We start from the raw sequence: 230686 nt of genomic DNA, 5'->3' as shown, positions 1-230686 counted from the left end.
GGCCTTCGGAGGCCCGCGCGGACGGGTCGCCGCTCTCTTCAGGCGGTGTCGAGCGCGCGCCCGATGCGCACGAAGTCCTCGACCGACAGCTCTTCGCCGCGTGCCGTCGGGGCGACTCCCGCGCGTTCGAGGACGACGGATGCCTCGGCCGCCGAGCCTCCCAGCACCGAGGACAGCGCCTGCCGCAGCATCTTGCGACGCTGCTGGAACGCGGCATCCACGATCGCGAAGGTGCGGCGGCGCTCGTCTTCGGAGCCGCGCGGCTCGGGATCGCGCTCGAACGCGACGAGCACGCTGTCGACGTTCGGGACGGGCCAGAACACCTGCCGCGACACCGTGCCGGCGAGACGCCACGGTCCGTACCAGGCGGCTTTGACGCTCGGCGCGCCGTAGACCTTGGAGCCCGGCGGGGCGGCGAGCCGCTCCCCCACCTCGGCTTGGACCATGACGACCCCGCGCTCGAGGCTGGGAAAGGTCTCGAGGAAGTGCAGGAGCACGGGGACGCTCACGTTGTACGGCAGATTCGCGACCAGCACCGTCGGGTCGCCGGGCAGTGCGGTGACACGGAGCGCATCCGCGTCGACGACGGTGAGCGCGCCATCCGAGACGCCGTGGGCGGCCGCCGTGGCGGGCAGCTTCTCGGCGAGGCGGTGGTCGATCTCGACGGCGGTGACGGACGCCCCGGCCTCGAGGATCGCGAGGGTCAGCGACCCGAGGCCCGGGCCGACTTCGACGACCCGGTCGCCCGGCTCGACGCGGGCGACGGTCACGATCTTGCGCACCGTGTTCGCATCGACGACGAAGTTCTGCCCGAGCTTCTTGGTCGGCGTGACGTCGAGTTCGGCCGCGAGGGCGCGGATCTCGGAGGCACCGAGGAGGCTGACGGGCATGCGACCACCCTAACGACGTGTGCCCACCGGAGAATGCCGGCCGGCCGAAACACGACCAGGGCGGGGCGCCTTCCTCGACCGCGGTGCGCGCGGACGCTAGCGTCGGGGCATGAACACTACGGGCTCGATTCCGGCGGACGCATTCTCGTTCCGCAGCCCCTATGGCCGTCGAGCGATCGGCCTCTCCGTCGCGGCGGCCGTGGGCGGCTTCCTCTTCGGCTTCGACTCCTCCGTCATCAACGGCGCGGTCGACTCCATCCAGCAGGACTTCGGGCTCAACGCCGTCATCACCGGCTTCGTCGTGGCCATCGCCCTCCTCGGCTGCGCCGTCGGCGCGATCGTCGCGGGCAACCTCTCCGACCGCTGGGGGCGTCTGCGCGTCATGTTCCTCGGCGCGGTGATGTTCTTCGTGAGCTCGCTCGGCGCCGGCCTCGCCTTCTCGGTCTGGGATCTCGCGCTGTGGCGCGTCATCGGGGGTCTCGGCATCGGCATCGCCTCTGTCGTCGCGCCCGCCTACATCGCCGAGATCGCGCCCCGTCAGATCCGCGGCAGCCTCGCCTCGCTGCAGCAGCTCGCGATCACGCTCGGCATATTCGCCGCTCTCCTGAGCGATGCGCTGCTGCAGAACGCCGCCGGCGGCGCGGACGAAGTGCTGTGGTTCGGCCTCGAGGCATGGCGCTGGATGTTCCTCGTCGGGGTGATCCCGTCGGCCGTGTACGGCATCCTCGCCTTCACTCTTCCGGAGTCTCCGCGCTACCTCATCGCGAAGGGGCGGTACGACGAGGCGCGCACCATCTTCGAGCGGCTCGTGCCCGCGGCCGACCTCGACCAGACGATGCGCGACCTGCAGACGACGATCGAGACCGATCGCAAGAACGCCGGCGTCTCGATCCGCGGACCCGTGCTGGGCCTTCAGCGGATCGTCTGGGTGGGCATCATCCTGTCGGTGTTCCAGCAGTTCGTCGGGATCAACGTGATCTTCTACTACTCGACGAGCCTCTGGAGCTCGGTCGGCTTCGACGAGAGCAACTCCTTCACCATCAGCGTCATCACCTCGATCGTGAACGTCCTCGTGACCCTCGTGGCGATCTTCCTGGTCGATCGGGTGGGCCGGAAGCCGATCCTCCTGACCGGCTCGGTGATGATGACGCTCTCGCTCGGAGCGATGGCTGTCGCCTTCCTCTTCGCCACGACGAACGCCGAGGGCGCCGTCTCGCTGCCCGCCCCCTGGGGCCCTATCGCGCTCATCGCGGCGAACGTCTTCGTCATCGGCTTCGGCGCCTCGTGGGGGCCGCTCGTGTGGGTGCTCCTGGGCGAGATCTTCCCCAGCCGCATCCGCGGCAAGGCGCTGGGCGTCGCGGCGGGCGCGCAGTGGATCGCGAACTTCCTCATCACGGTGAGCTTCCCCGCTATGAGCGAATGGTCGCTGCCGCTCACGTACGGCATGTACGCGCTCTTCGCCGCCCTCTCCTTCGTGTACGTCGCGTGGCGCGTCCCCGAGACGAAGGGGATGGACATCGAGCAGACCGAGACGCTGTTCACCCGCAAGAACGCCCAGGCGACCGGCAGCGCCTGAGCGCGCCGGCAGCGCCGGGCGGGCTTGCGCTCACACGGCGCCGAGATCGCACGAATCACCGACGAGCGGATGCCTCGGCCGTCGTTCGTGCGATCTCGAGGTGACCCCGCGCACTCGTAGGATGTTCGGATGCCTTCGCTCGGCGATCTCATCGCACCACGTCGCCTCGGAACGGACTTCCGGTGGCTCCTCGCCTCCTCGTGGACGAGCAACCTGGGCGACGGCATCGCCCTCGCGGCCGCACCCCTCCTGATCGCCTCTCTCACGCCCTCGCCGATCCTCGTCGCCGCCGGGGCGATGATGCAGTTCCTGCCATGGCTGCTGTTCGGGCTCCTCGCCGGCGCCATCGCCGACCACCACGACCGACGGCGCCTCGTGATGATCGCCGACGGCCTGCGCGCCGTCGTCGTGCTCGCCCTCGTGGTGTTCCTGGTCACGGGACAGGCGAACGTCTGGATGGTGCTGGCCACCTCGTTCCTCTACGGGACGGCCGAGGTGTTCGCCGACTCCGCGGGCAGCACCCTCCTCCCGATGCTCGTGAAGCCCGCCGACCTCGGGATCGGCAACGCGCGCATGCAGGCGGGGTATCTGGTCGCGAATCAGCTCGCGGGGCCGCCGTTGGGCGCTTTCCTCTTCGCAGTCGGCTCGTTCTGGCCGTTCGTGCTGCAGGTGCTCTGCGTCGCGCTCGCGGTGCTGCTCATCTCCCGCATCGCGCGCACGCCGGTTCCCGAGCATCAGGAGGGATCGCGCGGGACGAAGGCGCATGCCATCCGCGAGGGTCTCCAGTGGCTCCGGCACAACGCGCCCGTGCGGACGCTCGTCATCATCATCCTCGTCTTCAACGTCACGTGGGCCGCGCCGTGGGGCGTGCTCGTGCTCTACGCCACGGAACACCTCGGCATGGGTCCGGTCGGCTATGGGGCGCTCACGACCGCCTCCGCGCTGGGCGGCATCATCGCCGTCTTCAGCTTCGGCTGGCTCGAGAAGCGCGTCTCGTTCTCGACGCTCATGCGCGTGTGCCTCTCGCTCGAGGTGCTCATGCACCTGAGCTTCGCCGTGACGACGTCGCCGGTAGTCGCCTTCGTCATCATGTTCGGCTTCGGCCTGTACGCGTTCGTGTGGGCGACGATATCGACGACGGTCCGCCAGCGGCTCGTCCCCATGGAGCTGCAGGGACGGATCGCCTCGGTCAACATGGTGGGCGTCTTCGGCGGTCTCGTGATCGGCCAGTTCATCGGCGGCGTGCTGGCGCAGCTGTTCGGTCTCACGGCGCCGTGGTGGTTCGCCTTCGCCGGCTCGGCCATCACGCTCGCGCTCGTGTGGCGCCCCATCTCGCACATCGCCGCCGCCAAGCCTGTGCTCGACGAAGAAGAGACCGATCGACTCGCAGCCGAGGACGAACCCGGTGCGGGCGGGATGCCGCTGCCCGACTGAGTCGCGGCGGAGGCACCCCGGCGACGCGGCGGTTCAGTCCTGCTCCCACGGGAGCGGGACGGTCGGAAGGATGAGGACGCGCCCGTGCACCGCGGTCGGGTGCTTCGCCATGTACGCGGCGGCGTCATCGATGGACTCCGCCTCGACCAGGTCGTAGCCCGCGAACCATTCCTTGAACTCGGGGAACGGGCCGTCGGTGACGATCGTCCGGCCGTCGCGCACGACGACCGACTTCGCCCGGTCGCGCCCAGCGACCGACGCGCCGGAGCCGAGGGTGCCGGCCTCGGCGCCCTCCTGCGCCCAGGATTCCAGCATCCGTCGATCCTCGTCCTGAGGAAGCTGGGCCGGCGCGGTCGAGTCGGTCATGTGGATCACGAGGAACTGCTGAGTGGTCATGGCGTGCTGTCCTTTCGCTGCTCCCGGAGGAGCCTGATGGGCGCTCCCGGGGGAGCCTGACTACCGCTCCCAGGGGAGCGCGACGACCGGGGCGACGAGGATGCGTCCGAGCACGGCCGACGGATGCTCCGCCATGAGCGCGGCCGCCTCGTCGAGCGTCTCGGCCTCGAGGATCGCGAAGCCTGCGAACCACTCCTTGAACTCGGGGAACGGCCCGTCGGTGATGAGGATGCGCCCGTCTCGCTCGGCGACGGCCTTGGCTGCGTCCGCGCCGGCGATCGGCGCCCCTGGACCGAGCCGCCCGGCACGCTCGGCGGCGTGCGCCCATGCCTCGTGCATCTTCTGCTCCTCGTCCGGCGGGAGCGTCGCCCCGGAGGCATCATGCATGAAGACGACGACGAACTGCTGACTCATGAGGGCGCTCCTCGCGCGGGGAGATCATCGGAACCGGATGCCGCGAGCTGGCCGCGGCGGCGGACGAGGTGTGCGATCTCCGCGGTGTTCCCGGCGAGATCGATCGCACGGTCGTAGGCCGTCCGCGCGTCGGCGGACCGCCCGACGCGCCGGAGCAGCTCCGCGCGCGTCGTGTGGAACGCGTGATGGCCGGCGAGCGCGTCGCCGAGCCGCTCGATCATCGCCAGACCCGCTTCCGGCGAGTCGGACTCCGAGACGGCGATCGCCTTGTTGAGGGTGACGATCGGGCTCGGATCGACCTGCTCGAGCTCCGCGTACAGCTCGACGATCCGAGACCAGTCGGTGTCGCGCGCCCGCTGCGCCGACGCGTGGACGGCGTTGATCGCCGAGAGGATCTGGTACCTGTCGAGGCGGCCGTCGCCGCGCGCGGCCGCGTCCCGGCTCTCCTTCACCAGCGCGAGACCTTCCTCGATGAGCGCCCGATCCCAGGCCCGCCGATCCTGCTCATCGAGGCGGACGAGCTCCCCGTCGGGTGAGACGCGCGCCCCGGCGCGGGCCTCGGTCAGCAGCATGAGCGCGAGGAGACCCGTCGCGTGGGCACGCTCGGCCGATCCGGCCGGCAGCAGATCGCGCACGAGCCGGGTCAGCCGGATGGCCTCCCCCGTGAGATCCGGGCGGAGCGGGTCGGAGTCTTCGCCGGAAGCGAGGTAGCCCTCGTTGAAGATCAGGTACATCACGGCGAGGACACCGTCTGCGCGCTCGGCGAGGTCGTCGTGATCGGGGAGCCGGAACGGGATCCGGGCTGCCTTCATCTTCGCCTTCGCGCGGCTGATCCGCTGCCCCATCGTCGTCTGCGGCACGAGGAAGGCATGGGCGATCTCGGCGACCGTGAGGCCGCCGACGATGCGCAGAGTGAGCGCGACGCGCGCTTCCATGGCGAGCGCAGGGTGGCAGCACGTGAAGACGAGCCGCAGCCGGTCGTCGTCGACTGCGCCGACGTCCTGTCCCGGCGAGTCGTCGGCGAGCATGAGCGCCTCCCGATGGAGCTCGTCACGGCGCGCTTCGCGCCGGAGGCGATCGATCGCCTTGCGGTGTGCCGTGGTCGTGATCCAGGCGCCGGGGTTCGGCGGGATCCCGTCGACGGGCCATCGCTCGACGGCGGTCGCGAAAGCATCTGCGGCGGTCTCCTCGGCGATGTCCAGGTCGCCGAAGCGCCGCGCGAGCCCCGCGACGACTCGGGCCCATTCCTCTCGGTGCGTGCGCGCGATCGCGGCGGCGACGTCCGCGATCACGGTCGCCACCTGCCGGGCCCGGGGCATGTGTCGATCCGGCGGTGCGTCATGGAAGTCCCTCGGTCGTGCGGGCCGCGCGTCGGCGACCCTCACCAGTTCAACGAACGGGATCCCCCCGATTCGACACCGACCCGCGGGAGAAGTTCAAGAGTCAGGAAGATCGACGATCCGGTCGAAACGGCGCCCATCCGTTCGTAGCCCTCGTGAAGGCGGATCACCGGACCGCCCATCGATGAGAGGTGAAGGACATGACGGACCGAGGCATGAGCGTCGCCGAGGAGCGCGAGTACGCCGTCCACATCGAGGAAGCGCGGCTCGCGCTGCGTCAGTGGCGCAAGGCGCGCCGGCACGCGTTCTGGCGCGAGCTCGGCGATGCGCTCCTGTCGATGCCGCCAGGCATCGCAGTGCGGCTCGGCGGCTAAGCACCGGCGCGCGTCAGTCGTCGAACGATCCGTAGACCTCGAGCGTGTTCGCGGCGATCTGGGCGCACAGCTCGTCGAGCTCCACGCCGAGCTCGGCGGCGATGAAGCGCACCGTCACGGGGACGAGGTACGGCGCATTGGGCCGCCCGCGGTGGGGTGAAGGCGTGAGGAACGGGGCATCCGTCTCGACCAGGATCCGCTCCCGCGGGATGACCGCCAGCGCATCCCGGAGGTTCTGGGCGTTCTTGAACGTCACGTTGCCCGCGAACGACAGGTAGTAGCCGCGGTCGCCCGCGATGCGGGCCATCTCGGCGTCGCCCGAGAAGCAGTGGAACACCGTGCGGTCGGGCGCCCCGACCCTTTCCAGCGTCTCGAGCACGGCATCGTGCGCGTCGCGGTCGTGGATCTGCATCGCGATGGCGTGCTTCTTGGCGAGCGCGATGTGCGCCTCGAAGCTCTCGAACTGGGCGGGAAGCCCCGCCTCGTCGGTGCGGAAGAAGTCGAGCCCCGTCTCGCCGATCGCCCGGACACGCGGCTGCGCGGCGAGCTCGTCGACCACGCCGATGGCCTCGGCGAGCCGTCCGGCCGCGGCGTAGGCCGGGGCCTCGTTCGGGTGGATCGCCACCGCCGCCAGCACGCGAGGGTGGGATGCCGCGGCCCACGCCGACCACCGGCTCGAGTCGATGTCGCCACCCGCCTGCACGACACCGACGACGCCTACCGCCCCCGCCCGCTCGAGCTGCTCGTCGAGCGACAGGCCGACGCCGTCCTCGATCTCGAGGTGCGCGTGGTTGTCGTACACGGGGACGACGAGCGGCTCAGGCGCGTCGGGATACGAGACGTCGCGGGAGCCCTTCTCGCGCACCCGGACGTAATTGCTCGGGTCGGTCGCCTCCGCCGGGTACGGCACGCGCGGCTCACTCATGCATGTCCCGATTCTGGCCGGTGTGAGCCGCCCGAAGCGGCCAATTTCGGGACATCAAGGAAGGGAAGACAAGCACGGTGGTCAGACCGTCTGCTCGACGCGGGGGAAGAGCGGTGCGAGGGCGCTCACGGTGGAACCTGCGGGAAGGATGCCCCAGCTCCCCGCCTCGCGGATCGGCTGGTCGTGCAGCCGGCCGAGCGTGTCTGCGGCGCCGAGGGCGACCCACAGCTTCTCGGTCGCGATCGGCGTGACGGGCGACAGCAGCACCGCGAGGGCGCGGAGGCCTTCGGCGGCCGTGTAGAGCACGGTGCTGAGACGCTCGCGCTGCGTCTCGTCCTTCGCGAGCGCCCAGGGCTCGTTCTCGGTGATGTAGAGGTTGAGCGCGTCGACGATCGTCCAGATCGACGTGATGGCCTCGTCGATGCGGAATCGCTCGATCGCGGCGTCGGCGGCGGCCGCGGCATCCCGGACCGTCTTCTGGATGCCGAGATCGACGTCGGTGTACTCGCCCGGCGGCGGCACGATGCCCTCGAAGTAGCGGTCGATCATGGCCGTGGTCCGCGAGGCCAGGTTGCCGAAGCCGTTCGCGAGCTCGGCCTGGTATCGCGCCGAGAGGTCCTCCCACGAGAACGAGCCGTCCTGGCCGAACGCGATCGCCGAGAGGAAGTAGAACCGGTACGCGTCGGAGCCGAAGACGTCGGTGATCTCGGTCGGCGCGATGCCGGTGAGCTTCGACTTCGACATCTTCTCGCCGCCGACGAGCAGCCAGCCGTGCGCGAACACGCCGCGGGGCACGTCCACGCCGGCGGCCATGAGCATCGCGGGCCAGATGACGGCGTGGAAGCGCAGGATGTCCTTGCCGACCACGTGATAGGCGGGCCAGCGGCGCTCGAACTCGGCCGGGTCGCCGCCGTAGCCGACGGCCGTCGCGTAGTTGAGCAGGGCGTCGACCCACACGTAGATGACGTGGGACTCGTCCCACGGCACCGTGATGCCCCAGTCGAACGTCGATCGCGAGATCGACAGGTCCTTGAGGCCCTGCTTCACGAAGGACACGACCTCGTTGCGCGCCGACTCCGGCCGGATGAAGTCCGGCACCGACGAGTAGAGCTCCAGCAGCTTTTCCTGGAACTCGCTGAGCTTGAAGAAGTAGTTCTTCTCCTGCAGCAGCTCGAGCGGCTTGGAGTGGATCGCGCACACCTTGAGGCCCTCGAACGGCCCCTCGCCGTCGACGATCTCGGACTCCGTCTTGAACTCCTCGCAGCCCACGCAGTACAGCGCCTCGAACTCGCCGGCGTAGATGTAGCCGCGGTCGTAGATGGCCTGCACGAACTGCTTGACGCGCTCCTCGTGGCGGGGCTGCGTCGTGCGGATGAAGTCGTCGTTCGCGACATCCAGCGTCTTGAGCAGGGGGAACCACTCCTGCGACACGAGCTTGTCGACCCACTCCTGGGGCGTGGCGCCGTTCGCCGACGCGGCGCGCATCATCTTCTGGCCGTGCTCGTCGGTGCCGGTCAGCATCCAGGTGTCGTCTCCCGCCTGGCGGTGCCAGCGCGCGAGGGTGTCGACCGCCACGGTCGTATACCCGTGGCCGATGTGGGGCACGTCGCTCGGGTAGTAGATCGGCGTCGTGATGTAGAAGGAACGGCCGGAAGTCACCGAACGAGTCTATTCAGGACGGATGCCCCCTCCGCCGTTGTGACGAGAGCGAGGCTCGGGAGGCACCTCGGAACGGGCCTTCGTAATACGTCCCTCAGGTACCGGCTCGGCTCGCTCGCAGTGCGAGCGCCGCCTGATACAGCTCACGGGAAGAATGGCCGGTGTGGCCGGAGACCTCGGCCGCGGCATCCTTGAGTCTCGTGCCGCCCGCCACGAGCTCCTCGACCTGCCCGACGGCCTCGTCGAAGCCGACCTCGACGGCGGCGGCTCCCGCCACCACGACGACGATCTCTCCGCGCACTCCCTCGGCGGCCCACCTCACGAGCTCGGCGAGCGACCCCCGCGCCACCTCTTCGTGCAGCTTGGTGAGCTCCCGGCACACGGCTGCCCTGCGGTCCGAGCCGAACGCCGAGGCCATGTCTGCGAGGGATGCCTCGACCCGCGCCGGCGACTCGAAGAACACCATCGTGCGGGTCTCCCGCGCGAGCGCTGCGAGCGAGGCCCGCCGCTCCCCCGGCTTGCGGGGAAGGAACCCCTCGAAGGTGAACCGGTCGGTCGGAAGCCCAGAGACGGCGAGCGCGGTCACGACGGCGCTCGGTCCGGGGATCACCGTGACGTCGACGCCGGCCGCTGCGGCCGCGGCCACGACCCCGTACCCCGGATCGCTCACAGTCGGCATGCCGGCGTCCGAGAGCAGCAGGACGTCACCGTCGCGTGCGAGCTCGACGAGTTCGGCCGCGCGCTGCTTCTCGTTGTGGTCGTGCAGGGCGATCAGCCGGGGCCGGTTGCCGACGCCGAGCGCCGCGAGCAGGCGCTGCGTGGTGCGCGTGTCCTCGGCCGCGATGACCGTCGCGGACTCGAGCGCCTCGACGAGGCGGCGCGAGGCATCCCCCAGGTTTCCGATAGGGGTCGCGGCCAGGATGATCACAGGTTCCAGCCTAGGCTTGACGGCGTGACCACCACCTCGGAGCCGCTGCTTCCGCAGCCCCTCGCACCCGAGGTGCGTCCCACCTTCTACGAGCGCTGGCGCACTCGGCTCGACTCGGATCCTCGCGTCCACCGGCTGTGGAGCTGGCTCGCGCCGCTGCTCGTGACGCTCCTGGCCGCGGTGCTGCGCTTCTGGAACCTGGGGCATCCGCACGCGATCGTCTTCGACGAGACGTATTACGTGAAGGATGCCTGGAGCCAGTGGCATCTCGGATACCCGTCCACCTGGCCGAAGAACCCCGACTACGCCTTCGCGGACGGAAGCACCGACAGCTTCACCGAGCATCCCGCCTACGTCGTGCATCCGCCGCTCGGCAAGTGGATCATCGGCCTCGGCATGGCGCTCTTCGGGGCCGACTCCTCGTTCGGGTGGCGCTTCTCGGTCGCGGTCTTCGGCACGGCGACTGTGCTCGTGCTCTACCTCCTTGCCCGATCGCTCGGCGGCTCGATCGTCTATGCGACGGTCGCGGCCCTCTTCATGGCCGTCGACGGTCTGGGGATCGTGCTCAGCCGCGTCGCCATCCTGGACGGCATCCTCACCTTCTTCGTCGTCCTCGCCTTCTGGTTCGTCGTCCTGGACCGACGGCGACATCGTGAGCGGCTCGAAGCCGCCATCCTGGCGAGATCCGACGGGCTTCCCGTGGCGTGGGGGCCCGTGTTCTGGAACCGCCCGTGGATCCTTGCGGCGGGCGCGGCGATCGGCGCGGCGACCGCTGTCAAGTGGTCGGGACTCTGGGTGCTCGCGGCCCTCGGCGTCTACCTCGTCGTCGACGACGCGCTCGCGCGGCGCAGGGCCGGGGTTCTCTCGTGGCCGACGGACGCACTGCGCCAGGGCCTCGCGACGTTCCTTCTGTTCGTCCCCGTCGCGTTCGTCGTCTATCTCGTGTCGTGGACCGGATGGCTCGTGACCGACGGCGGCTACGACCGGCATGCCGTCGACGACAATCCGGCCACGGGATTCTGGACGTGGGTGCCCCTGTCGCTGCAGAACCTCTGGCACTACCACCAGTCGATCTACGGATCGAACATCAACCTGACGTCACCCCACAACTATGCGAGCCCCGCCTGGCAGTGGCCGCTCATGTTGCGCCCGACGTCGATGTACTACCACGGCATGGCGACGGGCGTGGACGGGTGCACGGCCGGCGGCAACGGCTGCTCGGAGGGCATCACGAGCATTGCGAACCCGCTCCTGTGGTGGGCGGCCGTCATCGCCGTCGTCTACCTCGTGTGGCGCGCGATCGCCAAGCGCGACGGCCGGGATTGGCTCGTCCTGACGGGCATCGTGGCAACCTACGTCCCGTGGCTGCTCTATCCCGAGCGGACGATCTTCCAGTTCTACACGATCGTCATCCTGCCGTTCATGCTCCTCGCACTCACGACGACTCTGCGCGATCTCGCGCAGCTCAAAACCCAGCGAGGCTTCGCGCTCGGCCGGTGGGCGGCCGGCGTGCTGATCGTCGCGGTCGTCCTCGTCTCGGCGTGGTACTACCCGGTGTGGACGGCCATGAACGTGCCGTACGACTTCTGGTACCTGCACTTCAACCGCGCGGGCTGGATTTAGCCGGCGCGAGCCGCGCCGGGCTCCGAGTCAGGCCGGGCCCGGGTCAGGCCGGTGTCGCCGCAGCCGCCGCTCGAGCGGCGACGGGCAGCGCATCGATCACCCGGGCGAGCGCCGCGTCGTCGTGCGCCGCCGTCAGGAACCAGGCCTCGAAGACGCTCGGCGGCAGCGAGACACCCGCGTCGAGCATGGCGTGGAAGAACGCCGGGTACCGCCAGGCGTCCTGGCTGCGCGCATCCGCGTAATCGCGCACCGGCGCGTCCCGGAACGCGACCGAGAAGAGGCTTCCGGCGTACGAGATGACGTGGGCGACGCCCGCTTCGGTGAGCGCGTCGCCGAGTGCCTGGGACACGACGGATGCCGCGGCATCCACCCGCCCGTACACCTCTGCGTCGGCGAGCCGCAGCGTCGCGAGCCCGGCCGCGACCGCGAGCGGATTGCCGCTCAGCGTGCCCGCCTGATACACCGGGCCGAGCGGAGCGAGGAGATCGAGGAGGTCGGCTCGCCCGCCGATCCCGGCGAGGGGCATGCCGCCGCCGATGACCTTGCCGAAGGTCACCAGGTCGGGCACCCAGTCCTGCCCGGCGGTCCGCTCGAGGCCCCACCAGCCGGCGACGCTCACGCGGAAGCCGGTGAGCACCTCATCGAGGATGAACAGCGCGCCGTGGTCATGCGCCGTGTCGACGAGGAAGCGGTTGAAGCCCTCGTCGGGCGTGAGGACGCCGGCGTTCGCGCCCGCCGCCTCGGCGATGATCGCCGCGATGCGGCCGGGGTGCGCCTCGAACGCGGCGAGGACGGCCGCGCGGTCGTTGTAGGGAAGCACGAGCGTGAGGCCCGCGATGTCGGCCGGCACGCCGGCGGAGCCGGGGAGGCCGAGTGTCGCGACACCGGATCCGGACTCGGCGAGCAGACCGTCGGAGTGGCCGTGATAGTGCCCCGCGAACTTGATGACGACGTCTCGCCCGGTCGCGCCGCGCGCGATGCGGATCGCCGTCATGGTCGCCTCGGTCCCGGTCGACACGAGGCGCAGCTTCTCGATGCCCGGGGTGCCGTCGATGCTTAGGCGGTCGATGACGAGCTCGGCGAGCTCGGTCTCACCCGGCGTCGACGCTCCGAACGAGAGGCCCCGGGAAGCCGCCTCCTGGACGGCGGCGACCACCTCGGGGTGGGCGTGGCCGAGGAGCGCCGGCCCCCACGAGGCGACGAGGTCGACGTAGTCGCGGCCTGTGACGTCGGTGACGAGCGGCCCCCGGGCCGAGACGATGGAGAGCGGCGTCCCGCCGACCGAGCCGAAGGCCCGCACAGGCGAGTTCACGCCGCCGGGGATCACCGCCCGAGCGCGGGTCGCGGCATCCGCATTCGTGATCATGAGCGCGACCACCGCTCGGCCGCCTCGACGGCCCAGTAGGTGAGGACGGCGTCGGCCCCCGCACGCACGATGCTCGTGATCGTCTCGTCGATCGTGCGCTCCCGATCGATCCACCCGTTGGCGGCGGCGGCCTCGACCATCGCGTACTCGCCGCTCACCTGATACGCCCACACCGGCACGGGCGAGACGGCGGCTGCGTCGGCGAGCACGTCGAGGTAGGACATCGCCGGCTTGACCATGACGATGTCGGCACCCTCGGCGACGTCGAGCGCCACTTCGCGAAGGCCTTCCCGGCGGTTCGCGGCATCCAGCTGGTACGTCCGGCGGTCGCCCTGCAGCGATGACTGGACGGCCTCGCGGAAGGGACCGTAGAACGGCGAGGCGTACTTGGCGGCGTACCCGAGCAGCGCGACGTCGGAGCGGCCGGCGGTGTCGAGGGCTTCACGCACGGCGGCGACCTGGCCGTCCATCATCCCGGAGAGGCCCAGCAGCGCTGAGCCGGCCTCGGCCTGCGCGAGACCCATGTCGCGATAGCGCTCGAGCGTCGCATCGTTGTCCACCCGACCCTCGGCGTCGAGCACGCCGCAGTGGCCGTGGTCGGTGAACTCGTCGAGGCAGAGGTCGGTCTGCACGACGAGCGCGTCACCCACCTCCGCGGCCGCGATGCGCGTCGCGACGTTGAGGATGCCGTCGGGGTCGGTCGCTCCGGAGCCCTGGGCATCCTTCTGCTCGGGCACACCGAAGAGCATGACGCCGCCGATGCCGGCCTCGGCGGCTCGGTGCAGCTCGGCCTTCAGCGAGTCGGTCGTGTGCTGCACAACGCCCGGCATCGAGCTGATCGGCACGGGCTCGGACACGCTCTCCGCGATGAACATTGGCAGGACGAGCTGCGCGGGGTGCACGCGCGTCTCGGCGACGAGGCGGCGCCACGCGGGGGTGGCCCGCAGACGCCGGGGACGGGCCGCCGGGAACGCGGCGTCGGGGAGAGACATGGATGCTCCGGTCAGGGGTTGAGGGGCGCGAGCTCGGCCGCGCCTTGCGCGAGGAGCTCGTCGGCGACGCGGTGCGACAGGTCGTCGGGCGCCTCGGCGTCGGCCGGCATGGCGTGCGAGCTGGTGACATGGGCCGCGCCGTCGGGACGGTACACGCGGGCGGTGAGGAAGAGGAGGCCGTCGTCTACGAAGGCCCGGGCACCGATCGGCGCCGCACAGCCCGCTTCGAGCCGTGCGAGGACGCCGCGCTCGGCCTCTGCGGCCAGTCGCGTCATGCGATGGTCGAGTCGCGCGACGAGATGCTCGTCGCCGGCCCGCGTCTCGATGGCCAAGGCGCCCTGCGCGGGCGCCGTGGGCCACCGGTCGAGCGAGAGGAACTCCGACACCGCGTCGAGGCGGCCGATGCGGTCGAGGCCCGCCGCCGCGAGGATGACCGCGTCGAGAGCGCGCTCGGGGTCGTCCGTCGTCAACCGCTCGAGCCGAGAGTCGATGTTGCCGCGGATGTCGACGAGCACGAGATCCGGGCGGCGCGACGCCACCTGCGCCCGCCGCCGCGGGGATCCCGTCCCGACGCGGGCACCCTCGGGGAGCTCGTCCAGGCCCGCACCGAGGCGGGAGCAGACGACGTCGCGGGCGTCAGCCCGCTCGGGAACCGCGCCGATCGCGAGGCCGTCGGCTGGCGCGGTCGGAAGATCCTTGAACGAGTGGACGACGGCATCCACCTCGCCGTCGCGCAGCGCTTCCCGCAGCGCCGTGGCGAAGACGCCGGTGCCGCCGAGGGACGCGAGGGATGCCGTGCTGCGGTCGCCATCCGAGACGATCGGGACGAGTTCGGCGCCGAGCGCGTCGGCGACGGTTCCGGCCTGGGCGCGGGCCAGCGTGCTCGCGCGAGTGCCGATCCGCAGGGTCATCGGTCGACCGTCATGAGAGCACCTCGGCGAGCTCGTCGGGGGTGATGCGGCGCCCCGTGAAGAACGGCACCTCTTCGCGCACGTGGCGCCGGGCTTCGGTCGCGCGCAGGTGCCGCATGAGGTCGACGAGATCGGTGACGTCGTCGGCCTCCAGGGCGAGGATCCACTCGTAGTCGCCGAGCGCGAAGCTCGCGACGGTGTTGCTCTGCACTTGGGGGAAGTCTCGCCCCATACGGCCGTGGTCGGCGAGCATCTGGCCGCGCTCGGCAGAGGGAAGGATGTACCACTCGTAGCTGCGGACGAACGGGTAGACCGTGAGCCACTCCTTGGGTGCCAGCCCGCGGGCGAAAGCCGGGGCGTGGTCGCGGCTGAACTCCGCGTCGCGGTGCATGCCGAGCGCATTCCACGTCGGGAGGAGCGGGGCGAGCTCGCGCGAGCGGCGGAGCGCGCGCAGGGCCGCCTGCAGGCCCTCAGCGGAGTCGCCCACGAGCCAGACCAGCACATCGGCGTCGGCGCGCAGGCCCGAGACGTCGTAGATCGCGCGCACGGTCTCGCCCAGCTCCGCGACCACCTCGGCGGCCGCCGGCGCGCCCTCGGCGACCGGCGCCGGGTGCGCGTCGCGCCGGAACACGGCCCACAGTCCGAAGTAGCGGGTTCCTGCGGAGGAGGCGTCGGTCGCGGTCGTCTGCTGCTCGTCGGTCCGATCGGTCACCCTTCCATCCTCTCCCCTGCCCCACGGGCAGGGCGAATTCGTCTCGAGTTCGAGAGTTCCCGGGCGGTGCGCTCGGCGTGCGGGACGATCGATGCGAGCCCCGTCCCGGCGGCCGCCTCACCGACGGCCGGGAGATCGCCGGTCGAAGCCGATGCTCCCCGCGCCCAGGTGTACTCGGTGGCGTCGAGCACCTCTTCTATCGGAGTGCCGAGAAGGATGCCGGCATCCCGCGTCGCTGTCGCGACGGCGTCATCCGGCACCCCGTCGTACGACAGCCGCACGGCGTGGCGCCCGGGGAGCGCGTCGGCCACCCACTGCCACTTGGCGGTGAGGTGCGTCAGGGCTCGCGCCGCGACACCCGGCGCATCGGGGGCGACGAGGAGCCCCGTGCCCCGAGGCGCATCGTGGAGCCCCGGCGCATCGACGACGAGGGTGACGAGGGTGAGCCGCCGCCCGTCGTCCGCCGGCGGTGCGGCCGCCCGCACGACGACGCCGCCCCGCCGGCGGCCGCCGACGATGACGCCGTCCGCCGACACCTCCTCGACCGGCGTGCCGAGCTCGATCTCGACGCCGAGCCGGCGGCACTCGTCCGCGAGCGCATCGACGAGCCGGAACATCCCGCCGCGGATCCCGGCGACCGCCGATCCGGCGGGCGACGCGGCGCGGAGCGCCCGGACGGCGGCGGCGAGCGACCCCTGCTCCAGCACCTCGGCCCGCAGTCGCGGGTGGGCCCGCTCGACGGGAAGGTCGTCGGGGCTCATCGAGTGCACGCCCCGCACGACCGGGGCGAGAAGCCCCTCGACGACGGCGTCGCCCATCCGGACGCGCACGAGCTCGCCGAGGGACGAGGCATCCGTCCCCGTCCGGGCGGGGAGCTCGGCGTCGCGCGCCGCCCGCTCGGCCGCTTCGCGACCGATCGCACGGACGACGTCGGGGGCGAGCGGGTCGCCCGGGATGCCGAGGAGCCCGGTCGCCGGGAGCGGTACGGCGCTGCCGTCGCCGCGGTGCAGCCAGGCCGGCGACGGACTGGGCGTCACGATGTCGTTGGCGAGGCCCAGCTCGTCGAGGAGCGCGGCGACCGCACCGCCCCGGGTCGCGAACGACTCAGCCGCCGCGTCGAGGTCGACCCCCGAGATCCGCTGCCGCGCCACCTGGCCGCCGAGGACCTCGGACTGCTCGAAGAGCGTCACCGCGAAGCCCTCGAGGGCGAGGCGGCGGGCGGCGACGAGACCGCCCACGCCTCCTCCCACGACGATGGCGTCAGAGGTCATGCACGAGTTCCACGATCCGGGTCAGCACCTCGGGGTCGGTCTCGGGCGGCACGCCGTGCCCCAGATTGACGATGTGCGCCGGGGCGGCCGCACCACGGGCCACGACGTCGCGGACATGCGCCTCGACGAGATTCCAGGGGCCCGTGAGGAAGGCGGGGTCGATGTTCCCCTGCAGCGGAAGGCGGCCGCCGAGGCGGTCGTTCGCCTCGTCGAGCGGAAGGCGCCAGTCGATGCCGATCACGTCGGCTCCGAGGGGCGGCAGCAGGTCGAGCATCTCGCCCATGCCGAGGCCGAAGTGGATCTTCGGCACCTCGAATCCGCGGAGCGCGTCGAACGCCCGGCGGGAGTGCGGGGCGACGCGGCGCTGGTAGTCGGTGCGCGAGAGCGAGCCCGCCCACGAGTCGAAGAGCTGCACGACGCTGGCGCCCGCCTCGACCTGCGCCCGCAGGAAGGCGCCCGTCACGTCGGCGCACCAGTTGAGCAGCGTCGCCCACGTGCGCGGGTCGGTGCGCATCATGGCCCGAGCGCGCAGCTGATCCTTCGACGGGCCGCCCTCGATGAGGTAGCTCGCAAGCGTGTACGGGGCGCCGCCGAAGCCGACGAGCGGCGTGTCGCCCAATTCGCGCACGACGATCGACACCGCGTCGGTGATGGGCGCGAGCGCTTCCGGCTCGACGGGCCGGAGCCGCAGCACATCGGACGCGGTGCGGATGGGCTCGTCGAGGACGGGCCCACGGCCTGCGACGATGCGCACGCCCACACCGGCCAGCAGCACCGGGATCACGATGTCGCTGAAGAACACCGCAGCGTCGACGCCGTGGCGGCGGACCGGCTGCAGCGTGATCTCTGCGGCGAGATCCGGAGTCAGGCACGCGTCGAGCATCTCGGTGCCGGCGCGGCTGGCGCGGTACTCGGGGAGGGACCGCCCCGCCTGCCGCATGAACCACACCGGCGGCGTGGCCGGGCGGTCGCCGCGCGCGGCGCGGACGAGGGGGGAGTCCGACGTCCGTCCGTCGAGAAGCGGATGGGACGCGGAGAGGGCGCTCAGAGGCGAAGTCACCCATCCAGGCTAAACTCGATGCGATGTTGTTCTGCCTGACGGCGAACCACCGGAACACCGAGTTCGACGTCCTCGATCGCATCTCGAGGGCCGCGGACTCCACCGGAGCCGACGTAGTCGCCGCACACGATTTCGTGCGCGGCGCCGTTGTGCTGGCCACGTGCAACCGCTTCGAGACGTATCTCGAGCTCGACGACCCGGTCACGGGCGGGGTCGCGCTCGCGCGCGAGGCGGTGCTCGAGGCGGTCGCCGAGTCGACGGGGACGGATGCCGCGGCCCTCCGCGACTCGGCCGTCGTGCTCAGCGGCGACGACGTCGTGCGCCACCTGTTCGCCGTCAGCTCGGGCCTCGAGTCCATGGTCGTCGGCGAGGAGGAGATCAGCGGCCAGGTGCAGCGCTCGCTCCGCGCCGCCCGCGAGGCCGGCACGAGCAGCACCGAGCTCGAGCAGGCCTTTCAGCGCGCCGCGCGCGCGACGCGGGAGGTGCGCGCCAAAGCAGACCTCGCCGCCGCCGGGCGGTCGCTCGCCCGCCTCGCGCTCGACCTCGCCGATTCGCGGGTGACCGATTGGGCGACGCTCCCGGTGCTCCTCGTCGGCACCGGGCGCTACGCAGCGACGACCATCGCCGCGCTCCAGGCGCGGGGCGCGGGCAACGTCCGCGTGTACTCCGCGACCGGCCGTGCCGACTCCTTCGCCAGCAAGTACGGCGTCCGCGCCGAGCACGACCTCCGCGATGCCATCGCCGCGGCCGACATCGTCATCACCTCGACCGCCCGGTACACGGTCGGACCCGCCGACATCCCCGACGACCGGCCGCGGCTGGTGATCGACCTCGGACTCCCCCGCAACGTCGAGCCCGCCGTCGGAGAGCTCCCCGGTATCGACCTGCTCGATCTCGAGCTGATCGGCCGGCACGCGGCCCTCGCCGAGCTCGGCGCCGGCGCCCACGCGGTCGTCGGCTCGGCCGTCGCGACCTTCAACGCCGAGCGCGCCGCGGCCCCCGCGATCGTCGCGTGGCGCACGCACATCCAGTCGGTTCTGGATGCCGAGCTCGCGCGGCTTCGTCCCGACGACGCCCGCGCCGCCTCGGCGCTGCGCCACCTGGCCGGTGTGCTCTCGCACGGACCCACCACGCGGGCGCGCGAGTTCGCCGCGGCCGGCCGTCTCGACGAGTTCGAGCGGGCGCTCGAGACGGTGTTCGGGGTCGAGGTCGCCTCGGCCCTGTCGATCGTCGACGCCGAGCGCGCCGCCGGCTGAGCCGAGCCTGCGCCGGGGGTCCGGGGCCGTTTCGTCTCGCTCCGCTCGCTCAACGACCGGAGGTCCGGGGCCGTTTCGTCTCGCTCCGCTCGCTCAACGACCGGAGGGAGACGTCGTTCCCGGTCGTTGAGCGGAGGCGCGCAGCGCCGCAGACGAAACGCGCCGAGCCCGCGAGCGGCTCAGGGCACGAGGTCCGCGGGATCGGTCACGGGCAGGCGGCAGGCGAAATCCCGGCAGTCGTAGGCCGTCGCGAGGCCGTCGCGCTGCGTCTTGTCGGCGAAGAGTCCGAACCCGGCATCGGCGAAGGCCGCCGCCTGGGCGGGCGTCACGACGGCCACCACGTCGGCGTCGAGCCTGCACGCGGCTTCGGCGAGCGGGTCCGACGGCTCTCCCACCACGACGACCTGTCGCGGAGGCGTCGCGAGCAGCCCCGCCACGCGCAGCAGCGAGCTGTGCGCGAGCGGCTGTGCAAGGGCCGCCCCGGCGTGCGCGGCCACGAGACGCTCGGCGAGAGCACGGTCGTCCTCTCCCCCTCCGAGCAGCCATAGTGCGGCTGCGGCCCCGGCGATCGCCGCGACGCCGGAGGGCTCGTCGCCGTCGGAGGAGGCATCCGGCGCCACCACTCCTCGTGCGGCCAGCACGGGGTCGATGCCCGCGGGAGCTTGCAATGACCCGTCCTCGGCGACGCACGCCTCGACCAGCGTTCGCGCGCGAACGGCATAGGCGGGCTCGCCCGTCGCGACCGCGAGCGACACGAGACCCTCGGCGAGCTGTCCGTGATCGGCGATCGTCGCCGGTGCGCGCGAGGGGATCTCGTCGAGCGAGGCGCGCACGAGCCGGCCGTCCGGCGCGACGTTCGTGGTGAGCACGGCGTCGGCCGCCCAGCGCGCGGCCTCGATCCACTCGGCCTCGCCGAGGCGCACCCCCGCACGGGCCAGGGCGCCGATCGCGAGCCCGTTCCACCCCGTCACGACCTTGCCGTCCACCGCCGGCGGCTCGAGTTCGCGGCGTGCCGCGGCATCCCGTGCGTAATACCCGCCCTCGCTCCGAGCGCCGTCGATCCACGACTCCGAGTCCTGAGCGGCGCCGAACCCGCCCGACGGCTGCTGCAAGACGTCCCGCAGGAACGCGACGATGCCGCGCGCCGTCTCGACATCGCCGGCGTCGACCGCGACGTCGAGCAGCTGCGCACTGTCGGTGAGCATCCGCTCGTAGTGCGGCACGGTCCAGTCCCGCCGCGTGGCGTAGCGGAAGAACCCGCCCTCGACGGGATCGCGCAGCTCCGAGGCGGCCATGGCCGCGAGAGCGCGGTCGGCGACGACGGATGCCTCGGCATCCCGCTGCCGCACGAGCCGCGACTGCAGGAACCGCAGGGCCGTCGCGACCGGGAACTTCGGAGCCCGGGGATCGCCGCCCCAGAAGCCGCCGTACTCGGGATCCTCTCGCTCGGCGAGGGCACGCGCGGCGGCCACGACGGCGGAGGCATCCGGCGGCTCGCTCCCCTCCGCCACGGTCCCGCGCACGTCGGCCAGGGCCTCGGCGATCGCACCGGCGGTACCCTCGGCCGCCTCGCGGCGGTCGGTCCACGCTTCGTGAACCGCGTCCAGGACCTGTCCGAACGACGGCATGCCGGCGCGGGGCTCGGGCGGGAAGTAAGTGCCCGCATAGAACGGACCGCCGTCCGGCGTCGTGAAGACGCTCAGCGGCCAGCCCAGGTTCTGCGTGAACGCGCCGGCGGCCGCCATGTAGGCGGCGTCGACCTCGGGGTGCTCCTCGCGGTCGACCTTGATGGCGACGAAGCGGTCGTTGAGCCGCTCGGCCAGCGCAGCGTTCTCGAACGACTCCCGCGCCATGACATGGCACCAATGGCATGTGGAGTAGCCGATCGAGACGAAGACCGGCACGTCGCGCCGGCGCGCCTCCGCGAAGGCCTCTTCGCCCCACGGGTACCACGCGACGGGATTTCCGGCGTGGAGGCGGAGGTAGGGGCTCGCAGAGGCGGCCAGACGCTCGTTCATGGCGTCGGGGGTCAGTTGACCTCATCGGGGTGGGCGCTGACGCGGCCCGAGCCGTCGCCGGTGTCCATCGCGTCGATCGCCGAGACCTCGGCATCCGTCAGCTCGAAGTCGAACACGTCGAGGTTCTCTTCGAGGCGCTCGCGACGCACCGACTTCGGGAAGACGATGAAGCCGTGCTGGATGTGCCAGCGCAGCACGACCTGAGCCGGCGTCTTGTCGTGCTCGGACGCTGCCTCGGCGACAGCGGAGGCTCCGAAGAGGTCGTACTTGCCCTGGCCGAGCGGGCCCCACGCCTCGATCCTGACGTCGTTCGCGGCGGCCCAGTCCGTCACTTCGCCCTGCTGGTAGGCGGGGTGGAGCTCGATCTGATCGACCGCCGGCACGACGCCCGTCGCCTGGACGAGCTTCTCGAGGTGCGGCACGAGGTGGTTCGAGACGCCGATCGAGCGCGTGAGCCCGGCATCCCGGATCTCGATCATCTTCTCCCACGCGTGCAGGTAGTTGTCGGCCGCGGGCGTGGGCCAGTGCACGAGGTAGAGGTCGACCTTGTCGAGGCGGAGCTTGTCGAGGCTCTCGCGGATCGCCGCATGCGGCTCCTCGCCGTCGTGGCGGTCGTTCCAGAGCTTCGTCGTGATGAAGAGGTCGTCGCGGGAGAGACCGCTCGATGCGATCGCGGCGCCGACGCCCTCTTCGTTGCCGTAGATGGCGGCGGTGTCGATGTGGCGATAGCCGACCTCGAGGGCCTCGCTCACGGCCCTTTCGGTGTCTGCCGGGGGAACGCGGAAGACGCCGTAGCCGAGCTGCGGGATGTCGTTGCCGTCGTTGAGCTTCACGGTGGGGATCGTCATGGCTCAAGCCTAGGAGTCGCCTCGACGGCCTGACGGGGATTGACAGCCTCCGCCCGACGACCCCGCCCGAAACGACCTAGCGGCGGCTCGGATCCCAACATCCGAGTCGCCGCTAGGGTCGCAGAGTCAGAGGAACGTCACTCGCAGAGCCCCTGGGCCGCCGCGTTCTTCTCCTGACCGCCGCCGACGAGCTTGATGAGCTGGCCGACGTTCTCCGCGCCGGCGTAGCCCTGGGTGTTGACGAGCTTGTGGATCTGGCCGAAACAGGCGGCGTCGGAGGGCGCTGCCTGCGCGGCGGTGCCGGCGATGCCGGCCATGAGGAGCCCGGCGATGAATCCGGTGGCGAGAATGCGCTTCATTGGAATTCCCTTCAATCAGCAGGTGCGCGGTCGCACCCGATAACTGTGATTCCTCCGCCGGGCCCCATTCGGATGCAGCGACCTCGAACTTTTCCGGGTCAGAGCTTCGTGACCGGCTGCTGCAGCTCGGTGACCCACTCCTCCTCGGGCAGCATCCCCGACACGAGATAGACCTCTCGCCCGATGCCGGACGGGCTGTAGCCCGACTCTTCGATCCAGCGCATGAGGTGCATCCACGAATCCCCGATGCGCGCCATCACACCGTGGTGCACGAGGCTCGCCGCGAGCTCCACGGGCGGGAGCTCGACACGCTCCAGGCCCTCGGGGTCGACATCGCCGGGGTCGGCCGGGAAGCCCGCCCGCACGACGATGGGCCCGTCTTCGTCGTCGACCGCCTCGTAGAGCGCGTACGCCGGATCCCGCAGGGGGATGCCCGCGGCCTCGAGTGCCCCCGCGACTCGATCGAACAGGGGGCCGACGACCGGCGACGCGTTCTCCGGGCCGAAGCCGGGCGCATCGGCGCGACCCTCGAAGACGGTGACGGACGGGATGGACTTCAGTTCGACGTCGGTCGACATGACCGCGCCTCCTTCCAGGTGGTGGAGTCGTTCGTCGAGCCGGGAGATCCGGGCTCGATCCGCCGCGATCTGCGCCTCGAGCTCGGCGCGACGCCGGTGCAGCAGGGCGCGATGGGCGGCGGCATCCGTGGACCCGTCCACGACCCCGCGGATCTGCTCGAGGCCGATCCCGAGGTCGCGGAGTCCGACGATGCGGCCGAGCGCCGCGAACTGCTCCGGTTCGTAGTACCGATAACCCGAGTACGGGTCGACGCGGGCGGGCTTCAGAAGCCCGATCGCGTCGTAGTGCCGCAGCATCCGCACGCTCACGCGCCCGAATGAGGCGAACTCTCCGATGGTGTACATGGTCCTCCGACCGTGCCGCCTGACACCGTGTGAGGGTCAAGCGATGCTCACGCGTTCTACGATGGAAGGCTATGCCCGCGCCACAGCCCGTGATCGCCTTTCCGCCGGAGCTGCCCGTCAGCGCCGCCCGGGAGGAGATCGCGCGCGCCATCCGGGACCACCAGGTGGTCATCGTCGCCGGGGCGACCGGTTCGGGCAAGACGACGCAGCTTCCCAAGATCTGCCTGGAGCTCGGTCGCACGAAGATCGCGCACACGCAGCCCCGCCGCATCGCTGCGCGGTCGATCGCGGAGCGCATCGCCGAAGAGCTGCAGGTGCCGCTCGGCACGACGGTCGGCTACAAGGTGCGGTTCACCGACAAGGTGTCGGCAGATACGAGCATCGCGCTCCTGACCGACGGCATCCTGCTGAACGAGATCCACCGCGACCGGCTGCTGCGCCGCTACGACACGATCATCGTCGACGAGGCGCACGAGCGGTCGCTCAACGTCGACTTCCTGCTCGGGTACCTCAAGCGCATCCTGCCGAAGCGGCCCGATCTCAAGGTCATCATCACCTCGGCCACGATCGACCCTGAGAGCTTCGCGAAGCACTTCGGCCCCTCTGCGAAGCCGGGGACCGAGGTCGAGCCGGCCCCGATCGTCGAGGTCTCGGGCCGCACCTATCCCGTCGAGATCCGGTACCGGGCGTCGGAGTCGGAATCCGTCGAAGGGCAGACCGACGACGTCGACGGCATCACCGCCGCGCTCCGCGAGCTCGATCGCGAGCCGGCGGGCGATGTGCTGGTGTTCCTCCCCGGCGAGGCCGAGATCCGCGACGCGATGGATGCCGTGCGCGGCATGTACGCGAAGGATGCCGCGCCGACGGAGGTCCTGCCGCTCTACGGGCGGCTCAGCGCGGCCGAGCAGCACCGCGTCTTCGAGCGATCCGCCGTCGCGGGCGTGCGCCGCAGGGTCATTCTCGCGACGAACGTCGCCGAGACGAGCCTGACGGTGCCGGGCATCCGGTACGTCGTCGACACCGGCACGGCGCGCATCTCGCGGTACAGCAACCGCAGCAAGATCCAGCGGCTTCCGATCGAGGCGATCTCGCAGGCGTCGGCCCAGCAGCGCTCCGGGCGCGCGGGCCGCACGGCGCCCGGCGTCGCGATCCGCCTCTACTCGGAGGAGGACTTCGAGCGCCGCGACGAGTTCACCGAACCCGAGATCCTGCGCACCAGCCTCGCGTCCGTCATCCTGCAGATGCTGTCGCTCGGCTTCGGCGACATCTCGTCGTTCCCGTTCCTCACTCCCCCGGACTCCCGCGGCGTCAAGGCCGCCTTCGACCTCCTCATCGAGCTCGGCGCCGTGCAGGATCGATCCTCCGGCGAGCGCGGCGGAGCGAGACGCGGAGACGACGATCGCGGCCCGAGACTGACGGACCTCGGACGCGAGATCGCGCGGCTCCCGATCGACCCCCGGTTCGCGCGCATGCTGCTCGAGGCCCGCGGCAGCGGCGTGCTCCGCGACCTCATGGCGATCGTCGCGGGCATGTCGATCCAGGACGTCCGGGAGCGCCCCGAGGAGCGCCGCGAGGAGGCCGACCGCCTGCATGCGCGCTTCACGGATCCGACGAGCGACTTCCTGACGCTGCTCAACCTCTGGAACCACCTGCAGGAGCAGCAGGCCGCGCTCGGGTCGAGCGCCTTCCGCCGGCTCTGCCGGGCGGAGCACCTGAACTACGTGCGCGTGCGGGAGTGGTTCGACGTCCACCGTCAGCTGAGCTCGCTTCTACGAGCCGAGGGCCGCGAGCGCGCCGGCGAGCGACGGGATGCGGCGCAGGACGCGACGGGCACGGCCGATCCCGATGCGATCCACAAGGCCGTCCTGTCGGGCCTGCTCTCGCACCTCGGCATCCTCGACGAGCGCGGCCGGAGCCCCGACGCGAAGGCGGGGCGGTCGGCACCGAAGGGCCGCGCCCCCGCTGCGGAGTACCTCGGCGCGCGGGGCGCCCGGTTCGCGATCTTCCCCGGCTCGGGCCTGCGCAAGAAGTCGCCGAACGCCGTCATGGCGGCCGAGCTCGTCGAGACCTCCCGGCTGTTCGCCCGGACGGTCGCATCGATCGATCCAGCGTGGGCCGAGCCGCTCGCGGGCGACCTCGCCAAGCGCTCCCTGAGCGAACCGCACTGGTCGAAGGCCGCGGGCGCGGCATCCGTCTACGAGAAGGTGACGCTCTTCGGGGTCGAGATCGTGCCTCGGCGACGCGCCCAGCTCGCACGCTTCGACCGGCCGCTCGCGCGCGAGCTGTTCCTGCGACACGCGCTGGTCGAGGGCGAATGGGATGCCTCGGCCCTCGACAAGCGCCTGACGGCGTTCGAGCGGCGCAACCTCGAGCTGCGCCGGCGTCTCGAGAAGATCGAGGAGCGCGAGCGCCGCCGCGACATCCTCGCCGGCGACGAGGCCGTCTTCGCGTTCTACGACGCCCGCCTTCCGCGCGATGTCTTCGACGTGCGGTCGTTCGAGACGTGGTGGCGGGATGCCTCGAACCGCACGCCGAAGCTTCTCGACATGACCGAGGCCGATCTCGCCGGTGAGGTGCAGCGCAGCGACGAGCGCGACTTCCCGGCCCGATGGCGCCAGGACGACCAGGTGCTGTCGCTCGCCTACCGGTTCGAGCCCGGTGCACCCGACGACGGCGTGACCGCCGTCGTACCGCTCGCCCTCCTCGCCCAGCTGCGCGCCGACGGCTTCGACTGGCAGGTGCCCGGGATGCGCGACGAGCTCATCGCGGGGCTCATCCGGTCGCTTCCCAAGGCGATCCGGCGCCACGTCGTCCCCGCGGCCGACTGGGCGGCGAAGTTCGCAGAGGAGCTGGACGGCCAGGGCCCGGAATCGCACAACGGCCTGCCGCCGGCGACCCTCCGCGATGCCCTCGCCACGCGCATCCAGCGCATCGCGAACCAGCCCGTGACGTCGGGCGACTTCGATCTGGAGCGGGTGCCCGGGCACCTGCTCGTGTCGTTCCGGGCGGTCGACGAACGCGGCCGCACGGTCGGCTCGGACCGCGACCTTCCCGCCCTGCAGGACCGCCTCGCCGGCCGCGCCCGCACGGCGGTCAGCCGCTCCCTCAGCGGCCCGCGGTCATCGACCGGGCCGCGCACCGACGAGACGAGACGATCCGGGCCGGCCGATCTCATGGGCTCGAGCGTCGCGCCTCGCTCGGCTGGCTCAGCGACCGGGGAAGGGCCCGGTCGTGCGTCGTTCGCCGAGCAGTCCGGCCTCACCGAGTGGACCTTCGGCGATCTCCCCGAGGTCGTCGACACGCGGGTCGCCGGGGGCGTCGTCCGCGGCTACCCCGCCATCGTCGACGAGGGCGCGACGGTCGCCCTGCGGATCGAGGCGACGCCCGAAGCGGCCGAACGCGCCACGCGAGCCGGCGTGCGCCGTCTCGTGCTGCTCGCCGTCGCATCGCCCTCGGCGTACGTGCTCGACCACCTCACGTCCGCCGAGAAGCTCGCACTCGCGGCATCCCCCTATCCGTCCGCGAAGGCGCTCATCGAAGACGCCCGCGTTGCGGTGGCGGATGCCGTCATCGCACGCACCGCGCCCTCCGGCGTCGTGCGCACGCGGACCGCGTTCGACGGCGTCCGCGACGCCGTCTCGGGTGCCGTCGTGGACGATCTCTTCCAGACCGTGTCGCTCGTCGCCCGCATCCTGACCGCGGCGCGCGACGTCGAGCGGGCCGTGCGCGACCAGAACTCGCTGACGCTCCTCGCCGCGCTCAACGACGTCAAGTCGCAGGTCGCGGGGCTCGTCTTCCCGGGCTTCGTCTCACGGACGGGCATGGCGCGTCTCGCCCATCTGCCGCGATATCTCCGTGGGGCGCTCGACCGGGTCCGGACCCTCTCCGACAACCCCGGCCGCGACCGGCAGCGGCTGACCGAGTACGAGAGGGCGGCGGGGGCCTATGCCGAGGCCGGCGGCGGCATCCCGCCCTCGGCCGACGCCCCCGCAGCGCTCTTGCACGCGCGCTGGCTGCTCGAGGAGTACCGCGTGAGCCTCTTCGCCCAGTCGCTCGGCACCGCCGAGCCCGTCTCGCTGCAGCGCATCCAGAAGGCTCTCCGCGAAGGCTGACCGGCAAGATCCGGAATACCGTCCCGATCTCAGGAGGTTGGCCCTCACATGGCTCACGCGATCGTCTACACCGAGTTCGGCGGACCCGAGGTCCTGACACTGACGGAGGTCCCCGATCCCGTCCCCGGCGAAGGCGAGATCGCCGTCCGGGTCGAGGCGGCGGGCGTCAACCCGATCGATGCGAAGTTCCGGTCCGGCAAGCGACCGAGCGGCGAGATCACGGAGCCGCGGCGCGTCGGCGGCGACCTCGCGGGCGTCGTGACCGCGGTCGGAGCCGGCGTCGACGGCTTCCGCGCCGGCGATGCGGTCGCGGTCTTCGGGGTGCAGGGCGGCTATTCGACCGACCTCGTCGTGCCCGCCGACAAGGCCCACGTCCGTCCCCCGCAGGTCTCCGCGGCGGAGGCCGCTGCGCTGGGCATCCCCGTCGGGACGGCCTACCAGACGCTGCGCTCGCTCGGCGTCGGCCCGGGCGACACGCTCCTCGTGCACGGAGGATCGGGAGCCGTCGGCCAGGCCGCCATCCAGTTCGCGGCGCTGTGGGGCGCGACCGTCCTCGCGACCTCCTCGGAGCGGCGGTTCGATCGCGTCCGCGAGCTCGGGGCGACGCCCGTCGCGTACGGCGACGGCCTCGTCGAGCGCGTGCGCGGCCTCGCTCCCGGCGGCGTGACAGTCATCATCGACGCCGCCGGCACGGACGAGGCCCTCTCCGCCTCGCTCGAGCTGCTCGCCGACAAGCACCGCATCGCGACCCTCGTGCGGGGACGGGATGCCGCGGGTCTGGGCATCCGCGCCTTCTCGGGCGGCAGCCCCGAGCCGCTCACCGCGCAGCAGCTCGCCTGGCGCTTCGAGGCGATCCCGGTGGCGCTCGCGCTGCTCGCCGCCGGCGCGTTCTCGATCGAGCTCGGCCCGACCTTCGCCCTCGCGGACGCGCCCAAGGCTCACGAGGCCGTGGAGTCCGGCGTGGACGGGAAGATCGTCCTCGTCCCGTAGGTCGGTGGGTCAGGCGCCCGGCTCAGCTCCCGTCGCGACGGGTCGGCCCGGCGTGTTCGACCACTGGCTCCACGAGCCGGGGTACACCGCGACCTCGATCCCCGCGACTTCGCCGGCCAGGGCGGTGTGCGCCGCCGTGAGCCCCGAGCCGCAGTACGCGGCGACGGGATCGGCACCCGTCGCCCCGACGCCTGCGAAGGCCTCGCGGATCGCGGCGGGCGGGGCGAACGCGTCGCCGTCGAGGAGGGCGTCGGCCGGCAGGTTGCGGGCGCCGGGGATGTGTCCCGGAATCGGGTCGTACGGCTCGACCTCTCCGCGATAGCGCTCCGGCGCCCGCGCGTCCAGGAGGAGTCCGCGCTCCGGCCACGCTGCCGCGTCGTCGATCGTCACGCCGCCTGCGGGATCGCGTAGCACGATCGACCCGCGCGGGGGCGACACCTCCCCCGTCTCGAGCGGCAGCCCGGACGTCGTCCAGGCCGAGAGACCACCGTCGAGCACACGCACGTCCTCCACGCCCGCGCGCCGGAGCAGCCACCACGCCCGCGCGGCCGCGACCGACCGGTAGTCGTCGTAGACGACGACGGAATCGCCCTCGCTCAGGCCCCAGCGGCGCGCCGCCTCCTGGAGCGTCTCGCGCGACGGGAGAGGGTGCCGCCCCTCCGACGGCTCGCCGTGCGTCGCGAGCTCGGTGTCCATGTCGACGTAGACGGCGCCCGGAAGATGACCGGCGGAGTGCGGGGCACGTCCGTCCGGCGCGTCGAGGCCGTAGCGGACGTCGAGGAGACGGATGCCGTCACCGGCCTCCAGACGCCGGTGCAGTTCTTCGACCGAGATGAGCGGAGAGACAGGCATACGGGCATCCTCACACGGCCTGCGGGATTCCCGCGTCGCAACAGTTCGCAACACCCGGCGGCGGAACAGCGCGGATCGCGACAATTGACGGATGTCCTCCACACCCCGCCGCCAGGGCTTCGCCACGGCCCAGGTGCAGGCCGGGTACGACCCGGGCCTTGCGCAGAACACGGCGGTCACGCCGATCTATCAGTCGAACGCGTACGAGTTCGCCACGCTCGCCGACGCCCGCGACCTCTTCGCACTCCGCACGTCGGGCAACCTCTACAGCCGCAACGCGAACCCCACCCAGCTCGTGTTCGAGGAGCGGGTCGCCGCCCTCGAGGGCGGCATCGCGGCCGCAGCCGTCGCGTCGGGACAGGCAGCGGTCGCCGTGACGCTCCTCGCACTGGCGAAGGGCGGCGAGCACATCGTCGCGGCGAAGCAGCTGTACGGCGGCACCGTCGACCTTCTGCAGGAAACGTTCGCCGACTGGGGCATCGCGGTCACCTTCGTCGACCAGGACGACATCGCGGCATGGCGTGCGGCGGTGCGCCCCGAGACGCGCGCGCTCTTCGCGGAGTCGATCACCAACCCCCTCGCACAGGTGCTCGACATCCGCGCCGTCGCCGATGTCGCCCGCGAGGCCGGCGTGCCGCTCGTGATCGACAACACCGTCGCAACCCCCGCGCTCATCCGCCCCGTCGAGCACGGCGCCGACTTCGTCGTGCACTCCGCCACGAAGTACCTCGGCGGTCACGGCACCTCGATGGGCGGCATCGTCGTCGACCTCGGCACGTTCGACTTCGGCGCCGACCCCGACCGGTGGCCGCAGCTCACGAAGCCGTACGCCCGCGTCCGCGACCTCGTGCTGTGGGACCGCTTCGGCCCGACGGGCCTCGCCTTCGTCGCCCTCGTCAAGTCGAAGTACGTGCACGACCTGGGTCCGTCGATCTCGCCCTTCAACGCCTTCCAGCTGCTGCAGGGGCTCGAGACGCTGGAGCTCCGGATGGCGCGGCACAGCGCGTCGGCGCTCGAGGTCGCCCGGTTCCTCGCGAACCACCCGGCCGTCGCGAAGGTGCACCACCCGCTCCTCGAGTCGTCGCCCTGGCACGACCTCGCGCTCCGCTACGCGCCGAAGGGCGCGGCATCCGTCTTCGCGTTCGACCTCGTCGGGGACGGCGACGCGGAGGCCGACTGGGCGAAGGTCGAGCGGTTCGTCGACTCGCTCGAGGTGGTCAAGCTCGTCGCCAACATCGGCGATGCCCGGAGCCTCGTCGCGCACCCCGCCTCGATGACGCACAGCCACCTGAGCGAGGCGCAGTTCGCCGAGGCGGGGATCACGGCGACGACGATCCGCCTCTCCATCGGCCTCGAAGACCCGGTCGACATCGTCGCCGACCTCGCGCGGTCGCTCGACCTCGTGACCGACCTCGTGACCGACGTCGAGTCGGACGTCGTCGAGTCAGACGTCGTCGCCGAGGCCGAGCAGGCGCTCAGCGCGACGCGATGAGCGCGCGGTAGAACTCGATCCCGCGCAGCCACACTCCCACGCGGATGCGCTCGTTGTGCGAGTGCAGCGCGTCGCGCTCCGGCCGCGTGAGGTGGAAAGGCGTGAAGCGGTACACGTGGGGGCAGATCGCCGTGAACCAGCGGCTGTCGCTCGCGCCGAGCTGCAGATAGGGCGTGGGCACGACGTCTTCCCCGAGCGTCGCGACGATCGCCCCGCCCAGTCGCCGCCACGCGTCACCGCGCCACGGCGAGATCGGCGAGGGGTCGGATCCGTGCCGCACCTCGAGCTCGACCTCGTCATCGGCGATGATGCGCCGTGCCCGCTCCGTGGCGCTGTGCACCGTGTCGCCGTGCAGGAGGCGGATGTTGACGGATGCCTTGGCCGTCGTCGCCAGCACGTTCTCGCCCGGCGCGCCGCTCAGCTGTGTCGCGACCGCCGTCGTGCGGACGACGGCGTTCATCTCGGGTCCCATCCGCGAGAGAGCCGCCGCGACGAGCGGCGCTGTCACCGACAGGCGCTGGAGCACGCCGCGCAGGGGCTGCGGTGCATGCGGGGCGACGGTCTCGAGCATCGCGCGCACGGGCGGCGCGATCCGGGTGGGGAACGGATGCCGGTGCAGCCGGTCGATCGCGCGAGCGAGGCGCGCGGTGGCCGGTGTTGCCGGAGGCGTCGACGCGTGCCCGCCCTGCTCGCGGACCGTCAGAAGGAGCGTCATGACGCCGCGCTCGGCGACGCCCACCATGGCCGTCGGCACCGCGACTCCGGGGATGACGCCGTCGACGACGGCTCCCCCCTCGTCGAGCACGAGCGCGGGCCGCACTCCCCTCTCCCGCAGCGTCTCGACGATCGCCTGGGCGCCGCCGCCCGCCGTCTCCTCGTTGTGGCCGAAGGCGAGGTAGACGTCGTGCGCAGGCGTGACTCCATCGGCGATCGACGACTCGACGGCTTCGAGGATCGCCACGAGGGCCCCCTTGTCGTCGATCGCGCCGCGGGCGTGGATCGCGGCATCCGTCCCCTCCCCCGCGACCACGGCGTCGAAGGGGGGATGCTCCCACTCGGCCTCGACGACCGGGACGACGTCGATGTGCGCCATGAGCACGAGCGGGTCGCCGTCGCCGGCGCCCCGCCAGCGGTAGAGCAGGGAGTGCCCGGCAACGGTCTCGCGCGCGAGGTGCTCGTGCGTGAGCGGATAGAGGCGCTCGACCGCCGCGACGAAGCGCTCGAAAGGCTCCCAGTCGGTCTTGGACTCGTCGGCGTGCGAGACGGTCGGGATGCGCAGCAGCTCTTGGAATCGCTCGACGGGACTTGCCACCGCACGAGCCTACCCGCGCGGCATCCGGCCCATTCCGGTCCCTGAGCCCGTCGAAGGGTCGAACGCCTTACCCGCACCGACCCCGGTCCCTGAGCTCGTCGAAGGGTCGAACGCCATCCCCGCACCGACCCCGGTCCCTGAGCTCGTCGAAGGGTCGAACGCCATCCCCGCACCATCGCTACGCTCGACCCATGACCTCACCCGACTCCCCCGGCCTGCGCTGGGGCATCCTCGCGACGGGCGGCATCGCCCACGCCTTCGCCCGCGACCTCCGCACGGCGGGGCGCGATCTCGTGGCGGTCGGGTCCCGACGCGCACAAGCGGCGCAGGCGTTCGCCGACGAGTTCGAGATCGGCCGCGCGCACGACTCGTACGAAGCGCTCGTCGACGACCCCGACGTCGACATCCTCTACATCGCGACCCCGCACCCCGCGCACGCCGAGAACGCGATCCTCGCCCTCGAGCACGGCAAGCACGTGCTCGTCGAGAAGCCCTTCACGCTCACGCGGGCAGAGGCCGAGCGCGTCCGCGACGTCGCCCGCGCGCACGGGCTGCTCGCGATGGAGGCCATGTGGACGCGGTACCTTCCGCACATGATCCGCATCCGCGAGATCATCCAGGCGGGCACGCTCGGCGAGATCCGGGCCCTCTTCGCCGATCACACCCAGCGCATCTCCGCCGACCCGGCGCATCGCCTGAACGCGATCGAGCTCGGCGGCGGGGCGCTCCTCGACCTCGGCATCTACCCCGTCTCGTTCGCGTGGGACATCCTGGGCGAGCCGACGACCATGACGGCGTCCGCGCGTCTCATCGAGACCGGCGCGGACAGCGAGGTCGCCACCACGTTCACGCATGCCGGGGGTGCCGTGTCGTCGACGATCTCGGCCTCGCGCTCGGCGGGTCCGAACGTGGCGCACATCCTCGGCACCGAGGCCCGCATCGACATCGACCGCGTCTGGTACACCCCCACGTCTTTCCGGGTCATCCACCCCCAGGGCGACATCATCGAGGACTACGTGACCCAGCACGAGGGCCGCGGCATGCAGTACCAAGCGCTGGCGGCCGAGCGCTACGTGGCCGATGGGACGCTGGACAGCGACATCCTCCCCCTCGACGAGACCGTCGCGATCATGGGGACCCTCGACGAAGTGCGCCGGATCATCGGCGTCCGCTACCCCCAAGAGGACTGATCATGCCCGACTCGACACCGCGCGTCGCGGTCTACCTCGACTTCGACAACATCGTGATGTCGTGGTACGACCGCGTCCACGGGAGGAACTCGTACTCCCGCGACCGGCAGCGCATCACCGAGGCGGCCGATCCCGAGGTCGCCCAGCGCCTGTCCGCCGCGACGGTGGACGTCGGCGCGATCATCGACTACGCGGCATCCTTCGGCACACTGGTGCTGACCCGCGCATACGCCGACTGGTCGTCGCCCGTCAACGCGGAGTACCGCAACCAGCTCGTCGCACGGGCCGTGGACCTCGTGCAGCTCTTCCCCGCGGCCGCGTACGCCAAGAACGGAGCGGATATTCGCCTCGCCGTCGACGCGGTCGAGGACATGTTCCGCCTCCCCGATCTCACCCACGTCGTCATCGTCGCGGGCGACAGCGACTACGTGCCGCTCGCCCAGCGCTGCAAGCGCCTGGGGCGGTTCGTCGTGGGCGTCGGGGTCGCCGGCTCGACCGCCAAGTCGCTGGCCGCCGCGTGCGACCAGTTCGACTCGTACGACTCACTCCCCGGCGTCTCGGCTCCGGAAGGAGCGAAGAAGACGGATGCCGCGGCCCCATCTCGGGCGAAGCGCTCGAAGAAGGCGGCTCCCGACCCGTCGGGCGAACTTCTCGCGCGGGCGCTGCGGCTCGAGCAGGAGCGCACCGACGAGGACTGGGTGCACCTGTCGGCGGTCAAGAACCTGCTGAAGCGCATGGACCCCTCGTTCAGCGAGAAGGCGCTCGGCCACCGTTCGTTCTCGGACTTCGTGAAGGCCCAGCCGACCGTGGCCGAGCTCGACGAGTCGACCAACATCGTCCGGGTCCGGCTGCGCGCGAGCTGAACCCCCCGAGCCCCGGTCCCTGAGCCTGTCGAAGGGTCGAACGCCGGTCCCGCGAGGAGACCGGCGGCCGACCCTTCGGCACTGGTCGCGTCAGGCCGCGAACGGCACCGCCCCGACGAGCACCGCGACGGCCAGCATGACGAGCGACACCACGGTCGCACGCCAGAGCACCTTCTTGTGGTGATCGCCGAGGTTGACGCTCGCGAGCGAGACGAGCAGCAGGATCGCCGGCACGAGCGGGCTCTGCAGGTGCACGGGCTGCCCCGTGACCGACGCGCGCGCCATCTCGACGGGCGCGATGCCGTAGTTGGCGGCGCTCTCGGCGAGGATCGGCAGGATCCCGAAGTAGAACGCGTCGTTCGACATGAAGAACGTGAACGGGATCGACAGGATGCCGGTGATGACCGCCATGTAGGGTCCGAGGGCCGTCGGGATGACGGTCGTCACCCACTCGGCCATCGCGTCGACCATTCCCGTTCCGTTGAGCACGCCGACGAGCACGGCGGCGGCGAGCACCATCGAGACGACGCCGACGATGCTCGGCGCGTGGGCGACGATCTCGTCGGCCTGGCTCTTGAGCTTCGGGAAGTTCACGACGAGCGCGACGGCGGCGCCGACCATGAAGACGTACGGCAGCGGGAAGAGGTCGAGGACGAGCAGGACCATTACCGTGACGGTCAGCGCGAGGTTCACCCAGATGAGCTTCGGGCGCAGCGTCGGGCGGAGGGGGTCGAGGATCGTGTCCGCCATGGCGGTGTCGGCGGCGTCGACCAGCGTCGCGGCCGCGACCGGCCCGCCGCCCTGCACCGTCACGAGGTTGCCCGTGCGCAGCGAGGCGCGCGCACCGGGCTTGGGCTCCGCGCCGCGGAAGAGCTTCGGGCCGCCGAGCAGGCCGTCGCCGCCCGATCCCCCACGATCCAGGTCGATGCTGCCGATGCGGCGGCGCTCCGACAGGCCGAGGAACCAGGCGAACGTCAGCGCGATCACCAGGCCCGCGGCGAGCGAGGGCAGCATCGGCACGAAGATGTCGTTGGGCTCCAGGCCCAGCGCCGTCGCCGCGCGGACCGTGGGCCCGCCCCACGGAACGATGTTGAGCGTGCCGTTCATGAGGCCGGCCACGCACGTGAGCACCACGGGGCTCATGCCGAGGCGCAGGTACAGCGGCAGCATTGCGGAGGTCGTGATGATGAACGTCGTCGAGCCGTCGCCGTCGAGCGAGACCGCCCCGGCGAGGAGCGCGGTGCCGAGCACGACCTTCGCGGGGTCATCGCCGAGCACCCGCGTGACCGCGCGGATGAGCGGGTCGAAGAGGCCCACGTCGATCATGATCCCGAAGAACATGATGGCGAACATGAGCAGCGCCACCGTAGGCGCCATGTCCTTGACCGAGTCCAGGATCATGTCGCCGAGCCCGAGGCCGGCGCCGGCGAAGAGCCCGAAGATCGTGGGCACGAGGATGAGGGCGACCATCGGCGTCAGACGCCTGGTCATGATGAGCGCCATGAAGGTCAGCACCATCGTGAACCCCAGAGCCACGAGGACTCCCTCGGGTGGCATGAAGGCCACCGCGTAGCCTTCCTCCGCGTCCGCCATGACGCGGGCGAGCGTTGCTGCGTCCATCTCGACTCCTTCGTCCGTCCTCACCGTCGCGGTGAGCGATTCCGCGATGCTAGGCGGCGCTCCCGGCGTCGCGCGCGCTATCTCGCATTGCTCCGCGTTGTGCGCGTAGCGTGTGTTCAGCGCATTCTGCTCACCGATGCGAGGAGGCTCCATGCGGTTCGCGACCCGGGTGCTCCTTCTCCAGCTCGCGACCGTCGTCGCGGTCGTCGGGGTGTGCACGGCGGTCTTCGTCTATCTCGGGGTGCAGCAGCTGCGCGCCGAGTCCGAGGCATCCGCTCTCAACATCGCCCGCACCGTCGCGGAGCAGCCCGACGTGCGCGAGCTGGTGGCGCAGTTCTCGGAGGACCCGGGGACTCCGGATGCCGCCGACCTGCGCGGCGGCGATCTGCAGCGCATCGCGGCCGCCGTGACCGACCGGACCGACGCCCTCTTCGTCGTCATCACGGACGATCACGGCATCCGTCTCGCCCACCCGAACGAGGAGCTGCTCGGCCAGGAGGTCAGCACCCCGTACGCCGACGTGCTCGCCGGCAATGAGGTCGTCGACTGGGAGCGGGGCACCCTCGGGGAATCGGCCCGCGCGAAGGTGCCGGTCTACCCGCCCGGCGACTCCCCGGGAGCGCCGGTCGGCGAGGTCAGCGTGGGCTTCGAGCGCGCGAGCGTCTTCGACGACCTCCCGGCTCTGCTGCTCGGGATCGCCGTCGCGGCGCTGGCGGCGCTCGCGATCGGCGCGCTCGCGGCGCTGCTGCTCCGCCGCCGCTGGGAACGGCTCACGCTGGGTCTGCAGCCCGAGGAGCTCGTGGCGCTCGTGCAGAACCAGGCGGCGGTCCTCGATGGCGTCGGCGACGGCGTGATCGCGCTCGATCCGGACGGCATCGTGCGGGTCTGCAACGACGCCGCCGAACGGATGCTGTCGCTCGACGCACCCGTGGGACGGGCGCTGGATGGGCTCGGTCTCCCGCCAGAGGCCGCCGCCGCAGTCCGGGAGGGTTCGCACCGCGAGGGCGTCATCGTCGGCGACCGCGTCCTCTATCTCGACACCCATCCGGTCGTGCGGGACGGGCGCTCCCTCGGCGACGTCGTGATCGTGCGCGACCGGACCGATCTCGTCGCCCTCACCGAGAGGCTCGACACCGTGCGTGCCATGACCGGCGCGATGCGGGTGCAGCGGCACGAGTTCGCCAATCGCCTGCACATCGCGACCGGGCTGATCGATGCGGACCGCACCGCCGAGGCGCGCGACTTCCTCGCGGAGCAGGTGCGGCGGGGTCCCATCGACTTCCCCGTCGAGCGGCTCGAGGTCGTCCCCGACCCGTTCCTGCAGTCGGTGCTCGGAGCGATGGGCATCGAGGCGGGTGAGCGCGGCGTGCGGCTGGAGGTCGCGGAGGACACGCTCCTACACGGGCGGCTCCGCGACGTCGAGGACGTCGTCGCGGTCCTGGGCAACCTCGTCGACAACGCCGTGTCGGCCGCGGTGCGAGGCGGCGAGCCACGCGTCGTGCAGGTCGCCCTGCTCGACGCCGGCGAGGATCTCGTGATGACGGTGTCGGACTCGGGCCCCGGCATCCCGGACGATCGCGACGTCTTCGCCCGCAGGACGGATGCTCCGGACGACGGGGCGCCGGACCGAGTGCACGGCCTGGGCGTCGGCCTTCCGCTCTCGCGCGAGCTCGCGCGCCGCCGCGGCGGAGATGTGTGGATCATCGATCGGGGCGGAGAAGCGCACGGCGCGGTCTTCGGCGCGCGTCTACCGGGAGCCGTCATCCCGGCCGACGAGAAGGAGGAGTCATGAGTGCGGCCACCCGTGTGCTCGTCGTCGACGACGACTTCCGCGTCGCGGGACTGCATCGCGATCTCGTGGCGAGCCGACCCGGGTTCGAGGCGCTCGACCCCGTCGGCTCGGTCGGCGCCGCGCGGGCGGCGATCCAGGAGCACCGGCCCCAGCTCGTGCTCGTCGACGCGTACCTGCCGGACGGCGACGGCATCGAGCTCGTCCGCTCGCTCGATGTCGATGCGTTCGTCCTCTCCGCCGCCGATGACGCGGCGACCGTGCGACGGGCGCTCCGGGCCGGAGCGCTCGGGTACTTCATCAAGCCCTTCGATCGACGGGCGCTCGCGGATCGGCTCGATCGCTACCTCCGCTTCCGCAACCTCCTCGCGGGCGATCGCGCACTTGAACAGGAAGACATCGACCGCGCCTCGGCGATCCTCCACGGCGGCGCCGAGTCCTCGCCCGTCTCCCGGTCGGTCACCGAGCAGCTGATCCTCGAGACGCTGGGCGGCGACGAGGCCTCCGCCGCCGAGGTCGCCGAGCGGGCCGGCATCTCGCGCGCGACAGCGCAACGGCACCTCGCGACCCTGGCGGCCCGCGGGGTCGTCGACGTTCGGCTGCGCTACGGAAGCACCGGTCGCCCCGAACACCGGTACGCGGTCGCCTCCGGGCGGTGACAGCTGCCGCGGCCTCCGGTCATTGAGCGGAGGCGCGAAGCGCCGCAGACGAAACGCCCCCAGCCAGCGAGACGCGACTACCGCCGCGCCCGGCGATCCCGGAGATTCGACACGTTTCGTCTCCGCGGCTGCGCCGCTCCGCTCAACGACCGAGCAACCGCGCACCCCCGGTCGTTGAGCGGAGGCGCGAAGCGCCGCAGACGAAACGTCCGCAGCCAGCGAGACGCGACTACCGCCGCGGCGGCGCGACCTCGCTGAGGAACGCGAGCACCGCGGTGTTGAACGCCTTGGGCTGCTCGATGTTGGCGGCGTGGCCGTCGTTCGGGATCGTGATCGACCGACCCTGCGGGGCGAGGGATGCCGAGGCATCCGCGTGCGAAGACGGCCAGAACTCGCTCTCGGCACCCGCAACGAACAGCACCGGCACCGGCGTCCGCGCGATCACGGACCGCCAGTCCGCCTTCGCGTGGTTGCCGAGGAGGGCGAGCTCCCCCGGCGTGAGCTCGCGCTCTGCGCCCTTCATGGCGCGGAGGAGCCGGACGAGCCGCATCCCGCGCTTCGCCATGGGCGTGCCCTTGCCCGTCTGCGGGATCCCCGTCGCGAAATAGGTGTCGGCATTCGCCTCGCTGTACCCGTAGAACCCGTGGGTCCAGTCGCCGTCGTTGAGCATCTTCGGCGTCTGATCGACGATGACGACGGCGCTCACCCGGTCGGTGCCGAACTGGTCGAAGTACGACCAGATCGTGTTGCCGCCCATCGAGCCCCCGACGAGCACCGCGTCGCGCAGGTCGAGCGCCTCCAGCACGTCGCGCACATCCCGCCCTCGCCGCGCCATGTCGACAGCCGACTCGGGCCGATCGGCGCCGCCGTGACCGCGGAGATCGGCGACGACCACCCGATATCCGGCCTTCTCGAGGGGCTCGACCTGATACCGCCAGCTGGCACCCGCCGCCTTGAACCCCGCGAAGAGGACGACCGGCCGACCCGTGGGGTCGCCGTGCTCCCCGTACTCCAGCCGGACGCCGTCGTCGGCGGTGAGAGAGGTCATCGGGTCGCGCTCCGTTCGGGGAAGGCCTTGCCGGGATTCAGGATGCCGCGCGGGTCCAGCGCCTGCTTGATGGAGGCGTGCAGGTCGAGGACGACGGGGCTGAGCTCGGCGGCGGCACCGGGCAGCTTGAGAAGACCGACGCCGTGCTCGCCCGTCACCGTCCCGCCGAGGGCCCGGCAGTCCGCGACGATGCGGTCGAAGGCGCGCTTGGCGCGGCGCTTCGCCTCGTCATCACCCTCGGGAGCGATGATCAGCGGGTGCAGGTTGCCGTCGCCCGCGTGAGCGATGTTGGCGATCACGACGTCCTCATCGGCCGCCGCCCGCTCGATGCGGGCGAGCATCTCGGGGACGGCCGAGTGTGGGACGCAGACGTCCTCGGTCAGCACGGGACCCAGGCGCTCGAGTGCCGGATAGGCCAGCCGTCGCGCGGCGAAAAGCCGCGCGACCTCCTCGGGGTCGACGGCATGCTCGACTTGGGCGCCGCCTGCCGCGAGGAATGCATCGGCGATGCGCCCAGCGAGCTCCTCGCCCCGATCGCCGGGCTCGTCGACCTTCGCGAGGAGGAGCGCGCTCGCGCCCTCGGGAAGGTCCCAGCCCTGCCACTCGGCGACGGCGTGCAGACACGTGCGATCGATGAGCTCCAGGGCGGAGGGCACGATCCCGGCCGACGACACCGCGGCGACGGCGCGTCCGGCATCCGTCAGCGAACGGAAGTACCCGACGATCGCCCGCTCCTCGCGGCCGCCGAGGGGCAGGAGCTTGACCGTCGCCTCGACGACGATGCCGAGGGTGCCCTCCGAGCCGACGAAGAGGGCGGCGAGGTCGTAGCCCGTCACGCCCTTGGCCGTCGTGCGGCCCACCTCTGCCACGCGGCCGTCGGCGAGCACGACCGTGAGGCCGAGGACGTAGTCCCGCGTGACGCCGTACTTGACGCAGCAGATGCCTCCGGCGTTCGTCGCGACGTTGCCGCCGATCGTCGAGATCGACATGCTGGCGGGGTCGGGCGGGTACCAGAGCCCGACCTCGGCGACGTGTCTGCGCAGATCGTCGTTCAGGACGCCCGCCTGCACGACGGCGTAGCGTTCGGCGACGTTCACCTCGATGACCTCGGTCATGCGCTCGAGCGAGAGGACGAGGCATCCGCTCACCGCATTCGCACCGCCGGAGAGGCCCGTTCCGGCGCCCCGAGGGACCACGGGGATGTCGTGCTCCGCCGCGATGCGGACGGTCTGGACGACGTCGTCGACCGATGTCGCGAACACGACGGCGGCCGGGAGCCCGTAGTCCGCCCACTCGGCATCGTCGCGGCTGCAGCGTTCCCGGGTCTCGGCATCGGTGGAGACAGCGCCGGGGGGAAGCGTGGCGGTGAGGTCTTCGACGACGTCGTTCATGGCCTTCCGATGCTAGTCCGGAAGAAGATCCGCGGTTCTTCACACCGACGGCGGCGTCAACCCGTTGAAACCTGAATCAACTGTCATGTATGGTCTCGCAGAGCGGCTTCCCCCGCCGCGATCCGCGCTCTACAAGGAGGTCCAGCGCATGGCTTCTGCCACAGCACCCGACGCGCCCCTGAAGCAGTCCAGTCTTCGACGGGTCGTCACAGCATCCATGGCCGGCACAGTGGTCGAGTGGTACGAGTTCTTCCTCTACGCCACCGCCGCGACGCTCGTCTTCAACAAGATCATGTTTCCGCCGTCGGACGACCCGTACGCGCCCATCATCGCGGCCTTCGTGACGTACGCCGTCGGGTTCATCGCACGTCCCCTCGGCGGAATCGTGTTCGGCCACTTCGGCGACAAGTACGGCCGCAAGAAGCTCCTGCAGCTCGCGATCATCCTCGTCGGCGTCGCCACGTTCCTCATGGGCTGCCTGCCCACCTTCGATGCGATCGGCTACTGGGCGCCGGCGCTCCTCGTCGCGCTCCGGTTCGCGCAGGGCTTCGCCGTCGGCGGCGAGTGGGGCGGTGCCGTGCTGCTCGTCTCGGAGCACTCCCCCGACCGGACCCGCGGCTTCTGGGCGTCGTGGCCGCAGGCCGCCGTCCCGCTCGGCAACCTCGTCGCGACCGTCGTGCTGCTCATCCTCAGCCGCACGCTCACCGAGGAGCAGTTCCTCGCGTGGGGCTGGCGGATCGGCTTCTGGCTCTCGGTCGTCATCGTGGCGGTCGGCTACTACGTGCGCACCAAGGTGACGGATGCACCGATCTTCCTCGAGGTGCAGAAGCAGGTCGAGCAGTCCAAGGCGACCCGCTACGGTGTGCTCGAAGTGATCAAGCGCTACCCGCGCGGCGTGCTGACGGCGATGGGGCTCCGCTTCGCCGAGAACATCATGTACTACCTCGTCGTGACGTTCTCGATCACCTACCTCGCGGTGGCGCTCAAGGTCGACACGGCCGAGATCCTGGGCCTGCTCGTCATCGCGCACATCGTCCACGCGATCGTGATCCCGCTCATCGGCGGGCTCACCGACCGGATCGGCCGGAAGCCCGTCTACCTCCTCGGCACGCTCGGCGCGGCGGCGTGGGGCTTCATCGCCTTCCCGATGTTCGACACGAAGAACCCCGTCATCATCGTCGCGGCGATCTCGCTGGGCCTGTTCATCCACGCGTTCATGTACGCGCCGCAGCCGGCGATCATGTCGGAGATGTTCCCGACGCGCATGCGCTACTCGGGCGTCTCGCTCGGCTACCAGGTCACGTCGATCGTCGCCGGCTCGCTCGCGCCGATCATCGCGACGGCACTGCTCTCGGCCTACGGCTCGTACGTGCCGGTCGCTGTGTACCTCGCGATCGCCGCGGCGGTGACGCTCATCGCCGTGATCTCGATGCGCGAGACGAAGGGCGCGTCGCTGCACGAGCTCGACCGGCTCGACGAGGAGCGGCTCGCGGCAGACAAGGTCTCCGCGAACGCCTGACGCGGCATCCCCGACCGCCTCGTCCCTCTGCGGGGGCGGGGCGGTCCGCTTTTCCCCGCATCCATACGGGCGCGGCGGCCACCGTCGGCGTTGGCGAGGCGGGATGACGCGCCACTGCTAGAGGGCGCTGATGACCTCGTCCGCCCACCGCGGCACGACTTCGGTCGCCGGCCCCGGTCGCACATCGTCGAAAGGCACGATGGCGTCGCTCGGCACGAGGTTGAGCTCCACGGTCCGCGCGCCGAACGCCGACGCGAGGGCGACGTACCCGGCCGCCGGGTAGACCGCGCCGGACGTGCCGACCGACACGAAGACGTCGCACGCGATCACAGCCTGCTCGATGCGGTCGAGGTCGTAGGGCATCTCACCGAACCAGACGACGTCGGGGCGCAGCTTCCGCTCCCCGCACGCGGGGCAGGGCGGACGGTCGATGAGATCGGCGGTCCACTCCGGCCGCGCACCGCACGCGGTGCACAGCGCCCGACGGAGTTCGCCGTGCATGTGCACGAGGTTCTGCGAGCCCGCCCGCTCGTGCAGGTCGTCGACGTTCTGCGTCACGACGAGGAGGTCGTCTCCGATCGCCTCCTCGAGCCGCGCGAGGGCGGAGTGGGCGGCGTTGGGGACGACGGATGCCACGCCCCGCCGGCGCTCGTCGTAGAAGCGCAGCACGAGGTCGGGGTTCGCCTCGAACCCCTCCGGCGTCGCGACGTCCTCGACACGATGGCCGTCCCACAGCCCGTCCGCGTCGCGGAACGTCGGCACGCCGCTCTCGGCCGAGATCCCGGCGCCGGTGAGCACGACGATGCGCATGGCACCATTGTGGCGTGAGCGACGCCGCGCCCGGGAAGAGCCCCCTGACCCGCCTCCCGGACGGGACGGTCAAGCAGATCGGGCCGCTCACGGGCACCCGGGTGTGGACGGTGCCCGGCCGCGCGCACCGCCCGATCGAGATGATGCGCGATGAGCCCCGGGCGCTCGCACGGGGCGAGGAGACCGGCCTCTGCGCCTTCTGCGAGGACCGCTACCTCGAGACGACGCCGGAGAAGGCGCGTCTCGTAGGAGCCGACTACGCCGAACTGCAGCGAGTGCCCGCCTCCCGGCTGTTCGAGACGACCGCGGAGTTCCGCCGCTTCGGCAACCTCTTCGAGATCGTCTCGGCCGAGTACTGGCGGGAGAACCACGGGTTCCGCCAGCCCGGATCGGTGGTGGCGTGGGCGCGCGACTACCTCGCCGAACCGGCCGGTCGCGAGCACATCGAGCATCTGGCTGCGGTGCGGGCCGCGGCATCCGGAGCCGTCCAGAGCCTCGAGGAAGCGGCACTCGATCTCGTCGGCGGCTCGCACGACGTCATCGTCGCGCGACGGCACGTCGTGGACGGCGCGAAGACCGACGACGAGCTCGTTTCTTCTGGCGTGCTCACGCCGCGGGAGCACGCGGAGTACTTCGCGTTCACGGCCCGGTCGCTCGATGACATCGCGCGATCGCAGCCGCACGCCGCGTATGTCGCGGTGTTCCAGAACTGGCTCCTACCGGCGGGCGCGTCGTTCGAGCACCTGCACAAGCAACTCGTCGCGATCGACGAGCACGGGCCGCAGGTCGATCACGAGCTGCGGCTGCTCGCGGGCGACCACGAGCTCTACCAGCATGCGATCGCCGACCTCGCCGTCGAGAAGGGCCTCGTTGTCGCGGCGAACGACGGCGCCGTCGCTTTCGCTGGAGTCGGCCACCGCTATCCGGCCTTCGAGGTCTACTCCCGGTCGAGGGCGAACCTGCCGCACGAGCACTCCCCCGCCGAGATCCGGGCCGTGTCCGATCTCGTTCACGCGCTGCACACCGTGACAGGGGTGCACGTGCCCACGAACGAGGAGTGGCACTACAGCCCGCCCGGCGCGCCGTGGCCCATGCCGTGGCGGATCGTGCTGAAGTGGCGCATCTCGAACCCCGCCGGGTTCGAGGGCGTCACCAAGGTCTACGTCAACACCATCGATCCGTGGGAGCTGCGCCGCCGGGCGGTGGCCGACCTCACGCGGCTGCGGCTCGAGGGCCGGATCGCCGAGGGTATCCGCGTCGGCGACGAGTGCCGCCCGGAGGACGCTCGCCTCCGCTACGCCGACTGACTCGGCGCAGCGGCCGCCGAGACACGGCGCATCCTCCGGGCCCGGTGGCACGAGAGCCCGCCTCGGCGCCCCCGCTGCCCAGGGGACGCGCTCAGCGCCCCGGGACCCGTCACCGCCTCCACGAGAAGTCCGAACCGGTCCCGTCTCGCGCGCGTGCGCGGGGAGGCGCATGCTGAAGGCAGATCCCGCAACGCGAATCGAGGCATCCGTCATGAAGGCGCACCGAGCCGTGGCCGCGACCGTCGCGATCCTGGCGGCCGTGCCGCTCATCGGATGCACGGCGCCCGCCGAAGAGGCTCTTCCGACAGGCGGCGACCCGGTCGACCTCGACCCCGCCGACTTCACGACCGTGATCGACAATCCGTACTGGCCCATGGAGCCCGGCACCCGCTGGACGTATCGGGAGAGCGACCCCGAGGGCGACCTCACGGTCTTCGTCACCGTCACCTCCACGACGAGGACGATGGCGAACGGCATCGAGGCGCGGGTCGTGCGAGACAGCGTCTTCCGTGGCGACGTGCTCGTGGAGGACACGTTCGACTGGTATGCCCAGGATGCCGACGGCGCCATCTGGTACCTCGGCGAGGACACCGCTGAATTCGAGGACGGTGCTGTGGCCTCGCGCGAGGGAAGCTTCGAGGCCGGTCTCGACGGCGCGCTTCCCGGAATCGCGCTGCCGGGCGACCCCGCGCCTGGGATGGCGTACCGCCAGGAGTACAAGAAGGGCGAAGCGGAGGACGAGGGAGCCGTGCTCGGCATCGACGAGCTCGTGGAGGTGCCCTACGGCGCATACAGACGGGCGCTCCTGACTCGCGACACCACTCCGCTCGAACCCGACGTCGAGGAGCTGAAGTTCTATGCCCGCGGGGTCGGGCCGGTCCTGACCGTCACGACGTCGGGCGGAAGCGGCCGCGAGGAGCTCGTCGACATCACGACGGTGCCCGACGGCACCTCGACCGGACCGCTCGGCTCACCGGACTGACCTCGCCCCACCGAGACAGGGCGCATCGTCAACGCAGGCTGGCACGCGCGCCCGCCGCGCCGGGATGGCCTGCCTCGGCGGGAATACCTGCCTCGGCGGGGCGAGCTCAACGGCGCGTCGACCAGAGCGCCGCGGCGACGAGCAGCGGCTGGAGTGGCAGGCGCGCGAGGCGCTTCGCGTCGCTGTCGAGCCCGAAGCCGTTGCGGTGCTTCAGCCACTGGTCGACGTTCCCGGGGAACACCGCGACGAAGAACGCGGCGAGGATCGCGCCGACGCGACGACGCTCCCTGGGGAGTGCGATGAGCGCCGCGCCGAGCATGGCCTCGACGACGCCCGAGGCGACGACGATGCCGTCCTTGTCGATGGGCGCGATCTCGGGTGCCCAGTCGGGAACCTGGTTCTGGAACTCCCGACGACCCCAGAAGAGGTGGCTGAGCCCGGCGAAGATCATCGAAGCGGCGAGGAGCCACCGAACAGCGGTGCGCATGCCTCTACTCAACCGGACCGCACCATCCGGTACGACCTCTTGAACATCTGGTCGAGACCGAGTAACCCGCCGAGGCGGAGCGGCCTGGGGCCCGCCTCGACGACAAGACCTGCCTCGGCGGTGCAGAGTGCGCGGGGTCAGTGATACCGGCCGCTGTAGGCGTTGATCGCGGGCTGGCCGCCGAGGTGCGCGTAGAGCACGTTCGAGTCCCGCGGGATCTCGCCCGACGAGACGAGGTCGATGAGCCCCGCCATCGACTTGCCCTCGTAGACCGGGTCGAGGATGACGCCCTCGAGCCGGCCTGTGAGGTAGATCGCCTCGTCGGTGGACTCGACAGGGATCCCGTACTCGTCGCCGGCCCATCCCTCGAGCACCGTGATCTCGTCGTCTCGCAGGTCGCGGCCGACCCCGATGAGGTCGGCCGTGCGTCGCGCGATGCGCGCGACCTGGTCGCGCGTCTCGTCGAGCGTCGCCGAGGCGTCGATGCCGATGACGCGGCGGGGCCGGTCACCGAAGTTCTCGAGCAGATCGGCGAATCCCGCGATCATGCCGGCGTGCGTCGATCCGGTCACCGTGCAGACGACGATCGTGTCGAAGAAGACGCCCAGCTCCTCCTCCTGCGCCTTGACCTCGTGGGCCCAGTTCGCGAAGCCGAGGCCGCCGAGCCGGTGGTCGCTCGCCCCCGCGGGGATCGCGTAGGGCTTTCCGCCGGATGCCTCGACCTCCGCGATCGCATCCTTCCACGAGTCCTTGAACCCGATGCCGAAGCCCGCGGGCGACAGTCGCACGTCGGCGCCCATGAGCCGCGACAGGAGGATGTTGCCGACCCGGTCGTTCACGGCATCCGGCCAGTTGACCCAGTGTTCCTGGACGAGCACGGCCTTCATGCCGAGGTGCGCCGCGACCGCAGCGACCTGACGCGTGTGGTTCGACTGCACCCCGCCGATCGACACGAGCGTGTCGGCGCCCTGCTCGAGAGCCTCGGGCACGAGGTACTCGAGCTTGCGCACCTTGTTTCCGCCGAAGGCGAGGCCGCTCGAGACGTCCTCGCGCTTCGCCCACACGCGGGCGCCTCCGAGGTGATCGGACAGGCGGTTGAGCGGGTGGATCGGGCTCGGCCCGAACATGAGCGAGTGGCGCGGGAAGTCGGCGAGTGTCATTTCGTCTCCTCGGGGTCGGGTACGTCGGTTCCGGATGCCGCGAGCAGCCGCTCGAGGGTGAGCCAGTTGTCGCGGGTGAGTCGAGCGGCTCGGTCGGGGTCGCCGTCGGCGCACGCGGCGATGATGCGGTCGTGGTCGCCCACGCTCCCCCGGCCCGCGAGGCCGGCGAAGCGCGCCCGCTCGAGGCGCCGGAGCAGCGGCGTCACCTGCTCGAGGAGACCGGGGAGCAGCGGATTGGCGCTCGCGCCGACCGCGACGGCGTGGAAGTCGTCGTCCGCGGCGATCGCGGCATCCACGTCCCCGCTCGTCAGCGCCGCGGCGAAGCGCTCGTTCGCGGCCCGCATGGCCGTGAGATCGGCCTCGGTCATGAGCGGCACGGCGTCGCGCACCGCGAGCTCGTGGAGGCTCGCCGCGATGCGCTGCGCGGCGAAGGCGTCCCGCGCGTCGAGCGGTGCGACGATCGTCTCCTTCGCACGGCGCGTGTGCACGAGACCGGCCGCTTCGAGGCGGGCGATCGCCTCGCGGATCGGCGTGCGGCTCACCCCCAGCCACGCCTCGAGCTCGGTGTCGCGGAGGCGTTCGCCCGGCGCGAGCTCCCCGTTCACGATCGCGTCGCGCAACTGCGCGTACGAGTAATCGCGCAGCGAGCTCGGCCTCTCGGCGCGTGATAGCGGCATGCAATATATTGCACACCGCTGAGCGAACCGCGTCAAATCGACGGCCGGTTTTTGACGCACCAGCCACCGGCCACCGGCCACCGGCCACCCGCCCTCCCTCCGCCAGACCCGCCGAGATCGCACTTATTACCGCCCCAAGCCGCTCGGCGCGGTGATTCCGCGATCTCGACCGACCCCGCCCCTGGATTCGGAGGCCCGCCGATCTCGAACCGCCCCCGCCATCCGTCCGGCGGGCGGGCCCCAACCCGCCCAGACCCGCCGAGAACGCACGAATCACCGCTCCAAGCTCGTCGGCACGGTGATTCCTGCGATCTCGAGCGCCCGTGGGCAACCGCCTCCGTCCGACCTCGAGCGGCCCTTCACCCCCCGGCGCTGTGGTTGGCTTGTGCGGTCGGGCGGAAGGCGAGGGCAGAGCATGTCGGACGGCGTGGGGCTCAGGTCGGACCGGGGGCCTATCCTCCTGGCCCTCATGCTGTCGACGTTCCTCATCGCGATCGACTCGACCATCCTCGCGACCGCGGTCCCGACGATCGTCGACGAGTTCGGCGGCTTCGAGCAGTTCCCGTGGCTGTTCTCGATCTACACGCTCGCGCAGGCGGCGTCGGTCCCGGTGTACGCGAAGCTCAGCGACATCATCGGCCGCCGGCCCGTCATCTACACCGGCATCGTGCTCTTCCTGATCGGGTCGGTGCTGTGTGCGACTGCCTGGAACATGACGGCGCTCATCGCCTTCCGCGCCGTCCAGGGCCTCGGCGCGGGCGCCATCACCCCCGTCGCGATGACGATCGCGGGTGACATCTACACGGTCCGCGAACGGGCGAAGGCGCAGGGCTACCTGGCCAGCGTGTGGGCGTTCTCGGCCGTCGCCGGTCCGACGATCGGCGGCCTCTTCGCCCAGTACCTGTCGTGGCGGTGGATCTTCTGGATCAACGTGCCGCTGTGCCTGCTGGCGCTGTGGATGCTGTGGCGCAACTACCGGCAGCCCTTCGAGCGGCACCGGCAGCGCATCGACTACGCGGGCGCCGTGCTGCTGACGGCCGCCCTGGTGCTCATCGTCCTCGCCCTCCTCGAGGGCGGGAACGCGTGGGCGTGGCTCTCGTGGCAGAGCCTCGCGGCCTTCGGCATCGGAGCGCTCCTGCTCGTCGTGTTCGCGTTCGTCGAGCGCCGAGCGGAGGACCCGATCCTGGCGCCGTGGGTCTTCTCCAGCCGGATCGTCGTCTCGACGTCGGTGGTCGCGCTCCTCGTCGGCGTCGTGCTCATCGGGCTCGTGTCGTTCGTGCCGACCTTCCTGCAGTCGACCACCGGGGCCGTTCCCGTGGCTGCGGGCCTCGCCGTCGCGGCGCTCACGCTGGGCTGGCCGCTGTCGGCGGCGCTCGCGGGCAGGTTCTATCTGCGGATCGGCTTCCGCGCCACGACGCTCATCGGCAGCACGCTGGCGATCCTCGGAGCGGCCCTCCTCGTCGTGTTCGCCCTCTCCCCCTCCATCGCGCTTACGGCGGTCGGATGCTTCGTGGTGGGCCTCGGCCTCGGCCTCGTCGCCGCCCCGAGCCTCATCGCCGCGCAGTCGTCGGTCGGCATGCGCCGTCGTGGCGTGGTCTCGGGCACCAACATGCTCGCCCGCTCCGTCGGCAGCGCGGTCGGCGTCGCCGTGTTCGGAGCGATCGCCAACGCGCTCATCGCCTCGAAGGGCGGAGCCGACGTGCCCGCGGCCATCCAGTCCGGCTCGATCGCCGTCTTCATCGGCGTCGCCGTGTCGGCGCTCGTCATGCTGCTCGCGTGCGCCTTCATCCCGCCCGTGCGGATCGAGGAGCCCGAGAACGCGGGCGAGCGCGAGACGGTGCCGTCGAGCGAGTCCGAGACGGATGCCGCGCCCTGACCGGCCGGCGCGACCGACCGGGCCGCCTGACGACCGCCGCGCCGGATCGAACGCGGGACATCAGCCCCGGAGCATCCCGCGCAGCGCTTGGATCGTGTCGGCGTCCTCGGGGCGCTTGTCGTCGCGGTAGCGCTTGACCCGCGCGAAGCGCAGCGCGAGTCCGCCCGGGTAGCGCGTCGAGCGCTGCACGCCGTCGATCGCGATCTCGACGACGATCTCGGGGGAAGCCAGACGGTACCGGGCGTTTCGCGCACGGCGAGTTCCTGGAACCGCTCGGTCTGCCATTTCAAGAGCGCATCGGTGAGCCCCTTGAAGGTCTTGCCGACCATGACGAACCCGTCGCCGAACTCCCCCGTGGCATCGCGGGCGCCGAGGTGCAGGTTCGACAGCCATCCCGTGCGCCGGCCGTAGCCCCATTCGGCCGCGAGCACGACAAGGTCGAACGTGTGGACGGGCTTGACCTTGATCCAGCTCGAGCCGCGGCGGCCCGCAGCATAGGTGGAGTCGATCGCCTTGACGACGGCGCCTTCGTGGCCGGCGTCGAGCGCGTCGGCCGCGACGCGCTCGGCGACCTCGGGGTCGGAGGTGACCTCGCCGGGGATGCGGTGATCGGGCGCGATGCGTCCGAGCTCCTCGCGGCGCAGCCGCAGGGGCTCATCGAGCAGGTCGCGGCCGTCGACGTGGAGGACGTCGAAGAACCACGGATGCAGCACGACTTCCCGCGCCTTCTCGGCCCCGAACCGCGACATCGTGTCCTGGAAGGGCCGCGGCGAGTCGTTCTCGTCGAGCGCGAGGGTCTCGCCGTCGAGGATGACGTCGTGCACCGGCATCCCCTTCACGACGTCGACCACCTCCGGCAGGCGATGCGTGATGTCGGCGAGGTTGCGGGTGAAGATGCGCACGTCGTCGCCGTGGCGGTGAACCTGGATGCGGGCTCCGTCGAGCTTGTATTCGACGGATGCCTCGCCCACCGACTGCACCGCCTCGGTCACCGTCGCGGCGGTCGAGGCGAGCATCGGGAGGACGGCACGACCGACTTCGAGGCCGATGGCCGACAGGTCGTCTGCGCTTCCTGTCAGGGCGAGCCGCGCCGTCTCGCCCAGGTCGCCCGAGAGCATGGCGGCGCGGCGCACGACGGCGGGCTCGCGGTCGGCGGCCCGCGCGACGGCGTCGAGGAGCACGCCCTCGAGAGCGCCGGTGCGCAGCTCGCCGAGGATGACGCGGCTCAGGAACTCCCACTCCGCGGCTGTCGCCCGCGATGCGAGACCGCGCAGCGCGTCTCCGCGGACGGCGACGGATCCGGCTCCGGACGCCTCGGCCAGCGCGTCGAGCGCTTCGTCGACCTCTTCGATCGTCAGGGTCGGCTCGGTCGCGTGCTCGGCCGAGAGCGCTGAGAGACCCCGCCAGCCCACCCCGATGCGACCCTGGCGCGGGCTCGCCGTCAGGAACCCCACCGCGATCGGGATCTCGGCCGACTCGAGCTGCTGCAGAAGGGATGCGAGCGCGTCGATCTTGGCGAGGCGCGAGCGAGTGGCCCCGACCGCCTCGGCGGTCTCGACGACGGCGGTCAGCAGCATCCCGGCATTGTCCCACCGGCCGACGACATCGCGCCAAGAGTTGCCCTTTCGCCCTGGGGGCGCGAGCGCCGGCCGGTACGTCAGACCGGAAGCCGGGGCACCGACGACAGCAGGCGCTGCGTGTAGTGGTGGTGCGGGTCCGAGAGCACCGATTCGGTCGGCCCCTCCTCCACGACGCGACCGCCCTCGAGGACCGTCATGCGGGCGCACAGCGCCGAGACGATCGTGAGGTCGTGCGACACGAGGAGCATGCCGATGCCGCGCTCGCGGGCGAGGCGCAGGAAGAGCTCGATGACGAGCATCCGCACCGACGTGTCGAGCGCGCTGACGGGCTCGTCGGCGAGGAGCAGCTTCGGCTCGGGCGCGAGGGCTCGAGCGATCGCGATGCGCTGACGCTGCCCGCCCGAAAAGGCGTCGGGAAACCGTTCGGCCGCATCGGCCGGCAGATCGACGGCCTTCAGCAGCTCCGCAACGCGCGCGGCCCGCTCGGCACGACCCCCGGGGATCCCCAGCGACCTCAGCGGCTCGGCGATCGAGTCGCCCACCGTCATGCGGGGGTCGAGCGACGAGAACGGGTCCTGGTACACGGGCTGGACGGCCCGGCGGAACTCCCGCATCCCCACCCGATCGGCGCGCGACAGCGGCCGGCCGCCGAACAGGATCCGTCCGCTCGTCGGCTCGTTCAGTCCCAGCAGCAGCCGCAGGAGCGTCGTCTTGCCCGCCCCCGATTCGCCGACGAGACCGACGCTCTCGCCCGGCGCAACCGCGAGGCTCACGTCGTGCAGCACGGGCGCTCCGTGCCCGTAGTGGAATCCGACGCCTTCGGCGGCGAGCAGCGGCGTGGCGGTCATCGTCCCTCCTCCGTCCGGCCTGCACGTCCCGTCGACGCCGGGAGGAAGGCGTCCAGCTCGCGGGAAGCCTCGACCAGCGTCCGCGTGTACGGATGAGCGGGCTCGCGCAGCAGCTGCGCCGTCTCGGCAAGCTCGACCTGACGCCCCTGGCGCATGACGAGCACGCGGTCGGCGACCTCCGAGATGACGGGGAGGTCGTGGCTGATGAAGATGAGCGACATCCCCCGCTCGGTGACCTCGCGCTGGAGGAGGTCGAGCACGCCCGCCTGAACCGTCACATCCAGGGCTGTCGTGGGCTCGTCGGCGATGAGCAGCCGCGGACCGCCCGCGAGCGCAAGGGCGATCGCGACGCGTTGCCGCTGTCCGCCCGAGATCTCGTGGATGTACGACCGTGCGATGCGCTCGGGGTTCGGCAGCTGCACGTCGGCGAGCGCGTCGAGCACGGCGCGCTGCAGGGCATCTCCCCGCAGGCCGAGGTGCTGCCGAAGCGGCCAGGCGAGCTGCTTGCCCACGCGCATGAGGGGGTCCAGCGACGCGAGCGGCTCCTGGAAGACGGCACTCACGACCGACCCGCGGACGCCGTCGAGCCGACGCTGCGAGGCGCCGACGACCTCGACGGGCCCCGAGGGCGTGTCGAGCACGGCGCTCCCCCGCGCCTGCAACGGGTAGGCGAGCAGGCCGAGGATCGCGAGCGCCGTGACGGACTTTCCCGAACCCGACTCGCCGATGATGCCGAGCCGCTCGCCGGGTTCGAGGACGAACGACACGGCCTCGACGAGTTCGCGCCCCTCGGCGCCGTCGAGCGTGACGCCGAGTCCGTCCAGGGTCAGGAGGGCGCTCACCGGATGCTCCGCGAGGTCGGGTCGGCCACGTCGCGCAGGCCGTCGGCGAGGAGGTTCATGCCGATGATCGTGGCGACGAGCAGGATGCCGGGGAGGATCGCCGCCCAGGGCGACACGAGCACCGTGCTCTGGGCCTCCTGCAGCATCCGTCCCCACGAGGCGTTGGGCGGCGGCGAACCGAGTCCCAGGTACGAGAGGGATGCCTCGGCCACCACGGCCCCGCCGAACTGCAGCGCGAGCGGCACGACGAGGGTCGGCCAGACGTTCGGGAGGACATGGATGCCGATGAGGCGCAGGCGCCCGGTGCCCGAGGTGCGGGACGCCGTCACGAAGTCCTCCGCGAGCACGCGGGTCGCCGTGACGCGCGTCAGACGCGCGATCACGGCGGACCCGGCGAGTCCGATCGCGAGGATCGCCGACTCGAGCGACGCTCCACGCCACGCGACGATGAGCATCGCGAGGAGCAGCGTCGGGAAGGCGATCGCGATGTCGAGGAGGCTCGAGATGGCATCGTCCAGCCACCGGTTGGCGACCGCGGCGACGATGCCGAACGTCACGCCGATGACGGCGGCGATAAGCACCGACCCGAAGCCGACCAGCACCGCGAGACGGGCCCCGACCATGAGCTGCGAGAAGAGGTCGCGCCCGAGCCGGTCGGTGCCGGCCCAGTGGTCGGCGGTCGGGGCGAGGAGCCGGTCGCCCGTCGTGTCCTCGAGGCCGTAGGGCGTCCAGAAGAACGACACGATGGCGACGACGAGGATCACGCCGAAGAGGACCGACCCGACCACGAGGTTGATCGAGCGGCGCGCCCGAGGCCGGCGCCGGGGCGGCGCCTCGACGGCGATCGTCGGGATGGTGACGGTCATGCGGCAGCCCTCGCACGGCGGTTGCCCGACAGGGAGTCGCGCAGGCGCGGGTCGATCAGGCGCTGCACGATGTCGGCGGCGAAGCCGAGCAGCAGCACGAGCGCCGTGGAGAAGAGCAGCACGCCCTGCACGCTTGGGAAGTCCTGCTCCTTGATGCCGACGAGGAGCATGTCGCCGAGGCCCGGCAGGGCGTAGACGCGCTCGATGACGACGGCGCCGACGAAGGTCGTCGACAGCATGATCGCGAGGATCGACACGACGGGCACGACGGCGTTGCGCACGCCGTGACGCCACAGCGCCGAGCCGAAGCTCTGCCCCGTCGCGCGCGCTGCCCGCATGTACTGCTGACCCAGGATGTCGAGTGTGGCGCTCCGCACGTAGCGTGCGAGGTCGCTCCCCGCGACGAGCGCGATCGTCACGACGGGCAGCGTCAGCGAGTAGAAGGCGGCGCCGGGGTCGTCCCAGTCCGTGCGGGGGAAGCCTCCCGCGGGGAAAAGCCGCCACCCGAGGGAGAGCACGCCGACGAGCAGGATGCCGACCCAGAACACGGGGATCGCTCCGCCGAGCTGGGACAGGGCGGAGAACGTCGCGCCGTACCAGGTGCGCGACTTCCAGGCCGCGAAGAACCCGACCGGCACCGCGATCGCGACGGCCAGGAGGAACGACATGATCGTCAGCGGCAGCGTCACGTTGAGCCGCCGCAGGATCTCGTCGCCGACCGACAGGTGGTTCGTGAACGACTCGCCGAGGTTCAGGGTGACCAGCTGCGCCAGGTAGTCCCCGTACTGCTCCCAGATCGGCCGGTCGACGCCCAGACGCGCCGCTGCTGCGGCGATGTCGGCATCCGTCGCCCCCACCGAGATGAGGGCGAACACTGGATTGCCGAGCACGCGCAGCACGACGAACAGGATTGTCGCCGCCAGCGCGAACGCCAGCAGCAACAATCCCGTCCGTCGGATCAGATAAGCGCTTATGACGCCGCCTTCTCGATGTCGTAGACGTAGAACAGCGAGTTCAGACCGTTCTGCGGAACTCCGCCGATGCCCTCGGCCGCGACGCGCAGCTGCGGGTTGAGGTACAGCCAGACGCTGGCCGCGTCATCCGAGATCTGCTGGTTCGCCTTCTTGACCAGCTCGGTCTGCTCCTCGGTCGACGAGGCGGCCTCCGAGTCGGCGAGCCACTTCTGGACGTCCGCGTTGTCGTAGCCCCAGTAGAAGTCGGGGTTCCCGTAGAAGTTGATGTCGCGGTCGTTGACGTGGCCCTGGAGCGTCGCCTGGAAGTCCTTGTCGGTGTAGACCTTCTGATACCACTCGTCGTCGGTGATGACGTCGATGTTCACGGTGATGCCGACCTTCGCGAGCTCCGACTTGACGAACTCCGCCACCGTCGAGTGCACGCCCGAGTCCGGCGTCTCGAGCGTGAACTCGAAGCCGTCGGCGTACCCGGCGTCGGCGAGCAGCTGCTCGGAGAGCTTCGTGTCGTACGGGTTGTTGTCGGCCAGGTCGAGGTACCACGGCTCCGACGGCGGCACCATCGAGCCGATGAGCTGGCCGCGGCCGTCCCAGATGGCGTCGAGCAGCTTCTCGCGGTCGATCGCCGAGTACACGGCCTTGCGCACGTCGGCGTTGTCGAAGGGTGCGTTGCGGTCGTTGAACGCCAGGAGCTCCTTCGTCGTCGAGGTGCCCTCGATGATCTGGAAGCCCGACGACTCGAACTGCGACAGGCTGTCGGGGTTCGACTGGCTGGTCACGATGTCGACGGCGCCCGTCAGCAGGGCGTTGTTGAGGGCGGTCGGGTCGGCGTAGTACTGGTAGACCACCCCGCCGTTCTTCGGCTTCTCGCCCCAGTAGTCGTCGTTCAACTCGAGCGTGATCGAGTCGCCCTTGCGGTAGTCGGCGAGCTTGTAGGGCCCGCTGCCGTCCTCGTTCGCCGTGAGGTCGCCGGCCGCGGGGTTGACGATCCAGACATAGCCGAGGTTGTAGGTGAAGCTGATCGACGGCTGCGTGAGGGTCACGGCGACGGTCTTGTCGTCGACGACGTCGACGTGGTCGATGACGCTCAGCTGGCGCTTGCGGGCTGCGATCGACTCCTCGCTGATGAAGCGCTCGAGGCTGTACTTCACGGCCTCGGCGTCGACGGGCGCACCCGAGTGGAAGGTCGCGTCGTCCTGCAGCGTGAAGGTGTAGACGAGGCCGTCGTCCGACACCTTCGTGTCTGCGGCGAGAAGCGGTTCGACGCCGGCGTCGTCCGTGATCTTGAAGAGACCCTCGTAGACGTTCCCCGTGAAGACCTCGGTGACGCCCGAGCTTCCGCCGAAGATCTGGTCGAGGTTCGTGGGCTCGTTCTGCGAGCCGACGACGATCTCGGCGTCGGGGTCGGCCGCAGCCGCCGCCGAGGCGGACGAGGCGGGAGCGCCGCCGCTCGCGCAGCCGGCGAGAAGCAGGAGTCCGGCGGTCGCCGCGGCGATCGCGGCGGAGATTCGGGTACGACGATGGCGTGCGGTCACGTCAGGTCCTTCACTGTGGGGGGCAGGTCGTGCGAGGGCAGGGTCTTGCGGACGGGGTGCTGCGGACGTGGGTGCTGCCGCCCGCAGCGCGGGAGTGGGCTCAGAGCGAGAAGCCGTCGGCGTAGCGCACGCGCTTCTCGCCGGCGCGGAGCGCGAAGGGCAGACGGTTCTGCAGCGGCGGCAGCGGGCAGTTCATCTGGTTCGAGAACCCGCAGGGCGGCACGATCGCCCGGTTGAAATCGATCGTGATCGGGATGCTGTCACCCGACGCCAGCTCGCGCTCGCCGGCGGGGTGGTCGAGGAACAGGAAGCGGCCCGCGCCGTAGCTCTCGACGCCGTTCGTGCGGTCGCCGAACACCAGCTGGAGCTTCCAGATCCCGCTGTAGTTCGTGTCGAAGGCGTTCAGGCGGTACTGCGTGCCGTCGACCTCGAACACGAGGTCGCCGGAGACGGGGAGGCCCCGCGTGGCCCCGGCATCCTTGATGTGCTCGAAGGGAACCACCCGCTGCTCGTCGACGAGCTCGAAGCGACCCTCGATGACCCACGCGGGGTCGTAGTCGTAGTACTCGATCTCTTCGAACGCCTGCTGGGCCGGGGAGTCCTGGCGCCAGATGCGGTAGCCCTCCTGCTGCTCGCCCGAGTCGATGTCGTCGCGGCGGAGCCGCGTGAAGACGGCGTCCGCCGGCTGGCCCTCGCGGGCTGTGGCCTCATCGACGGGCGGCGCCCCCGCGGGCGACCAGTGGGTGAGAACCAGAGACAGCGGGCCCTGCGGTGCCGTCACGTACGTGCGGCGGGATTCGATCCATTCCTCGTGCTGGCTCACTGCTGTCGTTGTACTCACACTCACAGCAGACCAAATGGCGAGCGCCGCTCGGAAATTCCGTTTCCCCCTGTTTCGGTTCCCCGGGCGTGTCGTGAGAGCTTCCTCATCCGCCGTTGCTTGCCGCGTCACCCGCGCGCAATAGCGTGGTGAGGTCTGTGCCGCACCGTGGCAGAGGCGAGTATCACCCCATCGCACAACGAAGGAGTTCTGCATGTCCCTCCCCCTCCGGACCCGACCCGCGATCGCGGCCGCGACAGCCGGCGCACTCGCGCTCGGCGGCGCGTTCCTCGCGTCGCCTGCCACGGCGGCCGATACGGCCCCCGTATCCGCCGGCCGCCCCGTTCAAGACCAGCCGATCCGCGTGGCGACCTTCAACCTGTCGCTGAACCGCAACACGCAGGGCGAGCTCGTAGAGGACCTCTCGACCGGCGACGACGTGCAGGCACGCACGGTCGCCGAGATCATTCAGCGGGCGGACCCGGACGTCATCCTCCTCAACGAGTTCGACTACGTCGAGGGCGGCGCAGCCGTCGACCTCTTCCGCGACAACTACCTCGAGGTGTCGCAGCACGGCGCCGATCCGATCGAGTTCCCGTACGCCTTCGTCGCGCCGTCCAACACGGGCGTCCCGAGCGGCTTCGACCTCAACAACAACGGCGTCGTGTCGGGCGGCGACGACGCATTGGGCTTCGGATTGTTCCCCGGGCAGTACGGGATGGTCGTGCTCTCCAAGCTGCCGATTCGAACCGATGAGGTGCGCACGTTCCAGCACTTCCTGTGGAAGGACATGCCGGGCGCGCTGCTCCCGGACGACCCGGCGACCGCCGCGCCGGCCGACTGGTACTCGCCGGAGGAGCTCGACGTGTTCCGGCTCTCCAGCAAATCGCACTGGGACGTGCCGGTGCAGGTCGGCGGCCAGACGGTGCACATCCTCGCCGACCACCCCACCCCGCCGACCTTCGACGGGCCCGAGGACCGCAACGGGCGTCGCAACCACGACGAGATCCGCTTCTGGGCCGACTACATCACGCCGGGCAAGGGCAGGTACATCTACGACGACGAGGGCGGACGCGGTGGGCTCAGCCCCGCGGAGTCGTTCGTCATCGTGGGCGACCACAACGCCGACCCGCTGGACGGCGATTCGGTGGATGCCGCGATCGACCAGCTGCTCGACAACCGCCGGATCACCGACCCGCTCCCGACATCCGAGGGCGGGCCCGAGGCATCCGTTCTCCAGGGCGGAGCCAACCTGACGCACCGAGGCGACCCGGCGTACGACACCGCCGACTTCGCCGACACTGCCCCCGGCAACCTGCGCGCGGACTACGTGCTGCCGTCCAGGAAGCTCTCCGTCGTCGACGCCGGAGTGTTCTGGCCCGCATCGGCCGATCCGCTGTCAGCGCTCACGGGGACGTTCCCGTTCCCGAGCAGCGACCACCGTCTCGTGTGGGTCGACCTGCAGGTGCCCCGCGTCGGGCACTGAGACGCCGGCATAGCCCGAACTCCTCCACGACGGCAAGCCCGTCGTGGAGGAGTCGCCGGTTGCGCACGATGGAGGCATGGTCCGCATCGGCACGTCGGGTTGGAGCTACCAGCACTGGCGGGGCACGCTCTACGCGAGCGCGCCCCCGAGCCGGTGGCTGGAGATCTACCAGCGCGAGTTCGACACCGTCGAACTGAATGCGAGCTTCTACCGCTGGCCGCCGCCGGTGCGCTTCGCCGGGTGGCGGCAGAAGCTGCCCGAGGGCTTCGAGATGACAGTGAAGGCGCCGCGCGGCCTCACGCACGCGCGGCGCCTGCGCGAACCCGAGCAGTGGATCGAGCGAGTGACGGCGGGACTCCACGAGCTCCGCGGCAAGCGGGGACCGCTCATCGTCCAGCTGCCGCCCACGATGCAGCGCGACGACGCCCGGCTCGACTACTTCCTCGGCGCCCTGCCGGACTGGACGCGCCCCGTCGTGGAGTTCCGGCACGACTCGTGGACGGATGACGCGGTCTTCGCCCTCCTGGAACGCCACGGCGCCGCCTACTGCGTCATGAGCGGCGCGAAGCTCCCCTGCATCCTGCGTGCAACGGCGAAGCTCGTCTACGTGCGCTGGCATGGGCCGGACTCCGAGCACCTGTACGGCGGCTCGTACTCCGACGACGACATGGCGTGGTGGGCCGAGCGCATCCGCGAGTGGGAGCGGGGAGGCCACGAGGTGTACGGGTACTTCAACAACGACGGGGGCGGCAACGCCGTCCGCAACGCCCGCACCCTGAAGCGGATGCTGGGCGCCTGACGCCTCCCCGCGGCCCCCTCCCGGCCTCTGACCCCTGCGCCGAACCCACACAACTGTGGCCGAACCCACACGTCCGGGGTGAGCCGGCGTATGGGTTCGGGCACGAGAGTGTGGTTTCGGCGGGATGCCGGTCGACCCGCGCGGCGGCGATCCCCGGCCTCGGCCTCCGCTCGCCGGGCTCGGCTTCGGCGTCGGTCCCCGGGGCCACCCGGTCCCCGCGCCGAACCCACACAACTGTGCCCGAACCCACACGTCCGGGTGAGCCGGCGTATGGGTTCGGGCACGAGAGTGTGGTTTCGGCGGCGGAAGCCGGGGGCGCGGGGAGCCCCGGGTTAGGCCGCGGCGGCCAGAGCCTCCGACCGGACGACGAGCTCCGAGCCCGCGGCATCCACCTGGACCACGCCGCCGTCGACGAGCGTACCGTCGACGAAGAGCTCGGCGATGCGGTCGTCGACCTCGCGCTGCACGAGGCGGCGGAGCGGCCGCGCGCCGTACTCGGGCTCGTAGCCGTGCTCGGCGAGCCAGTCGATCGCGGCATCCGTCACCCGCAGCGTGACTTCGCGCTTCGCGAGGCGCGCCTCCGTGTGGTCGAGGACGAGCCGCACGATGTCGCGCAGCTGCGTCTTCTCGAGCTTGCGGAAGAGCACGATCTCGTCGATGCGGTTGAGGAACTCGGGGCGCATCGCCTCGCGCAGCTTGCCGAACACGCGATCACGCAGGTCCTTCTCGCTGCCGAACCCAGTCGATCCGCCACCGTCGGCGATGAAGCCGATGGCACCGGCGCGACTGGCGAGGAACTCCGAGCCGAGGTTCGACGTCATGATCACGACCGTGTTGCGGAAGTCGACCGTCCGACCCTGACCATCGGTCAGCCGGCCGTCGTCGAGCACCTGCAGCAGCAGGTTGAAGACGTCGGGGTGAGCCTTCTCGATCTCGTCGAAGAGGACGACGGCGTAGGGGTTGCGGCGGACGCGCTCGGTGAGCTGCCCCGCCTCGTCGTAGCCGACGTATCCGGGAGGGGCGCCGACGAGCCGCGACACGGTGTGCCGCTCGCCGAACTCGCTCATGTCGAAGCGGATGACCGCGCCCTCGTCGTCGAACAGCGACTGCGCGAGCGACTTGGCGAGCTCCGTCTTCCCGACGCCCGTCGGGCCGAGGAAGAGGAACGAGCCGACCGGCCGGCGGCTGTCGCCCATGCCCGTGCGGTTGCGGCGGACGGCCTTGGCGACCGCCGTCACGGCGTCCTCCTGCCCGATGACGCGGGCGTGCAGCTCTCTCTCGAGCGAGGCGAGGCGCTCGCGCTCGGTCTCGGTGAGGCGATTGACCGGGATGCCGGTCGCGCGGCTGATGACCGCGGCGATCTCAGGCTCGTCGACGACCGCCTCGCCCCGGGCGACCGCACCACGCGAGGTGGCGTCTTCGAGCTTCGCCTGCACGGCCGCGATCTGGTCGCGGATGCGCGAGGCCTCTTCGTAGTGCTCCGCCGACACCGCGGCGTTCTTGTCGGCCTCGAGGGTCGCGAGCCGCTCGACGAGCGCCGTCACGTCGACGAGCGCTCCAAGCTTGAGCCGCAGGCGCGCGCCCGCCTGGTCGATGAGGTCGATGGCCTTGTCGGGCAGCACCCGCTCGGTGAGGTAGCGGTCGCTGAGTTCGACGGCGGCGCGGAGCGCGGCATCCGTGAACTGCACCCCGTGGTGCTCCTCGTACGCGGGCTTGAGCCCCTGAAGGATCAGCACCGCGTCCTCGATCGAGGGCTCGCCGACGCGCACCGGCTGGAAGCGGCGCTCGAGCGCCGGGTCCTTCTCGATGGTCCGGTACTCCTTCAGCGTGGTCGCACCTACAAGGTGCAGCTCGCCGCGCGCGAGGCGGGGCTTGAGGATGTTGCCGGCATCCATCGCGCCCTCGCCGCCGCCGCCGGCGCCCGCGACGGTGTGCACCTCGTCGATGAAGAGGATGACGTCGCCCTCGAGCGACGCGACCTCGTCCATCGTCTTGGTGAGGCGCTCCTCGAAGTCGCCGCGGTACCGGGTGCCGGCGAGCATGGCGCCGAGGTCGAGCGACACGACCCGCTTGCCGAGCAGCTGCTCGGGCACGCCGCCGTCGGCGATGGCCTGTGCGAGCCCCTCGACGATCGCGGTCTTGCCGACGCCGGCCTCGCCGACGAGGACGGGGTTGTTCTTCGTGCGGCGGCTGAGGATCTCGATCGTCTGCTCGATCTCGTCGGCGCGCCCGATCACGGGGTCGAGCCGGCCATCGACGGCCAGCGCCGTCAGATCGGTGCCGAACTTGTCGAGCATGGGCGTCTCGGCGTCCTGCGCGGACTCGTCCGCCGTGGGCGCTCCCGCGGGCACCACGGTCTCGCGCACGCCCTCGGTCAGCGCTTCGGCGGTGACGCCCGCCTCGGCGAGGATGCGTCCGGCGGGGGTGTCCTGCGCCAGCACGAGCGCGAAGAAGAGGTGCTCCGGATCGATGTACGTCGAACCCGACGAGCGGGCGACCTGGTACGCGTGGAAGAGCGCGCGCGTGACGGACGGCGTCACGACGGCGCCGTCGGCGTCCTGTGGCGCGGTCGCCGCGGGAAGTCGCTCCTCGGCCGCCTTCGTGATGGCGCGCGGGTCGGCGCCGATGCGGCGCACGGCCTCCTTCGCGGGGTCCTCGTCGATCAGGACGCGCAGCACGTGCAGCGCGTCGAGCTCGCTCTGCCCGCGCTCCAGCGCGAAGCGGCCCGCGCGCTGCAGGGCGTCCTGGGTGCGCACGCTCAGGAAGCGCGTGAGGTCGATCGAACGCTCCGCGCGGGCGCGCTCCCCCGCGAGGTAGCGCGCGAGGAACTCGTCGAACGAGCCGGCGCTGTCGGCGTCGCCGGTCTGGGGTGTGAAGTCTTCGGGCATTCCCGTGTGTCTCCATGAAAGTGATCGAATCGGATCCACCAAGTTGAGTCGATCCGTGTCAAGTTCAACGACAGGAGCAGGACGGTATTCCCGGATGCCGGGATTTCTATTGCTTCACAAACGCCCCGGTGCCGCCCGGCGCCGCCTCGAGGGCCCTGATGAGAGTGGCGGAATCGTACGGGCCGATGTGCCGCCGGCCGTTGATGAAGAAGGTCGGGGTGCCGCTGAGGTCCATGAGCTCGGCATCCAGCCGATCGTCCTGGATCCGCCGCATCACGCGCGGCGAGCGGAAGTCCTCCATGAAGCGATCGGCATCGAGACCCAGCGCTGACGCGTAGGCGCACAGGTCCTGCGTCTCGAGGCGGTCCTGGTTCGCGAAGAGGGTGACCGCCATGTCGAGGAAGCGCCCCTGCAGCGCGGCGGCTTCGGCCGCCTGCGCGGCCTCCTGCGCGTGCGGGTGCGGAGCGTCGAGGGGGAAGTGCCGCCACACCCATCGCACGCGGTCGCCGAAGTGGTCGAGCACGGTGTCGACGGAGCCCGTCGCGCGGCTGCAGAAGGGGCACTCGAAGTCGCCGTACTCGACGATCTCGAGCTTCGCCTCGACGGTCCCGCGGAAGTGGTCGCGCTGCGCGTCGAACGGCCGCATGAGCACCGCTCCGACCGGGCGGGGCGGCCAGATGCGATCGCCGACCGTGAGCACGAGCCAGCCCGCGAAGAACGCGAGGACGGATGCCGTGAGCACGGCGACACGCGCGATGTTCTGCGTCTCGGGATCCGAGATCGCGATCGGGACGAGGAACAGCGAGATCGTGAAGCCGATGCCCGACAGCGCTCCGCCGCCGGCGATCCGGTTGAGGCCCAGGCCGGGGGCGAGCTGCCCTTTGCCCATGGCACGGAGGAGAGCGGTCGCACCCGTGATGCCGACGAACTTGCCGACGACGAGTCCGACCACGATGCCCCATGCGACGGGAGAGGTGACGGCATCCCGGACCGTCTGGGGATCGAGGTGGACTCCCGCGTTCGCGATCGCGAAGATGGGCAGGACGCCGAACGAGATGTACGGCCGCCACGCCTGATCGACGCGCTCGTTGATCGACAGCGAGTCGCGGAGACTCCGCGTCACGGCGGCCGCGTACGCCGGACTCGGCGACTCGCGGAACGCCTGCGAAAGCTCGGCGGCCCGCTCGACGTCGCCGCGGCGCGGCGGGAAGACGGGGATGAGAAGCGCCACGGCGACACCGGCGAGGGTCGGATGGATGCCGGCCAGGAGGAGCGCGATCCACAGCGCACCGCCGAGCAGGAAGTAGGAGAGACCGCGCCCGACGCGGAGGAACCGCACGAGCGCGAGGAGCACCATGATGACGATCGCGACCACGAACGGCGCGATGTCGAGCCCGCTGTTGTAGAAGACGCCGATCGCGAGCAGGGCGCCGATGTCGTCGACCACCGCGAGCGTCAGCAGGAAGATGCGCAGGCGGGACGGGTACTTCGGAGCGATGAGGGCGAGGGCGCCGAGGAGGAACGCGGTGTCGGTCGAGATGACCACACCCCAGGCATCCGCCTCCCCGCTCGACACGTTGAAGAGCACGAAGATGAGCGCCGGAACCACGAGCCCGGCGACCGCCGCGGCGATCGGCAGCACGGCGCGCGCCCGGTCGGTGAGTTCGCCGATCGTGAGCTCCCGCTTCACCTCGAGCCCCACGAGGAAGAAGAAGAGCGTCATGAGCCCCTCGTTGACGACGGCGTGCGCCGGGAAGGTGACGCTCCAGTCGCCGATCCCCAGGCCGATCGGGAGTTCCCAGAACTCCTCATAGGTCGCACCGAAGGGCGCATTCGCCCACAGCATCGCGATCGCCGCGCCTGCCAGCATGACGGCCGCGGCGAGGCGATCGGTGCCCGGCGCGCGCTTGCGCGAGGTGGGCCTGCGCCTCTCCGTGGTGCGGATCGTGGACTCGCTCACGCGCCGAACGGCTCCTCGTGCAGGCCGTGCAGGGCCTCGCTCAGCCGCGGAGCGCCCGCCGCGAAGGTCGCGTCGAGCCGTGCGAGGCGGGCGTCGGCCTCGGCGAGGGCCGCCTCGCCCTTGTCGGTCGCCCGCAGGTCGGAGGCCGCACCGGCCTGAGCCGTGGCATCCTGCACCAGCCCCTCCTCCTGCAGCGCGCGGACCGCGGTGTGGGCGGTCTGGACCGTGATCTGAGAGCGCCGCGCGAGCTCCGAGAACGAGATCCCCGGCGTCGCGTGGATGTGCGCGAGCAGTCCGTACTTCCGGGTCGTGAGGCCGAGGTCCTTCACGGCGGCGGTGAGCTGCGCGTCCCACACGCTCGAGACGGTGAGAAGCGCGATGACCGGGCTGAAGGGCGGACGCTCAGGCATGACGCTTCATCGTAGCGAGGCGGCGGTCACCCCCGGGCGCCTCCCGGTGCCGGCTCGTAATGGTCGGCCGTCATCGTCAGCTCCGCCTGGGCGCCGGTCAGCGCGCGCAGGTCGAGCACGTACCGCTCGAGCTCCGCCTCGGGGACGGCGGCGACCACCCGGACGCGGCCATCGGGCTCGGACTCGCTCGCGTGCACACGCGCGCGCCGGCCCGAGAGGTCGGTGAGCACCGCACCCTGCAGGTCGATCGGGACGGTCACGTGCACGAGCGAGATCGGCTCGAGGCGCACGGTGCCGGCCTCGGCGAGCGCCGCCTTGACCCCGAGGGACGCTGCGGTGCGGAACGCCATCTCCGACGAGTCGACCGAGTGCGCCTTTCCGTCGAGGAGCTCGACCTGCACATCGACGACGGGGTGGCCCAGGGGCCCGCCCGCGGCGAGCGCGTCGAGCGCCCCCTTCTCGACGGCGGGGATGTACGAGCGCGGCACCGCACCGCCGACGACGGAATCCACGAAGGCGAACCCGCCTCCCGGGGGCAGAGGCGACACGCGCAGCTGCACGACCGCGAACTGGCCATGTCCGCCGGACTGCTTCTTCAGCTTCCCCTCGGCGGCCGCCGTGCGCGAGATCGTCTCGCGGTACGCGATCGGCGCGCTCCCCGTCGTGACGTGCACGCCGAGGACCCGCGCGAGGCGCTCGACGGCGACGGCGACGTGCGTGTCGCCCAGCCCCCGAAGGATCGTGAGGCTGCCGGAGCGGTCGACGACGAGCGTCGGATCTTCGGCGGTCAGCCGCGCGAGAGCCGTCGTGAGCTTCGCATCGTCGGACTGGGAGACGGGCTCGAGGGTCACGGCGTAGACGGGGGCTCGAAGGGGAAGCGGCGTGGGCCGGGCATGCCCCTGAGCCCTCGTCCACAGGAGCGACCGGGCGGGCGTCGCGGTGAGCTTGGCGACGGCGCCGACCTCTCCCGCGCGGAACGAGTCGGCCGGCACGTGCTCGACACCGCGCAGGCGGAACAGCGCCGGGATGCGCTCCTCGCCGCCCGTCGTCGCATTGCGCAGGCGGTCGCCGGGCCGCAGCACGCCGGAGAGCACCTTGAACATGGCCACCGTGCCGACGAAGGGATCGGCCACCGTGCGGAAGACGTGCACGAGCGTCTCGCCCGATGCGTCGATGCGGACCGCGTGCTCGGCTCCCCCGTTCCCCTCGTCGTCCACGCCGATGACGATGCGGCCGTCGGCCGTCCCGGCGGCGGGCGACAGGGCGCACAGCAGATCGAGGACGTGATCCACGCCCGCGCCGCTCACGGCGGAGCAGACGGCGATGGGCACCGCCTCCCCGGCGGCGATGGCGGTGGCGAGCCTCGTCTCCAGATCGACGGCCGAGGGCTCGGTCCCGTCGAGATAGGCCTCGAGCAGGGCGTCGTCGCGCGCGACGATCTCCTCCGTCACCTCCTGGTGGAGGCGGTGCTCCTCGGCCTCGAGATCGGCGGGCACCGCTTCGTCATGGTGCGCGCCGTCGGTCTCGTAGACGAGGGCTCGTTCGGTGAACACGTCGGCGACGCCGTGGAACGCCTGCTCCTCGCCGATCGGCAGCTCGACGGGCCACAGGCCCGCTCCGAACGCCTCCTTCAACTGGTCGACCGTCCGGTGGAAGTCCGCTCGGGCGCGGTCCTCCTGGGTGACGACGACGAGCCGCGGGACGCCGGCGGCCCGGGCGCTGGCCCATGCCGTGCGCGTGCCGCTGGTCACCCCGTCGACGGCGCTCACGACGATGACGGCGCAGTCGGCGACCGAGAGCGCGGCATCCACCGACCCGACGAAGTCGGGGTGCCCGGGGGTGTCCACGAGCGTCACGCCGTGCTCGACGCCGTCGGCGGTCCAGGTCAGCCAGGCGAGCGAGAGGCCCAGCGTCACGCCGCGGGCGATCTCCTCCGGCTCGTGATCGCACACGGTGGTGCCCTGCTCCACCGACCCCATTCGCGCGATGACCCCGGCCGTGTGCAGGAGCGCCTCGATGAGCGTGGTCTTGCCCGACCCCATTGCGCCGAGGAGCGCGATCGTCCGGTGGGTGGGTGCTGGACCGCTCGCTGCCAAGGCGTCCTCCCGCGTCGTCACGGCGATGGGTCCATCGTGCCGCGCATCGCGGCGCCGCGCCAGGGTGCTGCTCCGCGATGCGCGGGTCAGCGCTCGGCGGCCGCTCTGTCAGGCGTCCGTCACACGCCGCTAGGCGTCACTCGCTCGGTAGCTGGCTCGGCGTGGGGCTCGACGAGAGCGCCCACTTGCCGCTCGAGCACAGGTAGAACTGCGTCGGGTTCGTGGCCGTGTCGATGTAGACGTCACCGTCCGCGGTGCAGGTGTCGTCGGCAGGCGCCCCCGAGCCGAGCAGCACCTGGGTTCCCGGCGTTCCCGCCTCGCCCTGAGCGCCCTGCTCGCCCTGAGCGCCCTGAGCGCCCGTCGCGCCGGTCGCTCCCGTCTCGCCCTGCGCGCCGGTGAGGTTCTCGGCGGCGGACTGCTTGATGTTGCCGGCGAGCACCCACTCGCCGTCGCGGAAGACATAGACGTTCGCGTTCGAGACGTCGATGTAGACGTCGCCCTCGTATCCCTTGCCGGCGGTCGGCGTGCCCTTGCCGGCGCGGACCGCCGAGCCGGCCGGCAGGATCTCCTTGACCATCTCCTCGATCTCGGCCGTCGACTTGGGCGTCGGCACCGCCGCGGGCGTCTCGGCCGCGGCCGTCGGGCTCGGCGCAGCGGCATCCTCGGTCGACCGCGCGAGCGAGGAACCGAGGAAGGCGGCGAGGAACGAGAGCACGACGACGGCGACGCCGACGCCGATCAGGGCTCCCAATCCGACGCCGGACCGCTTGGCAGGCTCCGGCGACGTGGGCGACGGCTTGGTGATCGGCGGGGTCGGCTGCGTGGGCTCACTCATGGCGGGTCTCTCCTTGTGCGGGCGAGGTGGAGCCCGCTTCAGCGGGCCTGAGATTCGCCGATCAGCGTAGAGATCCCACCGTGCGGCGGAAAGATGCCGCGCCGGGGCGTCACCCGGCGGGGATGACCCTTCGCGTAACCGATGTGGGAACGGTTGTCGACCCCGGATGCCGCAGCCGGCCCCGCTCGTAGGCTCGAGGCGATGCGAGAGTTCTTCCGTGGCGCGGGCTTCCTCTTCCGGGGCTTCGGCTGGTGGCGTCGTCGGCCCGGTGCGATGGCGCTCGGACTCGTTCCGGCCGCGATCGTGGCGATCCTCCTCGTGGCGCTCCTGACAGCTCTCGGAATCTTCCTGCCGCAGCTCACCACGGCCGCGACGCCGTTCGCCGAAGGGTGGGTCCCGTTCTGGCGCGACTTCATCCGCTTCGGCTTCGGCGCGGCCGTCTTCGGCGGAGCGCTCTTCATCGCGGTCGTCTCCTTCACAGCGCTGACGCTGATCGTCGGCGAGCCGTTCTACGAGCGCATCTGGCGCACCGTCGAGCGCGACCTCGGCGGAACCGTGCCGGACGAGGGCTACCCCTTCTGGCACTCCGTCGTCGACGGCCTGTCGCTCATCGGCCGAGGCATCCTCGTCGCGATCGTGGCAGCGCTCGTGGGTTTCATCCCCGTCGTCGGCACGGTGCTGGGCTTCGTCACCGGCGTCCTGCTGACCGGCTGGCTGCTGGGCGACGAACTGTCGTCGCGATCGCTCGCGGCCCGCGGCATGACCGCCGATGCCCGCCATGCGCTGCTGCGCCGTCATCGAGCCCGGGCCCTCGGCTTCGGCGTCGCCACCCAGCTCTTCTTCCTCATCCCCTTCGGCGCGGTGGTCGTCATGCCCGCGGCGGTCGCAGGGTCCACGGCATTGTCGCGCTCGCTGCTCGACGACCCCAGAAGCATCCCGAGCGGCACCTCGCAGCTCCGCCGGTAGCGTGGCGGCGTGGACTTCTCGCTCGACGCCCTGCGTCGCCGGCCCGACCTGGAAGGACCCGGTCTTCCGGCGACGGATGCCGCGGACCGGCTGATCCTCGACGAGTCCGCCGCCGCGCGGGCCCACACGAAGCCAGGTGAGCTCCTCGTGATCGGCGACGGCTACGGGGCCCTCACCCTCGGGTCGGCGGCGGACGGCGCCGAGGCGATCCGCGTGCACCAGGATCCGCTCCTCGGCGAGCTCGCGCTCGCGGCGAATGCCCGAGGCACGGGTCTCGCCGACCGCTTCGAGTCGTCAGCGCTCGTGCCGGGGCTCGTCGAGGGCGCGCGAGTCGTGCTCCTGCGCCTCCCCCGCTCGCTCGACGCCCTCCGCGATGTCGCGGGGCTTCTCGCCGCGCACGCGGGTCCCGACGTCGTCGTCTTCGCCGGCGGACGGATCAAGCACATGACCCTCGCGATGAACGAGGTGCTCCGCGAGCACTTCGATCGCGTCGACGTGACGCACGCACGCCAGAAGTCGAGGGTGCTCGTAGCCCGGGGACCGCACGGCGGTCGCGATCCCGAGCCGACCCGGACCCACGAGGAGGGTCTTGTCATCTGTGCCTACGGCGGGGCGTTCGCCGGGGCATCCGTCGACATCGGCACGCGGTTCCTGCTCGAACACCTGCCCGAGCCACCGGAGGCCGAGGCCGTCGACCTCGCGTGCGGCACGGGTGTCATCGCGGCGACGCTCGCCACGAGGCATCCGTCGCTGCGTGTGTACGCGTGCGATCAGTCGGCCGCGGCCGTCGCCTCGGCGCGGGCGACCGCCGCCGCCAACGGCGTGGCTGATCGCGTCGAGGTCGCACGCGACGACATGCTGCGGTCGCGTCCCGACGGAAGCGCCTCGTTCATCGCCCTCAATCCGCCGTTCCACGTCGGCGCGGCCGTGAACGAGGACGTCGCTCCGCGGATGTTCGCGGACGCTGCTCGGGTTCTGCGGCCGGACGGTGAGCTGTGGACGGTGTGGAACTCCGCACTGAGGTACCGTCCCGCGCTCGAGCGGCTCGTCGGCCCGACCCGCCAGGTGGCGCGCAACCCCAAGTTCACCGTCACCGTCTCGACGGCCCGCTGAACGGATCCGCCTGGCGGCGCGTCCTCCTACACTCGGCTCATGCAGACGCACGACGTGGTCGTGATCGGGGCGGGGCTCGCAGGCTTGCGGTGCGCCGCTGAACTGGCGGCGCACGGCCGCGAGGTGGTCGTGCTCGAGGCGGCGGATCGCGTCGGCGGACGGCAGCGCAGAGGCGCTCCATCGTCGTGACGCGGACGCGGCGGCCCTGGCGGCGGAGAGCCACGTGGCGGGTCTCATCGAATGGATCGGCACGGAACGCACCTGAGCCGGTTGCGTCAGGCGACGCGGCGGTCGTCGATCGCGTCGGGGTCCCACTCGATGCCGAGGCCGGGGGTGTCGGGAGCGATCGCGAAGCCGTCGCTGATCTGCAATTGCGACCGGGTGATGGCCCGCAACTGTGGAATGTGTTCCACGTAGGCGCCGTTGGGAACCGCGGCGACCAGGCTGACGTGCAGTTCCATCAGGAAGTGCGGACAGACGGCGACGTTGTACGCCTCGGCGAGGTGGGCGACCTTGAGCCACGGGGTGATACCGCCGACCCGTGCCACGTCGACTTGCACGATGCCCGCAGCGTCGCGGTGCAGGTAGTCCCGGAACTGCCCGATCGAGTACAGCGACTCGCCCACAGCGACCGGGATCGACGTGGACGCCGCCAAGCGAGCGTGACCGCTGACGTCGTCGGCCGGAAGCGGTTCCTCGAACCAATACAGGCCGGCGTCTTCGAACGCCGCCGCCCGCCGAACCGCCTCAGCAGCGGTCATCGACTGGTTCGCGTCGACCATGATGTGCATATCCGGTCCGATCGCCTCCCGCACCGCCAGCAACCGCTGCCGGTCCTCGGTGATCGACGGCTTGCCCACCTTCAGCTTCACGCCGCGCAGACCACGCCGCTGCGAGTCCACCGCACCCTCGACCAGGCTTTCCGTGGACAGGTGCAGCCAGCCACCCTCGGTGTCGTAGATCGGCACCTCACGGCGGAAACCGCCTGCCAGCTGCCACAACGGCTGCCCCGCGCGACGAGCCCGCAGATCCCACAGCGCGGTGTCCACTGCGGCCAGCGCAAGCGACGTGATCGCACCGACCACCGTCGCATGCGTGGACCAGTGCAGGTCCTGCCAAATGGCTTCGACCTCGCGACTATCACGACCCGCCAACCGGGGCAGCAGGTGCTCCCGAAGCATGCTCAGCACCGCACCCCCACCGGTACCGATCGTGTAGGAGTACCCGGTGCCGGTCAGCCCATCCGAGGTCTCGACCTCGACGAACAGCGTCTCCTGCTTCAGGAACGACTGCACCGCATCCGTACGAACCGTTTCCACCTCGAGGTCGATGAGACGCGCCTCAGCGCGAGTGATCGTCGTCATGCGACGGTCACCCCGAAGGAGTTCTCGTCTGTCACGTTGGTCGCTCTCATTCCATGTCCAGTTCGATCGCGAGGACCGTGTCGTCCTCGTCTGGCAGCGGATAGGTGAAGGCCGGGTTATCGCCGAACGAGACGAAATATGTGCCGGGGAATGGATCCGTCAGCCACAGGTCTGCGCGATTCAATGGTTGCCCGTTCTCAAGAAGCCGCACCGATCGCACCTGCGAGGCATCGATGCCCGTTAGCGCGAGCGGGCCCACGGGCTGCTCGAGGACGTGGGCGTAGACGGTCGAACCGCTCTGCGTGTAGTAACCCCAGGCAGGCTTGGGGAGGTCGGCGATGCCGGCCCCGTAGACGCTCTCGCCGTTCTTGTCGAGCCAGTCACCCACCTTCGCCAGCACCTGTATCGACTCCTCGGGGAAGGCCCCCTCGGGTCGGGGGCCGACGTTGAGGAGCATGTTTCCGCCGTTGCTCACGATCTCGACGAGCTTTCGGATGAGAAGGCGCGGGCTCTTGTAGGCGTCGTCGTCGCGGAAGTAGCCCCAGTGGTTGTTGTGCGTGAAGCAGGACTCCCACGGAACGGGTTCGCCGCGCTCGTTCCGCACACCCCCCTCCGGCACGAGCTGCTCGGGCGAGACCCAGTCGCCCGCCCAGGGGCTGGGGCTATCCGAGACGATCGACCCGAAGCCGCCCCCGCTCGTCTCGAGCCGGTTATTGATGATCACGTTCGGCTGGTGCCAGCGCACCATCTCGATGAGTTCACGAGCTCGCCATTTGTCGGCGAGCATGCTGCCGTAGGAGAAGTCGAACCAGAGGATGTCGATCTCGCCATACTTCGTGACGAGCTCCTCGACCTGACCGTGCATGTAGTCGAGGTAGCGATCGAAGTCGGGGCAATGGTCCGCCCACGCCGGGTCGTCGCGGTGTGGGTGATGCTCATCGCCGACGACAGGGTAGTCGGGGTGATGCCAGTCCAGCAGGGAGTAGTACAGGCCGACCTTGATGCCTTCTGCGCGGAACGCCTCGACGTACTCCCTGACGAGGTCGCGCCCGAACCCGTTGTGCATCACCGAATATGTCGTCAGCGCGGAATCGAAGAGGCAGAATCCGTCGTGGTGCTTCGCCGTGAGGACGGCATACTTCATCCCCGCGGCGGCGGCACTGCGTGCCCACGCCTGAGCATCGAGTTCATGTGGCTGAAATCCGTCGACCGCGGGTTGATACTGCTCGATCGAGAGTCGATCGATCGATCTGACCCACTCTTCACCCCCGAGCACGGAGTACGGCCCGAGGTGGATGAAGAGCCCGAATCGAGCCTGGGTAAACCAGTCGGTGCGGGACGCGGCGATAAACATTGGTTCCTTTCGCATGTCAGCTCTTGAGTGCGCCCGACGTGATACCCGATGTGATGTATTTCTGCGCGGCGATGAAGACGATCAGGATCGGCACGATGGTCACGACGAGGTTGGCGCACACGAGCGCGTAGTTATAGGTGTGGGTCCCCTGAAAGTTGAAGACCGTCATCGGCATGGTCCAGACGTCGGGCCCGACGAGGAACAGCACGTTCTGGAACTCGTTCCACGCGTAGGTGAACAGGAGGATGACGCAGGTCAGGGTGACGGGCCGGAGGAGGGGGAAGATCACCTGGAAGAACAAGCGGATCCGTCCGGCGCCGTCGATGATCGCGGCTTCATCCAGCTCGCGTGGGAGCTGGGAGATGAATCCGACGAGCAGGAGGGTTGTGAAGGGAATCTGGACCGCGACGTCGGTGAGGATGAGGCCTGCGTGCGTGTTGGCCAGGCCGAGCATCTGCAGCACCTTGATCGCCGGCACGAATGCGAACGGAGCCACCATGCCCGCCAGTAGATAGAAATACACTCCCTTGGTGATGCGGGTCGTGCGGCGGGCGATGACGAAGGCAGCGAGCGCGCAGACGACGACGGTGATGACCGTCACGCCTGTCGTGATGATCACGCTGTTGAGGAACCCGCGCGCGACGGCCGGATCGTTCAGGACCTCGACATAGTTGGAGAACAGCCATTCGCGCGGAAGCGAGAGGTCGAAGGTCGACGCCTCCTCCGGTGACTTGAACGACGTCAGCAGGATCACCACCATGGGGATGATGAAAATGCTCGCGATCGCTATCGCGACCACATAGGTCGTGCCGCGCTCGACCCCCCGGCGGATCATGTTGCCTGCCGCCGCTTTGCGATCCTCGTGATGGTGAGCTGTATGGCGACCGCGAGCCCCGCGATGAGCGCGAATTGCACGAACTGAGCCGCGGCGGCGTAGCCGAGGTTGGTCGTGCCGAGCGCTTTGGCGATGAACATGGTCATGACTTGTGTCGATGTTCCCGGCCCTCCGGCGGTCGTGGCGTAGATGATCTCGAATGCCTTCATTCCGGCGATGAACGAGAGTAGGGACGTGAGCGCAATGGCGTGAGCCACCAGCGGGATGCGGATGAAGAACGTCATCTGGAGTCCATTGGCACCGTCGAGCGTGGCCGCCTCGATGACGTCCTCCGGGATGCCCTGAAGCGCGGCGAGCACGATGACGACGGTCCACCCCACCCCGATCCACGTCTCCACCGCCGCTGCCGTGTAGAGCGCCAGGTCGAAGCTCCCGAACCAGTCCTGTGTGAGAAAGCCCAGACCGAGCCACCGCAGCGACTCGTTGAACAGGCCTTCTTGTGACAGAAGAAAGTAGAACGTGACGCCCACGACGATGGTGGAGAACATCATCGGCATGTAGACGATCGCACGGAGCGCGTGACGACCTACGAAGGCGCGGTTCAAGAAGAGCGCGATGCCGACCCCGACAACCGTCTTGGCCGCCGTCAGCACGAGCGCGTAGATGAACTGGATACCGATGCTGTTCAGGAAGTCGCCTCCGTTGTCTCCGAGCAGCAGCTCGAAGTTGGCGAAGCCGATGAAGTCGGCCCTCCCGGAGAGCGTTGAGGCGTTGGTCAGCGAAAGGTAGAGGCCGAGAACGGCGGGAAGCACGAAGAAGATCGTGAAGACCAGGGCCGCTGGTACCAGGAACCACCGTGTGTACGCGTGGTTGATGGTCGAAGAGGTCATCGTGCTTCCCGCCGTTCGTATCGCCGAGGGCTCAGAAGCCCTCGAGGCCGGCCGTCTTACCGGCGTTGATCCATGCCGCGTCATACGCAGCGCCGAATTCTTCGACGTTGATCCGACCGGCGACGAGCTCCTGGTACGCGGCGATGATGTCGTCCTGCGGGGTGGGGAAACGGCTCAGGTTGTCGAAGTGACCGACGACGCGACCCTCTGCGACGTAAACCTGGACGTCCTCGATCGCCGGGTCGGGTTCGGCCACGGTGACGTCCTCGAACGAGGGGACACCCGGGGCAGCGGCGATGAAGCGCTCCGCCTGTTCGGGAGCGATCAGGAACTCGAGCAGATCCTGCGCCTCCTCCTGCACCTTGCTCGAAGCGGCGATGTGCATGGTGTTCGGGCGGCTCAGCCCGATGACGGTCTCACCATCGGCGTTCGGGACGGCGAAGAATCCGAGCTCGAGGTCGGGGTTCTGCTTGCGCAGCTCGCTGATCGCCCACGTGCCGTTGATGATCGCTCCGGCCTTGCCGGTGGCGAGCGCCTCGAGGGACTGCTCGTAGCTGGCCGTCAGCACGTCGGGGTTGATGAGCCCCCCGGTGGACCAATCGAGAAGCGCGTCGTACTGCCCCTCGAATCCAGGCACCTCGGTCCACGTCGTCTCGTTGGTCGCGAGCTTGGCCGCGATGTCGGGGTCCGTCGAGAGGAAGTCGGCGTCGACGGAGTTGCGGTGCTGGAGGAGGGTCCAGCCGTCCTTGCCCGCGAGGTACAGCGGGGTGACGCCGGCGGCCTTGATCTGCTCGAAGGCAGCGGTCAGGTCCTCCAGTGACGTAGGCGCCTCGTCGACGCCGGCGGCCTCGAAGACCTCCTCGTTGTACAGAACGCCGAACGTGGCGAGCGCGTCGGCGGTCGGGTAGCTGTAGAGCTTTCCGTCCGTGGCGAACATCGACTCGTACACGGCCGAGCTCATGCGGTCCTCGAACGACGGATCGGTGATCTCGACCATGACGGAAGCCGAGTCCTCGATGTCATTCAGTCCCGCGAAGACGTCGATGCCCCCTCCCGAGGCGAGCCGGGCCTGGACCGTCGTGTCGTGCTGCTCGTCGGGGATGCCGAGAACTTCCACGGTGTTCCCCGTCTCCTTCTCCCAGAGGTCGATGTTCTCCTGCAGCGCGCCGGTATTAACCCAGCTGCTGGGGACCGCGTAGACGATGTTCACGCCTTCCCCGGTCGAGTCAGAGTCGGCGTCTGCGGTCGAAGCGCAGCCCGAAAGGCCGAGTGCGGCGACAGCGACCACCCCGAGGACGATTCGTTTGTTCATGATGTGTATCCTTTGCGTTGGACGATTCCTGGCGGAATGCGGCCCGAGGGACTGCGCCCCTCGTGCCCGGGCCGGAGGCCAGTGGGTGGCTATCCGGCTCGACTGAGTGGGACGCTCCACGCGTCCCAGACGACATCGATGGGGCGCAGTCCAGGGCCGATGAGGCGATCGCTCGCCTCTTCGAGCACTGCGAGTGCGGCGCCGATGAGAGAACTCGACTGGCGGAACCGACTGACGTCGATCTCGATGTCCTGCCGCCCGGCGTGATGACGAACACGCTGCGCGACGGTCTTGACGAGCAGCTCGTCGTCCACCAGCGGTCCGTGGAGGAGCACCAGTTCGGGATCGATCACGAGCAACAGCATCGCGATCTGCTCGGCCGCGGTGTCGGCGAACGCGTCGAGGCTCTCCTTCGCAGCGGGATCGACAGCGGCGGAGGCAATGAGGGCGCGGATGTCGTCCACGGTGCTCCACTCGGTGCGCCGCGACGCCTCGCGCACGCGGCGGAGGTGGTACGGCTCACCCTCAGATCGGCGTGCGCCTCCGTAGATCGAACCGTCGATCTGAATTCCGGCAGCGATGTCGTGCCAGAGCACCGGCAGCACGAATGTGTCCACACCGCGGGCAGCACCCATGCGATGCTCAGCGAGAAGTGCCGCCTCCAAGTCGTGAACGGCGAGCACCGGAGCGTCGAACGCGTCGGTGAGACGAGGGAGCACGGCCTGGCCGACCCACTCCTGGAACGCGGCGGGGTCGCGCAGGCTGCCTGCCTGAGTGATGGGTCCGGGAAGCGAGACACCGATCCCTGCCCACTGCCCGAGAGGAGTGGAGACCGAATCACGCGCCCGCTGGACCCACTGGCGTGCATTCTCGAGCCGCTGGTCCGCCGACACGCTCGGATCGACCTGGCGCGACTCGGCGTGATGCACCGTTCCGCCGAGATCGACGATGGCGAGGCGCTCCACGTGCTGCCCGAGATCGAGCCCGATGACGTGGGCAACGCTCGGGTTGAAGGAGAACCAGGAGGCTGGGCGCCCCGCGCCACCCGAGTACTCAGGTCCGGCATCGGTCACGACGTCGACCTCCATGAGGTCGACGAGTCGGTCTTTCACCGTCGGCTTGGACAGACCCACCGCCTCGGCGATCGCGGCGATGGTAGCGGGGCCTGACGCACGCAGGTAGTCAGCGCAGCGCGCAGAATGCTCGCGGCGCATCTCTCCGAGTCGGTCCCGCGGGTCGCGGATCGCAGTCATGTCGGCGTCCATGCCTTCACTTCCCCAGTTTGTCGGGCCTGTTTTTAAACCCTGCCGCATAATATGCCATACTCCCATTAACTTGGCAACAGTCCAACTCGCGAGCACGCGATCTTGGCCAGACGAAAGCAGGTCTTGATGCCGGAACCGATCGAGTATCTGCGTCGGGGCGGAGCAAGCGTCGTCATTACGGTAAGCGATGACCGGCTTCCGCGAATCTTGCACTGGGGACAGGACCTCGGAGCACTGGAGGGCGAGGATCTCCTGCTGCTCGAGAAATGCAGCCTTCCTGCCTTGGGAGACACGGTCATCTACGCTCCGCAGCCTGTCCCGGTGATTCCGCAACTGGCGGAAGCCTGGCTCGGTCGCCCCGGGTTGACGGGGAGTCGTGACGGCGCCGCGTGGGCCCCGCTGTTCACCCTGGTGGATCTGACCCGGGAGAATTCCGAGGAGTCGTCGAGACTCGTCGTCCACGCCAGGGACGAGGCATCCGATCTCCGCCTGTCGATCGAATTCGAGCTGCTCGATACCGGGCTTCTGCGGGTGCGGTCGACGCTCGCCAACGACGGGGACCCCTACCGCGTGGATTCCTGGGATCACGCCCTGCCCGTCCCTTCGCAGGCAGTCGAGGTCATGGACCTCACGGGCCGTTGGACCCGGGAGCGCGCTCCCCAGCGCCAGGGCTTCGACGTCGGCCTATGGACGAGAGAGTCTCGCGGGGGCAAGCCGGGCTTCGAGGCGCCGACGCTCATGATCGCCGGCGAGCAGGGTTTCGGATTCGAGGCGGGCGAGGTCTGGGGTGTACACCTCGGCTGGAGCGGCAACCAGCAGCTGAGCGCAGAGCGCACTCCCGCCGGCACGCGGCTTCTCCGCGGCGGCGAGCTGCTCCACCCCGACGAGCTGGTGATCGGTCGCGGCGAGAGCGTGACCTCACCGTGGCTGTACGGAAGCTGGGGCCACGGCCTCGACGCGATGTCCGACAGATTCCACCGTCACATCCGCTCCCAGCCTGGATACCGGCGTGAACCGCGCCCTGTCCTCGTGAACACGTGGGAGGCGGTGTACTTCGAGCACGACGAGGACCGCCTGCGCACGATGGCCGACGAAGCCGCAGCGCTCGGCGTCGAGCGGTTCGTCCTCGACGACGGCTGGTTCCTCGGCCGCCGGCACGATCGTGCGGGGCTCGGCGACTGGGTGGTCGATCCCGCCGTGTGGAGCCACGGACTGAAGCCGCTCGCCGATCACGTCCATGCGCTGGGCATGCAGTTCGGACTGTGGTTCGAGCCCGAGATGATCAACCTCGACTCGGAGCTCGCCCGTCAGCATCCCGAATGGGTCTTCGATGCCGGGCACGGCGTAGGTCTGCCCTCCCGGCATCAGCACGTGCTCGACCTGGGTCATCCGGGGGCGTTCGATCACGTCGCGTCGCAGATGAGCAAGGTCATCGCCGACGTCGGGGTCGACTTCGTGAAATGGGACCACAATCGGTCCCTGCTCGACGCAGGCCACGCCCCGACCGGCCGAGCGGGGGTGCGCGAGCACACGCTGGCGGTGTACCGGCTGTTCGATCTACTGCGCGCGCGCTTCCCGCAGCTCGAGATCGAGTCGTGTGCAAGCGGCGGCGGGCGCATCGATCTCGGAATCCTGGAGCGCGTCGATCGGGTCTGGGCATCGGACTGCAGCGATCCGCACGAGCGCGCGGACATCAACCGCTGGACGTCGCTGCTCGTCCCGCCCGAGCTGATCGGCACGCACATCGGACAGGAGACCGCCTACGCCACCGGCCGGGCCGCCTCGTTGAATCACCGCGCGGCAGTGGCTTCGCTTTGGCAGCTCGGCATCGAGGTCGATCTCGACGAGAGCACGATGCCCGACCTCCGGCGCTGGATCGACTTCCACAAGCGCTGGCGCGCCGTGATCGCGACCGGTCGAGTCGTCAGGGCAGACCTCGCCGAGGCGGCTCGACTCGACGGCGTGGTGGGGACGGATGCCGCATTGTTCCTCTATCACGTGCGTTCTCGCCCCGCGGGCTGGCCGACAGGCCGCCTGCGCCTGCCGGGCCTCGAGGCCGACCGAAGGTACCGCGTCCGTCTCGCCGATGTCACCGCCGACCTCCCGCCGGCGCAGACGCCGCCGTGGGTCGAGCAGGGTGATGTCATCCTCAGCGGGCGCGTCCTCAGCGAGGTCGGCCTGGAGGCTCCGAGCGTCGACGTCGATGTACCGCTGATCTTCGAGGTGACGGCGGTCGGGTGACCGAGACGATGCCCCGCCGAGCGATGAGCTCAGCGGGGCATCTGCCTGCGCTTCCGGCTAGTAGCCGTGAACCTGGAACTCCGAGATGTTCGGCTGCCTTCCGAAGCCGGACGAGTCGGTCTGGGTGGCAGTGATCAGCAGCCTGACCTTCTGCGCGGAGACCTTGTCGAACGAGTGCGACTTGGACGGCGTGATCGTCGTGCCGGTCACGATGTCTACCCAGGTCGTGCCGTTGTAGTACTGCACCTTGTACCCGGTCGTGCGGTTGAGGTGTTCGCTGATCACGACCTTATGAACGCTCTTGACCGAACCGAGGTCCATCTCGAGCCACTCGTTCTCGCCGGTCGTGGACTGCGGCGCCCAGCGGGTGCTGAGGCTGCCGTCCTTGGCATGAGCCGCGGTGTAGCTCGAGTTGTATTCGCTCGAAGCGGTCGCCGTCGCGGTCGGAGACTGATTGACCACCTGCGGCGTCTCGCTCAGTGCGTACACCTCGAACTCGGTGATGTTGGGCTGTCGCCCACCGAAGACCGAGGTGGTGGTGGTGATCAGCAGCCTGACCTTCTGTGCGGTGACGGTGGCGAATGTGTGGGTCTTCGTTGCGCCGATCGTCGTTCCGGTCACGATGTCGATCCAGTTCGTCCCGTCGTAGTACTGGACCTTATGTCCGGTGGTGCGGGTCAGGTTCTCCTTGAGAACGACTTGGCTGAAGCTCTTGGGCGATCCGAAGTCGAGCTCGACCCACTCATTCTCGCCCGTTGTCGAAAGCGGCGCCCAGGATGTTCCGGTGCTGCCGTCCTTCACTTTGGGAGATGAGAACGTCGCGTTGTAGTCACTGGACGAGGACGTGGTGGTCGCTGCCGGCACCGCGAGATTGGCCGAGGTCTGCATCGAGGTGCGATAGATCTGAACCTCCGACAGCCCGTTGTTGGCGGTGTCGCTTCCGGTGACCTGGAACTTCACCCAGCTCACGGTTTTGTCGGGGAACACGACCTCCTTCGCACTTCCGTCGTTCGGGATCCCGGTGACGGCGATCGAGCTGCCGTCGCTGAAGGTCAGCGTGCCAGCCTTACTCCACGCGAGCGAGTGAGGGCGGTCGTAGAGGACGATCTTGTTGATCGCGCGTGCAGCCGAGTAATCGAATCGGATCCACGGGTTGGTCTCGTTGAGCGATGCCCACTCCCCGACGGCGTGCTCGCCGATGATGCCGTCCAGCGTGTTCGTCGCCGGATAACCCGGATATGTGGACGAGACGGTCACAGTGGGCGAAGCAACGTGGAACGCCTGGAACTCCGCGAGCCCAGTCGTGCCTCCGCTGCTGGTCGTCGTCGTGAACTTGACCCATCTGACGGTCTTGTCAGGGAAGGTGATCTCCTTCGCCGAGCCGTCGTTCGGGATCCCGGCGACGTTGATGAAACTGCCGTCACTGAATGAGAGCGTGCCGGTCTGGGTCCACGCGGCCGGGTGCATACGGTCATGCAGCACGATCTGGTTGATCGTACGGTCGGTGTCCCAGTCGAGCTTGATCCATGGCAACGGATCGTTCGACGCGGACGCCCACTCGCCGTAGCCGTGATAGCCGACGAAGCCGTCCGCTGCCGAGCTCGGCCGGTAGATCTGGTTCTGCGTGGAGAAGTACGAGGATGCCGTGACCGTCGCCTCGGTCTCGAACCCTTGAGCGATCTTGGGCGGTTTAGGAGTGCGGATGTTGATGTAGTCCGACCAGTCACTCGTTCCCGCCGCATTCTTGACCCGGATGGCGTAGTAGTGTCCGGAGTCCGGTGACACGGATTGGACATAACTGGTTGCCGTGGTGCTGGTCTTCGAACCATTGACGTAGAGCTCGTAGAGCGTCGCACCGTACGAGGGGTTCCACGAGAGCGTCACCGAGGTGGGGCTGGTCGCCGTCGCCGTGAAACCAGTGGGCATCCTCGGAACTGTCGCGAGCGTGCCGCTGGGTGCGAATGTGAGGGTCGACAGGCTGCTCCAGCCGCTCGTGCCGGCCGCATTCTTCGCCCGCACCCGGTAGGTGTGCGACGAGTTCGCCACCAGATCACGATGCGGATACGGCATGGACGCGTTGGTGACGACTGTCCCATCGATTTCGAGGTCGTAGCCCGTCGCGCCCGGAACGAGGTTCCACGTGATGTCGGTCTCGTCGGTCTCAGTCACGGTGCTGGTCAGCCCGCCCGGCGTCGCCGGCGCAGCGGGACTGACCGGCGCGACGGCCTCGATCTCGAAATCGACCGGTCCGTTGTGGTTGATCGTGAGCACGTACTCGTCGGTCGCGGCATCGTACGTCTCGGAGTAGGTGAACCCGTTGTCGCCCGTGATGTTCAGCGTGGGCTCGCCCCCGTTGTCTTCGCCGTTGACTTTGATCACCGTGGTCCGCAGCGCGTTGTCGTTCGGGTTCTCGGCGTTCTGGGTGATCCAAACGCGCGTGGAGTCATGGGTGAACGCGGTGGGCGGGTCGTAGAGCGGGTCCTTGTCCACCCGGTAGTTGTTCAAGTGCACCTTGAACCCGGTAGTCGACTCGGTGATCGCCGCGAACGTGTGCGGCCCCGCGGCGATCGAGAAGTACCCGCTGGTATTCGTCTGCGGCTTGAGCACGGACTTCTGGCTGATGTTGGTGTCTTCGCTGGAGTTCATCCAGTACCAGGTCGCGCCGTTGCGCAGCGCGAACGTGTCGCTGTAGAGCGTCTCGCTCGGGTACAGGTTCTCGAAGTACTCCATCGACTTCGGGCTGGTTTCCACCGCGGGGAAGGCCGCCAGCTCGGTCGCGTTCAGATTCGTCGGCACCAACGGCGTGATGCCGAACCGGCCCGTGTTGCCGTACAGGTTGGAGTGCTGCGAGGTGTCCGGCGGGACGTATGCCAGACGGCCCTGATAAGTCATCTTCGTCTTGGCCAGCACGTCCGCACGTGACGGGATCGGCACATCCTGATCGATTATCTTGCGGAACAGCGGCAGCAGCACGTGCCGATACGTTGCCGTCTGAACCCCGGACCCGACCATCGAGTAGAAGTTCGCCTCCGGAGCGAACACGGCGCCGCCCGAGCTCGCGACGCGAAGCACATCCATGCCGTACATCGCCTCGGGGTAGGTCAAGATCTGCTTCCACGCACCCGCTGCTACGGCGCCGCGGGTGAAAAGCTTCCCGTTCGTGTCGATCTGCCAATGCCACCAGTCCGTTGCCGTGCCCCAGTTGCCGGCGAGACCACTAAGCCACATACCCAGGAACAGCCCGTCCGTGTTCCTCGAGCCGTTCGACTGCTTCTGCATCACAATGACGTTGTCTTTGTGCGCGCGCATCGCGGCGATCAGGTCGGGGTTGCCCTGCACCCAGTCAAGGACTGTGCCATTCGAGGTGCCCAAGATGTTGGTGTCGGTCCAGACCAGGTACATCCCGTGCTCAGCCGACAGCTCGATCAAGTCAGCGAGATACTGCGACTGGTTGCCGCCCTCCTCGCCGTACCACGCGATCGAGTTGTACAACTCCGCGGCGTGGAACCCCAGCAGGCTGTTGTACTGAGCCGCCAGCCCATCCAGGTAGCTCACCGGAACGACGTTGTTCGCACCCGTCTCGCCGTTGACCATCTGCACGATGCACTGAGCGCCCGCGGTCTCACACTCGTCCAGCCGGTCCTCGATCCACTGCCGGGTGCCTGCACCGTCTCTCACACCATCGCCGGGCACCAACATGAGCGCCGTGTACGGCTGCACATCGGCCGGGATGGCAGCCCACTGCTGTGCGACCGTTCCGGGCTCGTTGTAGTAGTGGTTCATGATCATGAGCGGGTGCTCGCGATCCACGATCTGCCTCATTGCCACCGGTTCCTCCGCTTTCGCGGCCGTGGAAACAGCGGGCACCAGGGCCGCGACCAGCACGGCCGCCAGTATTCCCGCGGCTGACTTTCGGTACTTCGTCATACCGAGCACATCCTTTCCAGGATCAGGCAGAAGCAGCACGCCCGGCTGGCACAGCGTGATTCCGGAATGGCTGCTCGAACCCTGGACTCGCCGCCTCCCGTGCTCATGACAGCTCCGTCATGAGCGAGATAGGCACAGAGAGACATGGGCCTGCACCAATGTGAAGGGGTATAATTAAACCCTATTTACTTATAAATTACTGCATCGTCCGTCTCCACCACAAGAGCGACTTGTCGTAAACCGCGGTCACGGTCGGGGCGGCGGCCCGACCTCGCCCTCGACCGCGCGAATGCTCCAACCAGCGGACGTGCTCGCACCCGGCTTCAGCACCGCGAGTCCGAGCGTCGAGTTCAGCGCATCCGGGGGGCAGGTCATCGGCTCGACCGCAACGCCCCGGCGGTATCCTTCGCCGTCGGCGGCGTCGGACGTGTAGACCTGGGCCCAGCCGACCCGCTCGTCCCACTCGATCTCTGCTCCGACCCCATCGGCCGTCACGGTCACACGGGCGAGACCGCGATCGTCGCGCGCGAAGGCGGAGTACGCATTGTTGATCGCCTGCTGCCCCACGCGTCGCGACGAACGGAAGTCGAAGGCGGCGTGCTCGTGGTCGGCAACGTGCACCACATCTGTCGGGAGCAGTCGGTCCGGCGAGACGAGCAGGATCTCTTCTGCGGGAACATGGAGCACCCAGCCGTCGATCGCGCGGCGGGACGGCGCGTCCGCGACCAGGTACGGATGGGCACCGACGCCGAACGGAGCATCGGTGTCGCTCTCGTTCGTGGCCACGACCTCCTGGTGCAGCCCGTCCTCCGAGAGCCGGAGCGCGGTGTCGACGCGCACGCGCCAGGGATATCCGGGCTGAGGCTCGATCGTGGCGGACAGCATCGCGGAATCCGCCCGCACCTCGACGACACGGAAGTCCAGCCCCGCGACCAGTCCGTGCGCGGCATTGCCCGTCTGGGGCTCATTCACCGGGAGACGATGGATGCCTCCACCGAACTCGTACCGGCCGTCCGCTGTGCGGTTCGTCCACGGGGCGAGAAGCGCCCCGCTCATGGCGGGGCGCTCCTCGTCGGCGGCGAACGGAACGACGAGATCCCGCCCCTCGAACCGCAGGCGGCGAAGCGACGCGCCGATACTCGCGATATCGGCTTCGTACGAGCCGGACCGCAGGCCGACCTGGGCGCCGGAGACCGGAGACACCGACATCAGTCGACGTCGGGGAGGTCTTCGCGACGGAACAGGAGCATCTCCGGAAGGCTCGTCGCGAAGTAGTCCGTCTCACCGTCGTCCCGTCGGGCGACCGGAGGAACGTACGCCGCGCGAGCCTCGCCGAGCGACGCGGGAGGGTCGGCGGGAGGCATCCCGAGCGCCGCCAGTGTCTCGTCCCACGCGGCGAGCGCCTCACCCTCACCACCCTCCCAGGGGTGGAACGTGCGCGTCGTCAGGATCCGCAACGCTGAGGAGGCGTCGCGTTCGGCGACCAGCAACCGGACGTAGGCGATGGTGAAGTCGTCCCGCTCGAGGACGAGATGCTCGACCGGACGGAGGCGGGACAGCCGCTCAGCGGACGTGTCGCCGAGTCTGATCGCGAGCTGATCCAGCTCGTACCGCAGCCTCGGGTCGTCGGGTGCGAGTTCGATCGCTCGTTCGTACAGCGCCCGCGCCTTGTCGTCGTCGTGTTCTATGTTGTACGCGGCCAGACCGGCGTTGCGCAGGAGCACCGGCGACTCGGCCCCGGCTTCGATGGCGGCGTTCCAGTCCGCCACCGCGGCCCGCCGTCGGCCCTGCGCATAGTGGAGCATCCCTCGCAGCGACCGTGCGGTGACGTCGGCAGGGTTTGCGGCGAGTGCCGCGTTCAGAGCATCGAGAGCCTCCAGGCCGTGCGGAAAGGCCCACGTCGCGTCGGCGTGCTGTGCGGCGAGGCGCTGGGCCGAGGCATCCGTCCCCCTTCCCACTTCATCGAGCAGCGCGGCGGCGAGATAGTGAGCGGTGGGGCCGACGTTCCCCGACCCGGTCGCGGGGGCCGACGCGACGTCCGCCAGCAGCTCCAGGGCTGCGTCGGTCTCGCCGGCATCGCGGAGGTCGAGGGCGATGTCGAGGAGCAGTCCGGCGTCACCGTCGATGCGAGCCCCCGACAGGAAGCGCAGGGTGGCATCGAGCGGATCTATCGTCAGCGCCCGGTCGATCACCTCGGCCGCCTGGACCCGCTCGCCGAGCCGGCGCAGCAGGATCGCCCGCAGCGCCGGACGCCGCGCGTCGTAGCCGGCAGTGCGGTCGAGATCGTCCAGCACGCGAAGGCTCGCGCGCACGCGGCCGCGGTGAGCGAGCGACTGCGCGAGAGCGAATCCCGCGGGCGCCGCCCAGCGGGCGTCCCAGCCGGCCTTGCCCCACGCCTGCTCCGCCTCTTCGCGGCGACCGAGTCGAGCGAGGACGAGTCCGCGAAGGTAGAACGCTTCCGCGTCGAGAGGGTTCGCATTGCGGCGGGTGAGCCGCGCGAGCGCGAGATCGATGCGACCGAGCGCTCGGACGTAGTGACCCGCACGGTACTCGCGGTCGGCGAGAGCCAGATTCGTGCGCACGTCTCCCGAGTCGAGGTCGAGCGCGGCCTCCCAGTACGGAAGCGGCGACCGCGTCGGGTGACGGTACTGGCTCAGGTGAAGGCCGGTGAGGTAGAGCTCCTCGACCGAGGCGATGGCCGCGGGCGCCGGCGGCTCCTCGGCGACCCACGGCTCCTCGTCGTCACGGGCGATCAGGTGCCAGCCGACGAGCAGGCGCCCTCGGTGGTCGCGCAGCTGCACCTCGAGGTCTCCCTCGGTCTCGACCTCGGCCGTCAGGGCCAGCGTCGTCCCCGGAACCAGGTCGGCGGTGCGCGTCGCGACCACCTCTCCGGCGCGGAGGATCGACAGCGTTGCAGCCTGCTGGCGAGCCGTCACGGCGGAGCGCACCTCGAGCCGACCGGGCGCCCGCCCGACATGAAGCGCTGCATCTGTCGTCGCCTGGTGCGCCGGACCGATGTCGGGGATCGGATACCAGTACTGACTGAACTCCTTCGTCTCGCCGGGCATGAGCCAGCTGAAGTCGGGCTGGTTGTCGGTGTAGACACCGGCCATCAGCTCGACGTACGGGCCGTCTCCGTCGGTCAGCTGCGCGTCCCACGCGTGGCCGAACGGGGCGTTGCCCCAGGTCCACTGCTTCTTTCCGGGAGAGATGCGCCGCTCGGCCCAATGCACGAATCCAGCCCCGGCCGCGTGGTCGTAACCGCCGAAGAAGTCCTCTTGCGAGTCGACGATCATGTACGACGTCGGGACGGGGATGTTCCGGTACCAGTCGATCCGATCGGCACCCGGTCGCTCCGCCGCCAGCGCGGCGTAGTCGACCCCGTAGTAGGGCCGGTCGGCAGCGGGGAAGGCCGACAGGGCGCGCCGCGCGTGGTCGGCGACGTAGCGGACGTCCTCGGGGAAGAACGACTGGTAGTCATCGTGTACGCGTGCCGCGACGTTCGCCCACCACAGGAAGGTCTGCCGTTCCTTGGTGCGGTTGTGCAGGCGGACGACGAGTTCGACGAGGCTGCTGTCGGGGCGGATCCGCACCCCGTGCTGGCCCGACATGCGGGCGAACGGATCGTGGTCGTGGCACCACACCGTCACGCTGCCGTCGTCGGCTGTCTCGATCGTCGTCTCGACGGGGAGATAGGTGGCGGGACGATGGTGCTGCGGCCAGTTGAACTCGACGCCGCCGCTGATCCAGGGGCCGGCGAGGCCGACGAGCGCCGGCTTGATGACGTTGTTGCGATAGAAGAAGTCGTAGTCGGTGGTCTTGTCGTAGCCGATGTGGATGCGACCCCCCAGCTCGGGCAGCACCACGAGCCGAAGGTAGCGGTTCTCGAGGTGAACCGCTCGCCATTCCCGCGGAGCGCCGGCCTCGGCGACGGCTTCGGTGAAGGGGAGCGGATAGACCGCGCCACTCGACCCCTGATACACGCGCTGATCCAGGAACATCGGGTAGGGGCTCGGCACGGCGGCTTCGTAGGTGTGGACGGAGAGCGGCTGCTCCCAGGCGACGGCGCCGCCGGCATCCAAGGCCTCGGCCAGAGCGGACGGCGGCGCGGGGAGCGAGATCTTCGGGCTCGTCCCACCGACCTCGGCCGCAGGAGCCGGCATCCCACGGGCGGGCTGTTCAGTGATCATGGCGATTCCCTTCTGTGCGGCGGGGCACCGTTTGCAGGACGACCGGCTCACACCGTCGGCGACACTACGGGGCGCAGGACCGCGGGAGTATGGTGGATTCGAGGAAGAGCATGGACAAAACGACGGATCTCGCACCCCATTACCGATCGGACGGCTTCCCCAACCAGCGGCTGTGCGTCGTCCCCCGCCCTCAGGTGGAACAAGCCCTGTCGCGGCCGGTCACGCGGCGCGTCACGGTCACGGATGTCGGGCACTTCCCGCGTGCCATCGGCCACCGGATGACACGCGCTCACGGAATCGAGGAGACGATCGTCCTGCTGTGCACCGCGGGCTCAGGCACCGTCCGAATCGGCGGCGAGGACTTCGCGCTCACACCGTCGACCGCGGCCGTCATCCCTGCCCGCACGGCGCATCAGTACGAGGCATCCGGAGCCAATCCATGGACGATCTGGTGGGCGCACGTGCGAGGGACAGATGCCGCGGACCTCACCGCTCCTCTCGCCACCCTGCGGCGCGCGACTCCGGTCCGCTCGCTGGACCGGCTGGTCGCCCTCTTCGACGAGCTGACCACCCTCCTCGAGCGGCGGCTCACGCCAGTGCAATTGACGGTCGCATCGGGCACGGCGTCACACCTGCTCACGCTTCTCGCCGCGGATAGTGCGCTTCCCACCGACGGCTCCGCGCTCGAACGGGCGATGCGCTATCTCGAAGCACGCGTCGACGGGACGATCAGCGTCGGCGAGATCGCCGCGCTCGTCGGGGTGTCGCCCTCCCATCTGAGCGCGCTGTTCCGGTCGGCGACGGGGAGCGGCCCGGGCGCCTTCCACACGTCGCTGCGGATGGCGCGCGCCCGCACGCTGCTCGACACGACGCGGTCGTCGATCGGCGAGGTGGCCGCGGCGGTGGGATACGCGGACCCGCTGTACTTCTCGCGCCACTTCCGCCGCATCCACGGCATGAGCCCTTCCGCCTACCGGGACGCGCACAAAGCCTGAGGTCGGCGGCCGAGAGCGGGGAAGCCAGCTCGAGGTGCGTGGCGGGTGCCCAGCGTCGCTTACCGTGAAGATCCACTGTGGTCGGTTCCTCGCGATGCCATGATGAGTTTTAAATTCGGTTTTTAAACCCTGTTTTCCACGGCGACTCCGGTACGACGCTGTGCCCAACGGGAGTCTGCGGCCGCTTCTGATCCCTCGGAAGGATGTCCACGGTATGACGAAGTACCGAAAGACGGGCGCAGGAGTCCTGGCGGCGACATCGGTCGCCGCTATGTTCTCCTTCGTGCCCGCCGCCGCGCACGCGGATGACCCGGTCCCCATGAGACAGGTTGTCGACAAAGACGGGACCCTTAGAAGACCTTTTGATCGGGCATTTCCCCGAATCGCCAGCACGTGAAGTGGCACGATGTGGCACGAGTCCGATGGCACGACGAACCCGAATTCCGGATGCTGAGCCACCCCGCTCTCCCCTACAAGGTGGGCGCGTGCCACCGCCGTGCCACACCGAACGGCCATTCCTGTTCATTGCTGTCCTCCTCTGTCTCTCGAGAGAAGGCACAAGAGAGGCCCGAATCCGCAGAATCCTGCGAATCCGGGCCTCTGACCAGCCGTTTCGGGCCGGAGTCAGAATCGGGAGATCAGAAGTCCCAGTCGTCGTCCTCGGTCGCGACGGCCTTGCCGATGACATACGACGAACCAGACCCCGAGAAGAAGTCGTGGTTCTCGTCGGCGTTCGGCGACAGGGCCGACAGGATCGCCGGGTTCACATTCGTGACGGTCGAGGGGAACATCGCCTCGTAGCCCAGGTTCATCAGAGCCTTGTTGGCGTTGTAGTGCAGGAACTTCTTGACGTCCTCGGTCAGGCCGATGCCGTCGTAGAGATCCTGCGTGTACTGCACCTCGTTGTCGTAGAGCTCGTAGAGGAGCGAGAACGTGTAGTCCTTCAGCTCGTCGCGCTGCGCTTCGCCGAGCTGCTCGAGTCCCTTCTGGAACTTGTAGCCGATGTAGTAGCCGTGCACGGCCTCGTCGCGGATGATGAGGCGGATGATGTCGGCGGTGTTCGTCAGCTTCGCCTTCGACGACCAGTACAGCGGCAGGTAGAAGCCGGAGTAGAAGAGGAACGACTCCAGCAGCGTCGAGGCGACCTTGCGCTTGAGGGGCTCGTCGCCGCGGTAGTAGTCCATGACGATGTGCGCCTTCTTCTGAAGGTTCTCGTTCTCGACGGACCACCGGAACGCGTCGTCGATCTCGGGCGTCGAGCACAGGGTCGAGAAGATCGACGAGTAGCTCTTCGCGTGCACCGACTCCATGAACGCGATGTTCGTGTAGACGGCCTCCTCGTGCGGCGTGATCGCGTCGGGGATGAGCGACACGGCGCCGACGGTGCCCTGGATCGTGTCGAGGAGCGTGAGCCCTGTGAACACGCGCATCGTCGTCTGCTGCTCCTCGGGCGTGAGGGTCGCCCACGACTGCACGTCGTTCGAGAGGGGAACCTTCTCGGGCAGCCAGAAGTTGTTGACGAGACGGTTCCAGACCTCGAGGTCCTTGTCGTCCTGGATGCGGTTCCAGTTGATCGCCTGCACCTGGCCGAGCAGCTGCAGCTTGGGTGAATTCATGTCAGTCCTTGATCGCGGTCGTCGAGCCAGTGGAGGCGCAGCGGCTCAGAGCATGCACGAGACGCACTGGTCGAGCTCGGTGCCCTCGAGCGCCATCTGACGCAGGCGGATGTAGTAGATCGTCTTGATGCCCTTGCGCCATGCGTAGATCTGGGCCTTGTTGATGTCGCGCGTGGTCGCCGTGTCCTTGAAGAACAGCGTGAGCGACAGGCCCTGGTCGACGTGCTGCGTCGCGGCGGCGTACGTGTCGATGACCTTCTCGTAGCCGATCTCGTACGCGTCCTCGTAGTACTCGAGGTTCTCGTTCGTCATGAACGGCGCCGGGTAGTAGACGCGGCCGATCTTGCCTTCCTTGCGGATCTCGATCTTCGACGCGATCGGGTGGATCGAGCTCGTCGAATTGTTGATGTACGAGATCGAGCCGGTCGGGGGCACGGCCTGCAGGTTCTGGTTGTAGATGCCGTGCTCCTGGATCGACGCCTTCAGCGCACGCCAGTCGTCCTGCGTCGGGATCGGGATGCCGGCGAAGAGCTCCTTCGTCTTCTCGGTCTGGGGCTCCCACGCCTGGTCGATGTACTTGTCGAAGAACTCGCCCGACGCGTAGGTCGAGTCGGCGAAGCCGTCGAAGGCCTGACCGCGCTCGATCGCGATGCGGTTCGATGCCCGCAGCGCGTGGAACAGCACCGTGTAGAAGTAGATGTTGGTGAAGTCGAGACCCTCTTCGGACCCGTACCGCACGTGCTCGCGAGCGAGGTATCCGTGCAGGTTCATCTGGCCGAGGCCGATCGCGTGCGAACGGTCGTTGCCGTCCTCGATCGAGCGCACCGAGGCGATGTGGCTCTGGTTGCTCACCGCGGTCAGGGCGCGGATCGCCGTCTCGACCGTCTGGCCGAGGTCGCCGCCGTCCATCGCCAGAGCGATGTTCATCGAGCCGAGGTTGCAGGAGATGTCCTTGCCGATCTCGGCGTACGAGAGGTCTTCGTTGTACGTCGTGGGCGTGTTCACCTGCAGGATCTCGCTGCAGAGGTTGGACATGTTGATGCGCCCCTTGATCGGGTTCGCCTTGTTCACCGTGTCCTCGAACATGATGTACGGGTAACCCGACTCGAACTGGATCTCGGCGAGCGTCTGGAAGAACTCCCGCGCGTTGATCTTCGTCTTCTTGATGCGCGCGTCATCCACCATCTCGCGGTACTTCTCGGTGACCGAGATGTCGCCGAAGGGCACGCCGTACACCTTCTCGACGTCGTACGGCGAGAAGAGGTACATGTCCTCGTCGTTCTTGGCCAGCTCGAAGGTGATGTCGGGGATGACGACACCGAGCGAGAGCGTCTTGATGCGGATCTTCTCGTCGGCGTTCTCGCGCTTCGTGTCGAGGAAGCGGAGGATGTCGGGGTGGTGCGCCGAGAGGTACACGGCGCCGGCGCCCTGGCGCGCGCCGAGCTGGTTGGCGTAGCTGAAGCTGTCTTCGAGGAGCTTCATGACGGGGATGATCCCCGACGACTGGTTCTCGATCTGCTTGATCGGCGCGCCGGCCTCTCGGATGTTCGAGAGCAGGAGTGCGACGCCGCCGCCGCGCTTGGAGAGCTGCAGCGCCGAGTTGATGCCGCGGGCGATCGACTCCATGTTGTCTTCGATGCGCAGCAGGAAGCACGACACGAGCTCGCCGCGCTGCGCCTTGCCGGTGTTGAGGAACGTCGGCGTCGCGGGCTGGAAGCGGCCCGAGATTATCTCGTCGACGAGCGCCGTCGCGAGCTCCTGGTCACCGTCGGCGAGGCCGAGCGCCGTCATGACGACGCGGTCCTCGAACCGCTCGAGGTAGCGCTTGCCGTCGAAGGTCTTGAGCGTGTAGCTCGTGTAGTACTTGAACGCGCCGAGGAACGTGTCGAAGCGGAACTTCTTGCCGTACGCCCGGTCATTGAGCTGCTGGATGAATTCGAACGGGTACTTCGCGAGCACCTCGGGCTCGTAGTACTCCTTCTCGACGAGGTAGTCGAGGCGCTCCTTGAGCGAGTGGAAGAAGACGGTGTTCTGGTTGACGTGCTGCAGGAAGTACTCGCGGGCAGCGCGGCGGTCGGCGTCGAACTGGATCTTCCCGTCCGGGCCGTAGAGGTTGAGCATCGCGTTGAGGGCGTGATAGTCGAGCCCCTCGAAACGCGGATCCGTCTTGAAGTCGGTCTCTTTCAGTGCTGCTTCCACCATCGTTCCAATCCGTCGCTCACGCGATCCACATCTTCTGGCGTGCCGAATACCTCTAGCCGGTACAAGTGGGGCACAGAACACTTGCGGCTGATGATGTCGCCGGCGAGGCAGAAGGCGTCGCCGAAGTTGGTGTTGCCCGCGGAGATGACTCCGCGGAGGTGAGCGCGGTTGCGCTCGTCGTTGAGGAACCGGATCACCTGCTTGGGCACGGCGCCCTTCTCCTCGCCCCGACCCTGGCCACCCCCGTACGTGGGAGTGACCAGGACGAACGGCTCATCGACGACGAGCGAAGGCTCACCGGAGTGAAGGGGAATCCGAACGGAGGGAAGTCCGAGCTTCTCGATGAAGCGCGCGGTGTTGCCCGACACGCTCGAGAAGTAGACGAGCAGAGGCGCGGATGTTGCTACGGCGCTCATGATTCTCCCTTCTCCGAGCGCAGATCCCGACGGGGCCCTGAGCTCCGCGAAGGGGTCAGGCCAGACGGGCGGCGAGCTCGTCGATCTTGTCGGGACGGAAGCCCGACCAGTGGTCTTCGTCGGTGATGACGACGGGCGCCTGCAGGTACCCGAGGGCCTTCACCTGCTCGAGCGCGGCGGGGTCTTGAGAGAGGTCGTGGACCTCGTATTCGATGCCCTTCGAGTCGAGCGCGCGGTAAGTCGCGTTGCACTGCACACAGGCGGGCTTCGTATAGACCGTGATCGCCATGAGTATCTGTTCTCCCCTCACATCCGGTGTTCTGACCGGCGGTCCCCCCACCGGGATCCCAATACTACATATGGGTACCGACATTGGATAGCACCACAAGGGCTAGTAGTTACATCCGTGTAGTTTTCCACCGTTCTCAACATGTACAACACAGCTTCTCCACCGTTTCATCCACAGGCGGCGAGATTCTCCCGAACCTGTAAAACGCCTGGATCACGCTGATTTCGGATGCCTCGGCCACATCCATCCACAGGTTCGGACGCTACGCCTGCCCACCGACATGGATTCGGCTGTGGACGGTCGTGTCGGCGTGTCGCGGACGCGCTCGGCGTGTCGCACCCCACCCCTCCCGTCGCACCGCCGCGACCCCCCGCGATAGCGTGGAGGGATGGCCGGGTACCGCGAACTGCTGCGCACACCCGGCGTCGCCCGCATCATCGCGGCGCAGCTGACGGCGCGCTTCCCGAACGGGATGACAAGCCTGGCGATCCTGCTCCACATCGAGCAGGTGACGGGCTCCTACGGGCAGGCGGGACTCGTCCTCGCGGCGACCTCGGTGGGCCAGGCGATCGCCGGCCCCGTCACCAGCAGATGGATGGGCATCTGGGGCATGCGCCGCGTGCTCACGACGACCCTCGTGATCTGCGCCGCGGCGATCACAGCGCTCGCGCTCCTCCAGCTCCCTCTGCCGGGCTACATGGCCCTCGGTCTCGTCGCGGGCCTCTCGACGCCGCCGATCCAGTCCGCCGTGCGCACGATCTACCCCAAGATGGTCAACTCGCGCCAGCTCACGCCGCTGTTCTCGCTGGACGCGTCGCTGCAGGAGATCATCTGGATCATCGCGCCGGTGCTCATCACCTTCGTCGCGACCCAGGTGGGCACGGTGCAGGCGCTCCTCCTCATCGTCGTGATCCTCATCGGCGGCGGTGCGTGGTTCATCCTCTCCCCCGAGGTCGGCCGCGTGCGCATCCCCCGCAGCCGCCGCAGTATCGGCAAGGTGCTCGGCAAACCTGCCGTGCTCCTCGCCACGGTCACCGGCTTCCTCCTGATCGGCGCGTGTGCCGCCGTCGAGGCCGGTGTGGTCGCGTCGTTCGGCCACGGCGGACTGGAAGCCGGGATCGTCCTCGCCGTCTTCTCGATCGGCAGCCTCGCCGGAGGTCTCACCTTCGGCCACATCCCGATCGGCCCGTGGGCGATGGCGCGCCGCTTCGGCATCGTGGCGGCCGGTCTCGTGCTCACGACGTTCTCGCTCAACGTCTTCTGGCTCGGCGGATCGCTCGTCATCGCGGGCATCGGCATCGCACCCGCCCTCGCGGTCATGTTCGCCATGACCTCGGCGAGCGTGAAGTTCAGCGAGACGGCCGAGTCCTTCGGATGGATCGCGACCGGCCAGCTCATCGGCGCCGCCGCCGGCTCGGCGATCGCCGGGTTCCTCATCGACGGCACCGGCCCGCAGGGCGCTTACTGGGCGGCTGCATCCTTCGCCGTCGTGGGGTTCCTAGTCTCGGCGGTCTTCGTCCGCTCGTTCCCCGACCTCCGGGGTCGCGATGCGAGCCCCATCCCCGACACGGAGCCCGTGCCCACCATCACGTGAGCGAAGGAGCCGGCGCGCTCACTCCAGATGGCGCAGCAGCTGCAGCACGGCCAGGGCGTACGCGTCGGCCGGCTCGGGATGCTCGAAGACGGAGCGCACTCCCCCGACCTCGATCTCGACCTGGTGCGTGTCGGGCAGTCGCCGGAGCGACTTGAACGCGCCCCGAAGCATCTCGCGCAGCTGGTCCTCCCCCGGGAGCCACAGCGCATCCTCGAGCGCCACCGAGTCGAGGGCCCATTCCGTCGTGCCGTTGAAGGCGAGGATCTTGCCCGTCGGGTACTCCCGCGGTTCGATCGTCATCTCGCTGACGGTGAAGATGTCGGCCTCGAACTCGGGCTCGTCGAGCTGGAACCGGTCGCCCGAGCGCGGGTGCCAGATCAGCCCCGCATCCCTCAGGGCGACGGCCAGTTCCGTGGAGATCATGCCCTCCATCCTCTCGCGTGCGAAGCGCCTCGGGGCCGCCCATATGCTGGGCGCATGCCTGCTCCCGTGACCCTTCCGACGCTGTCCTGGGGCGACCCCTCGTCCTCGCGCCACGCTCTCCTCGCCCACGGTCTCGGATCCAACGGCGCCCTCATGTGGCGCTACGGCGTGGCGCTCGCCGACGCCGGCTGGCACGCCGTCGCGGTCGACCTGCGCGGACACGGCACCGCTCCGCGTGCGCTCGACTACTCGATCGACGCGTACGCCGCCGATCTGCGGGTCGCGGTCCCCGCCGGCCGCGACCACTGGGACCTCGTCGTCGCGCACTCCCTCGGCGGCGCAGCGGCGACCCGCGCGGCGGCCGACCACTTCGGCTGGACCCGCCGCCTCATCCTCATCGATCCCGCCATCCACCTCGGCGACCACGACCGCGACATCGTGCGCGAGTCGCAGGAGCGCTCGTTCGCCGACCCGACCGTCGCCGCGGTCCGCGCCGAGCACCCGACCTGGCACGAGCAGGACGTCGAGCTGAAGGCCCTCTCCGCCCAGCAGGCGAGCCGATGGGCGGTCGAGCAGACCAGCACCCAGAATGCCCAGTGGGATGTCCGGGATGCCGCGGCCCACCTGCTGGTGCCCACCCACATCATCGCGTCCGACCCGCAGGTCTACTCGATCTTCAAGGGCCGGCTCGTCGAGGAGGTGCGGAAGAACCCGCACGTCACCGTCTCGGTCGTCAAGGGTGCGGGCCACTCGCCGCACCGCGACAAGCCGGAGGAGACGATCGCCGAGTTCCTGCGGGTCGTCCACGGCTGACGCGCCGGGCCGCGGCATCCACTCCTCTCCTGCACGACTCTTCTACTGCACCACGTGCTCGACGCCCTGGCCCACGTCGATCACGACCCCCACATAGCTCGGGATGGCCTTCGCCAGATCGTCCTTGAGCTGTTCGATCGGCGGGATGCCGCCGTCGTCGGTGGTGACGTCGAGCGTCGCGGTGATGCCGTCCCAGTCGACGTCGTAGACACGGGAGCCCGGCTCGTCCTTCAGCCACGTCACCGCGGTCTGCTGGATCGCGACCGACCAGCGCGCGAGCGCGATCGTCACGATCGAGTTCGCTGCGAGGGGCACGGCCACGATCAGCGCGAGCACCGTCACCACGATGTACGCACGCCGCCGGTTGGCCTCTCGGGACGATCCCGGCTCGCGCGCGTAGCCGGCCAGCGTGAAGACGATGCTCCCCGCGATGACGAGGGCCAGCACATTCGAGAGGAACAGCACGAACGCTCCCAGCGCGTCGCCCCACTCGCCTTGGCCCGCGCACACGCCGACGACGCCGAGCGGCGGCACGAGCGAGATCGCGATGGCGACTCCCGGAAGCACGGCGCTGAGATCCTTGCGGCACATCGCGAAGCCGCCCGCGAAGCCCGTCGCGAGGGCCGCGACCAGGTCCATGAGGCTCGGCGAAGTGCGACCCAGCACCTGCGAGTTCGTCGCGAGGCTCTCGGGCGTCGCGACGAACAGCGAGAAGAAGAGCCCGAGGACGACCACGATGACCACTCCGGAAAGCACCCACAGGATCGAGCGGACCACGAGGCTCAGGTGTCCGGTCACGAGGCCGTGCGCGATCCCGAGGATCGGCGTCCCGAGCGGGGCGATGATCATCGCGCCGATGACGGTGGCCGTGGAGTCGGTCAGCACACCCGCGATCGCGATCAGGCCTGCGAGCGTCAGCATGATGAGGAAGCCCGTGCGTTTGCCGGCCACGTCGCCGTAGCCGAGGTCCAGCGCGTCGTCGAGCGCCTCGACCGGCTGCCGCTGCGACGGCGGGATGAGCGTCTGCATGATGCGCCCCATGGTGCTCATGATCCAGCCCGGGCGCCTCGGGTAGTGGCGTGCCACGCCGCGAGCCGCTCCGGTGGGGCTCCGGGGCGCTTGATCGAGCTCGGCGCGACGGCGCCCGGACGACCCGCGCGTCCGGGACGCCGGTCCACAATGGACGGGTGAGCGAGACGCCGTTCGACCCGACCGTCATCCTTCCCGATGAGCTGCTCGACCGCTTCCGCGAGCGCGCCGCCGTGCACGATCGCGAGAACACGTTCCCCGTCGACGACCTGGAGGACCTGACGGCGGCGGGATACCTCGCCATCCTCGTGCCGACAGCGCTCGGCGGAGCGGGGCTCGGGCTGGCCGAGGCATCCGTCCTCCAGCAGCGCCTCGCGGGCGCGGCCCCCGCGACGGCCCTCTCGATCAACATGCACCTCGTCTGGACGGGCGTCGCGAAGGTGCTCGCCGATCGCGGCGTCGACTCGCTGCGGTTCGTGCAGGAGGGCGCCGCCGCGGGCGAGGTCTTCGCCTTCGGCATCAGCGAGGCCGGGAACGATCTCGTGCTCTTCGGAAGCAACACGGATGCCGCGCCCGCCCCGGACGGCTCGTACGCGTTCACCGGCACGAAGATCTTCACGTCGCTCGCACCCGTCTGGACGCAGCTCGGCCTCCACGGTCTCGACACGACGAGCCCGGACGGACCGAAGATGGTCTACGCCTTCGTGGAGCGCTCGGACGCCGTCGTGACGCGCGACGACTGGGACACCCTCGGCATGCGCGGCACCCAGAGCCGCACGACCGAGCTGCACGGAGCGGTGGCGCCTGCCGACCGCGTCGTGCGGCGCATCGACCCCGGCCCGAATCCCGATCCGATCGTCTTCGGCATCTTCAGCGTGTTCGAGCTGCTCCTCGCATCGGTGTACACCGGCATCGCCCGGCGCGCGCTCGACGTCGCCGTCGCGACGGCCAAGAAGCGCACGTCGAAGCGAACGGGCACGGCCTACAGCCAGGACCCGGACATCCGGTGGCGGATCGCCGACATGGCCCTCGCATACGACGCGCTCCCGTCGCAGCTCGCCTCGCTCTGCCGTGACGTCGACGACCGCGTCGACCACGGCGCCCGCTGGTTCTCGCTGCTGTCGGGCATCAAGCACCGCGCCGTCACCATGGCGAAGTCCGTCGTCGACGACGCGGTCCTCGTCGCGGGCGGCTCGTCGTACTTCTCGGGCTCCGAGCTCAGCCGCCTCTATCGCGATGTGCTCGCCGGCCTCTTCCACCCGTCCGACCCGGAGTCGGCGCACTCGACCGTCGCGACGGCGTGGCTCGGACCGGTCGAGAGCTGAGCTTCGGATCGAGCAGGATTCGAGAAGCGGCGGGGACGCGGCATCCGTAACGTTGCCGGCATGAGCACTGCAGAACGCAACACGAAGTCCGGGTTCTCCGCCGACGAGCGCGCCGCGATGCGGGCCCGCGCCGCCGAGCTGAAGGCGGAAGCACGCAAGGGCAAGAGCCCCGAGGAGAAGGCGGCGATCGACCGCCAGGAGCTCGTCGACGCCATCGCCGGCATGAACGACAGCGATCGGGCGATCGCGCAGGGCATCGACGACATCGTCCGGTCCGAAGCCCCGCAGCTCGCCTCGAAGACCTGGTACGGCTTCCCCGCGTATACACGCGACGGCAAGGTCGTGCTGTTCTTCAAGCCCGCAGGCAAGTTCAAGGACCGGTACGCGACCCTTGGATTCGAATCCGCCGCGCAGCTCGACGACGGTCAGATGTGGCCGACCTCGTACGCGATCCTGTCCCTCACCAAGGCCGACGAGAAGCGCATCGCCGATCTCGTGCGCCGCGCCGCGGGCTGACACGACGCACGCGCAACCCCGGCCCGTCTCCGGCGACCGCGTGCGAGGATGACCGGATGAGCCGCACGCCGACGGAACTCCTCACCCCCGCGGATCAGGAGCGGCGCCGGGGCCTGCGCGTCATGAAGGGCGTGGCCCTCGGGGCGCTCGTCGCGATGGCGATCGTCTTCCTCGTCTCGTTCGCGTTCGAGGAGCAGGTGCCCGCGCTCGCCTACGTCCGGGCCGCGGCCGAAGGCGGCATGGTCGGCGCCCTCGCCGACTGGTTCGCCGTGACGGCCCTGTTCCGGCATCCCCTCGGCATCCCCATCCCGCACACGGCGATCATCCCGAACCGCAAGGACGAGATCGGCCGCACCCTCGGCGAGTTCGTCGAGACCAACTTCCTCTCGGCCGAGGTGGTGCGCACCAAGCTCGAGGCGACGCAGATCGCCCAGCACGCGGGCGAGTGGCTGCGGGTGCCCGAACATGCCGAGCGCGTGACGGCCGAGGCATCCGTCATGGCGTCCGGGGTCCTGCGCGCCTTGAGCGACGACGACGTCCAGGACGTCATCGAAGAGCTCGCCCGAGAGCACCTCATCGAGCCGGACTGGGGTCCGCCGCTCGGCGGATGGCTCGCCCGGATCGTCGAGTCGGGAGCCCACCGCGGCGCCGTCGACATGGCGGTCGAGACGATCCAGCTGTGGCTCGCGAGCAACCAGGCGGCCTTCTCGGGCCTCGTCTCGCGCCGGCTTCCGGCGTGGGTGCCGTCGATCGCACAGCGGCTCATCGACGACACGGTCTACAACGAGTCGGTCAAGTTCGCGGCCGCCGTCCGCGCCGACCCGGAGCACCCGGCCCGCAAGGCGATCGACGGCTACCTCGATCGGCTCGCCGACAATCTGCAGCACGACCCCGCGACGATCGGGCGGCTCGAAGACGCCAAGACGACGCTCTTCGAGAGCCACCGGGTGCGGGAGCTCGCCGCGGAGGCGTGGAACACCGCCAAATCGGGACTGCTGGCCTCGCTCGCCGACCCCGACAGCGGGCTGCGACGTCGCGCGGCGACGGCCGTGACCGAGATCGGCGATCGGCTCGTGATCGATGCGACGCTCCGCCATCGCGTCGACACGTGGGTGACGGATGCCGCGGTCTTCCTCGTCGACCGCTACCGCCACGACATCGCCTCGATCATCACCGACACCGTCGAGCGCTGGGATCCCGCCGAGACGACCGAGAAGATCGAGCTCATGGTGGGCCGCGACCTCCAGTACATCCGCTTGAACGGCACCGTCGTCGGAGCCCTCGCGGGCCTCGTCATCTTCTCGATCGCGCACGCGCTGCTCGGATAATCTGGCCCCATGCCCGAGCCCGCTGATCAGCTGCTCTTCAGCTACGGCACGCTCTCGCATCCCCCTGTCCAGCTCGACACCTTCGGGCGGCTCGTCGAGGGCGATACCGACGTCCTGCCGGGATACACCGTCGACTACGCCGAGATCGAGGACCGTCGAGTCGTCGACCTCTCGGGCCACGACGTCCACCCGATCGTCCGCGCGACCGGCAACCCGCACGACAAGGTCGTGGGCAAGGTGCTTCTGCTCACCGCCGACGAGCTCGACGCCGCCGACGAGTACCAGGTGTCGCTGTACGTGCGCGAGCAGGTCACGCTCGCGAGCGGTCGCCGCGCCTGGGTCTACGTGTCGATCTGATGGCCCTCTCCCACGATCCGCTCTGGCCCCGCGCGGGCGGCTGGCCGTCGTTCGACGAGACCGAGGGAGCGACGGATGCCTCGATCCTCGGCGTCCCCGCATTCCGCACGTCGCTGTCGCCGACCGGCGCGCACGCGACGCCGGCGGCCGTGCGCGACGCGCTGGCGCGCTTCAGCCCGACGCTCATAGGCCCGCCCGCGATCGATCTCGGCGAAGCCCTGCGGATCGTCGACGCCGGAGATGTCGTCGATCCCGACGGGCCCGAGGGTGAGGCACGCGTGCGCTCGCGCGTCGCGGAGCTCGCGGCACGGTCGGGTCTCGTCATCGCGATCGGCGGCGACAACTCCCTCACCTACTCGGTGGCGCAGGGCGCCGCAGCCGCCGGGCTCATCACGCTCGACGCCCACTTCGACCTGCGCGACGGCGTGTCGAACGGCTCTCCCGTGCGGCGGCTCGTCGCGGACGGCCTCGACGGCAGGCGGATCGTGCAGATCGGCATCGCGGACTTCGCGAACTCCGCCGCCTATGCCCGGCGCGCCGAGGGGTACGGCATCACCGTCATCACGCTCGACGACGTGCGCCGGCGCGGCACTGCCGACGTCATGCAGCAGGCGCTCGAGCTCGCGGGCGGTTCGGCAGGCGCTCCCGGCTCCGAGGGTGGGGCGGGGGTGCACCTCGACATCGATGTCGATGTCTGCGATCGCTCGGTCGCGCCGGGATGCCCCGCGTCAGTCCCCGGCGGCCTCGCGGCGTGGGAGCTGCGGGCTCTCGTGCGGGACGCGGCATCCGATCCCCGCGTGCGCAGTGCCGACATCGCCGAGGTCGACGCGACGACCGATGCGGAAGACGGGCGTACGGTGCGTCTGGCGGCACTGTGCGTTCTGGAGCTGCTGGCAGGAAGGGTGAGGCCATGACGAAACTCGTGCTGGTGCGGCACGCGAAGTCCGACTGGGGCGACCCCGACCTCGACGACCACGACCGTCCGCTCAACGACCGGGGCCTCCGGGATGCACCCCGCATGGCCGCACAACTGGCCGAATCCGGGTTCCTGGCCGACGCGATCCTCTCGAGCACGGCCCTGCGCGCCGCGACGACAGCGGACTTCTTCGGCGCAGCGCTCGGCGTGCCCGTCGAGCTGCAGGAGCGGCTGTACGGCGCCCCAGCGTCGCTTCTCCTGCTCGCCGCGGCCGAGCGCGGCGTCGGGGCGGTCGTCGTCGTCGCGCACGACCCGGGCATGACGGTCCTCGCAGGGCAGCTGTCGGACGGCGGGATCGGCCACATGCCGACGTGCGCCGTGGCGACCTTCAGCTGGGACGAGGACGACTGGGATGTCGCGACCGCCGTCGACCCGGAGTCCTGGTCGCTCGACACGCCACGCTAGGCCCTGCGCCGTCCACCCGGCGTCTTGGGCCCCGCACCCCGCGCTGGTCGCGCCGCCTTCCACGGCTCAGAGGCGGATCCCGTCCTTCCACACGCCGGCGATGAGGGGGAACGCCCGGCCGATAGGCCAGGTGCACGCGGGTCGGCGCGTCGAGCAGCACGAGGTCGGCCCGGTTCCCCGGAGCGATGACCCCGACGTCGTCGCGCCGGAGCGCCTTCGCACCGCCGGCCGTCGCCGCCCAGACCGCCTCGGCCGGCGTCATGTGCATTTCACGGACCGCGAGCGCGATCATGAGCGGCATCGAGCTCGTGAAGCTCGATCCGGGGTTGCAGTCGCTCGCCAGCGCGACGGTGACCCCCGCGTCGAGGAGCCGTCGCGCGTCGGGGTAGGGCTGGCGCGTCGAGAACTCGACGCCGGGGAGCAGGGTCGCGACGGTGTCGGATCCCGCGAGGGCGGCCACGTCCGCGCCGTCGAGATAGGTGCAGTGGTCGACGGATGCCGCACCCAGCGCGACCGCGACCTGCACGCCTTCGCCGGGGCCGAGCTGATTGCCGTGCACCCTCGGCAGGAGGCCGTGCGCGATGCCGGCAGCGAGGACCCGGCGTGATTCGTCGGCCGTGAAGGCACCCCGCTCGCAGAAGACGTCGATCCAGCGGCTGTGCGGCGCGCAGGCCTCGAGCATGTGCCCGCACACGAGGTCGACATAGTCGTGGCGGGCGTCGGCGTATTCGGCCGGCACGACGTGGGCGCCGAGGAAGGTGACCTCGGGCGTGACCTCCGCGGCCAGTCGAGCGAGGCGCGCTTCGTCGTGCACGGTGAGCCCGTACCCCGTCTTGATCTCGAAGGTCGTCGTCCCCTGCGCCTGCAGCTCATCGACGAAGCCCGCCAGCCGCCGGCGCAGCGCATCGTCGCTGGCCTCGCGGGTCGCGGCCACGGTGCGGCGTATGCCGCCTGCGGCATAGGGTGTGCCGCTCATGCGCGCCTCGAACTCGTCGGCCCGGTCCCCGCCGAACACGAGGTGGGTGTGGCTGTCGACGAACCCCGGGATGACCGCGCGCCCGCCCGCGTCGACGACCTCGACGCGGCCCGTTCCCGGGCCCGACCTGACGCTCCCCGTTCCCACGCTCGACCCCACGGTCCCCGAGCCCGTCCCACCGGTTGCCGTACGCTCTCCACCCGTCCCCGAGCTTGTCGAGGGGTCGAACCTCGCGCCCCGGTCCGCCTCACCGGTCACTGAGCTCGTCGAAGGGTCGAACGTCACGGCCCGGTCCGCGCTCCCCCCACCGGTCCCCGAGCTTGTCGAGGGGTCGAACCTGGAACCTCCGAGGAACCTCCGCCCCTCCTCCGCCGTGCCGACCCACGCGATGCGGCCGCCCTCGATGAGGACCGCGGCATCCGTCACCGTCCCGCATGGATCGCCGGGCGCGCCGACGTTCGTCGTCAGCTCGCCGATGTTCGTGATGAGCGTCGCCGTCACCGCTCGCGCCTCCTCAGTCCCTCTGGGTGGTGTGCATGTCCCGAAGTTTGCCGCTTACGCGCCCCGCAAGCGACCAACTTCGGGACATGAAGATGTCGGCATGCCCGCCAAGGGACCAACTTCCGGACATGGATGCTCCGGCCGCCCGATTGAGCGCCGGGCAAGCGACCAACTTCGGGACATGGATGCCTTGGCCGGGCCGGAATGGGATGGCCAGACGAGGTTGGATGCCTCGCGCCGACCCTCACAGCATCGGCACCTTCAGTCCCCGCTCCACAGCGACCTCGCGAGCCCGCTCGTACCCGGCGTCGACGTGCCGCATGACACCCGTGCCGGGGTCGTTCGTCAGCACCCGCTCGAGCTTCTGTGCCGCCAACTCCGTGCCGTCGGCGACCGTCACCTGCCCCGCGTGGATCGAGCGTCCGATGCCGACGCCGCCGCCGTGGTGGATCGAGACCCACGAAGCGCCCGACGCGGTGTTGAGCAGCGCATTCAGCAAGGGCCAATCCGCGATTGCGTCGGAGCCGTCGGCCATCGCCTCGGTCTCGCGGTAGGGCGAGGCGACCGAGCCGGCGTCGAGGTGGTCGCGGCCGATCACGATCGGGCCCGAGAGCTCACCCGACGCGACCATCTCGTTGAACTTGAGGCCGGCGAGGTGGCGCTCCTTGTAGCCCAGCCAGCAGATGCGCGCGGGCAGCCCTTCGAAGTGCACGGCGTCGCCGGCCTTCTCGAGCCAGCGCACGAGGCCCGCGTTGTCGGGGAAGAGCTCCGCGACGGCACGGTCGGTCTTGCGGATGTCTTCGGGGTCGCCCGAGAGCGCGACCCACCGGAAGGGTCCTCGGCCCTCGGCGAACTGCGGCCGGATGTACGCCGGCACGAAGCCGGGAAACTCGAACGCCCGCTCGAACCCGCCGAGCTTCGCCTCGGCCCTGATCGAATTGCCGTAGTCGAAGACGGCGGCGCCAGCATCCTGGAATCCGACCATCGCCGCCACGTGCTTGGCCATGCTGCCGCGCGCTCGCGCCGTGAACGCCTCGGGATCACGGGATGCCTCGGCCCGCCAGTCCTCGAACGCGATGCCCACGGGGAGGTAGGCGAGCGGGTCGTGCGCGCTCGTCTGATCGGTGACGATGTCGATCGTCAGATCGCCCGCCTGGTGACGCAGGAGGAGGTCGGGGAAGACCTCCGCCGCGTTGCCCACGAAGCCGACCGAGCGCGCCTCACCGGCCGCGCGAGCCGACATGACCCGCGCGATCGCCGTGTCGAGATCGGTCGTGTACTCGTCGAGGTAGCCGTGCTCGACCCGGCGCGCCAGGCGCGACTCGTCGACGTCGACGATCAGCACGGCGCCGCCGTTGAGCGTCACCGCGAGCGGCTGCGCGCCGCCCATGCCGCCGCATCCGCCGGTCAGGGTCAGCGTGCCCGCGAGGGACTCCCGGCCGAGCGACCGCGCGACAGCCGCGAAGGTCTCGTACGTGCCCTGCAGGATGCCCTGCGTGCCGATGTAGATCCACGAGCCCGCCGTCATCTGCCCGTACATCGTGAGGCCGAGCTGCTCGAGGCGGCGGAACTCGGGCCACGTCGCCCAGTCCCCGACGAGGTTCGAGTTCGCGATGAGCACGCGCGGCGCCCACTCGTGCGTGCGGAACACCCCGACCGGCTTGCCCGACTGAACGAGGAGCGTCTCGTCGGGCTCGAGCTCGTCGAGGGTCCGGACGATCGCGTCGAAGGCCTCCCAGCTGCGGGCGGCCTTGCCCGTGCCCCCGTACACGACGAGGTCTTCGGGGTGCTCGGCGACCTCGGGATCGAGGTTGTTCATGAGCATGCGCTTGGCGGCCTCCGCGCCCCAGCTCTTCGCGGTGCGCTCGGAACCGCGCGGTGCCCGGACGGTGCGCGGTCCGGCGGTGGTCGCGGGTGTTTCCGCCGCCACAGCGTCGGAGATCTCCCGTTCTTCGGTCGTATTCATCGTTTTTCCTCCGCCGTTGTGGTTTTCTCCGACGTTGTGGTGTCGCCCGGGGCGGCCGCCCCGCCCGACGCCGTGGTGTCGCCCGAGGCGATGCTGTCGCCCGGGGCCGGCGCCCGGTCTGACGCGGCCGCGCCGAAGGCGGCGTCGCGGATCCCGCCCGACAGCACGAGCTCCGTCAGCGCCTCGATGTCGGGCGAGACGAAGTGGTCGCGGCCGGGACCCTCGGCGACCGTCCGCACGAGGTCGCGCGCGGCGCGCGTCGCCGGCCCCGGCTGCAGCGGAGCGCGCAGGTCGAGGGCCCGCGCCGCCGTCAGCACCTCGATCGCAAGCACGCGGGCGAGGCCGTCGATGCCGCGCCGCAGCTTACGTGCGGCGGCCCATCCCATCGAGACGTGGTCCTCCTGCATGGCCGAGGAAGGTATCGAGTCGACGGATGCCGGGACCGCGAGGCGCTTCAGCTCCGACACGATCCCCGCCGCGGCGTACTGCGCGATCATGAGCCCGGAGTCCACGCCGACCTCGTCGGCCAGGAACGGCGGCAGCCCCTGGTTGCGGGCGACGTCGAGGGCGCGGTCGGTGCGGCGCTCCGAGATCGACGCGACATCGGCGACCGCGATCGCGAGGAAGTCGAGCACGTACGCGACCGGCGCGCCGTGGAAGTTGCCGTTCGACTCGACGCGTCCGTCGGGCGTGATGACGGGATTGTCGACGGATGCCGCGAGCTCCCGCTCCGCGATCAGCCCGGCGTGGTCGGCGGTGTCGCGCGCCGCGCCGTGCACCTGCGGCGAGCAGCGCAGCGAGTAGGCGTCCTGCACGCGCGTGCAGACGGCCGGGTCGCGGTGTGAGGCCATGATGTCCGAGCCCGCGAGGAGCCCACGTAGGTGCGCGGCCGACGCCGCCTGCCCGACCTGAGGCCGCAGGGCCATGAGGTCGGCAGCGAACACGGCGTCGGTGCCGAGCAGGCTCTCGATCGACATCGCGGCGGCGACATCGGCCGTGTCGAGCAGCACACGCAGATCATGGAGGGCGAGCAGCAGCATCCCGAGCATTCCGTCGGTGCCGTTGATGAGCGCGAGGCCCTCCTTCTCGAGCAGCTCGAGCGGGGGGATGGATGCCGCGGCCAGCGCCTCCGCCGCGGGCGCGAGCGGGCCCGGCTCCCCGTCGTGGCCGACGACGCGGACGTCACCCTCGCCCATGGCGGCGAGCGCGACGTGCGACAGCGGGGCGAGGTCGCCCGAGCAGCCGAGCGAGCCGTACTCGCGGACGATCGGCGTGATGCCGGCGTTGAGCATCGCGGCGTACGTCTCGACGACGACGGGGCGAACGCCGGTGCGACCCGTCGCGAGCGTCTGCAGGCGCAGCAGCTGAAGCACCCGCACGACCTCCGGCTCGACCTCGGGGCCGGTGCCCGCGGCGTGCGAGCGGATGAGCGAGGCCTGCAGCTGGCGCCGCCGCTCGGGTGCGATGAAGGTGGTCGCGAGCGCTCCGAACCCGGTCGAGATGCCGTAGTGCGGCTCAGGGTCGTCGGCGAGGCCTTCGACGAGGGCCCGCGTCTCGGCGACCCGCCCGAGCGCGGCGGGGGCGATGTCGACGTGCGCGCCGTGGCGCGCGACGGCGACGACATCGGCGGGGCGCAGGGGTGCGTCGCCGACCGTGACGACGCCGAGGGCGGGGAGGACGGTGGTCATGCGTCGATTCCACACCCGGCTGCTCGCGCGCGACACCGGGCCGTGGCATCCTGTGTCTGCTATGCCAGACCATTCCGCTCCCGGGTCGACGTCCGATCGGCCGCAGGTCCCCGCCGCCGACCAAACGCTGCGGATCCTCACGTTCCTCGGGCGCCAGCGCGGCCCCGTCGCTGCGCGGACGATCGCGTTGCAGCTCGGCATTCCCCGCTCCAGCGTCTATCACCTGCTGGACGCGCTCGAAGGACACGGGTTCGTCGTGCACGTCCCCGCCGAGCGGCGCTGGGGCCTGGGCGTCGCGGCCTTCGAACTGGGCGGCGGCTACGCGCGGCAGGCGCCGCTCGCCCGACTGGGACGACCGCTGCTGGCCGACCTCGCCGACCGCGTCGGCGAGAGCGCCCACCTCGCGGTCATGAGCGGGCGCGACGTCGTCTACATCGTCGAGGAGCGCGCACCGCGCCGCCCCGCGCTCGTCACCGACGTCGGCGTCCGCCTTCCCGCACACCTGACCGCGACGGGACGGGCGATGCTCGCCGCCCTCCGGCGCGAGCAGGTGCGAGCCCTGTTCCCGGATGCCTCGGCGTTCTCCGACCGCACGGGCCGAGGACCGCGCTCGCCCGGCGAGCTGCGCGAGCTGCTGCGGCAGGTTCGCGCGACCGGCTGGGCCACCGAGGACGGCGAGGTCACGCTCGGCCTCCAGTCGATCGGCATCGCGGTGCTCGACCACATCGGCTGGCCGTCGGCCGCGATCGCCGTGACGTGGCCGGTCGAGGCGGATCGGGATGCCGCGAGCCTCGCGCCGCACGTCGAGCATGCCGCGGCGGAGCTGTCGCGCCGGCTCTACGCCCGCGAGCGCACCGCAGCCTCCGGCTAGAGGTCGTCCCGGCTGCGGACGACGAGCTCGGGCTCGATGAGCCGGTGCCACGTTCCGCCGTCGCTCGCCGGATCGTCCACGAGCAGGTCGAGCACGGCCTCGGCGACCTGCTCGGGCCGCTGCTCGACGCTCGAGATGCCCAGGGCCTCCGCCACCGGGGTGTTGTCGAACCCGACGACGACCAGGTCCGGCCGCCCGCCGTGCGAGGCAGCCAGGTGCGCGCCGAGCGCGAGGGTGTCGCTCGCGCACACGACGGCATCGACCTCCGTCTCGGCGAGAGCCCGCTCGGCGACGGCCCGCGCTTTGACCACGGTGTCGACCGACGTCCACCGCAGGTCGGGCGGCGTCGCCTCGATCCACCCCGTCGCCTCGCGCCATCCGCGCTCGCGGTCGTCGCCCGTGCCGGAGCCCGGGGGCCAGCCGAGGAACGCGACCCGATCGCCCTCGGCGAGGGCGTGCAGCGTGGCGGCCCGCGTGCCGGCTGCGCCGTCGACGTCGACCCAGGGCCGCGACGGGTCGCCCATCAGCGCTCCCGCGCCGGGCTCGCCCCAGGGGCGGCCGAAGGCGACGAACGGCATGTCGTTCTCAGCGAGCCACTCGGTGCGCGGGTCTCCCTCGTACGTGCCGGTCAGGACGACCCGATCGATCTCGCCGCCTTCGCGGAGCTGACGGATCCGGTCGATCTCCTCGCCGGCGCTGCTCGCCGCGTACACCAGGATCCGCAGGCCGCGCGGTGTCGCACGGTCGGTGAGGGCGTGGATGAACCGGTCGAGGACGATCCCAGAGATTCCCCCGGCATACGGATCGAGATGGATGCCGATGGTGTGGCTCCGCCGAGTGCGCAGTCGTCGCGCCGCCATCGACGGCGCGTATCCGAGTTCCGCGATCGCCGCTTCCACGCGGTCCCGCGTCGCCGCACGGACGATGTGGGGCGTGTTGAGAACGTTCGACACCGTCTGCCGTGAGACCCCCGCGACGCGCGCGACGTCTTCGACGGTGGGCTGTCGTCCTGCCACGGATATCACCTCTCCCGACGGGCGCCTCCCCCTTGACACCCGACGCACCTCGTGAATACTTTGGCACCGCACCACAGGTTTGAACGATCAAATTTCTGATGGGCACTGTATCGAAGGAGATCTCATGAAGCGAAACACAGCAGCGCGGAGCCTCGCGATCGGCGCCTTCGCAGCGACGGCGGCCCTCGCCCTCGCCGGTTGCGGACAGGGCTTCCAGGACAACGGAGGCGGGGGAAGCGCATCGGACGGCGCTCTCACGAGCTCCGACGACTCGCTCTCGATCCTGATCGGCTCGAGCGGCGACGCCGAGACGAAGGCCGTCAAGGACGCCGTTGCGGCATGGTCGAAGGAGTCGGGCGTCAAGGCCGAGGTCAACACGGCCAACGACCTCCCCCAGCAGCTCTCGCAGGGCTTCGCGGCGGGCGACCCGCCCGACCTCTTCTACCTGGCCACCGAGGCCCTCGCGGGCTATGCGAGCAACGGCTCGCTCAAGGCGTACGGCGACGAGCTCAAGAACAAGGACGACTTCTATCCGTCGCTCGTCGAGAACTTCACCTACGACGGCGACTTCTACTGCGCGCCGAAGGACTTCTCGACCCTCGCTCTCGTCATCAACAAGGGACTGTGGGATGCCGCGGGCCTGACCGATGCCGACATCCCGAAGACGTGGGACGACCTCACCGCCGTCTCGCAGAAGCTCACCCAGAACGGCGTCGTCGGCCTCGGCATGGGCCAGGAGTATCAGCGCGTCGGCGCCTTCATGGCGGCCGCGGGCGGCGGGCTCATCAAGGACGGCAAGGCCGTGGCCGACAGCCCGGAGAACGTCGAGGCCCTCACCTACGTCAAGGACAACATCGCCTCCGGTAACTTCGCCTTCGCTCCCGACCTCGGGGCCGGATGGGGCGGCGAGGCCTTCGGCAAGCAGCTGTCAGCCATGACGATCGAGGGCAACTGGATCACGGGCGCCATGTCGAACGACTTCCCCGACGTCGACTACGTCGTCACCGAGCTCCCGGAGGGCCCCGGCGGCCAGGGAACCCTGCAGTTCACGAACTGCTGGGGCATGGCCGCCGACAGCCCCAACCAGAAGGCCGCCCTCGACCTCGTCGAGTACCTGACGAGCGCCGACCAGCAGCTCGCCTTCTCGAAGGCATTCGGTCCCATGCCGTCGGTGCAGTCCGCCGCCGACCAGTGGAAGAGCGACAACCCGAAGCTCGAGGCGTTCCTCGCCGGCGCCGACTACGCCCAGGGCGTGCCGACCAACGAGGGGACCGCTGACGTCATCACCGACTTCAACTCGCAGCTGCAGGGGCTGAAGACCGGCGACCCGGCTCAGATCCTCCAGACGGTGCAGTCGAACCTCGAAGCCATCGTCGGCTGACCCACCATGACCGCGACCGCAACGGCCCCTCGCCGTGCCGGAAACCCCAAGGGGATCCGGCGCGGCGAGGCGGTCGCGGGCTGGGTCTTCACCCTCCCCGTCATCATCATCCTGGGCGTCTTCCTGCTCTTCCCCGTGCTCATGGCGTTGTGGGTGAGCTTCTCCGACTGGTCGGGCCGGGGCAGCCCCTTCTCGTCGAACGTGAGCTTCGTCGGTCTCGAGAACTACGCGTCCATCACGACCGGCGACGGCCTGGCCACACGCGACTTCGGCACAGCGCTGCGCAACAACGCGTGGTACGTGCTGCTCGTCGTGCCGATTCAGACGGCACTGTCGCTCTTCCTCGCCGTGCTCGTCAACGGCGCCCTGCTGCGCGGGCGCGGCATCTTCCGCACGGCCTTCTACTTCCCGTCGGTGACGGCATCGGTCGCCATCACTATCCTCTGGCTGTTCCTCTTCTCGGCGAACGGCGTCATCAACGAGCTGCTCGGCTTCATCGGCATCAACGGCCCCAACTGGACCGCCGACCCGACCGGCATCGTCCACAACGCCCTTGGCGCCGTCGGTGTGACCGACGGACCGCCCGTGCTCACCGAGAACGGCTTCCTCGGCGTCTCGTGGTGGAACTGGCTCGCCGGCCCCTCCGTCGCGATGCTCGTCTACATCTCGATGGCGATCTTCACGACGAGCGGCACGTTCATGCTGCTGTTCCTCGCCGCGCTGCAGAACATCAGCCCGGACGTGCAGGAGGCGGCGATGGTCGACGGCGCGAACGCCTGGCAGCGATTCTGGCGCGTGACACTCCCTCAGCTCCGGCCCGTCCTGTTCACCGTGCTGACGCTCGGCCTCATCGGCTGCTGGCAGGTGTTCGACCAGATCTACACGGGTTCGAAGGGCCAGCCCGGCAAGACGACACTGACCCCCGCGTACCTCTCGTACGACGCCGCCTTCCTCGACCAGCACTGGGGCCAGGGCGCCGCGATCGCGTTCATCCTGTTCGCCATCATCGTGTTCTTCACACTGTTCCAGCGGTGGGTGCTCCGCGAGCGACCCGTGTCCCGACGGCGCGCACGTCAGTACGAGCTGCCCACCCGCCCCGCGACGGCGAGCCCGGCGACCGTCGCCGCGAATCAGGTGCCGTCCCCGCCGGACGCGCCCGAGGATGCGCCCGCCCCGAAGGAGGGATCACGATGACCACGACGGCCGTCCCCGACACGTCCGCGGCAGCTGCCGCGGGAGGCGAGCCCCGGCGCGTCCAGCCGGTGCGCCGCACCGGCAACGGCGCCCGGATCTTCTGGCAGATCGCGCTCTACGCCCTGCTCGTCGTCCTCGCGCTCATCTACATCTATCCGTTCCTCGTGCAGATCGCGACGTCCTTCAAGCCCGATGCCGAGGCCGCGATCAACCCCGTCGCACTCATTCCGCAGACCTTCACGACGGCCGCCTACGAGAAGCTGTTCCTCAACAGCGACTTCCCGGTCTGGTTCGCGAACTCGGCGATCGTCACGGTGTGCGTCACGCTCGGCCGCGTCTTCTTCGTGTCGCTCGCCGGCTACGCGCTCGCGCGCCTGCAGTTCCGCGGTCGAGGCGTCGTCTTCGCCGGTGTCATCGCCGTGATGGCGGTTCCGACCGTGGTGCTGCTGATCCCGAAGTTCCTCGTCATCAATCAGCTGGGCATCTACGACTCGTATGCGGGCATGATCCTGCCGCTCCTCGTCGACGCGGCCGGCGTGTTCATCATGAAGAACTTCTTCGAGTCCATCCCGGTCTCGGTCGAGGAGCAGGCGCGTGTGGATGGCGCCGGCACGTTCCGCATCTTCTGGTCGGTCGTGCTGCCGATGGCGCGCCCCGCGCTCGTGACGATCGTCATCCTGTCCTTCCAGGGATCGTGGAACGAGCTCGCGCACTTCATCGTCGCGACGCAGTCCCCGCTCTCACGACTCTGACGAAGGGCGTCGCATCCCTCGCGTCCGGGCAGCTGAGCCAGGGCACGCAGTATCCCCTCAAGCTCGCTGCGGCGCTCATCATGACGATCCCCGTCGCCCTCATGTTCTTCATCTTCCAGCGACGGATCATGAACACGAGCGAAGGGGCAGTGAAGGAGTGAGCTCCGGACTCCAGCCCTTCCTGTCGGATGCGATCGTGGCGCTGCGCGCGCCGACGCAGGTGTGGTCCAGCCGCACCGGCGACCTGGGCGCGCAGCCGATCGACGGCGTCTACCACGGCGACACGCGGTTCATCCGGGAGGCGGAACTGACCTACACCGTCGACGGGGCGGCGAGCTCCCCCGAGCCGATCTCGGTCGCGGAGGTGTCGGCCTCGACGGTCGAGTTCGGCGCGCTCCTCCGTGGCATCGACGACCGCTGGCCCGACCCCAAGGTGCGACTGCTGCGCACGCGGACCGTATCGGCGGGGGCGGTGCGCGAGCGCCTCACCGTACGCTCGCATCTCGAGGCATCCGTCTCCACGACCCTGCGGCTGCGGCTCGCGCCCGATCTCACGCCCCTGCAGGACGTCAAGGCGGGCGAGCCGCACTCACGCGACTGGCGCGCCGAGCGTCACGAGGCGGGTGCTCGCGTCACCGGAGACGGCGCGACGATGACACTGTCCGCGCCCGATGCACGCATCGACGTCGGCGACGCCGTGACGCTCGAGTGGGACGTCACGTGCCCGGAGCACGGCGAGTGGTCGGCCGAGTGGACGGCGACCCTCGACGACCCCGCGCTCGTCGTGCGCGCAGGCAGTCCCGAGCCGCGCTGGACGGGGACGGATGCCTCGGCCGCCGTCCCCACGGAAATCCACGTCGATCCCCGCCTCCGGCGCTGGTCCGAGCGGGCGCTGTCCGACCTCGACGCCCTCCGGCTGGCTCTTCCCCATCACCCGGAGGACGAGTTCCTCGCCGCGGGCGCGCCCTGGTTCTTCACGCTCTTCGGCCGCGACTCGCTGTGGGCCGCACGCCTGCTGCTCCCCCACGACGCCGGGATCGCGGCATCCACTCTCCGCGTTCTCGCGCGCCTGCAGGGCACGGCCACCGACCCGGCGACAGCGGAGCAGCCGGGGAAGATCCTGCACGAGCTGCGTGCGGGGCAGTTCGTGATGCCGGGTGAGGGCATCGTGCTGCCGCCGGTGTACTACGGCACGGTCGACGCGACGCCGCTGTGGGTGGCACTCCTCGCGGAGGCATCGCGCGCCGGGATGCCGAAGGCCGAGGTTCGCGCGCTCATTCCCCACCTGCGCGCGGCGCTCGATTGGATCGTCACGAGCGCCGGCGACGACGGCTTCCTCGATTACGTCGACGAGACGGGTCACGGCCTGTCGAATCAGGGGTGGAAGGACTCCGGGGACTCCATCCAGTGGCGCGACGGAACGCTCGCCGAGGGACCGATCGCGCTGTGCGAAGTGCAGGGCTACGCGTACGAGGCCGCGATGGCGGGAGCCGACCTGCTCGACTCGCTCGGCGAAGCGGGCGCCGAGCCCCTCCGCGTGTGGGCGCAGGGTCTCCGGACGCGGTTCGCCGAACGCTTCTGGGTCACGACCCCCGAGGGCACGTACCCCGCGATCGCCCTCGACCGCGACGGCCGGCCCGTCGACACGCTCACCTCGAACATCGGGCACCTCCTGGGCACCGGCATCCTGGATCCCGATCAGGAGCGCTCGATCGCGCGCCTCCTGACGGGCGCGTCGATGTCGTCCGGCTTCGGGCTGAGGACCATGTCGACGGATGCCGCGGGCTACTGGCCGTTGAGCTACCACGGCGGGAGCGTGTGGCCGCACGACGCCGCGATCGTCGCGCGCGGGATGGCGCGAGCCGGATGCCGCGACGAGGCGCTCGCGATCGTCGACGGTCTCCTCGCGGCGGCCGAGTCGTTCGACTTCCGGATGCCCGAGCTGTACGCGGGCGACGCGCGCTCCGACACTCCGCTCCCCGCTCCCTACCCGGCGGCATGCCGCCCTCAGGCGTGGTCGGCGGCAGCGGCGATCGCGTGCCTCGAGATCGTCCGTTCCGTGTAGGCGGCGTCGTCGAGATCGCACGAATCGCCGGTCGCGGGCGTCGCCGACGGTGATTCGTGCGGTCTCGGCGCCTGCTCCAGCCCGGTCGGGTCAGTCGACCTTCGCGACCGTCCCGCCGGTGAGCCTCAAGAGCTCCTCGTAGGTCATCGGGAAGACGGTGTGCGGCGTGCCGCCGGCGGCCCAGATCTCCGGATAGTTCGCGAGCTCTTCGTCCACGATCGTCGTGAGCGGCGACGGATGCCCCGTGGGTGCGACGCCGCCGATCGCCTGGCCCGTCGCCTCGCGCACCTGCTCGGGCGTCGCGCGCTGGATCTTCTCGCGGCCGAGCCGCTCGGCGAGGGCGTGCGTGTCGACGCGGTGCGCGCCGCTCGTCATGACGAGCAGGGGCTCGCCGTCCGACCAGAACACGAGGCTGTTGGCGATCGCGCCTACCTCGACGCCGAGGGCCGCCGCCGCGAGCGGCGCCGTGGACGCGGCATCCGGAAGCACGACGATGTCGCCCGTGATCCCGGCGGCGCGGAGCGAGTCGTGGACGAGGCGGCTTCGGGCGGGCAGGTGCGCGGTCACCGGCTCAGCCTAGAGCCGCCGGCATCTCTGTGCGGGATGGGACTATGCCCCGCCTGTCACTTCACGAAGGACAATCCGCTCGTCGAGGTCGCATCCAGCGGGAAGCTCGTGTCCGTGTACGGCGCGTAGACGGTGGAGGTCGCTGTGCCGGCCGCCGTGTCGATCTCGAGGATCCGCACGGGGTTCGTGACGCTGTGGTAGCAGGTCAGAAGGCTCAGGATCTTGTTCCCGTTCGTTCCGACGTCCGTGCGGACAGCGGACGCGCCGACGTGGCCCGACAGCACGATCTTGACGTTCGGATACACCTTGATGAGGTTGTCGTAGAGGTACTGGGGCGAGGTCGCGCCGTAGCCTCCGTTGCTGCCGCTGATCGATCCGTCGCCCTCGAGGTAGGCATGCGTCAAGACGATGACGTTCGCGTCGGGATGCGACGACACGACCGACCGCGCCCACGTCACGACGTCGACGCGCGGCCACAGCTCGAGGTTGAGGACGAGCCAGTCGGCACCGCCCGCGCGGAACACCTGGTAGGCGTTGTCGATCTTGCCCGCCTCGAAGGTCCCCTGCAGGTCCGGGAAGCGTGACACCGGGAAGGCGGCGTTGTATGCGGTCGTGTCGCGCACCGCCAGGTTGGCATTCGCGCCGGGACACGCCGAGCCGCCGGGGCAGACCGCGGCGGTGTCGTGGTTGCCGATCGCACCCGACCACGGCATCGCCTCTTCGAGGGGCTTGAGCTCCGTGCTCGCGCGCGTGAACTGCGCCGGATCGACCGAGCCCCAGTTCGTGAGGTCGCCCACCTGCGCCATGAAGCGGAGGTCGAGCCGCTGCTGGTTGGACACCAGCCAGGAGACGCGGTTGGCGAATCGGGTGTCGCTCGAAGTGATCTCGTTCTGCGTGTCGGGGACGACGGCGATGCTGAAGCGGGTGTCGCCGTCATCGGGAGCAGCGGTGCCGACCGCCGCGTAGAACGCCACCCGGTCGACGGTCCAGCCCGCCGCGACCAGCGCGTCGCGGTCGGCCGGCGCCGCAAGCCGGTGCTTGCCGTTGTGCGCGAGCTGAGAGATCGGCTCGAGGCATCCGGCATCCGTCGTCGATGCGTAGAACGCGACGAACTGCTTCGCATAGCTCGCCGCGACGATCGCGTCGAGGTCCGCTCCTTCGGCCGCCCACACGAAGTCGCCCGCGCGGTAAAGACGCCAGACGGGCGTGAGCCCGGTGCCCGCACTGTCGGCCACTTTCGCGAGCACGCCCTCGTCGCCCGTGAAGCCGTACAGCTGGGCGGCGAGCCCGGTCTCCACCGTGGACAGGGTCACGAGGCTCGCCTCGGTGGTCGGTTTCACGACCTGGTAGAGGTCCGCATCGAAGGATGCGCAGTCGGGGGCGTCCGCGGCGCTCGCGCGCGGACTGGCACCCCAGCCCACCGTGACGATCAGCAGCAGCGCACCGATAAGGGCGAGCAGGGCTCGCATTCTGGACACGTTCTGGAGGCTCGACATCGTCCCCGTCCTCGATTCGGGCCCCAGTGACTTGCCTTCGATCCGTTCCGGCGCCCCCCGGCTCAGACCGCGTGTGGGGTGCCAACTTACCCCATGGCGCTCAGAAGCACAGCCGACAAGTTCGGCCGGCTTTCGTCTGCTTCCCCGTCGCTTCGCATTGCGCGGGTCAGCCCCGCGCGAGAACCTCCCCGTGGGGCATGAAGAACCAGCCGTCGTCCGCCGCGGCCCACTCGCGCCACGCCGCGGCGATGCGCTCCAGACCCGCGCGGTCGGTGATGCCGTGCGTAACGGCGTGCTCGGCGAACGACGAGTGCAGAGCGCGGTCGGCCCACGATCCGCCCCACCACTCGCGCGCCTCGGGCGACTCGAAGAGCCACAGCGACGCCGACGACTCGACCTGCGCGAAGCCCGCCTCGCGCGCCCACGCCTTCAGGCGCCGGCCCGCCGCCGGCTCGCCCGAGACGATGCGGTGCACCTGGAGGTAGATCTCGTGCCATTCGGCGAGTCCGGGGAGAAGCGGGTACCAGATGACACCCTCGTAGTCGACGTCCCGAACCGCGACGACGCCGTCGGGCGCCAGCACTCGGCGGAACTCGCGCAATGCGTCGACCGGGCGGGCGAGGTGCTGCAGCACCTGATGTGCGTGGACGATGTCGTAGGCGCCGTCATCCGCGGCCAGGGCGTAGGCGTCGCCCACCTCGAAGGAGACGTTGCCGACGCCCCGTTCGGCGGCGAGCGCCGCGGCCTTGTCGACGACGTCGGCGGCGGCATCCATCCCCACGACCGCGCCCGGCGCGACCCGCTCGGCGAGATCGATCGTGATGGTGCCCGGTCCCGCACCGACGTCGAGCACCCGAAGCCCGGGCCGCAGGTGCGGTACGAGGTAGGCGGCCGAGTTGGCCACCGTCCGCCGTTCGTGCGAGCGAAGGACGCTCTCGTGATGGCCGTGCGTGTACTTCTCCGCCATGCTCCGACAGTAACGCCGCGGCGGCTGCGCGACACCCGCGTTACGCGGTGTGCACGAGACGACTCGCCGAAGCATTCTTCTCAGCAGATTGCACAACACCCGGCGCAGGAGTTGAACACTCCGCCAGAGGGTGGTGCAATGGAAGACGGATGCCGCGACGCTGCGGCACCCGCTGAGCACAGCCCACAAGGCCAGCCGAAAGAGGAACGCGATGTCGCACACCCTGCCCCTGCCCGACTTCACGCACGAACGCGTGGAGGTGATCACCGGACGGCGCAGCGGACTGTTCATCGCCGTCGCGCTCCACTCCTCCGTGCTCGGCTCCGCGCTGGGCGGCGCCCGCCTGTGGACGTACGACCACTGGAAGGACGCCCTGGGCGACGCCCTCCGCCTCTCGGCCGCCATGACGCTCAAGAACGCCGCCGCGGGCCTCGACGCGGGCGGCGGCAAGTCGGTCATCCGCCTGGAGCCCGGCATGACGCTCGACGCCGAGCGCCGTCGCGCGGCGTTCCTCGACCTGGGCGACGCCGTCGAGTCCCTGCACGGCCTGTACCGCACGGCGGAGGACGTCGGATCGACGACCGAGGACATGCTCACGGTCAGCGAGCGCACCGAGCACGTCGTGGGCCTCCCCGACGCCGTCGGCGGCTCGGGCGAGCCCGCCGGCCCGACGAGCCTCGGCGTCTACGAGTCGCTGCGCGCCACCCTCGAGCGCGTGACTGGAGCGGCCGACGTCGACGGCCGCGCGATCACCATCGCCGGTCTCGGCCAGGTCGGCAGCCGCCTCGCGGTCCGGCTCGCCGCCGAGGGAGCCCGCCTGACGGTGACCGACGTCAACCCCGCGAAGCGCGACCTCGCCCTCGAACTGGGCGCGAGGTGGGCCGAGCCCGGCACCGAGCACCTCGTGCCCGCCGACGTCTTCGTGCCCGCCGGCATCGGCGGCGTGCTCACCGACGACGTCATCGACTGCCTCGACGCGAAGGCCGTCTGCGGCCCCGCGAACAACCCTCTCGCCTCGCACGAGGGCGCCGACCACCTCGCCCGCCGGGGCATCCTGTACGCCCCCGACTTCGTCGTCAACGCCGGCGGCGTCATCTACCTCGACCTCGAGGCGAAGAAGCTCGGCACCCGCTCCGAGATCATGGACCGCGTCGCCGCGATCGGCGACACCGTGCGCCGGATCTTCGACGAGGCCGAGAACCGCGGCGTGACGCCTCTCGAGGCTGCCGAGGGGCTCGCCGCCGAGCGCCTCGCGGCCGGCGCGCGCCACGGCGAGCACGCCCTCGCCTGAGAACGGCATCGCATGCGACTGAGTGCCAGATGACCCGGCACTCAGTCGCATGCGCCCGAGCGGGCTGTGCGAGGATGATCGTGCCCGCACCGTCGCCGGCACATCACACGATGAATCAAGGGAGAAGCCTCGTGTTCCGCAGCCCGTACCCAGATGTCGACATCCCGGACGTCAGCGTCTACGACTACCTCTTCGGCTCGCTCACCGACGAGGAGTCGACCCGCGTCGCGCTCATCGACCCCGCCACCGGCGCGGAGACGACATACGGCGCACTTCGTGCACAGGTGAACGCCTTCGCCGGCGCACTCGCCGCGCGGGGCGCGGGCACACACACGGTCGTAGGCCTCCTCTGCCCGAACGTGCCGGCGTTCGCGACGGTCTTCCACGGCATCCTGCGGGCGGGTTCCACGGTCACGACGATCAACTCCCTCTACACCGCGGGCGAGATCGAGAAGCAGCTGAAGGATGCCGGGGCCACCTGGCTCGTCACAGTGTCACCGCTGCTCCCCCAGGCGTCCACGGCGGCCGAGGCCGTCGGCATCCCGCACGAGCGCGTGATCGTCCTCGACGGCGCCCACGGCCATCCGAACCTGCGCGAGCTGCTCACGGAGCAGCAGGCTGCGCCCGAGGTGTCGTTCGACCCCGCGACGCATGTCGCCGTGCTCCCCTATTCGTCGGGCACGACGGGCGTCCCGAAGGGCGTCATGCTGAGCCACCGCAACCTCGTCGCGAACGTGCAGCAGTGCCGCACGAACATCGACCTGCGGGGCACCGACCGTGTGCTGGCCGTGCTGCCGTTCTTCCACATCTACGGGATGACGGTGCTGCTCAACCTCGCGCTTCGTCAGCGCGCGAGTCTCGTCACGATGCCGCGGTTCGACCTCGTCGAGTTCCTCACGAACATCCAGAAGTACTCCTGCACCTACCTCTACATCGCTCCGCCGATCGCCGTCGCACTGGCGAAGCACCCCGTCGTCGACCAGTTCGACATCTCGAGCGTCCACACCGTCTTCTCCGGCGCCGCGCCACTCGACGGCGAGACGGCCGAGCTCGCGGGCGCGCGCATCCACGCGCGCATGATGCAGGGCTACGGCATGAGCGAGCTCAGCCCCGTCTCGCACGCGATGCCGCACGACCGCCACGACATCCCGGTGAGCTCGGTGGGCGCGATGCTGCCCAACGAGGAGTGCAAGCTCATCGACACCGAGACGGGCGAGGAGATCACCGAGATCGAGGACGGCGGGACGACCCGCCCCGGCGAGCTCTGGGTCAAGGGACCGAACGTCATGCTCGGCTACCTCAACAACCCGCAAGCGACCGCCGAGACCGTCGACGCCGATGGGTTCCTCCACACCGGCGACATCGCGGTGTACCACGAGGGTGGCTACTTCTCGATCGTCGACCGCGTCAAGGAGCTCATCAAGTACAAGGGCTACCAGATCGCGCCGGCTGAGCTCGAGGCTCTGCTGCTCTCGCACCCGAAGGTCATGGATGCCGCGGTCATCGGCGTGCACGACGACGACAAGCAGGAGATCCCGAAGGCGTTCGTCGTGGCCGCTCCGGACTCGGGACTCACCGAGGACGAGGTCATGTCCTTCGTCGCCGAAAACGTCGCGCCGCACAAGAAGGTCCGGCGCGTCGAGTTCATCGAGGCGATCCCCAAGTCGACGTCCGGCAAGATCCTCCGCAAGGACCTGCGCGCCCGCGAGCTGTCGAACGCCTGACGCGCAGCACGACTTCTGAGCCTTTCAGGACGGATGCCTCGGCCACGCCGGCCGAGGCATCCGTCGTTAGAAAAGCGTTCGTCAGGTGACGACGTCCTCCTCGACGGCTTCGGACTTGGCGACGATCTCGGCGGGCAGGTTCCGCGACAGCAGGAGCGAGAGCACCATGAGCGCGAAGACGATGAAGATCGCCTGTTTGAGCGCTCCGACCTGGGAGTCGGCGTAGTCCTGGGCGATCGCCTTTGCGACCTCCTCGGAGCCGCCCGCATCGACGATGAGCTGCTCCGCCTGGTCCTGAGAGATGATCGGCACTCCCTTCTCGAGGTACACGCTCACCTGCTGCTGCGTGTCGGCGTCGACTGCCTCGTTGGTGGCGACCGCCGCCCCGAAGCTGGAGGCGAGCAGCAGGATGAACATCGAACCGACGATCGCCGTGCCGAACGACGAGCCGAGGTTCTGGAAGGTCCCCTGGAGGCCGCCGACCTCGGATGTGTCGTCCTTCTCGACGGCGGACATGTTGACGTTTCCGAGCTGCGAGGCGAGAAGGCCGAAACCTGCTCCCACGATGAACATGCCGACGGCGAACGGCCAGCCCGCCAGCTGCGGCTGAATGGACACCAGGACGAAGAGCAGGCCGATCGCCATCGTCACCTGTCCGAGCTGCGCGATCCGCCGTGCCGAGCGACGCGAAGTGAGCCACGACCCGAGCACCGAGAAGAGGATCAGTCCGGCCGACAGGGGGAGGATCTTGAGGCCGGTCTCCAGCGCGTCGTAGCCCTGCATCGTCTGGAGGTACACCGGGATGACGAAGAACAGCGCCGCGATCGCGAAGTACTGCACGAGGAAGCCGGACAGGCCGCTGCGGAGGGCGGCGATGCGGAAGAGCGAAACCTTCAGGAGCGGCATCCGTCCCTTCTCGACGAGCTTGCGCTGACGCTGCACGAACCACCACAGCACGACGATGCCGATGAGGATCAGGTAGGTGACCGGCGAGATGCCGAGCGGTGCGATCTCGACGCCGTTGATGACGGGCGGATTGAGCGGGACGAACCAGCCCCACGTCTTCGACTGGAGGACGCCGAAGACGAGGAGGGCCATGCCGCTAGCCGAGAGGATCACGCTGAGGATGTCGATCTTCACGCCGGGGTTGGCCGGCACGTCCTTGATCCGCCCGGAGAAGATCAGCACGACGATCATGACGATCGTCTCGGCGACGAAGACGTAGCGCCACGAGGCGTAGGTCGTGACGAGGCCTCCGATGAGCGGCCCGGCCGCGGCCGCGAGACCCGTCACCGCGCCGAGGATCGAGAAGGCCGCCACGCGCGCCTTCCCCGAGTAGTTGACGGCGGCGAGCGCGGCGATGGCCGGGATGACGAGCACGGCGCCCAGGCCCTCGACGAGCGACCAGCCGAACAGCAGCATCGGAAGGTTCGGGCTGAGGGCCGTCAGCAGCGAGCCAAGACCGTAGATCACCGAGCCGATCTTGAAGGCGCGGCTGCGTCCCCACTTGTCACCGAGCTTGCCGCCGGTGAGCATGAACGCCGCCATCGTCAGCGTGTAGAACGTGATCGCGGCCTGCATGCCGGTGATCGTCGTGTCGAGGTCGCTGGCGACCTGCGAGATCGAGACGTTCATGACCGTGCTGTCGAGCACCATCACGAACTGTGACACGGCGAGGATGATGATCACGAACCATCGCTTCATGGCCGGAGCCTATTGCGCGGGCGCGCCGGGACCCGGGTGCGCAACCCGAAACGGGTGAGGATCCGGGCGATGACCTGGTCGAGCTAGTCCGGCCGGCCGGGTTCCCGCTTCTCGCGAGCGCGGCGCGCGAGCACCCGCACCGGACCGATGAGACTCATGACGCCGAGGGCGAGCACGGCGATGCCCAGCGCGAAGGGAACCCACATCGGCACAGAGATGAGACCGCGGAACGACACGGGCGCGGACCAGTCGCCGTTCGATCCGGTGTAGCTCGCGACGATGATGAGGATGCCGCCGAGCACCGCCACGCTGTACGAGACGATCCGCGACACCACCGTCGCAGTGGGCGGCTCTTCGGGCGGAACGGCGTCGGTCATTCGGCCAGGGTACCGGCAGCCCGGAGTGCCACCCGCTCGGCGCGGGCGGAAAAGCAGAAGACCCCCGACAAGCGGGGGTCTTCGTGCGTTGGTGGACCTGAGGGGATTCGAACCCCTGACCTCTTCATTGCGAACGAAGCGCGCTACCAACTGCGCCACAGGCCCGAGAACCTCCGTTACATTATCACGCTCGGCGGAGGCGTCCGAATCGACGCGAGAGGATGGAGCGATGAGCATCACGCCCTCGCGACTGACCGGAATCCGCGACATCCGACTCCCCGACGGGGGTCGCCACGACCTCGCGTTCCGCGGCGATGGACGCATCGCGCGCGTCGCCCCGGCGTCGGGAGAATCACGTCGGGACGGCGAGGTCGACGGCCGCGGACTGCTCGCGATCCCCGGCATCGTGAACGCCCACGCGCACGTCGACAAGTCCTGGTGGGGCCTCCCGTGGCAGTCGTACGGCGGCGAAGGCGGCACGGATGGTCGCATCCGGCACGAGCGTGCGCGCCGCGACGAGCTCGGCATCCCGAGCGTGTCGATCACCCGCAGCGTGCTCGCCGAGTTCGTGCGTCACGGCACCACCGCGATCCGCACCCACGTCGACGTCGACCTGGGTCTCGGCCTCCGCGGGCTCGAGGTCGTGCGCGAGGCGCTCGCCGAGTACGGCGACGGCATGCGGGCGGAGCTCGTCGCGTTCCCGCAGGACGGCGTCCTCCGCCGGCCCGGGGTCCTCGAACTCCTCGCCCAGGCCGCCCGGGAGGGGCTCGCCGAGCATGTCGGCGGGCTCGATCCCGCGGGCATCGACCGGGACCCGGTCGGGCAGCTCGACGCCCTGTTCGCGATCGCGGCCGAGCACGGCGTGGGCATCGACATCCACCTGCACGATCCCGCCGAGCTCGGCGCCTTCCAGTTCGACCTCATCCTCGACCGGACCGAAGCCCTGGGGCTCACGGGGCGCGTCAACATCGCGCACGGCTTCGCGATCGCCCAGGTCGACCCCGTGCGCCGGCGCGATCTGCTGCAGCGGATGGCCGCCCTCGACGTCACCTTGACGACCGTCGCGCCGCTGCGGCTCCCCCAGCTCCCGCTCCACGAGCTCGACGACGCCGGCGTGCACTTCGCCTTCGGCACCGACGGCATCCGCGACCTCTGGAGCCCGTACGGCACGGGCGACACGCTCGGCATCGCGTGGCAGTATGCCCGGTCATCGAGCCTCGTGCGCGACGAGGACCTGGCACGCGTCGTCGACATCGTGACGGCCGCGGCGGGGTCCTTCGCGGGTCTGCCCCACCACGGCATCCGGGAGGGCGAACGCGCCGACATCGTCCTCGTCGACGCCGAGAATGTCATGGACCTGCTCGTGCGGACCCCTCTGCGCGAGCTCGTCGTCGGTGCGGGACTCGTGCTGTTCGACGCCTCGTCTGCAGGTCGCTGACACCCGATCCTGCCGGCATCGCTCGCCCGCCCGCTCTGGGGCGGCAGCCCAAACGTGCCGGGCTAGCGCGCGACGGCCGCTATTGACCCGAGGCGCGCCGCTCGAGCAGGCGCCGGACGTGCGCCTCGATCTCGGCGTCGTCGACCTGCCCGCTGGGGGCGAACCCGCTCGCCGCGGCCTCTTCGCGAGCCCGGCGTGCCCGGTCGATCGAAGGCGGGCGCTGCGCCTCGGCGCGCACCCGCATCGCCTCTTCCCGGGCGGCTTCGCGGAGCGCCTCGCGGGCGTCCACGACGTCCAGCACGGCGGCGGCGCGCGACCCCGCCGACGCGGTGAGGGGGCGCGGCAGCTCCCGAGGCTCCCACGCACGCTCCTCGGCGGCGAGCGCGACATCCTGCACCGGAAGTGCGGCGCGGGTCGCGGCATCCGTCACCGTCTCGGCCATCGCGGCGCGGCGGCCGACTCGCGCCATCCGTCGCAGCAGCATGACGCACACGGCCAGTACCCCGGCGCCCCATGCGATCGAGGACCAGACCCCGACCGTGACGAGCTCCCACACACCCCACGACACGAGCCCGAGCGCGGCGAGCGCGAGGATCGTCGTCAGGAGACGTGCGCGGCGACGGGCGCGCGCACGACGCGCCGCGGGGAGGTCACGAGCGACCGCGAGCGCGGCGCGGGCCTCTTCCAGGCGCGCCTGCTCGAGCTCCGCCTGCGTGCGCTTGGCGAGATCCTCCTGCTCGGCGAGAGCCCGGCGCGCCAGCTTCTGCTGGGCGAGCGCGGTCCGCGCATTGAGCTCGAGGTGCACCTCTTCGGGCGTCTCGCTCGTCTCGGCGAGAACCCGCAGAGCCTGGTTGAGACGGACGGCGTTGCGCTCGGCCGCGTCGTACTGACGACGGCTGGCCCACGAGGGCAGCAGGTACACGAGCCACAGGAGCGCGGCGACGAGGACGATGACCCCTCCGCCCAGCACCTGCCCACCCATGCGTCCCACGGTAAGCGAGGCGATGTCGGAGACCGGTGATATACCGGCGTGTCGTCAGGAGCCGTATGATGCGCCGGGCGTGTCGGCCCGGTCCCGGATCAGGCGTGCAGACGGTCGGAGGGCGGAATGGTCGCGGCATCCTGCGGCGCGCGGCCCTGCACCCAGCGCTCGAGGACTCCCTCGGGCACCTCTTCCCGCACGAGGGCGAAGGCGTAGTGGTCGCGCCAGTCACCGTCGATGTGGATGTAGCGGCGCCGCAGCCCCTCGTACCGGAAGCCGAGCTTCTCGACGACCCGCAGGCTCGCGCGGTTCTCTGGCCGGATGCAGATCTCCATGCGGTGCAGCCGCAGTTCGCTGAAGCAGATGTCGGTCGCCATGGCGACGGACGTCGGGGTGATGTTGCGGCCGGCGAACCGTTCGCTCACCCAGTACCCGATCGTCGCCGAGGCGAGCGAGCCGCGGGCGACGCCCCACACGTTGAGCTGTCCGGCGATCTCGCCGTCGTACTCCATGACGAACGGCACGCCGGCGCCGTCGCGGTACTGCTGCAGCAGACGACGGATGCCGAGGCGCATGTCGAACGACACCGGGCCATCGGGGCTCGTCGCCTCCCACGGCCGAAGCCATGAGCGGTTCGTCAGCAGCTCGTTCTGCAGAGCGCGAGCGTCGCGCTGGCGGATCAGCCGGATCGACACCGACCCGTGCCGACGGGGAGCGGTCACTTCCACGGACCCCCCTCACCCTGGCGGCGTCACAGTGTCGCCGCGAACTCCTTGAGCCAGGGTCGCAGGTCGGGGCCGAGGTCTTCACGATCGGCGGCGAGCTGCACGATGGCCTTGATGTAGTCCAGCCTATCGCCGGTGTCATAGCGGCGACCCCGGAAAACGACTCCGTACACGCCGGGACCGTCCGGATCAGCGGCCAGCTCCTGCAGAGCGTCGGTCAGCTGGATCTCGCCCCCCTTGCCGGGCGCCGTGCGCTCGAGGATCTCGAACACGGACGCAGGCAGGACGTACCGGCCGATGATGGCGAGGTTGGACGGGGCATCCTCCGCCTTCGGCTTCTCGACGAGGCCCGTGACCTTGACGGTTCCTTCGTGGCCGGTCTCTTCGACCGCCGCCGCGCCGTACATGTGGATGTGCGCGGGGTCGACCTCCATCAGCGCGATGACGGCGGCGCCGGTGCGCTCGTGCTCCTCGAGCATCGTCGTGAGCAGCGGATCGCGCTCGTCGATGAGGTCGTCGCCGAGCAGCACGGCGAAGGCGTTGTCGCCGACGTGCGAGCGGGCGCGCAGGACCGCGTGGCCGAGACCCTTGGGCTCACCCTGGCGGACGAAGTGGATGTCGGCGAGATCGCTCGACTCCTGCACCTTCGCGAGCCGGTCCGTGTCGCCCTTCCGCTCCAGGTTCGTCTCGAGCTCGGGCACCGAGTCGAAGTGGTTCGAGAGCGCGTTCTTGTTGCGGCCGATGATGATGAGGATGTCATTGATGCCGGCCTGCGTCGCCTCTTCGACCACGTACTGGATCGCGGGCTTGTCGACGACCGGCAGCATCTCCTTCGGCATGGCCTTCGTCGCGGGAAGGAAGCGCGTACCGAGTCCGGCGGCCGGAATGACCGCCTTGAAGGGCTTATGAGGCATCCCCCGATCCTATCGAGCGGGCGATTTCGGCCGCGGGACCTTGCGGAATCCCTGTGCACTGTGCCCGCCTAGAATCGACAGCATGTCCGACGCGATCGCCGATGCCAAGCGGGCCCTCCGGGCCGAGCTGCGTGAGCGTCGTCAGCTGCTGACCGAGTCGCAGCGGGATGCCGCGGCCCGCGGTATCACCGAGCAGCTCGACGCTCTGGTCACCCGCCTGGGCGTGCGCTCGCTCTCGTGCTTCCTGTCGACGACGACCGAGCCCGGCACGCGTGAGTTCGTCGAGGGCGCGGTGCGGCGCGGCATCCGTGTGCTCCTTCCCATCACGCGCACCGACGGCCTGCTGGACTGGGCGGTCGCCGCCCCCGACTTCGACATCACGGAGGGCATGTTCGGGCTCCCCGAGCCGGTCGGCGAACTGCTCGGACCGATCGCGGTCAACGACGTCGACCTGCTCGTCATCCCGGCGGCGGCCGTAGACCGCACCGGCATGCGACTCGGCTGGGGCCGCGGCTTCTTCGACAAGACGATCGGCTCGATGGAGCGCTGCCCTCCCGTCTATGCCGTGGTCTACGACTCCGAAGTCCTCGACGAAGTGCCGCGCGACCTGCACGACCAGCCCGTCACCGGCATCGTCACCCCCACCCAGACCCTCGTCCTGTCGCCCGCGCGGCGCTGACCCGAGAGAGCTCCATGCCCACCTACGCCTACGCCTGCAAGCAGTGCGGACACCGCTTCGACGCGGTCCAGTCCTTCGCCGAGCCCGCGCTCAACGAGTGCCCGGAGTGCGGAGGACCGCTCCGCAAGGAGTACGGCTCGATCGGCGTCACCTTCAATGGCTCGGGCTTCTACCGCACCGACTCGCGCACGACCCCGAAGGAGTCGGGATCGTCGGCGTCCTCGTCGAGCGGCTCGTCGGGCGGCTCCTCAGGTGGCGACTCCTCCTCATCTTCGACAGGATCGAAGTCCGAGGCGAAGGCCTCGCCCGCCGCAGCGGGCTGACCTCCGGCGGAAGCCGGCGACAGTGAGGGCGCAACTCATGATCAAGGGCTTCAAGGAATTCATCCTCCGCGGGAACGTCATCGACCTGGCCGTCGCCGTGGTCATCGGTGCGGCGTTCACCTCGATCGTCAACGCGATCGTCGAGGGACTGATCAATCCGCTCATCGCCCTGATCTTCCAGGCCGACAGCATCAACGACATCTCGACCACCGTCCCCACCCTTTCCGGCGGCGAGACGACCTTCGGCTGGGGCCTCATCATCGGCGCGATCATCCAGTTCCTCGCCGTCGCCGTCGTCGTGTACTTCGTCTTCGTCTACCCGATGAACCACATGAAGCAGCGGGCCGCAGCGAAGGCGGGCGTCGAGAAGGCCCCCGACGAGCCGCAGCTGCCGACCGAGCAGGAGCTCCTGGTCCAGATCCGCGACCTGCTCGAGAGGCAGAGCCCCGCCTCGCGCCCCTGAGTCACCAGTGCGGCGGGACGTCCCGCTTCATGCGCTCATCGTTCGGCCCCTGGCCGGGGCGGACGGATGCCTCATCCCCCGCGTCTTCCGATGCGTCGGGCTCGACGGGCTCTCCCGCCGTGCCCGGCGCGGGCGTCAGCTTCGCTCTGCGCGAGCCCGGAACCCGATCGATGCGCTGACGGTCACTCGATGACATCGAGGGGCTGGGTATCGGTGGCGTTCGTCGGCCCTTCAGGCGGCACACCCAGGAGAGCGGCGATCCGCGCCGCGACGCCGGCGGGATCGCTGTAGAGGTCGAAGGCGTGCACGCGCACGTAGTGCCAGCCGAGCCGGCGGAGGATCTGCGGGCGCAGGCGGAGCGATTCGCGCAGCGACTCGCCGATCGTCTCTGGGTCGCTCTCGGCCACCACGGCCTTGCCGTCGTACTGAGCGACGAGCGGCAGCAGCCCGCGGTAGTGCACGTCGACAGAGAGCCCGAGCGCGCGGAGCTCGTGGGCGAGCGACCGCGTGAGCGGATCGGCGAGATCCTCCAGCCGGGCCTCCCGGGAGCGCGCGGCGATGCCGCCGAGGATGCTCATGAGCGTCGCCGCGCCGTACTCCAGGCGCCCGTCGTCGAAGGCCGAGGGCCGGATCGACGACACGATGACCATCGAGCGCCGGGCACGCGTCATCCCGACCGTCAGAAGCCGGTCGCCATCGGGCTGCGAGAGGTCGCCGAAGTCGCTGAGCACGCGGCCGTGGCGGGTGAGGCCGAAGCCGAGCGAGAAGATCACGCGGTCGCGGCTCTCGGCCACCGACTCCTCGAGCGTCAGCACGGCGAAGGGCTCGGCCGTGTCGCGCGAGACGAAGTCGGCGACGTCCGACCGTCCCGCGAACGCGTCGGCGACGGCGGCGCGCACGCGCTCCGCATGGCGCGCGCTGGCGGTCACGACCATGAGGGACTCGCTGCCGCGGTTCACGGCATGCTCGACGACGAGCGTCACGACGCGGTTCACCTCGGCGTCGGGGCTCTCCACCGCCCCCGTCACGGGATCGGGCGCGCCGTGGCCGCCCGAGACGTAGTCGACGCTCAGGCTGCCCCGGCCGAGGTACGAGCCGGCCCACGGCAGCGACACGAGCTCGCCGCCGTAGAAGGCGTCGTTGACCAGCTGGGCGAGGTCCTCGCCGCCCGCGCGGTAGCTGCGGGTGAGCGTCTCGACGGGGAGCAGCTCGGCGAGGCGCTCGAAGACGCTCGTCGAGTCGAACGGCTCGTCGGGCTCGTCGTCGGCCGTCGGCGTTCCGGTCGCGACGCGGAACGGCGTCGGCTTCTGGGTCACCGGATCGCCGAACACGACGACCTGGCGGGCGCGCCGCAGCGCCGGCGCCGCCTCGGCGAGGCAGATGGCCCCGGAGTCGGCGATGATGACGACGTCGAAGTCGGGATCGTCCGGGATCGCGGGCACGTCGTACGGCGACGCGAGCCACACGGGCGCGAGGGTGCGCAGCAGCGTCGGTGCGACGGCGCCGAGGTGCGAGGCATCCGTCACCCCGTCTCGAAGCGCCTGCTTGAGCGCCGCCGCCTCGTCGGCGTGATCGACGATTCCGATGCGCCACTGCGTCGCGAGCTGCGCCGCCAGGAGAGGACCGGATGCCGCGGCATGCGCCTCGTCGACGAGCCGGAAGTCGCGCTCGAGGCGATCGACGACCGCCGTGTTCGCACCGAGGAGCGCCCGGTCGGAGCGCAGCAGGTGCTCGAGCGCCGACTGCCACCACGCGAACTCGAGCTCGGTGCCGACGCGGTCCTCGCGGACGTGACGCACCGAGAGCTCGATGAGCAGCGGCTCGAGGCCGAGCGCAGCCAGCTCGGCGCGGATCTTGGCGCGCTCGACGAGGTTGTCGAACACCTCGGACTCCGCCGCGAGGCCGCCGAGGGTGCGGACGAGCTCCGCGACGGGCAGGGTTGCCATACGGTCCGCGCCCTCGCGGCGCAGGATGCCGTCGAGCTCCGCGAGCTCCGCATCGACGCGCTGCCACGCGACGTGGACGTCGGCGAGGCCGAGGGGCACCTCCGGAACGACGCCGACGTCGACGAACCTCTGCCACTCGGTGCGCTGCTGCTGCACGCGGAGGAGCGCCTCGTACATGTCGGGGATGTGCACGCCCGGCCGCACGTACTCGCGCGAGAGCCGCTTGAGGTGCCGGCGGCGCGTGCCGCTCAGCTCCGGCGAGTCCCGACGGGGCCCGTGCGCCTGGATGAGCTCGCCGAGCGGCCGTTCGAACACGGTCGGGCTGAACTTGTCGAGGGAGTCGCGGATGCCCTGCAGCACGCGGAGGTACATGCCGAGCTCGGTGATCGTGCGGAACGGCCGCATGCGGGTCTGCGCGATGAGCTCGTAGCCGCGTTCCAGCAGCGTCGGTACGTTCCGGCGGTGCAGCGTCGCAGCCAGTCCGTGCGCGGCGCGCGCCTGCTCCGTCGTGGCGAAGGTCACGCCGTACCAGGGCGACTCCCCCGGTCCGACCCGGAACTCGCCGAGGCGGGCGGCGGTGGCGAGCTTCGCCGCGGCATCCATCCGTCCCTTCGCGAGGCGCTCGAGTGTCGCGCCGTCGAAGCGGGCGGTCGTCTCGGGCACCGGATGCTGCGTGGTGAGCGTCGCGAGCGAGCGCAGGATGTCGAGCATCGAGACGCCGAGCGAGGGATGCGTGCGCGTGACGGCGCCGCGGTAGTCGCGCAGGACGCCGCGCAGTCGCACAAGCGCGTCGTCGATGTCGGAGACCTTGGGCTGCTCGGCCTTCTCGTTGCGGCCGATCGCGCGGATGAGGTCGCGCTGCAGGTCACGCGGCGAGACGGCGAGGCCGCCCAGCCCGATGCCGGCGAGCCGGTGGCGGACGCCCTCGAGCGTCGAGCGGCGGGCGCTCACGATGAGGACGCGCTTGCCGTCCTTGACGAGCTGCCCGACGGCGTTGATGACGGTCTGCGTGCCGCCCGTTCCCGGCAGGGTGTGGACGGCGAGCGAGTGACCGGCCGAGATGCGGGCGAGGACGGCCTCCTGCTCCGCATCGGCGTCGAGCAGCAGGGTGTCGGATGCCGGGGCGCGTTCATCGGGGCTCGACACCCGCGGCGGGTCGCGGCGGATCGTCACCGTCTCGCGGTCGTCGGTGTGCCCCGCGAGCGCGTTGAGGAACGGGTGGTCGAGGTCGGCGGCGTCCCGGGCCATCGGGGCGCCGACATCGGCGAAGCTCGAGACGACGAGGCGCGGCTTGACGACGAACGTGTCGATCGAGGCCGTCAGTGCGCGGAGGTGGTCGATGACGGGCTGCGGCTTGAAGACGCCGCCGTCGTAGGCGAGGGCGGCGAGCGCCCGGCCGTCGATCTCGATCCCGAAGTGCGTGCGCAGCGCGCGGACCAGCTCGGGGTTGACCGTGAACGAGCCGTGCAGCTTCAGCTCGAAGTCGGAGTGGTGCCGCCGGATGGCGAGCGGGCGCAGCAGCACGGGCGCCGTGCACGACATCCCGCCGATGCGCCACATGGCGAGGCCCACGCCGAGGCGTACGGCATCCAGTCCGCGAGCCGTCCGCAGCTCGACGTTCTTCGCCGTGATCCGCTCGGCGGCGATGCGAGCGGTGCGCAGAGCCACCTCGTCGCGGAAGAGGTTGGACAGGAGCGTCGAGCGCCCCGTGATGAACTGCGGAAGGCTCCCGGGGTGCGCCCCTGTGATCTCGATCCCCGCCTCGGGCGAGTCGATGTAGTGCAGGAGCGTCGAACGCCCGCCCAGCACCGTGATCTCGCGGCGCAGGCGATCGCGTTCCGGTTCGGCGATGTGCACGACGGTCACTCCCGGCTCCGATAGTCCCAGGTCGCCGGGGGTCACGTGTGCCGCGGGCACGGGGTCCTCCGCGCCGACAACGGCGCTTCTGTCTGCTCGCCACACACGAGCCAGGGTATGCGCCGCACCTGTGCGCCTCGCACATCCCGGTCCGAGTTTCGCGGTATTGGGCGACACGCCGAGTGATCAGCCGTTCCTCCCCAGGCGGCGATTCGGGATGCCTCTCCCCCGCCCGCTCCTCGCCAGGAGCGTCTGTCGAGCCCCGGCGCGAGGATGGTCCCATGACCGACTTCACGTTCCGCGTGCACCCCTCCCCCGTCGGAGAGATCCTCATCGTCGCGAGTCCCGACGGCATCGTGACGCTGCATCCGTTCGAAGGCCCGCTCGATGCCGAGCTCGCCCGCGTCGCCACGACGCTCCACGCCCTCCCCGCTCCCGATGACACCGCGGGAGGCGACATCGACCGCCAACTCGACGAGTACTTCGAGGGCGAGCGCAAGAGCTTCGACATCGAGCTCGACTGGCGCCTCGTCAACGGCTTCCGCCGCGCGGCGCTGGAGGCGGTGCGCGACATCCCCTATGGCGAGACCGCCGGGTATGGCGAGGTCGCGATCACGGCCGGGAGTCCGGGCGCCGCGCGAGCGGTCGGCACGGCCTGCGCCACGACGCCGTTCTCGATCGTCGTGCCCGTCCACCGGGTCGTGCGCTCGGACGGGTCGCTCGGCGAGTACGGCGGCCGTCCCGAGATGAAGCGGTATCTGCTCGACCTCGAGCGAGAGACGCTCGGGGTACTCGCGCCGGCCGCCGTCGTCTCGTAGCCCTGACTCGTTCCCGGCGATGCGTCACCTAAGAGCTGCGGGCGAGTAGGCCGCCCGCGCGCGTCGGCCCCGGTCGCACACCCGAGCGACCGGGGCCGCAACGTCCCTTCGGGCGGGCAGGCCGTTATGCAGAGGGGCGCATTTCCCCCTAACGCGGCGCGGCGCTGTCACCGAGCGGAGGGTGGGGACCGGCCGATGGTAACGTCGTCGCTGATTTCCCGGCATCGCCGCCGTCCCCATCCGGAAGCAGGTAGTGCGTGGTCGCACTCGCGGGCACCGAATCCGACACGCAGCTCATCGCCCGCGCGGTCGGTGATCTCGTCCGCCGCACGCGGTTTCCCGTGGCCTTCGGCGGCCTGGCCCGCGACGACTCCATCCACGTCACCTCGGTCTTCGGCGCCCGCACGCGCAGCCTCGACGGACTCGTCGTCCGGTCCGGACGCGGGCTGGGCGGCAAGGCGCTGCTCGAGCGACGCCCACGTGTCGCCCTCGACTACCGCTCGGCGCGGGGCATCACGCACGACTACGACGGCCCCGTGCTCGGCGAGGGCATCGCGACCCTGTTCGCCGTGCCCATCGTCGTCGCCGAGCGCACGCGCGGCGTCCTGTACTGCGGCTCGTGGGCGTCAGCGCCCATCGGCGACGCCGTCGCCGCTCCGGCGCTGCGCGTCGCCGACGAGGTCGCCGGCGAGTTGCGCGTGCGCGACGAGGTAGAGCGGCGCCTGTCGGCGGCCCGGCCGGCGGCCGAGGCGTCCGTCCTGGCCCCCGCCGTGCAGGACGAGCTGCGCGAGACCTATGCCGAACTGCGGGGCATCGCGGCATCCGTCACCGACGCGGCGCTGCGGGAGCGGCTCGCACGGGTCGAGCAGCGACTCGCCTCGCTCTCGCGAAGCGGAGATGTCGCGCCGTCCGATGTGCGCCTCTCGCCGCGCGAGATCGACGTGCTCGCGTGCGCGGCGCTCGGTGCGACGAATTCCGAGATCGCCGAGTCACTCGCGTTGAAAGAGGCGACCGTCAAGTCGTATCTTCAGGCGGCAATGGCCAAGCTGGATGCCTCCACCCGCCATGCCGCCGTGCTCAAAGCACGCCGGGCGGGACTTCTTCCTTGACGATTTCGGCGCGGAATTGCCTTTGCCGCTCGAAAGGTGATGCGCGGCGAATTGCTCGCCTGTGAAAACTCTCATCGCATTGTGACAATTGCGGAGTAATGTCCGATTCATGGCCCGAAGAATCGTTCATCAACTCGTCGATGATCTGGACGGAACCGTCCTCGAAGTCGGAGAGGGCGAGACCGTCCTGTTCTCGCTCGACGGCAACGCCTACGAGATCGACCTCACCGACGAGAATGCGGCTGAACTCCGCAATGCCCTCGCCCGATACGTCGAAGCCGCCCGCTCCGTCAGCCGCTCCGGCGGTCGCTCTTCGAGCGCGTCGCAGTCGGGCGGAGGCGGCGGAGGCCGCAAGCGTCGCCGCTCAGGCCAGCAGGACTTCGGCCCGGTGCGGGAGTGGGCCAAGTCGAACGGCTACCAGGTCTCGGAGCGCGGCCGGGTCCCGGCATCCGTTCTCGAGGCATACGACGCCGCACACTGAACCCGAGCCGCCCGCTGCTCAGCTGAGCGGGCGGTACGCCGTGACGAAGCCGCCGCGCGTCGGCCCCTGAGTCGCGCCTGGGGCCGCCCGCGAGTCCGACGCTCTTCGCGATGGACGGAGCGCCCGGCCGCCCGCGGGCGATGAGAAAATCGGAGGCATGCAGGATCCGATGGGGGACGAACTGCGAGCGCTGCGCGAGCGCGCGTACGGCCCCGACGCCGACATCGACGGCGACCCCATGGCGCTGGCGCGGCTGCGGCAACTGGAGGCCGAGGCATCCGTCCCCACCTCCGTGGGCGAGCAGTTCGCGGCCCGGGTCGAAGAAGCCCCCGAGCCGACCCGGATCGCCCCGCCCACCGAGGTCGTGTACCCACGCGAGGCTGGCGCCGGCGGCACGCCGAACGACGAGCATGACGACCCGGACGACACGGTTCCCGACCAAGAGGCGGATGCCGAGGAGCGACCCCACCGGCAGCTTCTGGTGCGGGGTATCGCCCTGGCGCTCGCGCTGCTCGTCGGCGCGGCAGTCGCGTACGGCGTCATGCAGCTGCGCCCGGGCAGCGTCGCGACGCTCGCGGCCTCGTCAGACGCGGAGTGGCCCGACTTCCTCGGCGAGCGCCAGGAGGGGGCCGAGATCTATGAGGACTTCTTCGGGCTGACCGTCGCGATCGTGCCCCAGCCGTGGGGCCGCGGCGACGACGTTCCGTGCCTGTTCGTCGTGCGGTCCGCCGGGCCGTCGGCGATCACGACGGTGGGCTGCGGCGCGGGTGGATACTCCCCGACCGCGGCGCTGGCCGTGACCGACTCCTTCCCCGATGAGCTCATCGCCGAGTATCCCGTCGGCACGGCTCTGCAGTTCGTCCAGGCCGACGGCCAGGTCTTCGTCTACGCCGATACGCCCTGACTCGGCCGACACGCCCTGAGGCGGACGGCGAGGGGTCAGGATTCCGCCTGCTCTTTCACGGCTGCGAGGTGCTGGCGCCAGTTCTTCTCCGACTCGGCGCGCGCCGACTCCGAGGCGTTCCCGTCCTGGGTGAACTCGATATGCGTCCCACTGTCCCGTTCGCTGAGCTCGTAGGTGAGGCGATGGCGGTTCTCGGGCGTGTCCTCGGCGCCCGACATGGGGCTGTAATGCGTCAGCACGAGCCGCCTGGGACGCTCGACCTCGATGATCTCGCCCCGGTCCTCGAAGGACTTGCCGTTCCACTCGCCGCGCCAGACGATGGGCGATCCGGGCGTCCAGTCGGATTCGACGGCCGCACCGAAGTTCACGTCCGAGGCATGCGTCGTGATGATGTCCCACACCTTCTCGGGGGATGCCTCGACGTCGATGTCGGCGCGAGCCACGTTGTCTGCCATGGTTCCGGTTCCCTTCTCCGAGTGGTTCGAGTGCCAGCCAACCGCGCGAGTGCTCGGTCCACCAGGTCTTGACACCGGCGGTCCGCCGGGCCGCGGCGCGATGCTACGCTTGAGTGCTCCCACTCGGGACCCTGCGCGTCTTCATCACGACGCGAGCTGCGGTCGCGGCATCCGTCTTTCGACGCGGCGCCCTCGCCCACCGGGCAGGTGCCCCCAACAACGTCCGCTTCACATTCATCGAAGCGGCACCCCCGGCCGCTCTGGCGGCCCAACAGTAGAAGGAAAGACACGATGGCCACTGGCACCGTGAAATGGTTCAACTCCGAGAAGGGCTACGGGTTCATCGCACCCGACGACGGCTCGGCCGATCTCTTCGCGCACTTCAGCGCGATCGCCGGTGACGGCTTCAAGGAACTCCGTGAGGACCAGAAGGTCGAGTTCGACGCCGAGCGCGGCCCCAAGGGCATGCAGGCGGCGAACATCCGCCCCCTCTGAGACTCGATCTCGCGTTCTTGCGCAGCGCCCGTCCCGCATCGTCGGGGCGGGCGCTTCGTCGTGGGGGCGGCGCTTGCGCGAACGCGCGTTCATGCTGTCCGCCGGCTGACTGTTCGCTCCGAGTGTGCCTGTATGCATTCGGGGCCATACGCCCCGACGTAGCCTGAGGGAAGCGATGGGCAACTGCCTCTGGCTTTCACGGCCATAGCGGTCCTCATCGAAACCGGGTGACATCATCTCCTCCACCGTCCTCGACTCCCGACTCGGACCTGTTCGCCAGACGTACGCGGGCACGAAGGAGTTCCCGCCCATCGCCCGCGCCTACACCGAGGTGTCGCAGGCTGTGCGTGAAGGCGGATTCCTCCGCCGCACTCCGTGGTTCTACAGCGGCGTCGGTGCCGCCGTGGCACTCGGCTTCGGCGGGGCCATCGCCGGATTCGTCCTGCTCGGAGACACCTGGTACCAGCTGCTCATCGCGGCGGCCCTCGGCATCCTGTTCACCCAGGTGGCCTTCCTCTCGCACGAAGCGGCCCACCGCCAGATCCTGGCTTCGGGGCCGGCCAACGACCGCCTCGCCCGCATCCTCGGAACCGGCATCGTCGGACTCAGCTACTCCTGGTGGACGAGCAAGCACACCCGCCACCACGCCAACCCCAACCGGGTCGGCAAGGATCCCGACATCGAGGTCGACACCGTTTCATTCCTGGATGAGGATGCCTCTTCCGCCCGTGGCCTGCGGCGAGCCATCACGCGTCGACAGGGGTGGCTCTTCTTCCCCCTCCTCACGCTCGAGGGCCTGAACCTGCACATCCTCGCCGTGCGCCACCTGGTCGGCCGCGAGGCCGTCAAGGGCCGGTGGACCGAGATCGCGCTGCTCGTCGCCCGGTTCGCCATCGTCCTGACGCCGGTGTTCCTCTTCCTCCCCCTCGGAATGGCCTTCGCCTTCCTCGGCGTGCAGCTCGCGGTCTTCGGGGTCTATATGGGAGCCTCCTTCGCGCCCAACCACAAGGGCATGCCGGTGATCGACAAGGACGCCAAGCTCGACTTCTTCACCAAGCAGGTGCGCACGTCCCGCAACGTCAGCGGCGGATGGTGGGCGACCTGGCTCATGGGCGGGCTCAACTACCAGATCGAGCACCACCTCTTCCCGAACATGCCGCGACCGCATCTCGCGCAGGCGCGCAAGCTCGTCCGCGAGCAGTGCCGCACGCTCGACGTGCCGTACACCGAGACGACGCTGTGGCGCTCGTACGGCATCGTCATCGCGTACCTGAACCGCGTCGGACTCGCGGCGCGCGATCCCTTCGACTGCCCCGCGGCCGCGACCCTGCGTCGAGCCTGATCGGGGAGCTCAGTCCGCCAGCACGGCGGTGTCGGGCCTTCCGTCCCCCGGCCGGGGGAAGCCGTCGGACTTGTTCTGCAGGAACGAGCAGAGCGCCGAGAGGGTCGCGAGCTCCCTCGCCAGCGTCTGCACCGAGCTCGCCCCAAGAGTGACGGTGTCCTCCCGCGGCTCGAAAGTGATCTTCCACTCGCTCTCGTGGGACTCAGGCGGCTCGATGTAGATCTCGGTGGGCGAGTCCGGAAGACGCATGGCCACGAGCCCCGTGTCCGCGCCGTCCGCGCCGTCCTGGACCATGACTCGGATCGAGCTCTTCGTCGGGAACCCGAGCCGCTCGAACTCCTCGACCCATTCCTGCAGGGTCGCCATGCTGTGGAAAGGCATCCTCCGCTCCTCCGCGTAAGGGATGGTTGCCCGTCATCGCTCATTATGCCCATCGGGTGGCCTCTCGCCCAGAAGCCCGGTGTGGATGCCTCGGGCACGCGCCGGGACGGACCGATCGCCGCGCGCGGGCCGACGCGCTTCCCGCGGCATCCCGACCCGGGGTCAGTCGCGCTGCAGGCTCACCGTCTGCGGCGCCACGTCGTCCGGAGCGTCCGCCCCGGCGTCGATGTGCTCGGCGACGAGCGTGATGCCCCCCGACGAGTTCGCCGAATTGGCGAGGTCTTCGATCCACGCCCGGCTGAGCTCGGGAGGCTCCGGATCGTCGAACACGAAGCGGAGTGGAATCGAGGGCTGCAGCCAGATCGTGCTCCGGCCCCGCGGGCCCTCGTCGGGATGCTGCCACGTGACCGTGAAGCTCTCACCCCGTCGAAGCTTGGTTGCGATCACGACCTTGAGGTGGGCGAGCGCGCGGTCTTCGATGTGGATGGGAGTGGCCGACCCTCCGTAATAGATGGTTCCCACAGCAGTTCCTTCCGCGCTGGGCTCTCACGAGCATCTCCCCGCGCTTCGAGGCTACGACGAGCGACGCACGCCGCCAGGCTCCGCGCCGGTATATCGGTCTTAGGCATCTCCCGATTGCGGATTCGGGATCTCGATGTTCGCTTCGGCCCTGCTCTGTGTCGGCGTGTGACCGAGATCGCTCGGCTCCGAGGGCGGTGTCGGCTCGGCTTCGGCATCCTGTCCCACCTGACTGCCTTCGGACTCGCCGCGCACGTTCGGCAGCTCGGCGGAGAGACCCTTCTCAGCCGCGGCGATGGCATCGGCCGCGCGGACGAGGGCGAGATGCGACAACGCCTGCGGGGTGTTGCCCATCTGCCGCTCTTCGATCGGGTCGTACTGCTCGCTGAGCAGCCCGACGTCGTTGACGAACGAGGTCAGCCGGTCCATGAGCGCCCGGGCATGGCGGACCCGGCCGGAGGCGGCATACTGCTCGACGAGCCAGAACGAGCACGCGAGGAACGGATGCTCCTCCCCCTCGAGTCCGTCCACGCCGCTCGTCGTGCGGTACCGCAGCAGCAGGCCGTCGCGCATGAGGTCGGCCTCGATCGCCGCGACGGTGCCCAGCATCCGCGGGTCGTCCGCCTCGACGAAGCCGATCTGCGGCAGCTGCAGCAGCGCCGCATCGACCTCGGGCGAGTCGTAGTGCTGCACGAAGGTCTTGCGCTCCGCGTCGAAGCCGCGGTCGAAGATCTCCTTGCGCACCTCGTCGGCGAGCGCGGCCCATTTCTCGGCCTCACCCGGAAGGCCGAACTCCCGCACGGCGCGCACCCCGCGGTCGAAGGCCGCCCACACCATCGCCCGGGAGTGGGTGAAGTACTGCTCCTCGCCCCGGATCTCCCAGATGCCGCGGTCGGGGTTCTGCCAGTTGTCGGCGAGAAACGCCAGCAGCGCCTGCTGGAGGGGCCAGGAGGCCTCGGTCTCGGCGAGTCCCGCAGCGCGGGCCCCGTGCAGGGCGACCATCACCTCGCCGAAGATGTCCCATTGCCGCTGCTCGTACGCGGCGTTCCCGATGCGCACCGGCTGTGCCCCGCCGTACCCCGAGAGCTCGGGGATCTCGTACTCGTGGAGGCGTCGTTCGCCGCCGATCCCGTACATGATCTGCACATCGCTGGGATCGCCGGCGATGGCGCGCAGCAGCCAGCCACGCCATTCTTCAGCCTCGGCCCGGTAGCCGTGAGTGAGCAGAACGCTGATCGTCAGAGCGGCATCCCGAAGCCAGACGTAGCGGTAGTCCCAGTTGCGGCTCCCACCGTCGGTCTCGGGGAGGCTCGTCGTGGCGGCCGCCGAGATGCCCCCGGTGTCTTCGTCGGTCAGCGCTCTGAGGACGAGCAGCGATCTCTGGACCGTGTCGTCATAGGGGCTCGGCGGTTCGCTGCGCGCTGACCAGTCCCGCCACCAGTCGATGGTCAGCTGCAGTGCATCGTCGACGTCGATCGGCGGCGGAGGCTGGCGATGAGAGGGGTAGCCGGTGAGGACGAGGTCGATCACCTCGCCGGGGCCTACGTCGTATTCGCCCACATGGGTGTGGCCGACCGGACGCAGTTGGGGCCCGCGACGGATGACGGTCGAGGGGCCCGCCGTCGCGAGCAGCGCGGGTTCGTCGCTGTACCTCGTCTGCCGGAGCCACGGAATGGCCGCGCCGTAGTCGAAGCGGATCGCGAACTCCTCGCGGAAGCGGACCGTCCCGCGCACGCCGCGGATGCGCCGCACCAGGTTCGGACGTTGATCGCCGAGCGGCATGAAGTCCCAGACCTCCGCCTCGCCCTCGGCCGTCTGCCACCGTGTCAGCAGCACGAAGGTGCCGGGCAGGTACGAGCGGCTCACGTCGACGACCTCGCCGGCGTCGTCGCTCGGCGAGAGCGCCCACCTCCCGGCATCCCCGCTGTCGAGGAGCGCGGCGAAGAACGCCGGCGAATCGAAGCGCGGAAGGCACAGCCAGTCGATGCTCCCCCATGTCGAAATGAGCGCCGCGGCGTGCAGATCGCCCACCATCGCATAGTCGGCGATCGGCGTCGGCTCAGCGGGCCGGGACATTGCGGATCGCTCAGAGGGGCGCGACATGGGCTCAGATTAGGAGCGGCGGGATGCCGGGCGGCACGGGCTTGAATTCGGGTGCGGACGTGGGTAGGGCTGTGGCGGCGCTCGGGCGGGTCGGGGCTGGTGTGCCGTTGCGATGAGAATCGGGCCGGTCGCGGCATCCTGTGAATCTCCCTTAGAGATCGAATAGAACTGCAATAACACCCTGATAAACTCGTGAATCGATACGTGTGGAAAAGCAGGGCCGCTCGGCCCGCCTCGACGCTCGGAATTCAGACGCGTGACGGGGGCGATGTGGTGAGTGAAGCGGATGCGCTGCCGGTAGGGCTGGTGCACGCCAGGCAGGGCATCATCGCTGATGCGAATGCCTGGTTCGCCGAGTGGGCGGGGACGACGCCGGAGAACGTGGTCGGCCGCTCGATCGACGAGTTCGTCGTGCACGCTCGTGAGGACCTCCTCTCCAAAACCGACGCAGCCGGCCCGTGGGTGATGCTCTCGCGGGATGCGCCGGAGCGAGCCGTCATGATGAGCCGCCATTGCGCCGGCGAAGCTGACGTCCTGGTCCTGTCGGAGGCATCCGAGCGGTGGCGTGCGCTCAGCAGCCTGCGGCGACGGTACGCGCTCGCCGACCGCACCCGTGCACGACTCGAGCTCATCATGGACTCATCGGTGGCGTTCGCCACCGCGACGACCGAGCAACGCCTTGCCGAACTTCTCGCCGACGCGACAGCGCGCGCGTACGGCGCGGAAGAGTCGACCGTGTACTTCCACGATGCCGACGGCAGCTCCGTCGTCGCGGCCGGTCGAGATCCTTTCAGCGGCCGCTTCGACCCGGAAGTGCTCATCGGTCGCGTGAGCGAGCCCCGGCGCGTTGTGACAGCCGTCGGTCCGGCTGCGGCAGATCGGCTGGCGCTAGGCCTCGGCTCCGCGATGGAGACCGCCGGGGTCGAGGCGCTCATCGCCGCGCCCTTGCATCACGAGGAAATGGACTTCGGAGCATTCGTCAGCTGGTTCCATCACGAGCGCACCTTCGATGATGAGGCCGCCCCGCTGGCCGAGGCTCTTGCCGGCCAGGCGGCCCAGGCTCTCGCAACGCTCCGCCTGCAGGCGCGTCTCGCCCACGCCGCGATGCACGACGAGGTGACCGGCCTCCCGAACCGGCGGATGCTCGAAGGCGAGCTGGAGAAGATCGTCGGCAGTTCGGGATGTGCCGTGCTGTTCATCGACCTCGACGAGTTCAAGGACGTCAACGACCGGCTGGGACACCACGCCGGCGACCGGATCCTCCGCCAAGCAGCGGAGCGGCTGCGGGCGAGCCTGCGGGCGGACGATCTCGTCGCCCGATATGGAGGCGACGAGTTCGTCGTCGCCTGTCCGGTGACGGATGCCTCGACCGTCCGCGAGTTCGCCGAGCGGATACTTGGGGCGCTCAACGGTGGCCCGGAGGACGCGACCGCGCTTCGTGCGAGCATCGGCGTGGCGATTGCTTCGCCGGAGAGCGGGATGCCGGGCGAGCACCTCATCCGGCAGGCGGACCTGGCGATGTATCGGGCGAAGGGCGCTGGTGGGAACCAGGTGGAGTAGGCGTAGGCAGCGGTACTGGCTGCGGGTCGGAGCGCGCCGGGGCGCGGTGATTCGGCTGGCTGTGTGCTAGCCATTGCGTTCGGCAGGCGTCTGCCTTCGGTTCGGCGTCGGGGACTCTTGTGTTCTTCTGCGCGCCGCGCTTTCCCGCGCCGTGGCGCAGTTGCTTCGAGAGCGCGGGGTTGTGGCGGATCGGTATAAGCCTGTCGTCGACGCGGCGAGGCACGCCGGTTGAGGTTTCGCGTTCGAATTGCGCGGGCTGGTGCGAGCTGCCCCTGGAGGGACTCGAACACGACTGAGCATAGTGCTCAATTCGACGGAGAGCGGCAAGAACCGCGGAATCACGCGTATTTTCACGGATCCGCGCAACATTGAGCGACCACCGAAAACAGGTCGCGGCAAACGGTTTGCGGGCAAAACGCGGGCAAGTATGCCCGGGAAATCAGGCGTGAAGCGCGTCTGCGCGGCGAGCTCAGCGGCGGCGAAATCGAGCCCCGGGTGCAACGAGAGTCAAATGAGCACATTGCTGATCAGGTGCCGCCAGAAGCCGGGACTAGTGAGCATAATGCTCTGATGGCCAATTCCCTGTGGTCGCTCCAAAGTGGGGCCGTCAAGCGGTAGCACCGGCAGGCTGCTCAGCGTCCGATCGACGGGCCTCCGGGCTGAGCACGCCCCTGGTACGGCGCCGCAGGGTCAGATGGCTTGCCCGGGTTGTAGGGGTCTACCGCCGGCGCCCGCCGGGGTTCCTGAATGCGGACTTCTGGAGCCAGACCCGAGTCGCGCGCGCGACTCATGAGGCGGGTCGCGGTGCTCTGGCTGACCTGAAGAGTATCGGCGACGAGCTTCAGCGGCGGATAGCTGATTGCTGTCGCGACGCGATAGACGGAGATCGCGGCGTGCAGGGATTCCATGGACTCGCGCTCCTCGTGCGCCCGCACGCGACTGAGAAACTCGCGCACCGGTACGCGATCGAGCTTGTCGCCGTCCTCGGTGCCGACGTCGACGGTGACGACATCGAGAGCTGACCTCGTCATGATCCAGTGCGTCCGCACCTCGCGGAGCACCTGACTGGTGATGTCGACGCCCTCTGCTTCGCGCTCAAGGGCCGCGAAGACGACGGCGGTGCGTCCGAGCGTGTCATCCCACTCCACGCGGACGGTGATCGTGCCGGGAACGTCCTGCTCACCCGACACCCGCGCGCGCCACGACCTTGGAAGCGTCACCCCGCTGCCGAGGTCGATGCGTTCGTCGCTGAAGTCATACGCCTCGACGTCTGCCATGAAGCCGACTATTCCCTGGCTCACAGGAAGGTATGACCATGAACCGGTCTCAAGATTGTCTGGCACTAACAATGAAGGATGCCGCGAAGCTCGTCGGCGTCGACTACCGCACGATCAAGCTCGGCATCGAGAGCGGGACCATCCCCACGGTCCAGCTCGGCCCGCGCCGGATGATCCCCCGCGTCCCGTTGCTGCGCGTGTTTGGTATCGACGCGTGATCGAATCGGCGAACGGCGCAAAACCCGTCGGGATCTGACGCATCCTCAATAAGGTCGGTCTCAGCCGCCCGCCTGGACTCTCAGCAGTGCAAGCGCACACGACCGGGTGGAAGCGGTACGAAAGCATCGCCCGGCCACCAACCGCAGGTCGACGTGAAGCTCATCCAGCCGCGCGAACAGGCCGCGCGAACAACGCACGAGACGAATCACCGCCATCGATGACCGCACCCGTCTGTGGGTTCTGCGTGCCTACCCGCATGTGCACTGCCCGCGAAGTTCGGTCGGCGCCCGATCGAGGGCCTGAAGAACCGGGTGCGACGTGGAGCAGCTACCGCGGGTGCTGAGTTGAGAATTGATTTGGCCAATCTTTACCTCCCCGCGCCTGGGCGCGCTCCGGTTCGGGAGAGGGTCTGACAGAATGTGGAAACGTATGTTGACGCCCAGCGAAGGGGCACTGTGGCCACGCGAACTCTTCACCCCTTTCCGGCGCGGATGGCACCCGAGGTCGCGCTAGACGCGATTCCAGAAGTCGGGGACACTCAGCTGACGATTATCGATCCGATGTGTGGGTCAGGCACCGTCCTCGGTGTGGCAGTGGCGCGGGGCCACAATGCGGTCGGTGAGGATATTGACCCACTGGCCGTCATGATGTCGACGTTGGCAGTCTCGCCGATCAACGCAAGCGCACTAGAAGCGGCCGCTCATAAAGTTGTCCAGCAGGCGCGCCGCTCCGAAGGCGTACCAGCATGGGGCGACGACGCCGAGACTAACCGCTTTGTGGACTTCTGGTTTGGCCAGATTCAGAAGCGACAACTGATAGCTCTCACCCATGCAATCTCGCAAATCGAAGACGACGTCGAACGGCTGGCGTTGCGCGTGGCCCTTAGCCGCATCATCGTTACAAAGAGCCCGAAGGCCTCCCTCGCGGCTGACACGTCCCACAGCAGGCCTCACCGGGTGAAAGAGACCTCGGATTACGACGTGATCGCCGGCTTTGCACAATCGGTCACGGAACTGACGCGCACCCTGGTGCGCAGACAGATCCGCGGGGTTGCCCAGGTGGCGCTCGGCGACGCGCGTGTCCTGTCGTCCGTAGATGACGCTTCCGCGGACATCGCCGTCACCTCGCCACCCTATCTGAATGCGCTCGACTACCTCCGGGGGCATCGTCTGGCGCTTGTGTGGTTCGGGTACCGTATCGCGGAGCTGCGGACTAGGCGGGCTGACAGCATCGGGGCAGAACGAGGGCGCTCTGACGATGCTCCTGCAGTGGTTATGGAGATGGTGGACGTGATCAAGCGGTCAGCAGCTAATCCGGATGCGCTGCGGATTCCGATGCTAGAACGCTTTGCCCTCGACTGCGTCGGATTTGCGTTGCAGTTGCGCCGCACATTGAAGCCGGGTGCAACCGCGGTGCTCGTTGTTGGTAACTCGACGCTCCGCGGAAACTACATTCAGAACGACTTGATTGCCCGCCGGGCAATGGAACATGCGGGCTTCCACTATCAGAGCCAAAAGGAGCGCGAGATACCTCCGAGCCAGCGCTACATGGCGATAAACACCAGCGATAAGGCTTCGAGCATGGCGAAGCGTATGCGGACCGAGGTTGTTCTGACGATGGGACGGTGACTGTGGCAGAGACGCTTCAGTTCAGGGCGCACGCGCGCCTTTTGACGATGCTCGGCGAACAGCTCATCAAGAACGAGCGAGTTGCGCTGGTCGAACTCGTAAAGAACTCGTACGACGCAGATGCAACGCTCGTCACGGTTGACTTCACGGGCTTCGGGCAAGACTACGAGGTGCTCGCAGACTCAGCGATCGTGATTTTGGACAACGGCTCCGGGATGACTGAACACGTCGTTCGGACAGCTTGGATGAACCCCGCGACTCCGAGCAAGTCGATTGAGAAGGCCAAGAATCCAGTAACCCCGCGAGGGCGCGTTCTTCAAGGAGAAAAAGGAATCGGGCGATTCGCTACGTTCAAGCTCGGCAACCAGGTGTCGCTGGTCACGCGCCCCGCAGGCGAGAATAGCGAAACAACTTTGCTGGTGGACATCTCGAGCATCGACGAGGGAAGTGAGTCTGAGTCGCAACGCATCGACTACTATTTGGAGGACCTCAGTGTCTCGCTTGAGACCGGGCCGCCCGTCCTATTTACGGCCAAATCCCCTTCCTCCTCTACGCACGGTACCCAGCTCGAAGTTCGTGGGCTACGCGCCGAGTGGTCAGCTCAGCTCGTCATGGAGGCATTCGCCGACTTGGATCGAATGCAGCCTCAACTCTGGGCCGCTGACTCAATCCGGCGCCCAGACTTCGAAGTTAGGTTCCTCCGCGATGGCGAGGACCTAAACCTTGGCACGGAGCGGACTGAAGAGTTCCAAGCGATCCTGGAACGAGCGGTCCTCCGCGTGAGCAACGGGCGGTTCGACGACGAGAAGGGCCAGTTCCGTTTCGAACTTGACGGGCGTCTAGTGGAACTGAGCTTGGAAGATTCCGAGATTAGAGGGCTTCGTCGCTTCCGCACACATTTCCAGGACGATCAGTCAAACTGGGTTGCACCGCAGTGCGGTCCTTTCGGATTCGAGTTTCACGTTTTCGATTTCGGATCGAATGCGCCAGCTGCGCACTGGCTCGATCGCGACGAGAAAGCAATGCTGCGGGAACACCGGATCTACCTCTATCGAGACGACATTCGCGTGTACCCGTACGGTGACCCCAGGGATGACTGGCTTGAGGTTGATGCGATTCGAGGGACCGAATCGGCACGCTCCATGTTCAGTAATGACCAGACAGTCGGCTACGTGACCATAACACAGGCCGACAATCCTCTGCTACGCGACAAGACGAGTCGGGAAGGCCTCCTCGACGTCGGACGGGCGACTCGGGATTTTGTGGTCCTGATTCAGACGATCCTTTCTTGGCTGCGCTCGAAGCCATACGAACAGTACGCCGCAGCGAACCGCCGCGTCCGAGAAAAGGTTCTGAGAGCGGAACGGTTTGACCGTCACATCCACGCGCTGCGGACCGAGTTTGCGCTGCCTGCAAAGGCAGTCGAGTATCTGGATGCACTCGAAACGGCTATCGGTTCAGAGCGCGAACTTTCTTCAATGCAAATCGCGCGCACTGAGCAGCTCGCAGGTGTTGGCATGTCCGTGGAGACTGCGTCTCACGATCTGATCGCAGCGGGCGCCGAGTCCCTGCGGCTGGCGAAGCAGATTCTTGGCGAGCTCAACCTGCTGGACCTCTCCCGGGAGCCTGTCTACTCGATCACATCGACGCTGATAACGCGGTTGGACTTCGTCAATAGCCGCTTCAAAGACGTACAGGGCCTGTTCGTGTCGACCCGGCAGAAGTCCAGAGAGCTTGACATCGCAATGCTTACGCGCCGAATCAGATCGATGTACAGCGGACTGCACCGGCACGAGGGTATCGAGTTCGAACTAGCGGAGCCATTCGAACTGAAGGCGGTCTCGACCGAAGCCGCTGTGCTGCAGTGTCTGATTAATCTGGTCGACAACGCGACGTACTGGTTGATGACGAGCGGAGCCGCCTCCAAGCGAATTCGGGCCTTCGTGCCAGACGACTCGACTTTAGTCATCACCGACAATGGACCCGGGGTGGCGGACCAAGACGAGCCATTCATCTTCGAACCATTCTATTCCGGCAAAGGCGAAGCAGGCAAAGGACTTGGCCTCTACATCGCCCGACAGAACGGTCTCCGCAGCGGATTCAGTGTGGAGCTTGGCCACTCGGGAGATGAGCGAGACCTTGCGGGCGCAACTTTCATGGTCAAATTCAATGGATTGGATGAGAAGTGAGCTTGCTTTCGGGGCCCGTCGTATTCATTGATGACGAGATTCATGACACGAGCAGCCGGGCCCACAAGTTGCTGTTGGAAATCGCCGCCACCGGTCGCCCAGTTACTACCGACGTTGGGATTCCAGATAGCTACAAAGAGCGATTTCAGCACTGGACATCCCTAGCGTTCGTCATTGTCGACTGGGATCTCACGCCCGGGGTCGACTCGGACCTAGCTCCTGGATCCATGGGTTTGCACGGTGGTGCAACCCTGAGCGGGTTCAATCGTCAGGCTCTCTTCGACTTCCTGGACGACTTGATGGGCAAAATCTACTGCCCTGTGTTCATCGTGAGCGATGAGGATGTCGACGACATTCGAAGGCAGGTTGAGGAGGAACCACGCTTCCAACAGAGTGGGGGCTTCTTGGACGGCCGGCTCGCTGTGTTCTCGAAGGAGGTCGTCATGGACCATCTGGTCGAACACTTGGCAGAGTGGGTTGCCAAGAGCCCTGCGCTCTCTGCGCTTAAAGCCTGGGAACAAGAACACGACGAGGCCAAGAACCGTCTCTTCTTCGACCTGACTTGCCTAGAGCCAGATTGGCCAGCATACGTCTGGCAGGCAGCAGACATCGACGAGGTCGACCCAGCGTACGAACTCGCAACCGTGATCAGCACAAACCTCCTGAATCGATTGAACCCTGTCGTCTTCGACGTGGAGTCGATTTCCACACCCTCGGAGTCGCCGACTGGGCGAGCCCTCCGTCAGGTCTCACTTGGACGGACGAGCGTTCCCGGGGATAGACTTTCCGACCGCATGGTGCTACCCGGGGACGTCTTTATGTTGCCCGGTGACAACGAAGACGAGCTGTGGATTAATGTGTCACCCGCATGCCACACGGTCGGACGGGCGATACCAAACGGAGATGGAACGACCTCGCGAGAGCCCGTTCGGCTACACCTGCTCCGGGGTAAAAGGCAGGCGTGGCCCAAGAATGAGGGTTCGCTGAAGCAGATGAACTCGAAAGACCGCTCGAACTCGATCATCATCCACACGCTCAAAGACGAGCATCCTTACAAGTTTGTATTCAGCGACGCGCGGATCGAGGAATGGGAAGCGATCGCCGAGCATAGGGTGGTGCGACTCCTGCCGCCTTTTATCACTCGAGTTCAGCAACTGCATTCCGCGTTCATGCAGTCTGAGGGCCTGCCCAGAGTAACGATTGATCTATATGCGTCGTAGCTGGGCGTCGCACTCTTGACTGGGTCGCGCGCCCGGGACATTTGGATGACGGTTGCGGCTGCTCGGCTATTGTGCCCGCGCTTGCCGATGGATAGTCGGCGGGGGGCCGCAACCGCGGGCGATTCACGGCTCATTCCGACCGCGCGCGAACCACTGACTGTCCGCCCGGAGACGGGTCGGTCATAGAGAGCGTCCGCGCGATCCTGGCGAACCAACCGGGAACTTTTTCTTCAAAGCCGGACGCGCCCGGTAGACGCCACCTCAACAGTCGCCCGATCATCGCCCGCCCCACGGAGGGTCGCTACATCCCGATCCCACGCTTCACATTTGGCGCCCCAACAACCGGCCCGGTCGCCATCGCCGCCAGGTCCCTGGCCCGTGCCGCGCGCCGCATTTCTGCCTGAGCCGCGCGCACGGCATCCTGCATCGTCAACTCCGGAATCCCGCGCTGCATCGACTCGGCAAGGCACACTCGGGCCGCAGCATCCGTCCGCGCCACGACGATCGCCACGTTGCTCAGCCGACCGCGCGTGAGGCCTACGTAGAGCCCCGCGGCATCCACATCCGGCCCGACCACCGAGGCATCGGCGGTGTCGCCCTGCACACCATGCACGGTGGACGGGTAAGCGAGCTGCAGGTGCTCGCGCGCGTACTCGGTGGACACACGCGCCACCTCGCCGCTGTCGCTCACGGAGACAAGAGACAGGTACTCGTCGCGGATACCGCGCACGATCCACTGCGCACGATTCTCGACTCCCGTGAGCCGGTCGTTGCGACGGGTCTGGACGGTGTCGCCGACGAGGATGCGCTGCTGCCCGATTCCCCACGCGGCGAGGCGCACGTCGAGCTCGCCCTGGTCGACTCGCCGTTGCTGGATAGCGTCGTTGATCGCATCCGCCTCAGCATTCGTGCCGGATACCAACGTCGCGCGCTTGCCGCGCGCGTGCGAGTCGAAGTACGCGTCGATCATCCGCTCGCGCGCCGCGTCGTGATGATCGACCCGGTCGACGTGCCGTGTTCGGCAAGCTCGCCCGCAACCACCAGCGCATGCTCGCGATCACCCGCATCCCGGAGCCGCAGTGTGAGCGCCGCGTAGTCGGGATCTTGGAACCGGTGCACCGTGTCGAGCTCGACCGCAGCGTTCGCGTGCCGGATCGCAGAACCCATCGCACCCGCATGCCCGACCGGCAACGCCTGATGGGTGTCACCCACGAACGCCAGCCCGACACCCTGCTCGATCGCGAGTTCGACGAGGACGTTCGCCGTTTGCAGATCGAGCATGCCGGCTTCGTCGACGACGATCCGATCGCGAGAGCGCAACACGTACTGAGTCGGTCCGCCGTAAACCGCGCCCGCCCTGGGATCGACTTCTCCCACTCGAAGCCTGGTCCACACCTTCGCGCCGGCCTCGTCGGTGCCCCATCGGTAGCCATGGTCCGAAAGCAAGGCATGAATACTGGATGCCGCGGCTCCGATCTCGCGAGACGCCACCGACGCGGCCTTCCGCGTGGGAGCAACAACGAGCATCCGACGCCGTTGCGACGTGAGCGCCGCGAACGCAGCGCGCAGCATCGTCGTCTTGCCCGCGCCGGCGGGGCCGGTCACCGTCACGAGCCCGTCCGTGCCGGCGACGGCGCACGCGGCAACGCTTTGCGACGCATCCAGTGTCGACAGGTCCTCGTTCGGTGCGAATCGGCGCAACTCGCCCGGCAGCAGGCAGCGGCCCGGTCGGGCGAGCACGTCTAAGCGGCCGGCGAGACGCACCTTGGCCCGCACGGTCTCGGTCGCCATGAACGCCTTGACGTGCGCCGGCGCCTCCGCAACGAGCCGGTAGACGGCACCCGTGGCGCGCTTGGTGATCTCGGCGATCACGCCATCGAGCCGATCGCGCTCTGCAACGACGCCCGTGCGCGAGAGCGCACGCATTGCGCCCGCGCGGATGTCGAAGCTGCTGAACCTCCCGCCGCATGATGTCGACCGTTCGTCCGCGTCGACGATCGCCTGTGCAGCGAGCAGGTCCAGGTCGAGGGCTTGCGGGTCTGTTGCGGTGACTGGATTGGGCGCGCGCGGGTTGGTCAGACTCGGATCGATCGCTGCGATCTCGTCGCGGACGCGCGCCTCCCATAACGCCTCATCGAGATCGGCCGGCTTGTTCGGACGCGACACCGCCCACGCGCGCCGATCGATCTGCTGCAGCACCTCCACGCTCGGAGCAGATCCTCCGTGCGCCGCCGACCACTCCGCGATCAGGCGCGTGCGGTTGCCTTCGATTTGCGCCGACCGACGCGAGAAGGGTCGGACGGCGCTGGCGAGTTCGGCGATCTCGCCGGTGTCGTCGATCGTGTATCCGTGCCGGGCGAGCGCGTCGATCCACGCGGGATCGGTGTGGGCGGCGAGCTCGCCTTCGGCGTTGACGACGGTGTGAAGTTTCATCGCAACGCGCGAGTCGAGGTTCGACCACTTGCCGTCCGCGCCGAGAACCTTGATGTTCAGCCAGAGGTGACGGTGGATGTGCGGGTCAAGCGCGCGGGAGCGCCGATGCTGCAGCTCGACGACCTCGATGCGACTGATCTCCTCTCGGATGAGCCCTCCGTGCCCGCGCCGCGCGTTGAGCTCTGTCTGCCACGTGAGCAGGATGCGTTCACGTAGCCGGTCCTGCATTGCCTCGAACTCGGCGGCGAGTTCGGGATGCAGCAGCGCGGCGATGCTGTAGGACTTCGGGTGGTTGAGCGTTCCGTCGAGCAGCAGGTCGGCGTCGGGGCTCAGCCGCTGATGGCCGCGCTCTTCCCCGGTGATCGGGTCATGTCCGGTGAGCCAGACTCGAAGGCCGCCGGCGGCGAGCTCGTCGGAGGTGATGACGCCGTTCGCCACGATGAATCGTGAGACGGACGAATCGGATGCGGCACTGTACGCTTCGAGCGCGTCGACGGCGGGGGAGTGCTGGAGGTGGGCGTCGCAGGTGCCCTCGAGCGCGTAGGCGATCGCCTGTCGCACCCCTCGGGATTCGACACCTCGCTTCCATCGCTCGAGACCACCCCGCATGCCGACAGGATAGGGTGCGTTTTGCCCATTATCCAGGGATTTTTATGGCGTGCAGATACGTGTAGGCGAGTGCTTCTAAACGGTGTCACCCACCCTGGGTGCCTGCGTGCATTGCTGTTCGTCTTGAGCTGTTCGTCTTGAGCTGTTCGTCTTGAGCTGTTCGTCTTGAGCTGTTCGTCTTGAGCTGTTCGTCTTGAGCTGTTCGTCTTGAGCTGTTCGTCTTGAGCTGTTCGTCTTGAGCTGTTCGTCTTGAGCTGTTCGTCTTGAGCTGTTCGTCTTGAGCTGTTCGTCTTGAGCTGTTCGTCTTGAGCTGTTCGTCTTGAGCTGTTCGTCTTGAGCTGTTCGTCTTGAGCTGTTCGTCTTGAGCTGTTCGTCTTGAGCTGTTCGTCTTGAGCTGTTCGTCTTGAGCTGTTCGTCTTGGTCTTCGTCTTGCTGCTTGGCTTGCTCTTCGTAATGCTGTTTTTCACTCTGTCCAGGTCCGCGTTCGGCGCGCTCGGCATCGACAGCGCCGCTGTCGTTGTGGGGTCCCGCCACGGCTTTTGCGTTCGTCGAACAGAGTTGCAGACCTATCGCGGTTGCGGCCCGTAGCGATGGAACCAGCTACCGTCGGGGCGATCGTCAGGATCGACTGCAGCCCGCCGACCTAGACCTCGTCCGCCAGGGCAGACGGCACTGAGCCGAGAGTTACCACTCGAAAACACTGCGCAACGCGGGTCTCGGCCGGGCCGCGTCCGATCATCTGAGTTGGATTGAAGACGATCAGAGCATGTGCGGCAAACTTCGGTTCTCGCGGCTGAGTCGGTGGATAGGGATCGGGCCGGACCTCGAACGGCTTCTCAGGTACGCACCCCATCTTCGAGATCTCACACTGCTCGACCTCGTCGCGAGTGGACTCGGCCAGCCCGACGTACTCACCAACGAAGATCGAAGCAGTTTCGACTCGCGCGGCATCAAGGACCTTTGGTCGCCAGACGGAACCGCCGTCCTTTCGCAGGTCGATCGCTCCCGCCTTCAACTGGAAGGCGACCTGACTTCCTTCATCCTGAGTGAGAACGTCCGCCTTGTCCGACGCCATGATGTGCTTCGAAGGCGAGAACGTGCGCCAGAGGACCTCGTCAGCGGCAACAGTGGCCAGAAGGGAGTGGTCGCTCGGAAGCAGTCGCGGCGACCGCTCAGCTGGCAACCGCCACCCGGTTCTCAACGCCTGAAGAAAGTTCGCGAAGAACGACCCGAGCCGAGAGTCGCGACGGGCTCGTTGAGAACTGGCGTGACGGGATGACATCGTCGAGAACCACGACTCCATCTGCACTCATACCCCAGATCTCAATTGAGTCGCCGTCTGAATCGATGCGCATGTGCAGGCTCGCTCCGTTTACAAGCCACTCAATCAAGACACCGCCGTCTTCGGTGGCACTGGGTTGCGGAGTGGGCGCGCCCTCGACGAGCAGGACTGCGAGTGCCCGCTGGGCCGTAACCGCGGAACGCGTGGACGCGGCCCTTGCATTGAGCAGCCGGGTGAGCCGCGTCGTTGCGTAGCGGAGAAGTGCGGCCTTTGACATCTGAGCCGGCGACTTGTCGACTACCTCGGCCCATGTCGCGGCGTTCTCAACGACGGCGAACTCATTCCAGCCATCTGGATATGTGGCTTCTCGCCAGGTAGTCGTCCCGACGTTCGTGAGTCCAGGATCAGTCATTGTCATGTTGCGACTCCCCCCAGGCGAAGCGTGCCGCGTCCGTCGTGATCCACGCGAACGCGTGGCGTGCTTGGACGTGCGCGCTATCTACCAACTGTAACAAGTGGTGCATATCCACGGCACCCGCGACAAAGTAGTTGCTCACCACGGTGAGCACGCTTCCGCGCTGCCCGCCCTCGAGCCGCGGCTCCACGGACAGAGCGACGCGGCCGCTCGGGTTCGGGACACTTACCTGAAACCGGACTTCGACACCCTCGAGGTCGGGATCCCCAAACACGTCGGGGTTTAGCAGTCGGAAGACTTCTGGGGCGGGCCGGTTGATCCCGTTTACGTATGTGTACTCGAGAGTGGTTGGACGGAGCGCTCCGCCAGGAATCTGGGCCGTGACGGCCGCCAGAAGCTGCTCGAGACGCCTCTGCATCTCTCCGTAACCGGGATAGACCGTGCCCTCATTTACCCGCCGCCAATTCACGGTGAGGCGGTCGGCCTGGAGCTGGGCGACCCACACGTTGTCGGCCGACGTGAGCTGAAGGCGAACTGGTGCGGGACCGACGCCCGCGCTGAAGAATGTCTGGAAGACTGAATCACCTTCACCCACAGGTGTGGGCGGGATGGCAGGCAAGAACGCCGACGTGCGGTACTCCCCGCGAAGGGTGTTCACGACCTCGGCCGATGCGGGCGCAAAGTCCCATGCGGCGCCGAACTCAACGCCGGCGACCGCTTCGATCACGGGTGGTTGACCGAATGTGGGTAGAGCTCTCACAGTGACACGCCGCCGCACATGAGAACAACATACAGCGCGCGTGCCCGTGCGAACCCGTCAGGCGCGGGCATGATCACGAAATCGTTCTCATCAATACACTGAACGGACATTCCCCCCACTGCTCACGTCACTCAACTCAGCCGATGCCGTTCGTCAACTACCGCACGTTCTGGAGCGGGGACGGGTGCATTCCTGCGGGCGGCGTGAACGCACACCCTGCGTCGGTGATCGCGATGCCGTTGCCGCCGCCCTGGTCACCCGCAGGGTCATCCGCATGCTCGACGACCGGCTGGCGGGCCGAGTCAGCTGTTCTCGTAGCTCGCCTGTAGGAGGTGCTGCGCTCGATCCAAATGGCGCTGATTCGAGATCCGTAGCTCAAGCTCGCCGGTACCGAAGTGCCCGATGTTCCTGACGTCGCGAGAGAAGCCCTCTTCGAGTTCGACATCATCGGGGTTGACCTTCAGATACACCAGGAGGTTGCGGGACTGCGGGTGCACCTCGACGCACGCGAAGTTCTTCAGCCGGCGGTACGCGAAGTACTGCTTGGTGGCCTTCTTGGAAACGTCGTCACCGAGTGCCACGAGATAGGCATCCAACTGCTCATACAAGGCAGTGAGCTCGGCAGACGACTGACCCAGCAGCTCCGTTACGGTTCGCCCGTGACCGCGTGATACGTCGGGAGCATCATTCGCGGACTGCGGCTCGACTCGAGAGGCGTGGACGAGTTCGAGCGCGAACAGTTCGCCACCGAAGTCGCGATAGGTGACGAGGTCGATCGATCTGTTGATCTGCTCGACAGCGTGTTCGTCGTATCGGGTATAGCCGCTCGCCACGCAGACGAGGCGGGGCGCCCGCCAGTCGATCGCACCGGCGACGTCGCGTCCGAGCTTCTCCATGACGAGCAGGGTGAACTCGGCTTTGTGGTCGAGGAGCCAGTTCAAGTAGAAGAGCCCCTGGTTGATGACATTCTCGTTGGTTGCCCGCTTGTACTCGAAGATCACCGGCGAGTTGTTCTCGTCGATGCCGAGTGAGTCGATGCGGCCGCCGTGTCGGCTGCCGGTGGAGAACTCGCTTGCGAGGAATCGCGTAGCGAACATCTCCTCCATGTTCCGCTCGATGAGTTGCTGCAGCGATCGTTCGAGCGCCACCGTCATACTGTGCAGCTCGGTGGCAACTCCTGCGGTGACGCGGAAGAGCTTGAGGTCAGCCACGCGTAGCCCCCTGGTCCTTGAGGTACTCGTACAACATCGCCGGCAGCGCCTTCCCCAACTCCGCAAACAGGCCGCTGTCATTGAACAGGTCGTCGATGAACGCGGGGGTCTCGTCACGTACCCCGAGCAGCGCCTTCGTGAAGGCCTTCGGCAGCGCCGGGGACTCCGCGAACTGTTGCGGGCTGTTTACCGCCGCCTGGTTCGCGAGCTCCACATCCAACGCAAGCTTCCCGACGATGTGGTTCATGTGAAGGTCGATGACGCCGACGCCGTACTTGTCGCCGAGGCGCTCGTTGAGCTTGTGGATGATCTCCTCGAGCGCAGAGCGGTGCTTCTCGTGGATCGCGCCCGACCCGATCGCAGTGATCGGGTCTAGCCCCGGCCCCTGCTCGAGGTTCAGCTTCACCGACTCGCCGGCACTGATCTTGTAGCCCACCAACGTCACGTCCGAGATATCGACCGGCTCGAGGATAGTCGCGGTGGACAGCTGCGGGAGGATGCGGCGGAAGAAGTAGTGCCGGCGCGGCAGGTCGGTATCTTCGAGGTTGCGGGCCTGGGAGATGAAGTCGTAGAACTTCACGAAGTTCCCCACGTCCGCCTTGAACAGCCGCAACTCGTCCTGCTCAGACTTGTCATCCCCGACGACCGCAGCGAGCCAACGCGTAGCGAAGCGATTCACCGCCGGAGCGGTCGCCGCTGACACCTTCGAGTTCGCGTTCACGCCGCCGACAAGAGCGGCGTCAAACGCCTGCTCGACCTCTGTCATGTCGTAGATCCCGGCCGCGTCGAGCTTCACGACGAGGTCGTAGATCAGGTTGGGGTCGGTCGTCGCGGTGAGCGTCGCCTTCCGGTAGTACGGCAGGAACGCGTCCAGCACCTCGACCGGGTCGTTGACGAAGTCGAGCACGAACGTCTTGTCCTTACCCGGATAGGTGCGGTTCAGCCTGGACAGGGTCTGCACGGCCTGCACGCCACCGAGCTTCTTGTCGACATACATCGCGACTAGGCGGGGCTGGTCGAACCCGGTCTGGAACTTCTCCGCCACGATCATCACGTTGTACGTGGCTGGCTTGAACGCCTCCGCGAGATCCGACGGCACCCCCGGGTTCTGGGTCCGCTCCGTCAACCCCTCACCGACATCGTCAGGGTCCTCTACCGTGCCCGAGAACGCGACCAGCGACCGCACCCCCTGCACGCCAGCGTCGGCGATGTAGGTGTCGAGGTACTTCTTCCACCGCACCGCCTCGACACGCGACCCCGTGACAACCATCGCCTTCGCCTTGCCGTCCAGCAGCGGCTGCACAAACGCGCGGAAGTGGTCGACGACGATCTTCGCCTTCTGGCTGATGTTCGTCGGATGCAGCCTGACGTACTGGACCAGCGCTTTTACCGCGGTCGATTCGTCGACCTCACCGGCGTCGTCGTAGTCGGAATCGGGATGCTGCAGCTTCCACGCCACCTTGTACGGGGTGTAGTTCTGCAGCACGTCGAGGATGAACCCCTCCTCGATCGCCTGCTGCATCGAATACAGATCGAACGGCTCCGGCGTCGCATCCGGCCCCGCATCCTCGGGCACCCGCCCGAACAGCTCGAGCGTCTTGGCTTTCGGGGTCGCGGTGAATGCGAAGTAGGAGATGTTCGGGGCGGAGGCGGTGACCTCCATCGCCCACTGCAGGTACGCCTCCGAGTTGATCGGCGCGCCTTCCGCCACCGCGGCCTGCTCGTCCGGGGACAGCACCTTCGTCAACGCGCCAGCGGTCGACCCGGCCTGCGACGAGTGCGCCTCGTCCGCGATCACCGCGAACCGGCGCCCCTGCAACTCGGGCAGGGTCTGGATCGCCGTGATCAGCGCCTCGAACGACTGGATCGTCACGATCACGATGTTCTTTCCACCGGTCAACGCGGCGGCGAGCTGCTTCGACTTCGACTCGCCCGCATCCTTCGTGATCGACTGCACCACCCCGGCCTGCTTCTCGAACTGCGAGATCGCGTCCTGCAGCTGCTTGTCCAGCACCGTCCGGTCCGTGACCACCACGACCGTGTCGAACACGCGCTCATTCGCATCATCGTGCAGCTGCGAGAGGCGGTGCGCGAGCCACGAGATCGAGTTCGTCTTCCCTGACCCCGCCGAATGCTGCACCAGGTACCTGTTCCCCGGCCCCTCCACCCGTGCTGCGTCGACCAGTCGGGTCACGGCCCGCCACTGGTGATACCGCGGGAACAGCACCTTCTCCGACCGGGTCTTCTTCCCGGTGTCGGGGTCGACATCGACCTCGACCTGCAGGTGTACGAACGACCCCAGCAGCTGCAGCCAGGTGTCGCGCTGCAGGATCTCCTCCCAGAAGTACGCGGAGGCCGACCCGTCTGGCTTCACCGGGTTCCCCGCGCCCTCGTCCGCGCCCTTATTGAACGGCAGGAACCGCGTCTTCGGCCCGGCGAGCTTCGTAGTCATCTGCACCTCGGAGTTCGAAACCACGAAATGGACTAGCGATCGCTTCGCGAACCCGAATAACGGCTCACCCGCCGGTGACCGGTCGAACCGGTACTGGTTCACCGCGTTCCCGATCGACTGCGTGAAGTCCGTCTTCAACTCGACCGTCGCGACCGGGATGCCGTTGACGAACAGCACCAGATCCAACGCCTTGTTCGGATGCTTCACCGAGTAGCGCACCTGACGCATCACCCGCACCCGCATCCGCCCGTACGCCTCCAGCGTGTCAGGGTTGTTTGTGGTCGCCGGCCGGAACTGCGCCAACCGGAACTTCACCGCACCCCCATGCAGAGGCACCATCGAAAAACCCTCGTGAAGAATCCGGATCGTCCCACCGTTCTTCAACGGATCCAGATCCAGCGACTTCGCCAGACGGTTCAGGATGCCGTCACCCGCGGCCCTGCGTTGAACTTCGGTATCGCCGGGGCGAACGACCTTCGCAAACTCGGCCGGCTGCGACTCCGCCAACCACCCCAGCACATCCTCGGGAAACAGGGCGAGCTCACGGTCGTAGCCAGCATCGGACAGTGAATACAGCCACCCGTTCGAGGCGAGGTGCTCGGCGATCTCGTTCTCCAGCACCGACTCCAGATGCGCCCCAGCAACACCACTCACGCCACCACCCCCACATCGATCTTCCCCGTCACCGCAGCCGAGATGAGCGCGGCGCGACGCTCGCGAGCGAGAACAACCGCGTGTCGGGCGGCAAGGATCGCGGCTTCGGTGTCCGTCCACGCTCTGCTGATTCGGGCTGCGATGCACTCTGCGCGCGAGGGTGTGAAGAGTGGCACCTCAACATCGCCCAGTTCCTGCGCATTCAAGTGCGGTTGCGCCGCACGCGCGCTCAGGCCATCGATCTGCGCCTCCTTGACCTCTCTCGCAAGAAGCGAGTATCCGACTACTTGAGCAAGGCGCGGATCGTGCGGGCGGAAGACCATGTCGAAGCCGGCAATCGACCCGGCGTACTCCGCACTGATGATGGTCGAGTCACCGGTAAGTGCTCCACTTCGCACAACCACGATGTCACCCTCGCGAAGCCATACGATTCGGGAGGATGGAATGTCGGCCGGGTCAACGAAGACTAGGCCCCTGGCATCGACCTTGCCTGCGTTCACATTGGTGGCCCGGATGAGGGGTACGCCTTCGTCGACGTAGGGCGGAGGCTCTCCGATCCCATACCGAATGCGCCCGAGGTGCTTCAAGCGGACTCGTTCAGTGCTCGCCTGGAACAATTCGCGGGTGAGGAGCGCCGAGCGACGTTCGGTGAGGAGGGTGATGAGTTCCTCGTTCTTAGCGATGAACGCGTCGATCTGCGCCGTCTCCCGATCCAGATAGTCCGCAATCGCCCGCTGCTCCTCGAGGGGCGGAACAAGCACAGGAAATGCCATCAGGTCTGCTCTGCTCATCTGCAGCGAGTTGGGGCGGATTCCGGTCAGAAGCGCGGTGTATCCCTGCACGTAGATGGCGGAGCGCATCAGGTGGTGCGCGTACTTGCTATCGAGGCGCTCGGAGATCCAGTAGGCCCGATAAGCGGGGCTGACGTGGCCAAGGAGCTCTGATACGCCGAGCCCGGCGTAGTTCAGCCACATCGTGTTCACGGCGAGTTGGCCCGGACGAACAACCCGGTAGGTCTCAAGCTGGTCATTGTCGCGGATCAGCGACTCGGACTCGTAGACCTTCTCTTCGACTCCGCGGTACCCCGAGATCGAAAGCATCGGTCCGACCGGAGTTGGTCCATTGACCTCCTTCGACTCGCGAAATAGCCTCCTAAACGGCTCGACGGCCCACCCTTCCGGAATGCCGCCGATCCAGGGCACGCCTGAGTCGTGGGCTCTGCGATTCACCGTTCGACCTCGACGAGCATTGCGCGGAGTTGCTCCATGACGACGTCGAGGTCGCGGTCGATCTCTTCGAGCGGGCGCGGAGGGACGTACTGGTAGAAGTGGCGGGTGAAGGGGATCTCCGCCCCTTCTTTAGTCTTCGAGCGGTCGACCCATGCATCGGGTGAGTACGGAAGCACCTCCCTGGCGACGTAGGCGTCGACATCCTCATCCCACGGCACGTTCTCCGTGTCGCGAAGCGAGGCGTCCGGTTCCGGGTTGCCTTTCGCGTCGATGCAGGTGTCGGCCGTGTCGTCCTGTTCACCGAGCTCCATCGTCACGGTCTTGAGCAGCGGTGCGGGGAGGGTGAGGCCTTCGGCCTTCGCGGCATCCTTCAGCACCTTCTGGAACTCGGCACGGTTGGTCCACACCATGTCGGTGCCGAGGCGGCCGAGGGCGACGCGCAGGGCCGCGGCATCCGTCTCATTCAGCTTCTGGATCGCCTTCGCCTCGAAGACGGTGTCGATGCGTTCGGGGGTGGCGCGCCAGTTGAGTTTGAGGGGGCGCTCGACGGTGATGGTGCGGTAGAGGAAGTCCTCGTTGCGGAAGATCTTCGAGTGCTCGCCGTCCTCGAATCCGGCGTAGAGGCCGACGATGGTCTCGATGTTCTTCGGGGAGAATTCGTTGCGCTTGGACCCGAGGCCCTTGCGGAGCTTGGTGAACATCTCACGGCCGTCGATGAGCTGCACCCGGCCCCTGCGGTTCGCGTCTTTGCGGTTGGTGAGAACCCAGATGTAGGTGGAGATGCCGGTGTTGTAGAACATGTCCCTCGGCAGTCCGATGATCGCCTCGACGAGGTCGCGCTCGAGCAGCCACTTGCGGATGTTCGACTCACCACCGCCGGCGCCGCCGGAGAACAGCGGAGACCCGTTGAGGACAATCGCCATGCGGGAGCCGCCGTCTTCGGGTCTACGCATTTTCGACACCAGGTGCAGAAGGAACAGCATCGCGCCGTCGCTGACGGCTGGGGTGCCGGGGCCGAAGCGGCCGTTGAAGCCGAGCTTGGTGTGTTCGTCGTCGACGTAGGTGCGCTGGTCCTTCCAGTCGACTCCGAAGGGCGGATTGGACAGGCCGTAATCGAACTTCCTGTCGTCGAAGGCATCTTCAGTGAGGGTGTCGCCGAGGGCGATGTTGTCGACGTCCTGGCCCTTGATGACCATGTCGGCCTTACAGATCGCGTAGGAAGCGTCGTTGTAGTCCTGCCCGTACAGGCTGAGCTGGATGCTCGGGTTCAGGGTGTGGAGGTACTCGTCTGCGACCGAGAGCATGCCGCCCGTGCCCGCGGTGGGATCGTAGATGGACCGAACCACACCCGACTTGGACAGCGCGTCGTCGTCGAGCGCGAACAGCAGCTCGACCATGAGCTTGATGACCTCGCGCGGCGTGTAGTGGTCACCTGCGGTCTCGTTCGACTTCTCGTTCGCGAACCGGATGAGCTCCTCGAAGACCAGGCCCATCTGGATGTTGCTGACCGTGCGAGGGTGGAAGTCGGCCTGCGCGAACTTTTCCGTCACCGCGAACAGCTTGTTCTTCTCCGCCAGCTTGTTCATCGTCTTGTCGAACTCGAACCGCTCGAAGATGTCCCGCACGTTCGGGGAGAACCCCGCCAGGTACGAGGAGAGGTTCGCGCGGAGGTCGGCGGGGTCGGCGACGAGCTTGGAGAAGTCGAACGGGGAGGTGTTGTAGAACTGGTGCCTCGACGCCTCGGTCAGCTTGATCGTCTGCAGCATCTCGGGAAGTGACGCGATTCCCTTGGCCGCCTCCAGCACGGCGGGCTTCGTGTCGGCGAGGACGGCGTCGAGGCGGCGGAGCACCGTGAATGGCAGGACGACCGACCCGTACTCCGAGGGTTTGAACGGGCCGCGAAGGGACTCGGCGATGTTCCAGATGAAGGCGACGTGATTCACCACAGGTGGGCACTCCTGCTATAGGGCAACGAACAAGCGGCAGCGACGCCGCGAACTCTCCCATCCTGGCCCATCGCACGCGGCTCTCCAGCAGCGACTCCCCTGCGCACCGCCGGCACGAGCAGACGCACTCAACCTCGGCGCGCGGTGCTCACCCGCGGTGTTATCGCGATTGGCGGATCTAGACTGGCGCAGATTCCGCCCGCTGCACGGGCGTGCGGGATGTGCAGTCGAAGGGCAGCCCGTGGGCAAGCAGATCAAGGTGGTCGGCGCCGTGATGGTCCGCGATGGCGCGGTGCTGTGCGCGCAACGAGGCCCGCTCGGAAGCCTGCCCGGCAGATGGGAGTTTCCGGGCGGCAAGATCGAACCCGGCGAGACGGCTCGGCAGGCGCTTGAGCGCGAAATCGCGGAAGAGCTCGGTTGCACGGTCGACGTGGGCGCGGAGTTGACGACGACCACGCACGCCTATGACTTCGGTGACGTCACACTGACTACGTTCTGGTGCACATTGAAGTCTGGCGCTCCCAAGCTGACCGAGCATGCCGACGTGCGCTGGCTGCCGGCGCGAGATCTCGAATCGCTTGATTGGGCGCCGGCTGACATTCCCTCAGTGCGAATGATCGTTGCGCAGGGCACCCCCGGCTAGGGGTGGAGCAGCTCAAACGAGTCGCCGTCGCGCGCGGCGACTGTTATCCCAAGGTCTGCAGAGAGCTCCTGCAAGTCTGGCTCCGACCGCCCGGGCAGAAGGATCATCGGAGAGACCTCCGTAGCGAGTTCTCGGGCGTTGTGCGCGTAGTCGAGTACTTGGCCGATTGCCATACGAACGTACTCGCGTCCGGTTGACTTCTTCGCCTCGACCACCCAACCTTCGGCCTCGACATACATATCTGGCTCGATAATGGTCCCGCCGACGGGCAGCCGCAGGCGGCTCGCAGGGGTGCCGCGGCCTTCCAGCCATCGACCAAAATCAGCCTGCAGCTGAAATTCGACCCGCGACACTACTCTGTCACCCGGCGGGAGTTGCGTGCCATCGACGACGAGCTTCATGTCCGACGCGTCCGGCGGATTCCACGGGCCGATCTGAGGTTTGAGCATCCGCAGTTTGCTGCGGTTCGGTGCCAGAAGGATCGGGTTCGCGTCGAGAGGCACGAGGTTGAAAACAATTGCCCGCCGGAGAACCTTGTCCTCACCGGGAATCATGTGGAGCTCGCACACTGGATCACCCGTCGTGAAGGCGCCCACGTATGTAGCGTAGGGGGACTTCGCGTTGAAGAGGCGGATTATGCGCCCTTCGTCGGCTGACTCTAAGAGCGCCTTGTTTCCGTCAATGAACTCCTGATTTCCCGAGGGGCCCTGGCCTGTGTAGGCGAACGAACCGTCCGGCCGCAGCCCCTCGAGCAGGTCGTACCCGTATCGTGCGCCGCGGGCGGGGTCAGTAAAGATGAAGATGTCGCGCGTCTTCGTCGATGTGGTTATTCCGCCTTGGTGGCGACCACCGTACCGGCGATGGATCGCGCGACGACGGACCCGATCTCCAATCTCGAGCGCCCATTCCGACTCGTCGGACACTGTCGGGAGTCGGGAGCGAACTTCGAGCGCCTGGAGATCGTCAAGCACCCACCTCGTGGCATCGTCGGGGAGTGTGCCGTACAGTGACCGGAGGACGTCGCGGACACGCTTCTGTGATACCCCGAAGTCCAGCGCGAGCGTCGCCGGGGTTACAGGTTCCATTGCGCGAGCGTATCGGTCCCTTACTGAGATCCATGGGCGCCACTACTACTGCGGCTGCCGGAATGATCAAGTTCAGCTGTCCTCCGACATCCGCCAGTTCAGCGCTCGGGCGCGGCGCAGTGCTCGTCGGCGAACGGCTGCTAAGGGACGCGCGCCAGCGCGGAGTCTGCAAGGAGTGAGCGGCGAGAACGGAGACGCGACCGATCGCTACACTCTCGGCGTCGGAGGGAGGCGCTCCTCCAACCCAACGCCAGTTGAGGACGTCTTCCGACATCTATCCACATCGGTGATCGACCGCGTTGACGACCGCCGGACAGTGTCCGACACTGGCCCGATACTGACCGTCGAGCCGGCACGAGCGGAGGTCGAGATGGGCAGCATCACGCCGTACGAATCGGCGAAGGGTCGACGCTACCGCGTCCGCTATCGCAAGCCGGATCGCACTGAGGCGGAGAAGCGTGGCTTCACGACGATGCGCGAGGCGAAGCTGTACCTCTCGATGGTCACGGTGTCGAAGTCGAAGGGCGAGTACATCGACCCATCCTCGTCACGGGTTCCGGTTCGGATGTTCGCGGACAGCTGGCTGCGGTCCAAGCAGCCGCCGATGTCGAAGCCGTCCTACTACATGACGCTCGAGCGGGCGTGGAAGAACCATGTCGAGCCGGTGTGGGCCGACAGAGAGATCTCGTCGATCCGGCGCGCGGAAGTCCAGGACTGGGTGTCGGACCTTGCGATGCAAAAGTCGCGCACGGTCGTTCTTCGAGCGCTAGGAGTCCTCGCTGGCATCCTCGACGTTGCCATCGACGACCGTCGCCTTGCCAGCAATCCGGCCCGTAACGTGCGCAGTCTTCCTCGGCGCGGCCCAGGCAAGCGTCGCGTCTACCTCTCGCATGACCAGGTCGCGACGCTGGCGGCGTGCTCGGCGTATCCGACGCTTGTCCTCACGTTGGCGTACACCGGGCTCCGGTGGGGCGAGGCGACCGGGCTGCGGGTGCGCAGCGTGAACCGGCTCCGCCGGCGCTTCGTCATCGAAGAGAACGCGGTGATGATCGCGTACGAGATCCACGTCGGCACGCCGAAGACGCACGAGAAGCGCTCGGTCCCGTACCCCGAGCGTCTCGCGCCGATGATCGACCAGGCGTGCGCCGGCAAGGGTCCGGAGGGTCTGTTGTTCGGCGACGGGGTCAATCACATGCGCAACTCGGGCAGCAAGGGATGGTTCGCGAACGCCGTGCGGCGCGCCCAGGAGTTCGATCCATCGATCCCTCGACTCACTCCTCACGACCTTCGACACACGGCCGCGTCGCTCGCGATCAGCTCGGGCGCGAACGTGAAGGCCGTGCAGCGGATGCTCGGGCACGCGTCCGCAGCGATGACGCTGGACACCTACGCCGACCTCTTCGACGACGATCTGGATGCCGTCGCGACGCGGCTGAACGACCAGATGCCGCTGGTCGCGCTGCCGTCGGGTCCGCAGACGCGCCACGCGCGACCTCAGTGACCGCCGAGAGCAGATTGCTCAGTTTCTCGACGAGGCAGATTTCGCCCGAAACGCTCGATTTTGGCGCTCTCAGACGTCGCGCGCAGCCCGTTGCGGACGGCTATTTTCGGCTCACCGAATTTTCAGTATGCGGGCAAAAAGCGGGCAAAAGCGCGTTCTGCGTGGTCAGACCACAGAAAAAATTTCTGGTCAGAGGCAAAAAGAGACTGTGCCCCTGGAGGGACTCGAACCCCCAACCGTTTCCTTAGGACGGAACTGCTCTTCCATTGAGCTACAGAGGCTGGCGGCATCCAGTCTAGGGCTCGGCGTCGGATCCCCCGGCCTCCGGCGCGGCCTACTCGGGGCGCACCGCCACGACGACTTTGCCGAGAGCGCGACCCTCGCCGTGGTGCGCGAGCGCATGCGGCACCGCCTCGAGAGGGTGAACGCTGTCGATGTGAACGCTGACCTCGCCGGCGAGAATGCGGTCGGCCAGCGGCGTGAAGTGCGAAGGCCCCTCCTGCACCACCAGGAGGCCGAGTCGTGTGCCGGTAACGGCGCCGACCAGCGTTCCGAGGGTCAGGAGGCGGAAGATGGTGCGGGTCGTGCCGCCGACCATGAAGTAGCGACCGCCCCGCGCGAGAGCACGGCGGTAGGCGAACACCGACCTGCTCGCGACGAAGTCGACGATCAGGTCGTACGGGCCGGTGCGCGTGAAGTCCTGAGCGCGATAGTCGATGACCTCGTCCGCGCCGAGCTCCCGCACAAACGCGAGCTTTGCGGCGTTGTCGACGCCCGTCACGTGCACGCCGGCGGCCTTCGCGAGCTGCATCGCGAACGACCCGGAACCACCGCCGGCGCCGTTGATCAGCATCCGTTCCCCCGGCTTCACCCGCGCGACGGCCTGCAGCGCGATGGCGCCCGACTGCGGAATCGTGGATGCCTCGGCGAACGAAAGTCCCGCGGGCTTCGGCGCGAGCGCGGAGGCGGGGGCTACGGCGTACTCGGCGAAGCCGCCCATGAGCTGCAGGTTGTCGCCGTAGACCTCGTCGCCGACGCGGAAGGCCAACACTCCAGGCCCGACGGCGGCGACGCGCCCGGCGATGTCGGAGCCGAGGACGTGCCGGCGAGGCGCGGTCAACCCGCCCATGCGCGCGTAGGCCGGTCTGCCGGTCAGGCTCTCCCAGTCGCTCAGGTTGATCGACGTCGCGACGACTTCTACCAGCACCTGACCGGCCCTGGGCACGGGAACCGGGACGTCTTCCAGGCGCAGCTCGTCAGGGCCTCCGTACCGGTCGTAGACGACAGCTCTCACGGGTCAAGTCTCGGCCACATCGCGCCGTGAGTTCAGACCGCCGTGGCTAGGGCTCGGCCGAGTCGCGCTCCGCCGCCTCGCGGGCAGCGCGGGCCTCGCGCCGGGTCTGCGGCGGACCGCCGACGCCGACCACGGCGAGCTCCTCGGTGTGCGAGGCGTTGGGCTCGACGAGCGCCCCCATCTCGTTGGCCGCCCGCTGCGCCTCGAGCGCCGCCTGGTCGTCCACGGCCTCCTGCAGCGCCGACTTGTCGCGCAGCGGCGGCGTGCGGAAGAACAGCGACAGGATGAAGGCGACGAGCACGACCCACATCGCGACCCAGTACACCGTGACGGCCGAGGCGTTGAAGGCGACGAGCATCGGCTTGGTGAGGGCCGGGTCGGCTCCGAGCAGGAATGAGGTGTCGTTGATGGCCGAGTCATCCGTCGCCGAATCGTCGTCACCCTCGGCGAACTGGTCCTGGATCGTGGGGACGACGGATGCGACGAACGCCGCGCGCTGCTCGGGATCCGAGAAGTCGAGGGTCACCGTGCCGTCCTCGGCGACCCGGGCTACGGGCACCTGCTGCTGGATCTTCTCGGTCGCGGCGGCCTGCGCCTGCGCCACGGCCGCGGTGGTCGCTGCTTCCTGCGCAGAGGCGGGGATCGTGCCATCGGCGACCTGTTCGGCGACGGCCTGGACCGCGGCATCCGTCGCCTCTGAAAGCCCGGCTTGCACCTGAGCCGTCGTCGCACCGGTGATGCCGGAGACGATCGGCGTGTAGATCTTGTCCATGATCTCGGCGTTCGCCGGATCGTTCGCGACGTCCGGATCGAACGCCGCATCGAGCGCCGAGGTGAGGGTGTCTTCGTCGGCGAAGGAGGTCTGGATGTTCGCCGGCATGACGGCGAACATGAGCGAGAGCAGCACGGCGGTGCCGAGGGTTCCGCCGATCTGGCGGAAGAAGGTCGAGGCGCTCGTCGCGACGCCCATGTCGCGCAGGCCCACGGAGTTCTGGCTCGCGATCGTGAGCGTCTGCATGAGCTGCCCGAGGCCGAGCCCGAGGAGGAGCATCGCGCCGGCCATGAACCAGTACGACCCGTTGTACTGCAGGTGCGTCAGCCACCAGAACGCCACCGTCATGAGGGCGGTGCCGAGAATTGGGAACATCCGGTACCGGCCCGTGCGGGCGATGATCTGGCCGCTGCCGATCGAGGCAATCATGAGGCCGAGGATCATCGGCAGCATCTGCAGGCCGCTCTCGGTGGGCGTCGATCCGAGGACGAGCTGCAGGTACAGCGGGATGGTGAGCATCGCGCCGAACATGCCGAAGCCGACGAAGACGCCGATGACGGTCGCCATCGAGAAGGTCGGCGAGCGGAAGAGCTTCAGCGGGATGAGCGCGTCATCCTTCATCCGGATCTCGGTGACGATGAACGCGACGATGCCGATGGCGCCGATCGCGTAGCAGAGGAGCGAGATCGGCGAGCCCCAGCCCCACTCGCGTCCCTGCTCGGCAACGAGCAGCAGCGGCACGAGCGCCGTGATGACGAATGCGGCCCCGAACCAGTCGATGCGGACGGAATGACGTGGATGCCTCGGAATGTGCAGGAAGCGCAGCACGATGGCGAGAGCGAAGATGCCGATCGGCACGTTGATGAGGAAGACCCAGCGCCATCCGTCGATGCCGAGGATCTGGTCGGCGCCGGCGAAGAGGCCGCCGATGAGGGGGCCGAGCAGGCTCGAGATGCCGAAGACCGCTAGGAAGTAGCCCTGGTACTTGGCGCGCTCGCGCGGGGCGAGGATGTCGCCCATGATCGCGAGCGGCATCGACATAAGACCGCCGGCTCCGAGTCCCTGGATCGCGCGGAAGGCCGCGAGCTCGAGCATCGAGGTCGAGAACGACGCGAGGATCGACCCGATGATGAACACGACGATCGCGAAGATGAACAGCGGCCGACGGCCGAAGATGTCGGAGAGCTTGCCGTAGATCGGCGTCGAGATCGTGGAGGTGATGAGGTACGCCGTCGTGACCCACGCCTGCTGACTGAGTCCGTGCAGATCGTCGCCGATCGTGCGGATGGCGGTGCCGACGATCGTCTGGTCGAGGGCCGACAGGAACATGCCGGCCATCAGGCCGAAGATCACGAACAGGATCATCCGGTGCGTCATCACCGGATCGGTGCTCGGCGATGGGCTCGTTCGCGAGGCGGCGACGTCCGACATGAATTCTCCCGAAGAGGTGCTCGTTCTGGCTCGGCGACTCCGGCGTCGTCAGTCTCGGCTCATCGTAAACCCCGCGGTCACGGCGAGGGGGCGTGGGACGGTTCGGACGGGATCAGGATGCCGGGGGCCCGACCCGTGCGGCGATGTCTCCGGCCCCGCGCCGGGGTCGCATGCGACGGCGGGCGGCCCCGAGGGGACCGCCCGCCGTCGGATTCAGGTCAGCCTGCAGCCTGGTTGTAGGCCCGCGTGGCCGCTTCCTGAGCGCCCTTCAGCGCTTCTTCGGCGGTCTTCTCGCCGAGGAGCGCCGAGGTGACCGCGTTCTGCAGCTCCGTCTGGATCTGCTGGCCGGCCGGAGACGAGCCGAACGACTTGCCGCTCGCGGTGACGTCGTAATAGGTGTTGATCGCCTGGTCGAAGCCCGGGAAATCGGTCGCCTTGACGTACTGCTCGCGGATCGACTGGTCGTTCTCGGGTGAGCCCGTGAACAGACCGGCGTTGATGCCGAAGCGCGAGGCGTCGGCCTTCGTCGTCTCATCGCGCGCCTTGCCCGCAGCCTCCCACGCGTCCTTCGACGTGAGGGCGAGCGCGTACGCGCAGGCCGCAGAGGGGTTCTTCGCCGAGGTGGGGATCACGAAGGAGGTTCCGCTCGCGACCGTGAACGGGTCGCCGTCCTGGGTCTTGAGCGGCACAGCGCCGATCTGCACCTTCTCGGCGTACGGCGTGAGCACGTTCACGTACCACTGGTCGAACACCGCGGCGCCCACCTGGTCGGCGACGTAGGAGTTGTTGTCACCGAACACGTCGAACGAGTCGACGAAGCTCTTGACGTTGGCGTAGCCGCCCTGCGCGTCGTAGATCTCCTTCAGGAACTCGACCGCCTTGGCGTTGTTCGGGTCGTCAAGGGCGGGCTTGCCGTCCTTGTCGATCGTCTGACCGCCGAAGCTCAGCATCCACAGTCCGGCCTTCGAGACGCCCTGCGGATCGAAGCCCAGTCGCGTGGGGTTCTGGCCGTCCAGAACGGTCATCTTCTTGATCGCTTCGAGGAGTGCGTCGGGGTTGGAGGTGTCGAGCTGCTCGTCGGTGACGCCGGCCTGCTGCATGACTCGCTCGTTGAGCAGAAGGGCCGGCGGCTGGTAGAACTGCGGCACCGCATACACCTCGCCGTCGTAGGTCACGTCATCGATCACTTGCGGATACCAGTACGACTTCGGGTCGACGCCGTACAGGTCGAAGCACTTGTCCAGCGGCATGATGAGGCCCTGGGCGGCGTAGGTGGCCACGAACTGCCGATCCATCTGGACGACGTCGCTGATCTTGCCGCTGGCGGCGCGGGTGGTGAACTTCTGCGCATCGAACGCCGATGCGTCGACCTTGACCTTCACGTCGTTCTCGCCGACGACCTTCTCGGCGACGTCCATCCGCGACGTGCCGACCTCGTCGGCGTTCTCGAAGCCCCACACGGCGAGGTCGCCGCTGTAATCCTTCGAGAGGTCGCCGCCGCCCGCCGCTCCCCCGCCTCCGCCGCCGCATGCGGTGAGGGTGACGAGCGACACGGCGGCCGCGACGGCCATCAGTGCGTACCTGGTCTTCTTCATCGAACTTCCTCTCGGAGCTGTGATCCGATGGCGTGCTCAGCTGCGAACTCGCCTCGGGCGATGCAATTGTGAGAACCTTCCCACATTTCGGACGATAGAGCAGTGGTCATCGCTACGACAACCGCCACCCTCTCTTCTTGCCATTCCGCAGAATTGCGCACGAACCTTGCACCTGCCAAGGGCCTTTCTCTGGGAACGTTCTCAGGAGAAGCGGTTCTCCGCTCTCGTGTCGCGGTGGCCGGCTCACCCCTTGCGACCTTGCGTGGCGACGCCCTCGACGAAGTAGCGCTGGCCGAAGGCGAACAGGAGCAGCATCGGCAGGGTGACGACGAGCGCTGCCACCATCACGTACTGATAGTCGCCGTGCCCTCCGTTGGTCGGGCTGTACTTGGTCATGGCCGACGCGATGCCGAGAGGCACCGTGTAGCCCTCGGCCGATCCCGCGTTCAGGTAGATGAGGGCGGCCTGCAGGTTGTTCCAGCTCGCCTGGAACTCGAACAGGAACACGATGATGAACGACGGGATCGACAGCGGGAAGACCATGCGCCAGAACATGCCCCACTGACTCACGCCGTCGACCCTGGCCGCCTCGAAGATCTCCCGCGGGAGTCCCAGGAAGAACTGGCGCTGAAGGAAGATGTAGAACGCCGAGCCGAAGAGATTCATCCCCCAGAGCGGCACGTTCGTCCCCACGAGACCGAGGTTGTTCCAGATGAGGTACTGCGGAACGAGTGTGACCGCGCCGGGAAGCATCATGGTGGCGAGCACCACTCCGAACAGGATGTTCCGGCCCGGGAACCGGAAGTGGGCGAATCCCCACGCGACGAGCGAGCTCGAGATGGTGACGAAGCCTGCCGCCAGGATCGCGATGAGGAGGCTGTTACCGACCCAGGCGAGCAGGGGCAGCTCGTCCCACACCTTCACGTAGTTCTCGGGCTGGAAGGTGAGCGGGATCAGCCGGTTGTCGAACACCTGACCGCGCGGCTTGAGGCTCGCGGCGAGGAGCCATACCAGCGGGTAGAGGAACAGCATCGCGAAGCCGACGAGGAGAGCCCACTTGAGGATGCCGAAGATCACGGCGCCGGCGCGCCACGAGCGACGCCGACGGGGATCGACCGTCTCCTCCGGTTCGGCGGCCGACGTCTGGGGAGGTGGGGTGCGGGTGTCGATGGCCATGATCAACGCTCGTTCTCGTAGTAGACGAATCGGTTGCCGAGCTTCACCTGCACGAGCGAGATGACCATGATGATCACGAAGATCAGCCATGCCATCGCCGCGGCGAAGCCGAAGTTGAACTGCCGGAACGCCTGCTGGAACAGGTAGACGGCGTAGAAGAGCGAGGCATCCGAAGCTCCCTGCACCTGATCTCGATAGAAGAGCAGGTAGGCCTGATCGAATGTCTGCAGCGCGGCGATCGTGAGCACGATGATGTTGAAGAACAGCGCTCCCGAGATCATCGGCAGCGTGATGGAGAAGAAGCGGCGCACCGGGCCGGCGCCGTCGATCTGCGCCACCTCGTAGAGGTCCCGCGGGACGTTCTTGAGCGCCGCGAGGAAGATCACCATCGTGCCGCTCACGCCCCACAGGGTCATGATCACGATCGAGGGCTTGACCCAGTTCGGGTCCAGCAGCCACTGCGGACCCTGGATGCCGATGGCTGCGAGTCCCTTGTTGATCGCCCCCTGGTTGCCGTTGAGGAGGAGGAAGAACACCGCCGCCGTGGCGACCGCCGGGGTCATCTTGGGAAGGTAGTAGAGCGTCCGGAAAACGCCTGCGCCGCGGGTGACGCGGTCGAGGAGCAACGCGAGGAAGAGCGCGAACGTGATCTCGAGGGGCACCGCCAGCACGGCGTAGAACAGGGTGTTCCCGAGCGACGTCATGACCTTGGGGTCCTGGAAGAGCCCCTCGTAGTTGGCCAGTCCGATTGGACGCATAGCGCCGGTCGCGAGCTGATAGCGGCTGAACGAGATGACCAGGCTGTAGATCATGGCGCCCGCGGTGAAGACGAGGAAGCCGATGATCCACGGCGAGATGAACGCGTAAGCCGTGAGCACCTCGCGCCGGTTGTACTCCTGCTTCACGCGGACCTTCTTCACGCGGCGCTTGCGCCCAGATCCCTCCGCCGCCACCGCGTCGGCCGCGACATCGCTGTCGACGCTCATGTCCTGCACGTCCTTGTTCGGGAGCGGCGCACGATCGTGGTCCTCTCTGGAGTCGGGATGTGGCATCGTTGCCACAAGCGCGACTATAAGTGCGCCCAAAAGAAGTGGCAACAGGCTTGACGACGAGACCAAGCGGTGGAACAGCGCCCTCGCTGGGCGATGGGTCGAGAGCGACCGCGCTCATCGGAATCGACCTCGGCAGCACCTCCACCAAGGCCGCGCTCGTCGAGATCTCCTCCGCGCGCGAACCCGTCCTGAGGCACGTCGCCCACCGCGTCTCGGCGCGTGATGTGCCGGGCCTCCTCGCCGGAGCGACCGAGGTGACGCGTGCGTGCGCGGAGCATGCCGACGGACCGATCGCGGCCGTCGGCATCGCCGCCATGGCCGAGAGCGGAGCGGCCATCGACCATGCCGGGCTGCCGCTCACCGGCCTCGTGCGCTGGGACGCGCACGTCGACCGCGCGCACCTCGACGCTCTACTTTCGTCCTTTCCCGATCTCGCGACCGACACCGGCGTGCCGGCGACCACCAAGCCGGCCGCCGTCGCCCTGACGGCGCTTCGCAGCGAGCAGCCGCAGGCCTTCGCCCGCATGCGTCACTGGGCCGGAGCCGCCGACCTCCTCACCCACGCGCTGACCGGAGTGCGCACGACCGACCACACCCTCGCGGGCCGCACGATGATGGCCGGAGGCCGTGGCGAGGTTTGGGATGCCGAGGTGCTGGCCTTTCTCGGCATCCATCCCTCCGTTCTTCCCGAACTCCGCACTCCGGGCGCGGCGCTGCCTCGGACGTCGACGTCGGCGCTCGCTTTCGGGCTGCCTGCCGGAATCCCGGTCACCGTCGCCGGTCACGACCACATCGTCGGAGCGTGGGCCGCCGGGGTGCGCGCGCCCGGCGAGGCGGCGGACTCGCTCGGGACGGCCGAGGCTGTCGTCCGGGTGACGGATGCCGCGGACCGGCGCGGCGCGGTCGCCGCCGGTTTCGCGGTCGGGCGCACGATCGACGGTGCGGCCTCGACGATCCTGGGCGGCAGTCCCGCGTGCGGGGCGCTGCTGGCGCAGTGGGACCAACAGCATCCAGACGACCGCGTCCACGCGCGGCTCGCCGAGCTCGACGCCGAAACGTGGACTCCCGCCGCAGGCATGGTGCTCCCCTATCCGTCGGGGCGCCAGTGCCCGGCTCCCCGGCCGGACGCGGCACTGCGCATCTTCCCGGGTTCCACCGACACGACCGACGACCGCGTCCGGAGTCTCCTGCAGTCGCTCGTCTGCCACGCCCGGTGGATGCGTGAGACCACCGACGCCCTCGCGGGGGACGCGGCATCCACCGTCACTCTCCTCGGGTCGCTCGCGCAGCGCATCCCGGTGTGGGCGAGCCTGACGGCGGCCGCAGCGGGCACGACGACGACGCTCCGGTGCACCGTGTCCGAACCAGTCGCGGCGGGCGCGGCGCTCATCGCCGGAGTGCGCGCCGGCGTCCTCGCCGACGACGTGGCGCTTCCGCGGGAGCCGGTCGCGCCGGCGCCTCGAGCCCACCTCGACCGCATCTTCCGGCGCTTCGTCGCCACCGCGCTCGCGGACCGGGCCGCGCCCGCCGCAGCCCCGAAAGGAGACACCCCATGAGCCTCGATGCCATCGCGCGCCCGTCCGGAGCCTTCGCCATGGTGGCGATGGATCAGCGTGAGAGCCTGCGGCACATGTTCGACCTCGCCGGGGACGGGCGACCCGACGACGACGCGCTGATCGCCTTCAAGGTAGCGGTCGCCGCGGAGCTCGGTCCGCTCGCGTCCGGATTCCTCGCCGACCGCCAGTACGGCTTCGAAGCCGTGCGCGCCGAGCTCCCGGCATCCACGGGACTCATCCTCGCCGTCGACGCACTCGAACAGGCGAGCGGCGGACCGGTCGAAGACACCTCCCTCGACGAGTCGGCGCTCGAGGGGATCCCCGATCAGGTCGTGGCGCTCAAGCTGCTGCTCATCTGGCGGCGCGACGACCGGCGCGAGGCGCGGGTACAGCTCGCGGCGCGGTTCATCGAGGCCGCGCGCGAGAGGGGTCTGCTCTCGGTGCTCGAACCGGTCGTGCGAGCCGCCCCGGGAGAGACCGGCTTCGACGCCGACGAAGCGATCCGCGAGGCGGCGCGCGAGCTGTCGGCACTCCACCCGGATCTGTACAAGGCGCAAGTGCCCCTTGCGGGCATGGGCGACGAGCGTGCGCAGCGGACGGCGAGCGCCGCACTCGAAGACTGCATGACGGGCCCATGGGTGGTGCTCTCGCAGGGGGTCGAGAGGGAGCGGTTCGCGGATGCCGTGCGCGCGGCGTGCCTCGAGGGTGCGAGCGGCTTTCTCGCCGGCCGTGCGCTGTGGAGCGACCTCGTGGGCAGCCGTGCGCTGCGCGACGATCTGCGCACGCGCGCAGCCGATCGGCTGCGGGTGCTGTGCGACATCGTCGACGAGTCCGCCCGCCCGTGGAGGGACGCCTGACATGCGCGTCGGAGCGCTGCACACCGTTCCCGGCCTCGTTCCGGTTTTCCACTCCCTGCTGACCGAGCTCGACCCCGGCCTCGACGTGGTCCACACCACCGATCCCGCGCTGCTCGCCGGCGCGATCGAGCGTGGCGTCGACGATGCACTGATCGCCGCGGTCGCAGACCACCTCCGCGGCCTCGCGAGGAGCGGCGCGACCTCCGTGCTCGTGACGTGCTCGTCGATCGGAGAGGCGGCTGTCGAGGCGGGCTCACGCGCGGGCGTCCCGGTCGTGCGGGTGGATGCCGCGATGGGGGCGGAGGCGGTCACCCGCGCCTCGCGGGGCGGTGGACGCGTGCTCGTGCTCGCGACGCTCGAGGCGACCCTCGGCCCGACGACCCGGCTCGTCGAGGCGTCCGCCCACGGGAAGGCTGTCGAAGTGACGGCGCATCTCGTGGTCGGCGCCGCGGATGCCCGCGCACGTGGGGATCAGGCGGTGCACGACCGGCTCATCGCCGAGGCGATCGCCGAGGCACGCGACGTCGAGGCGATCGTGCTCGCGCAGGCCTCCATGGCGACGGGAGCCGGCGACGACAGCCGTGTTCTCACCTCGCCCCGCTCGGGGTCGGCGGCATTCGTCGCCGGACTGAGCGCCGGCTCCTGAGCCGGCCGCGCCACGGTGCGGATCCGCTCGGAATGCGTGGCGGGAGAAGCGTCTGGGAACGTTGTCACATAGACTGGTCCGATGAGCCAGAGTCCTTCGCTCATGGTCGTCGGGGATCGTCACACGGTCCGCGGCACGGGGTACTCGCTCTCCTGGCTCGGTGGCCCGGAGGGCGTCCCGCTCTCGCCGTATCTCGACATCGCAGACGCCGACGATCTGCCGTGGATGAAGCTCTGCGCGCTGTCGAGCGTCCACACGCGAAGCGCCCGCGACGAGGCGATGGTGCTGCATGCACCGGAGGTGCGGCACGAGGCCGATGCGGTCGTGATCGTCGTGCGCACCGAGTCCCCCGCGTGGCAGGCGCGCTCGTTCGAGGTGCGGTGCACGGCCGATTCGATCGAGATCACGCTGGAAGCGGTCGGCGAGGGCGACCTGACCGACGTCACGCTGCTCGGCGGAGACGGAGTCCTGCCCACCGGAGCGGCCGGCATCTTCCGCTCCGGGTTCGACGCCCACTCGCTCTATGTGCCGAGCCCGACCGAGCCGATCGCGTTCGTCCGGCCCATCTGGTCGGCGGCATCCCTCGGAGTCGTCGGCGATGCCGACCCCGGCCGCCTCAACGGGGTGTTCTCGCCCCCTCCCCTGGCGCTCGCGTTCGGGCGCACGCCCGCCGACGACGCCCTCATCCCCGGCGAGGGCCCGTGGCTCGGGGCGTGGCTGCGGTCGCCGGTCGAAGCCCTCCGCTTCACGACGATGCGGTTCGACCCCGTCGACGGCGGCGCGCTCGTTCGGCTGGCGTACGAGGGTCACACGCACGTCGAGGGCACCTGGCGGTCGCCGACCCTCGTCATCCGTCCCGTGGACTCCCCCGCGGCCGCCCTGCAGGCGCATCGCGCCGACCTCGTCGCCACCGGCAACGCACCGGCGGCCTCCCCTGCGATCGTGCCCTGGTGGCTGCAGCCGATCTTCTGCGGATGGGGTGCGCAGGTCGCGCGCGGCGGCGCCCCCGCCCCGGACCTCTGCCGCCAGTCGATCTACGACGAATTCCTGGAGCGGCTCGCGCGCGCGTCACTCAGTCCCGGAACGATCGTCGTCGACGACCGGTGGCAGGCCCGGTACGGCACCGCCGAGCCCGACCTCGACGCGTGGCCCGACCTGCGGGGATGGATCGCGGAGCGGCACGCCGAGGGACGGCGCGTGCTGCTGTGGTTCAAGGCCTGGGATCCGGCGGGCCTGCCCGCAGACGAATGCATCACGGATGCCGCGGGCCGGCCGGTCGCCGCAGATCCGGGGAGTCCGGCCTACCTCGCACGACTCGACGCGATTGTGGAGCGACTCCTCTCCGCCGACGGGATCGATGCCGACGGCTTCAAGGTCGACTTCACGCAGCACGCACCGAGCGGGCACACGCTCCGCTCGGCGCCCGACAGCGACGGCGTGTGGGGCATCGCCGCCCTCCACCGCCTCGTCGGGCGCCTGCACAGCGCGGCGCATCGCATCAAGCCCGACGCGCTGGTCGTCACGCACACCGTGCACCCCTCTTTCGCCGACGTGACCGACATGGTGCGCACGAACGACGTTCTCGAGCACGACGTCGCGGGCCGCCCCGTCCCCGTGGCCGCGCAGCTGCGCGCCCGCCAGGAGATCGTCGCGACGACCCTGCCCGGCCACCCGGTCGACACCGACCAGTGGCCCATGCCCAACCGCGACGAGTGGCTCGAGTACGCCCACGCGCAGACGCGCTTCGGCGTGCCGGCGCTCTACTACCTCGAACGGGTGGGCGAGGGCGACGAGCCGATCGACGCGCAGCACCTCGCGGCGATCGGCCGCACGTGGGCCGACTACCGGAAGAACATCGGATGACGACCGAGATCGCGCGCGGCGTCTGGCGGGTCGCCGACACGTGCAGCGTCTACCTCATCGTCGACCCCGATGCGCCGGCGGGCGAGCGGGATGCCGTGGCGGTGGACTTCGGCGCGGGCGCGGCGGTCGACGAGCTCGGCGGACTCGGCATCCGTCGCATCACCGATGTCGTGATGACGCATCACCACCGCGACCAGGCGCAGGGACTGCCGCTCGCCGTCGCGCACGGCGCGCGCATCCACGTGCCGCCCGTCGAGCGCGAGCTCTTCGACCGCGTCGAGGAGATGTGGGAGCGACGGCAGCTCGACAACGACTACAACCTGCGCCAGGACCGGTTCTCGCTGCTCTCCTCGGTGCCGGTCCACGACGTCGTGCCGGAGTACCGGGACCTCGAGCTCGCCGGCGTGAGGCTGCGGGTGCTCCCCACTCCGGGCCACACGATCGGGTCGGTGTCGTACCTGCTCGAGCGCGATGAGGAGGTGATCGCGTTCACGGGCGACCTCATCCACTCCCCCGGTCGGGTGTGGTCGCTCGCGGCGACGCAGTGGTCGTACACCGAGACCGAGGGCCCGGCGATGACCGTGCTGAGCTGCCGGATGCTGGCGGCAGAGCGAATCGATCGACTCGCACCCTCGCACGGCGACGTGATGGACGAGGCATCCGGTCCTCTCCTGGCGCTCGCCGGCGCGATGCAGGAGTACGTCGACTCCCGGCGCTCGTACCCCTGGGACCTGCAGGCCAGGCTCGACGACCCCTTCGTGTCGCTCACGCCCCACCTCCTGCTCAACCGCACGTCGCTCTCGTGCTCGTACGTGCTGCTGTCCGAGAGCGGCGAGGCGCTGCTCATCGACTACGGCTATGACATGACCACAGGCCTCGTGCCAGGCCAGGATCGATCGGCGCGCCGCCCGTGGCTCGCCTCGCTCCCCGCACTGCGCCGCGATTACGGGGTGAGCCGCATCACCGTGGCGATCCCGACGCACTACCACGACGACCACATCGCCGGGATGCCGCTGCTGCGCGACGTCGAGGGGGCGGAGCTGTGGATCCCTGAGAACGTCGCGCCGACGATGGCCGACCCGTGGCGCGAGGACCTTCCGTGCCAGTGGTACGACCCGATCGTCGCCGACCGCGTGCTGCCGCTCGGTGAGCCCTTCACCTGGAACGAGTACACGATCACGCCGCACGCGCAGCCGGGTCACACGCTCTACGCAGTCGCCTACGAGATGGTCGTCGACGGCGTCACTGTCGTGTTCACGGGCGACCAGCAGGAGGGACTCGGCGGGCGCGACGGGCGGCGGGACGTCTTGAACTACCAGTACCGCAATCTGTTCGCGCTCGGAGACTATTCACGCAGCGCCGCACTGTACCGCCGCATCGCGCCGGGCCTCATGGCAAGCGGTCACTGGGAGCCGCGATGGGTGGATGACGCGTACCTCGCGCACCTCGAGGAGGCGGGCCGGCTCGTCGACGAGCTGCATCGCCGTCTGCTGCCGATCGACGAGCTCGCGATCCCCGCCGACGGCCAGGTCGCCCGCATCATGCCCGCACGGGCGCGGGCACGCACGGGCGAGACGGTCGACTACGCCGTTCAGGTGCGCAATCCGCTTCCGGCTCGAGCCACGGCGGTGATCCGGCCGGTCGTCCCGCTAGGCTGGCGGACGTCCGAGACGGAGCTCGTCATCCCTCTCGATCCAGGCGAGGAGTCCACCGTGCCGCTGACCGTGACGCCTATGTCGCCGGGGCGACGACAGCGTCTCGCCGTCGATGTGCGCATCGACGATCTGCTTCTCGGTCAGCACGCCGACGCCCTCGTCGACGTGGCGGGGCCGGAATGACCCAGCCCTCGCGCCCTCCTGTGACGCGCGCGACCATCCGCGACGTCGCGGATGCCGCCGGAGTGTCCCGGTCCACGGCGTCACGCGCCCTCTCGGGCAACGGGTACGCCGCGCCCGAGGTCCGCGAGCGCGTGCGGGCAGCGGCGAAGGAGCTCGGCTATGTGGTCGACGTCACGGCGCGCAGCCTCAAGCAGCGGACAAGCCGATCGGTCGGCATCCTCGTGTCCGACCTTCGCAACACGTTCTACGCCGAGCTCGCCTCGGGGGTCGTCGAAGAAGCGCGCGCGCACGGTCGGACGCTCGTCATCGTCGACCTGCACGGCGATCCGGAGGACGAGCTCGAGGCGGCCGAGACCCTCGTCTCGTCGCGCGTGTCGGGCGTGATCGCCACCCCGGTGTCGGCGGAGCTCAGCCGGTTCCTGCGGCGCATCGGCGTGCCGCTCATCGAGGTGGATCGGCGCTTCGACGCCGAGACGACCGACGCCGTCGTCGTCGACAACCGTGTCGCCGCGCGCGACATCACGACGCGCCTGCTGCGCGCCGGGCACCGTCGCATCGCCCTCGTGATCGATGAGACGGAGTGGACCACGGGCGACGAGCGTCTTCGCGGGTACCTCGACGCGCTCGCCGCGGGGCGCATACGGCGCGACGACGCCCTCATCGTCCGGGCCGGATGGGATGCCGAGGACGCCACGGCCGCCGCGGTGCGCCTGCTGTCGCTGCGCGATCGTCCGACGGCGGTCTTCGCGGCGAACAACGTGCTGACCGAGGGGACCTGGCGCGCTGCGCACGATCTCGCCCTCCGCATTCCCGAGGATCTCAGCCTGGTGGGCTTCGACGATGCGCCGTGGATGAGCATGGTGCAGCCGGGGGTGTCGACCCAGGTGCAGGATGCCGGAGCACTCGGCGCCACCGCGATGCGGGCGCTCCTCGACCGCCTAGACACGCCGGACGCTCCCGTTCGTACCATCGTCATGCCGACCCGCTTCCTCGACCGCGGATCGATCTCGACGCCCGCCGATCGAAACGATTCCATGTCGAGCGCACCTCGCTCGTGAGCGGCTCTCTGGCGACTCCGCGGGCCCGTGATTAGGATGTGGGAACGATGTCACACCGCCGCTCGTCCGTGTGGTCGCATCGGGGGATGCCGCGGCATCCCGACCGAACCTGAAGCGACAGGGCGGACCGGAGGAGGATCATGACGAGTCAGCACCCCGTTCTCGCGCTCGATATCGGCGGCACCAAGCTTGCCGTGGCCATGGTTGACGAGCGCGGGCAGACGCTTGGGCTCCTCATCGAGCCGACCGACAAGCTGCGCGGGCCGGACGCCGTCATCGCGCACCTCTTCGACATGGGTCGCCGCAGTATCGAGCTCGCGGGTCTCGGCTCGCCGGTCGCCGTGGGCATCAGCTGCGGCGGCCCGCTCGACGCCGCCTCGGGCGTGCTCACCGGTCCTCTCCACCTCCCGGGATGGATCGACATCCCGATCGTCGACCTCGCCCGCGAGACGTTCGGCGTGCCGGCCGCCCTCGAGAACGATGCGACCGCGGCGGCGCTCGCGGAACACCGCTTCGGGGCGGCCCGGGGCGCCGACACCGCGCTGTACCTCACGCTCTCGACCGGCGTCGGCGGAGGCGCGGTCATCGCCGGCCGGCTGCACCGCGGCGCCGCGGGCAACGGCGGCGAGTTCGGGCACATCACGGTGCGCCCCGGCGGACGGCTGTGCGGATGCGGCAGGAACGGATGCCTCGAGGCCTATGCCTCGGGCACCAACATCGCCGACCGCGCGGCCGACCTCCTCACCTCAAACGACCGGGCGTCCACCCTGCGCGACCTTCCGGTGGTGCGTGCCGAGCACGTCGCAGCCGCGGCAGCCGCAGGCGACCCTCTCGCCGCGGACGTGTGGACCGAGACGGTCGAAGTGCTCGGCCAGGCGATCACCGACCTCGTCAACGTGTTCGAGCCCGACGTCGTGGTGCTCGGCGGCGGGGTCACCCGGTCGGGGGCGATGCTTCTCGAGCCCGTCCGCGACATCGTGCGCCGCACCGCCATGCCCCCCGCCGCCCGCGCAGCGACCGTGACCCTCGCGGCGCTCGGCGACGTCGTGTGCGTCGTCGGTGCCGGAGCGCTCGGCCACGACCTGTCCCTCCGACTCGACCGCGAAGGCTCCTCCCGTGTCTGACCTGCTCGACGCCCAACTCGCGGCCCACATCCGCACTGCGCAGGATGCGCAGCGACTCCTTCCCGACGTTCGCGCGGCGGGCGAGATGCTCATCGCGGCGCTCGAGGCCGGCGGCACCGTCTACACGCTGGGCAACGGAGGCAGTGCCGCCGACGCGCAGCACTTCACCGGTGAGCTGATCGGCCACTACCGGCGCGACCGCCGCCCGCTTCGCGCGGTGACGCTGACGACGGATGCCACGGTCTCGACCTGCATCGCGAACGACTACTCGTTCGACGACGTGTTCTCCCGCCAGGTCGAGGCGCTCGCGCGGCCGGGGGACGTGGTCGCCGCGTTCACGACGAGCGGTCGATCCCCCAACGTCGTGAAGGCCCTCGAAGCCGCGCGCGCGAACGAGGCGACGACGCTTCTTTTCGCCGGCGGCGACGGCGGTCCCGCTCTGGCTCTTGCCGACCACGCGTTCCTCGCACCGTCGACCGAGACTCCGCGCATCCAGGAGCTGCACACCTTCCTCCTGCACGCGCTGTCGGAGATGCTCGACGCCTGGGCAGCGGGAGAGCGCCTGGCATGACCGATCCCGCTCAGCGCGCCGGAGTCGCGACCCACCCCGCCGCCGCCGCGGATTCCGCATCTCCCGCTCCGGATGCCGCGGACGATCCTTCGGGCGTCTCACCCGATGCGCCCCAGATCACGGGCCACACCGCCGCGGCGCCGATCGCAAATGCACCCTCCGGCGAGCAGCCGCGCGGCCTGCGGCCGGTGCCGCGGCCCCTCGCGACCGCCGATCGGACTCTCCACATGATCGGCAACGCGCACATCGACCCGGTGTGGCTGTGGCCGTGGCAGGAGGGGTACCAGGAGGCGCGGGCCACGTTCGCGAGCGCCCTCGACCGCATGGACGAGTACCCTGACTTCGTCTTCACCTGCGACCAGGTGGTGCTCCTGTCGTGGGTCGAGGAGCAGGACCCGGCGCTCTTCGCGCGCATCCGCGAGCGTGTCGACGAAGGCCGCTGGGTGAACGTCGGCGGCTGGTGGGTCGAGCCGGACTGCAACATGCCGATGGGAGAGTCCTTCGCTCGCCAAGGACTGTACGGCCAGCGCTACTTGCACTCGCGGTTCGGGCGGATCGCAACCGTCGGAATGAACGTCGACCCCTTCGGGCACAACGCGATGCTGCCGCAGATCCTCCGCGGGCAGCGGATGGACTCGTACTGCTTCCTTCGCCCCGGCCCGCACGAGGGCGACCTGCAAGACACCCTGTTCAACTGGGAGTCGCCGGACGGATCCCGGGTGCTCGCCTACCGCATCCCCTTCGAGTACTGCAGCCCGCCGGGAGACGTGTCAGGGCAGACCGAGAAGTCGCTGGCCCAGCTCGACCGCACGCTCGGCGAGATGATGGTGTTCTACGGAGTCGGCAATCACGGCGGTGGCCCGACGAAGGCCAACATCGAGTCGATCCACCGCTACGACCGCATGGGCAGCTTCGGGAGGATGACGATGTCGTCGCCACGCGCGTACTTCGACGAGATGACGGCCCGCGGCGACGCATTCCTCGACGGCCTGAACGTGCGGCGCGACGACCTGCAGCATCACGCTCCGGGCTGCTACTCGTCGCACTCGGGCATCAAGGCATGGCAGCGCCGCGCGCAGCACGCCGTGCTCGTCGCAGAGCGCTGGGCGGCCATCGACGTCGCACTCGGTGCGGACGAGTACCCCCGGGACGACCTGGAGCGGGCGTGGAAGCAGGTGCTGTTCAACCAGTTCCACGACATCCTTCCCGGCTCGGCGATCGAGCCGTCGTACGACGACGCGCGAGACCAACTCGGTGAAGCGGTCGCGATCGCCAAGCGGATCACGACGCGCGCACACAACCGCATCGCGCGGCGCATCGACATCCCGGTCGACACGGCGACGCAGCCGATCGTCGTGTTCAATCCGCACCCGTGGGACGTCTCGGTCGACGTCGACATGCAGTACGGCGCTCAGCCACGCGGTGTACGGGTCGTCGATCACGACGGCGCCGAAGTGCTGTCACAGGCGACGCAGTCCACCGCGACCACCGGCGACACGAGCCGGGGCGCCGTGACCTTCCGAGCCGACGTACCGGCCCTCGGCTACGCGCTCTACCGCATGCTGCCGGGGCCGGCAGCGCCGCGGCAGACGGAGCTGGTGACGGATGCCGCGGGCACGACGTTCGAGAACGCGCACCTGCGCGCCGAGCTCGACCCCGCCACGGGCGACCTCATCTCCCTCCTCGACAAGCACACCGGCGTGGATCCGCTCCGCGCGACGCGCGGTGAGCCGCGAACGGTCGTGTGCGACGACCCGACCGACACGTGGGGCCACCGGGTCGTCTCCTACGCGTGGCCGGGCTTCGCGATGCGGGTCGACCGGATCGTCGTGCGCGAGACGGGACCGCTCCGCATCCGCGTGCGCGTCGAGCGTTCGTGGGGGTCGAGCCGGCTGACCGAGGAGTATCTGCTCTCGCACGACGCGCCCGCGCTGCGCGTCGACGTCACGCTCGACTGGCGCGAGCGCGCACACGTTCTGAAGCTGCGGTTCCCGGTCGGCCTCGACGAGCCTTCGGCGACGTACGAGATTCCGTACGGCACCATCGAGCGCCCTGTCGACGGAGCCGAAGAGCCGGCGCAGTCGTGGGTCGACCTCACGGGGCGCCTCGACGGCGAGGCGGCGGGGCTCACGGTGATCTGCACGGCGAAGCACGGGTGGGACGTCTCCCCGGCCGCGGCCGCGGGTGCGCGGACACCGAGCATCGGCATCACGGCGGTCCGCTCCCCCGTCTACTCATGGCACGACCCGCGCCTGCTCGACCCCGACGGCGTCTACTCGTTCCAGGATCAGGGGGTGCAGCGCTTCAGCCTCGAGCTCGTGCCGCATGCCGGCGACTGGCGCTCCGCGCAACCCACGCGCCGGGCCGCGGCGCTCGGCGCACCGGTGCGGGCACAGCTCGAGTCCTTCCACTCGGGCGATCTTCCTCCGCGGCGCAGTTTCGCCTCCGACGGGGCGGACGCGGTCATGATCACCGCGGTCAAGGGCAGCGAGGACCGGCCGGGCGACGCGCCGGCCGACCTGATCGTGCGGGCGGTCGAGACGCGCGGGCGCGCGGCATCCGCTCGCCTCTCTCTTCCGATCGTCGATCGCGAGATTGCCGCGGACTTCCGCCCGCATCAGGTGCGGACCTTCCGGGTGCCGCTCGACCCGTCGGCCGAGGTCGTCGAGGTCGATCTGCTCGAATGGCCGCTCGGCGAGGAGCCGGAGTGACGGCCGGCTGGCCGTTCGGCATCGGTGCTTCCGTAGTCTGACCGGCGCCGGCCCCGCGCCATCCCGCGTGACCGAGAAGCGCTTGCACAAGACGCTTCTCGGATCAACCCCCCGGGGAGAACCGCTTCTCCCCCGGAACATGGTTCTGCAACGGATCATGAGGGAGGTGCCGTTGGACGTCATCCTTGTGCCCGGCCTGTGGCTCGACGGGTCGACATGGACCGATGTCGCCGACCGCCTCGCGGCGGCGGGGCACAGCCCGCACCCGCTGACTCTGCGTGGACTCGCATCGCGCACATCGGACCGGCGCGGCATCATGCTGGCCGATCACGTGGCCGAGATCGTCGATGTCATCGACCGCGCCGACGGCGCCGTCGTGCTCGTGGGGCATGCCGAGGCCTGCGGCCTCGTGCACGCCGCGGTCAATCGCCGGCCAGAGCGCATCGCGCGTGTGATCCACGTCGGCGGCTTCCCGAGCGCCGACGGCACCCGCGTGCTCAGCGCGAGCGCGATCGACCTGCGCACGAAACCGGTCGATGTCGTCGTGCGCGATCTGACCGACCCCGTGCTTCAGGCCCGTTACCAGCGCATCAGCGAGAATGGTGCGCAGGCGATCGACTCGGTGCAGCGACTCACCGACGAGCGCCGCTACAGCGTTCCCACCACGATCGTCGCGACCGAGTACCGCGTCGACGACGTGCTGCGCTGGGTTCGCGTCGGGGTCGATCTGACGCGCGAGCTGCGTCGCATGACGGATCTCACACTGGTCGACCTGCCGTCGGGACGGTGGCCACAGATGGAGCGGGCGGACGAGCTCGCGCGGCTCATCCTGGAGCAGACCGCCCCGCAGCTCACCTTCCCGACCGTCCCGACCCCCACCATCGCCCCGGCCACCGCGTCGACGGCGACCGCCGACGCCTGACCCGCGCGGTTCTGAACGGTCGGGCTCCGTGCCCGTCGTGACGGGATGACCAGCCTTCGCGAGGGGTCCACTCTCAGGTCTGCCCGCGCACCTCGACCTGCACCTCGTTGTGACGCAGGAACGACGGCATGATCGGCGGGTCGAAGCGGGCGAAGCGGGGCTCACCCTCGACCGTCAGCCCGGCGTCACGGACCCCGGCGAGCAGCTCGTCGCGGTGCCGGTCCCACGACTCGCGCGTCCAGCGACCCGAGAAGCGGAGCGCTGCGACGAGCTGCTCGGGAACGGTGCGGAGCCGCACCTCGGGATTGGTCGGTGCCGGGGCATCCGTCTCGGTGAACTCGGCGGGAAGCACGAACGCGACGACGAAGTCCTCGCCGTCGCGTTCCTGGATGACGGGCGCCGTCATCGCGATCTTCTCCGGGGACTGCACGACGGGTGCGGTCATGTCGATCGAGCGGCGCCCGGCGTTGTCGCCGCCGATGTAGCCGACGAGCAAGCGGAAGGCCCGGTTGCCGGCGTCCTCGAATGACGCACCGCGCACGACGGTCTCTGCCAGGACGTGCGCGGGGTAGCGACGCAGCTCCCAGCCATCCCGCTGTTCCACGACATCGTAGGGCTGCTGCTCGGTCACGTTCCGAGGCTACGCCCGGTTCGTCACCGGAAGTCCCGCGACTGGTGATGCACTCCGACGCGCAGGTCTTCGAACCTGTCGGCGAGCAGGTTCGTCACTCCCTCGACCGAGCGCTCCAGCATCCCGCGCACGATGAGTGCCGGCGAGTCGCGCACGACCCGGCGGTAGCGGTTCCAGACCCCGACGGAGCACACGATGTTGACGAGTCCGTGCTCGTCTTCGAGATTGATGAAGGTGACTCCGGATGCCGTGGCCGGCCTCTGCCTGTGGGTCACGAGTCCCGCGACCTCGACGCGCCTGCCCGACTCATGCTCGCGGAGCTCGTGCGAGGTCAGCACCCCGCGCGCATCGAGCGCGGACCGGTAATGCGTCATGGGGTGGTCGTCGGTCGACACCCCGGTCGCCCACAGATCGGCGGCGAGCCGCTCGTAGCTCGTGGGGTCGGCGAAGAGCGGCGGCTGCACAGAGATGAGCGAGTCGGGGAGGTACTCGGCGCGGTCCTGCGCGGCGGAGCCGGCGAGCCAGATCGCCTCGCGGCGCGTGAGGCCGAGGCACTCGAAGGCTCCGGCGGTGGCGAGCGACTCGAGCTGCACGGCCGTCACCCCGGTGCGGCGGACGAGGTCGCGCAGGTCGCGATATGGACCGGATGCCTCGCGTTCGGCGACGATGCGCTCGGCGACGGCCGAGCCGATGCCCTTGACCCCGGCGAGGCCGAGCCGCACGGCGAAGCGCCCGTCGCGGCGGTGGGCGGCGTACTCGTCGGGTTCGGAGGGGTCGAAGTCTCCGACGGGAGGCTGGTGGCGGTCGAGGCAGGAGTCGAGGCCGGTGGGAGCGGGGCGGTGGGAGGGGTCGTGCGGCGGGGTGGCGCGGTTCGTCTCGTCGCTCCGCTCCTCGCTCAACGACCGCGGGGTGGTGTTCGACCCTTCGACAAGCTCAGGGACCGGCAAAGGCTCGAGGGTGGCCTCGGCGTTGGAGAGCAGCAGGTCGGGGCGGAGCACCTCGACGCCGTGCCGACGTGCGTCGGCGACGAGCGTCGCGGGCGAGTAGAACCCCATCGGCTGGGCGCGCAGCAGCCCCGCGAGGAACGCTCCGGGGTAGTGCAGCTTGATCCACGAGCTCGCGTAGACGAGCAGCCCGAACGACAGCGAGTGCGACTCGGCGAAGCCGAAGTTCGCGAACGCCTGGATCTTGGCGTAGATGTCGTCGGCCTCCTGCCCGACGAGGCCGTTGCGCGCCATCCCCTCGTACAGCTTCGTGCGCAGCGAGTCGATGCGCTCGATCCCCCGCTTCGAGCCCATCGCACGACGCAGGAGGTCGGCATCCTCTCCGCTCACCTCGCCGACGGCGACCGCCATCTGCATGAGCTGCTCCTGGAAGACCGGCACGCCGAGCGTCCGCTCGAGCACGGGGGCGAGCTTCTCGTGGGCATACGTGATCGGCTCGCGTCCGAGCTTGCGCCGCACGAAGGGGTGCACGGCTCCGCCCTGGATCGGCCCGGGCCGGATGAGCGCGATCTGCACCACGAGGTCGTAGAACCGCCGGGGCTGCAGGCGCGGCAGGAGTCCCATCTGCGCACGTGACTCGACCTGGAAGACGCCGATCGAGTCGGCGCGGCAGAGCATGTCGTAGACCGCCTTCTCCTCCTTCGGGATCGTCGCGAGCTCCCACTCCTCCCCCGTCGAATCGCGGATCATGTCGAAGCAGTACTGCAGCGCCGCGAGCATGCCGAGCCCCAGCAGGTCGAACTTGACGAGGCCCATCCAGGCCGCGTCATCCTTGTCCCACTGGATGACCGTGCGGTTCTCCATGCGCGCGTGCTCGATGGGCACGACCTCGCCGACGGGCCGGTCGGTCAGCACCATTCCGCCGGAGTGGATGCCGAGGTGCCTGGGCGCTTTCAGCAGCTCGGACGCGTACTCGATGACCTGATCCGGGATGTCGTGGTCCGGCCCGCTCTCGAGCGTCGCGCCCCACCTCTCGACCTGCTTGGACCAGGCATCCTGCTGCCCGGGCGAATGCCCGAGCGCCTTCGCCATGTCGCGCACGGCGTTCTTGGGCCGGTACTGGATGACGTTCGCGACCTGCGCCGCCCGCTCACGGCCGTACTCCGCATAGACCCACTGGATGATCTCTTCGCGCCGATCCGAGTCGAAGTCGACGTCGATGTCGGGCTCCTCATCGCGCAGCGACGAGAGGAAGCGCTCGAACGGCAGGTCGTACGCGATCGAGTCGACGGCCGTGATGTCGAGCAGGTAGCACACCGCGCTGTTGGCGGCAGAGCCGCGCCCCTGGCACAGGATGCCGCGGCGCCGCGCCTCTTGCACGATGCCGTAGACGATCAGGAAGTAGCCCGGGAAGTCCTTCATCTCGATGACGCCGAGCTCTTTCTCGATGCGCTTCGCCTGGTCGTCGGTGAGATCCGGGTACTTGCGGGGCACGGCCTCCCACACGAGGTGCCGCAGCCACGTCATCGGCGTGTGCCCCTCGGGGACCTTCTGCTTGGGCAGCGCGGGCTTCGCACGGCGAAGGGGAAAGGCGAGCTCTTCGGCGAGCGTCACCGTGCGGGCGACGGCGCCGGAGTAGCGCGCGAAGCGCTCGGCCATCTCGGCCCCAGACCGCAGATGCGCGCCGGCGTGCGCGGGCAGCCAGCCGTCGAGCTCGTCGAGCCCGCGGTTCGCCCGCACGGCGGCGACGGCGGCGGCGAGGTGCTCGCGCTGCGGGACGGCGTAGTGGACGTTGTTCGTCGCGAGAAGCGGAAGCCCACGGTCGGCGGCGAGCGCGGCGAGCAGGTCGTTGTCACGGGAGTCGAGCGGATTGCCCTGGTCGATGAGCTCGACGTGCACGGCGTCTCTGCCGAACAGGGCGACGAGCCGATCGAGCTCGCGCTCGGCGCCCGAAGGACCGTCGACGGCGAGCGCGTGCCGCACGGTGCCCTTGCGGCATCCCGTAAGCACGGCCCAATGGCCGTCCGCCTGCATCGAGAGCTCGTCGAGGTCGTACAGCGGGCGGCCCTTCTCGGCGCCCCGCAGCTGGGCGTGGGTCAGTGCTGCGGCGAGGCGGTGGTAGCCCTCCTCACCGCGTGCGAGGACGAGCAGATGCGTGCCGAACGGGTCGGGCTCGCCGCTTCTCGCCGGCGTCGCGGACCGGTCCTCATGACCGAGGGACAGCTCGGCGCCGAAGACCGTCTTCACCTGCAGCGCCTCGGCGGCCTCGGCGAAGCGCACGATGCCGTAGAAGCCGTCGTGGTCGGTGATGGCGAGGGCATGCAGGCCGAGGCGCTCAGCCTCTTCGGCGAGCTCTTCGGGCGATGAGGCCCCGTCGAGGAACGAGTACGTCGAGTGCGCGTGCAGCTCGGCGTACGGCACGACGTCGGTCGGACGCTCGATCTCGGGCGCCACATACTTGCCGCGCTTGTGCGACCACGCCGGGCTGTCGCCGCCGTCGGCGCCCGCGGGGATGTTGCGGGGGCGGCGCCGGTCGCTGAGCAGGCGCTCCATCTCGGACCACGGCACCGAGGGGTTGTTGAAGCCCATCAGCCGCACCCCCCGCGGTCTGGTGCTCGGCCCGCTCCCGGTCGCTGAGCCTGTCGAAGCGTCAGAGTTCGACCCTTCGACAAGCTCAGGGACCAAGTACGGCTCAGGGACCGAGGGCAGCGCGCTGAGGTTCTAGTCATAGCGCGCCTCCGCCGTCCAGCCGCCGTCTTCGCACACGAGCAGCCACGCGACACCGTCGGCGTCGACGACCTGGAAGCGGTGCGCACGACGCGCACGCGCGGCATCCCACCCCCGCTCGCTGATCGGCCACGGCCCCGCCCACTGCTCGATCGCCCGGCGCCGCCCGCCCTCGATCAGCTGAGCGGGGTGCGCCAGAACGCGACCGCGCTCGTCGACCGCGACGGGACCGCCCATCGACGAAAGCACGTCGACGACGGGAGGCTTGGCGAACACCGACGCGGGCAGCGGATCGGGAAGGCTCCCGGGCCACGGCCGCGACCGCTCCTTCTTCAGCACGACCCGGTCGCCCCACGGCACGAGCACCTGCCGCTCGGCGAGCCAGCGCCCTCCGCCGATGACCGGCGTGAGCACGCCGCGATGCCCGAGCATCGCCTGCACCCGCGAGAGGGCGTGGTGCACGCGCTCTTCGGGCCCTGCTCCGAAGATCGCCGGAGCGTGATGGGATGCCGCGTCCACCGCCTCGGGCGAGATCCGCACGACCGACACCCCGCTGCGGAGGCCCTCGGCATCCTCGCCCAATTGCCACCGCACGCGGTCGACGATCGCCGGCGCATCGAACGAGCCGGGGTGCAGCCACACGCGCTCGCTGCGCTCGCCCCGATCGCCCGTCAGCTCGACGCGCAGCTCGGTGCAGACGAGGTCGATCGCGCCGAGCTTCGCGATGAACTCGTCGGCTGCGACGCGCATGCCGAAGGCGACCTGGTCGGCGATCTCGAGCGGCGGCTCGAAGGCGACCTCGCGGTGCAGCTCGGGCGGGGGCGTGCGCGGGTCGACGAGCCGCGGGTCGCGCCCACCTGCGAGTGCGTGCAGACGGATGCCTCGTTCCCCGAACCGCTCGCGCACCCGGTCGGCCTCGAGCGCGGCGAACTCCCCCAGCGTCTGCACGCCGAGCCGCGCGAGGAGCCCCGTGAACTCGGGGCCGCCACCCAGCGAGGCGTCGTCGAGCAGCGCGACCGGGAGCGGTGCGAGGAAGTCCGCCGCCGCCCCGCTCGGCACGACGCGCACCGGATCGTCAGGGCGCGTGCCGGCACGCGCCGCCTGCTCGGCGGTGAACGGACCGTCGGCGATGCCCGCTCGTGCCGTCTCGATGCCGAGGTCGCTCAAGGACTCGAGAAGGACGATCGCCGCCTCGAGCTCGCCGCCGTAGTAGCGGGCCGGTCCGCGCGCCTTGAGCACGCACAGCCCCGCCCGGACGATCTGCACGCCCGGGGCGCGCTCTTCGATACGCGCGACGGCGGGCGCGAACACACGGTGGTCGCGCATCGCATCGGCGGGGATGACCGTGAGCCGCGGACACCGCGCCTGCGCGTCGCGCCGCCGCTGCCCCCGCCGCACGCCGTCCGCACGGGCCGAGGCCGAGCACGCGACGACCTCGTTGCGCTCGAAGACCGCGACCGGCGCGGACGGATCGATGGCGCCCTCGCGGGCGAGCGCCGTCACCGGCCAGTCCGGGAACCACAGCACCATGCTGCGCACGGTCTCGTCCGGGGGCATGTCAGCTCACCGCCTCCAGCACCCGCATCGCGATGCGCAGGCGCTCCTGGCGCCGCTCCTCGGCTTCGATCCGCTGCAGCTCTTCGTACTCCCGTTCCTCGGTGAGCGCCCGTGCGGGGGCGGCCTCATGCACCGGTGCGACGGGGGCCTTCGCTTCGACCGCGGGCGACACCAGGGCGACCTCGCCATTCGCGCCGGGCAGCAGCATCCGTTCCCTCTTGATGCGCGGCCACCGTCTGCTCATCGACGTCACCGTCACCTCGCGACCGGCGAGGTAGCCGTGCCCACGGCCGACGCCCGACCATTGCGGGTCGCCCACGTCGAGCGTCGCCTCGGCCTGCGGCCACGGTCCCTGCACGAGCAGCACCGTGCCCCGGTCGCGCAGCCGCGCGGCGAGACGCGAGACCTGCCCGTCGGCGACCCGCGTGGGCGGGCGCACGGCGACGACCGGCGCGATCTCGGCGATCGTCGCCGTCACGGCGAGCCAGCGCGGCCCCGGATCGGGCACGAGCACGAGTCGTGCGAGGTCGACGCCGAGCGACTCGGCGGCCTCGGCCCCGAGATCGGGCATGCCGACGGCGGCGCACCACGAGCCGTCTTGCGACGGCCGCGCCATGAGCGCGAGGAGCAGCGACGCGGACCGGCCGAGGGAGTACGCCGCCCCCGGGCGCAACCCCCCGCCCGGGAGCAGCGAAGCGAAGGCGGGATGCGTCGGCAGGACCGGCGCTTCGAGCCGGCGTCCCTGCACCCGCTCGAGCTGCGCCTTGAGACGCAGCACGTCACCGCCCTGCTCCTGCCGAAGCGCCTCGTTCCGCACGATCGCCCTCACCTCCACAGAATAGAACATCCGTTCTATTCGTTCAATGATGGGATCGAACTTATATCCACCCTCCGACATCGGGTTCGATGGCGGAATGGACCAGATCAGGCCGAGACGACCTCCGCCGTCGTCGCGATGCGCGCGAATCCGCCACCCTGCAGCACGAGCGCCGTCGAGGCCATGAGCTCTTCGGCGCTGCGCGTGACGGCGCCGACGCCCGCTACGTCCGTCGACAGATCGAAGGTGCGCGTGGCGTCGAGCACGACAGTCGTGTCGTAGCCGAGGTTGCCCGCCATGCGCGCCGTCGTCTCGACGCACATGTTCGTCTGGATGCCGCAGATCACGAGCTCGTCGATCCCCCGATCGCCGAGCCAGGCGTGCAGATCGGGCTCGCCGTAGAACGCCGAGTTGACGCTCTTCGTCACGAGGATCGCGGGGCCCACCGCCGCCACGGCGTCGACGAGGGCGTTGCCCGGATTGTCGGGATGCAGAGGCGACGACGGCGATGCGGAGTCGTGCCGCACGAGGACGATCGGCTCATCCGCGGCCGACCACGCGGCCAGAAGGGAGGCGACGTTGGCCTCGCAGTCGGGGTTCGCGGTCGGTCCCCAGAAGTCGAGGTCGTCGAAGCCGCGCTGCATGTCGATGACGAGGAGGGCTCGGGTCATGCACCCATCACATCACGGGCGGGATGCCGGGATGGATGCCTCGACAGCCGTTCGCCGTCAGACGACTGCCGTTGTGCCCGTCGTCACGGCGGTCACCGTCGCAACAGCACCGCCACGACGCCGCGGTGCGATCGCCCCCGCCGCGATCCCGGCCAGGACGAGCGCGACGCCGACGACCTGCGCCACCCCGAACGCCTCCCCCGCGAGCGCGACACCCAGCACGACGCCCGTGACGGGATTGAGGAGCCCCACGATCCCGACGGTCTCGGCGGGGAGGCGACGGAGGCCGGTGAACCATGCGACGTACGCGACCGCCGTGCCGATGACGGCGACGTACGCGAAGCCGAAGAGCGAGGACGGAGTCAGCGCGGGCGGTGCGCCTTCGACGACGATGGCGACGGGAAGCAGCACGATCGAGCCGGCGAGCAGCTGCCACGCGGTCATATGGAGAGCCGGCACGTCGGCACCCCATTTCGCCGTCAGGACGAAGCCGATCGACGACGAGACCATGGCGCCGAGCGAGGCCGCGACGCCCCAGGCGTCGACGCCGGCGGGATCGAAGCCGAGAAGGATGCCGACTCCCACCAGCCCGACCGCCGCACCGACGAGGGCCGCGAGCCGGGGCCGACGGCGAAGGAGGAGCCACGCGAAGAGCATTATCGAGACGGCCGAAGTGGACATGACGGTGGCGGCGAGGCTCGAGGGCAGCCGCTGCCCGGCGATGTACACGAGGACGAAGAAGCCGCCCACATTCAGCACTCCGAGCACGATCGAGCGCCACCACCACGACCCGCGCGGAAGCCGTCGCGCGAGCAGCAGGACGAGGAGCCCGGCGGGAAGAGCCCGCAGCACCCCTCCCCACAGCGGCGCATCGGCGGGAAGGAGGTGTCGCGTCACGACATAAGTGCTCCCCCACGCGACGGGCGCGATCGCTGTCACGAGGATCCAGGGCCACCGCTTATCTTCCATGGAAGATACTTTATCTTACCGGGAAGATAATTGCTAGCATCGGAGGATGACGGACGACGGCGACCGCATCGCACACCTGCAGGACGAGTGGCGCCGCGAGCGCCCGGACCTCGATCCCTCCCCGCAGGGTGTCATCGGACGGCTGCACCGCGTCGCGCTTCTGCTCACCGATCGCCTCACCGCCGTCTACGCCGAGTACGGGCTCACCGAAGGCGACTTCGACGTGCTCGCGACGCTGCGCCGCGCGGGGAAGCCCTACGAGCGGCTCGCCGGCGAACTGGCCGACCACACGCTCGTCACGACGGGGGGCCTCACCAAGCGCGTCGACCGACTGGAGGCTCGCGGACTCGTCGAGCGGCGGGCCGAGGCATCCGACGCCCGCAGGCGGCTCGTGCGACTCACCCCGGAGGGCAAGAGGCTCATCGACGAGGCCTTCACGGCGCACCTCGCCAACGAGCACCGTCTGCTCGATGCACTCGGACCCGAAGACACGGCGGCTCTCGAGCCGATCCTCACGCGGTGGCTGGCTCTTCTCGACGAGTGAGGAGCATCAGGCCGCGAGGGCCAGGTACGGCTCCCACCGCGGGTCGGTGCGATCGGTCCCCCGCACAGTCCACTGCGCTCCGTGCGGCGGGCGCGGTGTCATCCGCAGCTCCCAGCGCATCTCCTGAGGAGTGCGGTCGCCCTTGACGTTGTTGCAGCGCAGGCAGCACGCGACGAGGTTCTCCCACGTATCCCCGCCCCCGCGCGAGCGAGGGAGGATGTGGTCGATCGTCGACGCCGACTTGCCGCAGTATCCGCACCGGTGAGCGTCGCGGCGCAGAACGCCTCGTCGCGTCACGGGGACACTGCGCCCTCCCGGCACGCGGACGTACCGCGTCAGGAGGATGACGGCGGGGCGATCGTACGACTGCGTCGTGCCCCAGACGGGTTCACCGTCGATGTGTTCGACGACGGTGGCTTTGTCGTTCATGACGAGCACGATCGCCCTCTTGAAGGAGACGACAGCGAGCGGCTCATAACCTGCGTTCAGCACCAGGGTGCGCATTCCTCATCCTCTCGAACGGCCCGGACGGCTTCGCGGATTGTTCGACTTGCGACGATGAGAGGGGGTGGAAGGGTATGAAAAAAGGCGCTGTCTTACAGACAGCGCCTCGGCGCCACGGACTGGCCGTGGCATCCGCTCACACGATGCCGAAGGACGAACAGGCCGAGCGCATCCATGGTTCGGATGCGCGGCATGGCGTCCATCGAGTTCCCTCCGCCTCTTTCAGCGTCGGGATCAGGCTAATGCACCCTGGGACGACGAGGGCGGCACACACGGATGAACGCCCGGTGGCGTGTCGAGCAATGGATGCCTCGACCGCCCACCGGGCGTTCATGCGAAAGGGTTCTGATCAGCCTGCGTTCGCCTGCAGCCAGGCGAGCGGGTCGACGAGCGAGCCGTTGATCCGCACCTCGAAGTGCAGGTGGTTCGCCGTCGAGCTGCCCGTGCTGCCGACGGCGCCGATGACCTGGCCGGCCGACACCGTCTGGCCCGACACGACCTGGCGGCTGCCGTATGTCATGTGGCCGTACAGGGTCGAGACCTGCTGGCCGCCGACGACCGAGTCGATGGTCACGGCGACGCCGTAACCCGCGTAGCTCTCCTGCGAGACGCGCACGACACCCGCCGCAGCGGCGAAGATCGGCGTGCCCGCGGGGGCCACCATGTCGAACCCGTCGTGGTTCGGCCGGTTCGGCGGACGGAACAGGTTGTAGCTGGCATACGTGAAGTTCGTTACGGGCCAGCGCACCTCGCCGGTGCCAGGCGCCGTCATCGAGAGGTTCATGCGGCTGAAGCCGCTGCTCGAGCCGGACTTCTTGGCGGCGGCCGCAGCGGCCGCGATGGCGCGAGCGCGCTCGGCGGCGGCCTCTTCGGCCTTCTTCTTGTCGATCTCTTCGGGCGTCGTCGCGGAGTAGCTGCCGCGGCTGAGCTCGGCCGACGTGGCGTCGGAGGCGACGACGAGCGACTGGGCGTCGTCGGCGGCGACCTGCTGAAGCGTGACGGATGCCTCGGCCGGCGTGCGCCACGCGCCATAGGCGGGCAGCGCGACGGTCGCGATGAGACCGCCGACCATGGTGAGGATCACGAGGCTGCGAACGGGGCCCGTCTTGCGACGAGGACCGGATGCCGCAGCAGAACGCCGGGCGGGAGCCTTCGCCTTGACGCGGCGCACGGAAAGACCGCGGGGTCGCGAACGACGGGTGATGCTCTGAGGTTCCTGCGCCGATTCCTCGCGCGCAGGCGGATCTATCTCTTCAGCCAAACTGGTCCTCCGGCGCCTCTGCGCCGGAGCGCTGGCTCGTCAGCACTGGGTGTTCGGGGCACTTGGTGCGGGCTTCACCGCGCGGACGACGAGCCGTGGAGGCAATCCGTGCGGGGTCCGTTCGGCGGGCTTCTCGCCTGGTGGACTCTCCGAGGCTACCCGAAGGTAACGAATAAGTCACGTTCACACGCTGGCAGATCCCTGGGGGCCGAAGCGCTTCGCGCCCCGCGCACCCGAGAGCCGCGCCCCGCACCCTCGGAAGGGGGACTCAGACCCGGTCGTCGACGAGGAAGATGTGCGCGGCGACCTCGACGGGCAGCTCGAGCGCCTCGTCAGTGCCGTCCATCTCGACGAGCACGTAGCCCTCGTTGTAGCGGAACCCGCCGCTCGCCCCGGGCATGACACCGGCGCCCTTCAGCTGCTGCAGCAGCTCGGGGTCGACCTGCGCGGGCTCGGCGAGTCGGCGGACGGTGCCGGCGACGGGCTGCCCGGCCTCGTTGAGCCGGCGCACGAGACCCACGACGCCCTGCTCGAAGTTCTGCGACGGGACGTCGCCGAGCTGGTCGAGGCCCGGGATCGGGTTGCCGTAAGGGGACTCGGTCGGGTGCCCGAGCAGCTCGACGAGGCGACGCTCGACCTGCTCGCTCATGACGTGCTCCCACCGGCACGCCTCTTCGTGGACGTACGCCCAATCAAGGCCGATGACGTCGGAGAGGAGCCGCTCGGCCAGTCGGTGCTTGCGCATGACGTCGACCGCCTTCTGGCGGCCGGCATCCGTCAACTGAAGGCTGCGGTCGTCGGAGACGACGACCAGGCCGTCGCGCTCCATGCGCCCGACCGTCTGCGACACGGTGGGACCGGAGTGACCGAGACGCTCGGAGATGCGCGCACGCAGAGGGATGATGCCCTCCTCCTCGAGCTCGAGGATCGTGCGGAGATACATCTCAGTCGTGTCGATGAGGTCGGTCATCCAGGGTCCTCGCGAGGGGTCGGTGGGCCGGTCCAGCCTATCAATCGGCCTGGACACCGGGCGTCACACGGTCCGGGCCGCCTCGGCCCCCGACCATAGAATCGGTGCCATGGCCCACGTCCTTCTGCCTCGCGAGATCCTGCCCGCCGACGGACGATTCGGATGCGGTCCGTCGAAGGTCCGAGCCGCGCAGCTCGAGTTCCTGAACGGCCCCGGCGCCGGCATCCTCGGCACGTCCCACCGCCAGGCTCCGGTGAAAGACCTCGTCGGTCGCGTGCGGGCCCGCCTCGCGGAGATCTTCCGGCTTCCGCAGGGCTACGAGATCATCCTCGGCAACGGCGGATCGACGGCATTCTGGGATGCCGCGGCCTTCGGTCTCATCGAGAAGCGCAGCCAGAACCTCGTCTTCGGCGAGTTCGGCGGGAAGTTCGCCGCTGCCGCGAAGGCTCCGTGGCTCGAAGCGCCAGACGTGCGCGAGGTACCCGCCGGAACCCGCACGACCGCCGAGGTGACCGAGGGCGTGGATGTGTACGCGTGGCCGCACAACGAGACCTCGACGGGCGTCTCGGCGCCCATCGAGCGCGTGCACGGCGACGACGGAGCCCTCACCGTGATCGACGCGACGAGCGCCGCCGGTGGCATCGACTTCTCGGTCGCGCAGGCCGACGTCTACTACTTCGCGCCGCAGAAGAACCTCGGCTCCGACGGCGGGCTCTGGTTCGCGGCCGTCTCGCCCGCCGCGATCGAGCGCATCGAGCGCATCGCGGCGTCGGGACGGTACATCCCCGAGTTCCTGAGCCTCAAGAACGCCCTCGACAACTCGCGTCTCAACCAGACGCTCAACACGCCCGCGCTCGCTACGCTCCTCCTGCTCGAGTCGCAGCTCGAGTGGATCTTCGGCAACGGCGGCCTGCAGTGGGCTGACGCTAGGACACGCGAGTCCTCGCAGGCGCTCTACGACTGGGCCGAGGCATCCGCCTTCGCGACGCCTTTCGTGGCCGATCCGGCCGACCGCTCCCCCGTCGTCGTGACGATCGACTTCGACGAGTCGGTGGATGCCGCGGCTGTCGCCAAGTCGCTCCGCGCGAACGGCATCGTCGACACCGAGCCGTATCGCAAGCTGGGCCGCAATCAGCTGCGCGTCGCGACCTTCGTCTCGATCGAGCCCGACGACGTGCGCCAGCTCATCCGCTGCATCGACTACACGGTCGAGCGCCTGGGCTGACGCCTCGCCTGCCCTCCCCCATCCCGGAGGGGTTTGGGGCGCGTTCCGTCCCCGACGCGCCGCGGACCCTCGCGTGTCGCCGACGGATCACGCCCCAAAATCCTCGCGCAGCGAGACCAGGGGGTGAGCCCGATCCCGTAGGCGACGCCTAGCGGGCCAGCTCGTCCGGCACGGGGAGAGGCCCGAAGCCGGCGGCACGCACGCGCGCGGGGTCGTGCCGCAGGCACGCGACCGAGCGCGCGGGATCGTCGCCTTCGACCCGCGGCACGGTGAGCACCGGATCGACCGCGCGGCACGCGTCCCACGCGAAGGCGCAGCGCGCCGCATAAGGGCACCCCTTGGGCAGCCGAGACAGATCCGGCGGCGACCCCGGGATCCCGGTCAGCTCGCGGCGCGCCCGCGCAGCGGCGGGAAGGAGTGCAGCAGGGCGTCGGAATAGGGATGCCTCGGATGCCGGTACACGTCCGTGGCCGCGGCATCCTCCACGATCTCGCCGGCGTACATGATCGCGATGCGGTCCGCGATCTCGATGAGCAGCGACACGTCGTGCGTGATGAAGATGACCGAGAAGCCCAGCCGCTCGCGCAGATCGGCGATCTGCTCGACGATCTGGCGCTGCATGACGACGTCGAGCGCCGTCGTGGGCTCGTCCATGATGAGCACCTGCGGATCGAGCGCGAGCGCCATCGCGATCATGACCCTCTGACGCATGCCGCCCGACAGCTGGTGCGGGTACGACCTCATCCGGTCGGGCGAGATGCCCACGAGCTCGAACATCTCGGCCGCGCGCTCCTGCGCCCGCGCCGCCGACCACTCGGGGCGGTGCGCGAGGATGCCGTCGACGATCTGCTTTCCGACGCGCGCGACGGGGTTGAGCGAGTTCATCGCGCCCTGGAAGACGATCGCGACGTCCTCCCACCGGGTCTCGCGCAGCCCCTGGTCGTCGAGGGCGAGGATGTCGCGGCGCGACCCGTCGCGGTCGGTGAACCAGACGCTGCCGCCCGTGATGAGTCCGGGCGGCGCGAGCAGGCGCGTCGCCGCGTAGGCGAGTGTCGACTTGCCGCAGCCCGACTCCCCCCGCGAGCCCCAGGACCTCGCCGCGGTGCAGCGTCAGCGAGACACCCCGCAGCACCTGAGTGGGATCGTCGTCGAAGCCGTACGAGACCGAGAGGTCGTCGATCTCGAGGATCGGCTCGCGGCCGCCATCGCGTCGCGCTCGCAGGGGCGCAGTGGTCTGGGTGCCGATCACGCGGCAGCCTCCTTCGCGGTCGGGTCGATCTCGCGGGCCTTCGCCGGCGCCTCACGTACGACAGGCGTGAAGCCGACACGGGGACGGACGCCTCGACGCTTGAGCGCCTTCGCATTGGCGCCGGTCGAGCGCAGCCGGGGATTGACGAACTCGTCGATGCCGAAGTTGATGAACGTGAGCGCCATGCCGAGGAGCGCGATGCACAGCCCCGCCGGGACGAACCACCACCACGCACCCCGCTGCAGGGCGAGGTTGTTCTGCGCCCAGAAGAGGATGGTGCCCCAGTTCCACTCGCTCACGGGGAGGATGCCGATGAACGACAGCGTGATGAGCGAGAGCATCGCGAAGGTGACGGTTCCGATGAACCCGGCGGCGAGGATCGCGGTCAGGTTCGGCAGGATCTCGACGAAGACGAGGCGCCACGTGCGCTCGCCGCTCGCCCGCGCCGCCTCGACGAAGTCACGCCGGCGCAGCGACAGGGTCTGCGCGCGGAGCACGCGGGCGCCCCACGCCCAGCCCGTGATGCCGATGACGAGCGCCACCACGAGCCCGCCCGTCGTCGGCAGCTGCCCCGCGACGATGATGATGAGCGGCAGCTGCGGGATGACGAGGAAGACGTTCGACAGGGCTGACAGCGTCTCGTCCCCGGCGCCGCCGAGGTAGCCGGCCGTGATCCCGACGACGGCACCGATGAGCGTCGCCGCGAAGGCGGCGACGAAGCTCACCACGAGCACGCCGCGCGTCCCGACGATGATCTGCGACAGGATGTCGCGGCCGAGATGGTCGGTGCCGAGCCAGTGCTCCCACGACGGCGGCTGCAGAAGGTCGGGGCCCGAGGCGCTGGGGTCGTAGGGGGCGATCCACGGCCCGATGATCGCGAGCACGACGAAGAAGCCCAGGATGACAAGCCCCGTCACGGCCTTGCCGTTGCGCAGGAAGAGGAGACGCTTGCGCTTGCGGGGACGGCCGGGCTCGGCATCCGTCTCCTCCACCTCGACCGGAGCGGCCTGCTGATCGTCGAGCGTCCAGTCCACCATCGGCATGGGTCAGCCCTCCTGTCGGGTGCGGGGGTCGAGGAACGCGTACACGACGTCGGCGAGCAGGTTCGCGAGGAGCACCGCGAGCGTGATCACGAGGAAGCAGCCCTGCATGAGCGGGTAGTCGTGCGTGTTGACGGCCTGATAGAGCGTGTAGCCGATGCCCTGGTAGGAGAAGACCATCTCCATGACGAGCGTGCCGCCCACGATGAACCCCAGCGAGAGCGCGAAGCTCGAGATCTGCGGGAGGATCGCGTTCCGGGCCGCGTACCCGAACATGACCGCCCGGCCCGAGAGACCCTTCGCGTGGGCGACGGTGACGTAGTCGTCGGACGAGACCGTCACCATCATGTTGCGCATGCCGAGGATCCAGCCCGCGATCGACGCGACGATGATCGTCATCGCGGGAAGGAAGCCGTACCAGATGACCGATCCGATGAACTCGAAGCTGAAGGTGGGGATGAGCGAGCGGTCGTAGGAGCCGTTCGACGGGAACCAGCCGAGCGTCACCGAGAACACCCAGATCGCGATGAGGGCGAGCCAGAAGTACGGCACCGACGAGAAGAAGGTCGAGATCGGCACGAGCGAGTCGGCCCACGTGCCCCGGCGCCACCCGATGCCCACGCCGACCAGCGTGCCGACGACGAACGCGATGATCGTCGCGATGCCCACGAGCCCGATGGTCCAGGGCAGGGTCTGGGCGACGATGTCGGCGACGGGCGTGAGGAACTTGAACGAGACGCCGAGGTCGCCCTGGAAGAGCAGCCTCCAGTAGATGACGTACTGGTCCCACAGGCTCAGGTTCTCGTCGAGGCCCAGGAGCACGCGCAGTGACTGCTCGGCCTCGGCCGGGATGCGTCCCTGCATCTGAGCCATGATGGCTTTGACGGGGTCCCCGGGCATGAGGCGGGGGATGATGAAGTTGATCGTGATCGCCGCCCACGCGGTGAAGAGATAGAAGACGCCGCGGCGCAGCACGAATCTCACGACGCCACCTCCTCGGTATGGATCGACGTCGGGTCTGCAGACTCGGCGATCAGGACCTCGTCGCTGGGGCGCTCGCCGTACTGCTCGAGCACGCTCGTCACGATCGGCTTGTCGGGTCGGTCGGAGTAGCCCCAGCACGCCGCCTCGCGCCCCCCGCCGACAGCGAGGAGCGGCGGCACCTCCGTCTTGCAGAGCTCCGTCGCGAACGGACAGCGGGGGTGGAAGCGGCATCCCGGAGGCGGATCGACGAGGCTCGGCGCCTCACCGCGCGCACCATGCGCCCGCGCCTCGAGGTCATCGGGGTCAGGTGCCGATGCGATGAGCAGCTGCGTGTAGGGGTGCTTCGGGTCCTGCGTCACAGACTCGGAGTCACCGGTCTCGACGATGCGTCCCGCGTACATGACGCTCGTGCGGTCGGCGAAGTAGCGGGCTGACGCGATGTCGTGGGTGATGTACAGGATGCCGATGTTCAGGCGATCACGCAGATCGCGCAGGAGATTCAGGATGCCGAGCCGGATCGACACGTCGAGCATCGAGATCGGCTCGTCGGCGAGGAGCACGTCGGGGTCGGCGGCGAGCGCGCGGGCGATCGCGACGCGCTGGCGCTGTCCGCCCGACAGCTCGTGGGGATAGGAGTCGACGTACCGCTCGGGCGGCGTCAGCTGGACGCGCCGCAGCAGGTCGTGCAGTGCGTCTTCGAGCGCCCTGCCCCGCAGGTGGCCTTTGTGGATGCGGATGCTGCGGGTGAGGACGTACCGCACCGTGTGGACGGGGTTGAGCGACCCGAACGGGTCTTGGAAGATCATCTGCACGCGGCGGACGTAACGCCGGAAGGCGCGGCCGCCCCGGGCCGTGGCATCCTTCCCGTCAAGGAGGATCTGCCCGCTCGTCGCCGGCATGAGCTGGGCGAGGAGCCGCGCGATCGTGGACTTGCCCGAACCGGACTCCCCCACAAGAGCCAGCACGCGCCCCCGGCGCAGTTCGATCGTCACGCCGTCGACGGCGTGCACCACTTTGCCGCGCCCCGCGCCGCGGGCCTTGAAGTGCTTCGTCAGATCGACGGCCTGCAGCACGGGCGCGACGGCGGGTCGAGGAGAGTCGAGGGATGCCTCGCCTCCGCCTGCAGGAGGGTCGGTCTGCGTCATGTCGTTTCCCAGTGTCGATTCGTTCGTGCGGCGGGCCGTCGAGGGGCCCGCGATCCAGCGGATGCAGCGAGGGATGCGCGGCGACGGGTCGGGGTCCCGTCGCCGCGCATCGTCGTCACGTCGTCAGTCGCCCGTGGGCTTGAGCTTCATGACGATCTCGGCTGCCTGCTGTCCGGTGGGCTGGGCCGAGTTGTACGGGTCGTCCTCGGACGGGAACCCGGCGTAGTTCTTCGTCGAGTACTGCGCCGTCGACGGACGCGACCAGATCGCGAGCGCCGGCACCTCTTCGACGAAGACGCGCTGGATGGTGTCCATCGCCGTCGTGCGCGCCGTGTCGTCCGACGTCGACGCATACGTCTCGAACGCGGCCGTCGCCTCGTCGTTCTTGAAGCGGCCGAAGTTCCAGTTCGCCGCCTCGCCGAGCGGCTGGTAGTAGGCGCCGTTGAACATGTCGGAGTACATGTCGTAGGGCGTCGAGCCGCCGTCGGTCCAGTGGAGCGTGGCCTGGAAGTCACCCGGAGGGATGATGTCGGCGAACCAGCCGTCGACGTTCGCGGGCTGCACGTCGGCGGTCGCGCCGATCGAGGCGGCGGCCGTCTTGATGATGTCGAGCGCGGTCAGGTAGTCGTTCCACCCGGCGGGGTTGGTGAGCGTGAACGTCACCGGCGCACCATCGGGGTCGAGGAGCTTGTCACCGTCGTACGTGTAGCCCGCGTCGGTGAGGAGCTGCTTCGCCCCGTCGACATCGACCTTGTAGTCCTGCCCCTGGTACTCGGACGAGAGGTAGGCCTCGCCCGCCGGGAGCGGCAGGCCCGTGACGTTCGTGAGCGCCGGGTTGACGCCGCTCGTGGCGACGTCCACGAGCTGCTCGCGGTCGAGCACCATGTTGAGCGCCTGGCGGAAGGCCCTGTCGTTGAACGGCTTGGTCTCGTTGTTGACGAACAGCGCGTCGATGCCGAGACCGGCCGCCGCGAACTGGTGGTAGTTCTCGGGATCCTTCTTGATGTAGACGTTCTCGTAGTCCGCGATGAACGTCCAGCCCCACTGCGCCTCACCGGTCGTGAGGGCCGTGGTCAGGGCGTTGTTGTCGTTGTACGACGAGTATCGGATCTCGGGAACGGCGGGCTTGCCGCCCCAGTAGTCGGGGTTGACGACGACGGTGGCCGCCTGCGGGGTCCACGACTCGAGGGTGTACGGACCCGTGCCGACGGGCTTCTTGTTCGGGTCGGTCGCGGGGTCCTTGACGTCCTTCCAGATGTGCTCCGGCACGATCAGGAGGTCGTACAGCTTCGCCTGGTTGACGAACTGCGGTGCGTCGAACGTCACGGTGACGGTCGAGCCGTCGGTCGTGATGTCGCCGTAGGGCAGCGCGGCGGTGTTGATCGCCTCGTTGTCCTTGCGCAGCTGGATGGAGAACGCGACATCCTCCGCGGTGAAGTCCTCGCCGTCCGACCACTTCACGCCCGAGCGGGGGGTGATGACCGCCTGCGTGTAGTCGTCGTTCCACTCGATCTTCTCGGCGAGCCAGGGCTTCGGGTCGTCCGAGGGCTTGGCCTTGTTGACCATCATGAGCGGCTCGTAGATGACGTATGCGTAGCCGAGCGACAGGGCCGACGAGCCCGTCGCGAACGGCGACTGGTTGTCGGTCTGCGTGCCGTTGGGCATGCCGACCGTCAGGACGGCGCCGTCGCCGCCCGTCGCACTGGTACCGCCGCCGGCCGCGCAGCCACTGACCAGCAGCGCTGCCACGGCGGCCCCCGCGACGAGCGGGGCGATCCGACGGAACTTCATGAGTTGCCTCCTTGCATTTCTCAGGGTGAGGGGGTGGGTTGAGTCAGGGGATGACGTGGGTCGCCGTCAACGGCAGGTCGCGGCTGGATCGGCCGGCGTGGACGGTGTACTCGCCAGCCGGAAGGGTCCAGGACCCCGTCTCGGTGGACCAGGTCTCGAAGCGGCGACGTCGCAGGGGGATCTCGACGGTCGCCGACGTGCCGGCTGCGACGTCGACCACCGCGAATCCCGCCAGCCACCGCACGGGGCGGACGGGGTCGCTGGCGTCGGCGGAGAGGTAGATCTGAACGACCTCGCGCCCGTCGCGTCCGCTGGTGTTCGTCAGTTCGACGCGCGCGAGCGCGGGGGCCGACTCGTCGACGGATGCCTCGACCTCCAGCGCGTCGTAGCGCCACTGCGCATACCCCAGGCCGAACCCGAACTCGCGAGCGGGCGTGCGGCCGAGGCGATCCCAGCCGCGGTGCCCGACGTCGAGGCGCTCGGCATAGTCCACGTAGCCGTCGGTCGGCAGGCCGTCGGGCACGGGGACATCCGCCTCGGCGGCGGGGAGGGTCCAGGGCAGGCGGCCCGAAGGCTCGGTGGCGCCGACGAGGGCATCCGCGAGCGCATCGCCCGCCTCCTGGCCCGGGAGCCACCACCACAGCACGGCGGGCACCTCGTCGAGCCACGGGAGGATGACGGGGGCACCGGCGTTGACGACGACGACGGTTCGCGGGTTGGCAGCGAGCACGCGGCGGACGAGCTCGTCCTGCCGGCCCGGCAGCGCGAGGCTCGGACGGTCCCAACCCTCGGACTCCGTCTCGGGGTTGGTGCCGACGACGACGATCGCGACGTCGGCGGCGGCCGCGGCATCCTCCGCCTGGGCGAGCTCTTCATCGATCGACGCACCGGGCGCGCGATGACGGAGGTGCACTCGGACGAATCGCCCATAGGCGTCGGCGTCGATGACCTGCACGGTGAGCGACACGTGGAGGTGCCCCTCGCCGTGCACGTCGACCGGAGTCTCGATGGTGGCGGGGTCGGAGTAGGAGGAGTCGAGCACGACCTCGGAGCCGACGCGGTGCTCCGACGTCGAGACCGTCGCACCGTCGACGGCGAGCTCATGCGCTCCCACCGGGCCGACCTCGACGACGTGCCGTCCATCGCCGCGCAGAGCGATCGCGGTCGTGAAGCGCACGCGGACGACCGCGGGGTCGTCGATGGGGAACCACAGCGCGCCGGGATCGGTCATGACACGCTCCTCGCGGACGCGGTCTGCGCTGTCGAGGAATTCGACGAGGATCCCCGCCGCGCCGCGCGGCGTTCGCACCAGGCTTGCCGGGAGCAGCGGGGCGCGGCGCTCGGTGATGCCGCCGCGGACCAGGGTGATGTCAGCGCCGGGCAGCGCACGGCGGAGTCCCTCGAGAGGCGACACGACGTGGGGCGGCTGCACGAAGGCGCTGCCCCCGCCCTGCACGAAGGGCTCCACGGCGTTGGCGCCGACGAGCGCCACCTTGCGGAGGGAGCCGGGCGCGAGGGGCAGCAGGCCGTCGTTGCCGAGCACCACGATCGAGCGCGCCGTCGCCTCGCGAACGAGGCTGCGGACGGTCTCGTCGTCGGGCTCGGGGGTTGCGACCTCCACGGGATCGGAGCCGAAGGCGCCGACACGGTGGGCGAGCCGCAGGATGCGCGCGACCTTGTCGTCGATGACCGCCTCCGGAACGTCTCCGCGCTCGACCGCTGCGACCAGGGCGTCGTCCCACGGGCCGCCCGGACCGGGCATGACGAGGTCGAGCCCACCGGTCGCCGACGACACCGTGTCCTTCGTCGCAAGCCAGTCGCTCACGACGACCCCGTCGAAGCCCCACTCGCCCTTGAGCAGGTCGTTCAGGAGGGGCCCGTGCGCCGTCGCGGTCTGCTCGACCCCGCCGAGCGAGACGCCGTTGTACGCCGCCATCACCGACCAGACGCCGGCCTCGACGAGTGCCTCGAACGGTGCCAGGTAGACCTCGCGAAGCGTGCGCTCGTCGATCCGCGAGACGTAGCTCGTGCGCTCGGTCTCCTGCTCGTTGCCGACGAAGTGCTTGACGGACGCCCCCACCCCGGACGCCTGCAGGGCGGAGACGAAGGATGCTGCGAGCTCGGCCGTGAGGTGCGGGTCTTCGGCGAGGCACTCGAAGTGGCGGCCGCCCGCCGGCGTGCGCTGCAGATTGACGACGGGGGCGAGAACGACGTCGACGCCCTTGCGCCGGGCCTCGCCCGCGATGAGCGTGCCGAGCCGGGCGAGCAGGTCGACGTCCCACGTCGCCGCAGTTCCCGACGGTGCGGGAAGCTGCACGGAGGGACCTCCGTCGTCGGAGGTTCCGCGCACGCCGATGGGTCCGTCCGAGACAGTTACGGGGTCCAGCCCGATGCGCTGGATCGCGTGGAGGCTCCAGGTGCTCGCGCCGGTCAGCAGCCGCACTTTCTCTTCCAGCGACAGCTCGTCAAGAGCCGTCCGGATCTGCGCCGCTGCCGCGCTGGTGGTCTCCGACGCGGTCGGGGTGGCCGTCGTGGTCACGCCTATACTCCATTCACGCACCTCCACCTCGAGGTGCCACGCCATCGTTGCATACTTACTTACAGGTCAGTAAGTTACTCTGAGTAACGGTTGCGTAACGGCGCGGAGGAGAACCATGACGGCCGAAACGAGCACGCCCGCTCCCCCGAACCGGGCGCTGCGAGAACGCCGAAACCGCAGGCGCGGACGCTCGAGCGACGCGAAGCCGTGCTCCGCGCGGCGATGAGCGTCTTCGGCCAGCGCGGCTACAACAAGGGCGCGCTCGTCGAGGTCGCCGAGCAGGCGGGCATGACCCACGCCGGCGTGCTGCACCACTTCGGCAGCAAGGAGGGGCTCCTCGTCGCGATGCTCCAGTACCGGGACGGCGAGGAGGCTGCGGGCATCCCCGGCCGAGCGCAGACCGAGGGTCCGGCGTTCCTCGGCCACATGCTCGACACCGTCACCGAGAACACCGACCGACCCGGCGTGGTCCAGACATACGCCGTGCTGGCCGCCGAGTCGGTCACCGCCGGGCATCCGGCGCAGGACTACTTCCGCAACCGCTTCACGGGGCTGCGCGACAAGATCGCGGGGGTGCTCGCCGAGGTGACGGGTCGGGATGCCTCGGAGCCCGAGGTGCGCGACGACGCCACGGCCCTCATCGCGCTGATGGACGGCCTGCAGGTGCAGTGGCTCCTCGACCCCGGCGCGGTGGACATGCCGCGCATCGTCGAGAAGGTCATGGACGAGCTCGTCGACCGCCTCCGGACGGGACAGCCCGCCCCGTCGTTCCCTCGCGCCACCGACTGAGGGCGGAAGCGCTCAGTCAGCCGGCGTCGAACCCGCGGCGGTCGTCCTCATCATCCAAGCCGTCGTCCTGGTCCTCGTCCGAGTCGTCGTCGAGGTCGCCATCGGAGTCGTCGTCGAGGTCGCCGTCGGAGTCGTCGTCGAGGTCGTCGTCGGAGTCGTCGTCGGAGTCGTCGAAGGTCCCGCCGAGGTCGTCCTCCTCGTCGTCGGACTCCGCGAACTCGTCCTCCTCGTCGAAGTCGTCGTCCTCGTCATCCGAGTCATCCTCGTCGTCGGCGTCCTCGTCAGAATCGTCGTCGTCCGAGTCGTCGTCGTCGGGCTCTTCGCCGTTCAGGTCCGCATCCGCCAGCTCGTCGATGTCGACGCCGTCCACGTCGCCCGCGTGCAGGATCGACGACCCGTCGTCGTCGAAGTCCGAGGCATCCAGATCTTCGACGTCCTCGAGGTCCGCCTCGGCATCCTCGTCACGCCCGGCTTCGGCGAGCGCTGCCTGCGCGGCGTGATACTCGGCGAGCCGCTCGGCCCACGGCACCCAGTCCGGGGCGAGGAGCGCGCCGTCGCCCGGGACGAGCTCGGTCTCGAGCACCGTGGGCTCGGATCCGTCGACGACAGCGACGCTGACCGTCCAGAACCAGCCGGGGTACCCGGCGAGGCGGTTCTCGAAGCGCAGCGAGACGACGCCTCCGTCTTCGACGGTGTAGCCCGCCGGCGGGCCGATCGTGGTCTCGGGCGTGATCTCGCGCAGTGCGGCGAGCGCGAGGTCGTGTGCCTCGAAGAGCCGGGCATCGGGCTCGACGGGAGCGACCGACTCGGACTGGTCCGACTCGGACACCGCCGACTCGGGCTCGGCGGTCTCTTCGGCTTCGTCCGTCTCAGCAGCGGCGGCCTCGGCATCCGTCGACGAATCCTGACCGGGCTCGGTCGGGTCGTCGGCGGGGATGTCGAACAGCGCGTGGTCGTCGGACTCGCCCGGGGAGGTCACCTCGGGGTCAGGCGTCGAGCTCATCCGCGACCTTGCGGAGCACGGCGGCGACCTTCTTGGCGTGGGCGCCGCTGGGGTAGCGGCCGCGACGGAGGTCGCCGCCGATCCCGTCGAGGAGCTTCACGAGGTCCTCGACGATGATCGCCATGTCGTCGGCGGGCTTGCGCGCGCGCTTGGCGAGGCTCACCGGCGCTTCGAGGACGCGCACCGAGAGCGCCTGCGGCCCGCGCTTGCCGTCGGCGATGCCGAACTCGAGCCGTGCACCCGTCTTGGGAGCCGGGGTGCCGGCGGGAAGGGCAGTGGCGTGCAGGAAGACGTCCTGGCCGTCATCGCTGGTGATGAAGCCGAACCCCTTCTCCTCGTCGTAGAACCTGACCTTGCCGGTGGGCATGGGAGAACCTCACTGTGGAAAAGCCCGCTCTCGCGGGCAGGGTGTGACGGGACCGGAGGGTCCCTGCCCTCAAGCCTACGGCACACCCGCCACGGACTAGGCTGAGACGGATGAGCACGCGCAGCAGCGGTCCGGACCTCCCTGTCCGGCGCATCGACCGCATCCTCGCCTTCATGGCGCTCGGACTGACGATCCTCTCGATCGTCTGCTTCTTCGCCGTCATCGTGGCGCGCCCGCTCGGGGTCGAGGACTTCTCCGCCGGCATCTGGCCGCTCGTCGTCGTGCTCCCGCTTCTCGCGCTTCCGATCGCCTTCCTGATGATCGTCGCGCTGCTCATCATGAGCTTCGTCCGCCGGTCCCGGGCCAACAAGAGCGCGTAAGGCGGGTTCGATGACCACAGACGAGCGCTCGCTCGCGACGTGGCTGGCATCCCGCGACGACGCGGAGCTGGCCAAGACGTTCGCGCTGCGATCGGTCGCCGCCTCGACGTCGTGGCACGACTTCTTCGACGCCGCGGCAGGGCTGCTCGACGCAGCATCCATCGACCGCGCGCTCACCCGGCTGCCACGCCCGGCCCTCGTGGCTCTTGCGACCGGATCCGGCGCCGAGCAGGCCGTGCTCTCGCGCTTCGCGCTCGTGGACGCCGACGGAGCCCCGTACACCGCGGTCGCAGAGCGCGTACGCGCGGCGAAGTCGTCGGCGCCCACCGCCTTCGAGGGGCCCGCGACGGCCGCAACGGCTCCGCCACGCGCCGACGAGAGCGCCGCAGCGGCCGCCGCCGAGCGCGTCCTGGCGACCACCGGTGCTCTCGCCGACCTCCTCATCGCGACGCAGCACGCCCCGCTCGCCCGCACCGGCACCGGGACGGTGAGCGCCGTCGACCGCAAGCGCCTCGTGGACGCGGGCGCCATCGCGACGCCCGAGGAGCTCGACGACCTCGTCCAGATCGCGGATGCCGCGGGGCTGCTCGAGTCGCTCGACCGCGAGTGGATCGCGAGCGACGCCGCCGACGTGTGGCTCGACGCCTCGACGACCGAGCGGTGGTCGCGGGCCGTCGTCGGACTCCGGGCCGCGCTCCGCTCGGGTTTGCGGACGCCCGACGGCGGCTACCTCCCGCCGGCCGCGTGGGCCGACGCGTACCCGCTCGACCCCGACTGGGAGCCCGAGGCAGCACGCCTCCGTCGCATCGCGATCCGGTGGGCGCTCGTGACCCCCGAAGGCGCCGAGCCCGTGTGGGCCGAGCCGCTCCGGACGGGCGGCGATCCGGATGCCGCGTCCCTCGCGGCGCTGCTTCCCGCCGAGATCGACCGGGTGTACCTGCAGGCCGACCTCTCGGCGATCGCCCCCGGACCGCTCGTGCCCGCGCTCGACCTGCGCCTCCGCCGCATCGCGGTGCGGGAATCCCGCGCGCAGGCCTCGACCTACCGTTTCACCGCCGACTCCGTCGCGGGCGGCATGACCGAGGGTGAGACGGCGGACTCGATTCGCGAGTTCCTCGCGGCGCTGTCGCTCACCGGCATCCCCCAGCCCCTCGACTATCTCGTCTCGAGCAGCTGGGCACGGCACGGCCTGATCCGCGTCCGCGTCGACGAGCGCGGCTACACCTCCATCGAGAGCTCCGACCGGGGCGTGCTCGGAGCCGTCGCGGTGGACCAGGCGCTGCGTCCCCTGGGCCTCGTGGAGGACCGCGGCGCCCTCATCACGCGCGCCGGGCGCGACGTGGTGTACTGGTCGCTCGCCGACGCTCGGTATCCGGTCGTCGCGGTGGACGCCTCGGGAGAGCCCGAGTCAGTCAGCCGCCGTCGCGGGCGCCGCGGCTCCGGGATGGAGCCGGGCGCGCGCCCGTACGCCGCACTCGTCGCACGCCTCCGCGAGACGCACGAGACCGACTCCGACGCCGCGTGGCTCGGCCGGGAGCTCGAGCAGGCGGTCCGCGCTCGCGCGGTCATCGCGGTGGCCGTCCGCCTCCCCGACGGCTCGGAGCGCGCGTTCACGCTCGAGGCGACAGGCCTCGGTGGTGGGCGCCTGCGCGGCCGCGACCGCGGCGCCGACATCGAGCGCACCCTGCCGGTCTCGAGCATCGTCTCGGTCCGCCCGGTCTGAAGCGGCGTCCGCCGGTAGTGGGTGCGCCCGCGTCCGCGTCGTCCTGCTCCCCGGTAGAATCGAACGTTATGGCTGACGGCCCCCTCATCGTGCAGAGCGATCGAACCGTGCTGCTCGAGGTCGCACATCCCGACGCGGAGAGTGCGCGCCACGAGCTCGCGATCTTCGCCGAGCTGGAGCGCGCTCCCGAGCACATCCACACCTACCGCATCACGCGGCTCGGCCTGTGGAACGCCCGCGCCGCGGGCCACGACGCCGACGACATGCTCGGAACCCTCGACCGCTGGACGCGCTTCCCCGTGCCGCCGTCGGTCTCGATCGACATCCGCGAGACCGTGGGGCGCTACGGCCGGCTCGTCATCGAGCGCAATGACGAAGGCGCTCTGATCCTGCGGTCGACGGATGCCGCGGTCCTCGCCGAGGTCTCGAAGAACAAGCGCGTCTCCCCCCTCCTCATCGGCCGCCCCTCCCCCGACTCCTTCCTGGTCGATGCCTGGGCGCGCGGCCACATCAAGCAGGAGCTCCTCAAGATCGGCTGGCCCGCGGAGGACCGCGCCGGCTACACGCCGGGGACGCCGCATCCGATCGATCTTGCCGAGGACGGCTGGCACCTGCGCCCCTATCAGCGGGAGGCCGTCGACAAGTTCACCGACGGCGGCTCCGGCGTCGTCGTGCTCCCCTGTGGCGCGGGCAAGACGCTCGTCGGCGCGGGTGCGATGGCCGACACCAAGACCACCACGCTCATCCTCGTGACGAACACCGTGAGCGCCCGCCAGTGGCGCGACGAGCTGCTCAAGCGCACGTCGCTGACGCCCGATGAGATCGGCGAGTACTCGGGCCAGGTCAAAGAGGTCAAGCCCGTCACGATCGCGACCTACCAGATCCTCACGGCGAAGCGGGCCGGGCAGTACGCCCACCTGGCACTCCTCGACGCGCTGGACTGGGGTCTCATCGTCTACGACGAGGTGCACCTCCTGCCCGCGCCCGTCTTCAAGCTCACCGCCGACCTCCAGGCGCGTCGCCGTCTCGGCCTCACCGCGACCCTCGTGCGCGAGGACGGCCGCGAGGGTGACGTCTTCAGCCTGATCGGACCCAAGCGGTTCGATGCGCCGTGGAAGGAGATCGAGGCGCAGGGCTTCATCTCCCCCGCCGCCTGCTACGAGGTCCGGGTCGACCTCCCGGCGGGCGACCGCCTCGAGTACGCCGCCGCCGCAGACGAGGACCGCTACCGCCTCGCGGCGACCGCCGCCGCGAAGATCGGCGTCGTGCGCGACCTTGTCGAGCGGCACCGCGGCGAGCGCATCCTCGTCATCGGCCAGTACCTCGACCAGATCGACATCCTCTCGGAGGCGCTCGACGCACCGAAGATCACGGGCGCAACGCCCGTCGACGAGCGGGAGGAGCTGTACCAGGCCTTCCGCGAGGGGACGATCGACGTGCTCGTCGTGTCGAAGGTCGCGAACTTCTCGATCGACCTGCCCGAGGCATCCGTCGCCATCCAGGTGTCGGGATCGTTCGGCTCGCGCCAGGAGGAGGCCCAGCGGCTCGGCCGCCTGCTCCGACCGAAGCAGTCGAACCACACGGCCAGCTTCTACACGCTCATCGCGCGCGACACCGTCGACCAGGACTTCGCCCAGAACCGCCAGCGCTTCCTCGCGGAGCAGGGCTACAGCTATACGATCCTGGACGCCGACCAGATCGCCGCCTGACCCTCAGCCGACCCTTTCGAAGAAGTCCCGGAGCGTTCGTTCGACGGCCTGCGGGTTGTCGTCCGTCATGAAGTGCGCAGCCTCCGGCACTTCCGTGATCTCGACGTGCTCGGCGAAACGGCTGAGGTCGCCGCACTGGGCGCGGACGAAGTCCGCCGTGAGCGGCCGGTCCTCCGCGCCGAAGGCGTACAGGGTCGGAACGGTCAGCCTCTGCCGCCGGTAGCTCCCCGCCGCCATCCGCGGCATCTCCGAGAAGACGAGCCACCGGTAGACCTCGTTGATCGCGGCATCGATGTCGGGCCGCTGCATCGGCGCGAGGTAGGTCGCCACCGTCTCAGGCGGCATCCGCTTCACGACGTACGGCGGTTCGAAGACGTGCGCGATCGATCGGCCCCTCCGGTGGAAGAGCAGCGGCGGGATGTGCCGCATCGCGGGCAGCATCGAGACGCTGAAGGGCATGAACGGCGGCGGCACCGACAGGATCGCCATGGCCTGCACGCGCTCGGGCTCGGCGTAGGCGAGGTGATGGGCCGTGACCGCCCCCAGGTCGTGAGCCACCAGCCGGATCCGATCAAGGTGCAGGGCGTCGAGAAGAGCGAGCAGGTCGTCCATCTGCGTCAGGCGCCCCATGCCCGGCGAGTCCGCCCTCGTCCAGCCGAAGCCGCGCAGGTCCGGGCAGATCACCTGATAGCGCTCCCCGAGCGCCGCCCCGATCGTGCGCCACTGCCACCAGTGCTGAGGGAGCCCGTGGAGCATGACGACGGGCTCCCCCTCGCCGACGACGGCGACGTGACTGGTCAGTCCGGGCGTCTGTAGGAACCGATGACGGAAGCCGGATGCGGGGGGCAGGTCGGCAGCGCCGCCTTCTGTCGCAGCGGTCGCGCGGGGATTTGCCATGGCGGGTTCATCGGGTACGGCATCCATGCTCACCACTTCCTTCGGGTACTACGTCTGCAGTGTCGAGAGTACTACTTCCATAGTGCCTTGTCACTACAGAAGTAGTCGTCCTGTTAGGCTCCCCGCGTGGCCACCACCCGCGAGCGCTCCCTCGAAGCCGCCGTCGACCTGGTCGGCACGCAGGGCATCCGGGCGCTGACGCACGCGAGGGTGGATGCCGAGGCCGGTCTCCCGCGGGGCTCCACGTCGAACCACTTCCGCACCCGCGCCGCCCTCGTCGCGGGCGTCGCGCAGTGGATCGCCGAGCAGGAGACACGAGACCTCGGTGCCGTCCTCGCCCAGCCCTTCGACGACGTCGACGGCTTCGTCGACGTCTTCAGCACCGGCATCGAGCTCCTGACCGGCCCTCACGCGGTCCGCACGCGCGCCCGCTACGCCCTGTTTCTGGAGGCGTCGTCCGACCCCGAGCTGTTCGCCCCCCTGCGCGCGCAGCGCGAAGCAATGGCGGCGTGGTCGCGGAGCCTCCTCGTCGATCTCGGAGCGCGGCATCCCGACACCGCCCTGCACGCATTCATGGCGTTCGGCGACGGCATCGTCCTGCACCGGCTCAGCGTCGACCCGAACGCTCCCGTACGCGAGAGCGTCGAGGTCGCCGTGCGCGGATGCCTGTCGGCCTGACGGTCACGCCCGCGCGTAGCGCAGGAAGACGAAGCCCTCGTCGTCGGTGAGCACGCTCGCGAGGGCGAAGCGCCGGTCGGCCTCGCTCGCGCCCGCTGCGATCCTGCCCGCCTCCCCGCCCACGAACCGCGGCGCGATCGTCACGCACACCTCGTCGACTCGACCTGCATCCAGCAGAGCGCCGAACAGGTGCGGGCCGCCTTCGCAGAGCACCTGCGTCAGCCCCCGCCGCGTGAGCTCGGCGAGCATCTCGTGAAGGTCGACGGATGCCTCGCCGCAGACGACGACGTCCGCCACCTCTTCGAGCGCCCTCCGCCGGTCGGGCGGCGCGTCGGCGTGGGTCACGACGACCGGCCGCCGCGACGGCTCGGCGAACACGGGATCGATCGGGTCGAGCTCGAGGCGGTTCGACACGACGGCGAGCCGAGGCTGTTCGGCGAGGCCGTTGGCGCGCCGCCACGTGGCATCCTCGTCCGACACCTCGATGCTGCCGTAGCCCTCGGCTCGCACGGTGCCGGCGCCCACGACGACGACGTCGCTCAGGGTGCGCAGGACCTGCATGAGCGCGTGGTCCGTGCCACCGCCGAGCGCGGCGCTCTCTCCGCCCAGCGTGACGGCGCCGTCGGCGCTCTCGATGAAGTTCATGCGCACGCGCGTCGACGTGCGGTCGGCGAACGCGTAGGCGGTGAGCAGCTCGTCGCGAGTCGGGGTCATTCGTCCTCCGGTGTCTGCCGTCACGCTTGCGGCGCCCCCGCGGCGGCGAGCTGCTCGAGGTCGATCGACTCGTCGCGGAGCGCGTCCGCGGTGAAGGGCGCGGCGTCGCGGATGAGCTTCTTCAGCTGGTCCTGAACGTCCCACACATTGACGTTCATCGCCCCGACGACTCGCTCGCCATCGTGCCAGAACGCGATGAACTCCCGGGCCGCGACGTCGCCGCGCGTGACGACCTGCGCATCCTTCATGAGCGGTGCGTAGCCCGAGAGCTCCATGCCGAGGTCGAACTGGTCGGTGTAGAAGTACGGGATCGTCGAGTGAGTCGCCGGGATGCCGAGCATTGACTTGGCCGCCACCGCACCGGACTTCAGCGCGTTGTCCCAGTGTTCGCTGCGGAGGTGCTGCTCGATGACGGGGTGGTAGGCGCTCGCGACATCCCCCGCCGCGTAGACGTCGGGCGCGTCCGCGAGGAGCGAGGCATCCGTGACGATGCCGTTCTGCACTGCGATGCCCGCCTCCTCCGCGAGCGCGGTGTTGGGGACGGCGCCCACCCCGATCACGACGAGATCGGCCGGGACGACGTCGCCGTCCACGCGCACGCCCTCCGCGCGCTGCCCGCCCATGATGCCCTCGACCTCGACCGACGCGCGAAGATCGACGCCGTGGGCGAGATGCAGGTCGCGGAACACCGCGCCCATCTCGGCCCCCACCGCGGCGGCGAGGGGCACGGCACCGCGTTCGAGAACCGTCACGTCGTTGCCGAGCGTCTTCGCCGTCGCGGCGACCTCCATGCCGATCCATCCCGAGCCGATCAGCACGAGCCGGCGCCCGCCGCCGCGCAGCTCCGCAGCGAGCGCGTCGGAGTCGTCGAGCGTGCGCAGCATCCGCACCCCGGAGAGCTCGGCCCCGTCGAGCGGCAGCCGGCGCGGCGAGGATCCGGTGGCGATCAGCAGCTTGTCGTAGCGGAGCGTCGATCCGTCCGCGAGCGCGACCCGGTGGTCTGCCGGGTCGATCTCCGTCGCCGCGACCCCGGTGCGGAGCTCGACCCCCTGCTCGCCGTACCAGTCGGCGGGGTGGAGGATGACGGCATCCGTCCCCTCCTTGCCCTCGAGATAGCCCTTGGAGAGCGGCGGGCGCTGATAGGGCGGATGCTGCTCCGCGGCGAGGACGGTGATGTCGCCGTCGAAGCCCTCTTTCCGCAGCCGTTCCACGGCCTTGCCGGCGGCGAGCCCGCCGCCGACGATCACGAAGTGCGTCATGTCTCCTCCTCGCGCGACGAGCGCACGGAGCATGCGCCCGACCGAGTACTCGACGATCCCGTCGCCTTTGATGGCGAGGCTAGATCCGCGCTTTTCTTTTGTCAATGCTTTTCGGTTTTAGAGCTATACTCACGCCATGGTGGCCGAGAACCGCATCGGTGCGATTGCAGCACTCGCCGATCCCCTGCGCCGGCGGCTCTACCGCCTCACCGTCCGGGCACCCCTCGGGCGCGACGAGGCGGCCGATGCGATGGGCATCCCCCGCAGCACCGCGGCGTTCCACCTCGATCGGCTCGCCGAGGCGGGGCTCGTCACGGTGTCGTACCGCCGGCTCACGGGGCGGAGCGGTCCGGGCGCCGGGCGTCCGTCGAAGCTCTACGCCGCAGCATCCGTCGACGTCGTGGGCAGCGTCCCGGAGCGGCACTACGAGATCGCGGGCGGTCTGCTCGCCTCCGCGATCGAGCGAGCGGATGCCGAGGCCCGGCCGATCCGCGAGGTCCTGGCCGACGAAGCCCATGAGACCGGCACCGAGATCGGGGCCGCACACGTCCCGCTCGAGACAGCCCTCGAGCGCTGCGGCTATGAGCCCGCAGACGACGGCGAGGGCGGCCTGCGGCTCGAGAACTGCCCGTTCCACGCGCTCGCGAGGGACCATACCGATCTCGTGTGCGGCGCGAACGTCGCGTTCGTACGGGGTCTCGCCGAGGGCGCGGGCGACGCGCGCGAAGCCGTGCTCGAACCCCGCGAGGGCCGCTGCTGCGTGGCCGTGCGAGCGGTCGCACACCATGCGGAGCAGGGCTGAGACGGCGGGCCGAAGGGCGCCCCTCCGCCCGATATGCCGACGCGGCGCGGCATCCGTCACCATAATGGGCCTATGACCGCACCGCGCATCCTCGTTGTGGACGACGAACCGAACATCCGCGACCTGCTCATCACGAGCCTCCGCTTCGCGGGATACCAGGTCCGGGCGGTGTCCAACGGCGCCCAGACGATCTCGGCCGTGCTCGAGGAGGAGCCGGACCTCATCATCCTCGACGTCATGCTGCCCGACATGAACGGGTTCAGCGTCACCAAGCGCCTCCGCGGCGCGGGCTACACCGCGCCGATCCTCTTCCTCACCGCGAAGGACGAGACCGAGGACAAGATCACGGGGCTGAACGCCGGCGGCGACGACTACGTCACGAAGCCGTTCTCGCTCGACGAGATCGTGGCGCGCATCCAGGCGATCCTGCGTCGCACGATGCAGGCCGACGAGGAGTCGGTCATCCGCGCGGGTGAGCTCACTATGGACCAGGACACGCACGACGTCGTCGTCGGCGACGTCTCGATCGACCTGAGCCCCACCGAGTTCAAGCTGCTGCGCTATCTCATGCTCAACCCCAACCGCGTGCTGTCGAAGGCGCAGATCCTCGACCACGTCTGGGAGTACGACTTCAACGGCGACGCCGGCATCGTCGAGAGCTACATCTCGTACCTCCGCCGCAAGATCGATCCGCACTCGTCCGAGCCGCTGATCCAGACCAAGCGCGGCTTCGGCTACATGCTGAAGGCCGGAAAGACCGCCTGACCCAGCGAAGCCCGGAAGGGGGCGGCGGCCCTGACGAACAAGTCCGACGCGGTCACCCGTTGGTGGCGCGGCATCAGCCTGCGCGCCAAGGTCACGGGTGTCACCGTCGCGCTCCTGGTCATCGGCCTGGTCGCGGCGGGCATCGGCACGCTCGCGTTCCTGCGCAACTCGCTCATCGTGAGCCTCGACGAGCAGCTGCGGCAGCTGACGTCGACGGATGTCGCGGTCAACGCGCTCATCGAGACGACGATCGTCGACGGCATCCCGAAGTTCTCGGTCAAGCCGGACGCCCAGACCGAGTACTTCGTCGCGATCTACGACGGCGACCCGAAGAGCGGGCAGCTGGTCATCACGGCGGGCGGTGACGACGGCGCCCCCGAGCCCGACTTCCCCGACACCATGACGATCGAGCAGGCGAGGATCCGCGGGCTCGATCCGTTCTCCCTGCCCAGCACGGACGGCGGCACGTCGTTCCACGCCAGCATGGATGTGTACCAGCCGGCCGGATCGAGCGCCCTGTACACGCAGATGGTCGCGCTGCCGATGGCGCCCATCAACCGCGTCGTCACGACCTACATCGGCATCTACGGCGTGCTCGCGCTCATCACGATCGTCGCGGGGGCGCTGCTCACCCGCTGGCTCGTGACCCTCACCTTCCGGAGCCTGGGCCAGGTGGAGTCCACCGCGATGTCGATCGCCACGGGCGACTTCAGCCAGCGCATGACCGACATCGAGCCCACCACGACCGAGGTCGGACGCCTCAAGACCGCCATCAACGCGATGCTCGACCGGGTGGATGCCGCCATCGCCCAGCGCGATGCGACGGTGCGGCAGATGCGCCGGTTCATCGGCGACGCGAGCCATGAGCTGCGGACGCCCCTCGTCACGGTGCGCGGCTACGCCGAGCTCTATCGCATGGGCGCGATCGAGGGCGACGACGACGTGGCCCAGGCCATGGACCGCATCGAGAGCGAAGCGAAGCGGATGGGGCTCCTCGTCGAGGACCTGCTCGCGCTCGCCCGACTCGATGAGCGCCGGGACGTCGTGATCGGACCCGTCGACCTGCGGCCCGTCGCGCGCGATGCCGCGATGGACATCCGTGCGGCATCCCCCCGCCGTCCCGTCACCGTCATCGACACGACGCTCCTCGAGGAGGAGGAGCCGGAGGTCGAGCCCGAGCTGTTCGAAGAGGCGCCGCAGCCGCCGCCGAAGGGTCGGCGCGGCGCGACCAACCCCTCGGCGATCGCGCGGGCGAGCGGTGCGACGCTGTCGCTCCTGCGCCGCCGGCCGAAGCCCGTGCCTGCTTCCGAGGCGCCGGTGTCGGGCGAAGTGCCGCCCGTCGCGCCCGTCGAGCTCGGGGAGCTCGCCGAGGCGCCGATCGATCCCATCGTGCTCGGCGACGAGAACCGCATCCGCCAGGTGGTCGCCAACCTGCTGGGCAACGCGCGGCGCTTCACGAGCGAGGACTCTCCCATCGAGCTGCGCGTAGGCGTCGACCCGATGATCGGCTGCGGCTGGATCGAGGTCATCGACCACGGCGAGGGCGTCCCCGATCAGATCAAGGACAAGATCTTCCAGCGCTTCTGGCGGGCCGACACCTCGCGTGCCCGCGAGACGGGCGGCACGGGCCTCGGGCTGTCGATCGTGGCGTCGATCGTCGAAGCGCTCCACGGCTCGGTAGACGTCGTCGACACCCCGGGCGGCGGGGCGACCTTCCGCGTCGCCCTCCCCCTCGCCCGCGAGCGCGCCGCCGAAGAGCACCTGACCCTCCTCACGCAGCCCATCGCGCGGCCGCGCGACGAGCGCTGACCCGCTCCTCCCCAAGCGCCTGCCGGGCTCGCCCGCGTCCGCTTTCGGTGGACGGCGACGGATGCCTCGCCCCCCGCTCGTACGGTGGCTGCACGTCATCCCCTACCTGAGGAGCCACCATGGCCGTCTTCTCCGTCGACAGCGACGCCGTCCTCTCCGCCACGGGCTCGATCCGCGGCACGATCGACCGCCTGCAGGGCGAGACCCACTCGATGCTCAGTCAGCTGACGCATCTGCAGTCCGCATGGTCGGGCGCGGCGGCCGTCGCCTTCCAGAACGCCGTCGACCAGTGGCGCGCGACGCAGCGCCAGGTGGAGGACAGCCTCGGCGCGATCAACCAGGCGCTCGCGGTCGCCGGCCGCCAGTACGCCGACGCCGAGCAGGCATCGCTCTCGCTCTTCCGCTGAGCCGCGGCATCCCGGAACGAAGAAGGCCCCCTCCGGATGGAGGGGGCCTTCTTGCGGTTCAGCTAGCGCTGGGCGGGACTCAGAAGTCCATGCCACCCGTCGGGTCGCCGGCCGGAGCCGAGACCTTCTCGGGCTTGTCGGCGACGACGGCCTCGGTCGTGAGGAAGAGGCCGGCGATCGACGCGGCGTTCTGCAGCGCCGAGCGGGTCACCTTGGCGGGGTCGATGATGCCCTGGGCGAACAGGTCGCCGTACTCGCCGGTCGCGGCGTTGAGGCCGTGACCCGCGGGGAGCTCCGAGACCTTGTTCGCGACGACACCCGGCTCGAGGCCCGCGTTGAGGGCGATCTGCTTGAGCGGCGCCTCGATGGCCACCTTGACGATGTTCGCACCGGTCGCCTCGTCACCCGAGAGCTGCAGGCCCTCGAACGCGACCTTGCCGGCCTGGATGAGCGCGACGCCACCACCGGGGACGATGCCCTCCTCGACGGCCGCCTTCGCGTTGCGAACGGCGTCCTCGATGCGGTGCTTGCGCTCCTTCAGCTCGACCTCGGTGGCCGCACCCGCCTTGATGACGGCGACGCCGCCGGCGAGCTTGGCGAGGCGCTCCTGGAGCTTCTCGCGGTCGTAGTCGCTGTCGGTGTTCTCGATCTCGCGGCGGATCTGGGTCACGCGACCCTCGATCTGCGCAGCGTCACCGGCACCCTCGACGATGGTCGTCTCGTCCTTGGTGATGATGACCTTGCGCGCACGGCCGAGCAGGTCGAGGGTGGCGTTCTCGAGCTTGAGACCGACCTCCTCGGTGATGACCTGGCCACCCGTGAGGATCGCGATGTCCTGCAGCTGCGCCTTGCGGCGGTCGCCGAAGCCGGGGGCCTTGACGGCGGCCGACTTGAAGATGCCGCGGATCTTGTTGAGCACGAGAGTCGCGAGCGCCTCGCCCTCGACGTCCTCGGCGATGATGACGAGCTCCTTGCCGTCCTGGATCACCTTGTCGACGACGGGCAGAAGGTCCTTGATGTTCGAGATCTTCTGGTTCGCGATCAGGATGTAGGGGTCTTCGAAGACCGCCTCCTGGCGCTCGGGGTCGGTGACGAAGTAGGGGTTGATGAAGCCCTTGTCGAAGCGCATGCCCTCGGTGAGCTCGAGCTCCGTGCCGAAGGTCTGCGACTCCTCGACGGTGACGACGCCCTCCTTGCCGACCTTGTCGATCGCCTCGGCGATCAGGTCGCCGATGGTCGGGTCAGCAGCCGAGATCGAAGCGGTCGCAGCGATCTGCTCCTTGGACTCGACCTCCTTGGCCGAGGCGAGGAGCTCGTCGGTGATGGCCTTGACGGCCTTCTCGATGCCCTTCTTGAGCGAGATGGGGTCAGCGCCCGCGGCGACGTTGCGAAGGCCCTCGCGGACCAGCGCCTGGGCGAGGACGGTGGCCGTCGTCGTGCCGTCGCCGGCGACGTCGTCGGTCTTCTTGGCGACCTCCTTGACGAGCTCCGCACCGATCTTCTCGTACGGGTCGTCCAGCTCGATCTCCTTGGCGATCGAGACGCCGTCGTTCGTGATCGTGGGGGCGCCCCACTTCTTCTCGAGCACGACGTTGCGACCGCGCGGGCCCAGGGTCACCTTGACGGCGTCGGCCAGCGTGTTGAGGCCGCGCTCGAGACCGCGACGGGCCTCCTCATCGAAAGCGATGATCTTTGCCATGTGTGTGTCGTCCCTCCCGGACGTTGGGTGTGGTCTTTAGCACTCGCAGATATGGAGTGCTAAATCATTCTGGCACTCGCCCCTATCGAGTGCAAGCCGCACCGCGGCTCTCCGACACATGACGACACCCCGGGGCTCGAAAGCCGCCGGGGTGCCGGAAGTCTGCCGCTGCGGGCGACGGATGCCGCGGCATCCGTCGTCTCAGGCCACGATGCGCACCGACTCGGCCTGGGGTCCCTTCTGACCCGCTCCGACGGTGAACTCGACCGTCTGGCCCTCTTCGAGGACCCGGAAGCCGGTCATGTCGATGTTCGAGTAGTGCACGAAGACGTCCTGGCCATCAGCCACCGTGATGAAGCCGAACCCCTTCTCGGCGTTGAACCATTTGACAGTCCCCTGGGTCATGCGAATCACTCCTGTTGCCGTGTGCTTTTCGCCATCGTATGGTCCGGTTTCCCGGCCGAATCGCGAGGTGGGCAACTGTTGACACGCGTGCCGCGAAGTGTTTACCCGTGCGAAACACGGGTTCCCGCGAACGTCAGGAGGTCGGCGACGGGCTCGGCGGGGTGCTCGAGCGATCCAGGCCGATGACGACGACGAGCTGCTTGGTCTGACTCTCGTCGACGTCGGCCGTCTCGGGGTCGTCCTGCGGCTGGTACACGTCGCTCTGCGCCACCTGAGCGCCGCCGAGCACCGTCTCGGCGAGGCCGCGGGCGGCCGCCTCGTCCTCGGGGTAGGCGTAGTACACGGTGGTCTGAGCGAAGTCGGTCGACCCGGCCTGGCCGGCGTTGACGCTGTCGGGGGCCCAGCCGGCGGCGACGATCTGGTCGCGCAGCTGCGTCGCGAGGCCGGTCTCGGGCGTCGCGTTGAGCACGATCACCGAATAGCTCGTGTCGACGACGGGTGCGACCGTCGCGACAGGCGTCGGCGTCGGCTCGGGCGTCGGGAACAGCACGATGCGGCCCGAGGCGATGAGGGTGCCGAAGATCCCTACGGCGACGAGGACGATGGTGGCGAGGACGGCCCAGAGGAAGACGACCCACCCGCGCATGCGGGGGTTCTCGGCGCGGTGCGCCCCGACTCGGCCGCCGTCCGCCGGGAGTTCGTCGAAGCGATCCCGGGGATAGGTCGATTTCGGCACCCCAGAATGCTATCGGGAGGGGGCCCGTGAACCCGATTCGGCGGCGCGCCGCAGCCGCTCGTCAGCGCGGTTCGGCAGCGGCACGCGCGACGCGCGCGTGGCGCGAGGCATCCCGCAGGCGACGAAGTCGCTTGACGAGCATCGGGTCGTGCTCCTGCGCCTCGGCCGTGTCGATCAAGCGGCCGAGCAGCTGGTAGTACCGGGCGGGCGAGAGTCCGAGATCGGATCGGATCGCCTCCTCCTTCGCACCGGCGTGCCGCCGCCACTCTGCCTCGAAGTCGAGGATGGCGCGATCGCGGTCGGTGAGGGGCACCCGATCACGGTAGCCGCGGGCTCCGGGTTCTCACGCGCGCCACTCCACGAACGCGCCGAGCGGATCGACGGCGGCGAGCGGCCGGGCGTCGCGGCCGAGCACGAAGCCTCCCCACGTCGCTGCATCGACAGGTGGATGCCACGCCTCGTGCAGCCCCGGAGGATCGATCGAGATCCACACGGCGGGCAGCGCTGCGAGCGTCTCGATGAGCCGCTCACGTCCTGCGCGGGGGATGTGCGGAAGCACGCCGGGGGTCGTCACGACGAGCGTCGCGCCGGCGGGCGCCTCGGCCGCGAGCGCCCTCAGGACGGCCGGGTCGGAGGCATCGCCCGCCACGATGCGCGGCGGATCGGCGGCCACGATGTCGAGGGCCGCATCGATCCGCTCGGCGCGGCCCTCCTCCCCCGGCCAGACGAGGGTGGTGAGGAATCGCCGGTCCGACGGATCGCCGGCGTCGAGCGGATCCAGGTCGAGCCCCGCGCGCCACACGACCTCGGGCATCCCCAGCGGCGCCGCACCTCGCAGGTCGCACTCGAGGATCACGGCGGACTCGCCGTCCGCCGGATCGAGCGACACCGTCCGGTCGCCGCGGTAGCGATAGGAGTAGCGGTCGGGGTAGAGGCACAGCCCCGCGCTCGCGCCGATCTCGAGGAGGGCGATGGGTCCCTCGATCGTGCTGAGTGCGGGCAGCAGCGCTGCGCATCGCAGCGGCTCGTTCGTCTGCAGCCCTCGGCGGCCGCTCTCGACGACGACCGCGTCGATGTTCGCGCCGAGCCACTGCGACCAGGCGGCGAACCCGCCGAGGGGCGCGCCGAGCAGTCGCGTGACGGCGAAGACGAGCGGCGGCTGCCGCCGGCTCGCCGGGATGCGCGCGAGGAGCGAAGCCGTGCCCGCGTCCGAGGCGACGCCCGCCGCCCACGCCTCGTAGACGTCGGAGCGGCCAGGGGCCTCATCGGTCGCGAATCGCGCGAAGCGTTCCCGCACGGCGGCCGCCTCCGCGCTGAGCGCCGCCTCACCGGCGGCCGCGGCATCCCGAGCTGTCGTCACGGGTCCATTGTGGGCGAACCGGCAGGAAACCCCGGAACACGCGGGCCCGGCCTCGGGTTGAATGGAGGGGCAAAGGAGACGCGATGACTTACGCAGTGAACAAGAGCGACGCCGAGTGGCGCGAAGAGCTCGACCCCCAGCAGTACGCCGTGCTGCGCGAGGCGGCCACCGAGCGCCCCTGGACGGGCGAGCTCCTCGACGAGAGCCGGGCCGGCCTCTACACGTGTGCCGCCTGCGGGGCGGAGCTGTTCAAGAGCGGCACGAAGTTCGACTCGCACTGCGGGTGGCCGAGCTTCTACGAGTCCATCCGGCCCGAGGCCGTCGAGCTCATCGAGGACCGCACCTACGGCATGGTGCGCACCGAGGTGCGGTGCGCCAACTGCGGCTCGCATCTCGGCCACGTCTTCCCCGACGGGTTCGGCACGCCGACCGGCGACCGCTACTGCATGAACTCGATCTCGCTGAACTTCACCCCCGAAGCGTGAGCAGCGCCCTCGAGGCGGCGCGCGCCCGCCGCTCCTGGTCGAAGGTGACGGATGCCGCTCCATCCCACGAGGAGCTGCTCGAGCTCGTGGCGGCCGCGGGACGGGTCGCCGACCACTCGTCGCTCGCGCCTTGGCGGCTCATCGAGCTGCGCGGCACGGACCGCGAGAAGCTCGGCAGAGCGATCGCGAAGGCGGAGGGAGACAAGCACCCGTCGTCGAAGCCGCTGCGCGCGCCCCTTCTCATCGCCGTCGTCGCCAGTTACCGCAAGAGCGGCAAGGTGCCGAGGTGGGAGCAGGAGGCGGTCGCCTCCGGCGTCGCCCATATGCTCAGCCTCTTGCTGGACGAGGCCGGATGGGGCGTGTTGTGGCGCACCGGCCACTACACGCGCAGCAAGCCGGTCGCGAAGGCGCACGGGCTGAAGAAGAACGAGGAGCTCCTCGGCTGGCTCTATGTCGGGGGCAAGCCCCCTGAGAAGCGCGAGGGTCGCCGCCGTCCGGTCGATGCTGCGCGGTTCCTCACGCCCATGCCGGGCGAGAAGCGCTAGTCGGGCGGTCGCCGCCGCAGCACGACGCGCCACGGCACGACGGCGACGACCACGCCCACCAGAGCGACGAAGACCGCGGCGACCGCCGCCCCGAGCGACGGTCCCGACAGCGGTGGCCAGAGCGCGTCGAGGACGACGGAGGTCGCGAGCAGCCCGACGACCGACCCCAGGCCGAGCAGCAGCACACCGGTGTGCCGGACGAGAGCGGCCGACAGGAAGATGTAGACGACGCCGATCGACCCGCCGACGTAGAGCCAGGGGTCGGTGGGGAAGCTCTTCGGAGCCCCGGCGACCGCGATGTGGATGACGTCGGCGATGACGAGGGCGATGGTGCCGCCGATGAAGTTGACGAGCGTCGCGATGAGGGGGCTCCCGACCGCCTGCCGCAGCCGCCCGTTCGTCGCCTGCTGCCAGGCGATGCCCGCGCCCGCGAGGAACGGCAGCAGCAGCATCCACCACGGCACACCCGTCAGACCCTCGCCCGCGAGGCACAGGACGACGGCCACGATCACGAGCAGTCCCCCGGCAAGGCGCCCCAGTGTCACGGCGACCACTCCCGCGGGACCGTAGCCGACGCGGTCGAGCACGAGCCCGTTCACGGTCTGCCCCGCCACCACGCCGACGGTGAAGAGCGCGACGCCGATTGTCGCGACCGTCAGCCCCTGCGTCGCGACCGTCAGGGCGCCTGCGAGGCCGCCGATCAGCATCCAGAACGGTATGTCGCGACCGAGGCCGCGCACGAGCCTGCGGAAGCCGGCCCGCCCGTCCGGGAGGATCGCGCAGAGGACGACGAGGATGACGAGTCCCGACCCGAACGAGATGACCGCCGCCGTGAAGCCGTCGCCGAGCGCGAGGCCGAGCGAGCCGTTGATCCGCGCTTGGACGGCCGTCATGACGCCCACGAGGACGGCTCCGCCGAGCGCGAGCCAGGCGGGCATACGGGCGGGGGTCACGCCTCAATCTTGCCCGTGCCGGGAGCGTCGGATGTGCGACGTACCCTGGAGTGTGGCCGAATCCCGCAGACAGAAGCTGCTCTCCTGGCTCCCCGCGGCGATCCTGCTCCTCATCATCGGCGGCGTCGTCTTCACGACCGTCGCCGTGCAGAATTCGTGGTGGGCCGAGGACCAGCCCGTCGCGTCCAGCGACCAGAAGGCGGCAGACGGCAGCAGCAAGCTTTCCGACGCCGGCCTCGACTACGTGAACGTCGAGGGCGTGCTGCGCGTCCGCATCGGCGAGAGGGCGCTCCCCGCCACGGAGATCGGGCTCGGCGCCGACGAAGAGAAGTCGGGCGAGTTCCGCCGTCCCGTCCGTGCCGTCGTGGCCGCCGGCGACGAGGTGTACGTCGTCGAAGAGGTCGAGACGATGCACGCCGTGAGCGAGGGCAACGAGCTGACGACGCTCACGCTGGGCGTCGGTCAGGCGCTGCCGTGGTCGAGCGCCGTCGGCACGGTGCAGGGTCTCGCCTCGGAGTTCGGGTGGGACCAGGATGAGATCGCCTCGTGGGAGGAGCAGATCTCGGACTTCACACGCGACCACACCGAAGGCACCTTCACGGCCGAGGTGACGTCGACGGATGCCGCGACCATCACCGGCACGCTCGTGTTCGACCGCGCGACCGGGTACACCACGCTCTCGATCACGTTCGCTCCGCCCGCCTGAGCGGAGTGCGGGAGCCGACCACGGTCGTTCTGGAGCCGACCACGGGACTCGAACCATGTGGAGCCGACCACGGGACTCGAACCCGTAACCGCCCGATGAGAAGTCGGGGTCGACGCCCCATTCGCCTGGCGCCGACGCAGGGACTCGAACCATGTGGAGCCGACCACGGGACTCGAACCCGTAACCGCCCGATGAGAAGTCGGGGTCGACGCCCATTCGCCTGGAGCCGACCACGGGACTCGAACCCGTAACCGCCCGATGAGAAGTCGGGGTCGACGCCCATTCGCCTGGAGCCGACCACGGGACTCGAACCCGTAACCGCCCGATTACAAGTCGGGTGCGCTACCAATTGCGCCAGGTCGGCAGAGCGACCAGTCTAACGGGGCCGGCCGGACCGCCCGAGTCGTCAGGGCGTGGGAGTCGGCGTCGGCGTGGGGGCCGGCGTCTTGGTCGAGTCGTCGCTCGCGATCGTCAGGACGAACTGCGAGAACTCGGCGGGGTCGTCGAGGGCTCCGACGTACTGCGTGCCGTTGACGAGCACCATGGGCGCTCCCGTGAGCGCTACGCCGTCGGTGCCGGGGATGCCCTGCAGCGCCCGGTCGGTCGCGGACTTCGCCCACGCGGCGAAGTCCTCCTGCTCGATGCAGTCCCGCACGACCTTCGGCGACGAGGCGCCCGAAGCGATCGCGGCGGCGGCGAGATCGGCATCCGAGATGCCGTCCGAGTCGACCTCGGGCTGCTGCTGCAGGAGGGAGTGCGTGAAGGCGAAGAACGCGTCGGGCGAGTGGGTCGCGACGCAGGCGGCGGCGCTCGCTGCGCGGAGCGAGTACTTGGTGCCGTTCGACTTCGAAGTCAGCATCGCGACCGGGTAGTAGGTGAGCGTCGCGGCGCCCTGCTCCACCCACGTGGCGAGCTGGGCGGCGTTCGCGAGCTGGAACTCCCGTGAGCCCGGCGAAAGGTAATCGACGTAGATGCGGATGTCGACGGCCGGGGCGGTGGTTGCCGAGGCATCGGGAGTCGGTGTCGTCTCAGGGGTGGGAGCGGGCGTCGCGGTCGATCCGCCGGCACCCGAGCCCGGGACGCCCATCTCGGCCTGGCCGTCGTCGAGAGTCGTGCCCGTGACGGAGGTGACGACGATCCCGTCGTCGGTGACGTTCGCGGGGTCGAGCAGCGGCTTGGACGCGGCTGAACCGACGGTCCAGGTGACGACGACGGCTGCGACGGCCACCACGGCGACGACGGCCACGGCGATCACGCTGGCGCGGATGAGCCGCGCGCGGGACTGCTTCGCCTGAACCTGAAGCGCCTTCTCGCGCACCGCCTCGCGGCGATCGCTCGGGACAGGCACGTTCTGTGATTCGTCGCTCGACATGAAACCTTCTGAAGACGGGGGGCCGTGGGCCGGGTCGCGGATCGGGAGGCGACCGCTCACGATGCTAGCCAGGCAGGCTGGGAAAAGCCCAGACGGAGCGTCGGAGCGCGGGGTGAGGCATCCGTCCCCCGGGATCCCGTGAGCAGGTGGGCCGCCTCGTCATGTCATACTGATGGGTACGCCCGACGGTGGGCGTGCGGGAAGAGCCCCCGCAGCATTCCATTCACTACGGATCGTCCGGCACGTACCTGCCGGTGAAGGAGAACAAAATGGCGTCCGTCACGTTCGACAACGCAACCCGCTTGTACCCCGGGGGCACGCGCCCGGCTGTGGACAAGCTCAACCTCGAAGTGGGCGACGGCGAGTTCCTCGTCCTGGTCGGCCCCTCCGGCTGTGGCAAGTCCACGTCGCTGCGCATGCTGGCCGGCCTCGAAGAGGTCAACTCGGGCCGCATCCTGATCGGCGACCGCGACGTCACCGACGTCCCGCCGAAGGACCGCGACATCGCGATGGTCTTCCAGAACTACGCGCTGTACCCGCACATGACGGTGGCCGAGAACATGGGCTTCGCGCTCAAGATCGCCGGCGTCGGCAAGGAGGAGCGCGCCGCGCGCGTTCTCGAGGCCGCCAAGCTCCTCGACCTCGAGCAGTACCTGACCCGCAAGCCGAAGGCCCTCTCGGGTGGTCAGCGTCAGCGTGTCGCGATGGGCCGCGCCATCGTCCGCCAGCCCCAGGTGTTCCTCATGGACGAGCCGCTGTCGAACCTCGACGCCAAGCTCCGCGTCCAGACCCGTACGCAGATCGCGTCGCTGCAGCGTCGCCTCGGCGTCACGACCGTCTACGTGACCCACGACCAGACCGAGGCGCTCACGATGGGCGACCGCATCGCGGTCCTCAAGGACGGCATCCTCCAGCAGGTCGGCTCGCCGCGCGACCTCTACGAGAAGCCGAACAACGTGTTCGTCGCCGGCTTCATCGGCTCGCCCGCGATGAACCTGTTCCCGTCCGACCTCGCCGAGGGCGGTGTGCGCTTCGGCTCCGAGGTCGTGCCGCTCGACCGCGACACCGTCGGCCGCGCGAACGGCAGCCAGGTCACCATCGGCGTCCGCCCCGAAGACATCGTGGTCGGTCCCGCCGACGGCAAGGGCCTCCCGGTCCAGGTCGACCTCGTCGAGGAGCTCGGCGCCGACGGGTACCTCTACGGTCACACCGAGATCGCCGGACGCCGCACCGACATCGTCGCCCGCGTCGACGGCCGCCGCCACCCGATGGCCGGCGACACCGTCACGCTCGCCGCGACCGCCGGTCACGTGCACGCCTTCGACGTCGAGTCCGGCGAGCGCCTGAACGACAAGCCGGTCGTCTCCGCGTAACACCCTTCGGACACAGCGCGGGCGGCTCTTCGTGAACCGCCCGCGCTGTTCCATTTCTGGAGAGCAATGCCCGCTGCCCTGAGCATCACCGCCAGCTCCGTCGACCCCGGGCTCCTGAACCTGCCGTGGTCGACGACGCTCGCCGAATGGCCGAGCAACCACATCGTCTTCCTTCCCAAGGGCATCTCGCGCCACCTCGTGCGCTTCGCCAACCTCTCTGGTCGCGTCGTCGCGATCAAGGAGACGACGGAGGAGATGGCCCGCCGCGAGTACGACATGCTCGGCAACCTGCACCGGCTCGACGCCCCGTGCGTCGAGCGCGTGGCCGTGATCGCCGGGAGGACGGATGCCGCCGGCGAGCCCCTTCCGGCCGCTCTCGTAACCGCGCATTTGAAGTTCTCGCTCCCCTACCGCGCACTGTTCACGCAGGTGCTGCGTCCCGACACCGCCAATCGCCTGGTCGACGCCCTGGCCGTGCTGCTCGTGCGGCTGCACAACGTCGGCTTCTTCTGGGGCGACGTCTCCCTCTCGAACACCCTCTTCCGCCGTGACGCGGGGGCCTTCGCCGCCTACCTCGTGGATGCCGAGACCGGCGAGCTGCACGAGTCCGGGCTGACGCCGGGTCAGCGCGCGCACGACCTCGACGTCGCGCGCACGAACATCGCGGGCGAGATCATGGACCTCGAGGCGGGCGGGCGCCTGGAGGGCGGGGTCGACGCCCTCGCGATCGCCGACGGCATCATGTCGTCGTACCACTCCCTGTGGGGCGCACTGACCGATAAGGAGTCGTTCGCCGCGAACGAGTCCTGGCGGATCACGGAGCGCGTGCAGCGCCTGAACGAACTCGGCTTCGACATCGGCGAGATGTCGATCCAGGCGACGACCGACGGGACGCGGGTCTCGATCCAGCCCAAGGTCGTGGATGCGGGGCACCACCAGCGCCGCCTGCTGCGGCTGACGGGACTGGATGTCGAGGAGAACCAGGCCCGAAGGCTTCTCAACGACCTGGACGAGTTCCGGGCCCGCGTCTCACGCCTCGGCGACGACGAGGAGATGGTCGCGCACGAGTGGCTCACCCGCGTCTTCGAGCCCGTCGTCAAGGCGATCCCGTTCGATCTGCGCGCGAAGCTCGAACCGGCCGAGGTGTTCCACCAGGTGCTCGAGCACCGGTGGTACATGTCGCAGGCGCGCGGCAAGGCCGTCCCGCTCGCCGAGGTCCTGACGAGCTACATCGACGGGGTGCTCCGGCACCGCCGGGACGAGGCGACCGTCATGGGGCCGCCCACAGAGACGATGTCGCTTCCCGTCCTCACGAGCGGCGCGATCGACATCGTCGACGAGGACGACGACATCGACTGGCGCGATCTCGTCTGAGGCCGTCGTCCGGCACGAGGCATCCGCGCTCTCACGCCGAAGCGGCCCGTCCTCGAGAGGACGGGCCGCTTCGACTGCCGGGAATCAGTACCCGACGGTGAACCGCTCGCGGGAGTGCTTCGGCGTCTCGATCTCGTCGACCACAGCGACCCCGAGGTCAGCGCCGGAGATGAAGGACTCGCCCGCCTCGTCGGTGACGAGCACGTCGCCGCCGTCGCGATAGCTGCCGGTGCGCTCGCCGGGGTTCCACGCGCCGAACCCGCCGGCGGGGTGGATGTAGAACCAGTCGTGACCGTGAGCCTGGGTGCGCAGGTCGTCGAGAACCCCGATCGCCTCGAGGGCCTCGGGCTTGTACTCGTCGGTGAAGGACGGCTGGTCGACGAGGCGCTCGCCGCCCGGCGCGACGAGGCTGCCGCCGGCGCCGCCGATGACGCCGACGCGCACCGACGCGGGCAGCTCGGCGACGAGCTG

Annotated in this window: 196 protein-coding genes, 4 tRNA genes and 2 pseudogenes (1 of these 202 only partly in view); 81 read left to right on the top strand and 121 right to left on the bottom strand. The window is 69.4% G+C overall.

Going from position 1 to position 230686, the window contains the following annotated elements:
- Positions 1-38 precede the first annotated feature (38 nt).
- Complete coding sequence (gene rsmA, locus G5T42_RS12345) at positions 39-890, bottom strand: 16S rRNA (adenine(1518)-N(6)/adenine(1519)-N(6))-dimethyltransferase RsmA (RefSeq protein ID WP_165128906.1); 852 nt, start codon at positions 888-890, stop codon at positions 39-41.
- A gap of 109 nt (positions 891-999) precedes the next feature.
- On the opposite strand from rsmA, the gene G5T42_RS12340 reads away from it, so the two are divergent.
- Positions 1000-2466 (top strand): sugar porter family MFS transporter, encoded by a 1467-nt coding sequence (locus G5T42_RS12340; protein WP_165128904.1) that lies wholly within the window; start codon positions 1000-1002, stop codon positions 2464-2466.
- 129 nt (positions 2467-2595) lie between these two features.
- Positions 2596-3900: an MFS transporter gene (locus G5T42_RS12335; RefSeq protein WP_165128902.1), complete on the top strand. Its 1305-nt coding sequence runs from the start codon at positions 2596-2598 to the stop codon at positions 3898-3900.
- A gap of 33 nt (positions 3901-3933) precedes the next feature.
- Here G5T42_RS12335 and G5T42_RS12330 read toward each other — a convergent pair whose 3' ends face one another.
- Genes G5T42_RS12330 through G5T42_RS12320 form a run of 3 tightly spaced genes read right to left on the bottom strand, consistent with a single transcriptional unit; the run spans position 3934 to position 6029 of the window.
- The gene (locus tag G5T42_RS12330; RefSeq protein ID WP_165128900.1) at positions 3934-4296 is read right to left on the bottom strand and encodes a YciI family protein; all 363 of its coding nucleotides are present in this window, start codon (positions 4294-4296) and stop codon (positions 3934-3936) included.
- 60 nt (positions 4297-4356) lie between these two features.
- Entirely contained in the window at positions 4357-4710 is a 354-nt protein-coding gene (locus G5T42_RS12325) for a YciI family protein (RefSeq protein WP_165128898.1), read from the bottom strand.
- A complete protein-coding gene (locus G5T42_RS12320; protein WP_206535634.1) occupies positions 4707-6029 on the bottom strand; it encodes an RNA polymerase sigma factor in 1323 nt (440 codons plus the stop codon). Before G5T42_RS12320 ends, G5T42_RS12325 begins: the two co-directional genes overlap by 4 nt.
- Before the next feature lie 221 nt (positions 6030-6250).
- Here G5T42_RS12320 and G5T42_RS12315 point away from each other — a divergent pair, with 221 nt between their 5' ends.
- Positions 6251-6424, top strand: coding sequence for a hypothetical protein (locus tag G5T42_RS12315; protein WP_165128896.1), 174 nt, complete (start codon positions 6251-6253; stop codon positions 6422-6424).
- A gap of 13 nt (positions 6425-6437) precedes the next feature.
- On the opposite strand, the gene G5T42_RS12310 is transcribed toward G5T42_RS12315, so the two are convergent.
- The 3 genes from G5T42_RS12310 to rsmI form a co-directional block, all read right to left on the bottom strand.
- Positions 6438-7349: a TatD family hydrolase gene (locus G5T42_RS12310; protein ID WP_165128894.1), complete on the bottom strand. Its 912-nt coding sequence runs from the start codon at positions 7347-7349 to the stop codon at positions 6438-6440.
- Between the two features lie 81 nt (positions 7350-7430).
- Positions 7431-9008 carry a methionine--tRNA ligase gene (gene metG / locus G5T42_RS12305; RefSeq protein ID WP_165128892.1) on the bottom strand — a complete coding sequence of 526 codons (1578 nt, stop codon included), beginning with the start codon at positions 9006-9008 and terminating at the stop codon, positions 7431-7433.
- A gap of 94 nt (positions 9009-9102) precedes the next feature.
- A complete protein-coding gene (rsmI, locus tag G5T42_RS12300; protein ID WP_165128891.1) occupies positions 9103-9936 on the bottom strand; it encodes a 16S rRNA (cytidine(1402)-2'-O)-methyltransferase in 834 nt (277 codons plus the stop codon).
- A gap of 24 nt (positions 9937-9960) precedes the next feature.
- Between rsmI and G5T42_RS12295 the strand changes: the two genes are divergently transcribed.
- Positions 9961-11559: a phospholipid carrier-dependent glycosyltransferase gene (locus G5T42_RS12295; RefSeq protein ID WP_165128890.1), complete on the top strand. Its 1599-nt coding sequence runs from the start codon at positions 9961-9963 to the stop codon at positions 11557-11559.
- A gap of 43 nt (positions 11560-11602) precedes the next feature.
- Here the strand turns inward: G5T42_RS12295 and G5T42_RS12290 are convergent, their stop codons facing one another.
- The 6 genes from G5T42_RS12290 to hemE form a co-directional block, all read right to left on the bottom strand.
- Complete coding sequence (locus G5T42_RS12290) at positions 11603-12925, bottom strand: glutamate-1-semialdehyde 2,1-aminomutase (RefSeq protein ID WP_165130225.1); 1323 nt, start codon at positions 12923-12925, stop codon at positions 11603-11605.
- Positions 12922-13917, bottom strand: coding sequence for a porphobilinogen synthase (hemB, locus tag G5T42_RS12285; RefSeq protein WP_165128889.1), 996 nt, complete (start codon positions 13915-13917; stop codon positions 12922-12924). The genes G5T42_RS12290 and hemB overlap by 4 nt, the downstream gene beginning before the upstream one ends.
- An 11-nt stretch (positions 13918-13928) precedes the next feature.
- On the bottom strand, positions 13929-14828 hold the full coding sequence (gene hemC, locus G5T42_RS12280; protein WP_165128888.1) for a hydroxymethylbilane synthase: 900 nt from the start codon (positions 14826-14828) through the stop codon (positions 13929-13931).
- A 10-nt stretch (positions 14829-14838) separates the two neighbouring features.
- A complete protein-coding gene (hemQ, locus tag G5T42_RS12275) occupies positions 14839-15468 on the bottom strand; it encodes a hydrogen peroxide-dependent heme synthase (RefSeq protein WP_241246073.1) in 630 nt (209 codons plus the stop codon).
- A gap of 68 nt (positions 15469-15536) precedes the next feature.
- Complete coding sequence (locus tag G5T42_RS12270) at positions 15537-16811, bottom strand: FAD-dependent oxidoreductase (RefSeq protein ID WP_165128886.1); 1275 nt, start codon at positions 16809-16811, stop codon at positions 15537-15539.
- A complete protein-coding gene (gene hemE, locus G5T42_RS12265; protein ID WP_206535633.1) occupies positions 16801-17871 on the bottom strand; it encodes a uroporphyrinogen decarboxylase in 1071 nt (356 codons plus the stop codon). Before hemE ends, G5T42_RS12270 begins: the two co-directional genes overlap by 11 nt.
- A 23-nt stretch (positions 17872-17894) precedes the next feature.
- Here hemE and G5T42_RS12260 point away from each other — a divergent pair, with 23 nt between their 5' ends.
- Positions 17895-19127 carry a glutamyl-tRNA reductase gene (locus G5T42_RS12260; RefSeq protein WP_165128885.1) on the top strand — a complete coding sequence of 411 codons (1233 nt, stop codon included), beginning with the start codon at positions 17895-17897 and terminating at the stop codon, positions 19125-19127.
- Positions 19128-19306: 179 nt separating this feature from the next.
- On the opposite strand, the gene G5T42_RS12255 is transcribed toward G5T42_RS12260, so the two are convergent.
- From G5T42_RS12255 to G5T42_RS12240, 4 genes are all read right to left on the bottom strand, one after another.
- On the bottom strand, positions 19307-21145 hold the full coding sequence (locus tag G5T42_RS12255; RefSeq protein WP_165128884.1) for a DUF255 domain-containing protein: 1839 nt from the start codon (positions 21143-21145) through the stop codon (positions 19307-19309).
- 11 nt (positions 21146-21156) lie between these two features.
- Positions 21157-21993: an aldo/keto reductase gene (locus G5T42_RS12250; RefSeq protein WP_165128883.1), complete on the bottom strand. Its 837-nt coding sequence runs from the start codon at positions 21991-21993 to the stop codon at positions 21157-21159.
- A 137-nt stretch (positions 21994-22130) separates the two neighbouring features.
- Complete coding sequence (locus G5T42_RS12245) at positions 22131-22352, bottom strand: hypothetical protein (protein WP_165128881.1); 222 nt, start codon at positions 22350-22352, stop codon at positions 22131-22133.
- Positions 22353-22450: 98 nt separating this feature from the next.
- Positions 22451-23275 (bottom strand): MerR family transcriptional regulator, encoded by an 825-nt coding sequence (locus tag G5T42_RS12240; RefSeq protein WP_165128879.1) that lies wholly within the window; start codon positions 23273-23275, stop codon positions 22451-22453.
- Between the two features lie 71 nt (positions 23276-23346).
- On the opposite strand from G5T42_RS12240, the gene hrpA reads away from it, so the two are divergent.
- Together hrpA and G5T42_RS12230 are read left to right on the top strand one after the other, a co-directional pair.
- Entirely contained in the window at positions 23347-27387 is a 4041-nt protein-coding gene (gene hrpA / locus G5T42_RS12235; RefSeq protein ID WP_165128877.1) for an ATP-dependent RNA helicase HrpA, read from the top strand.
- A 48-nt stretch (positions 27388-27435) separates the two neighbouring features.
- A complete protein-coding gene (locus G5T42_RS12230; RefSeq protein WP_165128875.1) occupies positions 27436-28377 on the top strand; it encodes an NADP-dependent oxidoreductase in 942 nt (313 codons plus the stop codon).
- A 9-nt stretch (positions 28378-28386) separates the two neighbouring features.
- Here the strand turns inward: G5T42_RS12230 and G5T42_RS12225 are convergent, their stop codons facing one another.
- Positions 28387-29229, bottom strand: a complete 843-nt coding sequence (locus G5T42_RS12225) for a sulfurtransferase (RefSeq protein WP_165128873.1) — start codon at positions 29227-29229, stop codon at positions 28387-28389.
- Positions 29230-29320: 91 nt separating this feature from the next.
- On the opposite strand from G5T42_RS12225, the gene G5T42_RS12220 reads away from it, so the two are divergent.
- Positions 29321-30721, top strand: coding sequence for an aminotransferase class I/II-fold pyridoxal phosphate-dependent enzyme (locus G5T42_RS12220; protein ID WP_165128871.1), 1401 nt, complete (start codon positions 29321-29323; stop codon positions 30719-30721).
- Here G5T42_RS12220 and G5T42_RS12215 read toward each other — a convergent pair.
- A complete protein-coding gene (locus G5T42_RS12215; protein WP_165128869.1) occupies positions 30705-32033 on the bottom strand; it encodes a M20/M25/M40 family metallo-hydrolase in 1329 nt (442 codons plus the stop codon). The two genes, G5T42_RS12220 and G5T42_RS12215, sit on opposite strands and share 17 nt — an antisense overlap.
- A 191-nt stretch (positions 32034-32224) precedes the next feature.
- On the opposite strand from G5T42_RS12215, the gene G5T42_RS12210 reads away from it, so the two are divergent.
- Both G5T42_RS12210 and G5T42_RS12205 read left to right on the top strand, forming a co-directional pair.
- Positions 32225-33223: a Gfo/Idh/MocA family oxidoreductase gene (locus G5T42_RS12210; protein ID WP_165128867.1), complete on the top strand. Its 999-nt coding sequence runs from the start codon at positions 32225-32227 to the stop codon at positions 33221-33223.
- Positions 33224-33225: 2 nt separating this feature from the next.
- Complete coding sequence (locus G5T42_RS12205; RefSeq protein ID WP_165128865.1) at positions 33226-34086, top strand: NYN domain-containing protein; 861 nt, start codon at positions 33226-33228, stop codon at positions 34084-34086.
- Positions 34087-34176: 90 nt separating this feature from the next.
- Here the strand turns inward: G5T42_RS12205 and G5T42_RS12200 are convergent, their stop codons facing one another.
- On the bottom strand, positions 34177-35706 hold the full coding sequence (locus G5T42_RS12200; RefSeq protein WP_165128863.1) for a CitMHS family transporter: 1530 nt from the start codon (positions 35704-35706) through the stop codon (positions 34177-34179).
- A 151-nt stretch (positions 35707-35857) separates the two neighbouring features.
- On the opposite strand from G5T42_RS12200, the gene G5T42_RS12195 reads away from it, so the two are divergent.
- Both G5T42_RS12195 and G5T42_RS12190 read left to right on the top strand, forming a co-directional pair.
- Positions 35858-37498, top strand: coding sequence for a sensor histidine kinase (locus G5T42_RS12195; protein ID WP_206535632.1), 1641 nt, complete (start codon positions 35858-35860; stop codon positions 37496-37498).
- The gene (locus G5T42_RS12190) at positions 37495-38154 is read left to right on the top strand and encodes a response regulator (protein ID WP_165128861.1); all 660 of its coding nucleotides are present in this window, start codon (positions 37495-37497) and stop codon (positions 38152-38154) included. The genes G5T42_RS12195 and G5T42_RS12190 overlap by 4 nt, the downstream gene beginning before the upstream one ends.
- Positions 38155-38383: 229 nt before the next feature.
- On the opposite strand, the gene G5T42_RS12185 is transcribed toward G5T42_RS12190, so the two are convergent.
- A complete protein-coding gene (locus G5T42_RS12185; RefSeq protein WP_165128859.1) occupies positions 38384-39202 on the bottom strand; it encodes an alpha/beta hydrolase in 819 nt (272 codons plus the stop codon).
- A complete protein-coding gene (locus G5T42_RS12180; RefSeq protein ID WP_165128857.1) occupies positions 39199-40593 on the bottom strand; it encodes an FAD-linked oxidase C-terminal domain-containing protein in 1395 nt (464 codons plus the stop codon). Before G5T42_RS12180 ends, G5T42_RS12185 begins: the two co-directional genes overlap by 4 nt.
- Positions 40594-40741: 148 nt before the next feature.
- On the opposite strand from G5T42_RS12180, the gene G5T42_RS12175 reads away from it, so the two are divergent.
- Positions 40742-42112, top strand: coding sequence for an MFS transporter (locus G5T42_RS12175; RefSeq protein WP_165128855.1), 1371 nt, complete (start codon positions 40742-40744; stop codon positions 42110-42112).
- Positions 42113-42229: 117 nt separating this feature from the next.
- Here G5T42_RS12175 and G5T42_RS12170 read toward each other — a convergent pair whose 3' ends face one another.
- Complete coding sequence (locus G5T42_RS12170; RefSeq protein ID WP_165128853.1) at positions 42230-42922, bottom strand: NAD-dependent deacylase; 693 nt, start codon at positions 42920-42922, stop codon at positions 42230-42232.
- 14 nt (positions 42923-42936) lie between these two features.
- Between G5T42_RS12170 and G5T42_RS12165 the strand changes: the two genes are divergently transcribed.
- Both G5T42_RS12165 and G5T42_RS12160 read left to right on the top strand, forming a co-directional pair.
- Positions 42937-44229: a DUF4921 family protein gene (locus tag G5T42_RS12165; RefSeq protein ID WP_165128851.1), complete on the top strand. Its 1293-nt coding sequence runs from the start codon at positions 42937-42939 to the stop codon at positions 44227-44229.
- Positions 44230-44398: 169 nt separating this feature from the next.
- On the top strand, positions 44399-45211 hold the full coding sequence (locus G5T42_RS12160) for a hypothetical protein (RefSeq protein WP_165128850.1): 813 nt from the start codon (positions 44399-44401) through the stop codon (positions 45209-45211).
- Positions 45212-45317: 106 nt separating this feature from the next.
- Here the strand turns inward: G5T42_RS12160 and G5T42_RS12155 are convergent, their stop codons facing one another.
- The 3 genes from G5T42_RS12155 to G5T42_RS12145 all read right to left on the bottom strand — a co-directional run bounded on the left by G5T42_RS12155 (position 45318) and on the right by G5T42_RS12145 (position 47535).
- Positions 45318-45698: a hypothetical protein gene (locus tag G5T42_RS12155; protein ID WP_165128848.1), complete on the bottom strand. Its 381-nt coding sequence runs from the start codon at positions 45696-45698 to the stop codon at positions 45318-45320.
- A 137-nt stretch (positions 45699-45835) separates the two neighbouring features.
- Entirely contained in the window at positions 45836-46858 is a 1023-nt protein-coding gene (locus G5T42_RS12150) for a 1-aminocyclopropane-1-carboxylate deaminase (RefSeq protein WP_165128846.1), read from the bottom strand.
- A complete protein-coding gene (locus G5T42_RS12145; protein ID WP_165128845.1) occupies positions 46855-47535 on the bottom strand; it encodes a GntR family transcriptional regulator in 681 nt (226 codons plus the stop codon). Before G5T42_RS12145 ends, G5T42_RS12150 begins: the two co-directional genes overlap by 4 nt.
- Before the next feature lie 469 nt (positions 47536-48004).
- Between G5T42_RS12145 and G5T42_RS12140 the strand changes: the two genes are divergently transcribed.
- Complete coding sequence (locus G5T42_RS12140; RefSeq protein WP_241245804.1) at positions 48005-49411, top strand: MFS transporter; 1407 nt, start codon at positions 48005-48007, stop codon at positions 49409-49411.
- A 60-nt stretch (positions 49412-49471) separates the two neighbouring features.
- On the opposite strand, the pseudogene G5T42_RS12135 reads toward G5T42_RS12140, so the two are convergent.
- The 7 genes and pseudogenes from G5T42_RS12135 to G5T42_RS12105 form a co-directional block, all read right to left on the bottom strand.
- Positions 49472-50988: pseudogene (locus G5T42_RS12135) on the bottom strand (ATP-dependent DNA ligase).
- A gap of 80 nt (positions 50989-51068) precedes the next feature.
- The gene (locus G5T42_RS12130) at positions 51069-51839 is read right to left on the bottom strand and encodes an ATP-binding cassette domain-containing protein (RefSeq protein WP_165128843.1); all 771 of its coding nucleotides are present in this window, start codon (positions 51837-51839) and stop codon (positions 51069-51071) included.
- Positions 51836-52681 (bottom strand): ABC transporter ATP-binding protein, encoded by an 846-nt coding sequence (locus G5T42_RS12125; RefSeq protein ID WP_165128842.1) that lies wholly within the window; start codon positions 52679-52681, stop codon positions 51836-51838. Before G5T42_RS12125 ends, G5T42_RS12130 begins: the two co-directional genes overlap by 4 nt.
- A complete protein-coding gene (locus tag G5T42_RS12120; protein ID WP_165128841.1) occupies positions 52678-53547 on the bottom strand; it encodes an ABC transporter permease in 870 nt (289 codons plus the stop codon). The genes G5T42_RS12125 and G5T42_RS12120 overlap by 4 nt, the downstream gene beginning before the upstream one ends.
- The gene (locus G5T42_RS12115) at positions 53544-54488 is read right to left on the bottom strand and encodes an ABC transporter permease (protein WP_241245803.1); all 945 of its coding nucleotides are present in this window, start codon (positions 54486-54488) and stop codon (positions 53544-53546) included. The genes G5T42_RS12120 and G5T42_RS12115 overlap by 4 nt, the downstream gene beginning before the upstream one ends.
- A 29-nt stretch (positions 54489-54517) precedes the next feature.
- Positions 54518-56053: an ABC transporter substrate-binding protein gene (locus G5T42_RS12110; protein WP_241245802.1), complete on the bottom strand. Its 1536-nt coding sequence runs from the start codon at positions 56051-56053 to the stop codon at positions 54518-54520.
- Between the two features lie 100 nt (positions 56054-56153).
- On the bottom strand, positions 56154-56876 hold the full coding sequence (locus G5T42_RS12105; protein WP_241245801.1) for a DUF1684 domain-containing protein: 723 nt from the start codon (positions 56874-56876) through the stop codon (positions 56154-56156).
- Positions 56877-57087: 211 nt separating this feature from the next.
- Here G5T42_RS12105 and G5T42_RS12100 point away from each other — a divergent pair, with 211 nt between their 5' ends.
- Together G5T42_RS12100 and G5T42_RS12095 are read left to right on the top strand one after the other, a co-directional pair.
- Positions 57088-58359 (top strand): endonuclease/exonuclease/phosphatase family protein, encoded by a 1272-nt coding sequence (locus G5T42_RS12100; protein ID WP_165128839.1) that lies wholly within the window; start codon positions 57088-57090, stop codon positions 58357-58359.
- 76 nt (positions 58360-58435) lie between these two features.
- Entirely contained in the window at positions 58436-59158 is a 723-nt protein-coding gene (locus tag G5T42_RS12095) for a DUF72 domain-containing protein (RefSeq protein ID WP_165128838.1), read from the top strand.
- 332 nt (positions 59159-59490) lie between these two features.
- Here G5T42_RS12095 and G5T42_RS12090 read toward each other — a convergent pair whose 3' ends face one another.
- The 5 genes from G5T42_RS12090 to G5T42_RS12070 form a co-directional block, all read right to left on the bottom strand.
- Positions 59491-62046, bottom strand: coding sequence for an ATP-dependent Clp protease ATP-binding subunit (locus G5T42_RS12090; protein WP_165128836.1), 2556 nt, complete (start codon positions 62044-62046; stop codon positions 59491-59493).
- Between the two features lie 106 nt (positions 62047-62152).
- A complete protein-coding gene (nhaA, locus tag G5T42_RS12085) occupies positions 62153-64006 on the bottom strand; it encodes a Na+/H+ antiporter NhaA (RefSeq protein ID WP_241245800.1) in 1854 nt (617 codons plus the stop codon).
- A complete protein-coding gene (locus tag G5T42_RS12080; protein WP_165128834.1) occupies positions 64003-64416 on the bottom strand; it encodes a helix-turn-helix domain-containing protein in 414 nt (137 codons plus the stop codon). Before G5T42_RS12080 ends, nhaA begins: the two co-directional genes overlap by 4 nt.
- A gap of 26 nt (positions 64417-64442) precedes the next feature.
- A complete protein-coding gene (locus tag G5T42_RS12075) occupies positions 64443-66533 on the bottom strand; it encodes an elongation factor G (RefSeq protein WP_277601752.1) in 2091 nt (696 codons plus the stop codon).
- Positions 66534-66648: 115 nt separating this feature from the next.
- Positions 66649-67347 carry a collagen-like protein gene (locus tag G5T42_RS12070; protein WP_165123773.1) on the bottom strand — a complete coding sequence of 233 codons (699 nt, stop codon included), beginning with the start codon at positions 67345-67347 and terminating at the stop codon, positions 66649-66651.
- A gap of 201 nt (positions 67348-67548) precedes the next feature.
- Here G5T42_RS12070 and G5T42_RS12065 point away from each other — a divergent pair, with 201 nt between their 5' ends.
- Genes G5T42_RS12065 through G5T42_RS12055 form a run of 3 tightly spaced genes read left to right on the top strand, consistent with a single transcriptional unit; the run spans position 67549 to position 69615 of the window.
- Positions 67549-68313: an EI24 domain-containing protein gene (locus G5T42_RS12065; RefSeq protein WP_165128833.1), complete on the top strand. Its 765-nt coding sequence runs from the start codon at positions 67549-67551 to the stop codon at positions 68311-68313.
- 9 nt (positions 68314-68322) lie between these two features.
- Positions 68323-69426, top strand: a complete 1104-nt coding sequence (locus G5T42_RS12060; RefSeq protein WP_165128832.1) for a methyltransferase — start codon at positions 68323-68325, stop codon at positions 69424-69426.
- A 39-nt stretch (positions 69427-69465) separates the two neighbouring features.
- Positions 69466-69615 carry an FAD-dependent oxidoreductase gene (locus G5T42_RS12055; RefSeq protein ID WP_277601751.1) on the top strand — a complete coding sequence of 50 codons (150 nt, stop codon included), beginning with the start codon at positions 69466-69468 and terminating at the stop codon, positions 69613-69615.
- Between the two features lie 86 nt (positions 69616-69701).
- Here the strand turns inward: G5T42_RS12055 and G5T42_RS12050 are convergent, their stop codons facing one another.
- The 6 genes from G5T42_RS12050 to G5T42_RS12025 all read right to left on the bottom strand — a co-directional run bounded on the left by G5T42_RS12050 (position 69702) and on the right by G5T42_RS12025 (position 76542).
- Positions 69702-70790, bottom strand: a complete 1089-nt coding sequence (locus G5T42_RS12050; protein WP_165128831.1) for a mandelate racemase/muconate lactonizing enzyme family protein — start codon at positions 70788-70790, stop codon at positions 69702-69704.
- Between the two features lie 46 nt (positions 70791-70836).
- Positions 70837-72144: an alpha-L-fucosidase gene (locus G5T42_RS12045; protein ID WP_206535631.1), complete on the bottom strand. Its 1308-nt coding sequence runs from the start codon at positions 72142-72144 to the stop codon at positions 70837-70839.
- A 16-nt stretch (positions 72145-72160) separates the two neighbouring features.
- On the bottom strand, positions 72161-72979 hold the full coding sequence (locus G5T42_RS12040) for a carbohydrate ABC transporter permease (protein WP_165128829.1): 819 nt from the start codon (positions 72977-72979) through the stop codon (positions 72161-72163).
- Positions 72976-73869, bottom strand: a complete 894-nt coding sequence (locus tag G5T42_RS12035; RefSeq protein ID WP_165128828.1) for a sugar ABC transporter permease — start codon at positions 73867-73869, stop codon at positions 72976-72978. The genes G5T42_RS12040 and G5T42_RS12035 overlap by 4 nt, the downstream gene beginning before the upstream one ends.
- 31 nt (positions 73870-73900) lie before the next feature.
- Positions 73901-75181 (bottom strand): ABC transporter substrate-binding protein, encoded by a 1281-nt coding sequence (locus G5T42_RS12030; RefSeq protein WP_165128827.1) that lies wholly within the window; start codon positions 75179-75181, stop codon positions 73901-73903.
- Positions 75182-75270: 89 nt separating this feature from the next.
- A complete protein-coding gene (locus tag G5T42_RS12025; protein WP_165128826.1) occupies positions 75271-76542 on the bottom strand; it encodes an ROK family protein in 1272 nt (423 codons plus the stop codon).
- 30 nt (positions 76543-76572) lie between these two features.
- Between G5T42_RS12025 and G5T42_RS12020 the strand changes: the two genes are divergently transcribed.
- On the top strand, positions 76573-78687 hold the full coding sequence (locus G5T42_RS12020) for an alpha-galactosidase (protein WP_165128824.1): 2115 nt from the start codon (positions 76573-76575) through the stop codon (positions 78685-78687).
- A gap of 57 nt (positions 78688-78744) precedes the next feature.
- Here G5T42_RS12020 and G5T42_RS12015 read toward each other — a convergent pair whose 3' ends face one another.
- The 3 genes from G5T42_RS12015 to G5T42_RS12005 form a co-directional block, all read right to left on the bottom strand.
- The gene (locus tag G5T42_RS12015) at positions 78745-82614 is read right to left on the bottom strand and encodes a discoidin domain-containing protein (RefSeq protein WP_165128822.1); all 3870 of its coding nucleotides are present in this window, start codon (positions 82612-82614) and stop codon (positions 78745-78747) included.
- A 246-nt stretch (positions 82615-82860) separates the two neighbouring features.
- The gene (locus G5T42_RS12010; RefSeq protein WP_165128820.1) at positions 82861-83823 is read right to left on the bottom strand and encodes an aldose 1-epimerase family protein; all 963 of its coding nucleotides are present in this window, start codon (positions 83821-83823) and stop codon (positions 82861-82863) included.
- Positions 83823-86804, bottom strand: a complete 2982-nt coding sequence (locus tag G5T42_RS12005; RefSeq protein WP_165128818.1) for a DUF5107 domain-containing protein — start codon at positions 86802-86804, stop codon at positions 83823-83825. The genes G5T42_RS12010 and G5T42_RS12005 overlap by 1 nt, the downstream gene beginning before the upstream one ends.
- Before the next feature lie 110 nt (positions 86805-86914).
- Here G5T42_RS12005 and G5T42_RS12000 point away from each other — a divergent pair, with 110 nt between their 5' ends.
- Entirely contained in the window at positions 86915-87799 is an 885-nt protein-coding gene (locus tag G5T42_RS12000) for an AraC family transcriptional regulator (protein ID WP_165128816.1), read from the top strand.
- Positions 87800-88437: 638 nt separating this feature from the next.
- On the opposite strand, the gene nrdF is transcribed toward G5T42_RS12000, so the two are convergent.
- The 4 genes from nrdF to nrdH are packed head-to-tail and all read right to left on the bottom strand — an operon-like array spanning position 88438 to position 92322.
- On the bottom strand, positions 88438-89415 hold the full coding sequence (nrdF, locus tag G5T42_RS11995) for a class 1b ribonucleoside-diphosphate reductase subunit beta (protein WP_165128814.1): 978 nt from the start codon (positions 89413-89415) through the stop codon (positions 88438-88440).
- Positions 89416-89460: 45 nt separating this feature from the next.
- Positions 89461-91617 carry a class 1b ribonucleoside-diphosphate reductase subunit alpha gene (gene nrdE / locus G5T42_RS11990; protein WP_165128812.1) on the bottom strand — a complete coding sequence of 719 codons (2157 nt, stop codon included), beginning with the start codon at positions 91615-91617 and terminating at the stop codon, positions 89461-89463.
- Positions 91599-92033: a class Ib ribonucleoside-diphosphate reductase assembly flavoprotein NrdI gene (gene nrdI, locus G5T42_RS11985; RefSeq protein WP_165128810.1), complete on the bottom strand. Its 435-nt coding sequence runs from the start codon at positions 92031-92033 to the stop codon at positions 91599-91601. Before nrdI ends, nrdE begins: the two co-directional genes overlap by 19 nt.
- 55 nt (positions 92034-92088) lie before the next feature.
- Positions 92089-92322, bottom strand: a complete 234-nt coding sequence (gene nrdH, locus G5T42_RS11980; protein WP_165128808.1) for a glutaredoxin-like protein NrdH — start codon at positions 92320-92322, stop codon at positions 92089-92091.
- Between the two features lie 388 nt (positions 92323-92710).
- Here nrdH and G5T42_RS11975 point away from each other — a divergent pair, with 388 nt between their 5' ends.
- Complete coding sequence (locus tag G5T42_RS11975; protein WP_165128806.1) at positions 92711-93916, top strand: MFS transporter; 1206 nt, start codon at positions 92711-92713, stop codon at positions 93914-93916.
- 18 nt (positions 93917-93934) lie between these two features.
- Here G5T42_RS11975 and G5T42_RS11970 read toward each other — a convergent pair whose 3' ends face one another.
- Positions 93935-94339, bottom strand: a complete 405-nt coding sequence (locus G5T42_RS11970; protein ID WP_165128804.1) for a pilus assembly protein CpaE — start codon at positions 94337-94339, stop codon at positions 93935-93937.
- Between the two features lie 54 nt (positions 94340-94393).
- Here G5T42_RS11970 and G5T42_RS11965 point away from each other — a divergent pair, with 54 nt between their 5' ends.
- Entirely contained in the window at positions 94394-95152 is a 759-nt protein-coding gene (locus G5T42_RS11965; protein ID WP_165128802.1) for an alpha/beta hydrolase, read from the top strand.
- 42 nt (positions 95153-95194) lie between these two features.
- Here the strand turns inward: G5T42_RS11965 and G5T42_RS11960 are convergent, their stop codons facing one another.
- Positions 95195-96202, bottom strand: a complete 1008-nt coding sequence (locus G5T42_RS11960) for a TIGR00341 family protein (RefSeq protein ID WP_165128800.1) — start codon at positions 96200-96202, stop codon at positions 95195-95197.
- A 137-nt stretch (positions 96203-96339) separates the two neighbouring features.
- Here G5T42_RS11960 and G5T42_RS11955 point away from each other — a divergent pair, with 137 nt between their 5' ends.
- The 6 genes from G5T42_RS11955 to G5T42_RS11930 are packed head-to-tail and all read left to right on the top strand — an operon-like array spanning position 96340 to position 101088.
- Positions 96340-97506 (top strand): acyl-CoA dehydrogenase family protein, encoded by a 1167-nt coding sequence (locus G5T42_RS11955; protein ID WP_165128798.1) that lies wholly within the window; start codon positions 96340-96342, stop codon positions 97504-97506.
- 60 nt (positions 97507-97566) lie between these two features.
- Positions 97567-98022 (top strand): DUF1801 domain-containing protein, encoded by a 456-nt coding sequence (locus G5T42_RS11950; RefSeq protein WP_165128796.1) that lies wholly within the window; start codon positions 97567-97569, stop codon positions 98020-98022.
- 56 nt (positions 98023-98078) lie between these two features.
- Positions 98079-99350, top strand: a complete 1272-nt coding sequence (locus G5T42_RS11945; RefSeq protein ID WP_165128794.1) for a DUF445 domain-containing protein — start codon at positions 98079-98081, stop codon at positions 99348-99350.
- A gap of 9 nt (positions 99351-99359) precedes the next feature.
- Entirely contained in the window at positions 99360-99707 is a 348-nt protein-coding gene (locus G5T42_RS11940; protein WP_165128792.1) for a gamma-glutamylcyclotransferase family protein, read from the top strand.
- Positions 99707-100621: an agmatinase family protein gene (locus G5T42_RS11935; RefSeq protein ID WP_165128790.1), complete on the top strand. Its 915-nt coding sequence runs from the start codon at positions 99707-99709 to the stop codon at positions 100619-100621. Before G5T42_RS11940 ends, G5T42_RS11935 begins: the two co-directional genes overlap by 1 nt.
- Positions 100618-101088: a histidine phosphatase family protein gene (locus G5T42_RS11930; RefSeq protein ID WP_165128788.1), complete on the top strand. Its 471-nt coding sequence runs from the start codon at positions 100618-100620 to the stop codon at positions 101086-101088. The genes G5T42_RS11935 and G5T42_RS11930 overlap by 4 nt, the downstream gene beginning before the upstream one ends.
- Here G5T42_RS11930 and hutI read toward each other — a convergent pair.
- The 3 genes from hutI to hutH all read right to left on the bottom strand — a co-directional run bounded on the left by hutI (position 101012) and on the right by hutH (position 106219).
- Positions 101012-102565: an imidazolonepropionase gene (hutI, locus tag G5T42_RS11925; protein ID WP_241245799.1), complete on the bottom strand. Its 1554-nt coding sequence runs from the start codon at positions 102563-102565 to the stop codon at positions 101012-101014. The genes G5T42_RS11930 and hutI overlap by 77 nt on opposite strands.
- Positions 102566-102809: 244 nt before the next feature.
- The gene (hutU, locus tag G5T42_RS11915; RefSeq protein ID WP_241245798.1) at positions 102810-104531 is read right to left on the bottom strand and encodes a urocanate hydratase; all 1722 of its coding nucleotides are present in this window, start codon (positions 104529-104531) and stop codon (positions 102810-102812) included.
- Positions 104528-106219 carry a histidine ammonia-lyase gene (gene hutH, locus G5T42_RS11910; protein WP_165128786.1) on the bottom strand — a complete coding sequence of 564 codons (1692 nt, stop codon included), beginning with the start codon at positions 106217-106219 and terminating at the stop codon, positions 104528-104530. Before hutH ends, hutU begins: the two co-directional genes overlap by 4 nt.
- A gap of 61 nt (positions 106220-106280) precedes the next feature.
- On the opposite strand from hutH, the gene G5T42_RS11905 reads away from it, so the two are divergent.
- Positions 106281-107090, top strand: coding sequence for an IclR family transcriptional regulator (locus G5T42_RS11905; RefSeq protein WP_241245797.1), 810 nt, complete (start codon positions 106281-106283; stop codon positions 107088-107090).
- On the opposite strand, the gene G5T42_RS11900 is transcribed toward G5T42_RS11905, so the two are convergent.
- Entirely contained in the window at positions 107087-108106 is a 1020-nt protein-coding gene (locus tag G5T42_RS11900) for a LacI family DNA-binding transcriptional regulator (RefSeq protein ID WP_165128782.1), read from the bottom strand. The genes G5T42_RS11905 and G5T42_RS11900 overlap by 4 nt on opposite strands.
- A 124-nt stretch (positions 108107-108230) precedes the next feature.
- Here G5T42_RS11900 and G5T42_RS11895 point away from each other — a divergent pair, with 124 nt between their 5' ends.
- The 4 genes and pseudogenes from G5T42_RS11895 to G5T42_RS11880 all read left to right on the top strand — a co-directional run bounded on the left by G5T42_RS11895 (position 108231) and on the right by G5T42_RS11880 (position 113498).
- Positions 108231-109487: an extracellular solute-binding protein gene (locus G5T42_RS11895; RefSeq protein WP_165128780.1), complete on the top strand. Its 1257-nt coding sequence runs from the start codon at positions 108231-108233 to the stop codon at positions 109485-109487.
- A 6-nt stretch (positions 109488-109493) separates the two neighbouring features.
- Positions 109494-110681 carry a sugar ABC transporter permease gene (locus G5T42_RS11890; protein ID WP_165128778.1) on the top strand — a complete coding sequence of 396 codons (1188 nt, stop codon included), beginning with the start codon at positions 109494-109496 and terminating at the stop codon, positions 110679-110681.
- A 68-nt stretch (positions 110682-110749) separates the two neighbouring features.
- Positions 110750-111594 (top strand): annotated as a pseudogene (locus G5T42_RS11885) (carbohydrate ABC transporter permease).
- On the top strand, positions 111591-113498 hold the full coding sequence (locus tag G5T42_RS11880) for a glycogen debranching N-terminal domain-containing protein (protein WP_165128776.1): 1908 nt from the start codon (positions 111591-111593) through the stop codon (positions 113496-113498). Before G5T42_RS11885 ends, G5T42_RS11880 begins: the two are co-directional and overlap by 4 nt.
- Before the next feature lie 90 nt (positions 113499-113588).
- On the opposite strand, the gene G5T42_RS11875 is transcribed toward G5T42_RS11880, so the two are convergent.
- The 3 genes from G5T42_RS11875 to G5T42_RS11865 form a co-directional block, all read right to left on the bottom strand.
- Entirely contained in the window at positions 113589-114065 is a 477-nt protein-coding gene (locus tag G5T42_RS11875; RefSeq protein ID WP_165128774.1) for a YbaK/EbsC family protein, read from the bottom strand.
- Between the two features lie 56 nt (positions 114066-114121).
- A complete protein-coding gene (locus tag G5T42_RS11870) occupies positions 114122-115534 on the bottom strand; it encodes a metallophosphoesterase (RefSeq protein WP_241246071.1) in 1413 nt (470 codons plus the stop codon).
- Positions 115535-115727: 193 nt separating this feature from the next.
- The gene (locus G5T42_RS11865) at positions 115728-116528 is read right to left on the bottom strand and encodes a class I SAM-dependent methyltransferase (RefSeq protein WP_165128770.1); all 801 of its coding nucleotides are present in this window, start codon (positions 116526-116528) and stop codon (positions 115728-115730) included.
- Positions 116529-116739: 211 nt separating this feature from the next.
- Between G5T42_RS11865 and G5T42_RS11860 the strand changes: the two genes are divergently transcribed.
- Positions 116740-117819, top strand: a complete 1080-nt coding sequence (locus G5T42_RS11860; RefSeq protein ID WP_165128768.1) for a Glu/Leu/Phe/Val dehydrogenase family protein — start codon at positions 116740-116742, stop codon at positions 117817-117819.
- Positions 117820-117950: 131 nt separating this feature from the next.
- Complete coding sequence (locus tag G5T42_RS11855) at positions 117951-119543, top strand: AMP-binding protein (RefSeq protein WP_206535630.1); 1593 nt, start codon at positions 117951-117953, stop codon at positions 119541-119543.
- Positions 119544-119624: 81 nt separating this feature from the next.
- Here the strand turns inward: G5T42_RS11855 and G5T42_RS11850 are convergent, their stop codons facing one another.
- From G5T42_RS11850 to G5T42_RS11840, 3 genes are all read right to left on the bottom strand, one after another.
- Positions 119625-121247 (bottom strand): MFS transporter, encoded by a 1623-nt coding sequence (locus G5T42_RS11850; RefSeq protein ID WP_165128766.1) that lies wholly within the window; start codon positions 121245-121247, stop codon positions 119625-119627.
- Between the two features lie 83 nt (positions 121248-121330).
- On the bottom strand, positions 121331-121624 hold the full coding sequence (locus G5T42_RS11845; RefSeq protein ID WP_165128764.1) for a hypothetical protein: 294 nt from the start codon (positions 121622-121624) through the stop codon (positions 121331-121333).
- An 89-nt stretch (positions 121625-121713) separates the two neighbouring features.
- Positions 121714-121789: transfer RNA gene (locus G5T42_RS11840), tRNA-Ala, on the bottom strand.
- 64 nt (positions 121790-121853) lie between these two features.
- Between G5T42_RS11840 and G5T42_RS11835 the strand changes: the two genes are divergently transcribed.
- Positions 121854-123062, top strand: a complete 1209-nt coding sequence (locus G5T42_RS11835; RefSeq protein ID WP_165128762.1) for an amidohydrolase family protein — start codon at positions 121854-121856, stop codon at positions 123060-123062.
- Between the two features lie 79 nt (positions 123063-123141).
- On the opposite strand, the gene G5T42_RS11830 is transcribed toward G5T42_RS11835, so the two are convergent.
- From G5T42_RS11830 to galU, 3 genes are all read right to left on the bottom strand, one after another.
- A complete protein-coding gene (locus G5T42_RS11830; RefSeq protein ID WP_165128760.1) occupies positions 123142-124044 on the bottom strand; it encodes a large exoprotein in 903 nt (300 codons plus the stop codon).
- Positions 124045-124142: 98 nt separating this feature from the next.
- Positions 124143-124772 carry a GNAT family protein gene (locus G5T42_RS11825; RefSeq protein WP_165128758.1) on the bottom strand — a complete coding sequence of 210 codons (630 nt, stop codon included), beginning with the start codon at positions 124770-124772 and terminating at the stop codon, positions 124143-124145.
- A 23-nt stretch (positions 124773-124795) separates the two neighbouring features.
- The gene (galU, locus tag G5T42_RS11820) at positions 124796-125683 is read right to left on the bottom strand and encodes a UTP--glucose-1-phosphate uridylyltransferase GalU (RefSeq protein ID WP_165128756.1); all 888 of its coding nucleotides are present in this window, start codon (positions 125681-125683) and stop codon (positions 124796-124798) included.
- A gap of 82 nt (positions 125684-125765) precedes the next feature.
- Between galU and G5T42_RS11815 the strand changes: the two genes are divergently transcribed.
- From G5T42_RS11815 to mscL, 3 genes are read left to right on the top strand one after another with little or no spacing between them, the layout of a single operon-like run.
- The gene (locus tag G5T42_RS11815) at positions 125766-126362 is read left to right on the top strand and encodes a 5-formyltetrahydrofolate cyclo-ligase (RefSeq protein ID WP_165128754.1); all 597 of its coding nucleotides are present in this window, start codon (positions 125766-125768) and stop codon (positions 126360-126362) included.
- A 14-nt stretch (positions 126363-126376) separates the two neighbouring features.
- A complete protein-coding gene (locus G5T42_RS11810) occupies positions 126377-126685 on the top strand; it encodes an FmdB family zinc ribbon protein (RefSeq protein ID WP_165128752.1) in 309 nt (102 codons plus the stop codon).
- 37 nt (positions 126686-126722) lie between these two features.
- Complete coding sequence (gene mscL, locus G5T42_RS11805) at positions 126723-127148, top strand: large conductance mechanosensitive channel protein MscL (RefSeq protein ID WP_165128750.1); 426 nt, start codon at positions 126723-126725, stop codon at positions 127146-127148.
- 1 nt (position 127149) lies between these two features.
- On the opposite strand, the gene G5T42_RS11800 is transcribed toward mscL, so the two are convergent.
- Together G5T42_RS11800 and G5T42_RS11795 are read right to left on the bottom strand one after the other, a co-directional pair.
- Positions 127150-127344: a hypothetical protein gene (locus tag G5T42_RS11800; RefSeq protein WP_165128748.1), complete on the bottom strand. Its 195-nt coding sequence runs from the start codon at positions 127342-127344 to the stop codon at positions 127150-127152.
- On the bottom strand, positions 127331-131056 hold the full coding sequence (locus G5T42_RS11795; RefSeq protein WP_206535629.1) for an AAA family ATPase: 3726 nt from the start codon (positions 131054-131056) through the stop codon (positions 127331-127333). The genes G5T42_RS11800 and G5T42_RS11795 overlap by 14 nt, the downstream gene beginning before the upstream one ends.
- Before the next feature lie 176 nt (positions 131057-131232).
- On the opposite strand from G5T42_RS11795, the gene G5T42_RS11790 reads away from it, so the two are divergent.
- The 4 genes from G5T42_RS11790 (at position 131233) to G5T42_RS11775 (ending at position 134263) form a co-directional block, all read left to right on the top strand.
- Positions 131233-131769: a methylated-DNA--[protein]-cysteine S-methyltransferase gene (locus G5T42_RS11790; RefSeq protein ID WP_165128744.1), complete on the top strand. Its 537-nt coding sequence runs from the start codon at positions 131233-131235 to the stop codon at positions 131767-131769.
- A 257-nt stretch (positions 131770-132026) separates the two neighbouring features.
- Positions 132027-132878, top strand: a complete 852-nt coding sequence (locus tag G5T42_RS11785; RefSeq protein ID WP_165128742.1) for a LuxR C-terminal-related transcriptional regulator — start codon at positions 132027-132029, stop codon at positions 132876-132878.
- A 109-nt stretch (positions 132879-132987) separates the two neighbouring features.
- Positions 132988-133359 (top strand): Lsr2 family protein, encoded by a 372-nt coding sequence (locus G5T42_RS11780; RefSeq protein ID WP_165128740.1) that lies wholly within the window; start codon positions 132988-132990, stop codon positions 133357-133359.
- Between the two features lie 157 nt (positions 133360-133516).
- On the top strand, positions 133517-134263 hold the full coding sequence (locus G5T42_RS11775; RefSeq protein ID WP_165128738.1) for a hypothetical protein: 747 nt from the start codon (positions 133517-133519) through the stop codon (positions 134261-134263).
- A gap of 35 nt (positions 134264-134298) precedes the next feature.
- Here the strand turns inward: G5T42_RS11775 and G5T42_RS11770 are convergent, their stop codons facing one another.
- Entirely contained in the window at positions 134299-134718 is a 420-nt protein-coding gene (locus tag G5T42_RS11770) for an SRPBCC domain-containing protein (protein ID WP_165128736.1), read from the bottom strand.
- Between the two features lie 291 nt (positions 134719-135009).
- Here G5T42_RS11770 and G5T42_RS11765 point away from each other — a divergent pair, with 291 nt between their 5' ends.
- Together G5T42_RS11765 and G5T42_RS11760 are read left to right on the top strand one after the other, a co-directional pair.
- A complete protein-coding gene (locus G5T42_RS11765; RefSeq protein ID WP_141885348.1) occupies positions 135010-135213 on the top strand; it encodes a cold-shock protein in 204 nt (67 codons plus the stop codon).
- A gap of 235 nt (positions 135214-135448) precedes the next feature.
- On the top strand, positions 135449-136555 hold the full coding sequence (locus G5T42_RS11760; RefSeq protein ID WP_165130215.1) for an acyl-CoA desaturase: 1107 nt from the start codon (positions 135449-135451) through the stop codon (positions 136553-136555).
- 9 nt (positions 136556-136564) lie between these two features.
- Here the strand turns inward: G5T42_RS11760 and G5T42_RS11755 are convergent, their stop codons facing one another.
- From G5T42_RS11755 to G5T42_RS11745, 3 genes are all read right to left on the bottom strand, one after another.
- Positions 136565-136936 carry a hypothetical protein gene (locus tag G5T42_RS11755; RefSeq protein ID WP_165128734.1) on the bottom strand — a complete coding sequence of 124 codons (372 nt, stop codon included), beginning with the start codon at positions 136934-136936 and terminating at the stop codon, positions 136565-136567.
- A 162-nt stretch (positions 136937-137098) separates the two neighbouring features.
- Entirely contained in the window at positions 137099-137458 is a 360-nt protein-coding gene (locus G5T42_RS11750; protein WP_165128732.1) for a hypothetical protein, read from the bottom strand.
- A 99-nt stretch (positions 137459-137557) separates the two neighbouring features.
- Complete coding sequence (locus G5T42_RS11745) at positions 137558-139531, bottom strand: glycoside hydrolase family 15 protein (RefSeq protein WP_165128730.1); 1974 nt, start codon at positions 139529-139531, stop codon at positions 137558-137560.
- A gap of 300 nt (positions 139532-139831) precedes the next feature.
- On the opposite strand from G5T42_RS11745, the gene G5T42_RS11740 reads away from it, so the two are divergent.
- The gene (locus tag G5T42_RS11740) at positions 139832-141118 is read left to right on the top strand and encodes a GGDEF domain-containing protein (protein WP_165128728.1); all 1287 of its coding nucleotides are present in this window, start codon (positions 139832-139834) and stop codon (positions 141116-141118) included.
- A gap of 632 nt (positions 141119-141750) precedes the next feature.
- Here G5T42_RS11740 and G5T42_RS11735 read toward each other — a convergent pair.
- Entirely contained in the window at positions 141751-142395 is a 645-nt protein-coding gene (locus G5T42_RS11735; protein WP_165128726.1) for a hypothetical protein, read from the bottom strand.
- A gap of 71 nt (positions 142396-142466) precedes the next feature.
- On the opposite strand from G5T42_RS11735, the gene G5T42_RS11730 reads away from it, so the two are divergent.
- The 4 genes from G5T42_RS11730 (at position 142467) to G5T42_RS11715 (ending at position 147651) form a co-directional block, all read left to right on the top strand.
- Positions 142467-142613 carry a DNA-binding protein gene (locus G5T42_RS11730; protein WP_165128724.1) on the top strand — a complete coding sequence of 49 codons (147 nt, stop codon included), beginning with the start codon at positions 142467-142469 and terminating at the stop codon, positions 142611-142613.
- Between the two features lie 456 nt (positions 142614-143069).
- Positions 143070-144242: a hypothetical protein gene (locus G5T42_RS11725; protein ID WP_165128722.1), complete on the top strand. Its 1173-nt coding sequence runs from the start codon at positions 143070-143072 to the stop codon at positions 144240-144242.
- The gene (locus tag G5T42_RS11720) at positions 144239-146431 is read left to right on the top strand and encodes an ATP-binding protein (protein WP_165128720.1); all 2193 of its coding nucleotides are present in this window, start codon (positions 144239-144241) and stop codon (positions 146429-146431) included. The genes G5T42_RS11725 and G5T42_RS11720 overlap by 4 nt, the downstream gene beginning before the upstream one ends.
- On the top strand, positions 146428-147651 hold the full coding sequence (locus tag G5T42_RS11715; protein ID WP_165128718.1) for a hypothetical protein: 1224 nt from the start codon (positions 146428-146430) through the stop codon (positions 147649-147651). Before G5T42_RS11720 ends, G5T42_RS11715 begins: the two co-directional genes overlap by 4 nt.
- Positions 147652-147952: 301 nt before the next feature.
- Here the strand turns inward: G5T42_RS11715 and G5T42_RS17745 are convergent, their stop codons facing one another.
- The 10 genes from G5T42_RS17745 to G5T42_RS11670 form a co-directional block, all read right to left on the bottom strand.
- Positions 147953-148621, bottom strand: coding sequence for a hypothetical protein (locus G5T42_RS17745; RefSeq protein WP_241245796.1), 669 nt, complete (start codon positions 148619-148621; stop codon positions 147953-147955).
- Positions 148618-150645, bottom strand: a complete 2028-nt coding sequence (locus G5T42_RS11710) for an AAA family ATPase (protein WP_241245795.1) — start codon at positions 150643-150645, stop codon at positions 148618-148620. Before G5T42_RS11710 ends, G5T42_RS17745 begins: the two co-directional genes overlap by 4 nt.
- A gap of 123 nt (positions 150646-150768) precedes the next feature.
- A complete protein-coding gene (locus tag G5T42_RS11705; protein ID WP_165128716.1) occupies positions 150769-151227 on the bottom strand; it encodes a hypothetical protein in 459 nt (152 codons plus the stop codon).
- Between the two features lie 109 nt (positions 151228-151336).
- Complete coding sequence (locus G5T42_RS11700) at positions 151337-151768, bottom strand: hypothetical protein (RefSeq protein ID WP_165128714.1); 432 nt, start codon at positions 151766-151768, stop codon at positions 151337-151339.
- 97 nt (positions 151769-151865) lie between these two features.
- A complete protein-coding gene (locus G5T42_RS11695; protein WP_165128712.1) occupies positions 151866-152393 on the bottom strand; it encodes a hypothetical protein in 528 nt (175 codons plus the stop codon).
- Positions 152380-153117 carry a TIGR04255 family protein gene (locus G5T42_RS11690; RefSeq protein WP_165128710.1) on the bottom strand — a complete coding sequence of 246 codons (738 nt, stop codon included), beginning with the start codon at positions 153115-153117 and terminating at the stop codon, positions 152380-152382. Before G5T42_RS11690 ends, G5T42_RS11695 begins: the two co-directional genes overlap by 14 nt.
- 335 nt (positions 153118-153452) lie before the next feature.
- Positions 153453-154361 (bottom strand): DUF5655 domain-containing protein, encoded by a 909-nt coding sequence (locus tag G5T42_RS11685; RefSeq protein WP_165128708.1) that lies wholly within the window; start codon positions 154359-154361, stop codon positions 153453-153455.
- Positions 154354-157467, bottom strand: coding sequence for a DEAD/DEAH box helicase family protein (locus G5T42_RS11680; RefSeq protein ID WP_165128706.1), 3114 nt, complete (start codon positions 157465-157467; stop codon positions 154354-154356). The genes G5T42_RS11685 and G5T42_RS11680 overlap by 8 nt, the downstream gene beginning before the upstream one ends.
- Positions 157464-158669, bottom strand: coding sequence for a hypothetical protein (locus G5T42_RS11675; RefSeq protein WP_165128704.1), 1206 nt, complete (start codon positions 158667-158669; stop codon positions 157464-157466). Before G5T42_RS11675 ends, G5T42_RS11680 begins: the two co-directional genes overlap by 4 nt.
- A 23-nt stretch (positions 158670-158692) precedes the next feature.
- Complete coding sequence (locus G5T42_RS11670) at positions 158693-160642, bottom strand: class I SAM-dependent DNA methyltransferase (RefSeq protein WP_165128702.1); 1950 nt, start codon at positions 160640-160642, stop codon at positions 158693-158695.
- A 241-nt stretch (positions 160643-160883) separates the two neighbouring features.
- Between G5T42_RS11670 and G5T42_RS11665 the strand changes: the two genes are divergently transcribed.
- Entirely contained in the window at positions 160884-161285 is a 402-nt protein-coding gene (locus tag G5T42_RS11665; RefSeq protein ID WP_165128700.1) for a (deoxy)nucleoside triphosphate pyrophosphohydrolase, read from the top strand.
- Here the strand turns inward: G5T42_RS11665 and G5T42_RS11660 are convergent.
- A complete protein-coding gene (locus G5T42_RS11660) occupies positions 161282-162370 on the bottom strand; it encodes a hypothetical protein (RefSeq protein WP_165128698.1) in 1089 nt (362 codons plus the stop codon). The two genes, G5T42_RS11665 and G5T42_RS11660, sit on opposite strands and share 4 nt — an antisense overlap.
- A 316-nt stretch (positions 162371-162686) precedes the next feature.
- Here G5T42_RS11660 and G5T42_RS11655 point away from each other — a divergent pair, with 316 nt between their 5' ends.
- Positions 162687-163871, top strand: a complete 1185-nt coding sequence (locus G5T42_RS11655) for a site-specific integrase (RefSeq protein ID WP_347103818.1) — start codon at positions 162687-162689, stop codon at positions 163869-163871.
- A gap of 209 nt (positions 163872-164080) precedes the next feature.
- Here the strand turns inward: G5T42_RS11655 and G5T42_RS11650 are convergent.
- From G5T42_RS11650 to G5T42_RS11625, 6 genes are all read right to left on the bottom strand, one after another.
- Positions 164081-164152 (bottom strand) — tRNA-Arg (locus G5T42_RS11650).
- Positions 164153-164205: 53 nt separating this feature from the next.
- Positions 164206-165165 (bottom strand): NAD(P)-dependent alcohol dehydrogenase, encoded by a 960-nt coding sequence (locus G5T42_RS11645; RefSeq protein ID WP_165128696.1) that lies wholly within the window; start codon positions 165163-165165, stop codon positions 164206-164208.
- Between the two features lie 46 nt (positions 165166-165211).
- On the bottom strand, positions 165212-167314 hold the full coding sequence (locus G5T42_RS11640; RefSeq protein ID WP_165128694.1) for an MDR family MFS transporter: 2103 nt from the start codon (positions 167312-167314) through the stop codon (positions 165212-165214).
- 272 nt (positions 167315-167586) lie between these two features.
- A complete protein-coding gene (locus tag G5T42_RS11635) occupies positions 167587-168963 on the bottom strand; it encodes an extracellular solute-binding protein (RefSeq protein ID WP_165128692.1) in 1377 nt (458 codons plus the stop codon).
- Between the two features lie 243 nt (positions 168964-169206).
- Positions 169207-170139: a carbohydrate ABC transporter permease gene (locus G5T42_RS11630; RefSeq protein WP_165128690.1), complete on the bottom strand. Its 933-nt coding sequence runs from the start codon at positions 170137-170139 to the stop codon at positions 169207-169209.
- 2 nt (positions 170140-170141) lie between these two features.
- Positions 170142-171200 (bottom strand): sugar ABC transporter permease, encoded by a 1059-nt coding sequence (locus G5T42_RS11625; protein ID WP_241245794.1) that lies wholly within the window; start codon positions 171198-171200, stop codon positions 170142-170144.
- A gap of 41 nt (positions 171201-171241) precedes the next feature.
- Between G5T42_RS11625 and G5T42_RS11620 the strand changes: the two genes are divergently transcribed.
- From G5T42_RS11620 to G5T42_RS11575, 10 genes are all read left to right on the top strand, one after another.
- Positions 171242-172747: an FGGY family carbohydrate kinase gene (locus G5T42_RS11620; RefSeq protein WP_165128688.1), complete on the top strand. Its 1506-nt coding sequence runs from the start codon at positions 171242-171244 to the stop codon at positions 172745-172747.
- On the top strand, positions 172744-173604 hold the full coding sequence (locus G5T42_RS11615; protein WP_165128686.1) for a hypothetical protein: 861 nt from the start codon (positions 172744-172746) through the stop codon (positions 173602-173604). The genes G5T42_RS11620 and G5T42_RS11615 overlap by 4 nt, the downstream gene beginning before the upstream one ends.
- Position 173605: 1 nt before the next feature.
- Positions 173606-174250 carry an aspartate/glutamate racemase family protein gene (locus G5T42_RS11610; RefSeq protein ID WP_165128684.1) on the top strand — a complete coding sequence of 215 codons (645 nt, stop codon included), beginning with the start codon at positions 173606-173608 and terminating at the stop codon, positions 174248-174250.
- An 81-nt stretch (positions 174251-174331) separates the two neighbouring features.
- Positions 174332-176113 carry a hypothetical protein gene (locus tag G5T42_RS11605; protein ID WP_165128682.1) on the top strand — a complete coding sequence of 594 codons (1782 nt, stop codon included), beginning with the start codon at positions 174332-174334 and terminating at the stop codon, positions 176111-176113.
- The gene (locus tag G5T42_RS11600) at positions 176110-177951 is read left to right on the top strand and encodes an MBL fold metallo-hydrolase (protein WP_165128680.1); all 1842 of its coding nucleotides are present in this window, start codon (positions 176110-176112) and stop codon (positions 177949-177951) included. The genes G5T42_RS11605 and G5T42_RS11600 overlap by 4 nt, the downstream gene beginning before the upstream one ends.
- A gap of 20 nt (positions 177952-177971) precedes the next feature.
- On the top strand, positions 177972-179009 hold the full coding sequence (locus tag G5T42_RS11595) for a LacI family DNA-binding transcriptional regulator (RefSeq protein ID WP_241245793.1): 1038 nt from the start codon (positions 177972-177974) through the stop codon (positions 179007-179009).
- A gap of 140 nt (positions 179010-179149) precedes the next feature.
- The gene (locus tag G5T42_RS11590; RefSeq protein ID WP_165128676.1) at positions 179150-180133 is read left to right on the top strand and encodes an ROK family protein; all 984 of its coding nucleotides are present in this window, start codon (positions 179150-179152) and stop codon (positions 180131-180133) included.
- On the top strand, positions 180126-180704 hold the full coding sequence (locus tag G5T42_RS11585) for an SIS domain-containing protein (protein WP_165128674.1): 579 nt from the start codon (positions 180126-180128) through the stop codon (positions 180702-180704). Before G5T42_RS11590 ends, G5T42_RS11585 begins: the two co-directional genes overlap by 8 nt.
- Complete coding sequence (locus G5T42_RS11580; protein ID WP_165128672.1) at positions 180701-183415, top strand: alpha-mannosidase; 2715 nt, start codon at positions 180701-180703, stop codon at positions 183413-183415. The genes G5T42_RS11585 and G5T42_RS11580 overlap by 4 nt, the downstream gene beginning before the upstream one ends.
- 166 nt (positions 183416-183581) lie before the next feature.
- Positions 183582-184337, top strand: coding sequence for an alpha/beta hydrolase (locus tag G5T42_RS11575; RefSeq protein ID WP_165128670.1), 756 nt, complete (start codon positions 183582-183584; stop codon positions 184335-184337).
- A 73-nt stretch (positions 184338-184410) separates the two neighbouring features.
- Here the strand turns inward: G5T42_RS11575 and G5T42_RS11570 are convergent, their stop codons facing one another.
- The 6 genes from G5T42_RS11570 to G5T42_RS11545 all read right to left on the bottom strand — a co-directional run bounded on the left by G5T42_RS11570 (position 184411) and on the right by G5T42_RS11545 (position 192653).
- A complete protein-coding gene (locus G5T42_RS11570; protein ID WP_165128668.1) occupies positions 184411-184968 on the bottom strand; it encodes a heme-binding protein in 558 nt (185 codons plus the stop codon).
- Positions 184969-184991: 23 nt separating this feature from the next.
- A complete protein-coding gene (locus tag G5T42_RS11565) occupies positions 184992-188501 on the bottom strand; it encodes an error-prone DNA polymerase (protein ID WP_165130212.1) in 3510 nt (1169 codons plus the stop codon).
- Positions 188502-188633: 132 nt separating this feature from the next.
- Positions 188634-190196, bottom strand: a complete 1563-nt coding sequence (locus tag G5T42_RS11560) for a DNA polymerase Y family protein (RefSeq protein WP_165128666.1) — start codon at positions 190194-190196, stop codon at positions 188634-188636.
- Position 190197: 1 nt separating this feature from the next.
- Complete coding sequence (locus G5T42_RS11555) at positions 190198-191025, bottom strand: hypothetical protein (protein ID WP_241245792.1); 828 nt, start codon at positions 191023-191025, stop codon at positions 190198-190200.
- 95 nt (positions 191026-191120) lie between these two features.
- The gene (locus G5T42_RS11550; RefSeq protein WP_165128664.1) at positions 191121-191684 is read right to left on the bottom strand and encodes a cysteine hydrolase family protein; all 564 of its coding nucleotides are present in this window, start codon (positions 191682-191684) and stop codon (positions 191121-191123) included.
- A gap of 57 nt (positions 191685-191741) precedes the next feature.
- Positions 191742-192653, bottom strand: coding sequence for an EamA family transporter (locus G5T42_RS11545; RefSeq protein ID WP_165128662.1), 912 nt, complete (start codon positions 192651-192653; stop codon positions 191742-191744).
- Between the two features lie 46 nt (positions 192654-192699).
- Between G5T42_RS11545 and G5T42_RS11540 the strand changes: the two genes are divergently transcribed.
- Positions 192700-193197, top strand: coding sequence for a MarR family transcriptional regulator (locus tag G5T42_RS11540; RefSeq protein ID WP_165128660.1), 498 nt, complete (start codon positions 192700-192702; stop codon positions 193195-193197).
- Between the two features lie 6 nt (positions 193198-193203).
- On the opposite strand, the gene G5T42_RS11535 is transcribed toward G5T42_RS11540, so the two are convergent.
- From G5T42_RS11535 to G5T42_RS11525, 3 genes are all read right to left on the bottom strand, one after another.
- Positions 193204-193701, bottom strand: a complete 498-nt coding sequence (locus tag G5T42_RS11535) for an HNH endonuclease (RefSeq protein ID WP_165128658.1) — start codon at positions 193699-193701, stop codon at positions 193204-193206.
- Between the two features lie 349 nt (positions 193702-194050).
- Entirely contained in the window at positions 194051-194872 is an 822-nt protein-coding gene (locus G5T42_RS11530; protein ID WP_347103812.1) for a M23 family metallopeptidase, read from the bottom strand.
- 358 nt (positions 194873-195230) lie between these two features.
- Complete coding sequence (locus tag G5T42_RS11525) at positions 195231-195932, bottom strand: metal-dependent transcriptional regulator (protein ID WP_165128654.1); 702 nt, start codon at positions 195930-195932, stop codon at positions 195231-195233.
- A 109-nt stretch (positions 195933-196041) separates the two neighbouring features.
- Here G5T42_RS11525 and serC point away from each other — a divergent pair, with 109 nt between their 5' ends.
- Positions 196042-197157: a phosphoserine transaminase gene (serC, locus tag G5T42_RS11520; RefSeq protein WP_165128652.1), complete on the top strand. Its 1116-nt coding sequence runs from the start codon at positions 196042-196044 to the stop codon at positions 197155-197157.
- Between the two features lie 148 nt (positions 197158-197305).
- Here the strand turns inward: serC and G5T42_RS17740 are convergent, their stop codons facing one another.
- The 7 genes from G5T42_RS17740 to G5T42_RS11490 form a co-directional block, all read right to left on the bottom strand.
- Positions 197306-197512: a hypothetical protein gene (locus G5T42_RS17740; protein WP_241246070.1), complete on the bottom strand. Its 207-nt coding sequence runs from the start codon at positions 197510-197512 to the stop codon at positions 197306-197308.
- 26 nt (positions 197513-197538) lie between these two features.
- Positions 197539-198186 (bottom strand): ABC transporter ATP-binding protein, encoded by a 648-nt coding sequence (locus tag G5T42_RS17735; RefSeq protein WP_241246069.1) that lies wholly within the window; start codon positions 198184-198186, stop codon positions 197539-197541.
- Between the two features lie 216 nt (positions 198187-198402).
- Complete coding sequence (locus G5T42_RS11510; protein ID WP_241245791.1) at positions 198403-199449, bottom strand: ABC transporter permease; 1047 nt, start codon at positions 199447-199449, stop codon at positions 198403-198405.
- 3 nt (positions 199450-199452) lie between these two features.
- A complete protein-coding gene (locus G5T42_RS11505; RefSeq protein WP_165128650.1) occupies positions 199453-200430 on the bottom strand; it encodes an ABC transporter permease in 978 nt (325 codons plus the stop codon).
- The gene (locus G5T42_RS11500; RefSeq protein ID WP_165128648.1) at positions 200427-201575 is read right to left on the bottom strand and encodes an ABC transporter ATP-binding protein; all 1149 of its coding nucleotides are present in this window, start codon (positions 201573-201575) and stop codon (positions 200427-200429) included. The genes G5T42_RS11505 and G5T42_RS11500 overlap by 4 nt, the downstream gene beginning before the upstream one ends.
- A gap of 123 nt (positions 201576-201698) precedes the next feature.
- On the bottom strand, positions 201699-203366 hold the full coding sequence (locus G5T42_RS11495) for an ABC transporter substrate-binding protein (protein ID WP_165128646.1): 1668 nt from the start codon (positions 203364-203366) through the stop codon (positions 201699-201701).
- Positions 203367-203409: 43 nt separating this feature from the next.
- Positions 203410-205950 carry a glycoside hydrolase family 3 C-terminal domain-containing protein gene (locus tag G5T42_RS11490; protein WP_165128644.1) on the bottom strand — a complete coding sequence of 847 codons (2541 nt, stop codon included), beginning with the start codon at positions 205948-205950 and terminating at the stop codon, positions 203410-203412.
- Between the two features lie 162 nt (positions 205951-206112).
- Here G5T42_RS11490 and G5T42_RS11485 point away from each other — a divergent pair, with 162 nt between their 5' ends.
- Complete coding sequence (locus G5T42_RS11485; protein WP_241245790.1) at positions 206113-206694, top strand: TetR/AcrR family transcriptional regulator; 582 nt, start codon at positions 206113-206115, stop codon at positions 206692-206694.
- A 16-nt stretch (positions 206695-206710) separates the two neighbouring features.
- Here G5T42_RS11485 and G5T42_RS11480 read toward each other — a convergent pair whose 3' ends face one another.
- Positions 206711-207697: a DUF3027 domain-containing protein gene (locus G5T42_RS11480; protein WP_165128642.1), complete on the bottom strand. Its 987-nt coding sequence runs from the start codon at positions 207695-207697 to the stop codon at positions 206711-206713.
- Positions 207681-208064 carry a cold shock domain-containing protein gene (locus G5T42_RS11475; RefSeq protein ID WP_165128640.1) on the bottom strand — a complete coding sequence of 128 codons (384 nt, stop codon included), beginning with the start codon at positions 208062-208064 and terminating at the stop codon, positions 207681-207683. Before G5T42_RS11475 ends, G5T42_RS11480 begins: the two co-directional genes overlap by 17 nt.
- 110 nt (positions 208065-208174) lie before the next feature.
- Here G5T42_RS11475 and G5T42_RS11470 point away from each other — a divergent pair, with 110 nt between their 5' ends.
- From G5T42_RS11470 to G5T42_RS11460, 3 genes are all read left to right on the top strand, one after another.
- Positions 208175-208444, top strand: coding sequence for a multidrug ABC transporter ATPase (locus G5T42_RS11470; protein WP_165128638.1), 270 nt, complete (start codon positions 208175-208177; stop codon positions 208442-208444).
- 10 nt (positions 208445-208454) lie between these two features.
- A complete protein-coding gene (locus G5T42_RS11465) occupies positions 208455-210167 on the top strand; it encodes a helicase-associated domain-containing protein (RefSeq protein WP_165128636.1) in 1713 nt (570 codons plus the stop codon).
- A 68-nt stretch (positions 210168-210235) separates the two neighbouring features.
- Positions 210236-211876 (top strand): DNA repair helicase XPB, encoded by a 1641-nt coding sequence (locus G5T42_RS11460; protein WP_165128634.1) that lies wholly within the window; start codon positions 210236-210238, stop codon positions 211874-211876.
- 3 nt (positions 211877-211879) lie between these two features.
- Here the strand turns inward: G5T42_RS11460 and G5T42_RS11455 are convergent, their stop codons facing one another.
- Positions 211880-212773, bottom strand: coding sequence for an alpha/beta hydrolase (locus G5T42_RS11455; RefSeq protein WP_165128632.1), 894 nt, complete (start codon positions 212771-212773; stop codon positions 211880-211882).
- 126 nt (positions 212774-212899) lie between these two features.
- Between G5T42_RS11455 and G5T42_RS11450 the strand changes: the two genes are divergently transcribed.
- Entirely contained in the window at positions 212900-213451 is a 552-nt protein-coding gene (locus G5T42_RS11450) for a TetR family transcriptional regulator (RefSeq protein WP_165128630.1), read from the top strand.
- 3 nt (positions 213452-213454) lie between these two features.
- Here the strand turns inward: G5T42_RS11450 and G5T42_RS11445 are convergent, their stop codons facing one another.
- The gene (locus G5T42_RS11445) at positions 213455-214165 is read right to left on the bottom strand and encodes a pyrimidine reductase family protein (RefSeq protein ID WP_165128628.1); all 711 of its coding nucleotides are present in this window, start codon (positions 214163-214165) and stop codon (positions 213455-213457) included.
- Between the two features lie 20 nt (positions 214166-214185).
- Positions 214186-215424: an FAD-dependent oxidoreductase gene (locus G5T42_RS11440; RefSeq protein WP_165128626.1), complete on the bottom strand. Its 1239-nt coding sequence runs from the start codon at positions 215422-215424 to the stop codon at positions 214186-214188.
- A gap of 136 nt (positions 215425-215560) precedes the next feature.
- Here G5T42_RS11440 and G5T42_RS11435 point away from each other — a divergent pair, with 136 nt between their 5' ends.
- From G5T42_RS11435 to G5T42_RS11420, 4 genes are all read left to right on the top strand, one after another.
- Positions 215561-216226, top strand: a complete 666-nt coding sequence (locus tag G5T42_RS11435) for a helix-turn-helix domain-containing protein (protein ID WP_165128624.1) — start codon at positions 215561-215563, stop codon at positions 216224-216226.
- A gap of 72 nt (positions 216227-216298) precedes the next feature.
- A complete protein-coding gene (locus tag G5T42_RS11430) occupies positions 216299-216991 on the top strand; it encodes a response regulator transcription factor (protein WP_133542538.1) in 693 nt (230 codons plus the stop codon).
- Positions 216992-217168: 177 nt separating this feature from the next.
- Complete coding sequence (locus G5T42_RS11425; RefSeq protein ID WP_241245789.1) at positions 217169-218800, top strand: HAMP domain-containing sensor histidine kinase; 1632 nt, start codon at positions 217169-217171, stop codon at positions 218798-218800.
- Between the two features lie 119 nt (positions 218801-218919).
- Entirely contained in the window at positions 218920-219207 is a 288-nt protein-coding gene (locus G5T42_RS11420) for a WXG100 family type VII secretion target (RefSeq protein WP_165128622.1), read from the top strand.
- 79 nt (positions 219208-219286) lie between these two features.
- On the opposite strand, the gene groL is transcribed toward G5T42_RS11420, so the two are convergent.
- The 5 genes from groL to G5T42_RS11395 form a co-directional block, all read right to left on the bottom strand.
- The gene (gene groL / locus G5T42_RS11415) at positions 219287-220906 is read right to left on the bottom strand and encodes a chaperonin GroEL (protein WP_165128620.1); all 1620 of its coding nucleotides are present in this window, start codon (positions 220904-220906) and stop codon (positions 219287-219289) included.
- A gap of 201 nt (positions 220907-221107) precedes the next feature.
- A complete protein-coding gene (locus G5T42_RS11410) occupies positions 221108-221311 on the bottom strand; it encodes a cold-shock protein (protein ID WP_165128618.1) in 204 nt (67 codons plus the stop codon).
- A 133-nt stretch (positions 221312-221444) separates the two neighbouring features.
- A complete protein-coding gene (locus G5T42_RS11405) occupies positions 221445-222047 on the bottom strand; it encodes a LytR C-terminal domain-containing protein (protein ID WP_241245788.1) in 603 nt (200 codons plus the stop codon).
- A 61-nt stretch (positions 222048-222108) separates the two neighbouring features.
- A complete protein-coding gene (locus G5T42_RS11400) occupies positions 222109-222360 on the bottom strand; it encodes a DUF3263 domain-containing protein (protein WP_165128616.1) in 252 nt (83 codons plus the stop codon).
- 30 nt (positions 222361-222390) lie between these two features.
- Complete coding sequence (locus G5T42_RS11395) at positions 222391-223407, bottom strand: DUF2332 domain-containing protein (protein ID WP_165128614.1); 1017 nt, start codon at positions 223405-223407, stop codon at positions 222391-222393.
- 83 nt (positions 223408-223490) lie between these two features.
- Here G5T42_RS11395 and msrB point away from each other — a divergent pair, with 83 nt between their 5' ends.
- Together msrB and G5T42_RS11385 are read left to right on the top strand one after the other, a co-directional pair.
- Complete coding sequence (msrB, locus tag G5T42_RS11390; protein ID WP_165128612.1) at positions 223491-223892, top strand: peptide-methionine (R)-S-oxide reductase MsrB; 402 nt, start codon at positions 223491-223493, stop codon at positions 223890-223892.
- Entirely contained in the window at positions 223889-224437 is a 549-nt protein-coding gene (locus G5T42_RS11385) for a nitroreductase family protein (protein ID WP_165128610.1), read from the top strand. Before msrB ends, G5T42_RS11385 begins: the two co-directional genes overlap by 4 nt.
- Here G5T42_RS11385 and G5T42_RS11380 read toward each other — a convergent pair.
- Complete coding sequence (locus tag G5T42_RS11380; RefSeq protein ID WP_241245787.1) at positions 224434-225390, bottom strand: DMT family transporter; 957 nt, start codon at positions 225388-225390, stop codon at positions 224434-224436. The genes G5T42_RS11385 and G5T42_RS11380 overlap by 4 nt on opposite strands.
- Positions 225391-225442: 52 nt before the next feature.
- Here G5T42_RS11380 and G5T42_RS11375 point away from each other — a divergent pair, with 52 nt between their 5' ends.
- A complete protein-coding gene (locus G5T42_RS11375) occupies positions 225443-226096 on the top strand; it encodes a hypothetical protein (protein WP_241245786.1) in 654 nt (217 codons plus the stop codon).
- Between the two features lie 58 nt (positions 226097-226154).
- Here G5T42_RS11375 and G5T42_RS11370 read toward each other — a convergent pair.
- The 3 genes from G5T42_RS11370 to G5T42_RS11360 form a co-directional block, all read right to left on the bottom strand.
- Positions 226155-226226, bottom strand: a tRNA-Arg gene (locus tag G5T42_RS11370).
- A gap of 158 nt (positions 226227-226384) precedes the next feature.
- Positions 226385-226460 (bottom strand) — tRNA-Thr (locus tag G5T42_RS11365).
- Positions 226461-226502: 42 nt separating this feature from the next.
- Positions 226503-227444, bottom strand: coding sequence for a thioredoxin domain-containing protein (locus tag G5T42_RS11360; RefSeq protein ID WP_347103805.1), 942 nt, complete (start codon positions 227442-227444; stop codon positions 226503-226505).
- Positions 227445-227737: 293 nt separating this feature from the next.
- Here G5T42_RS11360 and ugpC point away from each other — a divergent pair, with 293 nt between their 5' ends.
- Both ugpC and G5T42_RS11350 read left to right on the top strand, forming a co-directional pair.
- Positions 227738-228841, top strand: a complete 1104-nt coding sequence (ugpC, locus tag G5T42_RS11355) for a sn-glycerol-3-phosphate ABC transporter ATP-binding protein UgpC (protein ID WP_165128604.1) — start codon at positions 227738-227740, stop codon at positions 228839-228841.
- A gap of 66 nt (positions 228842-228907) precedes the next feature.
- On the top strand, positions 228908-230215 hold the full coding sequence (locus G5T42_RS11350; protein WP_165128602.1) for a DUF4032 domain-containing protein: 1308 nt from the start codon (positions 228908-228910) through the stop codon (positions 230213-230215).
- Positions 230216-230299: 84 nt separating this feature from the next.
- On the opposite strand, the gene G5T42_RS11345 is transcribed toward G5T42_RS11350, so the two are convergent.
- Positions 230300-230686: the 3' portion of an NAD(P)H-binding protein gene (locus G5T42_RS11345; RefSeq protein ID WP_165128600.1), read on the bottom strand. It continues 255 nt past the right edge of the window; the window shows 387 of its 642 coding nt (coding positions 256-642); the start codon falls outside the window, past its right edge — the gene reads right to left on this strand; it ends in the stop codon at positions 230300-230302.

The sequence above is a fragment of the Microbacterium sp. 4R-513 genome (genome assembly GCF_011046485.1).
Classification (GTDB): Bacteria; Actinomycetota; Actinomycetes; order Actinomycetales; family Microbacteriaceae; genus Microbacterium.
This window is presented reverse-complemented; position numbering and strand designations above follow the sequence as displayed.

Coding starts and splice junctions, on each gene's coding strand:
- G5T42_RS12225 (WP_165128873.1), bottom strand. CDS start 29,229: ATGCCTGTCTCTCCGCTCATCTCGGTCGAAGAACTGCACCGGCGTCTG.
- G5T42_RS12015 (WP_165128822.1), bottom strand. CDS start 82,614: ATGACGAAGTACCGAAAGTCAGCCGCGGGAATACTGGCGGCCGTGCTG.
- G5T42_RS11765 (WP_141885348.1), top strand. CDS start 135,010: ATGGCCACTGGCACCGTGAAATGGTTCAACTCCGAGAAGGGCTACGGG.
- G5T42_RS11605 (WP_165128682.1), top strand. CDS start 174,332: ATGAGCCAGAGTCCTTCGCTCATGGTCGTCGGGGATCGTCACACGGTC.
- G5T42_RS11695 (WP_165128712.1), bottom strand. CDS start 152,393: ATGACAATGACTGATCCTGGACTCACGAACGTCGGGACGACTACCTGG.
- G5T42_RS12020 (WP_165128824.1), top strand. CDS start 76,573: ATGCCGGAACCGATCGAGTATCTGCGTCGGGGCGGAGCAAGCGTCGTC.
- G5T42_RS11435 (WP_165128624.1), top strand. CDS start 215,561: ATGGTGGCCGAGAACCGCATCGGTGCGATTGCAGCACTCGCCGATCCC.
- G5T42_RS12120 (WP_165128841.1), bottom strand. CDS start 53,547: ATGACCGTCACCATCCCGACGATCGCCGTCGAGGCGCCGCCCCGGCGC.
- G5T42_RS11490 (WP_165128644.1), bottom strand. CDS start 205,950: ATGGCGTGGCACCTCGAGGTGGAGGTGCGTGAATGGAGTATAGGCGTG.
- G5T42_RS11510 (WP_241245791.1), bottom strand. CDS start 199,449: ATGCCGATGGTGGACTGGACGCTCGACGATCAGCAGGCCGCTCCGGTC.
- G5T42_RS12205 (WP_165128865.1), top strand. CDS start 33,226: ATGCCCGACTCGACACCGCGCGTCGCGGTCTACCTCGACTTCGACAAC.
- nrdH (WP_165128808.1), bottom strand. CDS start 92,322: ATGGCGATCACGGTCTATACGAAGCCCGCCTGTGTGCAGTGCAACGCG.
- G5T42_RS11525 (WP_165128654.1), bottom strand. CDS start 195,932: ATGACCGACCTCATCGACACGACTGAGATGTATCTCCGCACGATCCTC.
- G5T42_RS12255 (WP_165128884.1), bottom strand. CDS start 21,145: ATGAACGAGCGTCTGGCCGCCTCTGCGAGCCCCTACCTCCGCCTCCAC.
- G5T42_RS12100 (WP_165128839.1), top strand. CDS start 57,088: ATGTCCCTCCCCCTCCGGACCCGACCCGCGATCGCGGCCGCGACAGCC.
- G5T42_RS11775 (WP_165128738.1), top strand. CDS start 133,517: ATGCAGGATCCGATGGGGGACGAACTGCGAGCGCTGCGCGAGCGCGCG.
- G5T42_RS12140 (WP_241245804.1), top strand. CDS start 48,005: ATGCTGTCGACGTTCCTCATCGCGATCGACTCGACCATCCTCGCGACC.
- groL (WP_165128620.1), bottom strand. CDS start 220,906: ATGGCAAAGATCATCGCTTTCGATGAGGAGGCCCGTCGCGGTCTCGAG.
- G5T42_RS12315 (WP_165128896.1), top strand. CDS start 6,251: ATGACGGACCGAGGCATGAGCGTCGCCGAGGAGCGCGAGTACGCCGTC.
- G5T42_RS11930 (WP_165128788.1), top strand. CDS start 100,618: ATGACGAAACTCGTGCTGGTGCGGCACGCGAAGTCCGACTGGGGCGAC.
- hemB (WP_165128889.1), bottom strand. CDS start 13,917: ATGTCTCTCCCCGACGCCGCGTTCCCGGCGGCCCGTCCCCGGCGTCTG.
- G5T42_RS12210 (WP_165128867.1), top strand. CDS start 32,225: ATGACCTCACCCGACTCCCCCGGCCTGCGCTGGGGCATCCTCGCGACG.
- G5T42_RS11660 (WP_165128698.1), bottom strand. CDS start 162,370: ATGGAACCTGTAACCCCGGCGACGCTCGCGCTGGACTTCGGGGTATCA.
- G5T42_RS11770 (WP_165128736.1), bottom strand. CDS start 134,718: ATGGCAGACAACGTGGCTCGCGCCGACATCGACGTCGAGGCATCCCCC.
- G5T42_RS11860 (WP_165128768.1), top strand. CDS start 116,740: ATGTCGCACACCCTGCCCCTGCCCGACTTCACGCACGAACGCGTGGAG.
- G5T42_RS12320 (WP_206535634.1), bottom strand. CDS start 6,029: ATGCCCCGGGCCCGGCAGGTGGCGACCGTGATCGCGGACGTCGCCGCC.
- G5T42_RS12180 (WP_165128857.1), bottom strand. CDS start 40,593: ATGAACGACGTCGTCGAAGACCTCACCGCCACGCTTCCCCCCGGCGCT.
- G5T42_RS11850 (WP_165128766.1), bottom strand. CDS start 121,247: ATGAAGCGATGGTTCGTGATCATCATCCTCGCCGTGTCACAGTTCGTG.
- G5T42_RS11470 (WP_165128638.1), top strand. CDS start 208,175: ATGAGCACGCGCAGCAGCGGTCCGGACCTCCCTGTCCGGCGCATCGAC.
- G5T42_RS11950 (WP_165128796.1), top strand. CDS start 97,567: ATGAGCACTGCAGAACGCAACACGAAGTCCGGGTTCTCCGCCGACGAG.
- G5T42_RS11465 (WP_165128636.1), top strand. CDS start 208,455: ATGACCACAGACGAGCGCTCGCTCGCGACGTGGCTGGCATCCCGCGAC.
- nrdE (WP_165128812.1), bottom strand. CDS start 91,617: ATGGTGGAAGCAGCACTGAAAGAGACCGACTTCAAGACGGATCCGCGT.
- G5T42_RS12175 (WP_165128855.1), top strand. CDS start 40,742: ATGGCTTCTGCCACAGCACCCGACGCGCCCCTGAAGCAGTCCAGTCTT.
- G5T42_RS11500 (WP_165128648.1), bottom strand. CDS start 201,575: ATGACGCAGACCGACCCTCCTGCAGGCGGAGGCGAGGCATCCCTCGAC.
- mscL (WP_165128750.1), top strand. CDS start 126,723: ATGATCAAGGGCTTCAAGGAATTCATCCTCCGCGGGAACGTCATCGAC.
- G5T42_RS11635 (WP_165128692.1), bottom strand. CDS start 168,963: ATGAAGAAGACCAGGTACGCACTGATGGCCGTCGCGGCCGCCGTGTCG.
- serC (WP_165128652.1), top strand. CDS start 196,042: ATGGCCCACGTCCTTCTGCCTCGCGAGATCCTGCCCGCCGACGGACGA.
- G5T42_RS11815 (WP_165128754.1), top strand. CDS start 125,766: ATGTCCGACGCGATCGCCGATGCCAAGCGGGCCCTCCGGGCCGAGCTG.
- G5T42_RS12190 (WP_165128861.1), top strand. CDS start 37,495: ATGAGTGCGGCCACCCGTGTGCTCGTCGTCGACGACGACTTCCGCGTC.
- G5T42_RS11845 (WP_165128764.1), bottom strand. CDS start 121,624: ATGACCGACGCCGTTCCGCCCGAAGAGCCGCCCACTGCGACGGTGGTG.
- G5T42_RS12335 (WP_165128902.1), top strand. CDS start 2,596: ATGCCTTCGCTCGGCGATCTCATCGCACCACGTCGCCTCGGAACGGAC.
- G5T42_RS17745 (WP_241245796.1), bottom strand. CDS start 148,621: ATGATCGACGCGTACTTCGACTCGCACGCGCGCGGCAAGCGCGCGACG.
- G5T42_RS12250 (WP_165128883.1), bottom strand. CDS start 21,993: ATGACGATCCCCACCGTGAAGCTCAACGACGGCAACGACATCCCGCAG.
- G5T42_RS12160 (WP_165128850.1), top strand. CDS start 44,399: ATGCTGAAGGCAGATCCCGCAACGCGAATCGAGGCATCCGTCATGAAG.
- G5T42_RS12070 (WP_165123773.1), bottom strand. CDS start 67,347: ATGAGTGAGCCCACGCAGCCGACCCCGCCGATCACCAAGCCGTCGCCC.
- rsmA (WP_165128906.1), bottom strand. CDS start 890: ATGCCCGTCAGCCTCCTCGGTGCCTCCGAGATCCGCGCCCTCGCGGCC.
- G5T42_RS11455 (WP_165128632.1), bottom strand. CDS start 212,773: ATGGCAAATCCCCGCGCGACCGCTGCGACAGAAGGCGGCGCTGCCGAC.
- hrpA (WP_165128877.1), top strand. CDS start 23,347: ATGCCCGCGCCACAGCCCGTGATCGCCTTTCCGCCGGAGCTGCCCGTC.
- G5T42_RS12230 (WP_165128875.1), top strand. CDS start 27,436: ATGGCTCACGCGATCGTCTACACCGAGTTCGGCGGACCCGAGGTCCTG.
- G5T42_RS11870 (WP_241246071.1), bottom strand. CDS start 115,534: ATGCGAGCCCTGCTCGCCCTTATCGGTGCGCTGCTGCTGATCGTCACG.
- G5T42_RS11865 (WP_165128770.1), bottom strand. CDS start 116,528: ATGGCGGAGAAGTACACGCACGGCCATCACGAGAGCGTCCTTCGCTCG.
- G5T42_RS11730 (WP_165128724.1), top strand. CDS start 142,467: ATGAAGGATGCCGCGAAGCTCGTCGGCGTCGACTACCGCACGATCAAG.
- hutH (WP_165128786.1), bottom strand. CDS start 106,219: ATGACCACCGTCCTCCCCGCCCTCGGCGTCGTCACGGTCGGCGACGCA.
- G5T42_RS11970 (WP_165128804.1), bottom strand. CDS start 94,339: ATGATCTCCACGGAACTGGCCGTCGCCCTGAGGGATGCGGGGCTGATC.
- G5T42_RS11600 (WP_165128680.1), top strand. CDS start 176,110: ATGACGACCGAGATCGCGCGCGGCGTCTGGCGGGTCGCCGACACGTGC.
- G5T42_RS12220 (WP_165128871.1), top strand. CDS start 29,321: ATGTCCTCCACACCCCGCCGCCAGGGCTTCGCCACGGCCCAGGTGCAG.
- G5T42_RS11835 (WP_165128762.1), top strand. CDS start 121,854: ATGAGCATCACGCCCTCGCGACTGACCGGAATCCGCGACATCCGACTC.
- G5T42_RS12260 (WP_165128885.1), top strand. CDS start 17,895: ATGTTGTTCTGCCTGACGGCGAACCACCGGAACACCGAGTTCGACGTC.
- G5T42_RS11890 (WP_165128778.1), top strand. CDS start 109,494: ATGACCGCGACCGCAACGGCCCCTCGCCGTGCCGGAAACCCCAAGGGG.
- G5T42_RS11565 (WP_165130212.1), bottom strand. CDS start 188,501: ATGGGCTTCAACAACCCCTCGGTGCCGTGGTCCGAGATGGAGCGCCTG.
- G5T42_RS11640 (WP_165128694.1), bottom strand. CDS start 167,314: ATGACGCACCGGATGATCCTGTTCGTGATCTTCGGCCTGATGGCCGGC.
- G5T42_RS11800 (WP_165128748.1), bottom strand. CDS start 127,344: ATGTCATCGAGTGACCGTCAGCGCATCGATCGGGTTCCGGGCTCGCGC.
- msrB (WP_165128612.1), top strand. CDS start 223,491: ATGACTTACGCAGTGAACAAGAGCGACGCCGAGTGGCGCGAAGAGCTC.
- G5T42_RS11965 (WP_165128802.1), top strand. CDS start 94,394: ATGCCTGCTCCCGTGACCCTTCCGACGCTGTCCTGGGGCGACCCCTCG.
- G5T42_RS11590 (WP_165128676.1), top strand. CDS start 179,150: ATGACGAGTCAGCACCCCGTTCTCGCGCTCGATATCGGCGGCACCAAG.
- G5T42_RS12340 (WP_165128904.1), top strand. CDS start 1,000: ATGAACACTACGGGCTCGATTCCGGCGGACGCATTCTCGTTCCGCAGC.
- G5T42_RS11540 (WP_165128660.1), top strand. CDS start 192,700: ATGACGGACGACGGCGACCGCATCGCACACCTGCAGGACGAGTGGCGC.
- G5T42_RS11480 (WP_165128642.1), bottom strand. CDS start 207,697: ATGAGCTCGACGCCTGACCCCGAGGTGACCTCCCCGGGCGAGTCCGAC.
- G5T42_RS11460 (WP_165128634.1), top strand. CDS start 210,236: ATGGCTGACGGCCCCCTCATCGTGCAGAGCGATCGAACCGTGCTGCTC.
- G5T42_RS11475 (WP_165128640.1), bottom strand. CDS start 208,064: ATGCCCACCGGCAAGGTCAGGTTCTACGACGAGGAGAAGGGGTTCGGC.
- G5T42_RS12150 (WP_165128846.1), bottom strand. CDS start 46,858: ATGACACTCGCCGACTTCCCGCGCCACTCGCTCATGTTCGGGCCGAGC.
- G5T42_RS11895 (WP_165128780.1), top strand. CDS start 108,231: ATGAAGCGAAACACAGCAGCGCGGAGCCTCGCGATCGGCGCCTTCGCA.
- G5T42_RS12170 (WP_165128853.1), bottom strand. CDS start 42,922: ATGCGCATCGTCGTGCTCACCGGCGCCGGGATCTCGGCCGAGAGCGGC.
- G5T42_RS12130 (WP_165128843.1), bottom strand. CDS start 51,839: ATGACCGCCACGCCGCTGCTCGCCGCCGAAGGCGTCGGATTCCACTAC.
- G5T42_RS11610 (WP_165128684.1), top strand. CDS start 173,606: ATGCGCGTCGGAGCGCTGCACACCGTTCCCGGCCTCGTTCCGGTTTTC.
- G5T42_RS11445 (WP_165128628.1), bottom strand. CDS start 214,165: ATGACCCCGACTCGCGACGAGCTGCTCACCGCCTACGCGTTCGCCGAC.
- G5T42_RS12200 (WP_165128863.1), bottom strand. CDS start 35,706: ATGGACGCAGCAACGCTCGCCCGCGTCATGGCGGACGCGGAGGAAGGC.
- G5T42_RS11350 (WP_165128602.1), top strand. CDS start 228,908: ATGCCCGCTGCCCTGAGCATCACCGCCAGCTCCGTCGACCCCGGGCTC.
- G5T42_RS12055 (WP_277601751.1), top strand. CDS start 69,466: ATGCAGACGCACGACGTGGTCGTGATCGGGGCGGGGCTCGCAGGCTTG.
- G5T42_RS12145 (WP_165128845.1), bottom strand. CDS start 47,535: ATGCCGCTATCACGCGCCGAGAGGCCGAGCTCGCTGCGCGATTACTCG.
- hutU (WP_241245798.1), bottom strand. CDS start 104,531: ATGAATACGACCGAAGAACGGGAGATCTCCGACGCTGTGGCGGCGGAA.
- G5T42_RS11945 (WP_165128794.1), top strand. CDS start 98,079: ATGAGCCGCACGCCGACGGAACTCCTCACCCCCGCGGATCAGGAGCGG.
- G5T42_RS11560 (WP_165128666.1), bottom strand. CDS start 190,196: ATGCCCCCGGACGAGACCGTGCGCAGCATGGTGCTGTGGTTCCCGGAC.
- G5T42_RS12050 (WP_165128831.1), bottom strand. CDS start 70,790: ATGACGACGATCACTCGCGCTGAGGCGCGTCTCATCGACCTCGAGGTG.
- G5T42_RS12040 (WP_165128829.1), bottom strand. CDS start 72,979: ATGATCCGCCGGGGGGTCGAGCGCGGCACGACCTATGTGGTCGCGATA.
- G5T42_RS12095 (WP_165128838.1), top strand. CDS start 58,436: ATGGTCCGCATCGGCACGTCGGGTTGGAGCTACCAGCACTGGCGGGGC.
- nrdF (WP_165128814.1), bottom strand. CDS start 89,415: ATGAATTCACCCAAGCTGCAGCTGCTCGGCCAGGTGCAGGCGATCAAC.
- G5T42_RS11410 (WP_165128618.1), bottom strand. CDS start 221,311: ATGACCCAGGGGACTGTCAAATGGTTCAACGCCGAGAAGGGGTTCGGC.
- G5T42_RS11830 (WP_165128760.1), bottom strand. CDS start 124,044: ATGGGTGGGCAGGTGCTGGGCGGAGGGGTCATCGTCCTCGTCGCCGCG.
- G5T42_RS12090 (WP_165128836.1), bottom strand. CDS start 62,046: ATGCCCGAAGACTTCACACCCCAGACCGGCGACGCCGACAGCGCCGGC.
- G5T42_RS12325 (WP_165128898.1), bottom strand. CDS start 4,710: ATGAGTCAGCAGTTCGTCGTCGTCTTCATGCATGATGCCTCCGGGGCG.
- G5T42_RS12330 (WP_165128900.1), bottom strand. CDS start 4,296: ATGACCACTCAGCAGTTCCTCGTGATCCACATGACCGACTCGACCGCG.
- G5T42_RS12155 (WP_165128848.1), bottom strand. CDS start 45,698: ATGCGCACCGCTGTTCGGTGGCTCCTCGCCGCTTCGATGATCTTCGCC.
- G5T42_RS11935 (WP_165128790.1), top strand. CDS start 99,707: ATGGCCCTCTCCCACGATCCGCTCTGGCCCCGCGCGGGCGGCTGGCCG.
- G5T42_RS11535 (WP_165128658.1), bottom strand. CDS start 193,701: ATGCGCACCCTGGTGCTGAACGCAGGTTATGAGCCGCTCGCTGTCGTC.
- G5T42_RS12185 (WP_165128859.1), bottom strand. CDS start 39,202: ATGACCTCTCTCACCGCCGACGACGGCGTCCGGCTGGAGTACGGGGAG.
- nrdI (WP_165128810.1), bottom strand. CDS start 92,033: ATGAGCGCCGTAGCAACATCCGCGCCTCTGCTCGTCTACTTCTCGAGC.
- G5T42_RS12010 (WP_165128820.1), bottom strand. CDS start 83,823: ATGTCGGTGTCTCCGGTCTCCGGCGCCCAGGTCGGCCTGCGGTCCGGC.
- G5T42_RS12065 (WP_165128833.1), top strand. CDS start 67,549: ATGCGAGAGTTCTTCCGTGGCGCGGGCTTCCTCTTCCGGGGCTTCGGC.
- G5T42_RS11810 (WP_165128752.1), top strand. CDS start 126,377: ATGCCCACCTACGCCTACGCCTGCAAGCAGTGCGGACACCGCTTCGAC.
- G5T42_RS11700 (WP_165128714.1), bottom strand. CDS start 151,768: ATGGCGTCGGACAAGGCGGACGTTCTCACTCAGGATGAAGGAAGTCAG.
- hemC (WP_165128888.1), bottom strand. CDS start 14,828: ATGACCCTGCGGATCGGCACTCGCGCGAGCACGCTGGCCCGCGCCCAG.
- G5T42_RS11495 (WP_165128646.1), bottom strand. CDS start 203,366: ATGAAGTTCCGTCGGATCGCCCCGCTCGTCGCGGGGGCCGCCGTGGCA.
- ugpC (WP_165128604.1), top strand. CDS start 227,738: ATGGCGTCCGTCACGTTCGACAACGCAACCCGCTTGTACCCCGGGGGC.
- G5T42_RS11755 (WP_165128734.1), bottom strand. CDS start 136,936: ATGCCTTTCCACAGCATGGCGACCCTGCAGGAATGGGTCGAGGAGTTC.
- G5T42_RS12290 (WP_165130225.1), bottom strand. CDS start 12,925: ATGATCACGAATGCGGATGCCGCGACCCGCGCTCGGGCGGTGATCCCC.
- G5T42_RS11550 (WP_165128664.1), bottom strand. CDS start 191,684: ATGACCCGAGCCCTCCTCGTCATCGACATGCAGCGCGGCTTCGACGAC.
- G5T42_RS12310 (WP_165128894.1), bottom strand. CDS start 7,349: ATGAGTGAGCCGCGCGTGCCGTACCCGGCGGAGGCGACCGACCCGAGC.
- G5T42_RS12030 (WP_165128827.1), bottom strand. CDS start 75,181: ATGAACAAACGAATCGTCCTCGGGGTGGTCGCTGTCGCCGCACTCGGC.
- G5T42_RS11420 (WP_165128622.1), top strand. CDS start 218,920: ATGGCCGTCTTCTCCGTCGACAGCGACGCCGTCCTCTCCGCCACGGGC.
- G5T42_RS11745 (WP_165128730.1), bottom strand. CDS start 139,531: ATGTCCCGGCCCGCTGAGCCGACGCCGATCGCCGACTATGCGATGGTG.
- G5T42_RS11940 (WP_165128792.1), top strand. CDS start 99,360: ATGCCCGAGCCCGCTGATCAGCTGCTCTTCAGCTACGGCACGCTCTCG.
- G5T42_RS11545 (WP_165128662.1), bottom strand. CDS start 192,653: ATGGAAGATAAGCGGTGGCCCTGGATCCTCGTGACAGCGATCGCGCCC.
- G5T42_RS12270 (WP_165128886.1), bottom strand. CDS start 16,811: ATGACCTCTGACGCCATCGTCGTGGGAGGAGGCGTGGGCGGTCTCGTC.
- G5T42_RS11790 (WP_165128744.1), top strand. CDS start 131,233: ATGACCGACTTCACGTTCCGCGTGCACCCCTCCCCCGTCGGAGAGATC.
- G5T42_RS12045 (WP_206535631.1), bottom strand. CDS start 72,144: ATGTTTATCGCCGCGTCCCGCACCGACTGGTTTACCCAGGCTCGATTC.
- G5T42_RS11905 (WP_241245797.1), top strand. CDS start 106,281: ATGCCAGACCATTCCGCTCCCGGGTCGACGTCCGATCGGCCGCAGGTC.
- G5T42_RS12195 (WP_206535632.1), top strand. CDS start 35,858: ATGCGGTTCGCGACCCGGGTGCTCCTTCTCCAGCTCGCGACCGTCGTC.
- galU (WP_165128756.1), bottom strand. CDS start 125,683: ATGCCTCATAAGCCCTTCAAGGCGGTCATTCCGGCCGCCGGACTCGGT.
- G5T42_RS12005 (WP_165128818.1), bottom strand. CDS start 86,804: ATGATCACTGAACAGCCCGCCCGTGGGATGCCGGCTCCTGCGGCCGAG.
- G5T42_RS11975 (WP_165128806.1), top strand. CDS start 92,711: ATGGCCGGGTACCGCGAACTGCTGCGCACACCCGGCGTCGCCCGCATC.
- G5T42_RS12240 (WP_165128879.1), bottom strand. CDS start 23,275: ATGTACACCATCGGAGAGTTCGCCTCATTCGGGCGCGTGAGCGTGCGG.
- G5T42_RS11440 (WP_165128626.1), bottom strand. CDS start 215,424: ATGACGCACTTCGTGATCGTCGGCGGCGGGCTCGCCGCCGGCAAGGCC.
- G5T42_RS12000 (WP_165128816.1), top strand. CDS start 86,915: ATGGACAAAACGACGGATCTCGCACCCCATTACCGATCGGACGGCTTC.
- G5T42_RS12080 (WP_165128834.1), bottom strand. CDS start 64,416: ATGCCTGAGCGTCCGCCCTTCAGCCCGGTCATCGCGCTTCTCACCGTC.
- G5T42_RS12035 (WP_165128828.1), bottom strand. CDS start 73,869: ATGACCTCTTCGACCATCAACCACGCGTACACACGGTGGTTCCTGGTA.
- G5T42_RS12245 (WP_165128881.1), bottom strand. CDS start 22,352: ATGAAGCGCATTCTCGCCACCGGATTCATCGCCGGGCTCCTCATGGCC.
- G5T42_RS11615 (WP_165128686.1), top strand. CDS start 172,744: ATGAGCCTCGATGCCATCGCGCGCCCGTCCGGAGCCTTCGCCATGGTG.
- G5T42_RS11780 (WP_165128740.1), top strand. CDS start 132,988: ATGGCCCGAAGAATCGTTCATCAACTCGTCGATGATCTGGACGGAACC.
- G5T42_RS11735 (WP_165128726.1), bottom strand. CDS start 142,395: ATGGCAGACGTCGAGGCGTATGACTTCAGCGACGAACGCATCGACCTC.
- G5T42_RS11630 (WP_165128690.1), bottom strand. CDS start 170,139: ATGGCCATCGACACCCGCACCCCACCTCCCCAGACGTCGGCCGCCGAA.
- G5T42_RS11430 (WP_133542538.1), top strand. CDS start 216,299: ATGACCGCACCGCGCATCCTCGTTGTGGACGACGAACCGAACATCCGC.
- G5T42_RS11960 (WP_165128800.1), bottom strand. CDS start 96,202: ATGAGCACCATGGGGCGCATCATGCAGACGCTCATCCCGCCGTCGCAG.
- G5T42_RS11580 (WP_165128672.1), top strand. CDS start 180,701: ATGACCGATCCCGCTCAGCGCGCCGGAGTCGCGACCCACCCCGCCGCC.